Consider the following 221720-nt stretch of genomic DNA (forward strand, 5'->3'; position numbering starts at 1 on the left):
GGCCATGGTCGAGCTCCTATGCAGGCTATGTCGCGGGCGGTTAGCACCGGTATCGCCCCATGCCGCCGCCGGGCGGGCCGCCAATCGGCGAAGCGGGCAGGAAACTCGGCGAGGCGGACAGCGCCGGCACGACCCGGCCGGGGGAGGGAATCGCGGAGCTGGTGATTCCACCCGCCCGGATCATGCTCTAATGCGGAGGTCGTCCCGGGCGCCCGGGCCCGAGACCCTGAGGAGAGGCGCGATGCCGGACCAGTCGTCACGCGACATGCCCCAGGGGAGCTGGGTGCGCCGCCCTGGTCTCTGGCGCGTGGTCGCCGCGGGCTGGGGCGTCTTCGCCTTCCTCGACGTCATGACCCGGCTGCGCGTCTATGATGACCCGTGGATCGCCATCGGCGTCTCGCTGGTGATCGATCCGCTGATCCTCCCGCTCGCGGGCGGGCTCTTCCTCGCCTATGACCGGCTGGGCTTCGAGGGGCGCATCACCTGGCGCGCGCTGCCCTGGATCCTGGGCCTCAGCCTCGCCGCCGCCAGCGTCGTGGCGGCCGTCGGCTCCCAGATCCGGGACCTGCTCGATGTCGGCATGGCCGACTGGGCGCCGCGGGAAGCGGTGCTCATCGTCCTGGTCCATTTCTTCCTGATCTTCACGATCTGGAGCCTGCTCTGCTTCTGGATCAAGGCGGAGATCGCCCGCCAGGCCGAGGCGGAGCGCGCCATCGAGGCCGAGGCCCAGGCGCTGCGGACGGAATTGCAGCGCCTGCGCCTGCAGCTCGACCCGCATTTCCTGTTCAACGCCCTGAACGGCATCGGCGAGGAGATCCCCGAGCACCCCGCGGCCGCCCTCGCCATGCTGCGCGACCTCTCGACCTTCCTGCGGCAATCATTGACCGGGATGGACGTCACCATCGCCACCGTGGCGGATGAGGCCGGGGCGCTCGCTTCCTATCTGCGCGTGCAGGAGGCGCGCTTCGGCGCGCGGCTCACGGCGCAGGTCGCCTTCGACGCGGCGGCCGGCCAGCGCCCCATCCCGAGCTTCCTGCTCCAGCCCCTGGCGGAGAACGCCTTCAAGCACGGCACGCGCGAACCGCGGCTCGAGGTCGCGGTCGAGATCCGCGCCGCGGGGGAGGCGCTGGAGATCCGCGTCGCGAATACGGGCACGCTGGCCGCCGCCACGCCGGCCGGCAGCCGCACCGGCATCGGGCTCGCGAATATCCGCCGCCGCCTCGCGCTGCACTACCCCGGCCGCCACCGCTTCGACCTCGCGCAGGAGGGGGGCGAGGTGGTGGCGCGCCTGACGCTGGAGGGGGCGCCATGCTCCGCGCCGTGATCGTGGATGACGAGCCGCTGGCGATCCGCGCCCTGCGGCGCCTGCTGCTCGCCCATCCCGAGGTGGAGGTGGTGGCGACGGCCGACAGCCTCGCCACCGCCGTGGAGGCCATCGCCCGCACGCGGCCCGACCTCGTGCTGCTCGACATCGAACTGGGCGCGGGGGACGGCTTCGACGTGCTGGCCCGCGTCACCCCGGCGCCGCGCGTGATCTTCGTGACCGCCCATCCGCAGCATGCGGTGCAGGCCTTCGCGGTGGAGGCGGCGGACTACCTTCTGAAGCCGGTGCTGCCCGAGCGCCTGGCCGCGGCGCTGGCCCGTGTTGCACGCCAGATCGCCCCGGCCCCGGCGCCGCTCGGCCCCGCCGTGGAATTGCGGATGCCGAGCCGCACCATCTTCGCCGACCCCGGCGAATTGGTGGCGCTCTCGGCCGAGGGGGATTTCACGCGCGTCCACCTCGCCGATCAGCCGGCGCTGCTGATCCTGCGCACGCTCAGCCATTTCGAGACGCTGCTGCCCGCGCCGCCCTTCCTGCGCGCCGGGCGGTCCCTGCTGCTCAACCTCCAGCGCGTGCGGCGGGTGGAGGCCGAGGGGCGCAACCTCGCGCATGTGACAATGGAGGGGCTGGAGGCGCGGCTGCCGCTGGGCCGCGTCGCCGCCGCACGGCTGCGAGGCGCGCTCGCCGGGCGCGCGGGGTGAGGCGCGCCGGGTGAGGCGGGGCGCTCAGCCCGGGCGGATGTCGTTCTCGCGCACCACCTGGCTCCATTTCTCCCAGTCGGACGCATAGACGCGTGCGAAGGCGGCGCGGCCACCGCTGGCGGGCTCGGCGCCGAAGCCGCGGATGCGGGTGATCACGTCGGGCTGCGCGAGGATCGCGCCCACCTCCTCGGCCAGGCGGTCCAGGATCGGGTCGGGCGTGCCGCGCGGTGCCAGCAGCCCGCCCCAGAAGCCGACATCATAGCCGGGCAGCGTCTCGGCGAAGGCCGGCACGTCGGGATAGAGCGGCGAGCGCTGGGCGGTGGTGACCGCGATGGCGCGCAGCGTGCCCTCCTGCAATTGCGCGCGCGGCGTGAAGAGCCCGTCATGCGCGAGATCCACCTCGCCGCGGATCAGCGCGGTGATGGAGGGCTGGTTGCCCGAATAGGGCACGAGCGTTGGCTCGATGCCGGTGCGCCGCATGAGCAGCGCCATGGCGAGGTGGTTCACCGCCCCCGTGCCGGGGTTGGAGATGGTCAGCCGTGCCCCGCGCTCGCGGGCGAGGGCCAGGAATTCCGGCACGGTGCGCGCCGGGAAATCCGGGCGCGAGACGAGGGCGAGCGGCGCCGACTGCGCCATCACCACCGGGAGCAGCGCCTGCATGGGGTCGAGCGTCGTGGTGCGGTTCACCAGGATCGCGATCTGCGTGGAGGGCGAGGTGTAGAAGAAGGTGGTGCCGTCGGGCGCGGAGCGCGCCACGTGGTCGGCCGCCACCACCGTGCTGGCACCCGGCCGGTTCTCCACGATGAAGCTGCTGCCGGGGATCCGCTCGGCCAGCTTCTGCGCCAGCAGGCGCGCGACGATGTCATTGGCCCCGCCGGCCGCGAAGCCGACGACGAAGCGAACCGGGCGCGCGGGCCAGGCTTGCGCCCGGGCGAGGCCGCCGGTGAGCGCGAGCGTGGGTGCGGCCAGCATGAGGGCGCGGCGTTGCATGATCATCCTCCCGAATATTGCCGGAAGGCTGTCACGCACCGGCCGCGCCTGTCCACCGCGCTATTCGAGGCGGATGTTCAGGTCGCGCACCACGAGGTTCCAGCGCTCCCGGTCGGCGGCGATGAAGCGGCCGGTCTCCTCGGGCGTCATCATCACCGGGATCGCGGCCTGGGTGCGGAAGATCTCCTGCACGGCCGGTTGGCGCACCGCCTCGCCCGCCACGGCGGAGAGGCGCTGGGCGGCGGCGGCGGGCATGCGCGCGGGGCCGAGCAGGCCGAACCAATTGGCCGCCTCCACCGGCGTGCCGAGCTCGGCCATGGTCGGCACATTGGGCAGCAGGGCCAGCCGCTCGGTGGCGCCCAGGCCCAGGATGCGCGCGCGGCCATCGCGCGCGATGGCCTCGGCCGGGCCGGCGTTCAGGAACATCACATCCACCTGGCCGCCCAGGATGGCGGTGGAGGCGGGGGCGGCGCCGGTGAAGGGCACATGCAGCAGCTCGATCCCGGTCGAGCGCATCAGGCGCTCCATCGCGAGATGCGAGGTGGAGCCGATGCCCCAGGAGGCGAAGGTGAGCTGGCCGCGCCGCGCCCGCGCCATGGCGAGGAAGGCGTTGAGGTCCGTTGCACCCAGGCCCGGGCGGGTGATCAGCACGAAGGGGCCGCGCGCGAAGATGGTGACCGGCGTGAAGTCGGCCACCGGGTCATAGGCGAGGCGCGGATAGACCAGCGGGTTGATCGCATGCGTCTCGGCATTGGCCAGGATGAGCGTGTGCCCGTCGCCGCGCGCCTGCGCCACCGCCTGGGTGCCGACCGCGCCATTGGCGCCCGCGCGGTTCTCGATCACCACGGGCTGGCCGAGCGAGGCCGTCATGACGGGGGCGATGGCGCGCATCACGACATCGGCGAGGCCGCCCGCATTCCAGGGGACGATGACGCGCACCGTCTGGTCGGGGAAGGCGAGCGCGGGGCTGGCGAGTGCGGGCAGGAGCGCGCCGGCGCCGAGCAGCGCGCGGCGGCTGGTGGTGAAACGGGTCATGGTTCTATCCTCCCAGGAAGGGCCGCCGGTTGTTCGGTCTGGCCGTGGTAGCGATCCCAGCCGAGGCGGCCGGGCTTCGGGTGTCAGGCGGGTGGCCGGTCGAGCCGGACGGCGATCCCCTCCAGCTCGGGCCGCACCGCGGGGTAGCGCGCCATGACCAGCGGATCATGGCCCGGGACGATATGCGCCTCGCTGTCGGCCACCGCGCGCAGCCGGTCGAAGCCTTCCAGCATCTCGCCCACATGGAAGGCGGTGCTGAAGGGGCGGCCCTGCTCCAGGTTCGCGTAGAAATGCGTGACGTCGGAGGCGAGCACGACCCGCCCGCGCGCGGTCTCGACCGAGACGAATTGCAGCCCGGCCGAATGCCCGCCCGTCGGGTGCAGCTTCAGGCCCGGCCAGGGCTCCACCACGCCGTCATGGAAGGCGACGCGGCCGGCGAAGTTCATCCGCACGATGCCGACCACATCCTCCACCTCGAAGGAGTGGGCGAGGTGCGCGTGCCGCATGTAGCGGCCGGTCGCGTACTGCATCTCCGGCTCGCGCAGGTGGAAGCGCGCGCGGGGGAAGAGGTGGAAGGAACCCACATGGTCGTAGTGGAGGTGGGTCAGCACCACATCCTCCACCGCCTCGGGCGCGATGCCGAGCAGGCGGAGCGATTCGACCGGGCAGCGCAGCCATTCGCGCTTGCGCTTCGCCGCCACCTCGGCGGTGAAGCCCGTATCCACGATGACCGCGCGGCCATCCTTCACGCAGGCCCAGACGAAGTAGTCCATGGGCATCGGCCCGTCATGCGGGTCGCCGCCGATGAAGTGCTGCGCGGCGGTGGCATCGCGCCGCGCATAGCGCAGCGCATAGACCTCCCAGCTCATGCCTTGCCCCCGATGGTGACGCCCGCCCATTCCTCGACGACGCGGGCGACATTGGTGAAGTCGCTCTCCGGGCCGAACTTGGCGCTGGTGACGGCGAGCATCTGCCGCACCGCGCTGCCCACCACCATGGGGATGCCCATCGCCTCCGCCTCGTCCACGCAGAGCCGCACATCCTTGTGCGAAAGGCCGATGGCGAAGCCGAAATCGAAGCTGCGCGGGATGATCGCCTTGGGGAACTTGTCCTGCGTCGCGCTGTTGCGGCCGGAGGAGACGTTGATCACCTCGCACATCAGCTTGGGGTCGAGCCCGGCCTTGACGCCCATCGCGATGGCTTCCGAGGAAACGACGAGGGTGGCGGCGGCGAGCAGGTTGTTGCAGAGCTTCATGACCTGCGCGGCGCCCGGCTGCTCGCCACAGAAGAAGGGCCGGCCCACGATCTTGAACACCGCCTCCAGCGCGTCGTAGCGCTCGCGCGGGCCCGAGACCATGACGGCGAGTGTGCCGGCCGCCGCACCCGAGCGGCCGCCGCTGACCGGCGCGTCCAGCACGCTGCGGCCGAGCTTCCCGAAGGCCTCGTGCAGCTCGCCCGCCACGCGGGGGCCGGTGGTCGAGAAATCCACCAGCGTGCGCGCCCGCTGTCCCTCGATCACGCCGCCGGGGCCGATCGCCACCTCGCGCACGATGGCGGGTGTCGGCAGGCTGACGAAGACGACATCGGCGCGGTCCGCCACCTCGCGGATGCTGGATGCCGCCTGGGCGCCGAGCGCGACCAGCGCCTCCACCGCTTCCGGCACGCGGTCATAGACCACCACGGCATGGCCCGCCTCCAGCAGGCGGCCCGCCATGGGCCGCCCCATCTGGCCCAACCCGACAAAGCCGATCACCTGGTCCTGCATGGCGTTCCTCCCTTTATGTTGCGGCGATGATACCGGTATCAGGCCCGCGGTGAAGGGGGTGTTCAGGTGCTGGCGCGCTGGATGATCTCGAAGCGCAGATCCACCGTCGCCGGCCCCGATTGCCGGCGCGCCAGCCGGTCCAGCAGCATCTGCGCCGAGCGCGTGCCGATCTCGTGCCGCGGCAGGTGCAGCGTGGTGACGGGCGGGTTCATGTGCGCCAGCAAGTCCACATTGTCGAAGGCGGCGATGGCGACCCGGCCGGGCACCGCCCAGCCGCGGCGCTGGCATTCGAGCAGCGCGCCCGCCGCCAGCACATCGCCCGCAAAGAAGATGGCGTCCGGCGCCTCGCCCTCCATCAGCCGCGCCACCGCCTCGGCGCCCGAGGCGAGGCCGGGGGGCATTTCCAGCATCCAGCGCGGATCGAGCGGCAGGCCCAGCTCCGCCAGCGCCTCCTGGAAACCCAGGCGCCGGTCGCGCGAGCGGGCATTCACGCCGGCCGGCAGGGTGACGAGCGCGATGCGCCGGTAGCCGAGCCGCGCCAGATGCCGCGTCATCGCCCGCGCCGCCTCGCGGTTGGAGTAGGAGACGACCATGTCGAGCGGCGTCTCGGTCAGCGTGCCGTTCTCCACCACCGGCACGCCGGCGCGGCGGATCATCTGCACCGTGCCCTCGGTGTGCAGCGTGTCATGCAGGATGAGGCCCGCCACGCGCTGCCCGAGGAAGGCGCGGATCGCCGCTTCCTCCGCCTCGGGCCCATAGCCGGAATCGGCGATCATCAGCTGGAAGCCCGCGCGGCGCAGCACGTCGGAAATGCCCTTCACCGTCGCGGCGAAGAGCGAATTCTCCAGCGAGGGGACGACCAGCCCCACCACCTCCGACCGGCGGGAGGAGAGCGACCCGGCGAGGCGATTGGGCACATAGCCCACCTCGCGCACCGCGGCTTCGACGCGCGCGCGCAATTCGGGCGAGACGAGGGCCGGTTCGCGCAGCACGCGCGAGACGCTCATGGCGGAGACGCCGGCCGCGCGCGCCACGTCGCGCATGCGCGGGCCGGAGCGCGGTTCGGTCATGTCATCCATGCGGCCACTCCACTAGATTGCGCGCATCGCGCTCCGCGACCCGAACGCGCGCGTCCCGCTCCTCAACTCGGATGCGTGCGTCCCGCTACTCAACTCGAATGCGTGCGTCCCGCTCCTCAACTCGGATGCGTGCGTCCCGCTCCTCAACTCGAATGCGTGCGTCCCGCTACTCAACTCGAATGCGTGCGTCCCGCACGACGCGCGCGATCTTCTCCACCTCCTCGCGATAGAAGCGGCCGAATTCCTCGGCGCTGCCACCCACCACCTCGGCCCCCATCTCGAGCAGGCGCGCGCGCTCGCTGGGCTCGGCGATCACGGTGTTGAAGGCGGCGTTGATGCGCTCCACCGCCCGCGGATTCATCCCCGCCGGGCCGAGGCAGGCATACCATTCCTCGATGGCGAAGCCGGGCAGGCCCTGTTCGGCCACCGTCGGCACATTCGGCAGATAGGCCGCGCGGCTCGCCGAGGTGACGGCGATGGCGCGCAGCGAGCCGTCCCGCACGAAGGGCAGGGTGGAGGAGGCATTGCCGAACATCAGCTGGATATGCCCGCTCACCAGATCCGCCAGGGCCGGGCCGCCGCCGCGATAGGGCGCGTGCACCATGTCCACCTGCGCTGCGAGCTTGAACATCTCCCCCGAGATGTGCACGGCCGAGCCGATGCCGGGCGAGCCGAAGGTCAGCGCCCCCGGCCGAGCGCGGGCGAGCGCGATCAGCTCCGGCACGTTGCGCACCGGCAGCGAGGGATGCACGACGAGGATGTTGGCGACGCGCGCGAGGTTGATGATGGGGGCGAGGTCCCGCACCGGATCATAGGGCTGGCGCGTCAGCAGTGCCGCCGAGATCACGGTGGAGGTGACCATGCCGAAGGCATGGCCATCCGGGTTCATCCGCGCCATTTCCGCCGCCCCGATGGCGCCCGAGGCGCCGCCCCGGTTCTCCACCACCACCGGCTGGCCCAGCAGCGCGGCGAGGCGCGGCTGGAACTGGCGCGCCAGGATGTCCGTCGTGCCGCCCGGCGGCCAGGTGACCAGCATGCGAACCGGGCGCGTCGGGAAATCCTGCGCCAGCGCCGGCGTCGCGAGCATGGCGCCGCCCAGCAGGGCCGCGCGGCGGGGTATCGGCATCACCATGGTCAATCCTCCCGTGTTGTTCTTCTGGCTACGCGGCGGACCAGCCGCCATCCATGGGCAGCGCGGCGCCGGTCATGGAATTCCCCTGCGGCCCGCAGAGGAAGGCGACGAAGCCGCCCACCGCCGCCGCCTCGACGAAGCGGCCCGAGGGCTGCTTGCCCGCCAGGAAGCGCCGCGCCGCCGCCGCCTCGTCCAGCCCCTGCTCAGCCGCCAGCGCCCGCACGCGCCCCTCGATATTGGGCGTCAGCGTCGAGCCGGGGCAGAGGGCGTTGCAGGTGATGCCGGTGCCCGCCGTCTCCAGCGCGACCGCGCGCGTCAGGCCGATCAGCGCGGTCTTGGTGACGACATAGCCCACGCGATCCGTGGCGCCGACCAGGCCGTAGATCGAGGACATGTTGATGATGCGCCCCCAGTCCCGCGCGCGCATGCCGGGCAGCAGCAGCCGGATCAGGTGGAAGGGAGCGGAGAGGTTGGTGGCGAGGTCGGCCTCCCAATCCTCGGGCCGCGTCGCCTCGACGGGGCCGAAATGGCGGGTCGCTGCGTTGTTCACCAGCACGTCCACGGCGCCCGCGCCTTCCGCCAGGGCGGCGACGGCGGAGGGCGCGGCGAGGTCGGCGCGGAGATAGCGTGCCGAGACGCCGTGGCGCCGTGCCACGCCCTCGGCGCAGGCGGCCCCCTCGGCCTCCTCGGCCAGGCCATGCAGCACGACGTCACAGCCCTGGGCGGCGAGGGCCTCGGCCACGGCGAGGCCGATGCCGCCGGTGGAGCCGGTGACGAGGGCGCGGCGCCCGGCGAGGATCCGCTTTTCTGAGATCGGTATCACGGTTGCGAGATAAGCGCGTCACTTCGCCGCCCGCAAGCAAGGAGTGAACGGCTTGTCGCACCTGCCGCCGCTGGTTAGCGTTACCAAAAATCCGGAGGCCCCGCCTTGCCACATCCGATCCAGCAGCCCCCCGCACCCCGCCGCGCGGCGAGCGCGCCATGAGCCAGCCCCCCGTCGCCGTCGCATTGGGCCGCTTCGTGGCCGAGGCCGCCTGGGACCGCATCCCGTCCGAGATCCGCCGTGAGGCACCGCGCGCGCTGCTCAACCATGTCAGCTGCGCGCTCGGTGTGGCGCAAAGCCCGGTGGTGCGGGGCGCGTTGGCCGCGCTGCGCCCCTTTTCCGGCCCCGCCACCGCCACCGTCTTTGGCCAGGGCGTGAAACTCGACCCGATGTCGGCCGCCTTCGTCAACTGCATCGCGGGCAACCTGCTCGATTATGACGACACGCATCTGGCGACCGTGATCCACCCCGCGGCCCCCGTGGCGCCGGTGGCGCTCGCCCTGGCCGAGCAGCGCGGGCTCTCCGGCCGGGCGGTGCTGGAGGCGCTGCTGCTGGGCATGGAGGTGGAATGCCGCATCGGCCTCGGCGTGGCGCCCGGGCATTACGACCGCGGCTGGCACATCACCTCCACCACCGGCGTCTTCGGCGCGGCGGCGGCGGCGGCGAAGCTCATCGGGCTGGATGCCGCGCGTACGGCGCATGCGCTGGGCCTGGCCGCCAGCCAATCCTCCGGCATCATCGAGAACCTGCCCAATGCCGGGAAGAACGCCAGCATGGGCAATGCCGCCCGCAATGGCCTGCTGGCCGCGCTGCTGGCCGAGGCCGGCTGGGAGGCCGCGCCCACCGCCATCGAGGGCCGCAACGGCTGGGCGCGCGCCATGGGCGACGTGCCGGATGTCGCTGCCATGGCGGCCGATCTCGGCGCGCGGTGGGAGGCGCTTCGCATCACCTACAAGCCCTATCCCGCCGGCATCGTCTTCCACGCGGTGATCGAGGCGGCCATGCAGCTCGCGGGCCCCGCCGAGGCGGTGGCGCATGTGCTGGTGGAGGGCGATGCCCTGCTGCTGGAGCGCGGCGACCGCCTGGTGCGGACCGGCGGCGATTCCCGCGTCAGCATCCACCACGCCGTGGCGCTGGGGCTGGTGCGCCAGCGGGCCGGCGTCGCGGAGTTCGAGCAGCCGGCGGTGGAGGACCCCGCACTCGCTGCCATGCGCGCCCGCGTCGAGGCGCGGCTCAACGCCGGCCTGCCGCGCGGCGCGGCTCGCCTGACCGCGACGCGGCGCGACGGCACGCGCCAGGTGGTGCTGGTCGAGCACCCCACGGGCAGCGAGGCGAACCCGATGAGCGACGCCGCGCTGGAGGCGAAGCTGCGCGACAACCTCGCGATCGGCGGCTTCGCGCCGCGCGGCGATGCGCTGGTGGCGGCGCTGCGGGGCCTGGAAGGCAGCGCGAACACGGCCGGGCTGATGGCGCTGCTGGGCTGAGCGTCAGTCCGTGTCGAATTGCAGCGCGGCCAGGCGGGCATAGAGGCCACCCTCGGCCACCAGCGCGTCATGCGTGCCCATCGCGGTGATCCGCCCGCCCTCCATCACCACGATGCGGTCGGCCCGGCGCACGGTGGCGAGGCGATGCGCCACCACCAGCGTGGTCCGCCCCTGGGCGAGGCGGGCCAGCGCCTGCTGCACCGCCTGCTCGGATTCCGCGTCCAGCGCGCTCGTCGCTTCGTCCAGCAGCAGGATGGGCGGGTCGCGCAGGATGGCGCGCGCGATGGCGATGCGCTGCCGCTGCCCGCCCGAGAGCATCACGCCGCGCGCGCCGAGCGAGGAGGCGTAGCCCTGCGGCAGCGCCATGATGAAGTCATGCGCCGCCGCCGCGCGGGCGGCTTCCTCCACCTCGGCATCGCTCGCATCGGGGCGGCCGTAGCGGATGTTCTCGGCCGCACTCAGGCTGAAGATCACGGGGTCTTGCGGGACGAGTGCCAGGCGCGCGCGCAGCGTGGCGGGGTCGAGGTCGCGCAGGTCCACGCCATCCAGCGTCACGCGGCCGGCGGCGGGGTCGTAGAAGCGCAGCAGCAATTGCAGCACGCTCGTCTTGCCCGCCCCCGAGGGGCCGACCAGCGCCACCGTCTCGCCCGGCGCCACCGCGAGCGAGAAGCCGTCCAGCGCCGCCGCATCGGGCCGCGTGGGGTAGCGGAAGGTGACCTCCTCGAAGGCGAAGCGGCCCTCCGGGGGGTCGGGCAGGGGCCGGGGTGCGGCCGGGGGGGCGATGTCGGGGCGCGTCTCGATCACCTCCACCAGCCGGTCGGCCGCGGCGGCGGCGCGCTGGATCTCGCCCCAGAGCTCGCTGATCGTGGCGCCGCTGCTGGCCAGCAGCACGGCGTAGAAGACGAAGGCCGAGAGCTGCCCGCCCGTCATCCGCCCCGCGATCACATCCTGCCCGCCCACCCAGAGGCTGAAGGTGATGGCGCCGAAGCAGAGCAGGATGACGATCAGGATCAGCAGCGCGCGGGAGGCGACGCGGCGCAGCGCCGCACCCACGGATTGCTCCACCTCGGCCGCGAAGCGGCGGCGGTCCTCCGCCTCATGGGTGAAGGCCTGGACGATGCGCAGGCCGTTCAGCGTCTCCTCCGCCGTCGCGGCCAGGTCCGCCACGCGCTCCTGCGCCGCCTTGGAGAGCCGACGCTCCCGCCGGCCGAAGAGCACGAGCGGCCCCACCACCAGCGGCACCACGACGACGACGATGCCCGCGAGCTTGGGGCTGGTCATGATCAGCAAGGCGAGCGCGCCGGTCGCCGTCAGCGCCGTGCGCAGGCCCATGGAGATGGCCGAGCCGATCAGCGCCTGCAGCAGCGCGATGTCGGCCGTCATCCGGCTGAGGATGTCGCCGGTGCGCGCGGTCTCGAAATAGGTGGGGGAGAGGGTGATCACGTGGTCGAAGACGGCGCGGCGCAGATCGGCCGCGACGCGCTCGCCGAGCCAGGAGACCAGGTAGAAGCGCGTGGCCGTGGCCACGCCGAGCGCCGCGACCACGGCGAACATGAAGAGGGCCGCGCTGTTCAGGCTGGCCGCGCTGCGGTCGCCGAAGCCCTGGTCGATCAGCCGTTGCAGCCCCTGGCCCAGCATCAGGACCAGCCCCGCCGCGATGACCAGCGCCGCCGCCGCCGCCGCGGTCCGCCCGGCATAGGGCCGCAGATAGGGGAGAAGCACGCCGAGCGAGGCGATGTTGCGGCGGCGGGAGGCGGGTTCGGGCATGCGGGGCGCAGCATCGCACAAAGCGAGGTGGCGCGCATGACGACGCTGTCATAGCCTCTCCGGAAAACCGTGAGGGCAAGCCTTGGACCAATCTCCCCCTGTGGCCCCCCCTGCGCCCCCGCTTTGGGCGCCACCGCTTCGCGATGCCGCGCCGCGCGGCCTCTGCACGGATTGCGGCGTCTCGCGCATGGCGAACCCCAAGGCCTGCGGCACCGCCTGCCAGTTCATCGCGCCCGACTACCCGAAGATGGAAGCCCGCGTGCATGGCCGCGCGCGCGACCCCGCCCGGCCGGATGAGCTACATTTCGGACCCTTCCGTAAGATGCTGAAGGCGGCCCTGAAGGCGCCGCTGCCCGGCGCGCAATGGACCGGCATCACCACCCGCATCGCCGAGAAGCTGCTGGCGGCCGGCGCCGTGGAGGCCGTGCTGACCATGGCGCCCGACCCCGAGGATCACTGGAAGCCGGTGCCGGTGCTGGTCACCAGGCCCGAGGGCATGGCCCAGGTGCGCGGCATGCGGATGGGCTATGCGCCACTGCTGGCCTTGCTCGAACCGGCGCGGGCGGCGGGCTACAAGCGCCTCGCCGTCATCGGCATCCCCTGCCAGGTGCATGCGCTGCGGGTGCTGGAGGCGGAGCTGGGGCTGGAGCGCCTCTACGTCATCGGCACGCCCTGTTCCGACAACACGACGACGGAAAGCTTCCACACCTTCCTGGACCTGCTGGATGACGATCCGGCCAGCATCACCTACCTGGAATTCCGCGCCGACTACCATGTCGAGCTGCGCTTCACCGATGGGCGGACGCGCACCATCCCCTTCCTGCAACTGCCCATCTCGCAATTGCCGCCGGATTTCTTCCCGCTCACCTGCCGCAGCTGCGTGGACTACACCAATGTGCTGGCCGACATCACGGTCGGCTACATGGGCGGGCAGGGCGAGCAATGGCTGCTGGTCCGCAACGAGCGCGGCGAGGAGTTGCTCAACCTCCTCGGCGAGGAGATCCGCGTGGAGGCGCCCGGCAGCAAGGGCAAGCGCGCGGGCGCCGTGCGCGGCTTCCTGGCCAATGTCGAGCGCGCCGCCGGTGGCCTGCCGCTGCGCCGCATGCCCGACTGGATCCGCCCCATCGTCGGTTGGCTCATGCCGCGCATCGGCCCGCGCGGCCTGGAATTCGCCCGCACCCGCGTCGAGATGAAGGCCTGCGAGACGGTGGTGCATCTGCGCCGCGAGGAGCCGGCCAGCGTGAAGAACATGGTGCCCGCCCATGTCTGGACGCTGGTCGAGCCCTATGGCCTGATGCCCAAGGACGGCGAGCGGCGATAGAGCGGCGCGCGCCCCGACCTCACGCCACCGCGTAGCGCGCCGGCGCCAGGTCCGTCGCCTCGATCTCCGGCGCGCGCGCGCTCATCAGGTCGGCCAGGACGCGGCCCGACCCGCAGGCCATGGTCCAGCCCAGCGTGCCGTGGCCGGTGTTGAGGAACAGGTTCTCGTAGCGCGTGGGGCCGACGATGGGCGTGCCATCCGGCGTCATGGGGCGCAGCCCGGTCCAGAACTGCGCGTGCTCGATGTCGCCGCCCTCGGGGAAGAGGTCGCGCACGGAATGGGCCAGCGTCTCGCGCCGGGGGCCGCGCAGCTTGAGCGAGAAGCCCGCCAGCTCCGCCGTGCCGCCCACCCGGATGCGATCGCCCAGCCGCGTGATGGCGACCTTGAAGGTCTCGTCCATCACGGTGGAGACCGGCGCCGCGTCGGGGTTCGTCACCGGCATGGTCAGCGAATAGCCCTTCACCGGATAGACCGGCACATGCACGGCGAGCGGCCTGAGCAGCGCCGTCGAATAGCTGCCCATGGCCACCACATAGCGGTCGGCGGTGAAAAGGCCCTGATCGGTCTCGACGCCGGTGATGCTGCCGCCCAGATTGTGCAGGCGCCTGATGGTCACACCCTGGCGGAAGGTGACGCCGGCGGCGGCCGCCATCTCGGCGAGGCGCTGCGTGAAGATATGCGCATCCCCCGTCTCGTCGCCCGGCAGGCGCAGCCCGCCCACATACTTGCCCGCAACGCGCGCCAGCGCCGGCTCGGCCGCCACGCAGCCAGCCGCGTCCAGCACGTCATAGCGCACGCCGAACTGCTCCAGCACGGTCGTGTCGGCGCCCACGGCGTCGAGCTGCTTCTGCGTGCGGAAGAGCTGCAGCGTGCCCTGCATGCGCTGGTCATAGGCGATGCCGGTCTCAGCCCGCAGGTCGCGCAGCGCGTCGCGGCTGTATTCAGCGAGGCGCACCATGCGCGCCTTGTTGGTGGCGTAGGCGGCCTCGGTGCAATTCGCCAGCATGCGCGCCAGCCAGCCATAGAGCCCGCCATCCGCCTGCGGCCAGACCACCAGCGGCCGGTGGCGCATCATCAGCCATTTCAGCGCCTTCATCGGGATGCCGGGCGCGGCCCAGGGGGCGGAATAGCCGGGCGAGACCTGGCCGGCATTGGCGAAGCTCGTCTCCATGCCGGGCGCGGCCTGCCGGTCCAGTACCGTCACCTCATGGCCCGCGCGCGCCAGATACCAGGCGCTGGTCACGCCGACGACGCCAGAGCCGAGAACGAGGATGCGCATGGAAGCCTCCGCCATTTGGTTGGCTGGAGGATAGGGACGCGAAGGCGGCATTTCCGCCGATTTCGCCGTGGATCCTGCGAAGGCGGGGTAGCTCTTGCACGATCCTGCGAACATATCGCAGATTCCACGCATGCACGCCCTCGACGAGATTGACCTCGCCATGCTCCGCGAACTCCGCCGCGATGCGCGGATGAGCAATACCGCGCTGGCCGCGGCCGTGGGCCTGTCGCCCTCCGCCTGCCTGCGCCGCCTGCGGCTGATGGAAGGCCGCGGCGTCATCCGCGGCTACACCGTGGTGCTGGACGAGCCGGTGGAGAGCGCGGGGGTCACCGTGATCGTCCAGATCACGCTGGACCGGCAGACCGACCAGCACCTCGCCCGCTTCGAGGCCGCGGTGCGCCGCTGCCCCGAGGTGCGCGCCTGCTACCTGATGACCGGCATCGCCGACTATCAGCTCCGCGTCGAGGCGCGGGATGCGGCGGATTACGAGCGCATCCACAAGGAACAGCTCAGCCGCATGCCCGGGGTGGCGCGAATTCAGTCAAGTTTCGCCATCCGCGCCGTGATTCGGGGCTGAACCGCGTGTTTTTTGCTGGCGAAGGGCCTCTTCGCAGGTGCAGCATAAATGCATGCCCGACGCCACCACCCCGCCCTCGCTGCTCGATGACCTGCTGGCCCGGCTGCACGCCGCGCGCGTCGGCGCCGCGCAGGACCCCTTTGGCGACCCCGTGCTGCTGATGGCGCTGGCAATCAGCCGCCGCGTGGATGACGGCGCGCTGAACCTCGCGGCGCTCGAGGCCCTGGTGCAGGACCTGGCGGATGACGCGGCGGCGGGCCGGGCCCGGCGCCTCGCCGCCTATCTCGGCCACACGCCCGGCCAGACCCCCGGGCTGGCGCTGGAGGGCATCGCGGCGCGGCTGGTGCGGCCCGATCCGCTGGACAGCCCCGTCCCCTTCGCCGCCTATCGCGAGGCGGTGGAGCGCACGCGCTTCTCCGCCGTCTTCACCGCGCATCCCACCTTCTCGCTGCCCGCCGACACCGGCCAGGCGCTCGCCATCGCCGCCAGCACGGGCGAGGCGCCGCCGCGCGGCCTGCCGCACCGCCCGGCGCCGATCGATCTCGCCGGCGAATTCGCCCAGGCCAATGCCGCCATCACCCGGGGGCGTGACGCGCTGGACGCCTTCGCCCGCGCCCTGTTCCAGGCCGCGCAATCCGTCTGGCCCGACCGCTGGGCGACGCTGCGCCCGAGCCCCGTCACCCTCGCCACCTGGGTCGGCTACGACACGGATGGCCGCACCGATATCGGCTGGTGGGACACGCTGCGCCTTCGCCTCAACATGAAGCGCCTGCAGCTGGAGCGGCTTTCGGCCCAGCTCGCGCCGCTCGGCGAGGTGGCGGCGCCGCTCACCGCGCGGCTGGCCGAGGCGCTGGAGGCGGTGGCGGCGCAGATCGCCGCCGTGCCGGAAAAGCCCGGCCCTGCCTCGGTCCAGGCGCTCGCCGCCGAGATGGTGACGCGCCGCGAGGCGGCGATGACCGATCTCGGCCCCATCCTCGCGCTGTTCGAGGCGGCGCTGGCATCGGCACCCGATGACGCGACGCGCCTTGAACTCGCCGTCGCGCGCGCGGGCTTCGCGGCGCATGGCCTCTCGCTCGCGCACACCCATGTGCGGCTCAATTCGCTCCAGCTGCACAATGCGCTGCGCCAGCGCCTGGAACTCAGCACCGCGCCCGAGGACATGGCGATGCGGCGCGGGCTGCTCGCGCAGATCAATGCGGCGCTGGCCAGCGTCACGCCGCGCCCCGTGGATTTCGGCGCGCTGCTGGCCGAGCAGGCTTCCGCCGCCAAGCTCATGATGAACATCGCGCAGATCGCGAAGCATGTGGATGGCTCCGCCCCCGTGCGCTTCCTGATCGCCGAGACCGAGACGGGCTACACGCTGCTGGCCGCCTTGTGGCTCGCGCGGCATTTCGGCGTGGAGCGGCATGTCGAGATCTCGCCGCTCTTCGAGACTGCGAGTGCCCTCGAGCATGGCGAGCGCGTGCTGGACGAGGCGCTGCGCAGCCCGCATTTCAAGGACTACCTCCGCCTGCATGGCCGCCTCTGCCTGCAATTCGGCTATTCCGATTCCGGCCGCTATGTCGGCCAGCTCGCCGCCTCCTACCTGGTGGAGCGCCTGAAGCTGCGCCTCGCCGAATTGCTGCGCCGGCACGGGCTTTCCGATGTGGAACTCGTCCTCTTCGACACGCATGGCGAGAGCATCGGCCGCGGCGCGCATCCCAAGAGCCTGCGCGATCGGCTGGAATACCTCTTCCCGCCCCAGGCGCGCGCGGCGCTGGCCGAAGCGGGCTTCGCCGTGCGCGAGGAATCGAGCTTCCAGGGCGGCGACGGCTACCTCCTCTTCGGCACGGAAGCCCTGGCGCAGGCCACCATCGCCCGCATCGCCGAGCACGCCTTCGCCAAGCCCCCTCGCGAGCGCGACCCGATCTATGCCGAGGCCGATTACGGCGCCGACTTCTTCGCGACCCTTCGCCGCGAGGTGCAGGCGCTGGTCGAAGACCCCGGCTACGCCGCGCTGCTCGGTGGTTTCGGCCCGGGCCTGCTGGAGCGTACCGGCTCCCGCCCCGCCGCGCGGCAGACCGATGGCATGGGCGGGCCCGCGCGCATCAGCCACCCCTCGCAGCTGCGCGCCATTCCGAACAACGCGATCCTTCAGCAGGTGGGCTGGCTCGCCAACACCATGCACGGGCTGGGGGCTGCCGTCGCCGCCAACCCCGAGGCCTTCAACGACCTCCGCGCCCGTTCGCCGCGCTTCGCCCGCGCGCTGGCCATGGCGGCGCGCGCCGCCGAATGCTCCGACATCGGCGTGGTGCGCGCGGTGATCGGCACGCTCGACCCCGGGACCTGGCTCGACCGTGCCGCCGCCACCTCGCGCCCTGGCCGCGCGCAGCAATTGCTGGCCGTCTCGGCGCCGCTGGATGAGCTGGACCTCCAGGCGCCGCTACGTCGCCTCTATCGCCGCTTCCAGTCGGACCATCTGGCCCTTCGCGCCGCCTGGCCCGAATTGCCGGTGATGCCGGAGCGCCTCGTGCTGCTGCACGCGCTGCGCCTCGCCCTCATCCATCGCCTCTGGCTGTTGGCCGTCAGCATCCCCGAATTCTCGCCCCGCCATGGTGCCACGCGCGAGACGGTGATCAGCCGCATCCTCGCGCTCGACGTGGAGCCGGCGCTCGCCCTGCTGGAGCAGGTGTTTCCCGCCGCACCCGACCCCGTCGCCGGCCTCGATTTCCACGAACCCTCCGTGCCGGGCGAGGGGGCGAGCTATGCGCGCGAGCATGCCGAGATCTTCCAGCCGATGCGGCAGCTGATCGGGCTGGTGCGCTTCTGCTCGGCGGCCGTTGCGGAGGAAGTCGGGTTCTTTGGGTGAAAGAAGGCGGCCTCCGGCGGCTCCGGCCCCATCCTTTCAATGGGTGCCCCAGACGCCGTTCCTTGGCTAGGCTCAGGCCATGGACATTCCGACCCAGATCTACGCCGAGATTCCCGCCGCGCTCCGCCGGGGCGTCGTCACCGAATGGTCCCGCGCGAACAAGCGCGGCGAGGCCGTGGCGAGCTTCCTGGAAGGGCCCTGCTTCGACCCTCAGGGCCGCCTCTTCGTCACCGACATCCCGCATGGCCGCATCTTCCGCCTCGATGCGCCGGACGACTGGACCCTCATCGCCGAATATGACGGCGAGCCGAACGGGCTGGCCCTCCATCCGGATGGCGAGCGCATGTTCATCGCCGACTACAAGCAGGGGATCCTGGCGCTCGACCTCGCCAGCGGGCGCATCACGCCCGCGCTGCCCCGCCGCAACAGCGAACGCTTCAAGGGCCCGAACGACCTGGTCTTCGCCCGCAACGGCGATCTCTACTTCACCGACCAGGGCCAGTCCGGCCTGCATGACCCGACGGGCCGCGTCTATCGCTGGCGCGCCGATGGCGGGCTCGACCTGCTGATCCAGAACGGCCCGAGCCCCAACGGCCTGGTGCTCTCGGCCGATGAGGAGGTGCTCTTCGTCGCGATGACGCGCGACAACTCCATCTGGCGCGTGCCGTTGATGCCCGATGGCGGCACCGCCAAGGTCGGCCGCTTCGCGAGCTTCCATGGGGTGAGCGGCCCGGATGGGCTGGCGATGGACGGGGAGGGGCGGCTGATGGTCTCCCACGCCTCGCTCGGCTGCGTGATCGTGCTGAGCCCGCAGGGCGAACCGGTGGCACGGCTGCGCTCCTGCCGGGGCAGCACCGTGACGAACCTGGCCCTGCGGGGTGGCCGGGCCTTCATCACGGAATCCTCCACGGGCGCCGTGATGGTGGCCGACTGGCCAGGCTGACCGCCCGCGTCGCCTAACGCCTGAGCCCCGGCGCCTCCACCGGCATCCCGCGCGCGCGATGCGCGAGATAGAGCTCCAGCGTCAGATACTCGCGCGCGCCCAGCGGGAATTGCGTGGCGCGCACGCCCAGCGAACAGGCGCGCAGGCGCCGGTGCAGCGAGCCCATGCCGTTCCACTCCAGCCGATAGGCCGGATAGCCGGTGCCAAGGCCGTTGGAGATCACGTCGCCGCGCAGGTTCCGCCCGGCATTCTGGTCATGGCACTGCCCGCAGGAGAGGTTGAGCTGTCCCTGGCGCGCTTCGTAGAAGGCGCGCCCCTCCTCCAGGAAGGCGGCGGCCGGGCCATCCACGGGAACCGACATCGGCATCCCGCGCGATCGGCGCGCCACCGCGGCGGTCAGCGCCAGCAGCGCCTCGCTCTCCGGGCCGAAGGGTGCCGCGCGCTGGTTCTCCACCCGGCAGCGCTCGATCCGCGCTTCCAGGTTGAGCAGCGCGCCATCCGCCGCCACCGCCGGATAGCGCGTGGCCACGCCCCGCATGCCCGCGATGTCGCCATGGCAGGACCGGCAGGAGGGCTCGCCCCGCCGCCACAGCGCCTCGCCCTCATCCACCCAGAGCCAGCCGGGATGGCGCGAAGGGTCCTCCTGCTGCGCGCGCAGCGCCGGCGAGAGGAAGTCCCGCGAGGGCCGCACCTCCTGCGCCGCCGCCGCCAGCGGCAGCATGGCGAGGAGAAGCAGCCACTTCACGTGACGACGAGCCGTGCCTCGCGCCGGTAGACCGCGCCGCCATCCTCCTGCCATTCGAAGACCATCTCCCCCGTCTCCACCGCGAGCGTGGTGAATTCGACATAAGGGTTGGCGGTGATGCCGGAGGAGAGTGCCATGCGGAACACCTCCTCGCCCGCATAGGTCACGCGCAGCGTGTGCAGGATCTTCCGGGGCAGGGGCGTCAGGCCGGGGCCGTCGAAGCCGCGCTCCATCGGGTGGCGCACGATGACGCGCACATTCACCACCTCGCCACGGCGTGCGCTCTCGGGCAGGGTGATGCGGGCGATGATGTCGCTCATGCGTCAGCCCCCATCCACGCAGGCGCCCAGGATGACGATCACCTCCCGCGCCGCGCGATGCATCTGGCCGCGGCTCGTTTCCGCCAGCACCAGGATGGTCTGCGTCGTCGCCAGGCGGATGCGCGTCGCCACCTCGGCCCGGCCCGACCGGGGGCCGAGCGTGAAGCTCGCCACGCGCGGGATGGGGTTCTTCTCGGCGAGGATATGGATCGCCGTCACATGGTCCGCCCGCGTATTGGGGCTCTCCACGCGGATCGAGATATCCACGGAATTGCCGTTCTCGGAGAGGGTCGGCATCTCGATCGTGATGCCGCTGGGCGAGGCGAGGCGCCCGGCCAGGATGGATTGCTCCGCCGCCTCATAGGTCTCCGCGGTCTGCGCCCATGCGGGGCCGGCGGCCAGCGGCAGGGCGAGCAGGGTTCGGCGTTGCATCACGTCACTCCTTCAGCCCCGCCAGATACGCCACCACATCCTCGATTTCCATCGCGGTGAGGACGGGCCGGCCCTGGTGGCGGGCATCCACGCGGGTCAGCCCCTCGACGCGATGATAGGCGGGCATCACGGCCTCGGGATTGAGTCGCGTCGGGTCCACCACGCGCAGCCGGATCTGGCCGGGCGTGAGCCGCGAACCGACGCCCGCGAGCGAGGGCCCGACATCGCCCATGAAGCGCTCGCGCGCATCGGGGATGGCGTGGCAGATCAGGCAATTCGCCGTCTCCCGGTTCCGGACGATCGCTGCCCCGCGCGCCGCATCGCCGGGGCTCGCCGCGAGCGGCGTCTCGATCGCATCGCCCGTGACGAGGAAGGGCGCCACCCCGGCCAGCGCCGGGGTGGCGAGGAACAGCGCCAGGGCCCAGCGCATTCAGGCGCGGCGCAGGTCCTGGTCCTTCAGCGGGACGGAGCGGATGCGCTTGCCCGTCGCCGCGAAGATCGCGTTCAGCACGGCCGGCGCGGCCACCATGATGGTGGGCTCGCCCACACCGCCCCAGAACCCGCCAGAGGGCATGACGATGGTCTCGACCTGCGGCATCTCCTCCATCCGCAGCACCGGATAGCTGTCGAAATTGGTCTCGGCGATCGCGCCGTCCTTCACCGTGCATTCGCCATGCAGCAGGGCGGAGAGGCCATAGACGAAGCTGCCCTCCACCTGCATCTCGATCTGCTTCGGGTTCACCGCGACGCCGCAATCCGTCGCCGCCACGATGCGGTGGATCTTGAGCTGCCCCTGCGGGTTCACCGAGACCTCGGCGGCGGCGGCCACATAGCTGCCGAAGCCCATCTGCTGCGCGATGCCGCGGAAGCGCCCCGCGGGCGGCGCCGAGCCCCAGCCGATGCGCTCGGCCACCGCGTTCAGCACGGCCAGGTGCTTCGGGTGGTTCGCCATCAGCTTGCGGCGCAGCGCCAGCGGGTCCTGGTTCGTCGCATGCGCCACCTCGTCCAGGAAGCACTCGAGGTAGATGGCGTTCTGGTTGTGGTTCACGCCCCGCCAGAAATGCGGCGGCACATGCGTGTTCCGCATCGCGTGATCAATCAGCAGGTTCGGGAAGCTGTAGCCGATGGCGCCTTCCGCCCCGCCCGCGTTCAGCCCCTGGAACTGCACCGGATCGCGCCCGTTCTGCAGCGCATTGGGGAAGACGAAGGAGAGGATGGACTGGCCCGAGATGCGCATGTGCAGCCCGGTGATCTCGCCATTCGCATCGAGGCCCGCCGTCATCTTGGCCTTGGTGACGGGGTGGTAGCGCCCCTGCACCATGTCCTCCTCGCGCGTCCACATCGTCTTGATCGGCACGCCCGGAACCTGCTTCGCGATGAGCACGGCATCCATCAGCCAGTCATGCGTCGTGCGCCGCCCGAAGCCGCCGCCGAGATCCATGCGGTGCACGTCGCACTGGGTCTGCGGAAGGCCGGCGGCGGTGGCGGTGGCGACCAGCGCGGCCTCGCCATTCTGCGTCGGGCACCAGACGTCGCAGCGGTTGGGCGTCCAGACCACCGTCGCGTTCATCGGCTCCATCGGCGCGTGGTTCTGGAAGGGATAGGAATAGACCGCCTCGATCTTGCGCGGGGCGGCCGCGATGGCGGCGCGCGCATCGCCATTGCTGTTGCCCACGAAGGCCTCGGCGGCGTTCAGCCCTTCATCGAGGCGCGCCTCGATGTCGGATTGCTGGATGCGCGCATTCTCGCCGCCATCCCAGGTCACGGGCAGCGCGTCGAGGGCGGTCTTGGCCTGCCAGAAGGTCTCGGCGACGACGGCCACCGCATTCTCGCCCACGCGCAGCACATGCTTCACGCCGGGCATGCCGGCGACGCGCGCCGCATCCATGCTGGCCAGGCGCCCGCCGAAGACGGGGCAGCGCCGGGGCACCGCCACCAGCATGCCCGGCATCCTGAGGTCCGAGCCATAGATCAGCTTGCCGGTCGTCTTGTCCGCCGTGTCGAGGCGCGGGACGGACTGGCCGATCAGCGTCCATTGCCCCGGCTCCTTCAGCGGCACCTGGGCGGGGGGTGAGAGGCGCGCGGCCTCGGTCGCGACGGCGCCATAGGTGAGCGTGCGGCCGGTCGGGCCATGCGTGATCACGCTGTCCTTCGCGGTGCAGGTGGCCGGGTCAACGCCCCAGCGGTTGGCGGCGGCCTGCACCAGCATGATGCGCGCGGCGGCGCCGCCCCGGCGGACATAGTCCTGGCTCTGCCGGATGCCCTGGCTGCCGGCGGTCAGGAAATTCCCCCAGGCGCGATTGCGCGCGAGGCTCTGGCCCGGCGTCACATATTCGGTCGAGATCTTCGACCAGTCGCAATGCAGCTCCTCCGCGATCATCTGGCAGAGGCCGGTGCGCGTGCCCTGGCCCATCTCGGTGCGGGCCATGCGCAGCACCACGCGGTCATCCGGGTGGACCACCACCCAGGCGTTGATCTCGGGCGTGGCATTGGCGGCGGCGGCCTGCGCCAGCGCGCCGCGCGGCGCCAGGTGGAAGCCGACGACGAGCGCGCCCGCCGCCTGCATCAGGGAACGGCGCGAGGTCCGGATATGGTTCATGATCCGCGCCCCCTCAGCCGGCCAGGCCGCGCGCGGCACGGTGAATGCCCTCGCGCACACGGTTGTAGGTGCCGCAGCGGCAGATGTTCGTCATGGCGGCGTCGATGTCCTCATCCGTGGGCCGCGGCTTCTCGGCCAGCAGGGCGGCGGCCGCCATGATCATGCCGGACTGGCAGAAGCCGCATTGCGGCACGTCCAGCGCGCGCCACGCGACCTGGATCGGGTGGTTGCCATCGGGCGAGAGCCCTTCGATCGTGACGATCTTCTGCGCCTCGGTGACGGAGCCCAGGGTCACGCCGCAGGAGCGGGTGGGCACACCATCCAGATGCACCGTGCAGGCGCCGCATTGCGCGATGCCGCAACCATACTTGGTGCCGGTCAGGCCCACATGGTCGCGGATCGCCCAGAGCAGCGGCGTATCGGGCGAGGCATTCACCTCCACCACGCGTCCATTCACGTTCAGCTTGGCCATGAAGCCTCTCCCAGGAAGGTTCCGTTGCCCGCGGATATCGCCAGCGGGCCGTCTTGTTCAAGCCATTTGCGGCGTCAGAGCGTGCGCGCGATGATCTCGCGCATCACTTCGCTGGAGCCGCCATAGATGCGGCCCACGCGCGCATCCGCCCAGGCGCGGCCGATCTCGTATTCGGCCATGTAGCCATAACCGCCATGCATCTGCAGGAAGTCATCCAGCAGGCGGTTCTGCATCTCGGTGCCCAGCAGCTTGGCCGCCGCCGCCTCCTCGCCCGAAAGCTCGCCCTGCATGTGGCGCGCGATGCAGTCATCCACATAGACGCGGAACATGGCGATCTCGGCCTTGGCCTGGGCGAGCTTGAAGCGGTGCACCTGGAAATCGAACACCGAGTGCCCGAAGACCTGGCGCTCCTTCGTGTAGGCGATGGTCTTCTCCAGCATGGTCTCCATGCTGGTGGCCGCACGCACCGCGATCACGAGGCGCTCCTGCGGCAATTGGTGCATCAGGTGGCGGAAGCCGCCGTTTTCCTCGCCGATCAGGTTCTCCACCGGCACGCGCACATCCTCGAAGAACAGCTCCGACGTGTCCTGCGCGTGCATGCCGATCTTCTCGAGCTTGCGGCCCTTGGTGAAGCCTGGCGTGCCTTCCTCGACGGCGATGAGCGAGACGCCGCGCCGCCCGGCGGCAGGGTCCGTCTTGCAGACGACGATGACGAGGCCCGCATTCTGCCCCGACGAGATGAAGGTCTTGGAGCCGTTGATCACCCAGTGGTCGCCATCGCGCACCGCACTGGTCCGCACCGCCTTGAGGTCGCTGCCCATGCCCGGCTCGGTCATGGCGATGGCGCCGATGATCTCGCCTGCGGCCATCTTCGGCAGCCATTCGCGCTTGCGCGCCTCGCTCGCATAGGCCGCGATGTAGGGCACCACGATGTCCGAATGGAGCTGGAAGGCGACGCCCGAGGCGTTCACCCGCGCCAGTTCCTCGATGATGATGGCGGCATGGCCGAAATCGCCGCCCGCGCCGCCATATTCCGGGTCGAGCATGGTGCAGAGGAAGCCCTGCGCGCCCGCCTTGCGCCAGACTTCGCGCGGCACGATGCCGGCACGTTCCCAGTCGCGGTGGAAGGGCGCGATCTCCCGATCGACGAAGCGGCGCATCTGCTCGCGGAACATCTCATGCTCGGCGGTGAAGACGGTGCGCGGCCGGGGCGGGCGGGCGGCGGCATTGGTGTCCATGATGGTTCCTCCTGGCTTTGGGCGCGAGGCTAGCGGGTCGCGCGCGCAGGTGCGAGCGCATTGATCTCGGCCTCGGAGAAGCCGAATTCCGCCAGGACCTCCCGGCTGTGCTCGCCGCGCAGCGGGGGCGGCGCGGTGAGGCCGCCCGGCGTGCGGGAGAAGCGCGGCGCGGGGGCGGGCTGCATGGCGCCATGATGATCCACGAAGCTGCCGCGCGCGGCATTGTGCGGATGCTGCGGCGCCTCCTCCATGGAGAGGATGGGCGCCACGCAGGCATCGCTCTCGGCGAAGATCGCGGCCCATTCGTCGCGCGTCTTCGTCATGAAGGCGGCGGCCAGCAGCGCCTTGTGGGCGGGCCATCTCGCGGGTTCCATCCGTCCCTCGAAGAGGCTGGGGTCGAGGCCCATCTTCGCCACCATCTCGTCGAAGAAGGCGGGCTCGATGGGCCCCACGGCCACGAAGCCGCCGCAGGCGCAGGCGTAGCTGTCGTAGAAGGAGGCAGCCCCATCCAGCAGGTTCGCCGCGCGCTCGTCGCCCCAGCGGCCACGGGCCTTCATGCCGAAGATCGGCGCCATCAGCAGCGCCGCGCCATCCACCATGGCGGCATCCACCACCTGGCCCTGGCCGCTCCGCTCGCGCTCCAGCAGGGCGGCGAGCAGTCCCATGGCCAGCAGCATGCCGCCGCCGCCGTAGTCGCCCACGAGGTTCAGCGGCGGCGCCGGCGGCTCGCCCGCGCGGCCCATGGCGTGCAGCGCGCCGGTGAGCGCGATGTAGTTGATGTCATGCCCCGCCAGCTTCGCCATCGGGCCTTCCTGGCCCCAGCCCGTCATGCGGCCATAGACGAGGCGCGGGTTGCGTGCGCGCACCGCCTCGGGGCCCAGGCCCAGGCGTTCCATGACGCCCGGCCGGAAGCCCTCGATCAGCGCGTCCGACGTTTCGGCCATGCGCAGCACGGCCTGGATGGCTTCGGGCTTCTTGAGGTCCAGCGCGAGGGAGCGGCGGTTGCGCAGCGAGACATCCTGGCGCGAGCCGGCCGGCCCCTCGGCGCGCTCGATGCGGATCACTTCCGCCCCCAGATCCGCCAGCAGCATGGCGCAGAAGGGGCCCGGCCCGATGCCGGCGATTTCCAGGATTTTCAGCCCGTGCAGCGGACCCATGATGACCTCCCTTTGTTGGCAGGGAGGCTAGGCGGAGAGGGCGGTTCCGTCGAGGCCGGCCGTCAGGCCGCCGGCAGGCCTTCCGCCCCGGCATAGCGCTGGATGCTGGCCTCGGCCGCCACATGCGGATAGGCGCGCGCCCCCTTGGGCCAGGCACGGGCGAAGGCCGCGACCTCGGCATGGTCCATGCGGCGGATGGTGCGGACCAGCGCGCGCGCGGCCTTGGCCGGCTTCAGCTTTTCCTTTCGCAGCAGGTGCACATGCCATTCCTGCGCGCGCAGCGGGCACCAATCCACCAGCGATTCCCGGAGTGCGGCGCGCACCTCGGGCGGGAGCGCGTCATAGGCGCGCCAGGCGTCGCCCTTCAGCTTGCTGCGGGGCTTGGTGGCCGTGTTGTTGTCCATGGTGGGACGGGGCTTACCCCAGGGCGCGCGGGTTTGTCACGGCGCAGCGCATCCGCACCATCTCGCGCAGCAGGGCCGCCGCACCCGCATAGGCGGGCGTCCCGGGCTGGTAGGCGCCGGCGCGGATGCGCGCCGCGAAATGCGCGGTGTCCTCGGTGAAGCTCGCGATCCGCGCCTCCAGCGGCTTCGGGTCCACGCCGCCGGCCCGGGCCGCGATGGCCATGGCATTGGCCACCATCCGCGCCTCGTAATGCAGATGCGCGGGCAGGGCGGGCAGCAGCTTGTCCAGCAGCGCGGCGCGCGCGGTGGCCAGCAGATCCGCGGCGTCAGGCTGTTCCAGCATCGAGCGCCTCCACCTGGGCCAGGATGTCCATCTCGAGTTCCGGGATGATCTGCGCGGTCAGCGCGAGTTCCAGGCTGCGCTCCACGCCCGAGAGGTGGCGCGCCCCCTGGTCGGCTGCGATCACCGCCCAGCGGATGGTCGCCGCCAGCTCCCAGAAGGGCAGGCGTGACGCATCGGCGCCCGCGCCATAGCCCTCCAGGAAGGCCGCGCGGGAGCCGAGGCCACCCGCTTCCAGCCCGCGATTGCCGAAGCGCCAGCAGGGCGCGCAGAACCAGCCGAGATCGGCATGCGGGTCGCCCCAGGCGGCGAATTCCCAGTCGAGCACGGCGGTGACGGCGTGGCCCTCCACCATCAGGTTCCCGGTGCGGAAATCATTGTGGTTCAGCACGGGCGGCACGGGCGGCAGCAAATGCCGCTCCATCGCGGCCAGGCCCCATTCCACCGCCGGGCGCGGCGTGCCGGCATCATCGAGCCGCGCGCGCATGGCGGCGATGAAGGCGGCACCCGCATCGGTGGGCGGCGCGCCCAGGAAGGCGAGGTCGTCGCGCGGCGGCGTGATGCGATGGATGCGCGCCAGCTCCGCCCCCAGCGCCCGCACCAGCACGTCATCGCCGCCCTGCGCGGCGGCGGCCTTGGCGAGGCGGAAGCCGGTGGCCGTGCCGCGCACGCGGCGCATCACGAAGAAGGGCGTGCCGATCACGCCGCGGTCCTCGCAGAGCCGCAGCGGCTCCGGCACCGTGACGCCTTCCGCATGGGCCGCGCATAGCAGCGCATATTCGGCCGAGCGCGGGAGCGAGACGGCGAGTGTCGCGGCATTGTCGGTCCGCAGCACCCATTCCTCGCCGCCCTCCAGCGTCAGCGCCCAGTTCTGCTGGATCGCGCCGCCCGAGAGCAGGCTCGCCGCCGTGATGCGGCGGCCGAGCCAGGCCTCCAGCGCGGCGCGCTTGCCCTCATCCATGCGTGCGCCAGCCGAAGTATTCGCTGCCCTCGCGCCGCAGGAAATTCGCGATCACCATGCGATGCACCTCGGAGGCGCCATCCACCAGTCGCGCCTGGCGGGCATAGCGGTACATCCACTCGACCGGCGTGTCCTTGGAATAGCCGCGGGCGCCGAGCAGCTGGATCGCGGTATCCGTCGCGCGGTGCAGCGCGTCGGCGGCGATGATCTTGGCGGTGCTGACCTCCTTGCGGGCGAAATCGCCCTGGTCGAGCTTCCAGGCCGCGCGCATCGTGACCAGTCGTGCGATGTCGAGCTGCATGGCGGCCTCGCCCACCATCATCTGCACGCTCTCCTTCTCGGCCAGCTTCTGGCCGAAGGCGTGGCGCTGCTCGATGCGCGCCATGGCGATTTCCAGCGCGCGGCGGCCCATGCCGGTCCAGCGCATGCAATGGGTGAGGCGCGCGGGGCCGAGGCGGATCTGCGTCATCTTCAGGCCGTCGCCCACGCCCATCAGGATGTTCTCATCGGCGACTTCGAGGCCGTCGAAGGTGATCTCGCAATGCCCGCCATGCTCCTCCGGGCCCATGATCGGGATGCGGCGCTCGATCTTCCAGCCGGGCTGGTCGGCGTGGAACAGGAAGGCCGTCAGGCCCTTGCGCGGATCGTCGCTGGTGCGGGCCATGACGATGAAGTGCTTGCTCTCGCCCGCGCCGGTGATGAACCACTTGCGGCCATGGATGCGCCAACTGTTGTTGCTGGCGCGCTCCGCGTAGGTCTTGGTCATCCCCGGGTCGCTGCCCGCGCCGTCGGGCTCGGTCATGGCGAAGCTGGACTGCACCTCGCCGCGCACGACGGGCATCATCCACCACTCCTTCTGCGCCGCCGTGCCGACCTTGTTCAGCACCATCATGTTGCCGTCATCCGGCGCGGCGGAATTGAAGCAGACGGGGCCGAAGATGGAGCGGTTCATCTCCTCGTAGCAGGCCGCCATGCCGGTGAAGGGCAGGCCTTGGCCGCCGACCTCCTCGGGCATCTGCAGGCACCAGAGGCCGGCCGCCTTCACCTCGGCGCGCAGCGTCTTCAGCAGCTCGGGGTTGATGTTCTCGTGGTGGTCGTAGCTCTTGGGGTCGGCCTCCAGCGGGATCAGCCGGTCATTCACGAAGGCGCGCACGCCCTGGCGCTTGGCTTCGCTCTTGGCGTCGAGGGTGAAGTCCATGGAACGGTTCTTTCAGAGGGGATTGATGCTGTGGCCGCCATCCACGGTGATGACGCTGCCCGTCATATGCGCGCTGGCGGGCGAGGCCAGCAGCAGCACGGCGCCGTCCAGGTCCTCGGGCTTGCCGAGGCGGCGCTGCGGGATGCGCTTCACCATGGCCTGGCCCGCTTCGGAGGCGAAGAATTCGGCGTTGATGTCGGAGGCGATATAGCCCGGCGCGATGGCGTTCACCCGGATGTTGTGGCGCGCCAGCTCCACCGCCATCTGCCGCGTCATCTGGATCAGCCCGGCCTTGGCCGCGGTGTAGCCAACCACGCCGGGGATCACGCGCTCGCCCAGCACGGAGGCGATGTTGATGATGGAGCCGCCGGACTTGTTGGCCACCATCCGCCGCGCCGCCGCCTGGCCCACCAGGAAGGCACCGCGCAGGTTGATGGACAGCACCTGATCGAAATCGGCGGCGCTGTGCTCGAGGAAGGGCCTGGTGGCCGCGATGCCGGCATTGTTCATCAGGATGTCGCAATCGGGCACGGCCTCGAAGGCGGCGGCGATGCTCGCCTCATCCTGCACGTCGAGGCGGATGGCCTCCGCCTCGCGGCCCAGTTCGCGCGCCAGCTTCTCGCAGGATTCGATGCGCCGCGCGGCCAGCACCACATGCGCGCCGGCCGAATGCAGCAGGCGCGCGAAATGCGCGCCGAGCAGCCCGGATGCCCCGGTGACGAAGGCCTTGCGCCCCCTCAGTGAAAACATGCTGACACCCTCCTGCCGGCGAAGATCGGGGAGGGCCCCCGGATGGTCAACCCGGCGAGATCCGCGCCACGATCGGCGCCCAGCGCGCCACTTCCGCGGCCACATGCCGCGCCGCCGCCGCGGCCGAGGGATCGGGCCAGGTTTCCACATTGGCCGCGAGCAACCGCGCTTTCACGGCCGGGTCCGCCACGGCGGCGAGTGCGGCCGCCTGCACCGCGCGCCGCGCCTCCTCCGGTCCGCCCGGGCGCGTGAACAGCACCTGCCAGGCCGTCAGGTCATAGCCGGGCAGGGCGGAAGCGATGGGCGGCAGGCCGGGGGCGAGCGCCGAGGCCTCGGCACTCGTCACCGCGATGGGCTTGAGGCGCCCCTCGCGGATCAGCGGCATCATCAGCGTCGGGCTGTCGATGGAGAAGTTCATCCGGCCGGCCAGCAGGTCCTGCACGGCGGCGGCGGCGGTGCGGTAGGGCACGATGGTGAATTGCGTGGCCGAGAGCTGCTTGAACAACTCGCCCGCCAGGTGGTTGGTCGCCCCGGGATTGGCCGAGCCGTAATTGGCGCGCTCGCCCTGCGCCCGCAGCCAGGCGATGAGTGAGGGCAGGTCATTCGCCGGCACGTCCGGGTGCACGGCGAGGACGAAGGGCTGCCGGCCGATGCCAGCGACCGGCACGAAGTCAGTGACCGGATCGAGCGGGAAATTGGGATAGACCGCGCGCATCACCGGGTGGTTGTTGGTGCCGATGAAGATCGTCTGCCCGTCATTGGCGGCGCGGTGGAAGGCAGCGGCCCCCACCGTGCTGCCCGCACCCACGACATTCTCGGGGATGATGGGCTGGCCGAGCTGCCCCTGCATGCCCTCGGCCAGGATGCGGCCCACCACATCCGTGACGCCGGCCACGCCGACGGGGATGATGAGGCGGAGGGGCCGCGTGAACTGCGCCCGTGCATCCGACAAAGGGGCCGCGACGGGTGCGAGGGCGGCGGCGGCGAGGAGGTGGCGGCGTTGCACCATGGCGGGCCTCTCTTGGCTGAGCCTTAGCTGTGCCGCAGGATGAAGGAATGCGCCAGATCATCCTGCAAGAGCCCTTCCGGGCCGTCTTCTACGCCCCCTATTACGCCGCCCTCGCGCGCGACGCCTATGCCAGGGCTGGCGTGAGCGTGACCGTGCGCGCGGGCACACAGCCCTCGCTTGCCAAGGATGCGGTGCTGGAGGGGCACGCGCATCTCGCCTGGGGCGGGCCCATGCGGATCCTGCTGGCGCATGACGCCGACCCGGCATCGCCGCTCCGCAATTTTGGCGCGGCGATCCTGGCAGACCCCTTCTTCCTGATCGGGCGCACGCCGCGGCCTGGTTTCAAGCTGTCGGACCTGGCCGGCCTCAAGCTCGGCACGGTGAGCGAAGTGCCCACCCCCTGGTGGACCCTGCAGGACGACATCCGCCGCGCGGGACTCGACCCCGCGAGCATTGCGCGTGTCACCGACCAGCCCATGGCCGCCAATGCCGCCGCCGTGCTGGAAGGGCGCCTCGATGCGGCGCAGCTCTTCGAGCCTTTCGCGAGCCAGATGGAGCGCGACGGCACCGGCCATGTCTGGCATGCGGCGGCCAGCCGTGGCCCGACCAGCTACACCACCTACTACTCGACCGCGGCCAACATCGCGGAATACGCGCCCGAGTTCCGCGCGATGATCCGCGCCCTGGCCGCGACGCAGCGCTGGTTCATGGCGGCCACGCCGGAGGAGATCGCCGCCACCATTGGCGCCTTTTTCCCCGGGATGGAGCCGGGCCTGCTCGCCGCCTGCATCGCGCGCTACCGCGGCCTTGGCATCTGGACGGAAGACCCGCATTTCCCGCCCGAGCCGTGGAACCGGCTGGAATCGGCGATGCTCAGCGCCGGTGCCATCCGGCGCGCGCCCGGCTATGCACATTGCGTGGATGACGCCATCGTGACGGCGGCGCTGCAAGACTGAATTCCCTCGGGAGGGGACCATGTCCAAGACGATGTTCGACAAGATCTGGGACCGGCATGTCATCGCCGATCTCGGCGAAGGCTGGTCGCTGCTCTATCTCGACCGCATCCTTGTCCATGATCTGAGCGGCGGCCGCGCCATGGCGGAACTGGCCGAGGCCGGGCGCCACGTGGCCGAGCCGAAGAAGGTCTTCGCCACGCCGGACCACGCCGTCTCCTCCGCGCCCGGCCGCACGGCCGCCAGCTATCCGAAGGGCGAACGCCTCATCAACTCGCTGCGCGAACGCTGCGCCGCCGAGGGTGTTCGCATGTTCGACCTGAACAAGCCCGGCAATGGCATCGTCCATGTCATCGCGCCCGAACTCGGCATCGTCCTGCCCGGCCTGACGCTCGCCTGCGGCGACAGCCACACCTGCACCAATGGCGGCGTGGGGGCCATGGCCTTCGGCATCGGCGCCAGCGAGTTGGGTCATGCGCTCGCCACGCAGACCCTGCCGCAGCGCCGCCCCGGCACCTTCCGTATCCGCTTCGAGGGCGAGCGCCCGCCCGGCGTGACGGCGAAGGACATGATCCTCGCCGCCATCGGCCGCTTCAGCGCCGCGGCCGGCACCGGCATGGCGATGGAATATGCGGGCAGCGCGGTGCGCGCGCTCTCGATGGAGGAGCGCCTCACGCTCTGCAATCTCTCCATCGAGATGGGCGCCAAGGTCGGCATGGTGGCGCCGGATGAGGTCACCTTCGAATACCTGGCCGGCCGCGAATACGCGCCCAAGGGTGCCGCCTGGGAGGCCGCCTTGCGCGACTGGCGTGCACTCCCCTCCGACCCCGGCGCGACATTCACCCGCGACGAGGTGATCGAGATGCGCGACATCGCGCCGCAGATCACCTGGGGCACCAGCCCCGAGCAGGTTTCCGCCGTCACCGGCCATGTGCCCGACCCGCGCGAGGCGCCGAGCGACGCGAAGCGCGCCGCCTGGGAGGCCGCGCTGGACTATATGGGCCTTCAGCCCGGCCAGAAGCTGGAAGGCACGCGGGTGGACTGGGTCTTCATCGGCTCCTGCACCAATTCCCGCCTCTCCGATCTGCGCGCCGCGGCCGACGTGCTGAAGGGCCGCAAGAAGGCGGATCACGTCACCGCCTGGGTGGTGCCGGGCAGCGAGACGGTGAAGGCCGAGGCCGAAGCCGAGGGGCTGCATCTGCGCTTCCGCGAGGCGGGCTTCGAATGGCGCGAGCCGGGCTGCGCCCTCTGCGTCGCCGCCAATGGGGAGTCCGTGCCGGATGGCGCGCGCTGCGTCTCCACCTCCAACCGCAATTTCGTGGGGCGGCAGGGCACGGGCGCGCGCACGCACCTGGCTTCGCCCGCCATGGCCGCCGCCGCGGCGCTGGCCGGCGCCATCGTGGATGTGAGGAGCTTCTGAGATGGAAAACTTCCAATCCGTCACCGGCTGCGCCATCCCGCTGATGGAGGCCAATGTGGACACGGATGTGATCATCCCGATCCAGCGCCTCGTCGGCACCGGCCGCCAGGGCCTCGGCCAGCATGCCTTCGAGCGCCGCCGCTATTTGCCCGATGGCGCCGACAACCCTGACTTCATCCCGAACAGGGCGCCCTATCGCGAAAGCCCCATCCTGCTGGCGGCGGAAAACTTCGGCTGCGGCTCCTCGCGCGAGGGCGCGGTCTGGGCGCTGATGGGCATGGGCGTGCGCTGCGTGATCGCGCCCAGCTTCGGCGACATCTTCTTCTCCAACTGCTTCCAGAATGGGCTCCTGCCCGTGCGCCTGCCGATCGAGGTGATCCGCCGCATCGCGGAGGAGACCGAGGCCAGCCCCGGCAATGCCCGAACGACCGTCGATCTCGAGCGCCAGGTGGTCATCACCCCCTCGGGCGAGGCGATCCCCTTCACCGTGGACCAGCGCAAGCGCGAGGCCATGCTGAACGGCCTCGACGACATCGCGCTCACGCTGAAGCACGCGGACGCCATCGAGGCCTGGAAGGCGCGCGACAAGGCCGCGCGCGGCTGGGCCTGGGACTCCGTCGCATGAAGGTGGTCGTCCTGCCCGGCGATGGCGTGGGCCCCGAGGTCACGGAACAGGCTGTGCGCGTGCTGCGCTGGTTCGCCCAGCATCGCGGCCTCGACCTCACCCTGGTCGAGCGCGATTTCGGCATCGTGAACTGGCACAAGCACGGCACGCTGATGCCGGACGAGACCTGGGCGCAGATCGAGGGCGCCGACGCCATCCTCTTCGGCGCCACCGGCTCCATTGACCAACAGGGCGTGGTGCCGCCGGAGGAGCGCCGCAAGGGCTCACTGCTCCGCATGCGCAAGGCGCTCGATCTCTTCGCCAACCTCCGCCCCGTGCGGATGCCGCCGGCGCTGACGGAAGCGAGCCCCTACAAGCCGCGCATCACCGCGGGCGTGGATCTCTGCTTCGTGCGCGAACTGACGGCGGGGATGTATTTCGGCACGCCGCGCGGCGTGGAGACGCTGCCCGACGGATCACGGCGTGGCATCAACACGCACAGCTACACCGAGGCCGAGATCGCCCGCGCGGCGCGCTTCGCCTTCCAGCTCGCGCGCACGCGCCGCAACCATGTGACCAGCGTGGACAAGGCCAATGTGATGGAGGCGGGCGCCCTGTGGCGCGAGGTGGTCGGCAGGATCCACCGCGAGGAATTCCCCGATGTGGGCTTCGAGAACATGCTGGCCGACAATTGCGCCATCCAGCTCGCCCGCGCGCCCACGCGCTTCGACGTCCTGGTCACGGACAACCTGTTCGGCGACCTGTTGAGCGATGCAGCCGGCGCCATCATCGGCTCGCTCGGCATGCTGCCCTCGGCCTCGCTCTCCGCGCCCGATGCCGCGGGCCGGCGCCGTGCGCTCTACGAGCCAATCCATGGTTCGGCGCCGGACATCGCGGGGCAGGGGATCGCCAATCCGCTCGGCGCCATCCTCTCCGTCGCGCTTCTGCTGCGCTGGAGTGCGGGGCGGCCGGCCGATGCGGATCACCTGGAGGCGGCGGTGGCGGCGGCCCTGGCCCGCGGCGCCCGCACCGGCGACATCGCCGCCCCTGGCGAGGCGGTGATCGGCACCTCCGCCATGGGCGACGCCGTCCTGGCCGCCCTCGCGGCCTAGCCGGTGGGGTCTGGGGCCCATGGCCCCAGCCGCCGGAGGGCCTTTCCCCTTAGTCGGCGGCCCCGATCACCACCGCCACATTCTGCCCGCCAAACCCGAAGCTGTTGGACAGCGCCGCACGGAAGGCGTGCGGCCGCGCGACGGGGATGGTGTCCACGCCGAGATCAGGGTCCACATCCGCCTGGTTGATCGTGGGCGGCAGCATCTGGTGGCGGAGCGCGAGCAGGCAGATCCCCGCCTCGATCGCGCCCGCGGCCGAGAGCGTGTGGCCGATCATGGATTTGGTGGAACCCACGGGCGGCGGTGGCAATTCGCCGAAGAGGGCGCGCACCGCCATCGCCTCCATCTTATCGTTCTCGGGCGTCGAGGTGCCATGCGCGTTGACGTAGCCGATCTCGCCAGGCGAGAGGCCCGCATCATCCAGCGCGCGCTGCATGCAGCGGATGATGGCCGAGCCATCGGGCGCCGATCGGGTGCGGTGGAAGGTGTCCGCCGCTTCGCCGGCACCCAGCACGTAGCCGAGGATGGTCGCGCCCCGCGCGCGGGCATGCTCCTCATCCTCCAGGATGAGCGCGCCCGCGCCATCGGCCATGACGAAGCCATCGCGCGAGAGCGTGAAGGGACGGGAGGCGCCCTCGGGGTCGTCATTGCGCGTGGACAGCGCCTGGAGCAGGCCGAAGCGGATCAGCGTCTCGGGCTGCAGGCTCGCCTCGCTGCCTGCGGCGATCGCCATCTTCGCCTCGCCACGGCGGATCGCTTCCAGCGCCAGCTGGATGGCCGAGGCGCCGGAGGCGCAGGCGGTGGTGACCACCTGCGGGACGCCCCTGGTGCCGAAGCGCTCGGCGATGCGGGTGGCGGCACCGCCGAAGAGGAACTCCTCATACAGTGCCTGCTGGCCGGTGGCCGACGCGATCAGCGCGGGATAGGTCGTGCCGCTGAAGCTCGCGCGCTGCGGCCATTCGATCTCGACCGGCGGCATGCCGATGCAGAGCGGCCCGTCGAAGGGGGCGGCGAGGCCCGCCTGGGCCAGCGCCTCACCCACCGCGGCCTCGCCCAGGCGCTGGGCGCGGGCGGAGACGGAGAGCGGCAGGCCGGGCTGGTCCTCGGGCAGGTCCACGCAGCCGGCGATGCTGGCGCGCATGCCGGTCGTGTCGAAGCGGGTGATGCGACGGATGCCCGAACGGCCGGCGACCAGGGCCGCCCAATTCGCCTCGGCGCCGAAGCCGAGCGCGGTCACCATGCCAAGCCCGGTGATGGCGGTGCGCTTGTTCATGGGGGCGCCTCCAGCAGGGCCACGGCCTCGCCGCGCCATTGTCCGGCACCGGTCACGAGGACCTGCTTCGCGCGCCCCTCCGCGATGGCGATGGCGCCGAGCGCGACACCGGCGGGGAAGGCGGGCTCCACCAGATGGCCCAGGATGTCGGCCGAGAAGAGGTCGGGCGTCACGCCAAGCGCCGCGAGTTCGTCCCGCGTCGCGGCCTCGGCGCCGCTGGCGGTGGAGATGACGAGGCAGCCGGGCTGGCGCGCGGGCGTGGCGGCCAGCAGGGCCGAGAGGCGCGCCACGCGGCCCTCGGGCCGGCCCTGGTCGGTCGCGACATGGCGCAGGATGGCCTGGGGCTTCGCGGCCCGCTCCAGCGGCTCCAGCGTCAGGAAGGCGCCGGCGCTGCCGAAGACCATGCCGCGCCGCTCGGGCAGGGGCACCCAGGGTCCGGCATGCAGCACGCCGCCCATGGCGAAGAGCAGCAGCACCTCCGGCCGCTCGGAGATGAAGGCGCCGCCCACCAGGCAGAGGTCGGAGGTCGCGGTCGCCACGCGCGCGGCGGCGACGCGCAGCGCCTCGGCGCCCGAGATCTCCTCGCCCAGGAAGGTGCGCGAGGAGCCGGCCACGTTGTGGACGATGGAGATGGAGCCCGCCATCAGGTTGGAAAGCTGCGCCAGGAAGAGCGTGGGGCGCAGCCCGTCCAGCAGCATGCGGTGGCGTTCCACCTCGCCGGGCGCGGCGGTCAGGATCTGCTCGTCCAGCTTCCAGTCGCGCTCGCCGCCGCCGGCCGCCACCAGCAGGTCCATCTCCGCGACGCGCTCGCGCAGCCCGCCATCGTCAATGGCGAGGCCGGCGGCATAGACGCCCAGGCGCTGCCACTGCTCCATCTGGCGCATCTCGCGGCGCGGGATCGCGGCCTCGAAGGGCAGGGCGGGCAGGGGGTGCACCGGATGGGGGGCGAAGCGCAGCTCGTCCAGGACGGGCGGCGCGCCGCCGAGCAGGGCGGCATGCACGGCCCGCCCCTCGCCATGCGAGGAAGCGATGCCGATGCCGGTGATGGCGACCGGGCGCATCATGCCGCAAGCCCGATCACGGCGGCGCGGGCGCGCACGGCGGCTTCAAGCTCGGGCGCCGGGAAGGGCAGGGTCTGCAGCCGGAGCGTCGCCTCGGCGACCTTGCGGCCGGCCTCGCTCAGCACGCCGCGCAGCTCGGCATAGCCCGAGCTCTCCTGCAGCAGTTCGACCGCGATGGTCAGCGCGGCGCCCGGTTTCACCATGCCGCGCATCTTGGCCTCGCGTGTCTGCGCCAGCAGCGCCATGCGGGTGAAGCCGCTGCGCGCCACCATCAGCCAGCCGCTGGCCTGGGCCATGGCCTCGATCATGAGCACGCCGGGCAGGATGGGAAAGCCGGGGAAATGGCCCTCGAAGACCGGGCTCGCCTCGGGCACGCGCGCCTCGGCGGTGAGTGTCGTCGCGTCATGCGCCAGCACCCGGTCCACCATCTCGAAATACTCGAGGCGCAAGGCCCTCAGCCCTGCTTGGCCGCGACCAGCTCGTCGATGCGATCGCACAGCGCGCCGAGGACGAAGAACTGCTCGGCCGGGGCCTTGCCGCTGTTCACCTGCTCGGTCCAGGCCTCGACAGGGACCTTCACGCCGAAGCGCTTGTCGATCTCGAAGACGATGTCGAGGAAGTCGAGGCTGTCGATGCCGAGGTCGTTGATGACATGGGCCTGGGGCGTGATCTTCGCCCGGTCCACGCTCGCGGTCTCCGCGATGATGTCGGCGATGGTCTCGAAGGTCTGGGCAGACGCGGCCGGGGACATGGCGGCGGACTCCGTAGGGATGATGGATTGGCAGGCGGTTTGGCGCGGATGGCCGCCAATGTCCAGCCGGGCGGGGCTGCAGAGGGGGCCGGGTGGCCGCTCAGGCGGCGACGCGGGCGGCCGCCAGGAAGTTCTTCAGGATCGCATGCCCATGCTCCGAGGCGATGCTCTCCGGGTGGAACTGCACGCCATGGATGGGCAGTTCCCGGTGGGAAAGCCCCATGATCAGCCCATCCTCCGTCTCCGCGGTGATCTCGAGCTCGGCCGGCAGGCTCGATCGCTCGACGATCAGCGAGTGGTAGCGGGTCGCGCGGAACGGCGAGGGCAGGCCCGCGAAGACGCCGCGCCCCTCATGCAGCACATCCCAGACCTTGCCATGCACCGGCTCGGGCGCGCGGATGACGTTGCCGCCGAAATTCTGGCCGATCGCCTGGTGGCCGAGGCAGACGCCCATCAGCGGCAGCTTCGCCTCGGCGCAGGCGGCGATGAGGGGAAGGCAGATCCCGGCCTCGTTCGGCGTGCAGGGGCCGGGCGAGAGCATCACCGCATCCGGCCGCATGGCGAACACGTCCTGCACGGTCAGCGCGTCATTGCGGCGCACCACCGGCTCCACCCCCAGATCGCCCAGGAAGTGGTAGAGGTTGAAGGTGAAGCTGTCGTAATTGTCGATGAGCAGGAGCATGCGGGCAAACTGCCCGCCCGGCCCCGCTTGCGTCAACCTCGCGCATGATCCGCGCGGCCGGAGGCCTCAGCCCGCGGGCCGGTCCTGCCGGATGGCGATGCAGTTCGGATCCCCGAGCGGGCAGGCGACGATATAGACGCCCCGCTGGCCGCAGCCCGCGACACCCACCGTATATTCGGCGCGATCCACCGCGCGGCGCAGATCCTCGGGGATGACGACGCGGCTGGAGAGCACGCTGCCGCTCGCGGCCGGGCAGTTCATCTCGAAGCGCGCCCGCGCCTCGGCCGTGCGGATCGCCGCCGCGTCGCCGCCCGCCAGCAGCTGGTCGGTGGATTGGCAGGCGGCAAGGCCGAGAAGCAGGGCGAGGGGGGCGAGGCGACGCATGGGAAGGGCCCTTTCGGAGGTCTGATGCCGGATCATCCGCCCGGCTTACGCGGGGCGCAATCCCGCCTCGGCCTCCATCTGGCGAAGCGCCACGCGCGCGGCGCCACGGGCGTGGCGATCCTCGCCGGCCTCGGCCCCGGTTTGCCGCGCCAGGGCCTTGGCGGCCAGCATCTCCGGCAGGCCGAAGCGGGCCAGCAGCGCCTGGAAGGCCGCATGCCGCGCCACGTCGAAGGCGCGCGGCTCCAGCATCGGCGTGCGCAGCGGATGGGCGGGGAAGATGTCGAGCACGCTCACCCAGCCCTCGGGGATGGGGCTGGTCGCCGCATGGGCGCGGCCGGTCGCAAGCAGCTTGGGCAGGAGATGCGTGTGCGGCCCCTCGGGCGAGCGGCCATCGGGCGGCGGGATGGGCTGGAACACCTCGATCCGCGCGAGCTTGGAGACGAAGACGCGGTGCGGCGAGGCATGGATGATCGCCATGCCGGCCGGGTTGGCCGGGTCCAGCAGGGGCATGCCGCAGGCATCGCGCAGCACGCGGATCAGCGCGGGGTCCGCGGTGCGGACGCAGGCGCGCAGATGCGGGAAGCCCACGCCCATGTCGAACAGCTCTGCCGTGCGGTCCTCCTCGCGCAGCGCCTGGTTGTCGGGGCCGAGCTCGGTGACGACGGCATTCCCGCCGATGGCCGCTTCCTCCTCCGGCAGGATCAGCGCGGCCGCCTGCTTCCAGAGGCGCGGATCGGTGGAGGGCTCCTCCCAGGCGATGAGGCGCGGCTCGGCCCGGTTCAGCCGGATGGCGACGCCGCCGCGCGCCGTGAGGCGGCCGAGCGGCGTGGCCATCACCGGCTCATCCGCATCGCGGATGAATTCGCCGATCGCACCCAGCACGCCGATGGCGAAGCCGGTCTCGGGCTCGTTCAGGAGGTCGGTCAGGGCGTCTTGCATGGGCGCATGCTGGCGCGCCCAAGCGGCCTGGACAAGCCGCGCCTAGCGGCCCCCGGCCGCGAAGCGCACCGCTTCCTCGGCGGCGCGGAACAGCGCCTTGGCCTTCTGGATGCATTCCTCATGCTCGGCCCGCGGGTCGCTGTCGGCCACCACGCCGGCGCCGGCCTGGACGTGCAGCACGCCCTCCTTCACCAGCGCGGTCCGCAGCGCGATGCAGACATCCATGTTGCCATCCACGCCGAAATAGCCAAGGCCGCCGGCATAGAGGCCGCGCCGCGAGGGCTCCAGCTCCTCGATGATCTCCATCGCGCGCACCTTGGGCGCGCCCGAGAGCGTGCCGGCCGGGAAGCCCGCCTGCAGCGCATCCAGCGCGGAAAGCCCCTGGCGCAGCCGCCCGCGCACCTCGGAGGCGATGTGCATCACCTGCGAATAGCGCTCGATGCGGAACTGCGCCGTCACCTTCACCGTGCCGATGGCGGCGACGCGGCCCACATCGTTGCGGCCGAGGTCAAGCAGCATCAGATGCTCGGCGCGCTCCTTCGGATCGGCCAGCAGCTCGGCCTCCAGCGCCAGGTCCTCCTCCGGCGTGGCGCCGCGGCGACGGGTGCCAGCGAGCGGACGGATGGTAACTTCCCCCTCCTTCACGCTCACCAGGATCTCGGGCGAGGCGCCGACCGTGGCAAAGCCACCGAAATCGAAGAAGGTCAGGTAGGGGGCCGGATTGATCCGGCGCAGCGCGCGATAGAGCGCGAAGGGCGGCAGCGCGAAAGGCGCCGAGAAACGCTGGCTCGGCACGATCTGGAAGGCATCGCCCGCGCGGATGTATTCGCGGGCGCGCTCGACCGCCGCCATGTAGCCCTCGGCCGTGAAGTTGGAGGCGGGGGCGGGCGGGCTGGGCAGCCGGGCGGGCGGCGCCGGGCGGGGCAGGGGGCGGTCCAGCGCCACCTCCGCCTCGTCCAGGCGGGATTGCGCCAGCGCCCAGGCGGCCTCGGCCTCCAGGCCGCAATCGGCCCAGACGGGCGTCACCAGCGTCAGCGCGTCGCGCACATGGTCGAAGACGGCGACCAGGGTGGGACGGATCATCACCGCCTCGGGGATGCCGAGCACATCGGGCTTGGTGGCCGGCAGGCGCTCCATCTGGCGCACCATGTCATAGCCGAGATAGCCGAAGAGGCCGGCCGCGATGGGCGGGAGCCCGGGCGGCAGCGTGGTGCGGATGGCGGCGATGCGCTGGGCCAGCGCCTGCAGCGGTGGCAGGGCCTCGGGCTCGAAGGCATGGGGCGCGGCGAGCGCCTGGGTGTTGCACTCGGCCTTGCCGTCCCGGCAGCGCCAGATCAGGTCGGGCGCCATGCCGATGGCCGAGAAGCGGCCGCGCGCGGCCCCGCCCTCGACGCTCTCCAGCAGGAAGGAATGCGGCTGCCCGTGGGCGAGCTTGAGGAAGCTGCCGACGGGTGTCTCGAGGTCGGCCACGCGTTCGCGCCAGAGGAGCTGGGATTGCCCGGCCTCGAAGCCCGCGCGGAATTCGGCGAAGCCCGTCACGTCAATTCCCCGCGATCTGGTCGATGAGGCGCGGGTTGATCCGCACATTGGCGCGGGCGCGCAGCGCCGCCTGGTACTGCGTCTCGAAATCCTCGGCCATGGCCTGCGCCGCCTCGCTGCGCAGGGCGGTCAGCGCCGCGCCCGCGCCCGAGAGATCGGCCGGCGTCACGCTCAGCAGCTGCATGACGGCGAAGGATTGCGCGCGCTCGACCATGGTGGTGGCGTTGGGCGCCAACTCGAAGACCGGGGCCAGCAGGTCGCGCGGCATGGGGTTGCCGCCGCCCGGCTCGCGCGGGAAGGGGCCAAGTTCCTCGGCCTTGATCCCGGCGGCCTCGGCGGCCGCGGCGAGCGTCTGCCCCGCGCGGGTCGCGGCGAGCAGGGCAGCCGCGCGCTCCTCCTGCCAGCGGCGGCGGGCATCGGCCAGGAAGCCGGCGACGACCTGCTCCCGGACCGTGTCCAAGGGGCGCAAGGCGGGCGGCGTGATCTCGCGGACATCCATGGCGATGAAGCCCCATTCGCCTTCCTGCAGCCGGGGCGGCGCGCCGCGCTCGGCGGCGAAGATGGCGCGCAGCACGGCCGGGCGCACGGTGGCGGCCACGGGCAGCGCCACCTCGGTGCCATCCGGCGCGCGGCCCGTCGCGTCCAGTCGCGCCTCGACATAGCCGAGCGAGTAGCGGCGCGCCGCCTCGGCCAGGCTGGCGCCGCCGGCCAGCGCATCCTCGACGCGGTTCACCCGCTCGAAGGCGAGATCGGCGGCGCGCTCGGCCTGGATCTCGGCGCGCAGCTCGTCGCGCACCTCATCCAGGCTGCGCTGGGCGCCGGCCTCGACGGTGCCGACGCGCAGCACATGCCAGCCGAAGGGCGTGCGGACGGGGGCGGAGACATCACCGGGCGTGAGCGCGAAGGCGGCATCCGCCAGCGCGGGCAGCGGCAGGTCGGCCCGGCTGGAGAGGCCGAGTGCCGTCGCCATGCCGCCGGCCGCCTGGGCCGCCTGCTCGATCGCGGCGAAATCGGCGGCCTGGCGCCAGGCGGTGGCGATGGCCTGGGCCGCCGCCTCGTCCTGCATCACGGCCTGGAAGACCTCGCGCTTCTCCGGCGTTTCGTAGCGGGCGCGGTTGGCGGCGTAGCCGTCCTCGATGTCGCGCTCGCTGACCTCGATCTCGCCCATCAGGCGCGCGGCGTTGAGCGTCGCCAGCGCCACGTCCCGGTATTCGGGGGTGGAGAAGAGGCGGGCATTGTTCTCGTGGTAGCGGACGAGCTGCGCCTCGGTCGGCGGCTCGGGCTCGGGCGCCTCGGCGAAGGGGAGTTCCACCAGCATGGCGGTCCGGCGCTCCAGCGCCCAGGCCAGCATGCGTAGGCCCAGCGCCTCGGGCGCGGCCGCGCCGGCGCGCACCGCGCCGGCCAGCTGCTGGCGGCCGAGATCGGTGCGCAGCAGATCGAGGAAGCGCGCCTCCGTCATCTCGTTGCTGCGGAGGAAATTGTTGAAGACCTCGCGCGAGAAGCGGCCATCCAGGCCGGCGAAGCCGGGAATCTGGAAGATGTAGTCCCGCACCACGTCATCCGGCACCGCGATGCGCATGCGGGCCTGCTCCTGGCGCAGCACGCGGTCGAGGACGAGGCCTTCCAGCGCCTGCTCGGCCACCGCGCGGCGGATGCGGGCATCCATCTCCATGCGGCCCTGCAATTGGCGCTGGATGCGTTGCAGCTCGCGCCGCGCCGCCTCCTGTGCTTCCTCGACCTCGATCGCGTCGTCGCCCACGCGGGCCACGGCGGTGTCGCGCCCGATGTTGCGCAGCATGTCCTCGATCCCCCAGACCGCGAAGGAGAGGATCAGCAGGACGAAGAGGAGCTTGGCGAACCAGGTGCCGGCCAGCCGGCGCATTGCGGTGATCATGCAGAGGCGAATAGCGGTTTGCCGGGCGGTTGCCAAACGCGGGCGGTTTCTGTCCAATGGGTGGAAGTCAAGAAGAGCAAAGCCATGACACCCGGGATTCGACCGCTCATTGCGGGCAATTGGAAGATGAACGGCAACCAGCGCGAGGCCGCCCGGCTGGCGGAGGCCCTCAGGGGCGGCGCGGAGAACGCCGATCTCCTCATCTGCCCGCCCTTCGTCCACATCCACCAGGTCGCGGCACTGATGCTGGGCAGCCGCGTCGCCGTGGGCGCGCAGGACTGCCACGCGGCCCATCACGGCGCCCATACCGGCGATGTGAGCGCGGCCATGCTGCGCGACGTGGGGGCCACGCATGTCATCCTCGGCCATTCGGAGCGCCGGACCAACCACGGCGAGAACGACGCCGCGGTGCTCGCCAAGACCGAGGCGGCGCTGACGGCGGGCCTCATCCCCATCATCTGCGTGGGCGAGACCGAGGCGGAGCGCCTTTCGGGCCTCGCCGATTCGGTCGTGGAGAAGCAGCTGGGGGGCTCGATCCCCTATGGCTTCATCACCGCGGGCGGGATCGTGGCCTATGAGCCGGTCTGGGCCATCGGCACCGGCCGCACGCCGACCGACCGTGACATCGCCGCCATGCACGCCACCATGCGAACCGCCCTGGTGGAGCGCTTCGGCCCCGCCGCGCGGACCACGCGGCTGCTCTATGGCGGTTCGGTGAAGCCTTCCAACGCGGCCGCGATCATGGCCCTGCCGGATGTGGATGGCGCGCTGGTGGGCGGTGCGAGCCTCGTCGCCGAGGATTTCCTCGCCATCGCGGGCGCGGTCCCCGAGTAGCGCCGGGCCGGAAGCCGCTTGCTTCCGGGGGCGCCGGCGCGCCACGCTGCCTCCCAAGACAGGGAGGACAAGCCATGACCGATCGCACCCACGGGGTGAAGCGCCGGGCGCTGCTCGCCGGCGGCGCCAGCCTTGGCCTGGCGCGCCAGGCGGCCGCGCAGCCCGCCGCCAATTGGCCGGACAAGCCCTGGCGCGTGCTGGTGGGCGGGGCGCCGGGCGGTGCGAGCGACATCTTCATGCGCATCCTGGAGCCCAGCCTGCGCGAAAGCCTGGCCCATGGCTTCTGGCTGGACAACCGGCCTGGGGCGGGCGGCATGCTGGCCGCCGAGATCGCCGCCCAGGCGCCGGCCGATGGCTACAACTTCTTCATCAACCACATCGCCAGCAACGGGATCGGGCCGCATCTGCACCGCCGCGCCGGCTTCGAGCCGAACCGCGACCTGACCGGCGTGGCCCGCATCGCCTCCATGCCCAATTGCCTGATCACGCTGCCCTCGCGCGGGTTCAACAGCGTCTCCGACCTCGTCGCCTTCCTCCGCGCCAATCCGCGCGCCGGCACCTTCGGCTCGGCCGGGGTGGGCACCTCGTCCCACCTCAGCGGCGTGATGTTCGGCCAGAGGATCGGCGTGGAACTGACGCATATCCCCTATCGCGGCACGGCGCCCAACATGCAGGCGGTGCTCTCGGGCGAGATCCTCTTCGCCATCGACAATGCCCCCGCCTCGGCCCAGCAGGTGCGCGCGGGCATGCTGAAGGCGCTGGCGGTGAGTTCCGCCACGCGCTGGTCCCAGCTGCCCGATCTGCCGACCATGCAGGAGGCCGGGATCGCCGATTTCGACGTCTCCTCCTGGTACGGGCTGGTGGCGCCGAGCGCCACGGCGCGCCCGGTGATCGAGAAGCTGAGCGGCGCCATCCTGCGGGCGCTGGCCGACCCGGCGACGATCCAGCGCCTGCGCGAATTCGGCGCCGACCCCTGGCCGCTCGGCCCGGCCGAATACAACGCCTTCATGCGGGCGGAGGAGGCGAAATGGGGTCCCATCGTGCGTGCCGCGGGCGCCACGGCGAATTGAGGACAATTGTCCGCTTGTTGCACCGGCTGGGACGCGCCTAGCATCGAGCCGCCCTGAAGGAGCGACCGCGTGATGAGCCTGAAGCGCCGCCATCTCCTGCTCACGCCGCTGGCCATGCCGGCCTTGGCGACGGCCCAGACCGACGAGCCCTGGCCCAGCCGGCCCATCCGCTGCATCGTGCCCTTCCCGGCGGGCGGCGGCACCGACCTCGCGGCGCGGATCGCGACGCGGCGGCTCTCCGAGGCGTTGGGCCAACCCATCGTGATCGAGAACCGGCCCGGCGCGGGCGGCACCATCGGCAGCAACGCGGTGGCCCGCGCGGCGCCTGACGGCTACACCATCGGCGTCGCCACCACGAGCACGCATCCCGTGGCCACCGTGCTGCAGCGCGACGTGCCCTATGATCCCGTCACCTCCTTCACCGCCATCACCATGCTGGGCACCACGCCCTATGTGCTGGTGGCCGGGCGCGCCGTGCCGGCGGGCAACCTGGCGGAATTCCTGGCCCATGCGCGGGCGCGGCCGGGGCAGGTGAGCTATGCCTCGGTGGGGGTGACGACGCTCGGCTACCTGCTGACGCGGCAATTCGAGATGCTGACCGGCATCTCGATGCATCACGTGCCCTATCGCGGCTCCTCGCAGGTCTATCCGGACCTGCTGAACGGCACGGTGGGCGTGCTGCTGGACAATCCGCCCGCCTCGGCCGCCATGGTGCGTGACGGCCAGCTCAAGGCCTTTGCCGTGACCCAGCGCTCCAACCTGCTGCCCGGCGTGCCGACCTTCGAGAGCCTGGGCGTGGCGGGCTTCGACGCCGTCTTCTGGTATGGGCTGGTGGCGCCCGCGGGCCTGCCGCCCGCCATGGCGGCGCGCATGCAGCAGGCGCTGGCCGCGCATTTCCTCACCGATGCCGGCCGCGCGGAGATGCGCGCGAGCGACATCGAGCCCGTCATGTCCGCGCCGGCCGCCTTCGCCGCGAGCATTGCCGCCGATTCCGCCCGCTGGCGGGCGCTGGCCCAGCGCCTCGACATCCGCCCCGAATAGGCCCGAACAGGCCCGAACAGGAGAGACCGCCATGGATGGCATCACCCCGCCCTATCGCGTGAACGAACTGACGCCCGACCCGCGCGTGAGCTTCGACCCCAAGGTGAGCGGCGACTACGTGAAATACGCCCACCGCCTCGCCGCGCGCGGCCTCGTCAACAGCAGCGTGGGCGGCATGGTGATCCGCGTGCCGCATCCGGATTACGAGCAGGGGATCTGCTATGCGAAGCCCCAGGGCATCAGCCTGGAGGAGGTGGAGGTCGAGGACCTGGTCATCACCGACATCCCCTATGGCCGCATCCTGGCGGGGGAACGCGCCACCACCGTCGGCCACCAGATGAACCGCGAGATCCTGCGGCTGCGCCCCGACGTGAACTGCGTGATCCATCTGCATCACGACGAGACCATCGCCTTCCTCGCGGCGGGCTACGAGGAGTTCCGCTCCTTCAGCCTGACCTACGGCTTCCTCATGCAGAAGCCGGCGCACTACCTGCCGGCGAGCATCAACGTCGAGGAGGATGTGGCGCCGATCAAGACCTTCATCCAGGACACCAACTGCATCATCATGCGCCGCCACGGCTTCACGGTGCTGGGCCGCACCCTGTCCGAGGCCTATCACCGCACCTGCGTGCTGGTGAGCGAGGTGAAGCGCAACATCATCGTCGAGACGCTCTGCGCCGTGAACGGCAAGACGCCCGAATACATCTCGGACGAGGACCTGGCGAAGATGGGAACCTATGGCGACAAGGTGATGTATCCGGAGCTGATCAAGCGGGCCTAGCGCCCGATCGCCCCCGGTGGCGACCTCGGGGACATGCATCCGCCCCTCAGTCCTTCCCGCGGGCCCGGCGTGGCCTGGTCCGCGCCTCGCATCCGACAGCTTCCTCAGACCTGCGATCGGTTTTCGCCCGTGCGGCCTGGCCGGCGCGGTGACCTGCGGCGGGCGGACAACCCTGCCGCGACGGGAAAGTCCGACCCTCGCGGGAGGGAATTCCTAACGCGGTTGAATCGAATTTTCACTTAGGTTTGCCCAAGGTTGCAGCAAATATAAATATTAGAAAACGCTGATAACATCATGAATGTCTTGTGAATCGGGTCTCAAACCACAGGTATAACAATTCCATAGAATATAAAATAATGAAAAAAAGCGGAGAAAAAGCCTAAATTCGCTTGCGTCATGCGACGGAAAACGCATTCTTCTCTCATAGGTTGTGTTTTTTCCCAGGAGGCGTTGTCATGGTTGCGGGGGCGCGGCGCAGGCAGGATGAGAGACTGGACCATCAGGTCCGGCAAAGCCTTGGCCAATGGCCCCAGCGCCCGCCCGGCCTCGAACCTTCCTTCAAGCAGCCGGGAACCTGGCTGCGCGCCCGGCCCGACCTCGAGCGCAAGGTGACCCAGCCCTACCTGAAATTCCCGGGGGCCGACCGGCTGAAGACCCTGCCCGATGGCCTCTATCTCCATTTCAGCACCAAGGCGGCCGAGCCCTATGTGGACATCCTCTGCATCGAGGCCTGCGGCACCTACCAGAACCTGCTCGACAAGCGCTCGCGCTTCGCGCCCAGCACCGGCTCGCTGCTCGCCGTCTGCCCGGTCGAATGGCTGCTGCAGCCCGGCATGCCCGGCAACAACATCCCGCGCTGGCGGCTGATCCGCATGCTCAGGGCCGAGCCGCGGGCCGACCTCGTGCTGCCCGTGCGCGATGCGCGCGTGCTCTTCGCGCTGAAGCCCAGCCACTTCCGCGGCTTCATGGCGACGCAGACCGCCCATGCGCACGAATTCTTCTGTCCGATGGACGTGCTGACGGCCGAGGATGGCGCGAAGAACCCGGCGCTGCGCGCGCTGCTCGCCCGTGCCTCCTCCGCCGCCAACTACATGGAAGTCCCTGAGGGCCCGAGCGGCGCGGGCCCCGCGCGCGCCTCCCGCGCGGCCCAGGGCTGATCCGCCTCAGCCCGGCTCGGGCGGCAGGGCGAAGGGCCAGGCCTCGTGGCCCGGCCGGTAGTTGCGGTTGTTGATGGACGCGTTGCGGTTCACCAGCGGCCGGGCATAGAGCGGATGGGTCATGCTCCGCACCTCGTGCTCCACGCGGAACAGCGCCACGCCCGTCCCGGGGTCCACGATGTCGAGGAAGCGATACTGCCAGGGGTTGCTTTCCTCGCTGATCAGCCCGGCCTGCTTCAGGCGCGCATGCGGCCCGCCGAAATCCGCCAGCGTGATCTGGATGTGGTGGCCGTCATAGTCGGGCTGCGGCGCATCCGTCTCGCGGAAGACGAGGTATTGCCCATTGGCGACCAGCGCGCGCGCAACACCGCCCTCCGCCGTGGCGGGGGCCTGCAGGATCTCGCGGTAGAAGCGCGCGATGCCGGGCGTGGTGCCGGCCGGCACGTCGAACTCCACATAGGGCATGCCGAGGCTGATCGCCCCGAAGCGCGCCGCATCCGGCGCATGCACGCGGATGCGGTTGCCCCAGGGGCAGATGGTCTCCACCGCATCCTCCGTCTCGCGGAAGGCGAAGCGCGTGCCCTCGAGGTTCCGGCGCTGGCCGGCCAGCCGCCGGAGCAGCGCCGCGCGGTCGGGCAGCACCAGCGCGGTGGTGCCGCGCAGCACCTGCGGCGCGCCGGAGGGCAGGTGGAACTGGCTGATGCCCACATTGGCCCACATGTTGTCCGTGCCGGTCATCAGATAGGGGTCGCGCGTCAGGCCGAGCCCGCTGATGTAGAAATTCGTGGCCGCGATCTGGTCCGGCACGCGGATGTTCACATGCTGCAGCTCGACCACATGGCCCAGGGACTCGGCGTGCCGGTCATAGGCCTCGTTGGTCGCGGCCCTGTTCATCGAGGGCTGGTTCATCGCGCATTCTCCCTTTGCGCCAAGCTTCGCGCGGCCCCGCCCGCATCACAAGCGCCCTCGACACATGCGCCGCGCGGGCGGAAAACTCCATCCGCCGCGCCAGGGGAGATTCGGGATGCGCATGCTGGGTGTGCTGGGGGGAATGGGGCCGCTCGCCTCGGCCGAATTCATGAAGGCGCTGACGCTCGAAACTCCCGCCGAGCGCGACCAGGACCATGTGCCCGCCATCCTCTGGTCCGACCCGCGCGTGCCCGACCGCACCGCCGCCCGCAAGCATGGTGGCGAGGACCCGCTGCCCTGGCTGCTGCGCGGCATCCGCGGGCTGGAGGCGGCGGGCTGCGGCGCCATCGCCATTCCCTGCAACACGGCGCATGGCTGGTTCGCCGAGATGCAGGCCGCGACATCGCTGCCCATCCTGCACATCGTGGACGCGGCGGCGGCCGATCTGCGCCGGCAAGGCGTCACCTCGGGCCGCATCGGGCTGATGGGGACCACGGCGACGCTCGACATGCGCCTCTACCAGGAGCGGCTCGGCATCGAATGCATCACGCCTGGCGATGCGCTGATGCAAAGCCACGTCATGCCCGCCGTCGGCCTCGTGAAGGCCAATCGCGTGGCGGAGGCCTATGCCCCGCTGGCCGAGGTCGCGCGCCGGCTTCGGGCCGAGGGGGCGGATGCCGTCGTGCTCGGCTGCACCGAGATTCCGCTCGGCGTGGCGGCTGGCCCCGCGCTCGAATTCCCCGTGGTGGACACGGTGGCCGCACTGGCCCGCGCCGCGATCGCCTGGGCGCTTGCCGAGCGGGATCGCGCTGGCTAACCCTTCGCCGCCATTCCATCCAGCCATTCAAAAAGGGAACGCCCGATGAGTCAGGCCCAGCATTTCCACAACCTCGCCGATGTCACGCAGGGCATCGCGCGCGAATTGGCGCCGGGTGTGACCACGCGCATCTTCCCGGGCGAGCATGCCATGCTCTCCGTCGTCACCATCGCGCCCAATGGCGAGGGCACGCTGCACGCGCACCCCGAGGAACAATGGGGCGTCTGCCTGGAAGGCAGCGCGATCCGCATCCAGGGCGGCGAGGAGATCCCGGTGAAGAAGGGCGATTTCTGGCGCACGCCGGGCGGCATTCCGCACACCATGCGCGCCGGCCCCGAGGGCTGCCAGGTGCTGGACATCTTCGCGCCGCCGCGCGACGCCTACCGCGTGGCCGGCTCGGGTTTCGGGACGACCTGAGCGAATCCTTGGCTTGACGGCCGCTCCGCCGCGCGGCGCAATCAGGTCATCGCATTCCCAGGACCTGACCATGCTGCCCAACCTGACGCGCCGCGCCGCCCTCCTTCTGGGGGCGGCGAGCCTGCCCGCCTGCTCCGCGCTGGAACGCGGCCCCGCCGTCCCGCGCGGGCAGACCGGGCGGGCCACCGTGCTGGGCATTCCCAATGAGCGGTTCTTCCCGGCCCTCGGCACGCGGCCCCTGGTGGCCGAGTTCATGGCGGCGATGGAACGGCGGCACGCGACGCTGGGCATCCCGCCCGGCGGCATGATGCCCGCGCTCGATCTGCTGGCTGTCTCGGGCGGCGGGGATGATGGGGCCTTCGGCGCGGGGCTGCTCACCGGCTGGACGCAGGCCGGCACGCGGCCGGAATTCGCGCTGGTCACCGGCGTCAGCACCGGCGGGCTGATCGCGCCCTTCGCCTTCGTCGGCTCCGACTATGACCCGGCGCTCAGGCGCGTCTACACGCAGAGCACCCTCTCGGACATCCTGATCCAGCGCAGCCTGATCAGCGGCGTGCTGATGGATGGGATGGCCGACACCACGCCGCTCTTCCGCACCATCTCGCGCGAGCTGGACGCGACGATGATCGCGCGCATCGCCGACGGCTACCGCCGCGGCCGCCTGCTGCTGATCGGTACCACCGATCTCGACGCGCAATTGCCGGTGATCTGGAATGTGGGCGCCATCGCGGCGAGCGGCCATCCCGGGGCGCCGGCGCTGATCCACCGGATCATGCTCGCCTCCGCCTCGATCCCCGGCGCCTTCGCGCCCGTCCTGTTCGACGTCACGGTGGATGGCGTGCGGCACCAGGAGCTGCACGTGGATGGCGGCGCCTTCGCGCAGGCCTTCCTCTATCCGGTGGCGGTCACCCAGGCGCGGCGCGCGCGGCTGGCCCGCCGCCAGCCGGTGCAGCCGATCCGCGCCTGGGTCATCCGCAATGCGCGGCTCGATCCCAACTGGGCCGCGACCGACCGGCGGACCATGAGCATCGCCGGCCGAGCGGTGGAGACGATGATCGCCTCCAGCGGCTTCAACGACGTGATGCGCATCTGGTTGAACGCGCAGCGCGATGATGTGGAATACCACCTGGCCTATATCGGCTCGGATTTCGACGTGCCCTACACCACGCCGTTCAACCCGGCCTATATGGGCCCGCTCTTCGAATATGGCCGGGTGCGCGCGGCGCGCGGCTATGACTGGGCGCGCCAGCCGCCGCTGGTGGAGTGAATCAGTCGTCCCCGCACTCGCAGCCCGGGGCGGGGGCGGTGCTCTGCCGCGTCACATGATGATCCACCCATTCGGCGACGAGCCGCCGCGCCTCGGCGATCGAGGCCTCGGGGTGATGGACGCGATACAGCGTGGTGCAGGCCTGGAAGGCGGCCATGTCCGTAGTCCCGACATCGCGGAGCTCGCGATAGGCGGTGACGACGGCGCGCTCGCAACGGCGGGCGATATGGCTGAAATCGCGACCCATGATGCTCTCCAGTTGCGAATCACTCGCAACGCCACGAACGATAGCGACATCTGAACAGGCGTTCAAGTGATGCCGTGGTGGGTCAGCCGGTTTTTCGCGGGATCAGCGCCAGGGCCAGCAGCGGCAGGAGCCCCGCCACCCAGAAGCCGTCCGAGAACCCGGCCAGGAAGGCCTCCGCCGGCGGGGCGCCTGCCGCCAGCGCGGCCCCTTCGCCCGCGCCGAAGACCAGCGTCAGCAGGGAGGCCGCCAGCACCACGCCGAGCGTGCGGGTCAGCAGCGTCAGGCTGCCCGCGACGCCGCGATCCTCCCGCCGCATGATTGCCGTCACCATGTCCGTATAGGCCAGGGTGAAGAGGCCGATGCCGATTCCCTGCGCCAGCAGGCAGGCCAGCAACAGGGCAGGGGGCGTGCCCGGCCCCCAGAAGGCCACCGAGAGCAGTCCGAGCCCCGCCAGCAGCGCGCCGGCCAGCGCCACGCGCGGCCCGCCGCCGAGCCGCCCGCCCAGGGCCGAGCCGAGCATCGCCCCGCCATGCCCGCCCGCCAGCACGAGGCCAAGCCAGAGCGGCGCCAGCCCCGCGACGCGTGTGAGGTAGAAGGGCACCAGCAGCATCACCGCGAAGCCCGCGAGGTTGATGAAGAGGCTGGCCAGGTTCAGCCGCGCGAAGCCCGGCCGGCGGAACAGCCGCAGCTCCAGGATCGGCCGGGCGACGGAAAGGCTGCGCCAGATGAACCCCCCCAGCGCCAGCGCGGCCAGCCCGAAGAGCGGGGGCGAGGCGCGGTTGATCGCCAGCAGCAAGCTCGCCATGCCGAGGGCGAGCAGTGCCGCGCCCCCCGCATCGAAGCTCTCGCGCGCGCCCTCGCGCGGCGGCGGCGTCTCATGGCGCATCCACCAGAGCGCGGCCAGCGCCACCGGCACGCGGATCCAGAACACGGCGGGCCAGCCCCAGAGCTCCACCAGCACCCCGCCCAGCAGCGGCCCGAGGGCCGCACTCGCCGCGAAGCTCGCCGCATAGGCGCCGAGCGCCCGGGCGCGCATCGCCTCGGGATAGAGGCTCGTGGCCAATGCGGCGCCGCAGCCGATGACCAGCGCCGCGCTGATCCCCTGCAGCACGCGCGCGGCCAGCAGCAGCGGGTAGCTCGGCGCCAGCGCGCAGAGCAGCAGGGCCACCGCGCTGGTGATCAGGCCCAGGCGGAACACGCGCGCATGGCCCCAGATGTCGCCGATGCGCCCCACCGCCAGCATCAGGCTGCCATAGGTCAGCACATAGGCGATGATGAGCCACTGGATCGCCGGCAGGGGCAGGGCGAAGGCCGCCGTCACCGCCGGGAAGGCCACGTTCAGCGCGCTGTCGAAGGGCACGACCAGCGTGCCCAGCGCGAGCGGCGCGAGGCGAAGGAGGCTCTGCTCCCTCACCCGTCCAGGCGGATATTGTTGGCGCGCACCACACGCGCCCAGCGCTCGGTCTCGGCCGCGGCGAAATTGGCGAAGCCCTCGCCGGAGACGGCCAGCACGTCCATCCCTTGCTGCTCGACCCGCGCGCGGGTCTCAGGCTCGGCGAGGATCTGCGCGAGCAGCCCGGCCATGCGGTCGCGGATGGGGGCGGGCACGCCGGCGGGCGCGAAGACGGCCCACCAGGTCGGCGCCTCGAAGCCCGCGATGCCCTGCTCCTGGAAGCTCGGCACGCCGGGCAGGTCGCGCCAGGCCGTCGCGGTCGTCACCCCCAGGCCGCGCAGCGCGCCGCTGCGGACATGCGGCCCGCCCACGGGTGCATTGGTGACGAAGAGCGGCACCTGGCCCGCCAGCGCATCGGCCAGCGCGGGCGCGCCGCCCCGATAGGGCACATGCGTCAGCTCCACGCCCGCGAGGTTGCAGAGCTGCACCATCGCCACATGCATCATCGTGCCGACGCCCGCGGTGGCGTAGGTGATGCGCCCCGGCGGCTGCGCGCGGGCGGCGGCCATCAGCGCCTGGAAGCTCGGCCAGGGCGTCGCCGAATGTGCCGTCACCACCAGCGGCCCACGGCCGATCAGCGTGATCGGCGCGAAATCCCGCCGCACGTCATAGGGCAGGTTCATGATGGCGGGCGTGATGACCTGGCTGTCCTGCGCGATCAGCCAGGTGTGGCCATCGGCGCCGGCCCGCGCCACTTCCGCCGCGCCCACCGTGCCGGTCGCTCCCGCGCGGTTCTCCACCACCACGGGCTGGCCGAGCAGCGCCTGCAGCCGCGGTTGCAGCAGCCGGGCGACGATGTCCACCGAACCGCCGGGCGGCCAGCCGACCACGAGCCGGACCGGCCGGCTCGGCCAGGCCTCCTGCGCGCGGGCGACCGAGGGAGCGGCCAAGGGAGCGGCGAGCAGCCCGAGCGTGAGGGCGCGACGTTGCATGCGGGAATTCCTCCTGGATGGCCGGTATGTGTCCGGCTTGTCAGGTCAGCGTGCCGGAAAGGCCCGCGTGCATACAAGCGCTCAATAGCCGATGCGGCGGTCCACCACCTCGCGCATCGGCTGGCCATCGAGGAAGCGGCGCAGATTGTCGGTGAAGAGACCTGCCACCACGCGATCCCGCTCGGGATGCAGGCCGCCGATATGCGGCAGCACCATGATGCCGGGCGTGGTCCAGAAGGGATCGCTCGCGGGCAGGGGCTCGACGCGGAAGACGTCGAGGATGGCGCCCGCGATGCGCTTCTCCGTCACGGCGGCGATCAGGTCGGCATCCACGATGGCGCTGCCGCGGCCGAAGTTCAGCAGCCAGGCGGAGGGCTTCATCCGCGCGAGGCGGGCCGCGTTCATGAAATTGTCGGTCTCGGGCGTGGACGGCAGCAGCAGCAGGACGAAGTCGGCGCGGGCCAGCACCTCATCCGTGCGCTCGGGCGGCAGCACCTCGGCCACATGCGGCATGGGCACCGGGTTGCGCCGCGTGCCGATCACCTCCATCCGCAGCGCCGAGGCGAGGCGCGCCACCTCCGCGCCGATGGCGCCGAGCCCGAGGATGCCGAGCACCTTGCCGTTCAGCGGCATGGTCACGCGGCGCTTCCAAGCGCTGTCCTTCTGCGCCTCGGCGATGGCGGCATAGCCCTTGGCGATGTGGAACAGCCCGCCCAGGATGTTCTCGGGCATGGAATCCGTGTGCGTGCCGCGCGCGCAGGTGAGCGTCAGCCCCTCCGGCAGGTCGGGCAGGGCGAGCCAGCCCTCGACGCCGGCCGTGAGCGATTGGGCCCAGCGCAGGCGCGGCATGCGGGGTAGCAGGCCGGCCGGTGCGCCCCAGCCCAGGATCACTTCCGTCCCCGCCATCTGCGCCTCGGAAGGCTGCGTGGCGCGGCCGAGCGATTCGACGGCGACGCGCGGCTCGAGCCCGGCTGCGGCGATGGCCTCGATGTAGGGGCCGGGCGTGTCGGTCCAGAGCAGGATGCGGGTGCGGTTGGTCATGCGGGGTCTTCCTGGCTGCGTCGCGCCATGCTGCCACCGCCACGCGCTTTCACGAAATGGCAGCAAATCCGTCACGCGGCGGACCCGTCCGCTGACTAGTCAGCCCCGTCGCTGGGCAAGGGGTCGGCATGATCGTCGTGGATGGGGCGCGGGTGATCTACCCGAACGGGACGGAGGCGCTGCAACCCTGCGCGCTGCGCTTCGCGCCGGGGGCCTTCACCGTGCTGCTGGGCGCGTCCGGCGCCGGGAAATCCACCCTGCTGCGGAGCCTGAACGGGCTGGTGCGGCTGAGCGAGGGCCGGATCACCGCCGAGGGGCGGGACATCACCACGGCGCTGCGCTGGCACCGCGCGCGCACCGGCATGATCTTCCAGCAGCACCAGCTCATCGGCCGCCGGACCGTGCTCGCCAATGTGCTGATGGGGCGGCTTGGCCACCACTCGGCGCTGCGGACCCTGCTGCCCTGGAGCCTCGCCGAGAAGCGCCTGGCGCTCACCGCCATCGAGCGCGTGGGCCTGCTGGACTATGCGCTGCGGCGCGCGGACCAGCTCTCGGGTGGGCAGCAGCAGCGCGTGGGCATCGCCCGCGCCCTGGTGCAGCAGCCGAGCACCATCCTGGCCGATGAGCCCGTCGCCTCGCTCGATCCCGCGACGGCCGAGCGCGTCCTGGCGCAGCTGCACGCCATCTGCCGGCAGGACGGGCTGACCGCCATCGTCTCCCTTCATCAGCTCGACCTCGCGCGCCGCTTCGCCGACCGGATCATCGGCATCGCGGGCGGCGCCGTGGTCTTCGACGGCCCGCCCCATGCGCTGGGCGGCGCCGAGACCGCCCGCATCTACGGTACCACGCCGCAACCCGAACATGCCCTGGAGATCGCCTGATGCTTCGCCGTCCCCTGATCCTCGCCGGCCTCGCCACCCCCTCGCTCGCCTTCGCGCAAGCCCGCGATCCGCGCCGCCTGCGCGTGGCGCTGCTGCCCGACGAGAATGCCGGCACCATCATCCAGAACGCCCAGCCGCTGCGCGCGCATCTGGAGCGCACGCTCTCGCGCGAGATCGAGCTGGTGGTGACGACCGACTATTCCTCGATGATCGAGGCGATGCGCTTCGGCCGCATCGAGATCGCCTATTTCGGTCCCTTCTCCTATGTGCTCGCCAAGTCCCGCGCGCCGGCGATCGAGCCCTTCGCGGTGGGGATCGAGCGCGGCTCGCCCACCTACAACTCCATCATCATCGCGGGGCAGGAGAGCCCGGTGCGCGTGCTGGAGGATATCCGCGGCCGCCCCATGGGCTTCGGCGACCAGGCCTCCACTTCGGCGCATCTCGTGCCGCGCGCGATGCTGCTGACGCGCGCCCAACTGGTGGGCGAGCGCGACTACCGCGTCGTGCATCTCGGCACGCATGACGGCGTGGCGCGGGCGGTGCAGGCGGGGCAGGTGGCGGCGGGCGCGCTCTCGCAGAGCATCCTGCGCACGCTGGTGGCCCGCAACGTGATCGACGCCGCCCGCATCCGCGAGGTGGCGGTGAGCGACCCGATCCCGAACTACCCCATGGTGATGCAGGGCAACCTGGCCGAGCCGCTGAAGGCCGCGATCCGCAGCGCCTTCCTCGACGTGCGCGACCCCGAGGTGCTGCGCGCCTTCCGCGTCGAGGGCTTCGCCGCCACGGATGACGCCGCCTACAACATCCTGCGCGAGACGGCGCGGGTGCTGGAGATGGACCTGACGCGGATGCGCGGATGAACGCGGCCTCCATCCTCGCGGCCGACCGCGCGGCCGGGCTGCGCGGCGGGGCCCTGGCGGCGGCCATCATCGCGGTCTGCCTCGTGGCGCTGGCCATCACCGGCTTCTTCGATGCGGAGCGCTTCGCCGATGGCCTTCCCGCCATGGCGCAACTCTTCTCCGAGATGGTGCCGCCCGATTTCTCGCGCTGGCGCAGCTGGCTGAAGCCGCTGCTGGACACGCTCGCCATGTCCATCGCGGGCACGGCGCTGGCCGTCGTGCTCTCGCTGCCGCTGGCCCTGCTGGCGGCGCCCAATGTCTCGCCCCATCCGGTGGTGCAGCACGCGACGCGTACGCTGCTCGCCTTCCTGCGCTCGGTGCCCGAGATCATCATGGGCATCCTCTTCGTCGCTGCCGTGGGCTTCGGCGCGCTGCCGGGCGTGCTGGCCCTGGCGCTCCATTCGGTCGGCATGGTGGGCAAGTTCTACGCGGAAGCGATCGAGCATGTGGACCCGAAGCCGCTGGAAGCCGCGCGCGCGGCGGGCGCCACGCGCTTCCAGGTCATCACCCATGCCGTGCTGCCGCAGGTGATGCCGCAGCTCTCCGACATCACCATCTATCGCTGGGAGTATCACTTCCGCGCCTCGGCGGTGCTGGGCATCGTCGGCGCCGGCGGCATCGGCTTCGAGCTGATCGCGGCCCTGCGCCTCATGTCCTATGACCAGGTCTCCGCCATCCTCCTCGCCATTCTCGCCTGCGTGCTGGTGGTGGACGGCATCGGCGCGCGGCTCCGGGCGGCGCTGAAGTGACGCGTCCGCGCATCCTCGTCACGCACTGGGTGGAGCAGGAGGTGCTGGACCTGCTGGCCAGCGCCGGCGAGGTCGAGGCCAATCCGACGCGGGAAAGCTGGACCCCGGCCGAGGTGCGCGCGCGCGCCGCGGACAAGCACGCGATCATGGCCTTCATGCCGGATCGCGTGGATGCCGCCTTCCTGGCCGCCTGCCCGGACCTGCGCATCATCGCCTGCGCGCTGAAGGGCTTCGACAATTTCGACCGCGCGGCCTGTGCGGCGGCGGGCGTGCAGCTCTCCATCGTGCCGGATCTGCTGACGGCACCAACCGCCGAATTGGCGATCGGCCTCGCCATCGGCCTCGGGCGCCAGATCCGCGACGGCGATGCCCTGGTGCGGGCGGGCGACTTCGCCGGCTGGCGGCCCATCCTCTACGGCTTCGGCCTGGATGGCGCGACGGTCGGGCTGCTCGGCCTCGGCGCCGTGGGGCGCGCCATCGCCGACCGGCTGGCGGGCTTCGGCTGCCGCGTCATCGCGCATGATCCGGGCGCCGCGCCGCGCGCGGATGTCACGCTGCTGCCCTTCCCGGAGCTGCTGGCGCTGTCCGACCTGCTGATCAGCGCGGCACCGCTGACGCCCACCACGCGCCACATGCTGGACGCGCGTGCGCTGGCGGCGACGCGCCCTGGCGCGCTGCTGGTGAATATCGGCCGCGGTTCGGTGGTGGAGGAGGCGGCGGTGCTGGCCGCGCTGCAATCGGGCCATCTCGGCGGCTATGCGGCCGATGTCTTCGAATTCGAGGATTGGCTGCTGCCCGGCCGGCCCCTGGAGATCGCGCCCGCGCTCCGCACCCATCCGCGCACGCTCTTCACACCGCATCTGGGCTCCGCCGTGGCGCGGGTGCGGCGGGAGATCTCGCTTCGGGCCGCGCACAACATCCTGGATGCGCTGGCAGGCTGCACCCCGCGGGACCTCCTGCCGCCTTGATGGGCCGCGCCGCGCGGCGCAAGCTCGCCGGAACACCAACAGGAGCGTCCCATGGCTGAATCCATCCTCTTTCCGGGCCAGGTCGAGTGGTCCGGCGAGAATCCCGGCATCTCCCTGAAGGAGGACCCGGCCGGGCCCTTCACCACGCTCGCCTCCTTCTTTCGCGTCGTGCTCTCGCCGCATGGGCGAGGCCATGCGCTGGTGCTGCTGCAGAACCCCGGCAGCGAAGGCGAGGGCAACATCTGCCTGACCGACAATGAACCGCTCGCGCGCTGGCTCGTCGCCGACTACGTCTCGCATTTCGGCGCCTGGCGCGGCCTCGCGGGGCTGAAGAACCTGGCCTATCGCCCGCTGGACAGCGTCACCGCCGGTGGCGATGCCATCACCCATTACAGCGAGACGGTGACGGGCGCGGGCATGACCGTGGCGCTGGAATGGACCGGCCTCGGCAAGCCCTTCTGCTTCGCCCTCGCCCCCGCCCAGTCGGCCACGGGCAAGCACCACATGCCGAGCCTCTTCGTCGGCTGCGCGGCGGCGACCGTCACGGTGAACGGCATGCAGCGGCCGGGCGCGCCGATCCCGCGCGAGATCGTGGGCCAGCACATCTCCACCGCGATGCTGGCCTTCTCGGAGACCTGGCTGCGCGTCTGAGCGTTGCCGCGAGACAGATTCACGCCCTTGGCACGTGCCAAGGGCGATCAGGCTCTACCCGCGCACGCGAAGCCCCTGCAGCCGGATCAGGCCATCCGGGACCATGCGCAGCCCCTGCACGGCGGCGCCGGTGCCGGTGAAGTTCGTGGGGTGCCAGAGGTAAATGTAGGGCCGGTCGCGCAGCAGAACCTCCATTGCGCGGCCATAGGCGGCGAGGCGTGCGGCGGGCTCCACCTGCGTCCGCCCCTGGCGCAGCGCGGCATCGGCGGCCTCGCTGCAATAGCGCCCGCCGTTCAGCGCCTCGCCGCAGGCGTTGAAGCCCCAGAGATTGCCGTCCACATCGGTGCGGCCCGACCAGGCGATGATCAGCATCTCGAAATCGCCCGCCGTCCATTGCCGCAGCAGCGTCGCCACCTCGATCACCTGGATCTCGAGCGCGATGCCGGCCTCGGCCGCCATGGCCTGGATCACTTCGGCCGCCTGGACATATTCGGTGGTGTTGGGGACCGAGAAGCGGATGCGGATGCGCTCATGCCCCGCCTCGCGCAGCAGGGCCCGCGCCCGCGCCAGGTCACGCCCCGGCACCGCGATGCCCGGCACATGCTGCGGATGGCCGGGTGGCGTGGACTGGTTGCCGGGGCGATAGAGCCCCTCGAAGGCCACGCGGTTCAGCGCGGCGCGATCAATGCTCGCCTCCAGCGCGGCGCGGATGCGCGGATCGCGCGCCAGCGGCGTATTGGCGCGCTCGCCATTCGCCATGTTGATGGCGAGATACACCACGGCGAGGGAGGGCCCCTCCAGCAGCCGCACGCGGCGGTCGCCCTTCAGCGTGGAGACGTCCGATGGGTTCACCCGCTCGATCACGTCCAGCGTGCCGGCGCGCAGGTTGGCCGCGCGCACCGTCGTGTCGGGGATGGGGCGATAGGTGACCCGCTCGGCCTGGATGGCCGCACGGTTCCAGTAATCCTCGAAGCGCTCCAGCTCGATGCGGTCCTGCGCCACGCGGCGCGTGAGGCGGAAGGGGCCGGCACAGGCCGGCGCGGCCTGGAACTCGGCGCCCAGCACATTCGCCTGGCGCGGCGAGACCAGCATCCCCGCGCGATCGGACAGGGCCGCCAGCAGCGGCGCGAAGGGCTCGCTGAGGCGGATGCGCAGCTGCATGGGCCCTGCCACCTCGATGGCGGTGACCGGCCCCAGCTCGCCCCGCCGGGTGGAGCCGGGCGCGGTGCGGTGCCGTTCGAGCCCGATCCGCGCGGCCTCGGCGTCCAGCGCCACGCCGTCATGGAAGCGCACGCCCTCGCGCAGCGTCAGCAGGAGCGCGCGGCCCTCCTCCTGCCACTCCCAGGCGGTGGCGAGTTGCGGGACGAGCGCGCCTTGTTCATCCACCTCCACCAGCTTGTCGCACATCGCCATGAAGACCTGCCGTGCGGCGACCGAGCGCGAGAGCGTCGGGTCCAGCACATCGGGGTCGGAGGCGATGCCGATGCGGATATGCTGCGCGGCGGCGGGCAGGGCGAGCAGGGAGAGGAGGGCGGCGGTGAGGAGGCGCATGGCAGGCCCTTCGCGGTGATGGCGCGAGCCTAGCACTCCCGCTTCGGCGCGGGGCAAGCGCCGTCAGCGCGGCGGCGCGACGCTCGCCCCTTGGATTCCATGCCGTGCGAGGGCAGCCGCGACGAAGCCGCTCGCCTTCATCTCCTCGACGAAGGCCGTCAGATAGGCGAGCGCTGCCGGGTCGCGCCCCGCGGCCAGGCCCATCGCCTGCTGGATCACCATGAAGCGCCCGGGCAGCAGGCGAAGCCCCGGGATGCGCGCCGCATCCATCTCCAGCTGCTGCCGCACGCCGGCCGCGACCTCCACGCCCTGGCGCAGGAATTCCTCCACCACAGCGGGCGAGGTCTGCGCGCGCAGCAGCGTCGCCTGCCGGATCTCGCGCGTCAGGAACAGGTCATAGGCGCTGTTGAGCCCGACCATGATGCGCGTGCCCGGCCGGTCCACCTCCGCGATGCGGGTGAGGGGGGAAGCGTCGCGCACCAGGTAGGCGCCCTCGATCTCGATATAGGGCGCAGTGAATTCGATGCCCTGGCTGCGCGCCGGGTCCACCGCGAAGAAGCCGATATCCGCACGGCCGGAGCGGATCGTCTCCACCGCGCGCCCGGCGGCGGGCACCACCACCATCTCCAGCTCGACGCCGAGCCTCTGCGCCAGGGTCTGCGCCAGATCCACCGAGACGCCATGCGGCGGTCCGGATTCACTCGCGCGCCCCGCCAGGATGGGGTTGCCCAGGTTGATGACGGCGCGCAGCCGCCCCTCCGGCGCGAAGGCGCGCGCGAGTGGGGAGGGGGCCTGCGCCAGGGCGGGTGTGGCCGCCAGCGCCAGGAGGGCCGCGCGCCGGCGCATCAGGCGCGCGCCACCGCGTCCGCGATGGCCTTGCCCACTTCCACCGTGCCCGACTGGCCACCGAGGTCGCGTGTGCGCGGCCCACCCTCGGCCAGCAGCTTCTCGATGGCGGTCGTGATGGCGGCCGCCGCCTCATGCTCGCCCAGGTGATCGAGCATCATGGCGCCCGACCAGATCTGGCCGATCGGGTTCGCGATGAAGCGGCCCGCGATGTCCGGCGCGGAGCCGTGCACCGGCTCGAACATCGAGGGGAAGGCCTTTTCCGGGTTGATGTTGGCGCTGGCCGCCACGCCGATGGAGCCGGCGACGGCCGGGCCGAGATCGGAGAGGATGTCACCGAACAGGTTGGAGCCCACCACCACGTCGAACCAGTCCGGGTGCTGCACGAAATGCGCGCAGAGGATGTCGATGTGGAACTGGTCGGTCTTCACCTCGGGGTAGTTCTTCGCCATCGCCTCGAAGCGCTCATCCCAATAGGGCATGGTGAAGGTGATGCCGTTGGACTTGGTGGCGCTGGTCACCTTCTTGCGCGGCCGCTTCATCGCGAGCTCGAAGGCGTATTTGATGATGCGGTCCGTGCCGGTGCGCGTCAGGATGCTCTGCTGGCTGACGAATTCACGATCCGTGCCCGGGAACATGCGCCCGCCGACGGAGGAGTATTCGCCCTCCGTGTTCTCGCGCACCACGTAGAAATCGATTTCGGCCGGCGTGCGGTTGGCGAGCGGCGTGGCCACGCCCGGCAGCAGCTTGCAGGGCCGCAGCGAGACATATTGGTCGAAGCCGCGGCGGATCGGGATCAGCAGGCCCCAGAGCGAGACATGGTCCGGCACGCCGGGCCAGCCCACGGCGCCGAGGAACACGCTGTCGCTGTCCTTGAGCTGGTCCAGCCCATCCTCCGGCATCATGCGGCCGGTCTTCACATAGGTCTCGCAGGACCAGTCGTAATGGGTGAGCTTGAGGTCGAAGCCGAAGCGGCGGGCGGCGGCGTCCAGCACGCGCAGCCCCTCGGGCGTGGTTTCCTTGCCGATGCCGTCGCCGGGAATGACGGCGATGCGATGTGTGCGGGCCATGGGGCTTCCTCGGGTGATTCGTGGCGCGAATGCATCACGCGCGGGGCCGCGGGGCAAGATGAGGGCGCTCAGAAGCGCCGCGGCCTGAGCCCGGCATGGAACCAGTTGATCATGGAATAGATGTCGTGCACCGGCAGCCCGGTGGCCTCGGCCACATCGGCCGCATAGGGCGGCATGTTGGTGCATTCCAGCACGATGGCGCCGACCTCCGGGTGGCGGGCGGTGAGGCGCGCGGCCGCATCCAGGATATCCTGCCGGGCGAGGTCCACGTCGAGGTCGGTCTTCTCCGCCCGGATCAGCACACGGAAGAACTCGCGCCCGCCCTCGGTGCCCTCCATCGGCACGTCGAGCGGGACGCCCGCCGCCTCCAGATGGCGCGCGGTCACGCCCGCCTTGTTCACCGTGATGACGCCGACGCGCTGGCCCGGCGGCAGCGTGGCCTGCACCCAGGGCACCTGCATGAGCGAGGAGGTGGCGACCGGCACCCGCACGGCCTCGGCCAATTCGCGCTGGAAGAGCGAGAGGAAGCCGCAATTGGTTGTGATGCCCTCGGCGCCCAGGTCCACCAGATCCCGCGCCGCCTCGATGAAGGCATCGAGCAGGCCGGTCGCCCCCTGTTCCACCACGCGCGTCGGCGATGCGCCGCGCACCACGCGGAACAGCACCGGGAAATTCCAGGTGAGGCCATTGCCCATGTCGCCCAGGATGCGCGGAAAACGGGCTTCCAGCATGAGGATGCCAAGCGGCGCGCCATAGATCGATTTGCCGCCGCGCGCGATCTGTCCCGGCATCATTCCCTCCTGGCGCCTGCGCCCCTACATAAGCGCCCAATCGCCGGAAGGAGAACCCCGATGCGCCGCCGCTCCCTGCTTGCCCTGCCGCTCGCAGCACCCGCCCTCGCGCCCATGGGCGCCGCCGCCCAGGACAATTGGCCGAACCGGCCCATCACCATCATCAGCGGCTTCCCCAATGGCTCGGGCATCGACATCTACATGCGCCGCATGGCCGAGCCGCTGGGCCGCGCGCTGGGGGGCGCCACCATCATCGTGGACCACCGCACCGGGGCCGGGGGCAATATCGGCTCGGACTTCGTGGCGAAGGCGCGGCCGGATGGCTACACCTTCTACTTCGGCACGGCCGGCACGCATGCGATCAATGCGAGCCTCTACCGCACGCTGCCGTTCGATGTGGTGCGCGACTTCACGCCCATCGCGCATCTGGGCGATGTGCCCAACGCGCTGACCGTCAGCATCGAGCGCCGGCCGCAATACACGGATTGCGCCGCGCTGCTGGCGGCCGCCCGCGCCAATCCGGGGCGGCTGAATTATGCCTCCACCGGCAATGGCGCTTCCACGCACCTGGCCGGCGCGCAATTCGCGGTCGCTGCCAATGTGGACCTGACGCACGTGCCCTATCGCGGCCAGCCCGGCGCGCAGACGGCGCTGCTGGCGGGCGATGTGGATTTCTTCTTCAACCAGGTGGGCCCCGCACTCGGCCCCATCCGCCAGGGGCAGACCCGCGCTCTGGCGGTGACGACGGCGCAGCGCCTCTCCATCCTGCCCGACGTGCCGACGGTGGCCGAGGCCTGCAACCTGCCGGGCTTCGTCAGCACCACCTGGTACGGCATGTTCGGCCCGGCCAACCTGCCGGCTCCCATCGTGGAGCGCTTCTCGAACGCCCTCACCACCGTGCTGCGCGACCCCGAGTTCAGCAACTGGCTGGTGACCACGCAGGGCATCGCGCTGCCGCCGGTCTTCACGCCGGCCGAATTCGCCGCGATCCAGCGGCGTGACATCGCGAGCTGGGCCGAGATCGTCCGCCGCTCGGGCGCCTCGGTGGATTGAGGTGCGGCGGCGCGCGCTGGTCGGTGGCCTTCTGATGGCGCCGCTCATCGGCCAGGCCGCCGGGCCGGCTCGCGTCAGCTTCGAGGAGCCGAGCGGTGCCACGCCCGGCCCGATGAACGTGTTCCTGCACCGCCCCGCCGCCTGGCGGCCGGGCGGGCCCGTCGCGGTCGTCATGCACGGCATGGGGCGCAACGCCGATGGCTATCGCGACGCCTGGATCGCCCCGGCCGAAGCGCATGGATTCCTGGTGATCTGCCCGGAATTCTCCAATGCCAAGTTCCCGGGCGTGGAGTTCTACAACTACGGCCATGCCCGCGCGCCCGAGGCGGCCTGGACCTTCTTCGCCCTGGACCGCGCGGTGGCGGCGGCGCTGGCCGCGGTGGGTGCGCCGGCGCAGCCCTTCGCGCTCTATGGCCATTCGGCCGGCGCGCAATTCGTGCACCGCTACCTGCTGCTCACCGGCGCGCCGCACGCGAGGCGCATCGTGATCGCCAATGCCGGCTGGTATTCCTGGCCCCGCTTCGACATCGCCTTCCCGCATGGCCTGGGCCAATCCTCGGCCACCGAGGCGGGGCTGCGCGCGGCGCTCGGCCGGCCGGTGACGATCCTGCTGGGCGAGGCCGACAACGATCCCACCCATTTCCAGCTGCGGCGCGACGCGGCGACCGATATGCAGGGGCTGCACCGCTTCGAGCGCGGGCAGAACTTCTTCGCGGCGGGCCGGGCGGCGGCGGCGGAGCGCGGCGTGCCCTTCGGCTGGACCCTCGCGACCGTGCCCGGCGTCGCCCATTCCAACAGCGGCATGGCGGCGGCCGCCGCGGCGATCCTCGCCGTCTGAATCGCGCGAGTTGACGCTTGCGTGACAGGGGTGCCTTTGCGTATTGTCATTGACATGTCAGTGACCGCCACAGCCCCATGTCGTTGGTGACCTCCCTGGAAGTGCCACCCTCGCTCACCGAGCGGGCCGTCGCGGCGCTGCGCCGTGAGATCCTGACCACGCGCCTCGCCCCCGGCGAGACCGTGTCAGAGGCCGCGGTCGCGGCCCATCTGGAACTCGGCAAGGCGCCGGTGCGCGCCGCCCTTGCGCGCCTGGCCGAAGAAGGCCTCGTCCAGGCCGTCCCGCGCCGCGGCTGGATGGTCAGCCTCGTCACCATCCGCGACATCCATGAGGTCTTCGACCTGCGCCTGATGCTGGAGCCCGAGGCCGCGCGCCGCGCCGCCGGCCGGGTGGATGCCGTCATGCTGCGCCGCCTCGATGCCATCTGCGCCGAGGGCTATGACTGCGCCGATGCCGAGAGCGCCATGTGCTTTCTCGACGCCAACAAGCAGTTCCACGTCGCCATCGCCGAGCTTTCGGGCAATGCGCGCCTCGCCCGCCAGCTCGATCGCCTGCTGGATGAGAGCACGCGCATGCTGGTCCTGGGCCTGCGCCCGCGCGACCGCACGGGCGAGATGGCGCATGAGCACCACGCGCTGGTCGAGGCGCTGGCGCTGGGCCGTGCCGAAGAGGCCGCCCGGATCATGCACGAACAGGTTTCCGCGAGCCGCCAGATGGTGCTGGCAGCCCTCACCGCGCCCGATGCGAGGACCGCCGTATGAACATGATCTCGGCCCGCCCCAGCCTGGAGAAAGCCGGGCTGGACAACCTGCTCTCCGACATCCGCGTGGCCGCGCGCCGCCCGCTGGAGGAGCGCCCGGGTGCCGTCGCCGCCGCCATCGCGCCCTATCTGGGCGATGCCTGCCTGCTGGACGGCAAGGACTGTCCCTCCAACCCCGACCGCTATGTCCGCCACCTGCTGGATGAGGGCGAGGGCTATGCCGTGGTGGCCCTGGTCTGGCGGCCCGGCCAGATGTCGCCCGTGCATTCGCACCACACCTGGTGCGCGCTGGGCGTCCACCGGGGCACGCTGACCGAGCATTTCTTCGCACCAGGCACCGATGCGGGCGCGCTGCCCCGGCCCAAGGCCGCGCATCTGCGCGCCGAGGGCGATACGAGCCACGGCCCGGGCTGCCCGGACCTGATCCACCGCATCGCCAATTGCTGCGCAGAGACGGCGGTCTCCATCCATGTCTATGGCGTGCCCTATGCGGAATTCGCCGACGGGGTGAACCGCATCCTCGCCTGACCGCCATGCAGCGGCGCGGGTTGACGCAACCCGCGCGTGCATCGCACCTGGGGCCGTGAACATCAGCCCCAAGATCCTGGCCGGCCTGCTCATCGGGCTCCTGGCCTCCACCATCTGGGGTGGGCATGCCGCCGTCGCGCGGCTGGCGCTCAGCGGGCAGGGCCTTCATGTCCTCGACCTTCTCTTCTGCCGCTACATCCCGGCCTCGCTGCTGTTGCTGCCGCTGATCTGGCGCGAGCGCGCGGCCATGAGGAACCTCGGCTGGCGCCGCATCTTCGCGCTCTTCCTCTTCGGTGGAATGTGCAACCTCATCCTCTTCGTCGGCGCGCTGAACTACGCGCCGGCGACCCATGGCTCGACCATCGCGCCGATGACCAACCCCGTGGCGGGCGCGCTCTTCGCTTGGTGGCTCCTGAAGGAGCGGCCCACGCCCGGGCGCCTCGCGGCACTCGCCGCCATGCTGGCCGGGGTGCTCATCATCGCCTGGGACGGGCTCGGCATGCATCCCGGCGCCTGGCGGGGCGACCTGATGCTGATCGGCGCGGGTGCCACCTGGGCGATGTTCACCATCCTGCTGCGCCGCTGGCAGGTGCCGGCCATCCCGGCGACGGCGGCCGTGACGCTCGTCTCGGTGCCCTTCGTGCTGCCGCCCTTCCTCTGGTTCCGCGCCGAGGCCTTCTTCGCCCTGCCCACCCCGCTCATCCTCTGGATGCTGGTGGCGCAGGGCGTGCTGCTCGGCGTCGTCTCCATGCTGCTCTTCGCGCGCAGCGTGGAAATGTTGGGCGCCACGCGCGCCAGCACGCTGTCCGTCGTGGTGCCGGTGATGGGCCTCATCACCTCGGCGCTGCTGCTGGGCGAGACGATCGGCCCGGTGAAGGCGCTGGGGGCCACGCTGTCGGTGAGTGCGATGCTGGTGGCGGTGCTCTTCACCGGCCGCCGCGTGGGCTGATCAGAAGGCGCGCAGCCAGTCCCGCAGCGCGGGGGCGGAGGGGCCGTCCAGCGCCAGCGGCCGCATCGCATGGCCGGCCAGGGCGGCCGCGCGCACCTCGCTCGGCGTCGCGCCGAATTCGCGGCGGAAGGCGCGGCTGAAGGCGGAAGGGTCATGGAAGCCGCAGGCCTCGGCCACCTGGGCGATGCTACGGCCATCCCGGTCGTCGCTCAGCGCGGCGTGGCTCGCCTCCAGCCGAAGCTTCTGGATGTAGCGCGCCACACCGCCCTCGCCCTCCAGCAGGCGGTAGAGCTGCGAGCGCGAGGTGCCAGCGAGCCGGCAGAGCAGTTGCGGCGAAAGCCGGGCCGAGCCCAGATGGGCGCGGATGGCGCGGCGCACGCGGGCAAGGCGCGTCGCCTCCATCTGGCCCTCGGCCAGCGCCAGCCGATCCGGGTTGGGTTGGACGCAGGCGGCGACCATGGCGGCGATGGCCTCGGGCAGGCGGGCCGCCTCCTCGGGCTCGAGCTGCGGGATGCGGCGCGCCAGGAGCTGCATGTAGTCGGCCAGCAACTGGCCCAGCATGCCCTGCAGCGGCATGTCGCAGGCGGCATCCAGCGGGCCGGCCAGCGCCTCCAGCCGGTCGCGCGAGAGGTAGAGCTGCAGGCGCTGGTCGGCATCGCGCTCGCTCACCAGCTCCTGGCCCAGGCTGACGATGAAGGGCACGCCGGCCGGGATGCGAACCCGCCCGCGCGGCGTCTGCAATTGCGTCTCGGCGCCGCCGAGCGTGAGCGACCAATGGTCCACCGGATTGCGGCGCACCAATTGCCGCGTGCGCATCACGCGCAGCCCCGGTGCCGTGACCTGGCTGATCCCCATCCCGGCAAGCGGCCAGGCGAGGCTCTCGGCGAGGAAGCCCGCGCCGTCGGGCTCCGGCTGCTCCAGGTCGAAGACGGAATCGAACCAGCCTCGCCAGGCGGCCACCTGCTCGTCGGGCCGCAGGCCGTGCGTGCGCAGGATGACGGGCTGGAAGCCACGGGGCGCGGGAGGGGTGCTCATCGTGCCGGTCCGTCCGGCGGACGGCCGCGCACCCAGCTGGTGGTCACGTGCACAGAGACGTCCTTTGTTTCCAGGGGGCGGACCAGGATCTCCCCGAAGATGCTGCGCCCCTGGCCTTTGATCAGCCGCGCGGTCGCGGATATGGGGCCGGGGCCGCAGGGGCGCAAGAAATTCACATGCATGTTCGCGGTCAGGCTCTCGTCGCGCCCCTCGCTGCCCGCCAGCAGCACCGCCCACATGGCCATGTCGGCCAGGCCCATGATGGCGGGGCCGGAGACGGTGTTGCCCGGGCGCAGCAGCGCGGGGTTGTGCGGCAGCTCCAGCACCGCCTCCTCCGCGCTGGCCGAGAGGACGCGCACGCCCCAGGCCGCGGCCAGCGGCACGCCACGATGGATGATGGCCTCGATCTCGGCCAGGGAGAGGGGGGGCGTCATGCGGGCAGGCCGGCCACGACGCGCCCCGCGCAGGGATTGCCGCCCAGCCAGTAGCAGAGCTCCGCCGGACGCTGGATGCGGTAGAGGGCGAGGTCGCAGCGCATCCCCTCCGCCAGCACGCCACGATCGGCAAGGCCGAGTGCCGCGGCGGCGTGGCGGGTCACGCCCAGCAGCGCCTCTGGCACCGTCATCCGGAACAGCGTGCAGCCGAGGTTGAGCATCAGCAGCAGCGAGAGCGCGGGCGAGGAGCCCGGGTTCATGTCGGTGGAGAGCGCCATGCGGCAGCCATGTTCGCGCATGGCGGCGATCGGCGGGAAATGCGTCTCGCGCAGCATGAGCGTGGCGCCGGGCAGCAGGACGGCGACGGTGCCGGCCTTCGCCATGGCGGCGATGCCCGCGGCGTTGCTGCGCTCCAGATGGTCGGCCGAGAGCGCGCCATGGGCGGCGGCCAGCGCCGCGCCGCCGCCATCGGTCAGCTGGTCGGCATGCAGCTTCACCGGCAGGCCGAGGCGCTTCGCCGCGGTGAAGAGCGTCGCGGTCTCGTCGGGCGTGAAGGCGATGCTCTCGCAGAAGGCATCCACCGCATCGGCCAGGCCCTCGGCCGCCGCGCGGGGCAGGATCTCCTCCACCACATGGCGCAGGTAGTCGCCCTGGCGGCCCTTGTATTCCGGCGGCACGGCATGGGCGGCGAGGAGCGAAGTCACCACGCTCACCTGACGCTGCGCGCCCAGCGCGCGGGCAGCGCGGAGCTGGCGCAGTTCGGCGTCCAATTCCAGCCCGTAGCCCGACTTGATCTCGACGGTGGTGACGCCCTCGCGCAGCAGCGCATCCAGCCGGGGCAGGGCGGCCTGGACGAGCTGCGCGTCATTCGCGGCGCGTGTGGCGCGCATGGTGGAGAGGATGCCACCGCCGGCGCGGGCGATCTCCTCGTAGGTCGCGCCGCCGAGGCGCATCTCGAACTCGGCCGAGCGGTTGCCGCCGAAGACGAGATGGGTGTGGCAATCGATCAGCCCGGGCAGGATCCAGGCGCCGCCGCAATCGGTGACCGGTGCATCATGCGCGGGCAGCGCCGCACGCGGCCCGATCCAGGCGATGCGGCCATCCCTGGCCGCGACGGCGCCATCCTCGATGATGCCCAGCGCGTCATCCCGCATGGTGGCGAGGTGCGCGTTCAGCCAGACATGGTCGAACACCGGAGGCGGGGGGCTCATGCCAGCGGGACTTCCACGTCGCGCAGCAGGGCGCGGGCGGCGGCGATGTCGGGCGCCATCAGCCGATCCTCATCCCAGGGGGCGACCACGCCGCGCAGCCGGGCATGCGCGGCCTCGATCGCGGCGCTGCTGGTGAGTGGGCGGTGGAAGCCGATGCCCTGCGCAGCGGCGAGGTATTCGATGGCGAGGATGCCCTCGACGTTCTCGGCCATGGGGGTCAGGCGCAGCGCGGCATTGGTCGCCATGGAGACATGGTCCTCCTGGTTCGCGGAGGTGGGCAGGCTGTCCACGCTGCGCGGCGTCGCCATGGCGCGGTTCTCGGCGGCGAGCGCGGCCGCCGTCACCTGCGCGATCATGAAGCCCGAATTCAGCCCGCCCGCCTGCACCAGGAAGGCCGGCAGGCCGGAGAGCACGGGGTCGGTCAGGAGTGCGATCCGCCGCTCGGCGATGGCGCCGATCTCGGCGAGCGCGAGCGCCAGCGTATCGGCCGCGAAGGCCACGGGCTCGGCGTGGAAATTGCCGCCGGAGAGGAGTTCGCCGCCCGCGACCAGCAGCGGATTGTCCGTCACAGCATTGGCCTCGCGCTCCAGCGTGCCGCCGGCCTGTTCGATCAGGTCGAGGCAGGCGCCCATCACCTGGGGCTGGCAGCGGAGGCAATAGGGGTCCTGCACGCGGATGTCGCCCTCGCGATGGCTGTCGCGGATGGCGCTGCCGGCGAGCAACTGGCGCAGCGCCTCCGCCACGCGGATCTGGCCGGGCTGGCCGCGCAGCGCATGGATGCGCGGATCGAAGGGCGTGTCGGAGCCGCGCGCGGCATCCACGCTCATCGCCCCCGTCAGCAGCGCGGCGCGCAGCAGGTCCCCCGCGCGGTAGAGGGCATCGAGCGCGATGGCGGTGCTGACCTGCGTGCCGTTCAGCAGCGCCAGACCCTCCTTCGGCCCCAGCACCAGCGGCGCACGGCCGATGGCGGCGAGTGCCGTCGCACCGCCATGAGTCACATGCTGCGCGTCGGTCGCCGAACCCTCGCCCACCAGCACCAGAGAGAGATGCGCGAGCGGCGCGAGGTCACCCGAGGCGCCGACCGAGCCCTGGGCCGGCACGTCGGGCAGCATGTCGGCCTCCAGCAGGGCGAGCAGGGTCTCGACGATCTCGGGCCGCGCACCCGAGGCGCCGCGCGCGAGGGAGGCCGCCTTCAGCGCCAGGATCAGCCGCACGACGGGGCGCGGCAGATTCGCCCCGGTGCCGGCCGCGTGGCTGCGCAGCAGGTTGAGCTGGAGCTTCGCGAGGTCGCCCTCGGCGATGCGGGTGGAGGCGAGCTTGCCGAAGCCCGTGTTGACGCCGTAGAGCGCGGCGCCGCTGGCCAGCGCCTTCTCGAGGGTGGCGAGCCCGGCCGCGACATCATCGCGCCAGCCCGGCGCCAGCGTGAGCGGGGCCCCATCGCGGATGGCGCGCCAATCGGGAAGCCGGGCCTGGCCGGCGGCAAAGGTGATGCATGTCATGCTTGCCAGAATAGAACGCCCCGCGCCGGGGGGCCATCACGGGCTTGCGCCGGACTGGCCGGGCCGCGATGTTTCTCCGCATCGTCACCAAGGGATTCCGATGGCCGAGTTCTTTGCCCACCACGCCCTGTTGCCCGGCGGATGGGCCGCCGATGTGCGGATCGCCTGCGACGCCGCGGGCCAGATCACCGAGGTCACGCCCGGGGCCGCCCCCGGTGCCGCGCGCCGCCTGCGCGGCCATGTCATTCCCGGCATCGCCAACCTGCACAGCCACGCCTTCCAGCGCGCCATGGCCGGCGGCGCCGAGCGCCGCAGCCCCGCGGGGCGCGACAGCTTCTGGACCTGGCGCGAGACCATGTACCGCTTCGCCCTCAGCATCACGCCGGAGGATGCGGAAGCCATCGCCGCCCAGCTCTATGCCGAATGCCTGGAGCGCGGCTTTACCCAGATCGCCGAGTTCCACTACCTGCACCACGCGCCGGATGGCGCGCCCCATGCCGACCGCTCGGAGATGGCGCAGCGCCTCTTCGCGGCTGCGGCGGGCACGGGCATGGGCATCACCATGCTGCCCAGCCTCTACCGCCATGGCGGCATCTTCGGCGCGCCGCCGCATGACGGGCAGCGCCGCTTCCTGAACGACCTGGACGGGTTCCACGAGATCCTCGCCCGCGTGCAGGCCACCGCCGCCACGCAGCGCAACGCCGCCTGGGGTGTGGCGCCGCACAGCCTGCGCGCGGTGACGCCCGCCATGCTGCAGGCGATGGCGGCGCTCGATTGCCCCATCCATATCCACGCCGCCGAGCAGGAGAAGGAGGTGGAGGAATGCCTCGCCGCCACCGGCCTGCGCCCCGTGGAATGGCTGCTGCGGAACACGCCGCTGGATGCGCGCTGGGTGCTGATCCATGCGACGCACATGACGGCGGAGGAAACCCGCGCCTTGGCCGCGACCGGCGCCGTGGCGGGGCTTTGCCCGAGCACCGAGGCCTCGCTGGGCGATGGCGTCTTCCCGCTGCCCGACTACCTCGCCGCCGAGGGGCGTCTCGGCTTCGGCACGGACAGCCATGTGGGCATCTGCCCCGCCGCCGAGCTGCGCCAGCTCGAGACCAGCCAGCGCCTCGCGCTCGAGCTGCGCAGCGTGGCCACGGACGAGGCGCGGCCGCATCCCGGGCGCGGCCTGCTGGAACGCGCCGTGGCCGGCGGCGCCCAGGCCTGCGGCGTGGCGATGGGCGGCATCGCCCCCGGCCTGCGCTGCGACCTGGTGGAGCTGGATGACGAGCACCCGACGCTGGTGGGCCGCCACGGCGACGGGTTGCTGGACGCCTGGTGCTTCGGCCCGGCTGACCGGATGGTCCGCAGCGTGGCCGTGGGCGGCACGGTGGTGGTGGAAGGCGGCCGCCACATCCGCGAAGGCGCGATCCGCGAGAATTTCACCCGCACGATGAAGAGGCTCGGCGCATGACGGCACCGCTTCAGGGCAAGATCGCCTATGTCACCGGCGGCAGCCGCGGCATCGGCCGCGCCTCTGCCATCGCCTTCGCCGAGGCCGGCGCCGATGTCGCCATCTGCCACCTCGATGACGAGGCGGAGGCGCGCACGCTGGTCCAGGCCGTCACCGCGCGCGGCCGGCGCGGCTTCCAGATGGCGGCGGACATGGGCGAGGTCGCGCAGATCAACGCCTTCACCGCGGCGGCGGAAGCCGCACTCGGCCCCTGCGACATCCTGCTGAACAATGCGGGGATGAACATCCGCAACCCCTTCGGCGAGATCACCGAGGCGGAGTTCGACCGCATGGTGGCGGTCCATCTCAAGGGCATGTTCTTCATGGCCCAGGCCGTCTATCCCGGCATGGTGGCGCGCGGCGGCGGACGGATCATCAACATCGCCTCGCAGCTCGCCCTGAAGGGCTCGCCCGGCATCGTCACCTATTGCGCGGTGAAGGCGGGCATCATCGGCTTCACCCGCGCACTGGCGCATGAGGCGGGGCCGAGGGGCGTGCTGGTGAACGCCATCGCCCCCGGGCCGGTGGAAACCGACCTGACGCGCGCGCGCGGGCCGGAATGGAAGGCACGGATCTCGGCCAGCCTGCCGCTCGGCCGGATCGGCCAGCCGGAGGAGATCTCGGCCACGGCCGTGCTGCTGGCGGGGCCGGGCGGCAGCTTCTATACGGGCGCCTGCCTCTCGCCCAATGGCGGGGATGTGATGCATTGAGCGCCGCTCTCGACATCCGGCCGATGCGGCCCGACGAGGTTCCGCTCGCGGTCGAATGGGCGGCGCGCGAGGGCTGGAATCCCGGCCTGAATGACGCCACGGCCTTCGGCGCGGCGGACCCGCAGGGCTTCCTCTGCGCGATGCGCGGCGGCGAGATGCTGGCCTGCATCACGGCGGTGAAGACCGGCGCCGATTTCGGCTTCATCGGCTTCTACATCGCGCGGCCGGATATCCGGGGGCAGGGGATCGGCTTCGCGCTGTGGCAGGCGGCCATGAAGCGCCTGGAGGGGCGCTGCATCGGCCTCGACGGCGTGGTGGCGCAGCAGGCGAACTACCGGAAGGTGGGCTTCACGCTGGCCTGGAACAATGCGCGCTATCAGGGGGCGGCGCCGCTGATCCCGCCAGGCGACGGCGTGCGGATGGTGGACGCGGCGGAGGTGGATTTCGCGGCTCTGCTGGCCTTCGATGCCGGCTGTTTCGGCACGCCACGCCCTGATTTCCTCCGTGCTTGGATCAGCACGCCCGGGCATCGCGCACGCGTTGCGCTGGGGCCATCCGGAATTGCGGGCTATGCCGTGCTGCGACCGTGCCTCGAGGGCTCGAAGCTTGCGCCGCTCTTCGCGCTGGAAGCGGCGGTGGCGCGCGCGCTGATCGCTGATCTCGCGCCGCATCGCGCACCCGGCCCCTTCATCCTCGACCTGCCCGAACCGCATGCCGAGGCGGTGGCGCTGGCGCAGGGGATGGGCTTGGAGAAGACTTTCGAGACGGCGCGGATGTACACACGCGAGCCGCCCGTGATGGCGCGTGAGCGCATCTTCGGGCTGACCAGCTTCGAACTGGGGTAGTCAGTCCACGATGAAGAGGGTGACGCCCGTCTCGGTGCGGGAGCGGTGCGGCGAATCCCCGAAGTCGGAGACCTGGTAACTCATGCCGGCCTTCATCGGGAAGGTGCGGCCGTCCTTCAGTTCTGAGACCATCTCGCCCTTCACGACGTAGATGATGTGGCCGCGGTCGCACCAATGGTCGGCGAGGTAGCCGGGCGAGTATTCGACGAGGCGGACGCGGATGTCGCCGATGTTGAGCGTGCGCCAATGGCCCATGCCCGTCTCGCCTGGGTGTTCCGTGCGCGGGACATCGTCCCAATCGGTCACGGTGAAGGGCAGGGGCGGGATCTTCATGAGGTGCCTGGAATGGAGGTGCAGGAACCTGAGGTTCCTGCCGGGATGCTCGAAGGGCGGAGCCCTTCGAGCATCCCTCAGTGGCTTTAGGCCAAGACGAAGACGGGAACGGGCGCCCCATCGCCTTCGGTCGCGCGGAACTTCACCTTCACCTTCTGTCCAACCTTCAGCGCGTCGAGGTCGCACTCGACGATGTTGGTCAGCATGGTGGGGCCTTCGGCCAGCGTCACATAGGCGACGCAGAAGGGTTCCTTCCCGCGCGCCACGCTGTAGCTGTAGATCACGCCGTCGCCCGAGGCTTCCACGAACTCGACATTGTTCGAGAGCGTGAAGGGCGAGACATGCCGCGGGTAGTGGAAGAGCTTGCCGGTATCCAGGCACTTGCCGAGGATCAGCTTGCCCGCGCGGCAGCCGTCGAAATAGACCTTGTTGTCCGGGCTCTCGGCCGGGGCCGCGGGGGTGCGGTCAAAGGACATGGTGGCCATGGTGATCACTCCCGCTCCAGGATGACGGTGCCGCAGCCATGCCGCGAACCGAGGTTGCCGCCCTTGCCGTTGGCGAGGACGAGATCGGCGTTCTTCACCTGCACGGCGGGGTGGGCTTCGCCGCGCGCCTGGCGCACCGCCTCGATCACCTTGGTCATGCCGCCGCGGTTGCTCGGGTGGTTGTTGCAGAGGCCGCCGCCATCCGTGTTGAAGGGCAGCTTGCCGACGCCCGAGATCAGGTTGCCATCGGCCACGAACTTGCCGCCCTGGCCCTTCTCGCAGAAGCCGAGATCCTCGATCTGCACGACGACGCTGATGGTGAAGCTGTCATAGATCGAGGCGTACTTGATGTCGGAAGGCTTCACGCCGGCCTTGTTGAAGGCCATCGGGCCCGACATCTTCGTGGCGGAGTAGGTGAGGTCGATCCCGCCGGCATTCTGGTGCTTGTAGGCCTCGCCCCAGCCCTTCACGCCGACCTTCGGGCGGTTGAGCGTGCGCGCGATTTCCGGCCGGGCGATGATCAGCGCGCCGCCGCCATCGGAGATGACGCAGCAGTCGAGGCGATGCAGCGGATCGGCCACCATGGGCGAATTCACCACGTCTTCCACGGTGACGACCTTGGGCAGCATCGCATGCGGGTTGTGCTGCGCATGGTGCGAGGCCGCGACCTTCACCCAGGCGAGCTGCTCGCTCGTCGTGCCGAACTCATACATGTGCCGCATGGCGACGTTGGCGTGCATCGTCGCGATGGTGCGGCCATAGGGCAGCTCGAAGCTCTCATCGGGCACGCCGACGCCGGCGGAGCGCACGGCGGTGCCGGTCTGCATGCCCTCGGCGCGCGGGCGGCCGGCCAGTGTGATCAGCGCCACGTTGCACTTGCCTGCGATGATGGCTTCCACCGCATGGCCGACATGGATGACGTAGGAGGAGCCGCCGCTTTCCGTCGTGTCGTAGTGGCGCAGCTTGTTGAGGCCCATGTAGTCGATCATGGACAGGCCACCCATGCCGGGCGCATCGCCCGCGCAGAAATAGCCATCAATGTCGGCGGCGGTCAGGCCGGCATCCTGCAGCGCGCCGTAGGCGACCTCGGCATGCAGCTGCGCGGTGGATTTCGTCTCGGCCTTGCGCGTCGGGTGCTCGAAAGCGCCCACGATGTAGGCGGGATTCTTCATGGGGCTCGGTGCCCTTTCCTGGCGATCATCGCATCCTCCCGGATGAGTGGTCCGCTGCCTTGTGGCGCGGCGGGAAGAGCCTCGCTTCCATGCCGCATTCCGTCAACCTCGCCTCAGCCGAGATTGAGCCGCCGCGCGAGGTCCCGATAGAGCGCGATCTGCGCCTCCACCATCGCGCGCATGGCTGCCCCGTCCAGGTAGCGCGGCACGCTGCCGGTGCGGCGCGTGGCGGCGAGCCATTCGGCATCCTGCGTCGTCGCCCGCGCCACGCGGCCCCAGAATTCCAGCACGGGGGGCGGCAGGTTGGCGGGGCCGGCCAGCGCATTCCAGCCGGCGAGTTGCGAGAGGGCGGGCAGCCCCGCCTCGGCCGCGGTGGGCACGCCGGGCAGGCTCGGCAGGCGCGCATCGCCGCTCACCACCAGCGCGCGCACCTGGCCCTGCTGGATGGCGCCCAGCATGTCGCCCAGGTTGTTGCCGACGAATTGCGCGTGCCCCCCCAAGAGCGCCGTCAGCGCCTCGCCGCCGCCGCGGAAGGGCAGCGCCTGGGCGGCGTCGATCGGCAGGTTGGCGCTGGCCAGCATGTGCCGGATGCCGAGGTCGAGGATGGTGGCGGGCCCGCTGGTCGCGAAGTTCAGCGTCCCGGGCGCGGCGCGGATCGCCGCCAGCAGCGCGGCCAGGTCACGCCAGGGCGCATCGGCGCGCACGCAGATGACGAAAGGGTTCTCGTCCAGCAGCGCGAGCCAGGTGAAATCCTCGACGCTGTAGGGCGTGCGCGGATCGGTCGCCGGCAGGATGGCAGAGGAGCCGACGCGGGCCAGCAGCAGGGTCTGCCCGTCCGGCTTGGCGCGCGCCACGTATTGCGTGCCGATGGCGCCCGAGGCCCCGGTGCGGTTCTCGACCACGATGGGCTGCGCGGGCTGGCCCATGTGCCGCACCGCATGGGCCGCGAAGAGCCGGGCCGCGATGTCGGCCGCGCCGCCGGCCGAGAAGGGGGCCACCAGCGTCACCGGCCGGTCGAGGACGGAAGCCGTCCCTTGGCCCGCCCCCGGGCCCACCCCTTGCGCCATGGCCGGCGCCGCGAGGCAGGTGAGCATGAGGGTCCGACGTGCGATCATTGGGGGTTCTTGCCTCCCGGTTCGTGACTGGCCTGGGGGGCAGCATGCCCGGGATCGGACGGCAAGGGTTGCCCTTTCGCTTCACGCCATGCTACCGCGTGTTGCATGTTAACCAAGACTGGCCTGCCCAGGGGGGCGAGCGCACGCTCCGCGCCCCGGCACCCACCACTGGTTCGCGCGCCGCACCGCTTCGTGCAGCGTGGATCCTTCCCCCGGGGAAGCCTTCGTGGCCTCGCTCTCAGTGCCTTCACGGCCTGGGTGCTGGGCGCGCTGACCTGGGGCCTGCCCGGGACCGCGCGCGCCACCGAAGCCCGTCCCCAGGCGGCAAGCCGGCCGGCCGCCTCGGCCCCGGCGCGCCCCCAAGCGGCCCGGCCTGCCGCCAATACCGCCGCCCGCCCGAGCGCCAACCAGGGCGCCCGGCGGCCCGCCCATACCCGCACGGCCCAGCGCGCGCGCCCGCCGGCCGGCACCACTCGCATGCGCGACGCCCCGCAGGAGCTGATCCCGGTCCTCGCCGCCGACATGCCGACCGGCACCGCCCAGCTCTCGCCCCGCGCCGCCTGCCTCCAGGCCACCCAGCGCGCCGAGCAGGTGCACGGCCTGCCCACCGGCCTGCTGACCGCCGTCGCGCTCGCCGAGAGTGGCCTGCATGCCTATGCCCTCTCCATCGGCGGCCGGGCCCATTTCCCGCCGACGGAGGAAGCCGCCCGCCAGCTGGTGAACAGCGCGCCACCCCGGCGCAGCATCATGGCGGGCTGCGTGCAGGTGAATGCCCGCGTCCATGCCCGGAACTCGCATTGGCCGCTCAACCCCGATGCCTCGGCCGACTGGGCCGGCGGCATGATGGCCCGCTGGGCGCGCGAGACGGGCAGCTGGTCCACCGCGCTGCGCCGCTGGCATGGCGGCAGCCCGGCCTCGACCCAGCGCCTGGTGTGCCGGGTGAAGGCCAAGATGGAAGTCACGAGCCCGGGCAGCGACATCTTCGAGGATTGGAACTGCGCCACGGGCCTCGCCGACCGCACGCGGCGCAATGGCGAGATCCACCTCGCCACCGCCCAGCGCCAGACGCAGTAGCCGGACGCAGTAGCCGGACGCGGCAGCCGCACGCAGGACCCGCGGTGCGGTGGGGGCTATTCCTTCACCGCGCCGGTCAGGCTGCTCACATAGTAATCCACGAAGAACGAGTAGAAGATCGCGACCGGCAGCGAGCCGAGCAGCGAACCCGCCATCAGCGCCCCCCATTGATACACGTCACCCGTCACAAGCTCCGTCAGGATGGCGACCGGAACCGTCTTGTTCTCGCTGCTCTGGATGAAGGCGAGCGCGTAGATGAACTCGTTCCAGCTCAGGGTGAAGGAGAAGATGCCCGCGCTGATCAGGCCGGGCACCGCCAGCGGCAGCGTGATCTGCCGCAGGATCTGCAGGCGCGTCGCGCCATCGATCAGCGCGCATTCCTCCAGCTCATACGGGATGGACTTGAAGTAGCCGATCAGCAGCCAGGTGCAGAAGGGCACGAGGAAGGTCGGATAGACCAGGATCAGCGCCATCGGGCTGTCGAACAGGCCGAGCTGCACCACCATCGTCGCCAGCGGGATGAAGAGGATGGAGGGCGGCACGAGATAGGCCAGGTAGATCGCCAGGCCCACATACTGGCTGCCCCGGAAGCGCAGGCGCTGGATCGCATAGGCGGCCAGCGTGCTGGCGAAGAGCGACAGGAAGGTCGCCCCCACCGACACCATCATCGTTGTCCACAGCCAGGACGGGTAGGAGGTCTCGAACAGCAGCTTGCGGATGTGCTGCAAGGTGGGCGAGGTGATCCAGAACGGGTTGTGCGTCGCGAAGTCATACAGCTCCGCATCCGGTTTGAAGGCCGTCACCGTCATCCAGTAGAACGGGAAGAGCAGGATCAGCAGGAAGCAGGACAGCGGGATCCAGAGCACCACCATGCGGCGTGCGCGGCTGTCCCACTGCATCGTCTCCGGCGCTGCGGTCGAAGCATTGCTCATGGCGTAGGCCCTGTGACGAGATGAGGCGCGGGTTGCGAGGGGCGCTGCCCCTCGCGCTCCCCGCCGAGGGCCCAGGCCCTCGGAACCCATGTGATGGGATTTCGGGAGAGGGGCAGAATGGGGCTTTGGGCCCGGAGCGCGCATCGGCCCCTCTCCCAAGATCCCATGATCGGTTTCCAAAGGCCCCGGCCTTTGGTGGGGTGCAGGGGCAAAGCCCCTGCGAAGCAGCGCCCCATCTCAGTCATTGCCTTCGCCCTGCTGCCACTTGCGGCGGGCGAGGGCGAAGTAGCTGAACAGCGTCGCGAAGACGAGGAAGGGGATCATCGAGACGGCGATGGCCGCCCCCTCGCCGAGCTGCCCGCCCGGGATGCCGCGCTGGAAGGCGAGGGTGGCCAGCAGGTGGGTGGAGTTCACCGGCCCGCCACGCGTGATGGCGTAGACCAGCTGGAAGTCGGTGAAGGTGAAGATGATCGAGAAGGTCATCACGATCGCGAGGATGGGCATCAGCATCGGGAAGGTGATGTAGCGGAAGCGCTGCCAGCCCGAGGCGCCATCGAGCAGGGCCGCCTCGTAGAGCGAGGGCGAGATGGTCTGAAGCCCCGCGAGCAGCGAGATGGCCACGAAGGGAATGCCGCGCCAGATATTGGCGACGATGAGCGAGTAGCGCGCCGGCCATTCGCTGCCGATGAAGTCGATATTGGTGGTGCGCCAGCCCAGCACATCCACGAAGACGTAGCTGATGATGGAGAATTGCGGGTCGTAGATCCACCAGAAGGCGATGGCGGAGAGCACGGTGGGCACGATCCAGGGCAGCAGGATGATGGCCCGGATCAGCGACTTGAAGGGCATGTGCTGGTTCAGCAGCAGCGCAAGCCACAGGCCCAGCGCGAATTTCCCGATGGTCGCGATGCCCGTGTAGAACACGCTGAAGAAGACGGCGTTCCAGAAGATCGGGTCGGTGAAGAGGTATTCGAAGTTCTCGAGGCCGACATAGATGCCGCGCCGGCCGATGGTGGCATCGGTGAAGGCGAGGTAGATGCCCAGCCCCAGCGGATAGGTCAGGAAGACGCCGAGCAGCCCCATGGCGGGCAGGAGGCAGGCGATGATGAGCACCGCCTTGTTGTCGAAGAAGCGCGAGAGCGCCGTCTGCGGCGGGCGCATCCTGGACCAGTGCTGGTGTGTGGTGGCGTCCATCAGGGCAACTCCCGGGGGTCAGGCTCCACGCGGCGGCTGCCGCGTGGAGTTCGCTGGGTTTGGGCTTACCGCCGGCGGAAGAAGCGCGCGGCGCGGCGCTCGGCCTCGCGCGCGGCGGCTTCCGGCGTGGCCTGGCCCGAGGCGACCGAGGCGCACATCTGCACCATCACGTAGTCGGCATTGGCCGCGGCCGAGCCTTCCGTGATCGGCCCCTTGAAGCCATTCCAGAAGTCCGTATCCATCGTGTCCTTGAAGATCGCGACCTTGGGGTCGCCCTGCCAGGTGCGCGAGGCGTTGAAGGCGTTCAGCGGCTGCGCCCAGTAGCCGATATTGGCCTGCAGCCACGGATCGTATTGCGGCGCTTCCATCATGAAGGCGAGGAAGGCCTTGGCCGCGTTCGGGAAGCGCGTATGGCGGAACACCATGGCGTTCAGCGTCAGCCCCGCATTGGGCGGCGAGGCGGCGATGCCCTTGGGCGTCAGGCTGTGCTCGGTGTCGGCGGCGATCGGCGCCGTCGCCGGGTCGTTCTTCATGGAGAAGTAGAGCGAGACGCCGTTCTGCGTTAGGAAGCACTCGTTGGAGGCGAAGGCGCGGTTGTTGCTGATGTCGCCCCAGGCCAGCGTGCCGGGGATGAAGGTCGGATAGAGCTCGCGCAGGTAGTTCAGGGCGGCGATGGTCTCGCGGCTGTTGATACCGGGCGTGCCGTCCTCGTTCACCAGGTGCCCGCCGAAGGACCAGACGAGCCAGCTGGCGAAGGCATTGCCGTCACCCACCGCATTGCCGAGCGCGAAGCCGGCCGGCTTGTTCGCCCGGCGCAGCGCCTGGCAGAGGCGCAGGATGCCGGCATGGTCTTCGGGCGGGGCCTGGAAGCCCACCTCGTTCAGCGCGGATTTCCGCCAGACCCAGGGGCCGCCCGAGGCGCCGAAGGGCAGGCCGATCCAGTTGTTGGTGTTGTGGCGGCGGCCGTAGCGGAGTGCCAGCTTCTTCCAGCCGCCATACTTGGCGCCGAGATACTCGGCGATGTCGGTGAGTTCGATCAGCTTGTCCTGGAAGACGTGCGGCGCCTCGTTGAAGCCGATGATCACATCGGGGCCGGCACCCGTGTTGGCGGTGACGCCGGTCTGCTGGGTGATGTCCTCCCAGGCCACGAAATCCACGCGGACCTGCACGCCGGTGGCGGCGGTGAAGCGCGCGGCATTGGCGCGGAACACGTCCTCATCGGGCTGGACGAAGCGCACCGGGCGCAGCACGCGCAGCGTGGCGCCGTTCTCGATCGGCAGGCGGGGCGGCGCGACATTGGCGGCGGCGATGTTGCTCGCGGTCTGGGCCAGGGCGTCGCCGGCGATGAGGCCGGCGCCGAGGCCGCCCACGAGGCGGCGGGTGATGCTGAAGGTCATTTTCGTTTCTCTCCCTTGGTGGTGTTGAGCGAGCCGTTACATCCGGTCGCCGGTTTGCTTGTTGAAGAGATGCGCCTGCTGGGCGGCGGGCAGGATGGGCAGCCTGTCCCCCGGCTTGGCGGTGATGCGCTCGCGGAAGACGCCGTTGAGCTTGGTCTCGCCCATGCGGAGCATGACCAGCGTCTCGCTGCCCATGGGCTCGACCACGACGACCTCGGCCGGCATGCCATCGCCGGCCAGGCGGAAATGCTCGGGGCGGATGCCATAGACGGCCGGGCCGTCCGGGTATTCGCCCGGCGGCAGCGGCCAGCTCACGCCATCCGGCGTCAGGAAGGCGCCGTGCTCGATGCGGCCTTCCAGCAGGTTCATCGCCGGGCTGCCGATGAAACCCGCCACGAAGAGATTGGCGGGCTTGTCATAGAGTTCGAGCGGCGGGCCGGCCTGGCGGATATGGCCGAGTTCCATGACGACGATCTTGTCGGCCATGGTCATGGCCTCGATCTGGTCATGCGTCACATAGACGGTGGTGACGCGCAGCCGCTGGTGCAGCTCGCGGATCTCGGAGCGCATCTGCACGCGCAGCTTGGCGTCGAGGTTGGAGAGCGGCTCGTCGAAGAGGAAGACCTGCGGGTCGCGCACGATGGCGCGGCCCATCGCCACACGCTGCCGCTGCCCGCCCGAGAGCTGGCGCGGATAGCGGTCCAGCAGCGCCTCGAGACCGAGGATCTTGGCGGCGCGCGCCACCTCCGCCTTCATCACTTCCTTCGAAGCCTTGGCCAGCTTCATGGAGAAGGCCATGTTCTCGAAGACGGTCATGTGCGGATAGAGCGCGTAGTTCTGGAACACCATCGCGATGTCCCGGTCCTTCGGCGGCACATTGTTCACGACGCGCCCGCCGATCGCGATCTCGCCGCCCGAGATGTTCTCGAGGCCGGCCAGCATGCGCAGCAGGGTGGATTTGCCGCAGCCCGAGGGGCCGACCAGGACGACGAACTCGCCATCCTCGATGTCCACGGAGACGCCGTGCAGCACGGAGGTGCTGCCGAAGGATTTCCTGACGTTGCGGATCTCTACGGACGCCATCAGAACCTCGAGACCTGGGTTTCCTTGGAGGTGATGAACTCCAGGAGGGCGGGGGTGCCGTTCTTCGTCTGTGCGATGCCGCGCTGGATGGCGGGGACGATCTGGTCGGGCGTCGTCACCCGCTCGCCGTAGCCGCCAAAGGCCTTGGCCATGTCAGCGTAGTTGCCGCTGATATCGGTGGTGCGGAACTTCTCGGTGCTGAGCGCCATGATCTTCAGCTCGATCGCCATGGAGAAGTTGTTGAGCAGGATGGAGAGGATCGGGATGCGCTCGCGCACCGCGGTCTCGAAATCCATGCCCGTAAAGCCGATGGCCGCATCGCCCCACACATTGATGCAGAGCTTGTCGGGCGCGGCGAGCTTCGCCCCCATGGCAAGGCCGAGCCCGTAGCCCAGCTGCGTCGTCTTGCCCCAGCCGAGATAGGAGAGCGGCGTGCGGCTGATCCAGAAGGGCGAGAGCTGGTCACGCGGCGAGCCGGCGTCATGGGTGATGATGGTCTGGTCCGGGTCCACCGTGCGCCAGAGGTCGCGCAGCACGCGATAGGGGTTGAGCGGCGCGTCGTTGGAATCCCGCTTCTCCGCCCATTTCGCGAGCCAGGGCGCGCGCAGCGCCTCGATCGCGGCCTGCACGGGCGCATGCGGGCGGGGCGTCTTGATGTGCCCGCTGACCTCGTCGATGAGCGCCTGCAGCACGAGTTGCGCGTCGCCCAGCAGGCCGATGTCGCAGCGGATGTCCTTGTCCAGATGGTCCGGGTCCAGCGTCGCGTGGATGTATCTGGGCCCGCCATCCTTGGTCTGGGCAGGCATCTTGATGCCGAAATTGGTCTCGGTGAAGGAACAGCCGACGCCGAAGATCACATCCGCATCATCCAGGAACTTCCGCACCGGATGCGGCATGGCGAGCCCGCCCGAGCCGAGCGCGAGCGGATGGTCCTCGGGGAAGGAGGACTTGCCGCCGAGGCTGGTGGTGACGGGTGCGGCCAGAAGCTCGGCCAGCTCGCGCAGCTGCGGCCAGGCCTGGGCCCAATGGATGCCGGTGCCGGCATAGATCACCGGACGCTTCGCGTTCACCAGCATCTCGGCGGCACGCTTCACGTCCGCCGGATCAGGGGCCGAGCGGACGGCGAGGACGGGCGTGTAGCTCCAGTTCTCCGGCATCTCCTCCTGGAACATGTCGGTCGGGATCTCGACGATGACGGGCCCGCCGCGGCCATTGCGCAGGCGCGCGAAGGCGCGACGCATGATGTTGGGCACCTCGGCCGCGCTCATGATCGCCTCGGTGGACTTGGCGATGCCCTTCATCTGCACGGTGCTGTTGTAGTTGGGCGGCACATGGGCGATGCGGCGCGGATAGCCCATCGGCAGCACCAGCACGGGCACGCTCTCGCCGAAGCACTGCGCGACGCCGCCATAGGCGTTCTCCGCCCCCGGCCCATGCTGCATGCAGAAGGCGCCGAGCTTGCGGGCCGAGGTGACGCGGCTGATGGCGTCCGCCATGTGCAGGCCGATCCGCTCCTGCCGGACCATGACGGGCCGGATGTCGATCGCCGCGCAATGCTCGATCATGTGGTTCACCGGATAGCCGGTGAGCACCTCGATCCCCTCGCGCCTCATGATTTCCGCGATGGCGTCGCCAACTTTCATGCCGCCCTGCACTCCCCAGAATTATTTCTTGAGAGGAAGGCTAGCCCCCGCTTCGCACGCCCTGCAAGCATGGCAATCTATGCTGCCCTGCAACAGAGAGAGATTGGCCCATGCCTGAGCCGCTGCCCCCCGCAGAATTCGCCACCCTGATGGCCCAGGCAGGCATCTCCCTGCCGGCGGCGGAGGTCGAGGACCTGCGCCACGCCCACGCCAAGCTCGCCGGCATGCTGGAGGCGCTGCGCAAGCCCGCGCCGAAGCTGGTGGCGGAGCCGGCCTTCACCTTCTCGACGGAGAAGTGAGCATGATCCCCACCATCGCCGAAGCCGCGGGCCTGATCGCCGCGAAGAAGCTCTCGCCCGTGGAACTCATGAAGGAGTGCGAGTCGCGCATCGCCGCCCAGAACGGTGCGCTGCACGCCTTCATCCTGGAGACACCCGAGCGCGCGCTCGCCGATGCCAAGGCGGCCGAGGCGCGCCAGATGGCCGGCACGCTCAAGGGCAGGCTCGACGGCATCCCCATCGGCCACAAGGACATCTACTCGACGGCCGGCATCCGCACGACCTGCCATTCCGCACAGCTGCTCGACAATGTGCCGAGCGAGGACGCCGTCACCGTCGCCAAGTGGCGCGATGCGGGCGTGGTGCTGATGGGCAAGCTCGCCACCCATGAATTCGCCTTTGGCGGGCCGAGCTTCGACCTGCCCTGGCCGCCGGCGCGCAACCCCTGGAACACGGAGTGCTTCACCTCCGGCTCCAGCAGCGGCACGGGGGCGGCGGTGGCCGCGGGGCTCGTGCTGGGCGGCACGGGTTCCGACACGGGCGGCTCCATCCGCGGGCCGGCCGCGCTCTGCGGCATCGCCGGCATCAAGCCGACCTATGGGCTCTGCTCGCGCACCGGCATCTATCCGCTGGCGCAGACGCTGGACCATGCCGGCCCCATGGCCTGGACCAGCGAGGATTGCGCCATCCTTCTCGAAGCCATGGCGGGCCACGACCCGAGCGACCCCGGCAGCGCCGACCGCCCGGCTCCGCGCTTCGACCTGGCGCAGGATTGGCGCGGCCGCCGCGTCGGGCTGATCCGCCACATGCATGAGGTGGACAATCCGGTCAGCGCAGCGACGCTGAAGGGCATCAACGAGACGGCCGAAATCCTGCGCAAGCTGGGCGCCACCGTGGTGGATGTCACGCTGCCTTCGCTGCAGGAATTCAACGCGGCGGGCTGGGTCACGCTCTCGGGCGAGGCCTGGGCGGTGCATGAGGAGTGGATGCGCAGCCAGCCGCTGAAATACGGCGAATTCCTGCGCGGACGCCTGGCGCTGGGTGGCCTGCTCTCGGCGGGCGACTACATCCAGGCGCAGCGCCAGCGGCGCGACCTCATCGCGCGCAGCATCGCGGCCGCGGCCGATGTGGACCTGCTGCTCACCGCCGCCGCGCCCGGCGAGGCGCCCAAGATCCGCGAGGTGCCGAAATGGGCGAGCCTCGAGAAGCCCAACTTCACCATCGCCTTCAACCTTCTGGGCTGGCCGGCGCTGACCATCTGCACGGGCTTCGGCGAGGGCGGGCTGCCGGTGGCCGCGCAGATCATCGGCAAGCCCTGGCAGGATGGGCTGGTGCTGGCGGCGGGCCATGCGGTGGAGCGGGAGAACGGCGCCCGCGCGAAGCGGCCCTGATCAGCGAGGGGGCCTTGCCCCCTGGCGCTCCCCCAGCAGGGAACAAGTCCCCTGCACCCCGCGTGTCGGAGGTGCGGGCAACGGGTGAAGACCACGCAGGTTTTCACCCTGCTGGGGAGGTTGAGGGGCGATGTCCCTCAAGAGGAGACCGGAGTTGGAACGCAGCTACGACCTGATCGTCATCGGCCATGGCATCGTCGGCCTTGCCCACGCCCTGGCCGCCGCCCGCGCCGGGCACCGCGTGGCGGTGCTGGACCGGGATGCGCAGCCCAATGGCGCCTCCATCCGCAATTTCGGCTTCGTCACCGTCACCGGCCAGGGCTGGCCGCACACCTGGCGCCGCGCCCGCCGCGCGCGCGCGGTCTGGGCGGGCGTGGCGGAGGAGGCCGGCATCCCCGTGCTGCAACGCGGCCTGCTGATGGCCGCGCGCCGGCCCGAGGCGCTGGCGGTCATCGAGGAATTCGCGGCGGGACCGATGGGCGAGGGCTGCCGCATCCTCCGCCCCGATGAGATGCCGGCGCCCCTCGCGCCCGGCCTGATGGGCGCGCTGCATTCGCCGCACGAACTCCGCGTGGAAAGCCGCGAGGCGTTGCCCCGGCTGCGCGCCTGGCTGGCCGAACGCCATGGCGTCGCGATCTTCCCGCAATGCGCGGCGCTCTCGGTCGAGACAGGCGCGGTGCATACGCCACAGGGCCGCTTCACCGCGCCCCACATCGTGGTGTGTCCAGGGACGGACCTCACTTCCCTCTTCCCCGAGGCCTTCGCCGCCCGCCGGACCACGCTGTGCAAGCTGCACATGTTGCGCCTGGCGGATCCCGGCTGGCGGCTGCCCGCGCCGGTGATGAGCGACCTCGGCCTGCATCGCTACCGCGGCTATCACGGCGCCCCCTCGCTGCCCGCGCTGCGCGCGCGGCTGGAGGCGGAGCAGAAGCCGCAGCTCGACAACGGCGTGCACCTGATCGTCGTGCAATCGGCCGATGGCAGCCTCGTCGTGGGCGACAGCCATCACTACGCGGCCACGCCCGACCCCTTCCAGCCGGAAGCCGTGGATGCGCTGATCCTGGAGGAATTCGCCGCCGTGCTGGGCGCGCCGCCGCCGGTGACGGAACGCTGGATCGGCATCTACCCCTCCGGCCCCGAGGATGCCTTCTTCGAGGCGCCCATGCCCGGCGTGCGGCTCGTCTCCGTCACCTCCGGCACCGGCGCCTCCACGGCCTTCGGCCTCGCCGAGGAGGTTCTCGCGGATCTGATGCAGATGGAGTTTTCCGAATGATCCAGGCCGTCATCCTCGACTGGGCGGGCACCGTGCTCGACCATGGCAGCCGGGCCCCCATGGCGGCCTTCGTGAAGGCCTTCGCGCATTTCGGCGTGGCGATCAGCATCGAGGATGCGCGCGGGCCCATGGGCATGGCCAAGCACGACCACATCCGCCTCGTTGGCCGCGCGGTGAACGGGGTCTGGCGCGCGAAGCGCGGGCATGACTTCGACGAGGCGGACATGGAGGCGATCTTCGCCGTCTTCGAGCCGCTGAACGTCGCCGCCGTGAAGACGCCCGAGCATTCGACGCTGATCGCTGGCGCGCGCGCGGCACTGGATTGGTGCCGGGCGCGCGGCATCCGCATCGGTTCCACCACCGGCTATACCCGCCCGATCATGGAGGAGCTGGCGCCGCTCGCCGCCGCCCAGGGCTTCACGCCCGAGGTGATGGTCTGCGCGGGCGACCTGCCGGCCGGCCGGCCCGCGCCGCTGCAGATGTGGTACGCGATGGCACGGATGGGCATCTGGCCCGCCGACACCGTCGTCAAATGCGACGACACGCCGCCTGGCATCGGCGAGGCGCGGAACGCGGGCTGCTGGGCCGTGGGCTTCGCGCTGTCCGGCAATATCGCGGGGCTCTCCGAGGCGGAGATGGCGCTGGCGAGCGAAGCCGATAAGGCCGTGATGCGGGCGCGCGCGACGGCGGAACTGACCGCGTCGGGCGCGCATCTCGTCGTGGATTCCATCGCCGACCTGCCGCGCGCGGTGGCCGCGATCGAGGCGCGGATGGCGGCGGGCGAGAAGCCCTGAGGCCTTCTTAAGCCAAGCCGCCTCGCCTGATGACGCGGATCATGCGGCAAAACCAATGCCTGGAGCCGTTTCACCGCCCCTGCTTGCGTTGAACCGGCGCTGGACCACGCTGCGTTCACGCCGCATGGCCCAGGCTTGGCTGAGAGGATGCTTCAGCGTTTCGGCGATTCCGCCTCGACGCATCATGCGCTAGCCCGCGATCCGCGCCTGGTCGCGCCCGCCTTCCTTCGCGGCATAGAGCGCCTGGTCCGCCGCCTGGAAGCCGCGCTCCAGCGCCAGCACATCCGAGCTTTCGATGGCCGCGATGCCGGCCGACAGCGTCAGCCGGCGCGCCGGCGCGCCCGGATGCGGCACGATCTCGGTGATCGCCTCGCGCAGGCGGTTCACCAGGGGCAGCGCCTCGCTGGGCGTGAGGCCGGGCAGGACAAGCGCGAATTCCTCCCCGCCCACGCGGCCCAGCGCATCCTCGCGCCGGATTGCGCCTTGGGCGGCCCTGGCCACGCCCTTCAGCAGCGTATCGCCCGCGGCATGGCCCCATCCGTCATTCACCGACTTGAAGTGGTCAATGTCGAGCATGACGGCGACGCTCGGCTGACCCTGGCGCGCCGCGCGGGCGAGGGCGGCCTCGGCCAGCCGCGCGAAGCCCATGCGGTTGGGCAGGCCGGTCAGTGGGTCATGCGCGGCGGCCTCGGCCAACTCCGCCTCCAGCCGGTCCCGCGCGGCGAAGGCATGGGCCATGCGGAGGAAGAAGAGCGGCACGAGGAAATCCACCGCGAGCCAGACCCAGTTGATCAGCTCGACCCGGATGCCGGCCTTGCGGATGCCCTCGTCCAGCCCGCTGCCCAGGTGCAGCAGGCCCACCAGCACCATGAGGGCCGCGCCCGCGAGCCCACGAAACCGGTGGTCGGGCCGGCTGGTGTAGCCCATGCCCATCCGCCAGCCGACCAGCGCCGCATAGAAGCACAGCCCCGCCAGCGCGACGCGGGAGGCGAGAAACAGCTCGTCATCCAGGTTCATTCGGCGCGGATGTTCCCGGCGCGGATGACCTGGCCCCAGGCGGCGATCTCGGTCTGGAGGAATTCACGGAACTGCTGCGGCGACATGTCCACCACGACACCGCCCTGGCTCACGATGCGCTCGCGCTCGCGCGGGCTGGTCGCGAAGCGGCGGCCCTCGGCGTTCAGGCGGTTGACGATGGCGGCCGGCGTGCCGGCCGGCGCCACCAGCCCCGACCACGTCTGCGAGGCGTAGCCCACGGCACCCTGCTCGGCCATGGTCGGCAGGTCGGGCCAGGAGGGATGCCGCTCGCGCGTCGTGATGCCGAGCGCCTTCAGCCGCCCTCCGCGGATATGCGGGCCGGAGGAGGAGGAACTGTCGAACAGCACGTCGCAATGGCCCGCGATCGTGTCCACCAGGGCGGGGCCGGAGCCCCGATGCGGGATGTGCGTCATTTCCACATTCATCGCGCGCGCGAACATCTCGCCCGAGAGGTGCGAGGGCGAGGCGACGCCGATCGAGCAGTAGTTGATCTGCCCGCGCCGCGTCGCCGCCCAGGCCACGAATTCCTGCATGGTGTTGGGCGGCCGGTTGGTCGGCACCACCATCATCAGCGGCGTCACCGAGGGCAGCAGCACATGCTCGAAGCTGCGGATCGGGTCATACCCGGCCTGGAGCATCTGCGGCAGGATGGAGAGCGGGCCGCTCGCCGTCATGGAGAGCGTATAGCCATCCGGGGCGGCGCGCGCCGCCATCTCCGTGCCCAGCATGCCCGAGGCGCCGGAGCGGCTTTCCACCACGAAGGGCTGGCCGAACACCTCCTGGTAATGCGTGGCGACCAGGCGGGCCACCGCCTCGGTCCCGCCGCCGGGCGGGAAGGGAACGATGATGCGGACCGGCCGCTCCGGCCAGGTCTGCGCGAGGGCGATGCCGGGGAGCAGCAGGGCAGCGAGGACGTAGCGCAGCATGAACGGGCCTCCATCTTGGGGAAAGCCAGCGTGGCATCCGCCGCACCCGGCTTGCAAGGCCGCCGGGAGGGGTTATGCCGGACAGGCGATGAACATCCTCTCGATCCAGTCCTGGGTGGCCTATGGCCATGTGGGCAACGCCTCCGCGATGTTTCCCCTGCAACGCCTCGGCGCCGAGGTCTGGGCCATCCATACGGTGCAGTTCAGCAACCACACCGGCTATGGCGCGTGGCGCGGCCAGGTCCTCGGCGCGCAACTGATCCGTGACTGCGTGCAGGGCATCGGCGAGCGCGGCGCGCTGCCGGCCTGCCACGCGGTGCTCTCGGGCTATATGGGGGATGCCGAGATCGGCGCTGCCATCCTCGACGCAGTGGCCGAGGTGAAGGCGGCCAACCCCGCGGCGCTGTGGTGCTGCGATCCCGTGCTGGGCGATGACGGGCGCGGCATCTATGTGCGCCCCGGCATCCCCGAATTCCTGCGCGACCGGGCCATGCCGATGGCTGACATCGCCACTCCCAACCGCTTCGAGCTGGAATGGCTGACCGGCATGGTGGTGACCGACCTTGCCTCGGCGGAAGCGGCGGTGACGCGGCTGCAGGCCATGGGCCCGCGCTGCGTGCTGCTGACGAGCCTCGACCTGCCCGACATGCCGGAGGGCTCCATCGGCATGCTCGCGGCGGAAGGCGGCCGCTTCTGGCGGGTGACGACGCCGCTGCTGCCGGTCAGCGTGAATGGCGCGGGCGATGCGATCGCGGCGCTGTTCCTGTTCCACCGGCTGCGGACGGGCGATGCGGGGGAGGCGCTCTCCGCCGCCGCCTCCTCGGTCTTCGGCGTGCTGCGACGCACGGCGGAGGCGGGCTCGCGCGAATTGCTGACGGTGGCGGCGCAGGAGGAATTCGTGGCCCCCTCGCGCCGGTTCGACGCGATCCGCTGCTGAGGGGCCCGCTGATGCAACGCTGGCGCCAGCGCCAGCGTTGCATGGCATGAGCTTGCACGCGGCCATTCATCGCAGGATCGTCGCCGGGATCGTCCTGGCGGCGGCCCTGCTCCTGATCCTGGTCTTCGCGGTGGATGTGGCGCTGGTCGTCTTCGCCGCGATCCTCCTGGCCATCCTGCTGCATGGTGGCAGCGAAGCGCTGGCCCGCTGGACGGGCATCGGCCGCGGCTTCGCCCTGGCTGGCTTCGTCCTCGTCCTGGTGGCCTGCCTGGGGCTGCTGGTGCTGGTGGCCGCGCCGGTCCTGGCCGAGCAGGCGGTGCAGCTCTGGCAGCAATTGCCCCTGGCGCTGGATGCGCTGCGGGCGCGCATCGCCGCGCAAAGCTGGGGGCCCGGGCTGCTCGAGCAGTTCTCCCCCGAGACCGTGGTCAGCACCGGCTCGGGCGGGGCGCTCGCGGGGCGGGCCACCTCCGTCCTCGCCTCGGGCTTCGGCGCGGTGGTGGACCTCGCCATCATCGCCGTGATCGCGATCTTCCTCGCGGCCGATCCCGCGACCTACCGGGCGGGCTTCGTCCTGCTCCTCGCCCCCGAGGACCGCGAGCGCGCGCTCCGCGTGCTGGATGAAGTGACCGGGACGCTGCGCGGCTGGCTGGTCGCGCAGCTCCTGGCGATGGCGGTGATCGGCGCCCTGACCACGATCGGGCTCTGGCTGCTGGGCGTGAAGCTCGCGGTGGTGCTCGGGGTGATCGTGGCGCTGCTCAGCTTCATCCCCAATCTCGGCCCCATCCTGGCGGCCGCGCCCGCCGTGCTCCTGGCCCTGGCGGAGAGCCCCATGCTCGCGCTCTATGTGGTGGCGCTCTACATCCTGGTGCAGGTCATCGAGGGTAATGTGACGACGCCCCTGATCCAGAGCCGGAGCATCGCGCTGCCGCCGGCGCTGATCCTGGCGGCGCAGTTGCTGATGGCCGGCGTCTCGGGGCTGCTCGGCCTGGCGCTGGCCACGCCCCTGGTGGCGGTCCTGCTCACGCTGACGCACCTGCTCTACGTGCGGGGCTATCTGGAGCCGGGGACGCCCGGCCCGGTGAGGTGAGTCAGATCACCGCCACGCCCAGCAGCGCCAGCAGCGTGATGAAGAGCGTGCTGGCCACGCCCAGCAGCAGCGGCGCCGCCCCCCGCGCATGCAGCGCCCGCAGGTCGGTCTGCAGGCCCAGCGCCGCGACCGAGGCCGCCAGCATGATGGGCACCACGAAGCGCGAGGCCTCCACCACCGCCTTGGGGACAAGGCCCGTGCTGCCGATGACGACCAGCGCCAGGAAGCCGAAGGCGAACCAGGGCACGGGCGCCTTGGCGTGCCCGGCCTCGCCCATGTGGCTCTTCGCCACCCACCAGCCGAGCGCCACGACGGCCGGCGCCAGCAGGAAGACGCGGGCGAGCTTCATGACGGTGCCGGTCTGCGCCGCCTCCGGCCCGCCGGCGGCCGCGGCGCCCACCGCCTGCACCACCTCATGGATCGCGGCCCCGGCCCAGAGGCCGTAGGTGTTGGCCGACATGCCCATGAGGTCGCCCAGATAGGGGAAGGTGATCAGCGCGACGGTGCCGCAGAGCGTGATGACGGCGAGCGCATAGGTCACGTCCTCATCCTTGCCGCGCGCCACCTGGTTGGCCGCGACGATGGCGGATGCGCCGCAGATCGCCGTGCCGGTGCCGATCAGCAGCGAAAGCTTCGGGTCCACGCCCATGACGCGGCCGAGCCAGATGGTGAAGGGCAGCGTCAGCCCCACCACCAGGAAGGCGAGCACCAGCGCGCCCAGGCCGAGCGAGGCCAGCATGCCGAGCGTGACCTGGAAGCCCAGCAACACGATGGCGGCACGCAGCACAGGCCGCACCGCATAGCTGATGCCGGGCTTGAGGCTGGCTGGCCGGCCGATCACCGCGCCGAGTCCCACGCCCAGCACCAGCGCCACCACCACCGGGTTCAAGGCCGCGATGCCGGTCATGTTGCGGATGATGATGGCGATGGCCGCGATCACCAGGCAGAGGCCGAGGCCAGGGGCCAGGCTGCGCAGCCGGTCCGGAAAGGATTGGGCGGCGCTGGGTGCGCTGGTCGGGGCTGCCATGGATGCTCGCAATCAAGTCTGACTAGGATCGCCAGACGGTCCACCCGCAGGCGCGCAGCGTCAACCCATGGGCTATTCGGCAGCGAGCGGCATGGGTTGCGTGAGCCCGAAGGCCTCGGCCAGCAATGTCACGCTGCGGGCGCGGGCGGCCGCGTCATGGCAGGGCGTGAGCACCGCCACTTCCTGCACGCCAAGCTCGGCAGCGAGCGCCGCCAGCCGGTCCCGCACCTGCTCGCCCGTGCCGATGATGGCCGTGGCCCGCATGCGTTCGATTCGCGCGCGCTCGGCTTCGGAATAGGGGTGGGCCAGCGCCTCCTCGGCGGTCGGGAAGGGGGGGAAGCTGCCGCGGTCGCGGTGCAGGCGCCAAAGGGCGCGGGGCGCAAAGAGGCGCTCGGCCTCCGCCACCGTATCGGCCGCCAGCGCATAGACGGCGACGGCGGCGTTGGGCGGCTGGCCGCGCATGTCGCGATACCCCTCGCGATACATGTGCAGCGCCTCGGCGGCACCGCGCCCGTCGGTGATGAAGTGGGCGAAGCAGTAGGGAAGGCCGAAGAAGGCCGCGACCTGCGCGCCATAGTCGCTGGAGCCCAGCACCCAGACCTCGGGCGCCGTCGCCACCTCGGGGCTGGCGCGCACCTCCCGGAAGGGGTGGTTCTCGGGCAGGCCATCGCCGAGCCAGCCCAGCAGGTCGCGCAATTGCGCGGGGAAGTGGTCGGCGGCGCTGGCGGCGTTGGGGTTGAGCGCATAGGCGGTACGCCCGTCACTGCCCGGCGCGCGGCCGAGACCGAGGTCGATGCGGCCGGGCGCGATGGCTTCCAGCGCGCGGAACTGCTCGGCCACCTTCAACGCGGAATAATGCGGCAGCATGACGCCCGCGCTGCCGACGCGGATGCGCCGCGTGGTGGCGGCGATGGCGCTGATCAGGATCTCGGGCGCGCTGCCCGCATGGCTCTGGCTGTTGTGGTGCTCGGCCAGCCAGTAGCGGGCATAGCCCAGCCGGTCGGCCAGCTGCGCGATGGCCAGGCTCTCCTGGATCGCCTCGGCCGGGCCCTTGCCGGAGACGATGGTGGATTGATCGAGGATGGACAGCGCTGGCAAGGTCATGCCCGGAGCTTACCGGCAGCAGGGGATTGCATGGAAGAGACGTTCCTTCGCCGCGCCTTCGCGCTGGCCTGCCAGGGTGTCGCCGAGGGCGGCGGACCCTTTGGCGCGGTCGTGGTCAAGGATGGCGCCATCATCGGCGAGGGGCGCAACAATGTCGTTCCCGGGCGCGATCCGACGCAGCATGCCGAGGTGGTGGCGATCCGTGCCGCCTGCGCGGCGCTGGGCACGCATGACCTGAGCGGGGCCGTCCTCTACACGAGCTGTGAGCCCTGCCCGATGTGCCTCTCCGCCACCTGGTGGGCGCGCATCGGCGAGATCGTCTATGGCAATGACCGTGCGGATGCGGCGGCGATCGGCTTCGACGACGCCGCGATCTACGAGGAGGTGGCCCGCCCCCTGGAAGCCCGCGCCCTGCCCATCCGCCGCCTGCTGGCGAGCGAGGCGCTGGAGGCCTTCCGCCTCTGGGAGGCTAAACCGGACAAGGTGCCCTACTGACGCCGACCCGGACCCGAGGAGCCAGCTGCCGGAGGCCCTTTCCCCTCACTCCGTCCCGAAGCACCGATCCCCGGCATCCCCCAGGCCCGGGACGATGTAGCCATGCTCGTTGAGCCGCTCATCCAGCGCGCCGGCCAGGATGGCGACATCCGGATGCGCCGCCTGGAGTGCGGCAACCCCCTCCGGGGCGGCCACCACGCAGGCGAAGCGCACGACCTTGGCGCCGGCCTGCTTCACGCGATGGATGGCCTGGATGGCCGAGCCGCCGGTGGCCAGCATCGGGTCCAGCACCAGGGCGCCCCGACGGGCCAGGTCCTTGGGCAGGCGCACCACATATTCGCTGGGGGTCAAGGTCTGCTCGTCCCGGACCAGGCCAAGATGGCCGACGGGCGCGTCGGGCAGCACCATGCGCGCACCCTCCAGCAGGCCGAGCCCGGCGCGCAGGATGGCGACGAGGCAGGGCTCCATCTGCGTCAGCACCGGCGCCTCCATCCGGCTCACCGGCGTCTCGATGGCGGCGGTGGTCTCGGGCAGGTCACGCAGGGCTTCGCTCGCCAGGATGGCGCCGATCTCGGCGAGGACACGGCGGAAGGTGGCGCTGTCCGTCTCCTGCCGGCGGATGCGGGTGATCTTGGCGCGCAGCAGCGCGTGGCGGGGCGTGTGGAAATTGGCGCGGGTCTGGCTCATGGCGCGGGCTTACCCGCCCGCCGCGCCGCGTTCAATCCAGGGTTCAGCCCTGGCTTCAGCGGGGGGCGGTCGGGCTCAGCACATCCACGGCGTCTCGCCCGCTCGGCGTGCGGCCGAGGGCGCGGATATCCACCCGGTTCTCCGCGAGGCCGCCCGCCACGAGCGCCGCCTTCACCGCCCGCGCGCGCGCGAGGGTGAGCCGGCGATGGCTGGAGAGGTCCTCGCCGCCGCTCGCCTCGCTGTTGAGCAGGATGCGGCCGATGCTGCTGGCCTGGAGCGCGGCCCCCAGCCGTTCCAGCGCGGCGCGCTGCTCGGCCTCCAGCGTGTCGCGCTCGGCGGGGAAGGCGACGCGCCAGATGCCCTGCGGCAGCGCCGTGATGCCGCGGGGCAGGTTCAGCGGCGGCATGGGCGGCAGCGCCACGGGGGGCGTGGCGGGCGTGCCCAGCGGTTGCGCCAGGGCCGGCAGGGGCAGAAGAAGCGCGAGGAAGAGCCGCCGGCGGGGCATCAGCCGGCCTCGGCGCGGCCCTTGGCTGCGCCCTGGGCGGCGGCGGCGATGCTCTCGGCCACCACCTCGCGCAGCTTGCCATGCAGGTGCTGGTTGCCGGCCACCACATGCCCCTCGGCATAGGGATCGCCGCCATCGGGCGCGGTGACGATGCCGCCCGCCTCGCGCAGCAGCACGAGGCCCGCCGCGATGTCCCACTTGTTGAGGCCAAGCTCCCAGAAGCCGTCATACCGGCCGGCCGCGGTCCAGGCGAGGTCGAGCGCCGCCGAGCCGAAGCGGCGGATGCCCGAGACCTGCGGCATGAGCCGCACCAGCGTATGGGTGAATTCCGCCTTGCGCGGGATGGCCGCGAAGGGAATGCCGGTGGCGAAGAGCGCCTCGCGCATGTCGCGCCGGCCGGAAACGCGCAGGCGCTTGTCGTTCAGGAAGGCGCCCATGCCCTTCTCGGCCCAGAAAAGCTCATCGGCGGCCGGGTTGTAGACCACGCCGGCCATGACCTCCGTCTTGTCCTCGGAGATGCGCTTCTCGATGCCGACGCTGATGGCCCAGTGGGGGATGCCATGCAGGAAGTTGGTGGTGCCATCCAGCGGGTCCACCACCCAGCGCCATTCCCAGTCGGCATCGCCATGCGCGCCGCTTTCCTCCATCAGGAAGGCGAAGCCGGGGCGGGCCTTGGAGAGATCCTCGCGCAGGGATTGCTCGGCCCGCAGATCGGCCTGGCTGACGAAGTCGCCCGGGCCCTTCATCGAGACCTGGAGCTGCTCCACCTCGCCGAAATCGCGCAGCAGGCGCCGGCCGGCCTTGCGCACGGCGGAGACGACGACGTTGAGGGCGGGGGAGAGGCGAGGGGACGAGCCCGACATTGGATTTCCTTTGAAGGCCAGGGGCTCTGCCCCTGGACCCCGGCAGGAACCTCAGGTTCCTGCACCTCCGATAAACATGGGTGCAGGGAACTGGTTCCCTGCTGGGGGTTTAAGGGGGCAAAGCCCCCTTAGTTCTTCGCCCGCTCGACGTAGGAGGCGTCTTCCGTCCGCACCACGATCCGCTCACCGGCCGTGATGAAGGGCGGCACCATGGTCTTCACGCCGTTCACCAGCAGCGCCGGCTTGTAGGAGGAGGAGGCGGTCTGCCCCTTCACCACCGGATCGGCCTCGGCGATTTCGAGCGTCACCGTCTCGGGCAGATCCATGGAGACGGGATCGCCTTCGATCAGGCGGACATTCACCGTCATGTTCTCCTGCAGGAAGGCCAGGCGGTCCCCCAGGATGGCGGAGGGCACCTGCGTCTGCTCATAGGTCTCGGGATCCATGAGGACGAGGTTGTCGCCATCGGCGTAGGAATAGGTGAATTCCTTGTCCTCGGTGGTCAGCCGCTCGACGACATCGGCGGTGCGCCAGCGCTGGTCCTTCTTGGCCCCAGTCTTGATGTTGCGCATGTCCACCTGGATGATCGCGTTGCCCTTGCCCGGGATCATGATGTTCTGCTTGAGGATGGTGTAGCGCTGGCCCTCGAATTCGATGACCATGCCGGCACGCATCTGGTTGGCCTGCATCTTCGCCATGGGCGGTGACCTGCTAATTTCTCTGGGGTTGATCTCAGGGCGCAGGGCTTACACGCCGAGGCCCGGATCGGCAAGGTTGCGCCCCGGTCCGGCCGAATGCGGCCAGGCGGAACTCAGCCCGGCTCGACCTCGCCGCCCGCCGCCACCCAGTCCTTGAAGCCGCCGAGGTTGCGGACGTCCTGGTAGCCCATGGCCTTCAGCGTCTGCCCGGCCAGGGCCGCACGCCCGCCCGAGGCGCAATGGATGATGATGGTCTTGGCGCGGTCGAACTGGGCGTCATGCGTCGGCGCCTCGGGGTCGGCGCGGAACTCGAGCAACCCGCGCGAGACGGCGAGCGCGCCCTTGGCTTTGCCCGTGGTCTTCACCTCGGCCGCGTCGCGTACGTCGAGGATCAGCACATCCGGCCGGTCGGCGAGGGCCACGGCCTCTGCCCCCGAGATGCGCGGCACGGCGGCATTGGCGGCGGCCAGCATGGCCTGCACGGTGACGGTCATGGTCGTTCCCCCTTGCGGTGTTCGGGCGCAAGGCTAGGGCCATTCGGCCCATGACGCCACAGGCAGGCGGTCCGCCCGCCCGTCATGTCCGCCCGGCGCGGAAGACGCTCGCGGCATGTTCCAGCGGCAGGCTGCTGATGCTGGCCGGGCCGGAGAAGGGCTGGTCCAACAGCACCGCCACATAGAGGAGGGAGGTCACGGTGAAGGCGACCATCGCCGTCATGAAGGCCTGGCCGAGCAGGTTCTCCGAGGCCAGGAAGAAGGAGAAGGCGACCATGATGACGGTCCCCGCGACCAGGGAGAACCAGAGCACCTTGGGCACGCTGCCCGCCATCGCGCCCAGGCGGGCGCGGCGCGCCTGGCTGATCCCCGCCAGGAGGTCGATGGATTTCGAGACGACGGTCTGGGTGCGGCTGCTGTCATCCACGATGGCGAGGTAGCGGCGCGTCACCTCGGTGAGCGCGAGCCCGGCCTCCGGCAGGGCCTCGCCGCGCGCCATGGCCGGCCATTCCCGCTGCACGGTCAGGTCGAGATAACCGAGCACCGCCTCGCGGACGCCGGCCGCCGCCGCCTCCGGCAGGCCGATGCTGAGGCGGTTGAGCGTCGTCCAGGCCGTCGCCTCCGTCGTCACCTGCCCCTCGGCCTCGTGAAAGCGCTCCCAGACGGCGACGACGACGAAGCCGAGCAGGACGGCGTAGATCGCGCTGACCGCCTGGTATTTGTAGCCGCCCACCTCGTTGTTCCGCCGCAGCCATGCGAGGGGCGCGACGCGCCGCACCAGGCAGGAGAGGCCGAAGACGCTCGCGGTCGGCAGCAGGACCACCAGCAGGAAGCCGAGGAGCGCGTTCTGGTTGAGGAAGTTCATCGGGTCTCTCCGGTGCGGGGCTCCGGCCCCGTCTTGCGCCGCGCCGCAGCCCCGGGCCAGCTCTCGCCCCGGGCCGTGCGGGCCGGTCAGGCGGCCGCCCGCCGCGTCCAGGGCATTGTGATGGTCGCCGTATATCCCTCATCGCCATAGCGCTGCTTCAGCGTCCCGCGCAGCGCGTGCTCGACCTGGCCCGAGACCAGCTCGCTGCCGAAGCCGCGGCGCGTGGGCGGCACGGCCTTGGGCCCGCCGCGCTCCTCCCAGCGCAGCACCAGGCGCGGGCCGGCCGGCGAGGACTGGAGCTTCCAGGTCACGGTGACGGTGCCGGCGGTGCCTGACAGGGCGCCGTATTTCACTGCATTCGTCGCCATCTCATGCAGGACGAGCCCCATCGCGAGGGCGGGGGCGGGTTCGAGCGTGACCGGCGGGCCCGTGACCAGGCCGCGCCCTGCGCTCGCGAGGTGCGGCGCGAGCTGCCCCTGCACGAGGTCCGCCAGCGGGCCGGCGCTCGCCGCATATTCGGCGAGCTTCGCCGCGATCTCGCCCACCGGCAGGATCAGGTCCACCAGGCCGCCCGCGATCGCGCTGTCGGGCATGCCGTTATGTCCCGGCCCCAGTGCGTTGCTGCCCTGCGCGACCGTCAGCCCGCCCTGCTCCTTGATGGCCTTGATGCCGAGCGTCCCGTCATGGCCATAGCCCGACAGCACGACGCCGATCGCGCGCTCCTGGAAATCCAGCGCCAGCGAGGAGAACAGCACATCGATCGAGCGCGGGTCGCGGCTGGAGGTGTCGCCCGGCTGGAGCATGATCCGGCCCTTGGAGACCGTCGCCAGCACGCCCGGGGGAATGACCAGGACCTGATCGGCCAGGATCGGCATGTCGTGTTCCGCGGCCAGCACCTCGAGCGCGCATTCGCGGCCGATGATCTCGGGCAGGGCGCTGCCGCGGTCGGGCGCGAGATGCAGCAGCACGATATAGGCGACTGCCGTGCCCTTCTGCGCGGCGTGGAAGAGGGCCCGCAGGGCTTCGACGCCGCCAGCGGAAGCTCCGATGGCGGCGACAGTGGCGACTGGCGGCACGGAGAACATCCTTCGAGATCGGTCCAGGGTGACACGGATGGGCGCCCCCCACCAAGGCGACCGGCAAGCGCCCTCCGTCGCCAGCCCCGGCTTTCGCAGGGATTACGGGCCGGATGCGGGCCCCGGTTCATCCGGCGTGGGGGGGCCGCCGCCGCATGGCTGCGCCTGCGCGACGCATCCCGGATTTGCCTGAAGCGCGCCAAGCCGGGTGGGGTTGCCAACCCCAGGGCGGATATGTAGGAAGCGCCTCGGTTTGCTGTTGTAGCTCAGTGGTAGAGCACTCCCTTGGTAAGGGAGAGGTCGGGAGTTCAATCCTCCCCAACAGCACCATTCCCCCGCTCAGCGCCCTTCCAGCACACGCAGCGCCGCCAGCCGCCCGGACAGCGCCGCCATCGGCACGCCTGCGCCCGGATGCGCGCTGCCGCTCGCGACATGCAGTCCGGGCAGCTTGGTCTGCGTTCCCGGCCTTGCGAAGGTCGCGGACCAGCCATGCACCGCCTGGCCGTAAAGCGCGCCGCCCGTCGCGGGGAAGAGCGCGTCGAAGCCGGTGGGCGTCGTCAGGATCTCGCGCGCGGGGTCGCGCTCGACCGTCAGGCCGCAGCGGGCGAGCAGGGCGAAGGTGGCCCGTTCCGCCTCGGCGAGGGCGCCGGGCGGGATGGGGCGATAATCGCCGCGCGCCGGGGCGTTGATCAGGCAGAGCAGGCGCTCGGGCCCATCGAGCGCGCTGTCGTCATCGCCGCGATCCTGCGCGCAGACATAGACGGTGGGCGTGGAGGGCAGGCGGCCCTGTTGCGTGAGCTCATCGAATTCGCGCGTGTAGTCGCCCGAGAAGAACACATTGTGCCGCACCAGCGGGAAGCCCTCGGTCCGCACATGCATGCCCCAGGTGACGGCGGAGAGCGAGCGGCGCGCGCGCGGCACCGGGGCCACGGCGCCCATCGCCGCCTGGCCGAAGCGCCCGGCCGAGATCGCCGCCACATCGCCGTTGGAAATGATGGTGCCGGCCTCCAGCACCTCGCCATCCGCGAGGCGGACGCCGGCGGCCCGTCCGCCTTTCACCAGGATCTCGGCGACATCGGACTCGTAGCGGAACCGGGCGCCCTTGGCGGCGGCCAGCGCCTCGAAGGCGCGGGCCACGCGATGCATCCCGCCCTCGACCAGCCAGACGCCCTCCTGTTCCACATGCGCGATCAGCATGAGCGTGGCCGGCGCCAGGAAGGGCGAGGACCCGACATAGGTGGCATAGCGGCCGAAGAGCTGGCGCAGCCGCGCATCCTGGAAATGCTCGCCCAGCGCGTTCCAGAGCGTGGAGAAGGGAGAGGTGGCGAGCAGCCGCCCCATGCCGCCGATTCCCGCCCGGCTCACGAGCCCCATGGGCGAGGGGCGGGAGGCGCGGATGAAGGGTGCCTCCAGCGCCGAGAAGGTCTTCTTCGCCCGGGCGACGAAGTCGAGATAGCCGCGCGCCTCGGCCGCGCCCGCGAAGGCGCCGATGGCCTCGGCCGAGCGCTGGATATCGGCGAAGAGGTCGAGTCGCCCGGGCCGGCCATCCCAGGCGTGGCGCGCCAGGACCTCCACCGGCTGCAGCGTGAGATGCTCGGCGAGGCTGGTGCCGCAGGCGGCGAAGATTTCGTCGAAGACCCAGCGCATGGTGAAGACGGTGGGCCCGCCATCAATCCGCGCATCGCCGATGGCGAGGTGGCGCATCTTGCCGCCAGGGGCCGCCTGGCGCTCGAGGACGGTCACGTCATGCCCGCGGCTGGCAAGCATGGCGGCGGCGGTCAGGCCGGCGATGCCGGCCCCGATGATCAGGACGCGCTGGGTCACGCGCTCAGTCTGGCACGCCTCAGGCGAAGACGTCAGCCGGGCTGTCCACCAGCATCTCCTCGCCCAGCGCCCGGCCGAGGCGCTCGGCATCGCAGGCATCGCCGGTCAGGGTGCGGCGGAGGACGAAGCTGCCATCGGCACGGGCGATCAGGCCCGTGAGGCGGATCCGCCCGTCATCCGTCAGCGTCGCGTGGCCGCCGATCGGCGTCCGGCAGGAACCGTCCAGCGCGCCGAGGAAGGCGCGCTCGCACAGGCTGACGGGGCGCGAGCAGGGGTCGCAGATGGCGGAGAGCAGCTCGTGCAGCTCCACGTCATCGGCGCGGACGGTGACGCCGATGATGCCCTGGCAGGCGGCCGGCACCATGTCATCCGGGCTGATGATCACGCCCGCGTGATGCTCCAGCTCCAGACGCTTGAGGCCGGCGAGGGCCAGCAGCGAGGCATCGAACTCCCCGGTCGCGACGCGCGAGAGGCGAGTCTGCACATTGCCGCGGATCACCTCGCAGCGGAGGTCGGGCCGGGCGTGCAGCAGCTGCGCCTGGCGCCGGACCGAGGCGGTGCCGACCAGGGCCCCCTTGGGCAGGGCGGCGAAGGGGTCCGCATTGGCGTGGTGCGCCGCGCTGGTGAAGCCGCGCGAGTCGCGGAAGGCGCTGCGATGGCAGGCATCGCCAAGGACGATCGCATCGCGCGGGTCCTCACGCCGCAGGGTGCAGGCGAGCACGATGCCGGGCGGGAGTTCGGTCTCCAGGTCCTTCAGCGAATGGACCGCGAAATCCACGCGGCCATCCAGCAGCGCCTCATGGATTTCCTTGGCGAAGAGGCCCTTGCCGCCGATCTCGGCGAGCCTGCGATCCTGCACGCGGTCCCCCGCCGTGCTGATCTCATGCTCCTCGAAGGCCTCGACCTCGCGCAGCAGCGGGCAGACGGCGCGGATCAGGTCCAGGAAATGGCGCGTCTGATAGAGGGCGAGCGGCGAACCGCGCGTGCCCACCTTCATCGGCAGGGTGGGGCCGTGGTGGCGCTTGGCGCGGGCCCGGGCGTGGTGGGGGGCGGCGAGGTCCATCAGGCGCGCGCCAGACCGAGGAGGTGGGCCATGTCCTTGAAGAAGATCTTCACATGCGCCAGCGGGTCCTTCCGGACCAATTCCTTGTTCATGTAGGATTCCCACGTCAGGCGCTGGACGTCCTTGTCCATGCACATCTTCACGAAACGCTCCCGCACCCAGTCATTGCGGTACCAGAAAAACTGCATGATCCCGAGGACCATGAAGACCTTGCCGTGATCCTTCATGAAGCGCTTGCGCGCGCTCCTCAGGGCCTTGGCATCGTTGGTGACGAGCGCCATCTGCACGGCCTCGGCCGCGAGTCGCCCGCCCAGCATGGCGTAGTAGATGCCCTCGCCCGAGGCGGGGGCGACGACGCCGGCGCTGTCACCGGCCAGGATCACATCTCGCCCGTTGTCCCACTTCTTCAAGGGTTTCATCGGGATGGGCGCGCCCTCGCGCCGGATGGTCTCGACGCCCGCCAGGCCATTCTCCTCGCGCACCATGGCCGTGGCGCCGCGCAGCGAGAATCCCTTCTGCGCGCTGCCCGTGCCGATGCTGGCCGTGTCGCCATGCGGGAAGATCCAGGCGTAGAAGTCGGGGGAGGTGCGGCCATCATAGATGACGTCGCAGCGCTGCCCGTCGAAGCCGCTCTCCGGCACCTTCACGATCTCGTGATAGGCGAAGACGCATTTCGGGTGGCCCTGGCCCGGGATGGCCTGGAGCGCCAGCTCGCTGCGCGCGCCATTGGCAATGATCACCATCCGGGCCCGGATGCGCGCGAGGCCGCTGCCGCCCTTCGGCTCATAGGTGATGACGGCGGTGCCGTCCGGGTCGCGCTCCAGGTCGTGCGAAGTGCCGCGGATCCATTCGGCGCCCGCCTCGGCCGCCCGCTCCCGCAGCCACTCGTCGAACTCGCAGCGGTCCACCATGCCGACATAGCCGCCGTTCTCGACCGGCATGTCCACGCGGCGCCGCTTGGGCGAGATGATCTGCGCGTTGTTGATCTTCGCCTTGATCAGATGATCCGGGATGGCGAAGTCGCGGATCGCCCGCGGTGGGATGGCGCCGCCGCAGGGCTTGATGCGCCCCGCGCGATCCAGCATCGCGACCCGCTTGCCGGCGCGCGCCAGGTCATGCGCCGCCGTGGCACCCGAGGGGCCGCCGCCAACGACCAGCACATCATATGTGTCTTGGCTCACGAAATGGCCTCCTTCATCGGGGTCATGCGGAGTTGGGCCAGCCGGGGCACGGCAAGCCGCGTCGCGATCAGGGCCGAGAGCAGGAAGAGCGCGGCCTCGCCCAGGAAGACGGCCGCGTAGGCTTGCGATGCGCTGCCCAGCATCCAGCGCGCGAGGTCGCAGATGACGGTGCCGCCGAAGCCGCCGAGCGCGAAGGCGATGGCCTGCGCCGCGCCCCAGAGGCCCATGCGCGTGCCGGTCCGCGCCGCACCCGCAAGCTGCATCATCGAGGCGATGGCGGCAGCCGCGAAGGCGCCATTGGCCAGGCCGAGCCCGATGTAGAGCACCTCCAGCGGCACATGCGCCACCAGCCGCGGCGCAAAAGCCAGCGCCACGAGCGCCGCCGCCGAGGCGATGCAGCCCCAGACCGTCCAGCCACGCAGCGAGGCGAGGCGCTGGCCGAAGAGGCCCGAGCCGAAGATCGCCATGATCACCATGCCGCCCAGCGTGCCGCCGTTCTGCATGCCGGCGAGCGCCGTGGATTGCCCGATCGAGCGGCCGAAGACCTCGCCCGCGAAGGGCTCGAGCACCAGGTCGGCCGCGCTGTAGGCCAGCATCGAGATGAAGACGAAGATGGTGAAGCGCCGCGCCGCCGGATCGGCCCAGACCTCGCGCAGCACGGCGGAGAAGGCGGGGCGCTCGCCCTCATGGGCGACGGGCGCGCGGGCGCCGCGTTCGATGCCGATCAGCGCGACGCAGGCGAGCAGGAAGGCCACCAGCGAAACGCCGCCCGTGACGGCGACGAGGCGCAGCGGCGAGAAGGGATCGAGCAGCTTGCCCGCGACGCCCGCCGTCACCGCGAAGCCCACGATCATCATGACCCAGAGGATGGTGGCGGCCGGCGCGCGGCGTTCCGGCTCGACCATCGAGGCCAGCATGGCGAGCAGCGAGGTGCCGGCCGCCCCCACGCCGAGCCCCACCAGGAAGAAGCCGAGGGCCGCCAGGGCCACGCCCCAGCCGAGCGAGAGGCTCATCAACGCCACCGCGCCCGCGGCCGTCACGCCGCCCAGCGCCAGAACCGCCATGCCGCCGATGATCCAGGGCGTGCGCCGCACCCCCATGTCGCTGCCATAGCCCAGGCGCGGGCGCAGCATCTGCACCGCATGATGAATCGCGACGAGGATGCCCGGCAGCATGGCCGGCAGCGCGTATTCCACCACCATCACGCGGTTCAGCGTGGAGGTGGTCAGCACGATGATGGCGCCGAGCGCCGTCTGCACCAGTCCCAGCCGGACGATGCTGATCCAGGAGAGCCCCGCCTCCGACCGCCGGTGGGCCTTGGCTTGGAGGCGTGCATCGGTGGCGCCAAGGCGCATCATGCCATCCCCCGCAGCGCGAAGGCGGTGGCCAGCATGCCGAGCACATACATCCCGATGCCCGTCGCGTTGTACCAGGGGGCCAGCTTCTTCGGGTCGCGCAGCATCTTCACCATGGCCGCGACCTGGCCGGCGAGAAGCAGGACCACCACAAGCGCGTGGATCGGCGCATCCCAGGCGAAGAGCAGGCCGATCACGACCACCTGCGGGATCGCCATCATCCAGCAGGCGACCAGCGCCGCGCGCTCGGCACCCAGCTGCACCGGCAGGCTGCGCACGCCGGTGCGCGTGTCGCCCTCGATGGATTTGAAGTCGTTCAGCGTCATGATGCCATGCGCGCCGAGGCCGTAGAGCAGGGCCATGACGATGACGGGCAGGGCAGGCGCGCCACCGGAGATGACGGCGGCGGCCGTGATCCAGGGCAGCGACTCGTAGCTGAGACCGCAGGCGAGGTTGCCCCACCAGCCATTGAGCTTCAGCCGCAGCGGCGGCGCCGAATAGGCCCAGGCCAGCGCCAGCGCGACCACGGTGGCCGCGAATCCCCAGGCGCCCAGCGTGGCACCCACCAGCAGCGAGGCGAAGCTCCAGAAGATCGCGATGTAGAGGCCGAGCCGGCCCGGAATGCGGCCCGAGGGAATCGGGCGATGCGGCTCGTTGATCGCGTCCACATGCCGGTCGAACCAGTCATTCACCGCCTGGCTCGTGGCGCAGACCATGGGCCCTGCCAGCAGGAGGCCGAGAGCGGCGAAGCCCCATTTGCCCTGCATCGGCGCACCCGAAGCCACCACCCCGCAGAGGAAGGCCCAGACCGGCGGAAACCAGGTGACGGGCTTGAACAGCTCGAGCACGGCCGAGGGGTCGGGGCGGGTGATGGCGGAGTCGGACATGCGCCTAGCTCTCCTCATCCGCATCGGCTTCGCCGATGCCGTAGCGGCGCAGCTTCACGTAGAGCGACTGCCGCGACAGGCCGAGCATCTCGGCCGCCGAGGCGCGGTTGTTGCCGGTGAGTTCGAGCGCCGCCTCGATGGCCAGCTTCTCGATCACGTCCGTCGCCTCGCGCACCAGTTCCTTCAGCGGCACGCGGCCGACGAGGTCGGTCAGCTGGCCGGCGGCCGGCAGGGCGGAGGCGGCCTCGGGCTGCAGCGCCGGGCGCGTGCCGATGTCGCGGATGGTGAAGCCGAAGCAGGGCTGGCCGCCATCGATCACGGAAACGGCCGAGACCTCGACCTCCGCCTGGGAGCCGTGGTCGCCGCGCATGATGGTGCGGAACAGGCGCACGGGGCCGCGCCCGCGCACCTGGGCCAGCAGCACATCGAGCTCGATGGATTGCCGGCCGAGGAAGCGGGAGAGTTCCTCGCCACGCGCCTGCGCCTCGTTGGGCAGTTCGGCCAGGTCCAGGAAGGCGGGGTTGGCGGTGATGATGCGCCCATCCGCGCCGATCAGCACGAAGGCGTCGGGCGTGCTCTCCACGAAGCCGGCCAGCCGCGTGCTGGAGGTGGGGGCGGCGACCGGCTCGCGCTCGACGCCGAGATAGGCGAGGCGGACGAGGAACAGCGCGCTGCGCTCATGGCGCAGCAGCGATGCGGAGAGAAGAACCTCGCGGCCCGTGCCGGCGAGCATCACCCGCCGCTCCTCGGCCGTGCCGGCGCTCCGCACCGCGGCAAGGAGCGCCTCGATCTTCGGTCGCTCCTCGGCGGCGAAGGCGTCGAGGAAGCTCGGCTCCGCGCCGAAGAGGCGGTCTGCGGCGAGGTTCGCCTCCAGCACGCGCAGGCTCGCCGCATCCAGCACGAGCACCGGCTCGCCGGACATCTGGAAGAGCAGGCGGTAGCGCGTCTCGGCCTGGCGCAGCCGGCCATATTCCCGCTCCATCGCCTGCTGCGCCTCGACCAGTCGCTGCTGCAGCGAGGCGAGCAGCCTGAGGTCGCGCGCGAAGACGACGCTGCGGTCCGAGCCGGTGACCTGGTTCGCGGCGCAGAGCAGGGGCAGCGTCACGCCATCCATGCCGCGCAGGTTCAGGTGGCGCCAGCGCGGCGCCTCGTGCCCGGCGGCGCCGGCCAGCATTTCCTGCACCTTGCCGCGGCTGTCCTCCGCGACGGAATCCACCAGCGAACGCCCGACCCACGCCTTCCGCCCACCCAGGGCGGCGGCGAGGTCGGCATTGCCGAAAGCCATGTCGCGGATCACGCCATCACCATCCACCACCAGCGTCGCGTCAGCGGCGGCGGCAATCAGGCGGGATGCGGCTTCCGCATCCATGTCTCCCAGCGACTGGCCCGGGGTGCCAAATCCCAACACGCGATGTCCGTTCCTTCCAACAGGGGGGTGGGTTGTACGTCGCTGTTATCATGGAGCCTCGGTCATGAGAGCCACCAGGGCCTCCGCCCGGCGCAGCGCCTCGGCCGCGTCGGGTGCGGTCGCGTCGGCGCCCACCACGCTGGCGAGGCCTGGCTCGGCCAGCAGGGCCGGGCCGCCGAGCATGACGGCCACATCGGGGTTGCGGGAATGGCGGCGGATGGCCGCGATCTGAGGGCCAAGCCCGGGCACGGCCTCGGCCGAGGCGACCGAGATGGCGACGATGCCGAACCATTGCTCGGCAACGCGGGCCATGAGCGTCTCCTCGCTGTCCACCGCGTCGTCCACGATGGCCCAGCCGCCGGCCCGGAAGAACTCCGCGACCATGGCGATGCCCATGCTGTGCTGGTTGCCGATCGTCGGCATCATCAGGGCCGAGCGGCCGGCCCCGATCCGGGCGGAGGATGGAAGGCCGCGCCCGAGGCCGCGCAGCTGCTCGTGCAGGACGATCATGCCGAGGGTGACCTCGACGAAGGAGCAGCGGTCCTGCTCCCACCATTCCCCCAGCCGGCGCGCCAGGAGTGTCAACAAAGTCAGACACAGATGCTCGGATGATTGGCCTTCCGTCCGGCGCTGTTCGATGGTCCGACGCAGCGTCTCGCTCTCGCCGCGGGTGAGGGAGGCCGTGAGGCGCTCGACCTCGGCCACGTCCATGGGCTGGCGCAGCTCGGAGAGGAGGGGGATGACGTTCTGGCCCACGGCCAGCTCGATCTGTCGGGAGATGATGCCCAGGCGACGGCCGAAAATCGAGCGGGCGAGGGGGTTCTCCATGGCTCCGGTCCCGGGTCTTTGGGCCGCCTTCCTCGCCGCGCTGTGCAACATGTTTTCGGCTTCCCTAATGACCCATGGCGCTGGATCATCGTCCGAGCAGTCCCTGGTTGTCAATTCATCTTTACGTCAATCTTGCTTGACACCGGCGCGGGGGAACACCTAGCTTTCAGTCATCCTAAGGGAGCCGAGACAGCCGGGAGATGCGAATGGATCGGACCAGTTCCCCGACCCCCTCCGCCAACCGGTCCCGTCTCCCCGCAGCGGAGGGCTAGTCCACCATGCTTTCGAACCAGGTGCTTGATCGGCTGATCAACGCAGTGGATTCCTGCCCCTACGGCATGGCCTCCGGCCGCAAGCACAAGCATGCGCCCGGCGCGGCCTCCACGCGCCCGCCGCTCTACACCGCCGAGGAAAAGGCCCGCCGCGACGCCACGCCCTGGACGCTGGTGCAGGGCATCCTCGCGCCCGTCCAGTTCCTGGTCTTCATGGTCAGCGTCGGTCTCGTCATCCGCTATCTCGGCAGCGGGGAGGGGCTCGCCTGGGCCGAGGGCTCGATCGTCCTCAAGACCTTGCTGCTCTACACGATCATGATCACCGGCTGCATCTGGGAGCATGAGGTCTACGGCAAGTACCTCTTCGCCCCGGCCTTCTTCTGGGAGGACGTGTTCAGCATGCTGGTGCTGGCGCTGCACACGGCCTATCTCGGCGCGCTCTTCGCCGGCTGGGGTGACACGCATTTCCAGATGTGGCTCGCCCTCGCGGCCTATGCCGCCTACGTCATCAACGCCACGCAATTCGTCCTGAAGCTGCGCGCCGCGCGCCTGCAGGCCGAGGGCGCATGAGCGCCATCCTCGAGCGCCCAGCCCCCGCGGCCCCGGCCGAGGCTGGCTGCGACACCCGCCCCGTCCTGCGCGAGCGGGGCCAGCGCGAGGTCTTCTGCGGGCTGACCGGCATCGTCTGGATGCATCGCAAGATCCAGGACGCCTTCTTCCTCGTGGTCGGCAGCCGCACCTGCGCCCACCTGCTGCAATCGGCCGCCGGCGTCATGATCTTCGCCGAGCCGCGCTTCGCCACCGCCATCCTGGATGAGCGCGACCTGGCCGGCCTGGCCGACGCCCAGGAGGAACTGGACCGTAACGTGACGCGCCTGCTGGAGCGCCGGCCGGACATCAAGCTCTTGTTCCTCGTCGGCTCCTGCCCTTCGGAGGTCATCAAGCTCGACCTCGCCCGCGCCGCGCAGCGGCTCGATCGCCGCTTCAACGGCGTGCGCGTGCTGAACTATTCGGGCTCGGGAATCGAAACCACATTCACCCAGGGCGAGGATGCCTGCCTCGCCGCGCTCGTGCCGGAGCTGCCGCAATCCGAGGTGGCGCAGCTCATGGTCGTGGGTGCCTTGGCCGATGTGGTCGAGGACCAGTTCATCCGCCTCTTCGCCGCCATGGGAATCGAGCGCGTGGCCTTCCTGCCGGCGCGGCGCGCGGGCGGCATGCCGGCGGTCGGCCCCGGCACGCAGTTCCTGCTGGCCCAGCCCTTCCTGGCTGAGACTGGCCGCCTGCTCGAAGCCCGCGGCGCGCGGCACCTGGCTGCACCCTTCCCGTTGGGCGCCGAGGGCACGACGCTCTGGCTCCGTGCCGCCGCCCGCGCCTTCGGGGTGAGCGAGGCGCGTTTCAACGAGGTGACGGCAGCCGGCGAAGCCCGAGCCCGCCAGGCGCTGGCCGGCCCGCGCGCGCGACTCGCCGGCAAGTCCGTCTTCTTCTTCCCCGACTCGCAGCTGGAAGTGCCGATGGCGCGCTTCCTCTCGCGCGAATGCGGGATGGAGGCGATTGAGATCGGCACGCCCTATCTGCACCGCCAGCACCTGGCGGAAGAGATGCCGCTGCTGCCCGAATCGGCGCTGCTCTCCGAGGGGCAGGATGTGGAGAAGCAGCTCGACCGCTGCCACGCGGCGCGACCGGACCTCGTGGTCTGCGGCCTCGGCCTCGCGAATCCGCTGGAGGCGCAGGGCATCACGACCAAGTGGTCCATCGAGCTCGTCTTCACGCCGGTGCAGGGCTACGACCAGGCGGGCGATCTCGCTGGCCTTTTCGCGCGCCCCTTCGCGCGGCGCGACGTGCTGAAGGTCTGAGGCGATGCAGCTCACCCTCTGGACCTATGAAGGCCCGCCCCATGTGGGGGCGATGCGTGTCGCGGCCGCCATGGAAGGCCTGCACTACGTGCTGCACGCCCCGCAGGGCGACACCTACGCCGACCTGCTCTTCACCATGATCGAGCGGCGCAATTCGCGCCCGCCCGTCACCTACACCACGTTCCAGGCCCGCGACCTCGGCGGCGACACGGCGGAGCTGTTCAAGACCGCGCTGCGCGACGCCAATGAGCGCTTCCGGCCCGAGGCCATGCTGGTCGGCGCCTCCTGCACGGCGGAGCTGATCCAGGATGATCCGGGCGGGCTTGCCGCCAGCTCGGGGCTTTCCATCCCGGTGATCCCGGTGGAACTGCCGGCCTACCAGAAGAAGGAGAACTGGGGCGCGGCCGAGACGCTCTACCAGCTCATCCGCCGTTTCGCCGTGAAGATGGAGCGCGCGTCCGGCGCCGCGCCCCGCTGCAACATCCTGGGCCCGACGGCGCTCGGCTTCCGCCATCGCGATGACATCAAGGAGGTGCGCGGGATCCTCGCGCGGCTCGGCATCGCGGTGAATGTGGTGGCGCCGCTGGGCGCCCGCCCGTCCGATCTCGCGCGGCTCGGCGATGCCGATTTCAACGTGGTCCTCTACCCCGAGATCGCGGGGCAGGCCGCCTCCTGGATGCAGCGCAACCTGGGGCAGCCCTTCACCCGGTGCATTCCCATCGGCGTCGGTGGCACGCGGGACTTCATCGCCGAGGTCGCCGCTCTGGCCCAGGTGGATGCCAGCGATTTTCTCGCCGAGGAGAGTTCGCGTCTGCCCTGGTACTCGCGCAGCGTGGACAGCACCTACCTCACCGGCAAGCGCGTCTTCATCTTCGCCGATGCCACCCATGCCGTGGCCGCCGCACGGGTCGCGGCCGAAGAACTCGGGTTCCAGGTCGTGGGCCTCGGCACCTATTCCCGCGAGCAGGCGCGCGACGTGCGCGAGGCTGCGAAGCGCCACGGCCTCGAAGCGCTGATCACCGACGATTATCTGGAGGTCGAGGCCGCGATCGCCGCCGCCCAGCCGGAGCTCGTGCTGGGCACGCAGATGGAGCGCCACGTGGCCAAGCGCCTGGGCGTCCCCTGCGCGGTGATCTCGGCACCCGTCCATGTGCAGGATTTCCCCGCGCGCAACTCGCCGCAGATGGGCTTCGAGGGTGCCAATGTCCTCTTCGATACCTGGGTCCATCCGCTGATGATGGGCCTGGAGGAACACCTGATCGGGATGTTCCGCGAGGATTTCGAGTTCCACGCCGAGGCCGCGCCCTCGCATCTCGGCCATGCCGCCGCACCCCGTGCGGCCGCGCCGGCCGAGGAAGCGCCCGCGGTGGCCGAGGCCGCCGTGATCGAGGCGCCAGGTGCCGTCAGCTGGACGCCGGATGGCGAGCGCGAGCTGAAGAAGATCCCGTTCTTCGTGCGCGGCAAGGCCCGCCGCAACACGGAGCGCTTCGCCGAGATGAACGGCATCCGGACCATCACGGTAGAGACCCTGTATGACGCAAAAGCCTACTTCTCCCGCTAGGGGGGGCCAGCCCCTCCACGTCGTCATCGTGACCATGGATGGTCACTTTGGCGCTGCGGTTGAGCGTGCACAGGCCGAACTTGCGGCCGAGATGCCGGGGCTGCGCCTCATCGTCCACTCGGCCGATGAATGGGCCAGCGACGCGCATGCGCTGGCGGCCTGCCATGCCGACATCGCACGGGCGGACATCATCCTGGCCGCCATGCTTTTCCTTGATGACCATGTGCGGATGGTGATGCCCGCGCTCGAAGCCCGCCGGGCGGATTGCGCCGCGATGGTCGGCATGATGTCGGCCGGCGAGGTGGTGAAGCTTACCCGCCTCAAGAAGTTCGACATGTCGGTCGAGGCGCGCGGCGTGCTGGGCATGCTGAAGAAGCTGCGCGGGTCGAAGGGGCCGAAATCCTCGGGCGCCGGGCAGATGAAGATGCTGCGCGAGCTGCCGAAGCTGCTGCGCTTCATCCCGGGCGTGGCGCAGGATGTGCGCGCCTACATGCTCTGCCTGCAATACTGGCTGGCCGGCTCCTCCGAGAACCTGGCGAATCTGGTTCGGCTGCTGGCCCATCGCTACGCCAATGCGCCGGTCGCGAAGCCCGGCGCTCCGGTCGAATACCCCGAGATCGGCCTTTATCACCCGGCGCTGCCCAACCGTTTCGCCGATGACGTGGCGGCGCTGCCGCGGCGCCAGGGCAGTCAGGGCCGGGTCGGGCTGCTGGTGCTGCGCTCCTATGTGCTGGCCGGCAATGCAGGCCATTATGACGGCGTCATCGCCGAGTTCGAGAAGCGCGGCATCGAGGTGGTGCCGGCCTTCGCCTCGGGCCTCGACCAGCGCCCGGCGGTGGAGCGCTTCTTCATGCGCGACGGCCGCGCCACGGTGGATGCGGTGGTCTCGCTCACCGGATTCTCGCTGGTGGGCGGCCCGGCTTATAATGACGCGCGCGCAGCGGAGACGATGCTGGCGGCGCTCGACGTGCCCTATGTCGGCGCCCATCCGCTCGAATTCCAGCCGATCTTCCAGTGGCGCAAGGATGCGCGCGGTCTGACGCCGGTGGAGGCCACCATGATGGTTGCGCTGCCCGAGCTTGACGGCGCCATCATGCCGATGACCTTCGGCGGGCGCTGCGGCGCGACCACGCCGGGCGACCGCTGCCCGGGCTGCGACGGCGTCTCCTGCGGGCGCGACATGGTCGCGCATTACGAACGCGCCGGCACGCTCGCGCAGCGCGTGCTCAAGATGATCGCGCTTCGCCGCAAGGCACGGGCCGAACGGCGCGTCGGCATTGTGCTCTTCAACTTCCCGCCCAATGCCGGGAATACCGGCACCGCCGCCTATCTCTCCGTGTTCGAGAGCCTGCACGCCACGCTGCGCGGCATGCGGGACCAGGGCTACACGGTCGAGGTGCCGGAGAGCGTGGATGCGCTGCGCGAGCAGATCATCAACGGCAATCGCGAGCGCTTCGGCGCGCTCGCCAATGTCGGCGCCCGGGTGACGACGGATGATCACGTCCGCAAGCAGCGCTGGCTGGCCGAGATCGAGAAGTCCTGGGGCCCGGCCCCCGGTCGGCAGCAGAGCGACGGCGCCAGCATCCACGTGCTCGGCGAGCGCTTCGGCAACGTCTTCGTCGGCGTGCAGCCCGGCTTCGGCTATGAGGGCGACCCCATGCGGCTGCTCTTCGAGCATGGCTTCGCCCCCACCCACGCCTTCGCCGCCTTCTATCGCTGGCTGAGCGAGGAGTTCCAGGCGGATGCAGTACTGCATTTCGGCACCCATGGCGCGCTGGAGTTCATGCCGGGCAAGCAGGCCGGCATGTCGGCCGAATGCTGGCCCGACCGGCTGATCGGCGACCTGCCGAATTTCTACCTCTACGCCTCCAACAACCCTTCCGAGGGCATGCTCGCCAAGCGGCGGGCCGGGGCCACGCTGATCAGCTACCTGACGCCGCCGGTGGCGAGTGCGGGACTGTATCGCGGCCTGATGGACCTGAAGGCGAGCCTGGATCGCTGGCGCGCGCTGGAGCCCGACACCGACCCTGCGATGCGCGCCAACATGGCGCAGCTCGTCCAGGCGCAGGCCGCCGCGGTGGAGCTGGCCGCGGCCGAGCCCGCCTGGGAGGCCGAGGCCTGCGAAGTGCGGATGATGAAGCTCACCGCAGAGCTGCTGGAGCTGGAATACACCCTCATCCCCTATGGCCTGCACGCCTTGGGTCAGCCCATGAGCGAGCAGCAGCGCCACGAGATGCTGGACGCGGCCGGCGTGACCGAGCCCGCGGAGCGCGCGCGCCTCGATCACCTGCTGGCGACCGAGCATGAGATCCCGGCCATCCTGCATGCGCTGGATGGCGGCTACACCAAGCCGGCGCCTGGCGGTGACCTGCTGCGCACCACGGATGTGCTGCCCACGGGCCGCAACCTGCACGGCTTCGATCCCTTCGCCATCCCGTCCAACTTCGCCGTGCGGGACGGCGCGCAGCAGGCCGACCGCCTGCTGGAGCGTCACGCCTCGCAAGGCGCGGCCCTGCCCGAGACCATCGCCATGGTCCTCTGGGGCACCGACAACCTGAAGACCGAGGGTGGTCCCATCGCCCAGGCGCTCTGGCTGATGGGCGCCGAGCCGCGGCATGACGCCTATGGCCGCCTCTGTGGCGCGCAGCTCGTGCCGCTGGAGCGCCTCGGTCGCCCGCGCATTGACGTGATGATCAGCCTCTCCGGCATCTTCCGGGATCTGCTGCCGCTGCAGACCAAGCTGCTGGCCGAGGCCGCGCTGCTCGCCGCGCAGGCGGATGAGCCGGAGGCGATGAACTTCATCCGCAAGCACGCCATGGCCTTCCTGGCGAAGCATGGTGGCAGCATCGAGGATGCGGCGTTGCGCATCTTCGGTAATGCGGACGGCACCTACGGCGCCAACGTCAACCAGATCGTGGACAATGGCGGTTGGCAGGACGAGGACGAGCTGGCCGAGGCCTATCTCAAGCGCAAGGGCTTCGCCTATGGCGCCGATGGCCGCCCGCGCCGTCAGGATGCGGTGATGAACGAGGTGCTCGGCACCGTCGAATGCACCTACCAGAACCTCGACTCCGTCGAGAGCGGCATCACCACCATCAGCCACTACTTCGACAGCCTGGGTGGCATGAGCCGCGCCGTGCTGCGCGTCCGCGGGCAGGAGCCCTCGGTCTATATTGGAGACCAGACCAAGGGGGCCGGCACCGTCCGCTCGCTCGCCGAGCAGGTGAGCCTCGAGACGCGCACCCGCGCGCTGAACCCGAAGTGGTTCGAGGCCATGCTGAGCCATGGCTATGAGGGCGTGCGCCAGATCGAAGAGCACGTGACCAACACCATGGGCTGGTCTGCCACCACCGGCCAGGTGCAGCCCTGGGTCTATCAGCACCTGGCGCAGACCTACATGCTGGATGACGAGATGCGCGCGCGCCTCGCCAACCTCAACCCGACCGCATCCGCGAAGATCGCGAACCGCCTGATCGAAGCCACCGAACGCTCCTACTGGACGCCCGATGCAGCAACGCTTGAAGCGCTGCGCCGTGCCGGCGAGGAGCTCGAAGACCGGCTTGAAGGCATCACCCCGGAGATGGCTGCATGAATCACGTGACGCGAACCGAGCTGATCCGCGGGGCCAATACCCAGAAGGTGGGGGATGGCGCGGGCAGCGTCCAGGTCCACATGGACCAGATCGCCAAGATCGAGACAGCCAAGGTCTTCGCCGTCTATGGCAAGGGCGGCATCGGCAAGAGCACGACCAGCTCCAACCTCTCGGCCGCCTTCGCCAAGCTCGGCAAGCGTGTGCTGCAGATCGGCTGCGATCCGAAGCATGACAGCACATTCACGCTCACCAAGCGGATGATCCCGACGGTCATCGACGTGCTGGAGAGTGTGGACTTCCACGCGGAGGAACTCCGTGCGGAAGATTTCGTGGTCGAGGGCTATGGCGGCGTCATGTGCGTGGAGGCGGGCGGCCCGCCGGCCGGCACCGGCTGCGGCGGCTATGTGGTGGGCCAGACGGTGAAGCTCCTGAAGGAGCATCACCTGCTGGAGGACACCGATGTGGTGGTCTTTGACGTGCTGGGCGATGTGGTCTGCGGTGGCTTCGCGGCGCCGCTGCTCCATGCCGATCGCGGCCTGATCGTCGCCGCCAATGACTTCGACAGCATCTTCGCGATGAACCGGATCGTGGCCGCCATCCACGCCAAGGCGAAGAACTACGGCGTCAGGATCGGCGGCGTGATCGCCAACCGCTCGAAGGACACGGACCAGATCGAGCGCTACAACGACCGGACCGGCATGAAGCTGCTGGGCCATTTCCCCGACCTCGACGTGATCCGCCGCTCGCGCCTCAAGAAGGCGACGCTGTTCGAGATGGATGACAGCCCGGAAGTGGAAGCGGTGCGCGCGGAATATCTGCGCCTCGCAGCCAGCCTCTGGGCGGGGGTGGACCCGCTGGAGGCGGGGCCCCTCAAGGATCGCGAGATCTTCGACCTGCTGGGCTACGACTGATGCACAGCGCGACCTACACCGAGCGGCGCAGCAAGCTCGAAGCCTATTTCGACCGGACGGCCGCCGCCGCCTGGCAGCGCCTGACGTCGGATGCGCCGGTCAGCGGTATCCGCGCCACCGTGCGCGCGGGCCGTGACGAGATGCGCAAGACGCTGCTCTCCTGGCTGCCGGAGGACCTGACCGGTCTGCGCCTGCTCGATGCCGGCTGCGGCACGGGCGCCCTGGCGAGCGAAGCCGCGCTGCGCGGCGCCGATGTCGTGGCGGTGGACCTCTCGCCCACTCTGGTCGAGTGCGCGCGGGAGCGCGCGCAGGAGATCGGTGGCCCGCAGCCGCATTTCGTGGCGGGCGACATGCTGGGCGAGGAGCATGGCGAATTCGACCATATCGTCGCCATGGACAGCCTGATCCACTACGACGCGCCTGACATCGTCGCGGCGCTGGCGCGCGCGGCGAAGCGTTGCCGTCGGTCCATGCTGTTTACCGTCGCTCCCAACTCGCCGTTGCTGAGCGCCATGATCACGGTGGGGCGCCTGTTCCCGCGCGGCGACCGGGCGCCCTTCATTGCGCCGCTGGCCGAATCCAAGCTGCGCCGCCTGATCGCAGCCGAGCCCGCGCTGCGCGACTTCACGGCGGGCCGCCACCGGAAGGTGCAGCGCGGCTTCTACACCAGCCAGGCCTATGAATGGGTGAGGCGATGAGAGGCTTCAGCCTCGCCAAGCAATGGATGCGGCTCTCGCCCGCGATGCTGCCCTTCGCCGATGCGGCGACGGAGGAACTTCCGCTTTCGCGCCTGCTGCGCCTGTCCCTGTTCCAGATCTCCGTCGGCATGGCCGCGGTGCTGCTGATTGGCACGCTGAACCGCGTGATGATCGTGGAATTGCAGGTGCCCGCGGGTCTGGTCGCCGTCATGGTGGCGCTGCCGCTCGTCTTCGCGCCGCTGCGTGCGCTGATCGGCTTCCGTTCGGACAACTACGCTTCCGCGCTTGGGTGGCGGCGGGTGCCCTACATCTGGTTCGGCACCATCTTCCAGTTCAGCGGCTTCGCGATGATGCCCTTCGCGCTGATCCTGCTTTCGGGCGACACCACGGGCCCGATGTGGGCGGGACAGGTGGCTGCCGCCATCTCCTTCCTGCTGGTGGGCGCCGGCATGCATATGGTGCAGACGGCGGGCCTGGCCCTCGCCACCGACATCGCGCCGCCCAAGGTCCAGGCCAAGGTGGTGGCGCTGCTTTCGGTCATGTTCCTGCTGGGCATGCTGCTCGCCTCGATCGTGTTCGGCGCGCTGCTGACGCCCTTCAGCCAGATCAAGCTCATCCAGGTGATCCAGGGGGCGGCCGCGCTCACCATGGTCATCAACTTCATCGCCGTGTGGAAGCAGGAGCCGCGCGTCCCGAACCGCAACATGGACCGCACAGAAGAGCCGAGCTTCATCGCTGCCTGGCGCGAGCTGCGGCAGACCGGCCCCTGGGGGCGGCGCCTGCTGGCGACCGGCCTCGGCACCTTCGCCTTCTCTGCCCAGGATATCCTGCTCGAGCCCTATGGCGGGCAGATCCTGGGGCTGAGTGTCGGGGCGACGACGCTGCTGACGGCGCTCTTCGCCTCGGGCGGCATCGTCGGATTCTGGCTTGCGGCCAAGCGCATCGGCGATGGTTCGGACGCCAACCGCATCGCGGGCTTCGGCGCGATGTTCGGCACGCTGGGTTTCGCGGGCGTGCTGCTCGCGGCGCCGCTTGCCAGCACGGGCCTCTTCGCCTGCGGCGTCGCGGTGATCGGCTTTGGCGCTGGGCTTTTCGGCCATGGCACACTGACGAGCTGCATGCAGGCCGCGCCGGCGGACAAGATCGGCCTCGCACTCGGCAGCTGGGGGGCGGTGCAGGCCACCGCTGCGGGTCTCGCCATCGCGACCGGCGGCCTGCTGCGTGACACGCTCGCCGGCCTCGCCACCGGAGGGATGCTGGGGGACGTGCTCACCGGCCCCGCCGTCGGCTACGGCGCCGTCTACCTCATCGAAATCGCGCTTCTCTTCGCGACCCTCGCGGTGATCGGACCCCTGGTCCGCACGCCGCGACGCCTCGACTCACCGCTCGGACTTTCCGGGCCGCAGACTGCAACCTGAAGCCAAGAGGAGGTCCGCCATGCAGGCAGGCACCTATCTGACCAGTATCGATTACGCCACCGTCTCGATCTACGCCTTCTGGATCTTCTTCGGGGCGCTGGTGCTCTACCTGAACCGGGAGAGCAAGCGCGAGGGCTATCCGCTCGTGACACCCGGCCGGCCCAAGCAGAACAATGTCGGCGGCTTCCCGGGCATGCCGGAGCCCAAGACCTTCCTTCTGGCCAACGGCACCACGGTGCAGGCGCCCAAGCCCGAGACCGAGCGCGAGATCGCGATGGTCCCGATGGATCGCTCGCCCGGATCGCCCCTCATCCCGACGGGCGATCCGCTGGTGGATGGCGTGGGCCCCGCGGCCTATGTGATGCGCGGCATGCACCCGGCCGTCCTGCATGATGACGGCACGCCCTCCATCGTGCCGCTGCGCATCGCGCCCGAGTTCAGCGTGGATGCGGGCGACCCGGATCCGCGCGGCTATGACGTGCTGGATGCGGATGGCGTCGTCGCCGGCCGCTGCGTGGATGTCTGGCTCGACAAGTCCGAGATGATCTTCCGCTACATCGAGGTCGCCGTGCAGACCGATACGGGCGAGCGGACGATGATGTACCCCGTGCCGCTCATCCGCGTGGATGGCGAGCGGCGCGTGGTCACGGTGCGCACCCTGCTGGCCAAGCACTTCGCCAACGCGCCCCGCCTCAGCTACCGCGACAGCATCACGCTCCGTGAGGAGGACATGGTCTCGGCCTATTGCGCCGGCGGCCAGCTCTACGCGAAGCCCGAGCGTTCGGAGCCCTGCCTGTGAGAGAGCACGAGATCGAGCCGGTTCCGGGCCTGCCCGAGAAGCTGCCGGAGGGGGAGGGCATCCTCTGGCAGGGCAGCCCGCGCTGGTGGTCACTCGCCAGCCGTGCGCTGCATTTGCGCGGTCTCGCCCTCTACTTCGCGCTCATGGTGGGCTGGAGCATCTGGAACGCGGCCAGCTCGGCCGCGAGCTTCGGCGAGGCGGCCTTCGCCTCGGCGACGTCGCTGGGCCTCGCGCTCCTCTGCCTCGCCGTGCTGGTCGTGATCGGCCGTGCGATGGCGCAGGCGGCCTTCTACACCATCACCAACAAGCGCGTGGTGCTGCGGGTCGGCGTCGCGCTGCCGATGACGATCAACATCCCCTTCACCGCGATCGAGACCGCCGCGGTGAAGCGCCATGCGGACGGGACGGAGGACATCGTCCTCACCCTCTCGTCGAAGCAGAAGATCGCCTGGCTCGCCCTCTGGCCGCATGCGCGGCCCTGGCGCGTGGCCCGGGCGGAGCCGATGCTGCGCGCGGTGCCCGTGACGTCCGGTGCGGCGCAGGTGCTGGCGCGCGCGCTGGCCGCCAGCGCCTCCATGCCGGTGACGCCAGTTGTCGAGCAGGGACGCGGGGTGCGTGACGGCGCGCTGCCCGGCGCGGCGGTGGCCTGATGTTCACGCTCACCGATCGCGGCAATTTCCTGCCCCTGCTGACGGGCCTGGCCGTCATCTGCGGCGTGCTGTTCCTCGTCGGTGGGCGGCAGCCGCGCTCTGTCGAGGTTCGTGGCCTCGAGCAGCCGGCCGCTGAGCGGCTGGTTCGTTTCGAGGATGGCGCGGATGGCTCCATTGTCATCCGTGATGCGCAGAATTCGGCGGTTCTGGCGCGGTTTCCGGTAGCCGAAGGCGGCTTCGTGCGTGGTAGCATCCGTGCGTTGGCGCGTGAGCGTCGCCAGGAAGGTCAGGGTCGCGAGGCGCCGTTTCGCCTTGCCGTCTGGGCGGATGGCCAACTCACGCTCGACGATGCGGCGACCGGACGCCGGATCGACCTGACGGCCTTCGGCGCAACCAATGCCGGGGTCTTTTCGCGGTTGCTGACCGCGCAAGGAGAAGATTGATGAGGAAGGCCCTTGTTGGTTTGTGGGACGACATCACCGGCCCGCGCACCATCACGGTTCCCTGCACCGTGGAGATCGAGCAGAGCTTCGACAGCTTCCACGCCCACGCGGTTCCCGAAGGTATCATGCTGCGCCCGGGGGACCGGGTGGTGGTGAACGGCGCACCCGACCACATCGCCTATGGCGAATGCACCAGCTACGAGACGACGGCGACGGTCTATCGCGCCGGGCCGATCACCAGGCTCTGGACCGAGATTTCGGCCATCGTCGAGCTGACCGAGCTGTATCATTGCGGCTTCGAGCCGAAGGAGTATGTGGCTGGGGAGTACGCGGCATGAACCACATCAACCCCAACCCGCCGCGCCAGCTCAACGAGACGACGCGGATGGCGACCACCGAGACGGTGCTCTCGCCGCGCTTCTACACGACCGACTTCGCGGCCATGGACGCGCTCGATGTCAGCTCCATCCGCGAGGACTGGGACGAGCTGATGGCCGAGTTCCGGCGCGACCCGAACAAGGGTCATTTCGTCCGCACCGCGGTCTTCGACGAGTTCCGCATGGATGACCTGCCGGAGCCCCTGCAGAAGGAGCTGCTGGAATTCCTCGTGAGCTCCGTCACCGCCGAATTCTCCGGCTGCGTGCTCTATGCCGAGATCAAGAAGCGCATCAAGAATCCCGACATCAAGGAGCTGTTCGCGGTGATGAGCCGCGACGAGGCGCGCCATGCGGGCTTCATCAATGACAGCCTGAAGGACCTCGGCGTCGGCGTGGATCTGGGCTTCCTGACCAAGGCGAAGAAGTATCACTACTTCCAGCCGAAGTTCATCTTCTACGCGACCTATCTCAGCGAGAAGATCGGCTACGCGCGCTACATCACCATCTACCGCCAGTTCGAGCGGCACCCGGAGCTGCGCTTCCACCCGATCTTCAACTGGTTCAAGGAGTGGTGCAACGACGAGTTCCGCCACGGCGAGGCCTTCGCGCTGCTGATGCGGGCCAACCCGCAGCTCACCAGCGGGATCAACGTGCTCTGGTGCAAGTTCTTCCAGCTCGCGGTCTTCGCGACGATGTATGTGCGTGACCATGCGCGGCCGGAGTTCCACAAGGCCCTCGGCATGACGCCCACGGAATACGACATGGAGGTGTTCCGCATCACCGCCGAGATCTGCAAGCAGGTCTTTCCGGTGACGCTGGACATCGAGGCGCCCGCCTTCCAGCGCAACATGGACCGCATGCTCGCGATCGCCGAGGCGATGGGCGAGACGCGGCGCAAGCCGGGCTTCCTGTCCAGCGTGAAGCGCTTCGGCCTCAGCATCGGCGCGGCCGCGGTCTTCGCGCGGCTCTACCTGATCCGCGGCCGCAAGGCCGAGCTTCCGGCGCAGGTGCGCCTGAGCCCGGCCTGGTAACGGGAGCCCCGCGTGCTGCAGCACATCCTCCCTGTCATCTTCGCGGTCTTCGTCTGGTGGTTCGGCACGGCGCTCGTCTTCCTGCTGGACCAACTTCCCAGGCGCAGCTTCCGCTGGACGATGGCTGGGGCGAGTGCGGCGCTCGTGGGGGCGCTCTACGGCACGGCGGCGCTGGCCGAGGATGTCACCGTCACGGGGGCTTATCTCGGCTTTGCCTGCGGCGTCGTGATCTGGGCCTGGGGCGAGATCGGGTTCCTGACCGGTCTGGTCACCGGCCCCAGCCGCCAGCCCTGCCCGCCGGGGGCGGAAGGCTGGGGGCGCTTCATCGCGGCCCTGCGGACCATCCTCTACCACGAACTGGCCATCCTGGGCCTTGGCCTCGTGCTGCTGGCGCTGTTGTGGGATGCCCCTAACCAGATGGCCCTGCACACCTATCTGGTGCTCTGGATCATGCGTCAGAGTGCTAAAATCAATATTTACCTGGGTGCGCGCAATCTGGGCGAGAGCATGCTCCCGCCCCACCTGGTCCATCTGGCGAGCTATTTCCGCCGGGGGACCATGAATGCGCTGTTCCCGGTCTCGGTCACCGGCGGGACCATCGCGGTCGTCGTCCTGGTCCAGCATGGCCTGGGCGCAGGGCCCTATGAAGCCGCCGCCACTACCTTGCTCGCGGCCCTGATGGCATTGGCCGTGATCGAGCACTGGTTCCTCATGCTGCCCCTCCCGCTCGATGGTCTCTGGACCTGGAGCCGGCCGGGGCAGGCCCCCAACCACACGGTCCCATGCCCGCAGCATGTGGAAACGGCCCGGCTGCCGTTGCGGCCCTGAAACAAGAAAGGCCAGACGATGAACTACGACACCCTCTTCCGCACCCAGCTCGACGGTCTCCGCAAGGAGGGGCGCTATCGCGTCTTCGCCGACCTCGAGCGCCAGGCCGGGGCCTTCCCGAAGGCGAAGTTCCATGGCTCCGGCGGCGTGGGCGAGGTCACCGTCTGGTGCTCCAACGACTATCTCTGCATGGGGCAGAACCCCAAGGTCCTGGCCGCGATGCATGAGGCGCTGGACCGCAGCGGCGCCGGCGCCGGCGGCACGCGCAACATCGGCGGCACCAACCACGAGCACATCCTGCTGGAGCGCGAGCTGGCCGACCTGCACGGCAAGGACGCCGCGCTGCTGTTCAACTCCGGCTACATGTCGAACTGGGCGACGCTCTCCACGCTCGCCTCCCGCCTGCCAGGCTGCATCGTGCTGTCCGATGAGCTGAACCATGCCTCAATGATCGAGGGCATCCGCCACAGCCGCGCCCAGTGCATCGTCTGGAAGCACAATGACCTGGCGGACCTGCGCGAGAAGCTCGCCGCCATTCCGGCCGAGACGCCCAAGCTCATCGCCTTCGAGAGCGTCTATTCGATGGATGGCGACGTGGCCCCCATCCATGCCATCTGCGACCTGGCCGATGAGTTCGGCGCCATGACCTACCTCGATGAGGTGCATGCGGTCGGCCTCTACGGCGCGCGGGGCGGCGGCATCTCCGAGCGGGACGGCGCGCAGCATCGCCTGACGGTGATCGAGGGCACGCTGGCCAAGGCCTTCGGCGTGATCGGTGGCTATATCGCCGGCTCCACCGACATGGTGGATTTCGTCCGCAGCTTCGCCTCGGGCTTCATCTTCTCGACCTCGCTGCCGCCGGCCGTCGCCGCCGGCGCGGCCGCCAGCATCCGCCACCTGAAGGAAAGTGCCGTCGAGCGCGAGCGGATGCATGAGCGCGTGGCCAAGGTCCGCGCCCGGCTGGACGAGCTGCAGATCCCGCATCTCGACAATCCGAGCCACATCGTTCCTGTGATGGTCTATGACGCGGTGCTCTGCAAGCAGATCAGCGACCTACTGCTGGAGGAGCACGGCATCTACGTGCAGCCCATCAACTTCCCGACCGTGCCGCGCGGCACGGAGCGGCTGCGCTTCACGCCCTCGCCGGCTCACACCGATGCCGACATCGACCACCTGATGTCCGCGCTGCAGCAGGTCTGGGCCCGCTTCCAGCCGAGGCGAGTCACCTGAGCATGGACGGCTCGATCGTCGGGACCAGGCCGCGGGCGCGGAAGGCGGGCAAGAAGGCGGGGGCGCCGGCACAGCCGCGCCTCGTCTTCCCCTTCACGGCGATTGTCGGCCAGGAGGAGCTGCGCCTGTCGCTGAGCCTCTGCGCGGTGGATCCGAGCATCGGCGGCGTGCTGGCCCTGGGTGACCGCGGCACGGGCAAGTCCACGGCGATCCGCGCTCTCGCCGCCTTGCTGCCGCCCATGCGGGCGATCCAGGGCTGCGCCTACAACTGCGAGCCGGGCAAGCCGACCCCGGGCTGCGAGGCCTGCGCCCGCCGTGCGCCCAAGGCCGTGAGCGTGCCGGTGCCGGTGGTGGACCTGCCGCTCGGCGCCTCCGAGGATCGCGTGGTCGGTGCGCTCGATCTCGAAAAGGCGCTGGCCCAGGGCCAGAAGGCCTTCGAGCCAGGCCTGCTGGCGCGCGCCCATCGCGGCTTCCTCTACATCGACGAGGTGAACCTGCTGGAGGACCATCTGGTGGACCTCCTGCTCGATGTCGCGGCCTCAGGCGAGAATGTGGTGGAGCGCGACGGCCTCTCCATCCGCCACCCCGCGCGTTTCGTGCTGGTGGGCAGCGGCAATCCGGAGGAGGGCGAGCTTCGCCCGCAGCTGCTGGACCGCTTCGGCCTCTCCATCGAGGTGACGACGCCCTCCGACCTGCCGACCCGCATCGAGGTCATCAAGCGGCGCGACGCCTTCGAGCGTGACCCGCCCGGCTTCTGCGCCCAGTGGCAGCCGGAGGAGGAGGCGCTGCGCGCCCGCATCCTCGCGGCGCGGGACCTGCTGCCACGCGTCGAACTGGCCGATGACGTGCTGGAGATGGCGGCGAAGCTCTGCATGACCGCCGGCACGGATGGCTTGCGCGGCGAGCTGACGCTGATGCGCACCGCGCGTGCGCTGGCCGCCTTCGAGGGCGCCACGCAGGTCAGCCTCGACCATCTGCGCCGGCTCGCGCCCATGGCGCTGCGCCACCGTCTGCGTCGCAACCCGCTGGATGACGCGGTGGCCTCCACCCGCGTGGCCCGCGCGGTGCAGGAGGTCTTCGGGCCGTGAACACGCCGGCCCGGGGGCCATCGCCGGGCGAGGATGCGGCCATGGCGGCCTGCCTCCTGGCGGTGGACCCTGTCGGCCTTGGCGGCGCCGTCCTGCGCTGCCGGCCCGGCCTGGAGCGCGACCGCTGGCTGTCCCAACTCCGCGCGCTGCTCCCGGGCGACATGCCGCAGCGACGCCTGCCGCCGAATATCGGCGACGACGCGCTGCTGGGCGGGCTCGACCTCACCGCCACCCTTGCGCGCGGCCGCCCGGTGCAGGCCATGGGCCTGCTGGAGGCGACGCGCGCCGGCCTGCTCGTCATGCCGATGGCCGAGCGCCTTTCCCGCGCCATTGTCGCCCGGCTGACGGCGGGGCAGGAGGCGCATGGCTACGCCATGGTGGCGCTGGACGAAGGCCAGGAGGACGAGGCTCCGCCGCCTGCCCTGGCCGACCGCCTGGCCTTCCAGCCCGATCTCAGCGAGGCGCCTGCGGCGTGCCCCTTCACCGGCGGCCAGGTCGCGGCCGCGCGGGACCGTCTGCCGCGCGTGGTGAGCGATGACGCGCTGATCGAGGCCATCCTGGCCACCGCCATGGCCTGCGGCATCACCTCGCTCCGCGCGCCAGCGCTGGCGTTGCGGGCCGCCCGCGCCTCGGCCGCGCTGCATGGCCGCACCGCGCCGGATGCGGAGGACGCTGCGCGCGCCGTGCGCCTGGTGCTCGGCCCGCGCGCCCTCATGCTGCCCGCGCCCCCCGAGGAGGCGCCGCCGCCCGAGCAACCGCCCGAGCCGCCGCCTGAGAGCGAGTCCAAGGCTGAGCCGCGCAACTCCGACGCGATGGAGGACGTGGTCCTCGACGCGAAGCATGCCGTGCTGCCGGCGCAGCTCCTGGCCACGCTCGCCGCCGCCGGGCTGCGCGCGCGCGTAGCGACGGCGGGCAAGCAGGGGTCGGAGCGCATTTCGCTCAAGCGCGGCCGACCCATCGGCACCCGTCCGGGCGAGCCGCGCAACGGCGCGCGCATCGCGCTGCTGGAGACGCTGCGCGCCGCCGTGCCCTGGCAAAAGCTGCGCCCGCGCCCCGCCCATGCCGCCATTGCCGTGCGGCGTGAGGATTTCCGTATCAGGCGCTTCCGCGAGCACAGCGAAAGCACCGCGATCTTCGTGGTGGATGCCTCTGGCTCCGCCGCCCTGCACCGGCTCGCCGAGGCCAAGGGCGCGGTCGAGCTGCTGCTGGCCGAATGCTATTCGCGGCGGGACCGCGTGGCCGTCATCGCCTTTCGCGGCAAGGCGGCCGAGCTGCTCCTGCCCCCCACGCAATCGCTGGTCCGCGCGAAGCGGGCGCTGGCTGGACTTCCTGGCGGCGGGGCCAGCCCGCTCGCCTCGGGCATGGATGCGGCACTCGCCCTGGCGCGGCTCGAACGTCGTGCCGGGCGCACGCCGCTCATCGTCGTGCTGACGGATGGCCGCGCCAATATGGCGCGTGATGGCCGCACCGGTCGCCCTATCGCGGAGGAGGATGCGTTGGCCGTGGCCAAGCTGCTGCAGGCCGAGGCGCACAGCATCCTGGTGGTGGACACCGCGCCGCGGCCGCAGCCCTTCTCGGTCACGCTGGCCGCGGCCTGTGGCGGGCGTTGCCTGCCCCTGCCGCAGGCCGGCGCGCAGGCATTGGCGGGCACAGTACGCCTCGGGATGCAGGCGGCATGAGCCTCGCTCTCACCCTCGCGCCCGAGGCGGCGAGCGCCGAGCCGCGGGAGGACTGGCCGCATCACGCCGCGAGCCGCTTCCTGCATGCGGGCGGCCTGCGCTGGCATGTGCAGATCATGGGCGAGGGACCGCCCGTGTTGCTGCTGCACGGCACCGGCGCTTCCACCCACTCCTGGCGCGGGATCATGCCCCTGCTCGCGCGGCATTATACGGTCATCGCGCCCGACCTGCCGGGCCAGGGCTTCTCGGGCGAGGCGCCGGCCGAGGCGCTTTCCATGGAGGGCATGGCCCGGGCCGTGGGCGCGCTGATGCAGGCGCTGCAGGCCGAGCCACGCCTCATCATCGGCCATTCCGCGGGGGCTGCCATCGCTGCGCGCATGTGCCTCGATGGGCTGGTGGCGCCCGCGCGCCTGGTCGCGATCAATGGCGCGCTGTTGCCGCTCGGTGGCTGGGCTGGGCAGGTCTTCTCGCCGCTCGCGCGTCTCATGGTGCGGCTGCCGGGCATGCCGCGCCTCTTCGCCTGGCGCGCGGCGGATCCGGTGGTGGTGCGCCGCCTGCTCGATGCCACAGGCTCGCATCTGGATGAGGAGGGGATCGCGCTCTACGCCCGCCTCTTCCGCCGGCCCGAGCATGTCGCCGGCACGCTCGGCATGATGGCCGCCTGGGACCTGCATGCGCTGCGGCGGGACCTGCCGCGACTCAAGACGCCGCTCCTGCTCGTCATCGGCCAGCAGGACAAGACCATCCGGCCGACCGAGGCGCGGCGCCTTGCGCGCATCCTGCCGCAAGCGGAGATCCGCGCGCTGTCGGGCCTTGGCCATCTCGCTCATGAAGAGGCGCCCGAAGGCGTCCTGCACGCCATCCTGGAGGAACACCCATGAGCGACCGTTTCCAACAGGATCTCGCCGCCTGTCGAGACCTGCTGCGCGTCGGCTCCAAGAGCTTCCACGCGGCCTCGCTGCTGCTGCCGCGGCGCGTGCGCGACCCGGCCACGGCGCTCTACGCCTTCTGCCGCCTGGGCGATGACGCGGTGGATGATGCCGCCGACCCCTCCGAGGGGCTCGCGATCATGCGCGCGCGGCTCGATGCCGCCTATCGCGGCGCGCCCCAGGACCACCCAGCCGACCGCGCCTTTGCCCATGTGGTGGAGGCGCACGAGATGCCGCGCGAACTGCCCGAGGCGCTGCTCGACGGCTTCGCCTGGGACGCCGCCGGCCGCCGCTACGAGACGCTGGACGACGTGCACGCCTATGCCGCGCGCGTGGCCGGAACGGTGGGTGCCATGATGACGCTGCTGATGGGCGTGCGCCGGCACGCCGCCCTGGCCCGCGCGACCGATCTTGGCACCGCCATGCAGCTCACCAACATCGCGCGCGACGTGGGCGAGGATGCGCGCAATGGCCGCCTCTATCTGCCGCGCCAGTGGCTGCGCGAGGCCGATGTGGACCCGGATGCCTTCCTGGCGAATCCGGTGTTCTCCGCCGGTGTCGCCAGCGTCACCGCGCGGCTGCTGGCCGAGGCGGGGCGGCTCTACACGCGTGCCGAATCCGGCATCGCGATGCTGCCGCGCGACTGCCGCCCGGCGATCCGCGCTGCGCATCGCATCTATGCCGAGATCGGCGCCGAGGTGGTGCGCGCGGGGCATGACAGCGTCTCGCGCCGGGCCGTCGTTTCCTCACGCCGCAAGATGGCGCTCCTCGCGCGTTCCTGGCTGCCGGCGATGCCGCGGCGTGCCGTCGCGCCCGAGCCGCCGCTCGCCGCCAATGCCTATCTCGTGCAGGCCGTGCCGGCCGAGGAACTTGCCATCGCGGAGCAGAGCCTGGGCGAGCGGATCGGCTGGGCGATCGAGCTCTTCGCACAGCTCGAGGAACGGCAAAAAATCGCGCAGCGCACCGCGCAATCCTGATCGCTTTGCGCCACATCAAGGAGGCACGCCGCACCCGCACCTAGCTTCCCGGTGGAAGCCACGAAAGGTGCAGCATGCGGATCGTCCTCGTTCATCCGAACTACCATTCGGGCGGTGCGGAAATCGCAGGCAACTGGCCACCCGCATGGGTTGCCTATCTCGCGGGATACCTGAAGGCCGCGGGCTACACCGACATCACCTTCATCGACGCGATGACCAACAACCTGGAAGACGACCAGGTGCGGGACATGCTCGCGAAGGCGCAGCCCGATGTGATTGGCGCGACCGCGATCACGCCCGCGATCTACAAGGCGGAAGCCCTGCTGAAGCTCGCGAAGGAGGTGTGCCCAGATGCCGTCACGGTGCTGGGCGGCATCCATGGCACCTTCATGTACCAGCAGGTGCTGGCCGAGGCCCCCTGGATCGACGCCATCGTGCGCGGGGAGGGCGAGCAGGTCTTCCTCGACCTCGTCCGCTGCGTGGATGGCGGCAACTGGATGGAGGAGCGGCGCAAGGTGAAGGGCCTTGCCTTCCTCGAGGGGCAGCAGGTCATCGCCACGCCCGCGGCCCCCACCATCAAGGATCTGGACCGCATCCAGCCCGACTGGGGCGTGCTGGAATGGAGCAAGTACATCTACATCCCGAAGGGGCGGCGCGTCGCGATCCCGAACCTGGCGCGGGGCTGCCCCTTCACCTGCTCCTTCTGTAGCCAGTGGAAGTTCTGGCGCGACTATCGTGTGCGCGACCCGAAGAAGGTGGTGGACGAGATCGAGACGCTGGTGCGCGAGCATGACGTGGGCTTCTTCATCCTGGCGGATGAGGAGCCCACCATCCACCGCAAGAAGTTCATCGAGTTCTGCCAGCTCATGATCGAGCGCAACCTGCCGGTGGAGTGGGGCATCAACACCCGCGTCACCGACATCCTGCGCGACGAGGAACTGCTGCCGATGTACCGCAAGGCGGGCCTCGTTCATATCTCGCTCGGCACGGAGGCGGCGGCGCAGCTGAAGCTCGACCGCTTCAACAAGGAGACGACGGTCGCGCAGAACAAGAAGGCGATCGACCTGTTGCGCAAGAACGGCATCGTCTCCGAGGCGCAGTTCATCGTGGGGCTGGAGAACGAGACGGTCGAGACGCTGGAGGAGACCTACCAGATGGCGCGGGACTGGAATCCCGACATGGCGAACTGGGCCATGTACACGCCCTGGCCCTTCAGCGACCTGTTCCGCGAGCTGGGCGACAAGGTCGAGGTCTTCGACTTCGACAAGTACAATTTCGTGACGCCGATCATGAAGCCCGACGCGATGGATCGCGCCACGCTGCTCGACCGCGTGATGCACAATTACCGCCGCTTCTACATGAACAAGGCGCTGTTCCAGTATCCCTGGACGCGTGACAAGCGGCGCCGGAGCTACCTGCTGGGCTGCCTCAAGGCCTTCCTGAAATCGGGCTTCCAGCGGACCTTCTACGACCTGGGCAAGGTCGGCTATTGGGGGCCGCAATCGAAGAAGAAGGTGGACTTCCACTTCGACAACACGCGCAAGCTCGATGCCGAGGCGCGCGATTGGAAGAACGCCCCGCCCCGCAAGCGCGAGGTGGTGAAGGCCTGCGGCGGCGGCGACCAGCAGATGACCGAGGCCGAGATGGAGGCCCAAGGGGGGGCGGTGAAGCCGGCGCCGCGTGTCTGAAGCCCGGATCGGCCCCAACGCCATCATCCGGGTGGCGGAGGCGCTGACCGGGATGCAGGGTAGGGGTGTCGCGGCCGATGTCTTCGCGGCGGCAGGCCTGTCCGAGGCGCTGCGGGATCCGCCACAGGGCATGGTGCCCGAGGCGCAGGTGGTGCGGCTGCACACCGCGCTGCGCGGCCTGCTGGGCGTGAGCACCGCGCGCGCGATCGGCGCCGAGGCGGGGCGGCGCACGGCGCATTACCTGCTGGGCCACCGGGTGCCGCGCCCGCTCGTGATGATGCTGCCCTGGCTGCCAGCCTGGCTCTCGGCGCGCATACTGCTCGGTGCGATCTCCAGGCATTCCTGGACCTTCGCGGGGAGTGCGGCCTTCTCGGCCCGCGCCGCGCGGCCGGTCGAGGTGGGGCTGGCCGGCTGTGCCATCTGCCGTGGCGCGCATGAGCCGGGCCCGCTCTGCGACTATTATGGCGAGACGCTGGCAGGCCTGTTCCGCGCCCTCGTCTCGCGCGATTGCATGGCCGCCCAGACGAGCTGCGCCGCCGCGGGTGCGGCGGCCTGCCGCTTCGAGCTGGCCTGGTAAAACTCACTTCAGCCCTCACAAGCACCAAAGGCCAGGGCCGCCGCACCTGGCCTTTCCGTATGGGCACCTGGCCAAGAAAAAGCGCGGGAAGCTCTCGCCGCCCGCGCTGTTGGGGAGAAGGTGGCCCGGCGCTAGTTGCGCGCGGGCTGCTCCAGGCCGGCCCGCCGCGGCAGCGGGTTCAGCTCAGGGTAGTCCTGCAGCATCCGCGCGCCGCGCAGGGGCTCGTTGATGCCCTGGTGGCAGGTGGTGCAGTTCACCTTCAGCGTGTCACCGAGCGGGCCCAGGCGGTGCGGCGGGAACTCAGGCCGCAGCGGCTCGATGTAGTCGTTGTTGATGGCCCGCACCATGCGGATGCCGTGCCAGGCCGTCACGCGCTGCGGCGTGCTGTCCTGCCAGCCGGAGAAGTTGCGGCTGTTGTGGCAGAAGGTGCAGTTCACGCCGAGCGAGGAGGACATGTGCATCATCAGCGAGTAGGTCCACTCGGTGCCGAGGATGCTGGCATTGTTGTCCGCCTGGCGCGAAGTGGAGGACTGCACGCCGATCGGATTGTCACGCAGCAGGTAGGGCGTGAAGGGATCGGTCGGCAGGCTGCTCAGGGCATTGGCCGCCACCGGGCGGTTCTGCTCCGGCGCGGTCGAGAGCAGGCGATGGAGGCGGGCATTGGGCGGGGAGGTGGCCCACACCGCCGCCGGAACCGCCTGGCCACGGTGGCAGGTGTAGCAGGTGACGCCCACCTGCTGGACGTGGCTGTTGTAGGTGGTGTTGATCGTCTGCACCATCTGCAGCATGCGCCGCGCCACCGTCTTCTGGTACATGCCCTCGGCCGCGAAGTTGCCCTCGACATGGCAGCCATTGCAGCCCTGGTTCGGACCTTCGCCGGGATACACCCACTCGGTCATCGCCTGCATGATGCGGCCGAACTGCTCGACACTGAGATGACCGAGCACGCGGACGTTCTCGTAGATCTCCGAGGCGCGCGGGCTGGTCGGATCATCCTCCGCCGGCTCGAGCGCCGGCGGGGCCTGGTTGCGGGCGGTGAGCGCCGCCACGGTGCGGGGGTTGTCCACTCGCCCCATGGAGGTGCCGCGGAAGCCACCCTGCTCGGTCGCGACCGGCGGCCGTTCGAAGGTGACGACGAAGAAGGCCAGGGCCGCCACCGCCGCGACCACGCCGCCGAAGATGAGATTGAATTTCATGTCTCGCTCTCCTCTCAGCGGCCGGGCACGGGGATGACACCCCACACCGCCGGATAGGCCGGTGCGAAGCGCTTCTCGACCGCCCACAAGTACCAGTTGTCCACCACGGTGCCCGTCAGCAGGATGCCGATGCCGCCGGTAATGGGCGTCAGGATGGCGAACCACCAGGCCCAGCGGTGGATGCTCTCGTAGGTCGCGTTGAAGCCCATGGTCCAGCGCCAGAAGATGCCGGCACGCTCGGCCGCGGTGCCGCGATCCACCGCCTGCTCCACCTCACGCTCGCCGCCGAAGCGGCCCACGGCCAGGATCGTGGCGCCATGCATCGCGAAGAGCAGCGTGGAGCCGTAGAGGAAGACGATCGAGAGCGCGTGGAACGGGTTGTAGAAGAGGTTCCCGTAGCGGATGGAGAAGGCCGCGGTCCAATCCAGGTGCGGGAAGATGCCGAAGGGCACCGCCTCGCTCCAGGAGCCCATCAGGATCGGGCGGATGAAGCCCAGCACCAGGTAGAGCCAGACCGCGCCCATGAAGGCGTAGAAGGTGTGCTGGCCGAGGCCCAGAGCCGCCGCACGGCGCCAGATCCGCGCCGCCCAGAGGAACATGGAGGCGGTCAGGAAGAAGCCCGCCGCCAGCCACCAGCCACCCTCGGCGAGGGGCGGGATCCGCAGCCCATGCTTGGGCAGCGGCGCCTCGAGCGCCAGCCAGGGCAGCAGCTTGATGAACTGGACGACGTTCCAGTTCACCGAGGCCAGCATGTTGAGCCCGATGATCTCAAAGGCGATGAAGCCGCAGAGGATCGAGAGCACGCCGAGGTTGCCCAGGTAGAAGGGCCCGATCTGCGCATCCGCGAAGTAGCCCAGCAGCCGGCTGGTCATCGGGTGTCCGATCCGGGCGTCGTTGCCCGGAGGGAGCTTCACGCCGGGATAGTGCGGCCCGGATGGCTGCAGCCGCGTGAAGAGGTATTGGTATTCCATTGTGGCGTCCCTTCCTCTCAATTCCAGATCGGCAGCTGAAGCCACCAGTTCCACCATTCCGGCCAGCCGCGGGTCCAGAACGGACCGCTGATGACGATGCACACCGCGCTCCAGAAGCCGGCCGAGAGTGCGACGAACAGGCCGAGGCGGTGAATGCCCAGCGTGCCGATCGAGTAGCCGATGAAGTCGCGGTAGAAGGTGTTCTCATGCTCGGGAGTCTTCACCGGCTCCCCCTTGGCGGGGTTGATCGCGGCCAGCACGAGCGAGGCATGGAGCGAGAGCGCGAGGGTCGTGGTGAAGAAGAAGGTCACCGCGATCATGTGCGCCGGATTGTAGTGGAAGTGCAGGTACTGGTACCCGACGTTCGACACCCAATCGAGGTGGCTGAAAATGCCGTAGGGGAAGGCATGTCCCCAGGCGCCCATCAGCACGGGGCGGATCACGACGAGCGTGATGTAGGCGAAGACCGCCATGCCGTAGGCCCAGGGGATGTGCATCCCCATGCCGAGCTTGCGGGCGATTTCGGCCTGGCGGAGAGCCCAGGAGACGAAGGCGCCGATCGCGCAGATGGTGATGGCCTGCCACAGGCCGCCCTCGTACATCGGCGCGAGGCCGAGGCCGTATTTCAGGTCGGGCGGGGCGATGTTGATCAGCCAGGGATTCCAGGTGCCGCCATGCGCGGCGCCCACCAGAATCAGGCCGACACCGACCAGGGTGAAAAAGATCGTCGTGACGCCGAAGAAGCCGACATAGAAGGGTCCGACCCAGAAGTCGAAGAGATCCCCTCCCACCAGCGTTCCGCCGCGGACGCGATATTTTTGTTCGAAACTCAGCATCGCCATGGATTGATGCTCCTGTCAGGGCAGCGCCGAAGCCCGCCCGGGTGTGTCGTCATCCTCGGCAGCGGGCGACGCCCGCTGCGCATGCCTCGCCCACTGCCGTGGAGCGACACTCTTCGCCCGGGCTGGGAGGGGATCGGATCACGCCCCGAAGGACGTGATCCGCATGCCCTCGTCAGTACGAGCAGCGAGACCCGCGAGCGCTTCCCGGAGGAAGCCCTCGTGGATCAGCGGCCGACCGGCTGCCCGGGGGTGAAGGTCGGCGTGGTCGCGCACCAGCCCAGGTGGTCGCAGTAACGCGGCGAGCTGAGCACGGCGAAGTGAATCACCGCGGCGATGCCGACGACACCAAGGGTGCCGAGGACGCCGACGCGGAGGGGATTCACCACCATCCAAATCTTATGCATTGCGAATTCTCCTCACGATTGAGAATGCCGGGCTCCCGATCAGGACCGGGCGGCCCGGCGGCTGATCACAGGAACATCCGCCAATCGGGCGGAACCACCTGGGTCCCGTAGACGAGCGGACGCCAGAGCCAGACGAGGATGTGCGCGCCCATCGAGGCGAACACGGAGAAGATCCAGCCTTGCATCACCAGGCGGTGAATTTCACGCGCCTCGGCTTCCGTCACACCGGACCTCGTAGTCACATCGGCCATGAATTTGACCTCCAACCGGCCTTGCGGCCATTACCGTGCAAGTCCCGCGCGGCAAGGATGTGCGTGGCGAAAACGCCACCCACGGCTGACGGCCCGGTGTTGCCAGGCAGACAGAGGGTGAGGGGGAGAGGCGCGCTCATGCGGGCACCGTCTCCACCGATCTTGATTCAGGAATGCGCAGCGTCTCAGCCACGCGCGCGCGCGTGATCCGCGCCTCGCCCCGGTCGCGCGCCGCCTGCTCGACCTCTTCGCGCATGCGCTTGGCGGCAGAGATGCGGATCAGGAAGGGCTCGCGCTCCACCAGCGCATCCAGCAGCGCCTGGGCATCCTCCTCCCACACATCGGAGGGACGCGCCGGCGTCGCCGGGATCTTGTCCATCTCGGTGCCGAGCGGGAGGATGTGGAACAGCGCGTCGAACAGCGCGTTGCAGTATTCCTGGATGATGTAGGTGGCGCCCGCATACCCCATGTAGGGCGTGCCGGTGGCGCGGCGGATGATGGCGCCCGGGAAGCTGGCCGGGATGTAGGCCGCGCGGGTGCCGGCTTCCGCCATGTACATGCGCTCGTTGAAGCTGCCGAAGACGACGAGGCCCGGCTTCTTCATCGCCTCGCGAGTCGCGGCATTGTCGGGCTTCTGGCCTGCACGGCGCTCGGCCGCATAGGCGCAGGGGATGCCCATCTCCTCGGTGAGGAACTGCTGCAGGCCATGCGTGTAGGTGTGCGTGGCCACCACGGAGTAGGGGGCGGAGGCGAAGAAATCCTGCGTGACCGAACGCCAGAGATCCCACATGGGCTTCAGCGTGGTGTGCTTTTCGCGCTCGATGAAGGGCTCGGGGTCGAGGCCGGTCAGCTCGCCCAGCTTCCGCAGGAAGTTCGTCGTCGCGAACATGCCGATCGGCGCCTGGAGGTACGGTCGCTCCAGCTCCTCGCAGAGCTTGCGGCCGAACTCGCGGTACATGCAGATGTTCACATCCGCATTCGGCAGCTTCGCGATATCCTCGACGTGGCTGCCCAGCGGGAAGACCAGGTTGATCTCGCAGCCGATGCCCTCGACCAGGCGGCGGATCTCGGCGAGGTCCGACGGCATGTTGAAGGTGCCGTAGATCGGGCCGATGATATTGACGCGCGGCGTCTCGCCTTCCTTGCGGACGCGCGGCTTCATCTTGCGGCCCTTGGCGCCGAACTCCGTCCAGAGCCAGTTGATGGCGCGGTCCGCGGCCTGCCACTGATCCTCGTCGATCGTGCGGCAGATGAAGCGCTGCAGGTTGCTGCCCTGGGGGGTCACGCCACCACCGATCATCTCGGCGATGGAGCCGGTGACGACCACGGCCGGCAGTTCCGGGTCCTGCGTCGCGGCGGCGCGGCGCATATTGGGCTCGGTGCCGTTCTGGCTGAGGCTTTCCTCATCGAGGCCGGTGACCACGATGGGCAGCTCATGCGGCGGCAAGCCGTCCGTGTAGTGGAGCACGGCGGTGACGGGCAGGTTCTCGCAGCCCACCGGACCGTCAATGACGACGCGCATGCCGCGCACCGCCGAGAAGGCATAGATGGCACCCCAGTAGCCGCCGGCGCGATCGTGATCGAGGACGAGCATGGCGTTACGTCCCCACCGCTTCTTCGGCCTTGGCCTTGGCCGCGCGCAGCTTGCGCTGGCGGTCGCGAAAGCCCGGCGGGTCCACCGGCTTCTCGCGGAAGCCGTAGCCCGCGCCATCGGGCGTGCCGACGCCCTCGAAGAAGCTGACCATGCGGCTGAACCGCTCCCGCCCCTTGGTCTGGGCCGCGACGATGCCAGCCATGGAGCCCGCACCCGCGATGGAGAACAGCGGCCGCGCGCTGACCATGTTGGTGAAGTAGAGGGCCGGAATGCCCATCTCCTTCGCCTTCTGCACGAGCGGCGTGGTGCCGAGCGCAAGGTCGGGCTTGGCTTCCTTCATGGCGGCCAGATCCTGCTCGAGCGAGGCGCGGTACTGCACGTGGCAGCCCTGGGCCTTCAGCCACTCGGCGTCGGCGGCACTCCATTCGGTGCGGGGGCAGGCGGTGCCGACATAGGGCACCTCGGCGCCGGCCTCGATCAGCAGGCGGGCCACCAGCAGTTCCGAGCCCTCATAGCCGGAGACGGTGATGCGCGCGTTGATGGGATTGGCGGCGAGCACGGCGCGGATGGCGGGAAGCACGGCCTGGCGGGCGGCCTCGCGTTGGGTTTCCGGCACGCCGGCGGCGATGCCGATCGCCTCGATCCAGGCGGCGGTGCCTTCCACGCCGACAGGACCAGAGCCCACCACGTTGCGGCCGGCCGCGCGGAATTCCCGCACGCTGGCGGTGTAGAAGGGATGCAGCGCGGCGACGGCCACGGAGTCCAGCGCGGAGTAGAGATCACGCCACTCACGGCAGGGCGCCTGCGCGCCGGCGGCGAGGCCCATCGGCGCGAGGATCTGGCCGATGCCCACGGGGTCGGCCGGGAAGAGCTCACCAACCAGGCAGATGTTGCGCGCTTCGTCGCTGTGGTTGCGCGGGCGCGCAACGGGGCCTTGCTCGGCCTCGTTGCGGGCGTAGCGCAGCATGGCGCCGGTCAGCACGTCCTTCGCCTCGGCATGCGTCGGCACGCCAAAGCCCGGCACGTCGATGCCGATGATGCGGACGCCGTTGATCTCCTTGGGCAGCAACTCGAGCGGCACGCCGGAGGCGGTGGGGACGCAGAGGTTGGTGACGACGACGGCGTCATAATCCTCGGGCTTCGCCGTCTCATGCACGGCGTCGCGGATGTCCTCGAAGAGCTTGCCGGTGACCAGCGTCTCGGAGTTGAAGGGCACGTAGCCCACCGTCCGCTTCGCCCCGTAGAAATGCGAGGTGAAGGTCAGCCCATAGACGCAGCAGGCGCTGCCCGAGAGGATCGTCGCCACCCGGCGCATCCGAAGGCCCACGCGCAGGCTGCCGAAGGCCGGGCACATGCTCTGCGGCTGGTCATGCGGACCCCGCGGGTAGTCCTTCATCAGCTGGTCCATCACCTCCGTCTTGCCGGCGGCGCGGGCCGCGGCGTCGAAGGTCTCGCGGCCGCCGTGGCAAGGCTGGCCGCTGGGGTCCGGAGGGCTGGCTGGGGGGAGGGCATCCATGCGTCAGACGCCCTCGTAGACCACTTCGAGGGAGGGCTTGTTCAGCACGTCGGTGCCGCACATGTCCTCCATCGTGGCCGGCTGCAGCGTTACGCCGCGGCCCACTGCATCTCCCTTGAACAGGTTCAGCAGGTTCTCGTGGCTCAGCGGCGTGGGGCGCAGCGGGGGGGCTTCCGCCACCTGCACGCCCAGTGCCTCGAAGAGCGGCGCCCATTGGCCACCGGGCGAGCCCACGATCTCGTAATTGGCGCTCTTGCGACGGATGTCGTCATCGGCCGGAATGGCGGCCAGAACCGGGATGCCGACGGCGGCGGCGAAGGCCTGCGCCTCGCCCGTGCCGTCATCCTTGTTGATGACCAGGCCGGCCACGCCGACATTGCCGCCGAGCTTGCGGAAGTAATCCACCGCCGAGCAGACGTTGTTCGCCACATAGAGCGACTGCAGGTCGTTGGAACCCACGACGATGACCTTCTGGCACATGTCGCGTGCGATCGGCAGGCCGAAGCCGCCGCAGACCACGTCGCCCAGGAAGTCGAGCAGGACGTAGTCGAAATCCCATTGGTGGAAGCCCAGCTTCTCCAGCAGCTCGAAGCCGTGGATGATGCCGCGCCCACCGCAGCCGCGACCGACTTCCGGCCCGCCCAGCTCCATGGCGAAGACGCCATCGCGCTTGAAGCAGACATCGCCGATCTCGACCTGCTCGCCGGCCGCCTTCTTGCGGGACGAGGTCTCGATGATGGTGGGGCAGGAGCGGCCGCCGAAGAGCAGCGACGTCGTGTCGCTCTTCGGATCGCAGCCGATCAGCAGGACGCGCTTGCCCTGTGCCGCCATCATGTAGCTGAGGTTGGCCAGCGTGAAGGACTTGCCGATGCCCCCCTTGCCGTAGATCGCGATGATCTGCGTTTCCTTCTTCGCCGGAATCACCTCCATCGAGGCGTCGTCGGAAGGCTGCATGTTCCCGGGGACAGCATTCATGCGTGTTTTCTCCAATCGAGGACCATCTTGAGACAGCGCGCATCGCCGAAGGCGGTGCGGTAGGCGTCGGGCGCGTCACCAGCGTGCTGGCGATGCGTGATCAGGTGGTCGAGCGAGAGCTTGCCCTCGGTGATGAGCTGGTTCAGCGCTGCCATGTCCTGCGCCTGCCATTCGGCGGCGATGCGCAGCCGCATCTCCCGCATGAAGGCGGGGGCGAAGGCGAAGGAGAGGCGGTCGTAGAAGCCCGCCAACGTAATCTCGCCACCCGGGGCGAGGCGCGCCACGAGCTGGTCGAGGATGTTCTGGTCGCCGCTCGCATCGCAGATGCGGCGATAGTCGCGCCGCGCATCCGCATCGGGCGCCTGGACCGTGTAGCCCTCGGCACCTTCCGCGCGGTCGGGGCTGAGTTCCCAGACATTCGGCGCCGGATGGCCCATGGCGATGGTGATGCGTGCCAGCAGCCGCCCCAGCACGCCATGGCCGATGATCAGCTCCGGCGGATGGTCCACGATCGCGTGGTAGGCAGTGGCGGCGAGGGCGAGGAGGATGGCGGTGTCGCCCAGCGACTCGTCCACCGGGATGACGCGGGCTCCCGGCGTGACCAGGCGCCCGGCCGCGCCGCCGAAGAGGCCGCGGACGTCACGGAAGCCGCGCGAGCCGGGGATGAACACGCGCCGGCCGACGGATTGGCCCGAGGCCGGGCCGGCCTGGACGATGCGACCGACGCTCTCATAGCCGGGCACCAGCGGGTAACCCATTCCGGGGAAATTCGGCATGCGGCCGAGCCAGAGGAGCTTTTCCGTGCCCGTGCTGATGCCGGACCATTCGACATGGACCACCACATCCTCGTCACCCGGGGGGATGAGGTCGACGCGCTGGAGCTGCAGTTGCTCCGGCTGGGTCATGAGGACCGCGATGGTGTCCACGGATGGTTGGCTCCCTTTCAGGGACGGAGCGTCAATCTAGAGCGACGGTAAGAAGTGTCAAGCAAAATGGACATTCGATCTCTGCCACATGTCACGCCGACGCAACAAGGACACGTGTGAGCAGGGGGGTCGCGGTCGGCAGCAGCCGGGGTTGTCGGAAGCCTGCTGCCTCCAGCATCGCGCTCAGCCTCGCCGGTGTGCGCGGACGGCCGGTGCCCATCGCCCTGAGGTAGAAACCGAAATAGGCGGCCCCCATGGCCTCGGCGCCCGGCGTCTCGGCCATGGGCTCGGCCACCAGCAGCGTGCCGCCCTGGGGCAGGGCGGCATGGGCCGCGCGCAGCATGCGGGCCACATCCTCCTCGTCATGGTCGTGCAGCACGCGGACGAAGCTGATGATGTCGGCGCCCTCGGGCAGGATTCCCGCGTGGAAGTCGCCGCCCACGGCGCGCGCCCGATTCGCCATGCCGGCCGCGGCGAAGCGCGCCTCGGCCCGGGCGGCAACGGCGGGCAGGTCGAAGAGGATGACGTTCAGCGCGGGATGCGCGGAGGCGACGGCGCGCAGGAAGGAGCCATCGCCCCCGCCCACGTCCAGCAGGCACCGGTGCTTGGAAAAGTCATAGGCATCCAGCACTTCGGAGGAGATCATCGGCTGCGAGGCCGCCATCAGCGCCGTGTAGGGCGCGACATCCGCATCGCCGAGCGCCTCGGGCCGCTCGACGCCGGCATAGGGCCAATAGGCGGCGAGCTTGCCGCCGCCGCGCTCGCCCCGCAGCAGCGCCACGGGGTCGGTCAGGTCGGCGTAGAGCATCGCATGGTGGGTCACCATGGATTCGATGGCGGCGTTGCCCACCATCACCGCGCCCAGCTGCCCGAGCGCCCAGCGGCCGTTCCGGCGCTTGGTCAGGCCGAGCGACTCGGCGGCTTCCAGGAGCTGCGCGGCGGCGTCGGCGGGCAGGCCCAGGCGGTGCGCCAGCGTGCGCTCCTCCTGCGGGCCTTCGGCCAGGATGGTGAAGAGATCCAGCCGCACGCAGGCATAGAGCACCTGCGAATAGACGAAGCCCGCCGCCAGATCGAAAAGCGCGCGCGCCCGGCGCCGCGCCATGCCGCGGGTGAGGGGGAAGCGGCCGGCCCAGCGACGGAAATCGGCGCTCGCCACCAGCCGGTCATGCCAGGCGGCCAGACGGTCGCGCCAATTCAGGGGGGAGGTCAGGGCCAGGCTTTTCAAGGAGATCGCACTCAGTAGGCGTGGGCGGGCAGGGTCTTGGGCACCAGGCGGCGCGCCTCTTGCCGCATCAGCGCGCCCAGCTCGGCGCGGCCGGGGCAGGGCGGGATCGCCTCCACCGCCAGATCCGCCAGCTCCTCCAGGCGCTTGACCGCGCCCTTCAGGCCCAGCTCGCGCACCGCGCTCGGCCGGTCATGCGCCGCATCCTGGCCGACCGGCTTGCCAAGCTGCTCGGCATCGGAGATCGCATCGCCGATGTCGTCGGCCACCTGGTAGGCCTCGCCCAGGCGCAGGCCCACGGCGTTCCAGGCCTCGACCGGCCCGCCGGCGGCGGCGGCACCCGCCATGGTAGCGCCGGCGAAGAGGGCGGCGGTCTTGGCGCGATGATAGGCCGCGACATCCACGCGCTTCTCGCATTCCCAGGCCTGGCCCGCGACGATGCCAAGCGGCGTGCCGACGGAATCGCCCACGATCCGCATCACCGCACCCAGCCGCTCGGGGTGGGCGCAATGCGCCGCGGCCCGCGCGATGGTCTGGAAGGCGAGGACGATCAGCGCATCGCCCGCCAGCAGGGCGAGCGGCTCGCTGAAGGCGCGATGGACGGTGAGGCGCCCGCGCCGCGTCGCCGCGTCGTCGAAGCAGGGCATGTCGTCATGCACGAGCGAGGCGCAGTGGAGCATCTCGATGGCGGCGGCCGTCGCATCCACCAGGACGGGGTCATCCATGCCGCAGGCGGCGGCGGCGGCGAGGCAGAGGCGCGGGCGCACCCGGGCGCCGCCCGGGAACACGGCGTGATGCATGGCGAGCGAGAGCAGGGGCGGCGTGGCCCCGGGCACCAAGGCCTCGGTCAATTGCCGTTCGATGCGACGGTTCGCGTCCATGGAGGTGCTCCCTTCGGAAAGGGGAAGATGGCACTCTCCTGATTGACTGTCACGTTCAATTGACAGCAATCTCGTGTCTGCACGAAAAAACTGTCAACCGATCCTGACCATCCCGGTCGGGCAACGAGCGACCCGCAGGGTCCAGGAGATGCGCCCTTGCCCTTGGACGATCCCGATGCCTCCCTGGGGGCCGCCTTCGGCTCCGGCCTCGGCCCCGGCTTCCACCACACCCCGCCGCGCGACGGCTATGCCTGGTGGTACCTGGACGCGTTGAGCGAGGATCACCGGCACGGGCTGACCATCATCGTCTTCCTGGGCTCGGTCTTCTCGCCCTACTACGCGATCGCCCGCCGGCAGGGCCCGGCCGACCCCATGAACCATTGCTGCATCAACGTGGCGCTCTATGGCAGCCCCGCGCGCTTCGCCATGACCGACCGGCCCGCCAGCGCGCTCAAGCGCGATGATGTCAGCATCACCATCGGGCCGTCGGCCATGCGCTGGGACGGCAAGGTGCTCACGCTCGACCTGGACGAGGTGGCGGTGCCGCTGCCGCGCCGCATCCGCGGCAAGGTCCGCCTGACGCCGGGGCCCATGAATCGCCGCGTCTTCACGCTGGACGCGGCCGGCCACCACCATTGGCGCCCGATGAGCGCCGCCGCGAAGGTCGAGGTGGAGCTGGAGCATCCGGGCCTCTCCTGGAAGGGGCATGGCTATTTCGACAGCAACTGGGGCTCGGCGCCGCTGGAGCGCGACTTTCAGGAATGGGACTGGTGCCGCGTGCCGCTGAAGGAGGGTGCCGCCATCCTCTATGATGCGCGCCGCCGCGACGGCACCCGCCAGCAGCTGGCACTCCGCTTCCACGAGGATGGCCGCATCGAGGAGATGCCCGTGCCGCCCGACGTCATCATGCGCCGCTCGATGTGGGGCATCCGCCGCGCGACGCAGAGCGAGGCGGATGCGCGCATCGTGAAGACGCTGCTGGACACGCCCTTCTATGCCCGCTCCGTCCTGGAAACGACGCTTTGCGGCGAGCGCGCCATGGGCGTGCATGAGAGCCTGGATTGCGACCGCTTCGCGGCCCTGCCCATCCAGCTCATCCTGCCGTTTCGGGTTCCGCGCCGATGGATCTAGGATAGGGCCGCGCGCTTCAGCCCGGAGGAACCACCATGCTCGAACAATCCCCCATGCCCGTCCTGGACATTCCGTCGCTGCGCGACAAGGTCTCGCCCGCCGAGTGGCAGGCCCGTGTGAACCTCGCCGCCTGCTATCGCCTCATCGCGCTCTACGGCATGAGTGACATGATCGCGAACCACATCTCCTGCCGCGTGCCGGGCGAGGAGGGCGCCTTCCTCATCAACGCCTATGGCCTTCTTTATGAGGAGATCACCGCCTCCTCCCTCATCAAGATCGACGTAAAGGGCAATATCCTGCTCAAGCCGGACTTCGGCGATCTCAACTACGGCGTGAACCGCGCGGGCTTCGTCATCCATGGCGCCATCCATGAGGCGAGCCACGAGATCGACTGCGTGATCCACACGCACACCTGGCCGGGCATGGCCGTCTCCTCGCTGGAATGCGGCCTGCTGCCGATGAACCAGACGGCGATGCGCTTCCTCAAGATCGGCTATCACGACTATGCCGGCGTCGTCCTCGACACCGCGATGCAGGCCAAGCTGGTCGAGGATCTCGGCAGCAACAACGCGCTGATCCTGCGCAACCACGGGCTGCTGACCGTGGGCCGGACCATCGCCGAGGCCTTCAACGCGATGCATCGCCTCGAGCTGTCCTGCCGGGCGCAACTCGCGGCACTCGCCTGCAACGCCAAGATCATCCAGGTCCCACAGCATGTGCTGGAGGAGACCTACATGAACTACCAGCCGCAGACGCGCCGGCCCTATGGCGTGATGGAATGGCCGGCCCTGCTGCGCCGGCTGGACCGGCTGGACCCCAGCTTCCGGAACTGAAGGCGGCCTCAGGGAAAGGGCAGGCGGATCCGCTCGCGGAACCAGAAGCTGCCCTCGGGCCACCGGGCTCGCGTGGTCGGGCGGCCGGCGGTCGCCCAGGGGAACGCCCCGGCGATCCGCAGGCTCTCGCCGGGGGCCACGTCCTGCCGCAGGGTGCTACGCGCCATCCCGCTGGCTGCGCGCACGGCCGGCGACGCAGGTGTTCCAGCCGCGATCATGCCCGTCTCGCGCGGCAGATGCGTCAGCTCGTCGCGCGTGAATGGCTTCCCCAGCGTGCCGTGGCGGGCCATCCCGGCGTCCAGCCCACCCTCCGGCGCGCTGTCGCCCGGGTTTCAGCAGATCTCGCCCACCACGGCCCTCTGCACTCTCGGTGCCAGGAGGCCGAAGACGTGGCACGCGGCCTTCCGCTCATCGATCACGTGCGGCAGGCCTTCCATCATGCCGCGCAGGAATTCCGCGCGGGCCGGCATGTTGGAGTCCCGCTTGGCCCGGGCGCGCTCGATGCGCCGCTTCGCGGTGTCAGCATGTCCGGGCCCGGCTCCAGCAGCATGACGCGGCGGCCGATCATCAGGAACGCCTCGGCCAGCCATCCTCGCCCCGGGCCGGCATCCACGCTGGTGCCGCCCGCCAGGTCGAGCTTCTGGATGATGTTCAGCGCGTTGCAGAGGGCGCGGAAGCAATGGACCTGGCCGCGCGCCGCAGCGCCTATTCCCGCAGCACGACGACGTCCCCGGGCGAAAGACCCTCGCGGATCTCGATGCCCTCGGGTGTGCTGATGCCGAGTGTCACGGGGCGCGAAACCACGCGCCCGCCCTCGCGCACGCGCACGATGCGGCTGCCGCCCTCGTCGCGCACCGCATTGGGCGGCAGCACCACCGCATCCTCGCGCTCATGCGTGATGATGGCGAGGCTGGCCGACATGCCGACGGCGAGCCGGGCGCGCTGCTCGGGCGTCAGGTCGGTGATGGCGATGCTGACCGCGAAATTGGGCATGCCGCGCCCCATGCCACCCTGTTCGGAGCTGGCCTGCGCGGCGACGGAGGCGACGCGGCCGCTCAGCACCTCGCCGGCGAAGGCATCGCCCGTCACGGTCACGTTCTGGCCCGGCCGCACCTGGTTCACGTCGATCTCGTCCACCTGGCCGCGCACCAGGAAGCCGGCGAGGTCGCCGATGCCGAACATGGTCTGCCCGCGGGAGACACGGGAGCCGGCCTCGATGGTCTCGGCCCGGCCCTGGCCGCCCTGGCGCTCGGGCGGCAGCAGCACCACGCCCGAGACGGGGGCGCGGACCTCGGCGTTCCGCAGGTCGGTCTCCAGCTCGCGCACGCGCGTCTCGGCATTGGCGAGCTCAAGCTCGGCGGTGCGCAGATGCAGCTCGCTGCCGCGCTCCATCGTCGCGGCCAGATCCTGCTGCGCCGCCTGCAACTGCAGTTCCTGGTTGCGCTGCTGCTGGACGAGGTTGCGATGCTCCTCTGCCGGGATGATGCCGCGGCTCAGCAGCATCTGGCTTTGTTGCAGCCGGGCGCGGAGGTTGCTGGTCTCGAGCTCGGCCGCCGCCAATTGCCGCCGGGCGCGCGCCACCTCGAAGCCATTGGCCCAGCCGCGCAGTTCCTCGACGCGCTGGCGGGCGCGGATCTCGGCGGCGCGGGCCTCGCGCAGGCGCGTCTCCACATCGCCGCGGTCCATCCGCAGCAGCACGTCGCCCTGCGTCACTGCGCCGCCATAGCGGAACAGCCGCTCGCGCACCGTGCCGTCATAGGGGGCGACGACGCTGACATTGGCGCCCGGCTCCAGCACGCCGACGACGGCGATGCGCGCGCTGACGGGCTGCGCCGTCGCCGTCATGGTCACGGTGCCGCTGGCCGCCCCGGCCGCGAATTCATCGGGGCCGGCGGGCGAGAACCAGGTCCAGGCGGCGACGCCGAAGACGCCGAGGAAGGCCGCAACCACCGCCGCGATCCGCAGGGCCGCGATGCGCCGCGCGATGCGGGCCGAGCGCGTGGCGGAATCCTCGAGCTTGAGGAAGGCGTCCTGCAACTGCGTGTATTGCGAGGCGAGTTCCGCCTGCAGGCGCTCGGTCTCGGTCACATCGGTGAAGACGGCGGTGATGGCCGGCCGCCCCGCATGGGGCCCGGTCTGCACGCGCCAGCTCGTCGCCTCGACCGAGAGGCGGCGCTCGCCCGGGAAGTCGAGCACGCGGCGGCCCTGCGGCGCCTCCTCCTCCTGGAGGGGGGCAAGGACGGCGTCGATGAAGTCATCTGTGCCGTCGCGCTCGCTCAGCAGCAGGGCGAGGCTCTGGCCGATCGCCTCCTCGGCATCAATGCCCAGGATGCGGGCGGCGGCGGGGTTCACCGTCATCACCCGCGCATCTGGGCCGATGGCGAGAACGCCATCCGTCATCACATCCAGCGCGCGGCGATAATCGAGCGAGAGGCTCTCGTCGCGCCCGCGCCGTGCCGCCTCGCGCTCCGCGGCGTCCAGTTCGGCGCCGGCACGGGCGGCGAGGCGGGAGAGGCCCTCTCGCTCGGCCTCGGTCAGGCGGCGGGGCTTGCGGTCCAGCGCCAGCAACGCGCCGCGGCGGCCGGGCAGGGGGGCAATGGCGGCGAAGCGCAGCGCGGTCTCGCCCGCCACCAGCGGGTGGGCGACGAAGCGCGGATCGGCGGTGAGGTCGGAAATCTCGGCCAGAGCGTCGTCGGCTGCCGCGCTGAAGGGCTCGCCCGCGAGGTTCGCGCCGGTCACGGCGAGCAGGCCGCCTTCGCGCAGGGCCACCGCGCCGATCGGGGCCGCGCAGATCAGGGCGGCGAGCCGCGCGATATCGTCGAGGCCCGGCGCGAAGGAACCGGCTGACGCGTCAGTCATTCAGCGAAATCCGCCATGTCTCCAGCGTGGTGCCCAGCACCTGGTCGAGCTGTGTCAGCGCATTGGCATAGGCGATCACGGCCGACAGCTCGGCGCTTTCGGCCGATTGCAGCGAGCCCTGGAAGGAGACGACCTGGAAGTTGGAGGAGCGGCCGGCCTGGAGCTTCACCAGCTCGGCCTCCAGCTGCTGTCCGGCCAGCTCGCGCGCGCGCCGCGCCAGCTCGGCCTGGCGGCGCAGCGTGTCGATGTTGCGGACCACGTCCTCCACCGCCTGGCGCAACCGGTCGCGCGCCTGCTCGATCGCGAGCTCGGACTGGCGCAGCGCGATGGTGGCGTTCACTTCCGGCTGCTCGCGCGCGATCTGGCCGAGCGGGATGTTGAACTGCAGGCCGATGTTGAAGTCGTTGCGGACCTCGGCCAGCGCGCCCAGCGTGCGCGCGAGATCGGCGCGCTGCGCCGCCCAGCCCGTGCCGGCGACGAGGGAGACGTCCCACAGGCGCTGGTTGCGCGCGACATCGAGGTTGATGCGGTTGACCTCGACCGCGAGCAGCGTGCGGAGGTAGTCGGGCTGGTTGGCGGCGGCGACGGCGAGCGCGCGCTGCGGGTTCACCCGGGCGGATTCCGCCGCCGGCCGCTCCACCGCCCAGATCCTCTGGTTCTGGTTCACCGCGAGCAGGGTGAGCAGCGCAAGCCGCGCCGCCTCATGCTGGTTGCGCGCGCCGACGAGCTGCAGCTCCTGCTGCGCGATGCTGGTCTCGGCCTGGATGAGCTCCACCTGGGCGAGGCGGCCCGCGGCGAAGAGCGCCTGGTTGACGCTGGCGAGCTCGCGCGCGCGGCGCAGCGCCTCGGTCGCGATGCGAAGCTGCTCCTGCGCCTGGAGCAGGGTCCGGTAGCCGGTGATGGTCTGGGTGATCTGGTCCGCGACCAGCGACTTGAGCTGGAGCTTGCTGTTCTCCTCCTGGATGCGCGCGATGCGCACCGGCGCCATGGCGAAATCCACCCCGCCGCCGGCCAGCAGCGGCTGGATCACCTGGAAGGTCGCGCGCCCCTGGCCGCTCGGGCTCTGGCCGCGCGTGTTGCTCTGCACGCCGAGCCAGCCGAACTGGAATTGCGCGCCGGTGGGGGCCGCGATGTTCACGACGGGGCCGAGCGTCGCCTGGGTCAGGTTGGTGCCGTTGGAGCGCGAGCGGGTGACGCCGCCGGTCACGCCGAAGCGCGGGTCGAAGGTCGCCTCCGCCACGCGGAGCGAGAAGCGGTCGGCCACGCGTTGCAGATACTGGCTGCGGATCGCCCGGTTGCTGCGCAGCGCGAGGAAGACCGCCTCCGGCAGGGTGAGCGGGATGCTGCCCTCGGGCATGTTCGCCGTGGGCATGGAGGTGTTGGCGCGCGGGGCGGGCCGTTCCCGCGCCTGCTGCGCAGAGGCCGGCGCCGCCGCGAGGGAGGTGGCGCAAAGGGCGAGCGTCACGCCGAGTATGGCCTTGCCTCCCCGCATTAGCACCGTCTCCTTAATTGCGCTTCGTGCAAACTATCCCATCCTCCGGGGTTGGCCCGCAAGCCTCGGCCCGGATGGTTTTGCCGATCGGGGTGATCGTCCCCCTCGACCGCGCGCGCGGGCTGGTGTTCCCTTCCGGCATGATCCGCGCCGCCGCCCTGCTGCTCCTGCTGGTTCCCGCCTGCGCGCCGCCCGCGACCCTGCGCGAGCCGGTCATCGGCGCAAGCTTCGAGCCGGTCCGTGCGCCCCTGCCGCCCTTGCCGGCGGTGATGGAATTGACGGGCGATCCGCCCATCGCCCTGCCGGACCCGGCCAGCTTCACTCCGATCGCAGCGCCTCGATCGGGTCCAGGCGCGCGGCCATGACGGCCGGGTAGAAGCCGAAGAAGACGCCGACGGCGAGCGAGACGCCCGCGCCGAGCGGTGCTGCGATGGGCGAGAAATGCACGGGCCAGCCGGACATCCAGGCGAAGCCCACGCCGCCGGCATAGCCCAGCGCGACACCCAGCGCCGCGCCGAGCAGCGAAAGGATCAGCGCCTCGCTCAGGAAGAGGCGCCGCACATCCCGCCGCCTGGCCCCGATGGCCAGCCGGATGCCGATCTCGCGCTTCCGCTCGGCCACCGACATCAGCATGATGTTCATGACGCCGACACCGCCCAGCACCAGCGCGATGCTGCCGACCGCGCCGAGCAGCAGCGCCACGAGGCGCACCTGGCTGTTCATGCCGGCGATGAGCTGCCGGGCCGAGAGCACGTTCAGCGTGGAATCCCGCATCCCCGGGCCCAGGTGCTGCTGCAATTGCTGGGCCGCCAGCTCCGGATCGGCATCGCCGCGCAGGCGGGCGACGGCCATGGAGAGCGAGGGCGCCGCCATCACGCGCCGCGCATTGGGCACCGAGAGGAAGAGGGTGCTGTTCACATCCATCGGCAGCATGGGGTTCATCAGCACCGGCTCGATGACGCCGATCACGGTGAAGACATAGCGACTGACCCGGATCTGCGAACCAACGCGAATGGGCGAGAAGGGGGTGGAAAGCTGCTGCGCCAGGTCCGAGCCGAGCACGGCGTGCAGCTCGAACCGGTCATGCGGGGAGAGGAAGCGGCCCTGCGCCATGGGCAGGCGGCCCACATCGGCGAAGCTGCCGGTGGCGCCGATGAAGCCGGCATTGCGCGTCTGTCCTTCATAGGTGACGGGCCCGCCACCGATCATGAAGGGCGCGATCTCGCTCACCGTCGGCACCATGAGGGGCACGCTCTCGATATCGCCCAGGCGGAAATTGCCGAGGCCCTGCGGGCTGTCGGCGCGCAGCACCAGCGTGTCGGTGCCCATCTGGCGGAACTGCCGGATCGTCTCCTGCCGGGCCATGGTGCCCGCATGCAGCATGGAAATCACCGCGCCCGCGCCGACGACGATGCCGATCAGGGCGAGCAGGCTGCGCTGCCAGGAGGCCAACAGGTTGCCGGCCGCTTCCATGAGCGTCTGGCGGATCATGTCTGCGCCACCGGTACACGCCTCCGGCTATCCGCCGTCCGTTGATCGGGGGCGCTCATGCGTGCTCCAGCGCCATCTGGTCGGCGAGGCGCCCCTGGGTGAGCATCAGGCGGCGGCGGCAGCGGGCGGCGACGCCGGGGTCATGGGTGATGATCAGCACCAGCACGCCGAGGTCCCGGTTGATCTGCTCGAACAGGCCCATGATCTCGCGGCTGACGGTGGGGTCGAGCGCGCCGGTCGGCTCGTCGGCCAGCAGGATGGCGGGCTCGCCCACCAGGGCGCGGGCGATGGCCACGCGCTGCTTCTGCCCGCCCGAGAGCATGTTGGGCACATGGTTCAGGTGCTGGCCGAGGCCCACGCGCTCCAGCATCACCTCGGCGCGGCGGCGCGCCTCGGGCTCGGGCGTGCCGCGATACATCAGGGGCAGGGCCACGTTCCGCCAGGCGTTCAGCCGCGGCATCAGGAAGAATTGCTGGAAGACGAAGCCGATCATCTTGTTGCGCATGGCCGATTGCGCGTCGGCCTCCGCGGCCAGCACATTCTCGCCGCGGATGCGATAGGTGCCGGAACTCGGCCGGTCCAGCAGCCCCACGATGTTCATGAAGGTCGTCTTGCCGGAGCCCGAGCCGCCCATGAGGGAGACGAGTTCCCCCGCCTCGAGGTCGAGGTCGATGCCGTGCAGCACCGTGCGCTCGGTGGGACCGATCTTGAATTTACGGGTGATGCCGCGGAGCTCAAGCATGCGGGAAGGCTAGCCGAGGCCGGGCGCGCGTCAAAGCTGTCTCAGCACGGCATCAGCCGCCGCCTCGCTCGGCAGGCCGTGCTCGGGGCGGAGGCGGGCGAGCGCCCGGGCGAAGCCCTCGCGCTGGCGGGCGACGGCCTCATCCTCCTCGAACAGCCGGGTCAACCCGGCCGAGATCCGCACCGGCTCGCAATGCGGCAGGAGGAATTCCGGCACCACCGGCTCATCCAGCAGCAGGTTCACGAGGCTCGCGTATTTCAGGCGGAACAGCCGCCGGATGATGAAGTTGGAGACCGGGTTGAAGGTATAGGCGATGACATGCGGCAGGCCGGCCACCGCCGCCTCCAGCGAGGAGGTGCCGGATTTGATCAGCCCCGCGCGGGCGGCGGCGAAGGCATCGGCCTTGTCCTGCGGGCTGCGGACCATGCTGACCGGCCGGCCCCATTCGGCGGCGCGGGCGCGCACTGTCTCCTCCACCGTGCCGGCCAGGCCGATGATGGGGTGGATGTCGGCGGGCAGGCGCTTCAGTGATTCGGCGAAGATGGGCAGCAGGCGCTTCACCTCGCCCCGCCTGCTGCCCGGCATGATGATCAGGCGGCGGCCCTCGCCGGGCGCGCGTTCGGCCACGCCATGGGCGGCCTCGCTTTCCAGGATCGGGTGGCCCACGAAATCCACGGGGATGCCGGCGGCCTCGAAGATCGGCGCCTCGAAGGGCAGCAGCGCCAGGATGCGGTCCACCCGCTGCGCGATCTTCTTCACCCGGCCCGGCCGCCAGGCCCACACCTGGGGGGCGACGTAGTGGATGACGGGGATGCCGAGATGCCGCACGCGGGCGGCCAGGCGCAGCGTGAAGCCCGGGCTGTCGATGGTGATGATGAGGCGCGGGCGGCGGGCCGTGATGTCGGCCACCGTTTCCTCCATGCGCCTCTTCAGGCGCAGGATGCTGGGCAGCACCTCGGCAACGCCCATCAGCGCGAGCTGACGGATGTCGAAGAGCGAGACGAAGCCCTGCTCGGCCATGCGCTCGCCGCCGATGCCGGCGAAGTCCAGGCTGGCGTCGCGCGCGCGGAGCGCGGCGATGAGGCGCGCGCCCAGGATGTCGCCCGAGGCCTCGCCGGCGGCGATATAGAGCAGCGTCATGCGAATTCGGCCGGCACGGGGCGCGGGATGGGCGCACGCGGCCAGTCGCGGTGGTTGCGCACGGCGCCATCCGTCCGCACCGCTTCCAGCCGCGCGGGGTCAAGTTCTGTGATCAGCAGGCCGGGCGCATCCAGGGCGCGTGCGGCGACCACGCCATCCTCGGCGAAGCCGCGATCCACCGGGCCGAAGACGCTGGCGGCGCCGTGGTTCTCATCCAGCGCCACCGAGGCAGCAAAGCCGCCGACCGTGGGGGCGAGGGCGACGAAGCACTGGTTCTCCATGGCGCGGGCAGCGGCGCCGATCCGCACGCGGTGGAAGCCGTGCAGCGTGTCCGTGCAGGTGGGCACCAGGATGAGCCAGGCGCCGGCCTCGACCTGGGCGCGGACCAGCTTGGGGAATTCCGCATCATAGCAGATGGCGATGCCGATGAGCCCCCAGGGTGTCGCGAAGACCTGGGGCGGCGCGCCGGCCGAGACACCCCAGCGCTCATCCTCGAAGCGCGTCATCTGCCGCTTGTCCTGGAAGGCCGTGCGGCCATCGGGCGCGATCAGCGGCGCGCGGTTGATGATGCGCGCGCCATCGCGCATGGGCAGGCTGCCCGGCTGGAGCCAGAGGGCGCGGCGCAGTGCCACCTGCCGCATGGCGGCGAGGATGGCATCCGCCTGCCCGACCATCGCGCGCAATTCGGTGGCCGCATCGGGCGCCCCGCCGGCGAGCGCGGCGCCCAGCTCCACGCAGGCATATTCGGGCATGTGCAGCAGGTCTGCCCCCGCGCGCTTCGCCTCGGCGGCCCAATGGTCGAGCTTCGCGGCATAGGCCGCGACATCGGGCGTGGGCTCCACCGGCCAGGCGAGGGTGGCGAGCCTCATGCGAGCGCCTTCAGCCAGAAGGAGAGCGAATGGGGCGTGGGTTTGCTGTCGCCGATCTCCGTCCAGTCGAAGATGCAGGAGAGCTCCGGGTGGTGCGTGTAGCCGCGCTTGCGCCAGAAGGCGTCGAGCGGCGTGTAGCTGGCCGGGCGGCGCGGGTCGTTCATGTTGCGCACCACGGCGCAGAAGGTGGCGTGGGGCAGGCCGAGGCTTCGCGCATGCGCCTCGCGCGCCGCAAAGAAGGCGACGCCCAGGCCCTGTCCGCGCCAGGCGGGCAGCAGCACCGATTCCCCGAAATAGGCGTATTCCAGCGGATTGCGGCCCGCCGCCTCGAAGCAGGCACGCACCGGGCCGTGCGTGGCCGCCATGGGCTGGCAGGTGGCGGCGCCGACGATCTCCGCGCCGTCGCGCGCCAGGATCACGGCGGCCCCCTGGTCCTCGGCATAGTGGCGCAGGTAGCGCGCCTCCTCGCCCTCGGGCGCCTCGTAGAGATAGGGCCATTCGGCGAACACGGCGGCGCGCAGCCGGGCCAGCGCCGGCACATGCGGCAGCAGCGCGGCCCCCGTGACGGTCTCGATCAGGACTTTCATTCCGCGGCCTCCGGCAAGACGCTCATGCGGCGGCCGCCAGGAAGGCGCGCAAGCCATCCTCCACCACGCGCGGCTCCAGGTCGCGCAGGATGAAGACGAGGCGGCTCGACCGATCATCGCCCTCGGGCCAGGATTCCAGCATGCGGGGCGGGTGGAAGCTGTGCTGCACGCCATGCATCACCACCGGGCCGCGCTGGCCCTGGAGGTTCAGCACGGCCTTCATGCGCAGCACGTGGCTGCCCTGCGTCATCGCCATCATCTCCAGGTAGCTGGCGACACCCTCCCAGGGGAGGGGCGCGTCGAAGCGCAGGCAGAGCGCGCGGATGCGCGCGTCATGCCGGTTCACGTCATGGTGGTGATGGTGGTGGTGATGTCCGGCGGCCGCGATCCAGTCGCTGATCTGCGGCAGCTTGCCATCGCTGGAGAAGGGGCCGGCGTTGATGAGCTGCGCGGCCTCGACCTCGCCCGTCAGGATCGGCGCCATCGGGTTCAGCGCCGAAAGCCGCGCGAGGAGCGGCGCGGGGTCGGCCAGATCGGTCTTGGTGATGACGATGCGGTCCGCAACGGCGGCCTGGCGCAGCGCCTCGGGCTGCTCATCCAGCGTCGCCATGCCATGCACCGCATCCACCAGCGTCACCACGCCATCGAGGCGGTAGTCGCGCAGCAGCAGCGGATCGCTCATCAGCGTCTGCAGGATGGGCGCTGGGTCGGCCAGGCCCGTCGTCTCGATCACGACGCGGGCCACCGGCTCCGGCCGCGCCGCGAGGTCGCGCAGGGCGCGGGAGAGGTCGCCCCGGATGGTGCAGCAGAGGCAGCCCGCGGCCAGCAGGACCGTGTCCTCGTCCAGCCGCTCCACCAGCAGGTGGTCGAGGCCGATCTCGCCGAATTCATTGATCAGCACGGCGGTACCGGCCATCTCGGGCTGGCGCAGCAGCCGGTTCAGCAGCGTGGTCTTGCCGGCGCCGAGGAAGCCGGTGAGGAGGGTGACGGGGGTCTGTTTCATGCGCCGTAGAGGCTTTCGGGGCTGACGAGCGGGGCCGCGATCTCGGTGAGCTCGCCATCGCGTGGGGCGAGGAAGAAGCAGTTGCGCCGCCCGGTGTGGCAGGCCACGCCCTTCTGGTCCACCAGCAGCAGCAGCGTGTCCCCGTCGCAATCGAGGCGGAGGTCCACCACCTTCTGCACCTGGCCCGAGCTCTCGCCCTTGCGCCAGAGGCCGCCCCGGCTGCGGCTGTAGTAGCAGGCGCGGCCGGTGGCCAGCGTCTCGTCCAGGGATGCGGCGTTCATCCAGGCCATCATCAGCACCTCGCCCGTGTCATGCTGCTGGGCGATGGCGGGCACCAGGCCGCGCGTGTCGAAGCGGACCGCGGCGAGGAGGCGCGCGCGGGCGGTTTCATCGGGAATGGGCAAGGGGGGAGGGGTGCCGGTCATCATCCTGCACTATATGGCATTGCGGAACCGCGAGTGAGGCCCCGATGGACATCGAAGCGACCCTGGACCGAGCGGCCGAGCAATGCGCGGCGCGCGGGTCGCAGCTGACGCCGCTCCGGCGGCAGGTGCTGCGCCTCGTCCTCTCGGCCGGGCAGCCCATGGGGGCCTATGCGCTGCTGGACAAGCTGCGCGAGGAACGCGGCGTCGCCGCCCCGCCCACCGTCTATCGCGCGCTGGATTTCCTGCTGGAACAGGGGCTGATCCACAAGCTGGAGCGGCTGAACGCCTTCCTCCCCTGCATCGAGGCCGGCCACGCCCATGCCGGCCATGACCACCAGCACCAGTTCCTGATCTGCGGCCGCTGCGGTGCGACCACCGAGCTCACCGACCATGCGGTGGCCCATGCGCTGGAGGCGGCCGCGGCCCGGGCCGGCTTCAAGCCGGGTCGGATGACGGTGGAGGTGGAGGGCATCTGCGCGAAGTGCCAGGACTGAGCCCGGCGCCGCCCACCCGCTAGCCGCCCGCGGCCTCGGGCACCATGAGCACCGCCGGGAGGCCCGGCGCCAGCGCCGCGCGGCCCAGCCGGTCGAAGCGCAGCAGGCGCGTCGCGGCGAGGCCCGCCATCGTCTCGATGGCCAGCGGCAGCACCTCGATCGCCTGGCCCCCAGGGGCGGCGGGCCGCACCAGCCCATGCTCGGCGAGGCGCAGCACCACGCGCCGCATCTGCGTCCGCGAGAGGCCGAAGCGCGCGGCGTGCTCGGCATAGGGCAGGGCCACCATGCCCGGTTCCGGCTTGCGGTCGCTCCAGGGCAGGGCATGCAGCAGGGCGCAGAGCACGACATACCCGCCCTCCGTATCGGCGACGGCGGCCAGGGGCGGGAAGCGAAGCACCATGCTCGGCTCCTCGATGATGGCACGCGCGCGCAGCAGCGAGAGGCGCCAGAAGAAACCGGGGTCCGACTCGAGCCGGGCCCGCAGACCCTCGCCGCGCCCGAGCATGGCCAGCGCCTCCAGGTGGAAGCCGACCCGCGTCTGCACCTGCGTGACCAGTGGCTCGGCCGGCTCAAGCCGCCGCTGCCGCCGGTCATTTCCGGGCGGCGCGGGGCGCACGAGGTTGGAGCGCCGCAGCAGGCCGAGATTGGTCTCGGCGCGGCCATGGCTCATCAGGCCGAGGGGCACGCAGATCTGCTTCAGCCGGGTCAGGGTCAGGCCGGGCCGTGCGGGGTCGAGCAGATGCTCCGCGTGCAGGGCCAGGGCGAAGATGGTGAAGAAGTGCCGGCCCTCATCGGCGTTCAGCTTGTTGATCAGCCAGCCATCCTGGAGCCGGAGAAAGCCATCCAGGATGTGCCGCAGGGCCGCGGGAAGCGCCGGATGGGCCAGCAACGCATCCAGCCCCGGCTCGTGATCCGGGCTGGGGGATGAGGCGCTGCGGGGCGCGAGATCATGCAAGGTGGAAACCTCTGGCAATCTGTGGGCGCCGCCGGCCCGGGACTTCCGGTGCGGCCGGGACGCGGCGCGCCAGAATTAGGCGGTTTCGTGCCGCCGCCAACAGCCCAGCCCGGCCGGCAGACCCTGCGCCGGCGTGGCGACCGGCTGAGGCCGCGGCCATCCGCGACTCCCTTCGCCCATTGCTCCCAGTTTTGGCCGCGGCGGCGCGGTGGCCGCCCGGCGGCCGTCATGTCAATTTTGACATTCCCTGCTCAGGTCGCGGCAAGCCGACGCGCCCGGGGCAGGGCGGCACGGCAGGCCCGGGCAATTCGCACCGGCATGCGTCCATCGGGGAAGAGAGAATGAACCAGCCAGTCCAGACGCGCATGCGCCGCCTTTCCCTTCGCCATGCCCTGATGGTCTCGACCGCGCTGCTGGTCCTCCCCGAGGCCACTCTCGCGCAGGAGGTGTCCTGCCCGGTCGATTCCGTGAACTGCACGGTTCCCGCCGGGAACTTCAACACGCCCTATGCCGGGCAATCCTTCAACGGCACGCCCGTCACCTTCGTGAACAACGGCACCTTCAACGTGACGACGCCGCAGACGGCGACCTTCCTGGGAGCCCTGCAGTCCATCGCCAACGGGCAGAGCGGGGCCAGTTCCAGCAGCGGCAACGCCGGCTCGGGCACCGACGGCCCTACCATCTCCTTCACCAATGCCGGCATGGTCACGCATTCCATCTCCAGCCTGATCAATGCCACCAATGTCGCCAACACGGTGTATGCCGCTTCCATCGGCGGCAATGGCGGCACCGACTCCAATGCTCAGGCCAATGCCGGCAACGCGGGGGCGGGCAGCGCCGCCACCCTGGCGAACTCCGCCACCATCACCGTGAACCAGGCCGGCGCCTCCGTCGGCACGCCGAGCACGCTGCTGAGCGGCGCCGCGCTCCTGGTGGACAGCGTGGGCGGCAATGGCGGCAACGTGACCTCCCAGGGCCCTGACAGCAACCAGAACCCGACCTACCACACGGCGAATGGCGCGCCCGGCGCCGCGGCCGGCAGCGCGACGCTGACCAATTCAGGGACGGTGAGCGTCTCGCTCGGGCAGCCTCTCGTCTCGATCGGCTACTGGGGCGCGGGCGCCCGCTCGCTCGGCGGCGCGGCGGGCACTGGCAATGACGGCCAGCCCGGCGGCAATGGCGGGACCGCCACCGTCATCAACACGGGCAATGTCGGGGTGGCCTTCACCTGGAATTCCACGCAACTCTCGGCCTCCAATTCGCTGACGCCCACCCAGGGCGGCTTCGCGGTCGTCGCGTCGAGCCAGGGTGGCGCCGGCGTCATGTCGGTGAACAGCGGGAACAATGGCGGCAGCGGCGGCAATGCCTCCAATGCCAGCGTCCTGGTGGATGGCACCGCCCGGCCAGCGAACCTGCCCGTCACCATCACGCTCAACACGGGCTATACCCCCGGCAGCGGCGTCCCGCCGATCGCGGCCGCCGTCGCCGCGCTCAGCCGGGGTGGCAGTGGCGGCTCGGGCTATGATTCCTCGACGGGCGGCTTCGGCGGCGCCACGGGCTCGGCGCAGGTGGCGCTGCTCGGCGCCGTGCAGGTCCAGGCCTCCGGGAACTCGACCTATGGCGTGCTCGCTGCGGCCCAGGGCGGGGTGGGCGGCAGTACCGGCGTCGCGCAGGACAACAGCAAGGCCGGGGATGGCGGCAGCACGGGGACGGCGAATAGCGGCGTGAATGCTGCCACCGTCACCATCGTCGGGGCCACGGTCGCCACCACCGGCTTCACCTCGCACGCCGTCGCCGCCATCAGCCAGGGCGGACCGGGTGGCGTCGGGCTGGACTACAAGCAGACCGGCGGCCTGGTGCAGAATGGCGGCGTCGGCGGCAATGGCGGGAATAACGGCGCGATCCGCATGGACATCGCGGCCACCACCATCACGACCACCGGGGAAGACTCCATCGGCGTCCTGGCCATCACCCAGGGTGGCTGGGGCGGCAATGGCGGCAACCTGACATCGGGCGAGGGCAACTCGGGCCCGGGCGGCGCGGGCGGTCAATCGGCGCCCATCGTCGTGAACATCAATGCCGGCACGACCATCACGACCGGCGCCGATGGCTCGCACGGCGTCTCCGCCTCATCCCTCGGTGGTGGGGGCGGGACGGGCGGCGCGGTGAATGTCCTGCTCGGCGCGGGCCTCGGCAATGGCGGCGCGGGTGGCGGGGGCTATGACGTCACGGTGACGCTGGCACCCGGCACCGGCGTGATGGTCAACGGCCTCCAGGCCATCGGTGTGCTGGCCCGCAGCGTGGGCGGCCCGGGCGGTGCCGGAGCCCTCTACAACTCCCAGGGCGGCATCTCCAGCAACGCGGCCAATGGCGGGCCGGGCGGCAATAGCGGCACCGTCCTCATCACCAGCGGTGCCACGATCTTCACCCGGGGCAATGCGGGGCATGGCCTGGTCGCGCAATCGGTGACCGGGACCGGCGGCACGGGCGGCACGGGCGCGGGCGTCGTCTATGCGCCGGCCGGCTCTGGTGGGTCGAGCGGTTTCACCGGCTCGGCGACCATCAACAACAGCGGCTTCATCCAGACCGTGGGCGCCGGGGCGAATGCCATCCAGGCGCAGTCCATCGGCGGCGATTCCGGCTCGGGCGGCAGTTCGAGCGGCGGCCTGGTTACCTTGGGCGGCTCGGGCTCGGCCGCGGCGAATGGCAATTTCGCCAATGTCACGCACACCGGCAGCATCACCACCTTCGGCCAGAACAGCCTCGGCATCCTGGCGCAGTCCATCGGCGGCGGCGGCGGCAATGGCGGCGATTCGAGCGCCGGGCTGAGCGCGGTCGGCGGCACCGGCAGCGGCGGCGGCGCGGGCGACACCGTCACCGTGAACGTCAACGGCAGCATCACCACCCTTGGGCAACTGGCGCATGGCGTGGTCGCGCAATCCATCGGCGGCGGCGGCGGCAATGGCGGGAATGCCTCGGACACGGGCGCCTTCGTGGCCCTCGCGATCGGCGGCTCCGGCGCGGCCGGTGGGACGGGCGGCGCGGTGGTGCTGAACGCCACGGGCGGGACCATCAACACCTACGGCTCGAACGCCATCGGCATGGTCGCGCAATCCATCGGCGGTGGCGGCGGCACGGGCGGCGGCGCCTATGCGCTGGCGGGGGGGCTCGGCTTCTCGGCGGGCGTCTCGATCGGCGGCAATGGCGGCGCGGGCGGCAGTTCGACCAATGCCAACGGCCCCGCCGTACAGGCGACGCTCAACGCCATCACCATCTCGACCGGGCTGTCCACCCGGGCCGGCACCAACACCAACCCGGTGGATGCGCATGGCCTCGTCCTGCAATCCATCGGCGGCGGCGGCGGCGCGGGCGGTTCGGCCTCCGCCGCGGCCCTCACGGCCGCTATCCCCATCCCGGATACGGACACCAGCTACTCCGCGGCGCTCACCTACGCGATGGGCGGCAAGGGCGGCACGGGCGGCGCTGGCGGCTATGTCTTTCTCACGCTCGGCGGCGCCAGCAGCATCACCACCCAGGGCCAGGGCTCGCATGGCGTGCTGCTGCAATCCATCGGCGGCGGCGGCGGCGCGGGCGGCGATTCCTCCGCCATGGCAACCACCCTCTCCCTGGCCTCGGCGACCGACCGGGAGAACTTCTCGCTGTCCACGAGCGTCGCGGTGGGCGGCGGCGGCGGCACGGGCGCGACGGGCGGCCCCATCACCGCCAACATCAATGGCGGCGTGATCACGACCTATGGCGACTTCGCCAATGCGCTGGTGGCGCAGAGCATCGGCGGTGGCGGCGGCAATGGCGGCGTCGGCTCCACCACCACGCAGAGTTTCGGCAGCACCGCCTCGCTGGGACTGGGGATCGGCGTCGGCGGCACCGGCGGCACGGGCGGCAACAGTTCCGTGGTCCAGGTCAACCTGGCGGCCGGTGCCACGCTGCAGACCTATGGCGCGGGCTCGGTCGGCCTGATGGCGCAGAGCATCGGCGGCGGCGGCGGTACATCCCAGGGCTCGACGGTCAATCTCGGTGGCGCCGTGGATGGCGACGGGAACGTCACCCGCGCGGCGCAGATCAGCGTCAGCGTGGGCGGCACCGGCGGCGCCGGCGGCGATGGCGGCCTTGTTGTGGCCAACATGGCCGGCACGATCGCCACCAGCGGCGGCGATTCGGCGGGCGTCGTCCTGCAGAGCATCGGCGGTGGTGGCGGCGTGGGCGGCACGGCGGGCGCGGATGCCTCGGCCGACAACCCGGTCTCGCCTGTCGCCAAGGCACGCCAGGCGGTGACCAACGCGATCACCGGCAGCAGCACCCAGGGCTATTCGGCGAGCGTCGCGGTGGGCGGCAATGGGGGCGCGGCGGGACAGGGCGGCGCCATCAACTACAGCCAGTTTGGCCGCATCACGACGCAGGGCGACTGGTCGCGCGGCGTCGTCCTGCAGAGCATCGGCGGCGGTGGCGGCATGGGTGGCATCGCCACCTCGAACAGCAGCGGATCCAGTTTCGCGGCCTCCTTGGCGGTCGGCGGCGGCGGCGGTGCGGCGGGCGCGGGCGGGGCCATCACCATCCAGATGGCTCCGGGCAGCGTGATCAGCACGGGCGTGGCCGGCATCTCGGGCTATGGCGCCTTCGGCCTGCTGGCGCAGAGCATTGGCGGCGGCGGCGGCACGGGCGTGGATGGTTCGGCGCAGTCGCAAAGTGACCTCGCGCTTGGCGCGGGCGTGGGGGGCAACGGCGGCGCGGCGGGCAATGCCGGCTATGTGAGCTTCTCGGGCACGACCACCATCGTGACCGCGGGTGCCGTCGCCGCGGGGCTCGTGCTGCAATCCATCGGCGGCGGCGGTGGGCTGGCCGCGCGCGGCTCCACGCTTTCGGCCAGCTATGGTGACACGAACCTGAAGACCACCCTCCAGGTGGGCGGGCAGAGTGGCAGTTCGGGCGACAGCGGCGGCATCGGCATAAATGCCAGCCTCACGATCCAGACGGCCGGCGCGCACGCCTATGGCATCCTGGCCCAGGGCATCGGCGGCGGCGGCGGCTTCGCCTTCACCGAGAATGGCACCACCGTCCAGTTCGCCAATGTCGGCGGCACGGAGGGCGGAGGCAGCGGCTCCGGCTCGGGCGGTGGCATCTCGATGACTTTGGCGGGTGGCGGCATCCAGACCTCGGGCTTCGCCGCGCATGGCATCGTCGCCCAGTCCATCGGCGGCGGCGGCGGCATCGCGGGGCTGCCGGCCAGCAACGCGGTCACCATGTCCACCACCAACTACGCGGAGCTCGAGCCGCAGACGGTCGTGCCCTCCGGGGCTGGGGGCTCGGTCAACATCACCTCCAGCACGCCCATCACCACGCGGGGCGACCTCGCCTACGGCATCCTGGCGCAGAGCATCGGCGGCAGCGGCGGGCTGGTGGTCAACAGCAACCAGCTGTACGCGGGTGTCACCTTCATGCCGCTGTACGGCCAGACGGGAAGCAGCCGCGCGGAGGCGGTGAACATCATCCAGAGCGCGCCGATCGTAACCTCCGGCCTCAATTCCGTGGGCATCTTCGCGCAGTCGCGCGGCAGCGGCGGGGATGGCTCGGTCAGCGTCGGGATCCAATCCACCGTGCAGGGCGGCTCGGGGCCGCAGGGTGTCGGCGTCTGGGTGGACAGTTCTAACACCGCCAACATCGTGAGCATCACCACCACGGGCAGCCTCTCCGCGCTCTCGGGCAATGCGCTGCTGATGACGGCCGGCCAGGCGGTGAACAACGGCACCGTCACGGGCAATGTCACCATCGGGAACAACGGCACCTTCACCAACAACGGGCAGTACAACCCGGGCACCACGGCCAATGTCGGGCTGCTGGTGAACACCGGGCGCATCGCCATCGCCTCGCACACCGCCTTCGGCGTGACGGCGGTAAGCGGCGCCTTCACCCAGACCAGCACAGGCCGCCTGATTCCCGATGCCGATTTCGCGGGCGGCCGCTCGGACGTGATGACGGTGGCCGGCGCCGCGAGCCTGGATGGCCGGGTGCGGCCGCGCATCAGCTCCGTCCTGCCCAATGTGGAGCTGCCCTTCCTCGTGGTGGGCGGGCCCGTCACGGGCCAGATCACGGGCGACCAGACCGAGATCTTCGGCTATGACGTGAGCCGCAAGGGCGGCACCTTCTCGGTCTCGGCCAATGCGGATTTCACGCCCGCCGGCTACAATCTGAGCCGCGATGGCAGCTTCGTCGCGAACTACATGCAGGCGGCCTGGGATGTGGGCGGACAGGGGCTGGGCAGGCTCTTCGCCACGCTCGGCAACCTCGCGGATACGGGCGGGCAGGCGGCCTATAGCGCGGCGCTGCGGCAGATCTCGCCCAACAGCGCCTTCGCCCCGGGCGCGCGGCTCGCCGCCGGGGCGCGGGCCTTCGCCAATGCGGCGATGAGCTGCCCGCAATTCGACGGCACGACCAGCATGCTGGTCGAGGGCGAGTGCATCTGGGGTGGGCTGACCGGGCGGACCGCCGCGCAGGCGGGCACGGACGGCATCTCCAGCTTCCGCCTGAACTCCACCACCTGGCAGGTGGGCGGGCAGCGCAACATGGGCGGCGGCTGGTTCCTCGGCGGCTCCATCGCCTATGAGAACAGCCGCCTCAGCACGACGGACGGGCTGAACAGCGGCCGCGGCCAGGCGGGCTTCGGCGCCATCACCGGCAAGTACCAGACCGGCCCCTGGCTCTTCTCCGGCGCCGTCTTCGGCGGCGGGGGCGAGTTCAACAGCACGCGCACCATCACGCTGCCGGGCTTCGGCTCGATCGCGCGGGGCAGCCCGACGCTGGCGCAGGTGGGCGGCGCGCTGCGCGCCACCTACACGATCGGCCGCGAGGAATTCTACCTGCGGCCCTCGATGACGCTCAGCCTCGTGCATGCGCGCAGCGGCGCCTATCGCGAGAGCGGGGCGGGGCTGCTCAACCTCGACGTGGCGGCCGCCTCCAACACGGTGGCGGGGCTGACGCCGGCGCTGGAGCTGGGTGGGCGCGTGAACCTGCAGGATGGCACGGTGCTGCGGCTCTTCACCTCGGCGGGCGTCAGCCTGCTCAGCTCGGGCGACTGGACCCAGCAGAGCCGGCTGGTCGGCGCGCCGGCCGCCGCAGGCCGCTTCTCGAGCCAGGTGCAGACCGACCAGGTGGTGGGGCGCGTCGTGGCCGGCGTGCAGGTCTATGCCACCAACCGGCTGGAGCTGCGCCTCCAGTATGAGGGCGAGTACAGCGCGAACCTGACCGGCCATGGCGGGTCCTTCGCGCTGGCCTACCGCTTCTGAGGCGGGAGCGGCCTCAGCCCTTGCGGCTCGGGCCCGCCTTCCCGAAGCCGGGTGCGGCCTTCAGTGAATCCACCGTGTCGAAGTCGCGCAGCACGCCGTCATCGGCGACCTCCACCTCGATCAGGCGGTCGGCATGCTTGCCGACCAGCTGGCGGGCGCCGACATCGCCGGTGATGGCCATCATCTCCGGCAGGAACTCGCGGCCCCACAGAACCGGGTTGCCCTGCTTGCCGCGGAAGGTGGGCTGGACGATGGCGCGGCCCTCCTCCGGGTCGAAGGCGGCGAGCAGCCGGGCCATCACGGCGCTGTCCACCAGCGGCATGTCGCCCAGCGCCACCAGCACGCCCTCGGGCTCGGGCGGCAGCGCGGCAAGGCCGGCCTTGAGGCTGGCGGAAAGCCCCTCGGCGTAGTCCTCGGCATGGACGAAGAGGATGGGGCGGCCAGCGAGCGCCTCCTCCACCCGTTCGCGCTCATGGCCGGTGACGACGAGGACGGGGCGCACGCCGCTTGCGATCACATTGTCCACCACGCGCGTCACCATGGCGACGCCCTGGGCATCGGCCACCAGCAGCTTGTTCAGCGGCGCCATGCGGCGCGAGCGACCGGCGGCAAGGACGAGGCCCGCCACCTGGCGCGGGCGGCGCGGGGCCTGGGCGGGCGGCGGGGCCTGCGGCGCCTTGGCGCGGGGCAGGGGCCGCGTCTCGATCTCCTTCAGCAGCCCGCCGACACCCATGCCCATGATGTCCCGCGCGCGGACCGGCAGGCCCGCGAAGAGGCGCTGCAACACCCAGTCGAAGCCATTGAGCTTGGGGCTGCGGGCGCAGCCGGGCAGCACCATGGCCGGAACCTCGCTCCCCGCGGGGCCCACGGAGCCGAGGCAGATCAGGTTGCCCGGGTCCACCGGCATGCCGAAATGCTCGATCCGCCCGCCCGCCTTCACAATGGCCGCAGGGCCGACATCGCGCCGGTCCACGGTCGCGGAGGCGCCGGCGATCAGCAGCATCTCCGCCCCCTGGCGCAGCAGCCGGCGCAGCGCATCGGCCGTGGCGGCCGTCTCGTGCCGCACACGCTCCACCGGGAGGAGGCGGCCCATCAGCGCCTCGATGCGGGCCCCCGTCACCTCGACGGCGCCCTCCATGACGCTCTCCTTCACGCCGGGCAGTTCGGTCAGTACCAGTCCCACCTTGAGCGGCCGGAAGGGGTGCAGCGTCAGCACCGGGTGCTGGCGGAGCAGCACCTCGGCGACGCCGAGTGCCGCGCCCGGCACGGCGAAGGGGATGATCTTCAGCGTGGCCAGCATCTCCTTGGGCTGGACCATGCTGAAATTGGGCAGGGTCGCCAGCGTGATGCTCTCATCCAGCGCGTTCAGCCGGTCCACCAGGGCCGCATCGACCGTGAGCAGGCCGGTCGTCTCGGCCACCAGGTTCACCCGCCCCGTCGCGGCGCGGCTGCGGGCGATGAGGGGGGAGAGCAGGGCATCGGCCAGGCGGCCCGCGGCCTCATCTTCCGGCACGTCGCCCTGGCCGAGGCGGGCGGCGATGACCTCGCCCAGGCCGGCGGCGCGGAGTGCGGCGATGGCCTCGGCATCCAGCACCGTGCCCTTCTTCAGCACGCGCTCCTTCAGGCGGACGCTGTGCGCGAGGATGGCGCCCTCGGCTTCGTCCAGCGGCGTCGGGCCAAAGATCATTTGCCGCGCCTGCGCGCCACGATCTGCGCGATGACGGAGAGCGCGATCTCGGGCGCCGTCACCGCGCCGATGTCGAGGCCGACCGGTGCGGCAATGCGCGCGATGGCAGCCTCGTCATGGCCCATCTCCTTCAGCCGCTCCACGCGCTTGGCATGGGTGCGCTTGCTGCCGAGGGCGCCGATGTAGAAGGCGGGGCTCTTCAGCGCGACATCCAGCGCCGGGTCATCGAGCTTGGGGTCATGCGTCAGCGTGACCACGGCGGTGCGGGCATCGGGTGCCAGTGCCGCCATCGCCTCATCCGGCCACTCATGGTTCAGCGCCACGCCGGGGAAGCGCTCCTCGGTCGCGAAGCTGCCGCGCGGGTCGATCACGGTGACGGCGAAGCCCATGGCGGCGCCGAGCGGCGCCAGCGCCTGGCCCGCATGCACCGCGCCCACGATGATGAGGCGCAGCGGCGGGTTGAAGGGCTGGAGGAACCAGCTCTCGCCATCCAGCGCGAGCGTCGCGGTGCGGTCCGAGTTCAGCGCCTGCTGCGCGGCATCGGCCAGGGCGCCCGGCAGCGCATCCTCGGGCCAGAGATGCTGCTCGCCATCCGAAAGCCGCGTCAGCAGCACGACGGGGCGCTGCGCCGCGCGCGCGGCCTGCAGGCGGGAGAGGAGTTCCGGCGTCATCCGAGTTTTTCCACGAAGACCTTGAGCTTGCCGCCGCAGGCGAGGCCCACTTCCCAGGCGCGCTCATCGGAGATGCCGAAATCGAGCAGCTGCGGCTTGCCGTCGCGCATGGCCTGCATCGCCACATCGGCGACCGCGCCTTCGATGCAGCCGCCCGAGACGGAGCCCGCCATCCGGCCCGAGGCGGTGACGGCCAGCATCGAGCCCGCCGGGCGCGGGCTGCTGCCCCAGGTCTCGACCACCGTGGCGAGCGCGACTTGCTCGCCCTCGGCGGCCCAGGTGGCGGCGGTGGCCAGGATGTCCTCGCTCATCGGCGCTTCTTCTCCCCCAATGCCTCGATCAGCTCGCGCAGGCTCGCGAGGTTATGGACCGGGCGGAATTCGTGGACATGCGGCAGCATGGCCTTGATGCCCTGGGATTTGGGTTGGAACCCCGCATATCTCAACAGGGGATTGAGCCAGATCAGTCGCCGGCAGGAACGTTTCAGCCGGTCGGTGGCCTCGGCGAGGCCGCGGCCGCCCTCGCGGTCCAGCCCATCGGTGATGAGCAGGACCACGGCGCCCTGGCCCAGCACCCGGCGGCCCCAATGCCGGTTGAAATCCTCCAGAGCCTCGCCGATGCGCGTGCCGCCGGACCAGTCGGGCACCATGTGGGAGACCATCTCGAAGGCGATCTCGGGGTCGCGGTGCTTGAGCTGGCGGGTGATGTTGGAGAGCCGCGTGCCGAAGAGGAAGCTGTGCACCCGCTCGCGGTCATTCGTCACCGCATGCAGGAAATGCAGCAGGATCTGCGCGTAGCGCGCCATGCTGCCGGAGATGTCGCAGATGGCGACGAGCGGCGGCGGGCGGGTGATGCGGCGGCGGCGCAGGATGGCGCGGAACTCGCCGCCCTGGCGGGTGGTGGCGCGCAGGGTCGCGCGCATGTCCACGCGGGGGCCGAGCGGGTCGGTGCGGAAGCGGCGCGTCGGCCGCTCATCCAGCGGCAGGACGAGGCGGCGGATCTCTTGCTTCGCGGCATTGATCTCGGCGGCGCTCATCGCCTCGAAATCCATGGTCTGGAGCCGCTCGCGCTCCGAGACGGTCATGGCGGCGTCGAGCTGGCGGGGCTGTTCCTCGGGGGGCGGCGGCGGCGGCTTGGGGCGGTCCCCCGCCATGGCCTCGGCGATGCGCCGGCCACCGGGCTTGGATTTCTCCTCGGGCTTCTGCGCCTCCATCAAGGCGAAGGCGGCGGCGGCGGCGGCACGCTCGGGGTCGCGCCAGAACAGCTCGAAGGCGGCGTCGAAGATCTCCGCCTGCTCATGCCGGCGCAGCAGCGTGGCCTTGAGCGCGGCGCGCACGCTCGCGCGGTCGCCCAGCTCGATCAGGGTCAGCGCCTCGGCCGCCCCCAGCGCGTCGCCGGGCCCGACCTGCATGCCCGCGCGGCGGAGGAGACGGACGAATGCCAGGAGATTGGGCGCCAGGGCCGCTGATGCCGTCGCCGCCCGTTCCACACCCCTTGCGCCCGGAATCAGCACCGCCCTAGGCTCCGCTCAAGGTTGAGGAGCCAACATGAAGCCTGTCCTGTCCGTGCTCGTCGGAGCAATCCTGTCCTGTGCCCTGATCGTTCCCACGGCGCAGGCGCAACGCCGCGACGAGAAGGTCGGCCGCGTCGGCAACGTGGACATCCTGCGCGTCTGGGAGGGTGGCCGGTTCGACCGCTGCTACGGCTTGGTTCCCGGGCTCGGCGGCGGCTTCCGCGTGTTCTGGAATGTCGGCCGGAACTACATCATCACCATGCCGGCCGTCGGCACCGGGCGAACGGTCCAGGTCGCGGTCACCACGCCGCGCGGCATGGTCCAGACGGGGGGCGGGCTGATCGGCCCGCGCACCGTGGTCGAGCTGAACAACCAGCAGACACAGCAGATCATGTCCTTGCGCGGGCGCTTCGAGGTGGATGTGCAAGGGACGATCTTTCCCTACCAGCTTCAAGGCGTGACGATGGAGCAGGTCTTCGTCGCGGTCGAGAACTGCGCCCACCGGAACAGCTGACAGCCGGCCGGCGGGCGCGGCGTTCACGCGCTTTCGCGCGCTTCCGCCACCAGGCGAGCGGCTTCCTCGCCCTTCAGCTTGGCGATGTCGTCCTGGTATTTCAGCAGGACGCCCAGCGTCGCATCCACCGAGGCCGGCTCCAGTTCGCGCGCATCGAGGGCAGAGAGGGCATTGGCCCAGTCAATCGTCTCGGCCACGCCGGGCAGCTTGAAGTAGTCCCCCTCGCGCAGCTTCTGCACGAAGGCGACCACCTGGGCGGACAGCGTCGCGGAGACCGCGGGCGCGCGCAGCGCCAGGATCGCCTTCTCCCGCGCCGCATCGGGGTAGTCCACCCAATGGTAGAGGCAGCGGCGGCGGATCGCGTCATGCACCTCGCGCGTGCGGTTGGAGGTGATGATGACCACCGGCGGCGTCTCGGCGCGCAGCGTGCCCAGTTCGGGCACAGTGATCTGGAAATCGGCCAGGACTTCGAGAAGGAAGGCCTCGAACGGTTCGTCCGCGCGGTCGAGCTCGTCGATCAGCAGGACGGCTGGTTCGCCCTCCAGCGCCTGGAGCAGGGGGCGGGATTCGAGATAGCGGCGGTCGTAGATCGAGCTCTCGATGTCGGCCACATTGCCCGCGACCTCGGCCAGGCGGATCGCCATGAGCTGGCGCGCATGGTTCCACTCATAGGCCGCGGCGGAGAGATCCAGCCCGTCATAGCATTGCAGCCGCACCAGCTTGCGCGGGAGCTGCGCGGCCAGGACCTTGGCGATCTCGGTCTTGCCGGTGCCGGGCTCGCCCTCGAGGAAGAGCGGCCGGCCCATGCGGAGCGCCAGATGGACCGTGGTGGCGAGCGCCGTGTCCGCGACATAGCCGCCGGCGGCGAGAAGCCCCGCCGTCGCCGCCACATCGACGGGCAGGTTCCGGCTCACGAGGACAGGAAGATCAGGTAGAGCACCCAAAGCATCGCGCCGCTGCCGAGCCAGAAGAAGAGAGGCATGCCCATGAACTCCGTGGGGATGAGAGAGAAGATCGAGATCGCAGCCGGCGCGGGGGCCGGGGCGGGTGCGGCGCCGGGGGCCTCCACCTTCGGCGCCAGGGCCGCGGCGAAGCGGTCGAAGAACTGGTCGGCCATCTGCTTGGCGGTGCTGTCGATCAGGCGTGCGCCGAGCTGCGCCATCTTGCCGCCGACCTGCGCCTTCACGCTGTAGCGCAGCAGGGTCTCGGTCGGGCTCACGGCATCCAGCGCCACGTCGGCGCCGCCCTTGGCGAAGCCCATGGCGCCGCCATTGCCCTCGCCGCTGATCGTGTAGCTGGCCGGCGGGTTCAGGTTCTCGAGCTTCACCTTGGCGGTGAACTTCGCCGCCATCGGGCCGATCTTGATGGCGAGCTTCGCCGCCAGCTCGGTGTCCGAGACCTTCTCGATGGATTCGCAGCCGGGAATGGCGGCCTTGAGCGCATCGGGGTCATTCAGCGCTTGCCAGACCAGCTCGCGCGGGGCGGCAATCTGCCGCTCGCCATTCATTTCCATGTGGATACTCCGCCAATCGCCCCGTTATTAGGGGTGGCGCTGCCCGGGCGCAAACCCCCCCGCCGCGCGGCCCTGGCGCATTGACGCGGCCGGTCCATTCGGGAAAAGACCTTCACGGTCCTGTCCGGAGCTTCATCTTGCACGCCTTGCCCCTAGCCCTGCTGCTCGCCTGCCTTGCCGGCCCGGCCGAGGCCGCGGCGATCGACGGGCGGCAGCTCGGCCTCGTCTGGACGCTGCCCTTCGCAGGCATCCTGCTATCTATCGCCCTCATGCCGATCCTGACGCCGGGCTTCTGGCATCATCATTACGGCAAGGTGGCGGCCTTCTGGGGCGGCTTCTTCCTGCTGCCCTTCCTCATCGCCTTCGGCCCCGCCATGGCGGCGCAGGAGGTGGTCTTCGTCGCGGTGCAGGAATACATTCCCTTCATCGTCTTGCTGCTGGCGCTCTACACCACGGGCGGCGGGGTGCTGCTGCGCGGCACGCTGGTCGGCACGCCGCTCACCAACACGGCGCTGCTCGCCATCGGGACCATTCTGGCGAGCTTCATGGGCACGACCGGCGCCTCCATGCTGCTGATCCGCCCGGTGCTGCGGGCGAACCAGCACCGCACGCGCAAGGTGCACATCTTCGTCTTCTTCATCTTTCTCGTCTCGAACATCGGCGGCAGCCTGACACCGATCGGCGATCCGCCGCTCTATCTCGGCTTCCTCAAGGGCGTGTCCTTCTTCTGGCCGACGACGCACCTCTTCCTGCCCTTCCTGTTCTGCGCCGTGATCCTGCTCGCCATCTTCTACGCGCTGGACAGTCTCCTCTACGCCCGCGAGCCCGCCCGCCCGGCCGACACCGCCCCGCGCGAGAAGCTCAGCATCGAGGGCTGGCCCAATGTCTGGCTGATCGGCGTCGTGGTGCTGGGCGTGCTGCTGCAGGGCATCTGGAAGCCAGGCGACGTGCAGATCCTGAGCGAGACCGTGGGCCTCGAGCGTGTCGTCGCGATCGGCATCTTCCTCGCCGTCACGGTCGTCTCGATGCTGATCACCTCCAACGCGCTGCGCGAGGCCAATGGCTTCGCCTGGGGCGCGATGGCGGAGGTCGCGAAGCTGTTCGCCGCGATCTTCCTCTGCATGGGGCCGGTTCTGGCCATCCTGAAGGCGGGGCCCGAGGGCTCGGCCGCGGCGCTGGTCGCCCTCACCTCCGACGCGTCGGGCGCGCCCATCCCCTGGGTCTATTTCTGGATGTCCGGCGTGCTGTCCAGCTTCCTCGACAATGCGCCGACCTACCTGGTCTTCTTCAACCTCGCGGGCGGCGATCCGAACTACCTGATGACGCAGGGGGCGGCGACGCTGACCGCGGTCTCGGCCGGCTCGGTCTTCATGGGGGCCAACTCCTATATCGGCAATGCGCCCAACTTCATGGTCAAGGCGATCGTCGAGGAGAATGGCGTGCGCATGCCCTCCTTCTTCGGCTATTGCGCCTGGGCGCTGATCTTCCTGGTGCCGCTCTTCGTGCTGGTGACCCTCATCTTCTTCTGAGGGCTCCCTTCTTCTGTCCGGGGGGGCGGGTTAAACTCGGGCCAACCGTTAGAGGAAGGCCAAACCCATGCCCTATGTGATCGGCGCCGATCTGCCCCAGGAACCCGCCGGCGAGCGCTTCCGCGCCCTGCTGGACCGCCCCGAGATCCTCGGCATGCCGGGGGCCCATCTCGGCATCGCGGGGCTGCTGGCCAAGAAGCATGGCTTCGAGGCGCTCTATCTCTCGGGTGCCGCCATGTCCGCCTCCATGGGCCTGCCCGACCTCGGCATGATCACCATCGAGGATGTGTGCTTCTTCATCCGCCAGGTGGCGCGCTCCACCGGCCTGCCGCTGCTGGTGGACGGCGACACGGGCTATGGCGAGGCGCTGAACGTCATGCACATGGTCCGCGCCTTCGAGGATGCGGGGGCAGGGGCCGTCCATCTGGAAGACCAGCTGCTGCCCAAGAAGTGCGGTCACCTGAACGACAAGAAGCTGGCCAGCGCCGATGAGATGTGCGCCAAGGTCGCCGCCGCCCACCGCGCCCGCCGCCACCTCTACATCATCGCCCGCACCGATGCGGTGGCGAGCGAGGGGATGGATGCCGCAGTCGCCCGCGCGCAGCGCTACCTCGAGGCCGGCGCGGATGCGATCTTCCCCGAGGCGCTGACCACGGTGGAGATGTTCCGCGAGTTCCGGGCCCGCATGCCCGGCGTGAAGCTGCTCGCCAACATGACCGAGTTCGGCCGCACGCCCTTCCTGACCAAGGAGGAGTTCCAGGCGCTCGGTTATGACATGGTGATCTGGCCGGTGACGCATCTTCGCATCGCCGCCAAGGCCTGGGACCAGCTCTATGCCCAGATCGCGGCCGAGGGCGGCGCGCAGAATGCCGTGGACCGCATGCAGACCCGCGCCGAACTCTACGAGACCATCGGCTACCACAAGTATGAGGAGCTGGATGCGAGCCTGGTGCGGACCATCATTCCGACCGCGATGCCGCAGTAGCGTCTGGCCGGGCCTCCCCGCAGGCCTCGGATAGCTCTGACTTCACCTGGTCGAGCGTGTCTTCGCTTTCGCGTTCCAGGGCGATCATGTCGTTCCTGGCGCCGGCGGTCACGCGGATCAGCTCGTCCAGCTTCAGCTGGATCGCCTGCGTGTCTCGGTTCTGGGCATTCTGGATCAGGAAGACCATCACGAAGGTGATGAGCGCGGTGGTCGAGCTGATGAAGTCGTGCCATCCATCGCTGAAGGCGAGGAACAGTCCGGCGGCCATGCAGGCGGTCACCGCGGCAAAGGAGGCCAGCACGGCCCAGGGGTGGCTGACATACTGCGCCGATCGGTGGGCGAGCCTTGTGATCCGGGACTGCGATTCCATCTCATCGCAACGTGACGCGCGCCCCGCTGTTGCACCGGGGCGGCCGAAAGGGCGCATCCTTGGCTGACCCCCTCCTCATCGGCTCGGAAATCTACCGCCGCTCCACCTATGGCCCGAAGCATCCGCTCGCCATTCCGCGCGTCTCCACCACGCTCGACCTGATCCGTGCGCTGGGGTGGCTGCCCGCCGCCCAATACCGCGACAGTCCCATGGCACAGGTGCAGGAACTCACCCGCTTCCATGACCCGGGCTACATCGCCGCCCTCCAGCGCGCCGAGGCGGCACAGGGCGTGGACCCCGAGGATCGCGAGCGCTACCGCATCGGCGCCGATGGCAATCCCGTCTATCGCGAGGTGTTCCGCCGCCCTGCTACCAGCGCGGGCGGCGTGTTGCTGGCGGCCCGGCTGACGGCGGAGGGGGGGGTGGTGCATGTGCCGGGCGGGGGCACGCATCATGGCCTGCGCGATCGCGCCAGCGGCTTCTGCTACGTGAATGACGCCGTGCTCGGGCTGATGGAATGGCTGGGGCAGGGGCTGACCCGCATCCTCTACCTCGATATCGACGCGCATCACGGCGATGGCGTGGAGATCGCCTTCGCGGAGGAGCCCCGCGTCACCACCCTCTCCATCCATGAGGCCGGGCGCTGGCCCTTTTCCGGCGCGCGGCACGCGGCGCCGCATGCGCTGAACCTGCCGGTGCCGCCTGGCTTCAACGACAGCGAGATGCGCGCCCTGCTGCATCACCTGGTGCTGCCGCTGGTCGCGCGCCTCAGGCCCCAGGCCATCATGCTGCAATGCGGGGCGGATGCGCTGGAGGAAGATCCCCTGGCGCGTCTCGGCCTTTCCAACAACGCCCATGCCGAGTTCATCGCGGCGGTGAAGGGAGCCGCCCCGCGCTTCATCCTGCTGGGCGGTGGCGGCTACAATCCCTGGACCGTCGCGCGCTGCTGGGCGCGGGGCTGGGCCACGCTGAACGACCTGCCGGTGCCCGCCCGCCTGCCCGGGCCGGCCGAGGCGGTGCTGCGGGCGCTGACCTTCCACCGCGCCGCCGGCCGCAACCCGCCGGAGCATTGGTTCACCACCCTGGCCGATGAGCCGCGCGAAGGCCCGATCCGAGACGAGATCCGGGCCCTTCTCGCGCAGGGGCTGGAAGCTGTGGCATGATGCACGCCATGAAGCGCCTCCTCCTCGCCCTCGCCCTGATCCTTCCCGGCCTCGCCAGTGCCCAGCCCGGCGTGGACCGTCCGCAACCACGCCTCGCGGAAGAGCCCATGGTGATCGTGACGCGCGACGGCACGCGCCACGCCTTCCGCGCCGAGATGGCGCTGCAATCGGCCGAGCAGATGATCGGCATGATGTTCCGCACGACCATGGCGCCGGACGAGGCGATGATCTTCGACTGGGGCGCCCCCCGCGAGAGCAGCATGTGGATGCGGAACACGCTCATCCCGCTCGACATGCTCTTCGTCGCCGCCGATGGCCGCATCCATCGCATCCACGAGCGCGCGGTGCCGCAGAGCCTCGCCACGATCGACAGCCGCGGCCCGGTGCGCGCCACCATCGAGGTGCCGGGCGGCACGGCGGAGCGGCTGAACCTGCGCGTGGGTGACCGCGTCCTGCAGCGGATCTTCGGCAACGCGCCGTAAGGACGGCGATCAGCGCGGCAGCCGCGAGGAGTGATGGTCGGCGATGCGCCAGAGGCCATCGGTGCCTTGCACCATCACCATGCTGAAGCGGGATGGCTCCTCGCTCATCGTCCCGTCCGCCGCGCGGCGCAGGAAGGTGTAGTGGCCCGAGGCGACGGCCACGCCCGGCGCCAGCTCACGCAGCGCGAAATCGCCGAAGCGCACGTCAATGCCCGCCGCCCCCGGCCGCACCCGCGCGAAATAGGCGGTGATGGCGGCGGTTCCCACTGTCTGCGCACGGCTCACCGAGCCCCAGAGCCGCGCATCCTCCGTGTATTGGCTGGCGGCGCGCGCGCCGTCATTCGTCGCATAGGCGGCCGCCCAGGCGCCCAGCAGCGCGGCGGGATCGGGCGCGGCGGCCTCCGCCGTGCCGGCCGCCAGCAGCAGCGGCAGGGCGAAGGCCGCGCGCATCACGCCGCCCCCCGCAGCACCTGCCGCCAGACGCGCAGGAAATTGCCCGACCAGAGCAGCCCGACCTCGCGCGCGCCATAGCCGCGCCTGGCCAGTTCCGCCGTGATGTTCTGCGTCTCCGCCGCATTCGACCAGCCGGCCACGCTGCCCCCGCCGTCGAAGTCGGACGAGATGCCCACGTGATCGAGGCCGATGCGGCGAATCGCATGCTCCACATGGTCCACGAGGTCGGAGACGCTCGCCTGCGTCACGCCATTGGCGCCCGGCGCCTTGAGGAAGGAGGCGACGGCCGTGACCTGCGCGACGCCGCCCACCTGGCGGATCATGTCCAGCTGCTCGTCATCCAGGTTGCGCGGATGGGCGCAGAGCGCGGCGCAGGCGGTGTGCGTGACGGCGATGGGCACGCGGGAAAGCTCCGCCGCCTGCATCATCCCCGCCTTCGAGACATGCGCGCAGTCCAGCATCAGCCCCACGCGGTTCATCTCGGCGATGGCGGTGCGGCCGAGCGCCGAGAGGCCGCCATGCTCGCTCTCGGAATCATTGAGGTTGCGGCGGGGCCGGGCGCTGTCGGACAGGTCGTTGTGCCCGTCATGCGTGAGCGTGAGGTAGATGGCGCCGAGCTTGCGCCACTGCGCGATGCGCCCGAGGTCATGGCCCATGGCATAGCCATTCTCGACGGCCGAGAGCACGGCCGGCAGGCCGGCGGCGAAGCTTGCCTCCAGCTCCTCCGGGGTCGCGCAGAAGCGGGTGGTGACGCCATCGGCGCGGCCGCGGATGTGGCGCAGCATGGCCTCGGCCCGCGCGGCGGCGGCGGCATGGCCCGCGTGGTCGCGCGCGCCCTGGCCGACATAGGCGATGAAGACGGCGCCGCTCATCCCACCGCGCCGCATCTTCGGCAGGTCCACGCATTGGCCCGTCTCGCTCAGCCAGTCGGGTGTCTCGGGCCAGCGGATATCGATATGCGTATCGAGCACGAGGGGGTTCATCGCGCGTCTCCGAAGCCGGTCAGGAAGCGTTCCAGCAGGCTTCCCAGGATCTCCACATTGTAGCCGCCCTCCTGGCAGATGGCGGTGGGCAGACCGAGCGCGCCGATGGCGGCCCCGGCCCGGGCGAAGCCATCCGCGGTCACCTTCAGCGCGGCCAGCGGCTCGAACTCGCTCGCGTCGAAGCCGAGGGGGACCACCAGCGCCTCCGCGCCGAAATCGCGGATGGCGGCGATGCCGTGGTCGAGCGCGGCGAGCCAGCCCTCGTCGCCCGTGCCGAAGGGCTGCGGCAGGTTGAGGTTGGCGGCGCCCTTTTCCTCGGCGAAGCCGACATACCAGGGGTAGTAGCGGCCGGGATCGGCGTGGAGCGAGACGGTCAGCACATCCTCCCGCTCCCAGAAGATGCCCTGGGTGCCGTTGCCATGGTGGCTGTCGATGTCGAGCACCGCCACGCGCTTCGCCCCCGCATCGCGCAGCCGCTGCGCGGCGAGCGCGCTGTTGTTGATGTAGCAGTGGCCCCCGGCGCGGCCGGCATAGGCGTGGTGGCCGGGCGGGCGGCAGAGCGCATAGGCCACGCCACCTTGGGCGGCCACATCGGCCGCGGCGAGGGCGCAGCCGGCGGCGCCGATCGCGGCCGTCCAGGTGCCGGAGCCGATGGGGCAGGCGGTGTCGGCCGTGTGCGCGCCGGCCCGGGCGATGACGTGTTCCGGCTTGCGGTGGGATTGCGCCAGCATCTCCGGCGTCGGGTGGATATTGGCGACGATCTCGCGCCCCGCCTCGGGCAGGGCGGCCCAATCCGCGGCGGCATGTTCCAGGAAATCGAGGTACTCCGCCGTGTGCAGCGTCCGCAGGGCCGCCTGGGAGGCGGGCGGCGCCACTGCGGGCGTGATGCCGAGGGCGGCCAGCCCCGCGCGCAGCGAGGCGGCGCGGGCGGGCACCTCGTAATTGGCGCGGACCTGGCCGCGCATGAGGAAGAATTCCGGCGCGTGCAGCGCCTCATCCGGATGATGGAAGGCCTTCATGCGCATGAGTGAAGCCTGCCCGCGGGGCCTCGACAACCTCGCGCGCGCCCGCCCATGCTGCGGGTCATGACCCCACTCGATGCCGGCGCGCGACGCGCCATCCTGGACGCCTGCGATTCGCTGCGTGAAGAGAGCCTGGACTGGCTGTTCCGCCTGGTCCGCTGCCCCTCCACCCTCGGCAACGAGGCCTCGGCCCTGAACGAGATGGAGCGGCTCTATCGCCATCTCGGCCTCACGCCCCAGCGGATCCCGACGGATCCGGCGAAGCTGGCCGACCACCCCGGCTTCTCGCCGCCGCTGATCGACTATGCCGGGCGGGACAATGTGGCCGCGATCCATCGCCCCACATCGGCGAAGGGCCGCAGCCTGGTGCTGCAGGGCCATGTGGATGTGGTGCCGGAGGGTGCCGCCGACATGTGGGAGACGCCGCCCTACGCGCCCAGCATCCGCAATGGCCGCGTCTATGGGCGCGGCGCGGGCGACATGAAGGCGGGCATCGTCAGCTATGCCATGGCCTTCGCCGCCCTGAGGCGCGCCGGGCTGCAACCGGCCGCCGAGGTGCAGATGCAGGCGGTGATCGAGGAGGAATGCACCGGCAATGGCGCGCTCGCCACCATGCTGGCGCTGCCCAAGGCCGATGGCGTGATCATCCCCGAGCCCGGGCCAGGGCTGGATGCGCTCTACACGGCCGAGGTCGGCGTGGTCTGGGCCTGGGTAACGGTGAGCGGCCGGCCCGCCCATGTGCGGGACATGCAGGCCGGCATCAACGCGATCGAGGCCGCCAACATCATCGCCGGCGCCTTCAAGGATTACGAGGCCGAGCGCAATCGCGGGGAGCATATCCACGCCGCCTTCCATGGCGTGAACCACCCGGTGAATGTGAATCTCGGGACCATCTCCGGTGGCGAGTGGAATTCCTCGGTGGCAACGCGCTGCCGCATCGGTCTGCGCGTCGGCGTGATGCTCGGCTACTCCGCGCGGCAGACCAAGGCCGACATCGAGGCGCTGGTGGCCAAGGCCGCCACGCATGAGCGGCTGCGCGGCGCGCAGGTGAAGCTGGAATTCAAGGGCTTCATGGCCGATGCCTGCGTGTTTCCAAAGGACACGGCGATCAGCGCGTTGGCCCAGCGCAGCTATGCCGAGGCGACGGGTGGCACGCTGCGCGACTATCCCGCGACGGGCCTGACCGATGGGCGGCACTTCGTGCTCTACCAGGGCACGCCCTGCGCCGTCTTCGGCCCGGATGCGCAGGACATCCATGGCATTGACGAGAGTGTCGGCATCGAGAGCATGCATGGCATCACGCGCAGCATCGCGCTGACCATGGCCGAGTGGTGTGGAGTCGAACATGCATAACCTTCCCCTGTCCGGCGCCCGCCTCTGGGACAGCCTGATGGAGATGGCCAGGATCGGCGGCACGGCGAAGGGTGGCTGCAACCGCCAGACGCTGACCGATGTGGATGCCGAGGGCCGCGCGCTCTTCCAGCGCTGGGCGGAGGCGGCAGGCCTGACCATGAGCCTGGATCGCCTGGGCAACATGGTCTTCCGGCGCGAGGGACGGAATCCGAGCCTGCCGCCGGTCGCCATCGGCAGCCATCTCGATACCCAGCCCACCGGCGGCAAGTATGACGGCGTGCTGGGCGTGCTGGCGGGCCTCGAGATCATGCGCGCGCTGCACGAGGCGGGGGCCGAGACCGAGGCGCCGCTGCTGCTGATCAACTGGACCAATGAGGAAGGCTCGCGCTTTTCGCCGCCCATGATGGGCAGCGGCGGCGCCATGGGCGTCTTCACCGAGGCCGAGATCCTGGCCAAGCGCAGCCAGGATGGCGCCGTCTTCGGCGAGGAGCTGCGCCGCATCGGCTGGCAGGGCAGCGCCGACCCGGCGGAGCTGCAGAAGGTCGGCCACTACCTCGAACTCCATATCGAGCAGGGCAAGCTGCTGGAGGATGGGGGCTTCGACGTCGGCATCGTGACGCACGCCCTGGGCCAGACCTGGTTCGAGGTGGTGGTGGAGGGCGAGGAAGCGCATGGCGGCTCGCCCATGGCCGGCCGGCGCGATGCGCTCATGGCCGCCGCCCCCCTGATGGCGGCGGTGGAGGAGATCGCGCTCACCACGCTCGCCCCCTCGGGCGAGAAGGGGCGCGGCACGGTGGGCGTGGTGGAGATCTACCCCTCCAGCCGCAACATCGCGCCCAGCCGCGTCTTCTTCACCATTGACACGCGCCATGGCGATCCGGCGGCGCTGGAGGAAATGGAAGCGCGCTTTCGCGCCCGTGCCGCGGAACTCGCGCTGGAGCGGGGTGTGACGATCACCGTCACGCGCTTCTGGCACTCGCCGCTGACGCCCTTCGACGCCGCGCTGATCCAGCGCGCGCGGGACAGTGCCACGGCGCGCGGCTTCAAGTGGCGCGACATCCCGACCGGCATCGGCCATGACGCGGTCTATATGGCCCGGCGCGTGCCCACGGTGATGGTCTTCTGCCCCTGCCATGGCGGCCTCAGCCACAATGAGGCCGAGAGCATCACGCCCGAATGGGCCACGGCGGGCCTGCAGGTGCTGGCCGATGCCGCGCTGGCCACGGCGGGGCTGGTCCGGCCGTGAACCTGCCGCTCTCCGCTGACCGTCTCTGGCAGCGGCTGATGGAGATGGCGGCCATCGGCCCCATTCCCGGCGGCGGCAACAACCGCCCCGCGCTCTCGGCGCTGGATGGGCAGGCGCGGCATTTGCTGGCGCGCTGGGGCGCGGAGATCGGGCTGACGCTCACGGTGGATCGCCTCGGCAACATGGCGCTGCGGCGGGAGGGGCGGGACCCCAGGCGCAAGCCCGTGCTGGTGGGCAGCCATCTCGACACCCAGCCCACCGGCGGCAAGTTCGACGGACCCTATGGCGTGCTGGCGGGCCTCGAGATTCTGCATGCGCTGCATGAAAGCGGCACGGTCACCGAGGCGCCGATCATCCTGGTGAACTGGACCAGCGAGGAAGGCTGCCGCTTCAGCCCCTCCATGATTGGCGCGGCCGGCGCCATGGGCGTGCTCGGCGAGGCCGAGGTGCTGGCCCGTCCCGCGCTGGATGACGGCCAGCCCTATGGCGCCGCACTCGTCGCCACCGGCTGGAACGGCACGGCCGACCCCGCGGGCTTGCAGGACGCCGCTGCCTATTTCGAGGCGCATATCGAGCAGGGCTCGGTGCTGGAGAGCGGGGGTTACGACCTCGGCATCGTCACCGGCGGTTTCGCCACCGAGCGCGCGCTGGTCACGGTCACGGGCGAGACGAGCCATGCCGGCACCACGCCCATGGAGATGCGGCGCGACGCCGTGCTGGCGGCGGCCGAGATGATCTCCGCCGGCGAGGCCATCCTGCATCGTATCGCACCCGAGGCGCGGATGACGGTGTGCCGGTTCCTGGTGGATCCCGGCGCGGATGGCGTGGTGCCGGGCGAGGTGCGCTTCGCCTTCGAATACCGCCACCCCTCCGACGCCGTGCTGGCGCAACTGCTGGCCGAGGCTGACGCCGCCATGGCCGGCATCGCCGCGCGCCGTGGCCTGAGCGTGCGGCGCGAGCCTTATTGGAGCTTCGCTGCCGTGCATTTCGACGCGGGGCTCGCCGCCCGCCTGCGTGCCAGCGCCGACCGCCACGGCTATCGCCATCGCGACATCCTCTCGGGCGCCGGGCATGACGCCTATCACGCGGCGGCGCGCATGCCGGCGGTGATGCTCTTCATCCCCTGCCATGGCGGCATCAGCCACCACCCGAGCGAGTCCATCTCACGCGACTGGGCGGAGAAGGGGCTGCGCGTACTGGCGGACGCCGTGCTGGAGACGGCGCGTTGACGCCCATACTGACCAGCGAGCGGCTCACCCTGCGCGAATTCCGCGCCGAGGATTTCGAGCCCTTCGCCGATTTCTGGGGCAGCGAGGCCTCGCGGTTCGTGGGCGGGCCCTGCACCCGTGCCGATGCCTGGCGCCGCATGGCCATGTATGCCGGCCATCGCGTGCTGCGCGGCTATGGCATCTGGGCGGTGGAACTCACCGGCGAGGGCAGCGTGGTTGGCCAGGCGGGGCTCTGGTTCCCCGAAGCCTGGCCCGAGCCCGAAATCCACTGGACACTCTTCCCCGCCCATCAGGGCCGGGGCTATGCCACCGAGGCCGCGCGCGCCATCCGCCGCCACGCCCGGGATGATCTGGGCTTCACGCGCCTGGTGAGCTGTATCGAACCCGCCAATGAAGCCTCCGTCCGGGTCGCCCTGCGGCTGGGCGCGACGCGCGAGGGCTCCGTCACGGTGCCACCGCGGGTCATGGATCTCTATCGCCACAACATGGATTTCTGAACATGCGCATCGCCGTCGCCGGCTTCCTGCACGAGAGCCATTCCTTCGCACCCCGGGCGACCGAGTGGGTGAATTTCCTGACGCCCGGCGGACTGCCCGCGCTGCAACGCCCGGCCGCGATGATGGAGGGGCTGAAGGGCACTTCCACCTGCGCCTGGGGCGGCATCACCGAAGCGATGAAGCATGGCGCCACCATCGCGCCGCTCGGCTGGTGCTTCGCGAACCCCGCCGGCCCGGTGACGCGCGAGGCCTTCGAGCGCATCAGCGCGATGATCGTGGATGCGCTCTCGGTCGCGCTGGAGGAGGGGCAGCTCGACGGCGTCTTCCTCGACCTGCACGGCGCCATGGTGAGCGATGACTACCCCGATGCCGAGGGCGAGCTCATGCGCCGTGTGCGCGCCGTGGTGGGGCCCGCCATGCCGCTCGCCATCACGCTCGACCCGCATGCCAATATGACGCGGCAGATGGCGGAGCTGGCCGATGTCATCGTGCCCTACCGCACCTATCCGCACGTGGACATGCTGGCGGTGGGCATGCGCGCCATGGCGCTGCTGATCCAGCGCATCCAGCGCGGTGCGCCCTGGGCCATGGCCTTCCGGGAACTCGACTTCCTCATCCCCATCACCAGCCAATGCACCATGGTGGAGCCGATGGCGGGGGTCATGGCGACGCGGCTGGAGATCGAGGCCGGGATCGTCGAGCTCGCCTATTGCTTCGGTTTTCCCTACGCGGATTTCCCCGGCTGCGGCCAGGCCATCGCCGCCTATGCCGAGACGCCGGAAGCGGCGAGCGCCGCCGCCGCCGCGCTCGCCAAGGAGATCTCGGCGCGCGAGGGCAGCTTCGCCGGCGCCGTGCAGCCGGCGGCCAAGGCGGTGGCCGAGGCGATCCGCCTCGCCGGCTCCAAGCCCGTCATCATCGCCGACACGCAGGACAATCCCGGCGGCGGCGGCCATGGCGATACGACCGGGCTGCTCGCCGAACTCATCGCCCAGGACGCGCAGGGTGCCGTGCTGGCACCGATGAACGACGCCGAGAGCGCGGCGGCCTGCCATGCGGCGGGGGAGGGGGCGACCATCACCCTCGAACTCGGCGGCAAGAGCGATGGCGCGCCGCTGACCGTGACGGGCGTGGTCGAGAAGCTCGGCGATGGCCGCTTCACGCTGACCGGCCCGATGGGCAAGGGCAATCCTGCGGATCTCGGCCCCTCCGCGCTGCTGCGGATCGGCGGTGTGCGCGTCGTCATCGTCAGTCGCAAGATGCAGGCGCATGACCAGTCCATCTTCCTGCAACTCGGCGTGGACCCGGCGCTGCAGAAGATCGTGGCGGTGAAGTCCAGCGTGCATTTCCGCGCGCATTTCCAGCCGATCGCGGCGAGTGTTCTGGTGGCCGCCGCCCCCGGCCCGGTGGTGGCGGACCCGGCAACGTTGCCCTTCACCGCGCTGCGCGAGGACATGCGCCTGCGCCCGGGCGACAACCGCCGCTTCGGCTGGCAGAAATACCGCCAGCCCAAGAAGGGGCCGCAATCCGTGCTGGAGATCCCGGAAAAGCCGGCGGAGGAATGAGCGCTTGGGCGGCGCGGCTCAGGCCGCGCTCGCCATCTCCCGCCCGCGGATGAAGTCGCTGGCTTTCTCCGCGATCATCAGCGTCGTGGCATAGGTGTTGGCGCTGACCATGGCCGGCATGATGGAGGCGTCCACCACGCGCAGCCCGGTCATGCCGTGCACCCGCAGCCGGTCATCCACGACCGCCGTCGGGTCCTCGGCCGGCCCCATGCGGGCGGTGCCGATCAGGTGGTAGGTGGTGCTGCCATTCTTGAAGGCGAAGTCCAGCAGCTCGTCATCCGTCTGCACATCGGGGCCGGGCAGCGTCTCCTGGTCCACGAAGGGGGCGAGCTCGGGCGTGGAGAGCATGCGGCGCAACAGGCGCATGCCGCCGATGTGCACGCGGCGGTCCATCTCGTCGGAGAGGTAGTTGGGCTGGATCTCCGGATCCTCGAAGACGTCCGTGCTGCGCGCGCGCACCCAGCCCTTGCTCTCGGGGCGGTGCTGCCAGGCGCCGGCGGTCATGCCGGGATAGTCGTCCAGCACATAGACCATGCCCTCCTTGTAGGAGCCGGGCGTGAAGACGCATTGCAGGTCCGGCTGGTCCAGCCCCTCGAAGCTCTTCCAGAAGACGTGGGCGTGGCTGGGCGCGGTGGCGAGGATGTTGGGCTGGCCCGTGCCCCAGCGCAGCAGCTGCTTGCCGAGGTTGAGGCCCTTCGAGAGTTCGTTCAGCGTCATCGTGCCCGGCTTGGCGCGCATGACGAAGCGGCTCGCATAGTGGTCGCGGAAATTCTCGCCGACGCCGGCGAGCTCGTGCTGCACCGCCACACCCAGCTTCTGCAGCAGCCAGCCCGGGCCGATGCCCGAGACCTGCAGCAGCCGCGCGGTGTTGGCCGTGCCGCCGGAGAGGATCACCTCGCGCCGCGCGCGCACCTCGACGGGCTTGCCGCCGCGCTCGGAGAGGTAGCGCACGCCGACGGCGCGCTTGCCCTCCAGGATGATCTCGCAGGCCCGGGCATTGGTCCGCAGCGAGAGGTTGGGCCGGTTCAGCGCATTGTGCAGGAAGGCACGGTAGGCGCTGACGCGGCGGCCGTTCAGGATGGCACGCTGGAAATAGCCGACACCCGCCTGGTCCCCGCTGTTGTAGTCGGGGTTGCGCGGAATCCCGAGGCCGACGCAGCCGGCAATGAAGGCCTCGGTCACCGGATGGATCCAGTCCATGTCGGTGACGGGAATGCCCTCGGTGCGGCCGCGCCGCTCGGGGTCGCCATAGCCGATGCGGCGTTCGGTGCGCATGAAGTAGGGCAGGCAATCGGCGTAGCCCCAGCCGCGATTGCCACGCTGCGCCCAATGGTCGAGGTCGTTCGGCTGTCCGCGGTTGTAGATCATTCCGTTGACGGAGGAGGAGCCGCCCAGCGTGCGGCCCTGGACGGTGGCGATGCGCCGCCCGCCCGTGCGTTCGGTGGGTTCGGTGCTGAACTGCCAGGTCACACCCGGGTCCTTCAGCGTCTTGATGAAGCCGGCGGGGATGTGGATGAAGGGGTTGCGGTCCTTGGGGCCGGCTTCCAGCACGCAGACGCTGGATTGCGCGTCCTCGCTGAGGCGTGCTGCGAGCAGCGAACCCGCCGCCCCGCAGCCCACGATCACATAGTCGAATTCATCCGCCATGGCGCTTCCCCCGGTGTCGGCGGAGCCTAGCAAGAGGAATGCAGCCGAGCCAACACGGGGGAGGGCTGCGCCCCACCGCCTCTTGCCGTGCGTTTCATCTCGTCTCAAGATTTATATGAGGCAAGGCAAAGGCGGGATGGCGCGGGGCGGTCGTGACCGTTTCCCTCGGCGCTCCGCGTCGGAAAGGACCAGAGGGTGATGCGGCTTGGGATCGGAAGGGCGGCCCTGGCCGTCCTGGCTTTGGCACAGGTCACGCTCCTTGCTCTCCCGGCCTTCGCGCAGCAGAGCAGCTGGGTCTGCTTCATCGAGGGCGGCAAGCGCGAGCCCGCGCATTTCGAGCCCAATGGCAATGTCTATGTCGGCCGCCACGCGACGACGGAGGGTCTCGCCTTCACCGAGGCCATCGAGGCCTGCGAGCGGGGCGAGGGCAACCGCGCCGCCTGCCAGGGCCAGATGACGCCGGGCGCGATCTGCCGCGAGATGGATGCGCAGCGCGCCGCCGCCTACCAGCCCGTCTTTCGCCGCCCGATGAACGTGACGCCGGGCGACTACCAGTGCGAGGCGCGCGGCACGGCGCCGATCGGCTATGGGGTGGGCTGGAACGGCCAGTTCCATTCCACCACCAACCCCGACTACCAGGCCGCGCGCCGCGCCATGGAGGCGCTCTGCACCAGCGCCACCTGCGAGCCGATGCGCTGCTTCCGGCGCTCGGGCACGCCACCGCAGCAGACGCAGCCCCAGCCAGCGGCGGGCGGTGGTGGAGGCGGCGGCACGCCGGCCGCACAGAATTTCCAGCCCGGCCAGGTGCAGTATTTCTGGCGCCAGGTCGGCGGCAATTGGCGCGGCCAGACCATTCAGAGCAACGTCCAGGCCTGCAACTACGCGAGTGCGGAGGCCTGCGATGCCGGCAATGTCCGCGCCTATGCCCCCGGCGCCACGCAGTCGCTGCATCTCAATGGCTGCAACGCGCCGCCCATCCAGGTGCAATGCGTGGTGGAGGCACGCAGTGCGCCGCCACCGCCCCCCCGGCCGGTGACGCCCCCTTCAGCGGGCGCGCCCCCACCGCCTTCGCCCGACTCCTTGGCCCAGCCGGGCCGCCCGGGCTGGACGGTGGATGCCCGCAACGGCTGCTGGGTGTGGAACGATGTTCCCCGTCCTGGCGAGACGGTCACCTGGGATGGCGCCTGCCCGCGCGGCCCGGCTGAAGGGCCGGGCAGCGGCGAGTGGCGCTGGACAGCGGATGGCCAGGCGCGCGTGGCCCGCTTCGAGGGCCCGCGGCGCGAGGGACGTGCGCATGGCCCGGGTATCTACATCTTCGCCAACGGCAACCGCTATGACGGCATGTACCAGGATGGCCGCCAGCAGGGGCGCGGCGTCTACACCTGGGCCAATGGCGACCAATATGAGGGCGCTTTCGTGGATGGCCGCCGCACCGGCCGCGGGACCCTCACTCGGGCCAATGGCGACCGTTATGTGGGCGAGTACCTCGATGGGCAGCGCCACGGTCAGGGCCGGCAGACCTTCGCGGGGGGCGACACCTACGAGGGCAGTTTCCTGGGCAACAAGTTTCATGGCCAGGGGGTCTATGTCTGGCGAAGCGGCAATCGCTACTCGGGCGAGTGGAAGGCGGATCGGCCCGATGGCCAGGGCGAATTCTATGTCGCCACGACACGCAGCACCTATCGCGGCACCTGGGTCGATGGCTGCTATCGCGGCGCGGATGGCCGCCGGGCCTCGGCGGCGCGTCCCTTGAGCGAGTGCCGGTAGCGGCGCGCGGCCGACCTCAGAAGGGCGAGATGATATCGAGCAGTTGCTGCCCGAGCCGCGGCTGCTGGATGTCGGAGAGCGATCCCCGCCCGCCATAGGAGATGCGCGCCTCGGCCAGCCGGTCATGCCGCACCGTGTTGTCGCTCGCGATGTCCTGCGGGCGGAGGATGCCTTGCAGCGAGAGCTCGCGCATCTCGTTGTTCACCCGCACCTCCTGCCGCGCCATCACCACCATGTTGCCGTTGGGCAGCGTCTGCGTGACGGTGCCGGCGAGGCGGAGATTCACCGTCTCGTTCCGCCGCACATTGCCGTTGCCGTCGCTGTTGCCGGCGCTGTCGGTGTTGAGCAGGGCCGCGGGGTCGGCGCCGGGCGGATAAAGGCGGCGGGGCACGCGTTCCTGGCCGTAGAGATTGACCGCGGCGGCCGTCTCGCTGCCGGTGCGGCTGCGCTGCGTGCGATTGGCGAGCTGCGCGTCGTCGTCAATCGTGACGAGGATGGTGATGAGGTCCCCCACCTGGGCCGCGCGCTGGTCGCGCAGGAAGGTGCGGCTGCCCGGGCGCCAGAGCGAATTGGCCAGCGGCGGCGCCTCCTGCGGGGCCGGCATGGGCATGGAGACGGGGCGCCAGCGCGGGTCCTGCGTCGGGTCCGTCACCGGCGTGAAATCCGGCGCGCGGCCGATGCGCGAAAGGCGCTCGGCCTGGCCGCAGGCGGCCAGCGCCAGCGGCAGAAGAATCAGGGCGGCCTTCATCGCGCGGCCACCGGAATGGCGCCCATGGCGACGCGCACGCGCCCCGGCGCGATCGCCACCCCCTCGACGATGTTGCGGCTGGCGAGGTTCATCACCGGAACCGTGGCGCCGCGCGCGGCGGACTCCAGCGCGCGCCCCTGCGCGGTAAGGGAGAGGCCGTTCGCCTCGAGCTGGAGCGTCACCAGCGCATTCTTCTGCACGATGGAGGGCGGGCCGAGATCCACCAGCGCGAAGCCCTGGTCGGCCGCCATGGGCCGGCGCAGCTCCTGGCCCACCACCTGGGCAAGCTGTTGCGCCTGGCCCGGGCGCACGCGTTCGGCGCGCAGCCGGGTGAGGCGCGCATCATGGGGGCCGATCACCTCGCCCAGCGCCAGGCGGCGCGTGGCAACCACGACCGGCACGGTGACGACGGCGCGGCCGGCGAGGCGCATGCGCTGCGTGCCCGCGCCATCGGCCAGCACCACCAGCGTCGCCTGGAAGCGCGCGCCGGGCTGCTCGACGGTGACCCCTTCCAGCGCCAGCTGGAACCAGGACTGCGCCGGGATCATCGGAGGAATCAGCCCGGGCAGCTCGATCTCCATCTCGGGCTCGATGCCGTGGCGCGTGAGTTCGTCGCGCAGCAGCGCCTCGATCTCGTTGCGCGGCACGGTGCGGCCGGGGCGCTCGATCACGATGCGCTCGGTGCCCGTGAGCGGCCGCCAGTTCACGCCGTTCTGGCGCGCGATGTTGATCAGGTTCTGGGTTTCCAGGACCATCCGGCGGCCCGGCTGCGGGCTCGCTGCGATGACGCGCCCCGCCTGCGGGCCGGCATGGTCGAACAGGTCGGACAGGCGCAGCACCTCGCCGTCCAGCAGGGCATGCGGGCGCAGGATGGCGGGCGGCGGCGGCGCGTTCTGCGCGCGCGCGGCCATGGGCCAGGCGAGGGCGCCGAGCGCCAGGAAGTGGCGCCGCTTCATCAACGCAGCCTCGTCAGGGTGCTGAGCATCTCGTCGCTCGCGGTGATGACGCGGCTGTTCATCTCATAGGCGCGCTGCGCGGTGATCAGCGAGGTGATCTCCTGCACCGTGTTGACGTTACTCGTCTCGATGAAGCCTTGCATGACCGAGCCGTGGCCCGGCTGGCCGGGTGCGGCCGCCTGTGGCTGTCCGGAGGCTGGCGTGGCGAGGAAGAGGTTGTCGCCCACCGCCTCAAGGCCGCCCTCATTGGCGAAGATCGCGGTCTGGATCTGGCCCACATTCTGCGGCGCCACCTGCCCGTCGAGGCGCGCCAGCACTTCGCCGCTCGCATTGATGGTTACGTCGCGCGCGGCGGCCGGGATGGTGATGCCGGGCTGCACCACGAAGCCCTCGGCGGTGACCAGCACGCCCTCGGGGCTGAGGGCGAAGGTGCCGTCGCGCGTATAGGCGATCTCGCCGGAGGGCATCTGGATCTGGAAATAGCCATTGCCGCGGATGGCGAGGTCGAAGCGGTTCTCCGTCTGCTGCAGGTTGCCCTGCTCGGAGATGCGATAGACGGCGGCGGTGCGGACACCGAGGCCCACCTGCGCGCCCGAGGGCAGCACGCTGCCCGTGTCGTTGCTCTGCGAGCCCACGCGGCGGAGGTTCTGGTAGATCAGGTCCTGGAACTCGGCGCGGCGGCGCTTGTAGCCGGTGGTGCCCATATTCGCGAGGTTGTTGGAGATGACCTCGACGTTGGTCTGCTGGGCCAGCATTCCCGTGGCGGCGATGGCGAGTGAGCGCATGGGTCAGGCGTCCTTTCAGCTACGGCGGCGGAGCAGGCGGTCCACGGCGCTCTGCTGCCGCTCCCCTTCGCGCTCCAGGAATTGGGTGGCGAACTGGAACTCGCGCAGCTCGGCCATCATGCGCGTCATCTCAAGGACGGATTGCACGTTGCTGCCCTCCAGCGCGCCCTGCACCACCTGTGGGCGGGCGACCTCCTCCGGCGCCTGGCCGGCCGCATCCAGGTGGCGGTCGCCCTCGGCGCGCAACTGCTGCTCATCGGCGAAGCGCACGATGCGGAGCCGGCCGACCACGCCATTCTCGGTGCGGATGGTGCCATCGCCCTGCACCTCGATGCGCGTGTCGCCGGGCGCGACGGCGATCGGGCGTGAATCCGTGTTCAGGACGGGCGCGCCCGTCGCGTCCACGATCTGGCCATCGGCGCCGATGGCGAAGCGCCCGGCGCGGGTGTAGCGCTCGCCGCGCGGCGTCTCGACGACGAAGAAGCCCGCGCCCGAGATCGCGATGTCGAGCGGATTGCCGGTGGCGCTGATGGCGCCGGGCTGCGTCTCGCGCCAGCTCGCACGGTCCCAGGCGTAGCCGACATTCCCGGCGCCGTTCGGGCCGTGCACGCGACCCTGCCGCTCGACATGCTCGGCAAAGACCGGGCGCGCCGCGCGATAGCCGGGCGTGTCGGCATTGGCGAGGTTGTTCGCCGTCAACTGGCTCGCGCGCATCTGGGCCGAGAGGCGCGAGAGCACGATGTAGCCTGGGCTGTCCATGATCCCTCCGGGGCGGTGCTTCGGGGGTGGTGGCGCAAGCGCCGTGCCACGCCGCGCGGCGCCGGAAGGGCACGCCTTGCCGCGCGGGGCGGGCAAAGCCTGCCCGGTCCCGGCAAGGCGCGCCGCCGCAAGGCTTCGTTAACCCGGCTGCGCCACACATCGCCTCTCCGATCACCAGAAGGGTGTTGAAGGCGATGGCCGCGGCAAAGGGCGAAGAGGAAGCGGGGGAGGCCGAGGCCAAGCCCCGCGGGTCGAAGAAGAAGCTGATCCTGCTGGCGGTGCCGCTGCTGCTGGGCGGTGCCGGTGCGGGCGTGTGGTTCAGCGGCATCCTCTCGCCAGCACCGCCGCCCCCCGCGGCCGAGGCCGAGCCGCAGCCGGTGAACCGGCAGCCGGTCTTCGTGAACATGCCCGACATCACCGCCAACCTGAACGCGCCCGGCCGCCGCGCCTTCATCCGCGTGAAGAGCCAGGTCGAGGTGGCGGGCCCGGCCGATGCGGCGGCGCTGCAAGCCGCCATGCCGCGCCTCGTGGACCTCTTCACCACCTATCTGCGCGAGGTGCGGCCCGAGGAGCTGCGCGGCAGCGCCGGGACGCATCGCCTGCGCGAGGAACTGATCGCGCGCGCCAACATCGCCGCCGCCCCCGCGCGGGTGACGGATGTGCTCTTCACCGAGATCCTCGTGCAATGAGCGGCGCTTCCGAAGAGGAGGACATGGCGGCCGCCTGGGGCGCCGCCCTGGCCGAGGAGGCGGGCGCGCCCGCCGAAGCCGCCGCCGAGGTGCCGGCCGAAGCGCCAGCGGACGCCGCGCGGGTGCTCAGCCAGGCCGAGATCGACAGCCTGATGGGCTTCGAGGGCGGGGCAGGGGGCGATGCGGCCAAGAGCGGTATCGAGCAGGTGATCCATTCGGGCCTCGTCTCCTACGAGCGCCTGCCCATGCTGGAGATCATCTTCGACCGGCTGGTGCGCATCCTCTCCACCTCGCTGCGCAACTTCACCTCCGACAATGTCGAGGTCTCGATCGAGCGGCTGGCGAGCCAGCGCTTCGGCGACTACCTGAACTCCGTCCCGCTGCCCGCGATGCTCGCCGTCTTCAAGGTTTCCGAATGGGACAATTTCGGCCTGATCGTGGTGGATTCCGCGATGATCTACTCGGTGGTGGACGTGCTGCTGGGCGGGCGGCGCGGCACGGCGGCCATGCGCATCGAGGGCAGGCCCTACACGACGATCGAGCGCACGCTGGTCGAGAGGCTGATCGGTGTGGTGCTGAACGACCTGGGCGATGCCTTCGCGCCGCTGACCGATGTCCGCTTCGAGTTCGAGCGGCTCGAGGTGAACCCGCGCTTCGCCGCCATCTCCCGCCTGTCCAATGCCTGCGTGCTGACGCGGTTGCGGATCGAGATGGAGGATCGCGGCGGGCGGCTCGAACTGCTGCTGCCCTATGCGACGCTGGAACCCGTGCGTGAATTGCTGCTGCAGCAGTTCATGGGCGAGAAATTCGGCCGCGATAGCATCTGGGAACGCCACCTGGCCGAGCAGCTGCGCCACACCGACATCAGCCTCGACGTGGTGCTGGACGAGCAGGTGATGCCGCTTTCCTCCGTCATCGCGCTCAAGCCCGGGGACCGCATCATGCTGAACGCGCCGCCCGGTGCGCCCGTCCGGCTGCAATGCGGGACCGTGCCGCTCTTCGCCGCCGAGTGGGGCCGGCGCGAGAACCGGCCCGCCGTGCGGATTTCCGACAGCCTGCGTCCCCTCTGGGAGGTTCTGCCATGAATGCTCTGGAATGGGCGGTGCAGGTCACCGTCATCGGCCTGCTCGCGGCGACGCTGCCCATGGCGTGGCGGCTGGACCGCATGCTGCGCGCGCTTCGCGCCGACCGCGCCGCGCTCCAGCAGGGGGCGGAGGGGCTGGGCGAGGCCTCGCGGACGGCGGAGGCCGCGCTGATGCGGCTGCGCGCCACGACCGAGCTGGCCGGCCGGCAGGTGGCCGAGCGCGTGGCCGGCGCCGAGACCATCCGCGAGGACTTGCGCTACCTGGTCGAGCGCGCCGAGCGCCTCGCTGACCGCCTGGAGGCGGCGGTGCAGCAGGCGCGCCCGCTGGCGGGCGCGGCGCCCACCGCCGCACCCCCGGTCCGCAGCGAGGCCGAGCGCGAGTTGATCCGCGCGCTCGGGATGAAGTGATGCGCTGGCCCACCCCCCGCCTGCTTCCGCTCGCATTGCTCGGCATGGTGGCACTGGCCGGCGTGAAGCTTGAGGCGGTGATCCGCGGCGGCGTCGCGCCCGGCCTCGTAGCGCCCGCCGTGGCCCAGGCGCCGGCCGCCCCGCCCGCGAGCCCGCCCGCCGCCCCACCCGCAAGTCCCATGGCAAGTCCAACCGCCGGGGCCGCGCCCGCCGCCGCTGCGGCGCCCCCGGCGCCCGACCAGGCGGCCGAGCGGGCGGTGCTCGAGGCGCTGCGCGCGCGCCGCGCCGAGATCGAGGCGCGCGAGGCGGCACTCGCCCAGCGCGAGATGCTGATCGCCGCCGCCGAACGCCGCCTCGCCGACCGGCTCGAGGAACTGACCCAGCTGCGCCAGCGGCTGGAGGCCGAGGGCCGCCAGCGCGACGAGCGGACCGAGCAGGGCTGGCGCCAGATGGTGCGCCTCTATGAGGGCATGCGCCCGCGCGATGCGGCCGGCATCTTCGACGAGCTGGAGATGCCCGTCCTCATCCAGGTGGTGGACCGCATGCGCGAGGCGAAGGCGGCCCCGGTGCTGGCCGCCATGCGGCCCGAGCGCGCGCGGGCGCTGACCACCGAACTCGCGCGGCATCGCTCCCGCCCGCTCGAATAACCGCATCTTAACCGTGGCCGGCGCAACAAGGGGCGCCGCAGCAAGGAGCAACCGCCGATGGCCCTGGACAAGAACATGAACGTCCTCATCGTGGACGACTACAAGACGATGTTGCGCATCATCCGCAACCTGCTCAAGCAGCTCGAATTCGACAATGTCGAGGAGGCGACCGACGGCGCCGAGGCGCTGGCCAAGCTGCGCGCCGGCAATTTCGGCCTGGTCATCAGCGACTGGAACATGGAGCCGATGACGGGCCTCGACCTGCTGAAGGAGGTGCGCGCCGATGCGCGGCTGAAGAACCTCCCCTTCATCATGATCACGGCCGAGAGCAAGACCGAGAATGTGGTCGCCGCCAAGGCGGCCGGCGTCTCCAACTACATCGTGAAGCCCTTCAATGCGGAGACGCTGCGCGAGAAGATCGAGAAGGTGCTGGTCCATGCCTGACGGAACCGGACAGGACCCGATCGAGGCCGCCGTCCGCGAGGTGCTGGGCAGCCTCTCCGGCGACATGACATCCACCGAAGCCGCCCTGCTGGGCGAGCTGGAGGCGCTCGGCCGCGAGGTGCAGCGCGCCAAGTCCGAGATCGCGGCGCTGCGCGTGGATGACATCAACGCCCGTCACATCCCCAGCGCGACCGATGAGCTGGACGCGGTGGTGGAGCACACGGCGAATGCGACGAACGAGATCCTCGACGTCTGCGAGGGGCTGGAGGCGATGCAGACGCGCCTGCCGGCCGCCGAGGCCGAGGCGCTGGGCACCGCCGTCACGCGCATCTACGAGGCCTGCGGCTTCCAGGACATCACCGGCCAGCGCATCAGCAAGGTCGTGACCGCGCTGAAGGCGATCGAGGCGCGCGTCGCGACCGTCACCGCCCGCTTCGGCTCGACCGAGGCGCTGCCGCCACTGGAGGAGGAGGCGCCCGCAACACCGGTCACGGAGGGCCGCGCGCTCGCCAATGGCCCGCAGATGCCCGGTGCGGGCACCAGCCAGGAAGAGATCGACAAGCTGCTGGCGAGCTTCGATTGATGCGGCCTGCGGCACTCGCCCTCGGTCTTGCTCTCCTCGCGCTGCCGGTGGCGGCGCAGGAGAGGGTGGGCGTGCGCACCGGGGATCATCCCGGCCATGGCCGCATCGTCTTCGACTGGGCGGCGGCGCCGGCCTATCAGGTGGAGCAGCAGGGCGACCGCGTGATCCTGCGCTTCCCCAATGCCGATGCGATCGACCTTGCCGGCGCGCGGCGGCTGCCGCGCAACATCCTGGCCGTGGCCAAGGTGCCCGGCGGCGTGGAGCTGACCTTGCGGCCGGGCTCGCGCATCCGCCATTTCCGCAACGGCCCGAAGGTGGCGCTGGACGCGCTGGACCCCAGCGAGACCCGTGAGGCGACGGCGCCACGCCCGCCCGCCGAGCCGCCGCGCGCCGCGGCCCCGCGCCCGGTGCGGGAGGTCGCCACGCGGCCGGCCACGGCACCGCCCGCCGCCACATCGTCCGTGTCCGCACCGCCCGCTTCCGCAGCGCCTGCTTCAGCACCGGCATCGGTGCAGCCGGAGCCAACCCGTTCGGAGCCCCCCCGCGCGGAGGCGGCGCGGGCCGAGGTCGCTCGCCTCGAACCGCCGCGCGCCGAACCGGCGCGCGTCGAACCCGCCCGAGCCGAAGCCGCCCGAGCCGAAGCCGCGCGTGCCGAAGCCTTGCGCCCCGAGCCTACGCGAACCGAGCCTCCGCGCGCCGAACCCGCGCGCGCCGAGGCCCCGCGCGTCGAGGCCGCCGCCGAGCCGCCCCGCGCACCGCCGCGTCCGGCCGCCGCGCCCCCGCCGCTCGGCAGCCTCGCCGGCCCGCCGCCCGTCCGCGCCCGCCTGCTGGACGAGCCGGGCATCGGCCCCGGCATGCGCCTGCCGCTGGGCGCCGGCAGCGGTCTCGCCGCCTTTCGCCGCGGCGAGCAGGCGCTGATCCTCGCCGAGACGGAGCGCCCGATCGAATTCGGCGGCCTGCTGCGCGAGCCCGCCTTCCAGGGCATCCAGGCGCGGCCCGTGCCCGGCGCCACGCTCATCACCTTCCCGCTGGCGCTCGGCCAGCAGCTGGCCCTGCGGCATGAGGGGAATGACTGGTTCCTCTCCGTCGTGCCGCGCCAGCATCCGGCCGCCAGCGCCACCCCCACGCTGCGCGCCGAGTTCGACCAGGGGCGCGCCATCCTGCATGCGCCGCGCCCCGGCCGCGTGCTCAGCCTGCCCGATCCCCTGACCGGCGGGCCGCTGCTGGTGGGCCTCGTCACCCAGGCGGGGCCACGCCAGCTTGGCACGCGCGGGCTGGCGGAGCTGGACCTGCTCGAGACCTTCCTGGGCGTCGCCGTGCTGGCTCGCGCCGATCGCGTGGCGCTGCGGCCGGGGGCGGGGCGCTTCCTGCTCTCGATCGAGGGCGGCAGCGTTTCGCTCGCGGCCGCGCCCGATGCGATGCAGGGCCTCGCACCCGGCATGACGCGCAGCTTCGACATGCCGGCCCAGCCCATGGCGGCGCTGCTCGAGCGGCTGCGCGCGCAGCAGGCCGGCATCGCCTCCGCCCCGCCGCTCACCCGTGCCGAGCCGCGCCTGGCCGCCGCGCAGACGCTGCTGGCCCTCGGCCTCCCGCAGGAGGCACAGGCCATGCTGCGCCTGGCCGCGCAGGAAAGCCCGGAGGCGGCGATGGACCGGCGCCTCGCCTTCCTCGGCGGCATGGCGGCGCTGCTGGCCGGCCGCCCGGGCGAGGCAGCGGGGCTGGATGCCGAGATCCCCGGCTCGGACGAGGTGCTGCTCTGGCGCAGCCTGCGCGCCGCGATGCAGGGCGATGCCCAGGCCGCCGGCCCCGGCCTCGCCGCCGCCTGGCCCCTGCTGCAGGCCTATCCCGAGGGGCTGCGCCGGCGCGTGGTGGGGCCCGCGGCCGAGGCGCTGGTGGAGGGCGGCCAGCATGCCGCCGCGCGCCGCCTGATCGAGGCGATGGCCGACGATCCCGCCATCCTCCTCGCCCAGGCGATGCTGGAGGAAGCGCAGGGCGAGCCCGCCCGCGCGCTGGAGGCCTATGCCGCCGCCGCCCAGGGACGGGACCGGCTGATGCGGGCCCGTGCGCTGCGCCGGGGCATCGAATTGCGCCTTGCCACCGGGCGGCTCGATGCCGCCGGCGCCGCGCGCGCACTGGAATCCGCGCTCTTCGCCTGGCGCGGCGATGGTATCGAGCTCACCACGCGGGAGCGCGTGGCGGCGCTGCGGCGCGAGGCGGGCGATCCGCGCGGTGCGCTCGCCCTGCTGCGCGAGACGGCGGAGGCCTTCCCCGAGCAGGCGGCGCAGCTGCGTGCGCCCATCCAATCCGCCTTCCTGCACGCGCTGGAGACCGAATCGCCGCTCGGCGCCGTGGCGCTGGCCGATGCGCATCCCGAGCTGCTGCCATCGGGCGAGGCGGGGGAGGGCGTCCTGGCGATGCTGACGGAGCGGCTGGTGGCGCTTGACCTCGCCGACCGCGCCTCCGCCCTGCTGCGCCGCGCGATGGAGCATGCCCCGGCCGGCGAGCATCGCGCGGCGCTCGGCGCGCGCCTTGCCGCGCTGCGCCTGTCGGAACGCGATGCCGAAGGGACGCTGGCGGCCCTCGCGGCCAGCTCCGCGCCGCGCCTGCCGCATGGACTGGTCGAGACGCGCAGCCTGCTGGCGGCACGGGCCGAGGCGCGGCGGGGCAACCGGGCGCTGGCGGCCGAGGCACTTCAGGCGCTGGGCCCGGCGGGGGACGAGGCACTCTCGGAAATCCTCGCCGAGGCGCGGGACTTCAACGGCGCGGCCGCGGCGCTGGGCCGCCACCTCGCCACCTTGCCGGCCAGCGGGCCGCTGCCCGAATCCGCGCAGCGCCTGTTGCTGCGCCAGGCCGCCTGGCTCGCCATGGCCGGGGATCAGACGGCTCTGGCGCAATTGCGGGCCCGGCATGGCGCGCAAATCGCCTCCAGCCCGCTCGCCAGCGCCTTCGAGATGCTGGCGACCGACCCGGTGCGCGGCCTCGCCGACCTCCCGCGCTTGGCGCGGGAACTGAACCTCTTCCGGAGTTTGCCGCAACGGCTGGAGCCTTTGCGGACCGCGCAAGGCCCGGCCGGTTGAGTCTTGCGCGGGGTGGGGGGGAGCTCCGCGATTTTTTCGGGCCGCCCAGGCGGAATTTCATTTGACCCCCGGGGTGCCTTGCCCCATATGCCCCCTCCGCTGACCTGTTCGAACCGACGGCCGCTGGGGCCGCACAGCCGACAATTGGTCATCTGCTGGTGGGAAAGGGAACCCGACATGGACTCTCTCGTCCGACTGGGGATGGACTCGGAAATGCTCCCGAGCGACGCCCAGAACACGACTCATGCCTCGGCCGGTTCGGTCAGTGAGACGAAGGATTATTTCGTCGAGCGCAACGGCGTCCGCTACGCCGGCACGCATCTGATCATCGACCTCTGGGGTGCCACGAACCTCGATGATCCCGGCCATATCGACGCCGTGCTGCGCGAGGCCGCGATCGCCTCGGGTGCCACGATCCTGCACGGGCATTTCCATCACTTCTCGCCCAATGGCGGCGTGAGCGGCGTGCTGGTGTTGGCCGAGAGCCACGTCTCGATCCACACCTGGCCCGAGCGGGACTATGCGGCGCTGGACATCTTCGTCTGCGGCGATTGCGACCCCTACAAGGCCATCCCGCTGCTGAAGACCGGCTTCCTGCCGGAGCGCGTGCAGCTCGCCGAGCACAAGCGCGGCATGGTGGGCTGACCGCCCCCGAGCGATGCAATGAACGGGGCCGGGCGGCAACGTCCGGCCCTTCTTCTTGGATGGGCTTCCTGGCCTGAAGGATTCCGACGATGACCGATGTGTGGGTGAATGAAACGCTCTATCCCGACTGGGGCCAGCGCTTCCTGGTGAAGCGCGAGCTGGCCCGCGTGAAGAGCGAGTTCCAGGACATCATGCTCTTCGAGAGCACCTCGCATGGCCGCGTGATGGTGCTGGACGGCGTGATCCAGATCACCGAGCGCGACGAGTTCGTCTATCAGGAAATGCTCACCCATGTGCCCCTTCTGGCGCATGGCGCGGCCAAGCGCGTCCTCATCATCGGCGCCGGCGATGGCGGCGTGCTGCGCCGCGTGCTGCAGCACCGCAACGTCGAGAAATGCGTGATGGTGGAGATCGACGGCGAGGTGATCCGCCTCTGCCAGGAGCACATGCCCGACGTGGCCGGCGATGCCTGGACCAACCCGCGCGGCCAGGTGATCGTGGGCGACGGCATCGACTATGTGCGCCAGGCCGAGGCCGGCAGCTTCGACGTGGTGATCGTGGACAGCACGGACCCGATCGGCGTGGGCGAGGTACTCTTCACCGACGAGTTCTACCACAATGCGGCGCGCCTGCTCTCGGACAACGGGCTCATCGTGAACCAGTGCGGCGTGCCCTTCATGCAGGCGGACGAGCTGCGCGAGACCTCGCTGCGCCGCGGCAAGTTCTTCCCGGACATCTCCGCCTATGTGGCGGCGGTGCCGACCTATGTGGGCGGCTTCATGACGCTCGGCTGGTCGGCCAAGACCAAGGGCCTGCGCGACGTGCCGGTGGCGGAGATCCGCCGCCGGGCCGAGGCGGCCGGCATCCTGGGCACGACGCGCTACTGGACGCCCGAGATCCACGTGGGGTCGTTCAACCTGCCGCCCTACATCGCCGAGAACCTGCCGGGCTGAGGCAGGTTTCCCGGAACCTGGTTCCGGCCGCCGCCGCGTCGCATGCGCGTGTTCGCGGCGATGCCTCCTCTCGCCACCGGTTGGCGCGGCCCGCGGGCTGCCTCGGCCGGGTGTCCCCCCTCATGACGGGGGGCGTCGCGACGGGGCCTCGCCTGGGGTTGCGCCCCGCTCACGTCATGCCCGGCGGCGGCCGGTTTCTCCGGCGCTATAGCGCGCCCTGTTCCTTCAGCACCTGCTCGGCCATCCGCAGCGCGTCGATCGAGGCGGGAAAACCGCAATAGGCGACGGCGTGGGTGAAGACCTCGCTGATCTCCTCGGCTGTGCAGCCATTGTTCAGCGCCGCCACCAGGTGGATTCGCAGTTCATGCGGGTGGTTCAGCGCGCAGAGCATGGCGAGCGTGATCAGGCTGCGCTGCTTGCGGTCCAGCACTGGGCGCGTCCAGAGCGTGGCATAGGCCATCTCCTCCGAGAGCGCGCGGATGGCGGCGTTGAAGGGTGTGGTGGTGGCGTCCCGCGCCTCGGTATAGGGCGCGCCCAGGATCTCGCGCATTTCCTGGCGGCCGCGCTGGCGCAGCGCCGCGTGGGCTTCGGTCTCGTTCATTCGGCTGGTCCTCCCTGATGGCGGGAGGGTAGGCCGGTTCAGCCGGCCGTCAAAACGGCTCGGCCGTGTCCCGGCGGAGCAGGCGGCGGAAGGCGCCCGCGGAGCGGTCCTGCCCGGTCACCTTGTCGGCCAGCGCATCGAGCCAGCCGGAGAACCAGGCCTTCCCCCAATCGCCCGTCTGCGCCATCGGGTTCTCCAGCACAGAGGCGCCGGCCGCGAAGGCTTGGCGGCCGGCGGCATAGGCGTCATCGCTCACGAAATCGTCGTTCGGGTCCACGTCCTCGGGCATCGGGGCATCCTGTGATGGCCCGCGGCATATGGCATCGCAGGGGCGGGGGCGCCATCCTATATTGCGGGGATGAACGTGATCGCCCCCGTCCTCTTCCAGCCGATCCGCCAGCCCATGCCGCCGGCCGGCAAGCCGCTGCGCGTCGTCAGCCCCTTCGAACCCAATGGCGACCAGCCCAATGCGATCCGGGACCTGATCGCCGGGGTCGAGGGTGGCGAGCGGGACCAGGTGCTGCTGGGCGTGACCGGCTCGGGCAAGACCTTCACCATGGCCAAGGTGATCGAGGCGGTGCAGCGGCCCACGCTGATCCTCGCCCCCAACAAGACGCTGGCGGCGCAATTATACGGCGAGATGAAAAGCTTTTTCCCCGACAACGCGGTGGAATACTTCGTCAGCTACTACGACTACTACCAGCCCGAGGCCTATGTGCCGCGAACCGACACCTATATTGAAAAAGACAGCCAGATCAACGAACAGATCGATCGCATGCGCCACTCCGCCACCCAGGCGCTGCTGGAGCGGCGGGATGTGGTGATCGTGGCCTCCGTCTCCTGCATCTACGGCATCGGCTCGGTCGAGACCTATTCGAACATGGTGGTGAAGCTGGAGGTGGGCGGCTCCATCGCGCGCGATGCGCTGCTGAAGGGCCTGGTCGAGCAGCAATACCGCCGTAACGACATGGCTTTCCAGCGCGGCTCCTTCCGCGTGCGCGGCGAGAGCGTGGACATCTGGCCCGCCCAGCTCGAGGACCGCGCCTGGCGCATCAGCCTCTTCGGCGACGAGATCGAGACGCTGCGCGAATTCGACCCGCTGACGGGCGAGATCACCGGCGAGTTCGAGCGCGTCAGCATCTACGCCAACAGCCACTATGTGACGCCGCGCCCGACGCTGACCCAGGCCATCGGCCGCATCAAGGCCGAGTTGAAGGAGCGCCTGGCCGAGCTGGAGAAGGAAGGGAAGCTGCTGGAGGCGCAGCGCCTCGACCAACGCACCACCTTCGACATCGAGATGATGGAGACCACCGGCTCCTGCAAAGGGATCGAGAACTACTCGCGCTACCTCTCGGGCCGGAATCCGGGCGAACCGCCGCCGACGCTCTTCGAATACCTGCCCGAGGGCGCGCTCCTGGTGGTGGATGAAAGCCACGTCACCGTGCCGCAGATCGGCGGCATGTATCGCGGCGACTATGCCCGCAAGATCATCCTCAGCGACTACGGCTTCCGGCTGCCCTCCTGCACCGACAACCGGCCGCTGAAATTCGAGGAGTGGGAGAGCTTCCGCCCGCAGACCGTCTTCGTCAGCGCGACGCCCGGCCCCTGGGAGATGGAGCGCACCGCCGGCGTCTTCGCCGAGCAGGTGATCCGCCCGACCGGCCTCGTGGACCCCGTCTGTGACATCCGCCCCGTCGAGAACCAGGTGGATGACCTGCTGGCCGAGGTGAAGGATTGCGCGGCGCGCGGCGCGCGCGTGCTGGTCACGGTGCTGACCAAGCGCATGGCCGAGCAGCTGACCGAATACCTCACCGAGATGGGCGTGCGCGTGCGCTACCTGCACTCGGACGTGGATACGCTGGAGCGCATCGAGATCATCCGCGACCTGCGCCGCGGCGTCTTCGACGCGCTGATCGGCATCAACCTGCTGCGCGAGGGGCTGGACATCCCCGAATGCGGCCTCGTCGCCATCCTGGATGCGGATAAGGAGGGCTTCCTGCGCAGCACCACCTCGCTCATCCAGACCATCGGCCGCGCCGCGCGCAATGCCGAAGGCCGCGTCATCCTCTATGCCGACCGCATGACCGACAGCATGAAGCGCGCGCTGGAGGAGACGGAGCGGCGCCGTGCCAAGCAGATCGCCTGGAACACGCAGCACGGCATCACGCCCACCTCCATCAAGCGCGAGATCAGCGACGTGCTGAAGGATGTGAGCCAGGGCGACTACGTCACCGTCGAGGCGGTGGAGGGCGATGCGACCGCGCAATTCGTGGGCCGCGACCTGCGCGCCTCCATCGCCGAGCTTGAGAAGAAGATGCGCGCGGCGGCGGCGGACCTGGAATTCGAGACGGCGGCCCGGCTGCGCGACGAGATCAAGCGCCTGGAGGCGCTGGAGCTTGGCATCGCGACACCGGGCGATGCGCTCTCGCCCAACCAGGCCGGGCGCTCGCTGCGCGAAGTGACCCCCAAGAAGGATTGGAAGCCCAAGCCCATGGGCCCGGGCGGCGGCGGCTATGATCCGAAGAAGGGGAAGGGGCGCGGGCGCAAGGGCCCCTAGCCCCGGCGAGCCCTATCGGGCCGTGCCCCTGGGCTTCGCCGCGGCCTCGCCCTCGGCGCGCGTCGCGTGCTGGTCGAGGAAGCGCTCGAAGTCGCGTGGGATGATGCGGAACTCGCGCCCGACATCGATGGCGCGCAGGTCGCCCTGCCGGATCCATTGGCGCACCGTCGCCTCGCCCACCTGCGCGAGCTCGGCCACCTCGCGGACCGTCATGAATTTCCGTGTGAGCATGTCATCCCTGCCTCACCGCGCCTGACCGTGGTTGACGATATTCGAGCATCGTTGAAGCCGGTTTGACAAAGATCAATGCCGCCCGCCCGCGCTGGCGCCAGTTTGATGGCGTTGGGTCCATCCCGCCGCAATGTGGCGGGGCCCACGCCAACCGGGCGGCGGCCGGAAGCCGGCGGCCCGCCCACAACAGGCCGGGAGATTGCCTCATGTCGCTCACCACCATCCTCTGCCAGGTCGAGCCCGGCGATGCCGCGATGCTGGACGCAGCCGTGGCCACGCCCTTCGCCCTGGCCGAGGCGCATGGCGCGCAGCTGACCGCGCTGGTCTTCGGGGTCGAGGCCGAACACACCATCGCCGCCGAGGAGCAGGCGGCCGCGATGGTGCGCACCGCCGCCGAACGCCGCGGCATCCCCTGCGAGACCCGGTCGCGCAGCAGCTTCGCCTATGGCGTGGGCGATGTCTTCGCCGACCATCTGCGCGTGTCGGATCTCGGCGTGGTCGTCACCCGTGCCGGAGGCGGGGCGGTGCAGCGCCTGATGCTGGGCGCCGCGATCTTCGACAGCGGCCGCCCGGTGCTGGTGGTGCAGCAGCAGCACCCGCTCGAGGTCATGCCCGCGCGCGTCGTGATCGCCTGGGACGCGACGCCGGCTTGCGTGCGGGCCGTGCATGGGGCCATGCCCTTCATCCGCCGCGCCGCGGAGACGCTGGTCGTCACCGTGACGGATGACAAGGAGCTGCGCGCCGGCCAATCGGGCATCGAGCTGACGCATCTGCTGGCGCGCCACGGCGCGACGGCGCGCTTCACCGCGGTGCCGCGCGCCGGGGGTGGCGTGCCCGAGGCCGTGCTCGGCGCGGCGCCGGGCGGGCCGGGCCAGATGCTCGTCATGGGCGCCGTCCGGCATGCGCCGCTGCACAACATCGTCTTCGGCAGCGCGACGCAGGAGCTGTTCGATCGTGGCCCGCGCCTGCCCACCCTGGTCGCTGCCTGAGGAAGGCCGCGCAGCCGGGCCGGGGAGCGCTTCGCTACAATTGCTCCTCGACCGGCAGGCGGCGCACCAGCCCGGCCAGCAGCCGCCGCCAGATTCCGGCGCCGGGCTCGCGCGGGGCGAGGGCCGGGCCGTCTCGCCAGACCAACTCGCCCCCCTCCAGCATCACCTGCCAACTCATCGCGGGGTCGGCCAGGCGGGCATGCTCGGCGGCGATGCCCGCGGCGATGCCGGCGTCGCGCACGAAGCAGCCCATCTCGGTGTTGAGCGCGGCCGAGCGGGGATCGAGATTGAAGGAACCGACGAAGCCGAGCCGCCCATCCACCGCGAAGGCCTTGGTGTGCAGCGCGGCGCCGCGTGAGCCGAGCAGGCTCGGCGGCGTGTCGCGCCATTCGGGCTTGAGCTCGAAGAGCGTGGCGCCCATGGCCAGCAATGCGCGGCGATACTTGGCATAGCCGCCATGCACCGCCACCACGTCCGTCGCCGCCAGGGAATTGGTGATGACGGAGACACGCACGCCCCGCGCGCGCAATTCGCCCAGCAGCGCCATGCCGGCCCGGCCGGGCACGAAATAGGGCGAGATGAGCAGCGCCTCCTGCCGCGCTGCGCGCAGCGCATCGGCGATCTCGGCGGCGATGCCGCCCGCCGCGCGCGCCGCCTTGCGCGCCCGGAGGCCACGCTTCGCCTTTTCCGGCGGATCGGCCACGACCTGGATGGCATCGGGCGGCAGCAGCGTCAGCGCGCGGTCGAGCTGCGCGCGCAGCGGCGCCTCGGCCCCGGCCAGGAGGGCATCGGCCGCCGGGCGGTCATCCGCCCCGGCGAGGACGGCGCGCAGCGCGGGCAGGCCGCCCGCGCGCTCGGCCGTGGCGGCGACGAGGCGTGCGGGGCGGGCCAGCGGGCTCGTCCAGTAGCGCTGGAAGACCCGCGTGGCCTGGTGCGCGGCCGGGCCGGCCAGCGCCAGGTCCAGGTCGCGGAAGCGGATGCTGCCGCGGCCCGCCAGGCCGAAATAGGCATCGCCCAGGTTGCGCCCACCCACCACGGCCAGCCGGTCATCGGCGATCCAGGACTTGTTGTGCATGCGCCGGTTCAGGTGCCGCCCGCCGAAGGCCAGCTCCAGCAGGAAGCCGAGGCGCCCGAAGCGCCGCCAGCGCGTGCCGTTGAACAGTCGCACCTCGATCAGCGGGTGCGCGTCGAGCGCGGCGAGCGTGCGCTCCCGGCCCAGCGCATAGACGTCATCCAGCAGCAGGCGGACCTTCACGCCGCGATCGGCCGCCGCCAGCACCTCGCAGGCCAGAAGCTGGCCCGTCACATCGCCGCGCCACATGTAGTATTGCAGGTCCAGGCTGCGCCCGGCTGCGCGCGCGCTCGCAACGCGCAGCGCGAAGGCGGCGGCGGCCTCGGGCAGCAGGGCCACGCCGCTGGTGGCCGGCGGGGCCATGCCCAGCGCCGCGGCCACGTCCTGCTCGAGGCCGGTCGGGGCGCGGCGGACGGGCGCGAAGGGCGGTCTGGTCATCATCTCCTGGCCCCAACAAGGCCGGGCCGCGTGGGTTGCGGCCGGCGGGTTGCCCGAGGGGGCCGCCGGGGGGCAGCATGCCACGAACCACGGGAGAGACGCCATGAAACGCCGCCACCTGCTCCAGGCCCTGCCACTGCTGCTGCCCGCGGGTGGCGCCCTCGCGCAGGGGGCGGAGGCCTGGCCCTCGCGCGCCGTGACCATCCTGGTGCCCTTCGCCCCGGGTTCCTCCTCCGACATCATCGCCCGTGCCATGGCGCAGTCCATGCAGGCGGCGACAGGCCGCGCCGTCACCGTGGAGAACCGGCCGGGTGCGACGGGCGAGGTCGGCGCGCGGCAGGTGATCCGCTCGGCACCCGACGGCTACACGCTGATGCATGCGCCGATCAGCACCTGGGCGATCAACGTCGCGCTGCGCCCCAACCTCGGCTACGACCCGCTGACGCAGCTCACCCGCATCATGCAGACGGTGCGCACGCCCAATGTGCTGGTGATCAACAGCGCCGCGCTGCCGGCGACGGACTTGGCCGGCGTGCTGGCCTGGCTGCGCGCGCCCGGGCGCAATGCCAGCTATTCGACCAGCGGCGCCGGCTCCTCCGACCATCTCACGATGGAGATGTTCCGCCAGGCCACGGGCACCGACATCACGCACATCCCCTTCCAGGGCGGCGCGCCGGCGACGACGGCGCTGCTGCAGGGGACGGTGCAGCTCTCCTTCCAGAATCTCGGCTCGATCATGCCGCAGATCGCGGAGGGGCGGGTGCGGCCCATCCTGATCACCTCTGAGGCGCGCAGCCCGCTGTTGCCGCAGGTGCCGACGGCGGTGGAACTCGGCCTGCCTGATTTCGTCGTCTATTCCTGGCAGGGCTTCGGCGGCCCGCCCGGCATGGCCGAGCCGCTGGTCCAGCGCGTGCATGCGGCGGCGGAGGCGGCGCTGCGCGCGCCCGCCGTGGCCGCGCGGCTTGGCGAACTCGGCTTCGAGATCGTCGCCAGCGCGCCGTCGCAATTCGCGGCCTTCCAGGCGGGCGAGATTGCGCGCTGGCAGCGCGTGGTGCGGGCCGGGCGCATCACGGTGGATTGAGGCACACGGATTGACGGGGACGGGCAGGGGCCTAGCCTTCCCTCACCAATGCTGAGGAATGCCATGACCCCGCCCGATCGCCTGCGCGCCCTTCTCGCCGAACCCGGCTTCGTCACCATGCCCGCCGTCTGGGATGGGCTGAGCGCCAAGCTCGCCGCGGTTGCCGGCTACAAGACGGCCTTCCTCTCCGGCTCCTGCGTGGCGGCGAGCCGGCTCGGTGGGCCGGATCTCGACCTCATCTCCTTCGCCGAGATGTTCGACAGCTTCCACATGGTGCATGGCGCCGCGCCCGGGACGCTGATCCTGGCCGATGGCGACCATGGCTATGGCAATCCGCTGAACGTGCAGCGCACCGTGCGCGCCTATGGCCGCGCGGGGGCCGCCGCGATCCTGATCGAGGACAAGATCACGCCGCGGCAGCTCACCTCCTCCGGCAAGCCCTGCCTGCCGCGCGAGGAGGCGCGGATGAAGATCCGCGCGGCGGTCCAGGCGGCGAAGGACAGCGGCATCCTGGTGCTGGCCCGCACCGATTGCCGGCCGACCCAGGGCATCGACGAGGCGGTGGCGCGCATCGAGATGTTCGTGGAGGAGGGGGCGGATATCCTCTTCCTTGACAGCCCGGCCGATGACGCGGAGTTCCGCCGCGCGGTGGCGGCGGCGCAGGGCCGGCCCTCCTTCGCCGTGCTCTCGCCGGGGCCCGGGCGCCGCATCCCGACGCGGCCCGAGGCGGAGGCGCTGGGGATCAAGATCGGCACCTATCCCACGGCCATGCTCTCGCCCGCCATCGCGGGCATGCAGGCGGGGCTCGCCGCGCTGGTCGCCGGCGGCGCGGAGAGCGACATGGCGCTGGCGCCGGCCGCGCTGCGCGAGACGCTCGGCTATCCGGACTACGACGTTCAGGGCAAGCCGTTCCTCGTCTAGCCCATGATCCTCGCCTTCCACCTCATCCTCCAGGCGCTGGTGATCGCCCGGATCCTGCTGCGCCCGCACCGGGATCCGGCGTCGCGCATCTCCTGGATGGTGGTGGTGCTGGTGCTGCCGGTGCTGGGCCTGCTCGGCTACCTGCTGCTGGGCGAGACCAATATCGGCCGCCGCCGGGTGGCCCGCATGCAGCGCGTGCTGGCGACGCTGCCCGAGCCCGCCAGCATGGGCACGCCGGCCGCCGTGCCGGACCGGCTGGAGGGCCTGTTCCGCGTCGGCCAGTCCATCAGCGGCTATCCCGCGGTCGGCGGCAACACCGCGCGCCTCTCAGGCGATTCGGATGCGACCATCGCCATGCTGGTGGCCGACATCGAGGCGGCGCGCGAGCACGTCCACCTGCTGTTCTACATCTGGCTGCCCGACAACAACGGGACCAAGGTGGCCGAGGCGCTGGCCCGCGCCGCGCGGCGCGGCGTCACCTGCCGCGTGCTGGTGGATGACGTCGGCTCGCGCGCGCTGATCAAGAGCCCGCTCTGGCAGATGCTGCGCGAGGCCGGCGTGCGCCAGGCGCGCGCCCTGCCGGTGGGGCTGCCGGTGCTCGGCGCGCTGCATGGCCGGCTGGACCTGCGGAACCACCGCAAGATCGTGGTGATCGACCACGCCATCACCTATTGCGGCAGCCAGAACTGCGCCGACGCCGCGTTCCTGGTGAAGGCGAAATTCGCCCCCTGGGTGGATGTGGTGATGCGCTTCGAGGGCCCGGTCGCCCGGCAGAACCAGCACCTCTTCGTGACCGACTGGATGGCCTGGGCGGAGGAGGATCTGAGCGAACTCCTCTGGGCGCCGATGCCTGAGGCGCGGCCGGGCGGCTTCACCGCGCAGGTCGTCGCCTCCGGCCCCACCCTCCGGCACTCGGCCATGCCCGAGATGTTCCAGAGCCTGATCTACGCGGCGCGGCGCGAGCTGGTGATCACCACGCCCTACTACGTGCCCGACCCCTCGCTGCAGGATGCGCTGCGCGCCGCCGGCAACCGGGGCGTGCGGACCACGATCGTCTTTCCCGCGCGCAACGACAATTGGGCCGTGGCCGCGACCTGCCGCAGCTACTACGCCGAATTGCTGGCCGCGGGCGTGCATATCCGCGAATACGAGGGCGGCCTCCTGCACAGCAAGACGCTGACCATGGATGGCGAGGTCACGCTGATCGGCTCGGCCAACATGGACCGCCGCAGCTTCGACCTGAACTACGAGAACAACATCCTGCTGCAGGATGAGGGCGCCACGGCGGCGCTGCGCGCGCAGCAGGCGGAATACCTGGCCCGCTCCCGCCCGGTGACGCTGGCCGAGGTGGAGGCCTGGCCGCTGCACCGCCAGCTCTGGAACAATTTCGCGGCGGTGCTGAGCCCCATCCTCTAGGGGCGCTCGCCGGTTGCGAGGCAGGCTGCGAGCGGGGCCCTGGCATGGGCCTTGCGGGGCAGCGGGCACCCTGAGTGGAGCCGCCCATGCCCTTCGATTCCGTCCCCGCCGCCACCGCCTCCGCCGAAACGCGGCCGCTCAGCGTGCTCTACGTCCTCTCCTCCTTCCCGGTGCTGTCCGAGACCTTCGTCAGCAACGAGATCCGCGCCATGCGCGCGCTCGGCCACAAGATCGTGCCGCTCACCATCCGCGACCATCACGGCCCCTGCCAGCCGGAGGACGAGGCGCTGAAGCCCGGCATCCAGCGGCTGGAGGAGCTGCCGCGCGTCACCGCCATGCTGCGCGCCGTGATGGGCCCCGCCCGGCTGCGCGCGGCGATGCGCTTCATCCGGACGCAGCAGGGCCTGCCGCGCCGCTCGCTGCTGCTCGCCGCAGCCCGGGTGGCGCTGGCCGCGCGGCGGCATGGCTGCACCCATGTCCACGCGCATTTCGCCCATGCGGCGACGGCCACCGCCATTGCCGGCGCGCGCCTGGCGGGCTGCACCGTCTCCTTCATCGGGCATGGCTTCGAGGTCTATGGCACGCCCGCCGACCTGCCGCTGAAGCTCGCCAGTGCCGACCTCGCCGTCGCCACCTGCTTCGACATGCGGGACGACATGCTCGCCATGGCGCCGGGGGCGCGCGTGGTGGTGGTGCCCTGCGGCATCGATCCCGCCCGCTTCCGCCCGCGCTCCGGCGCCTCCAATGGCCGGCTGCTCGCCATCGGCCGCCTCGCGCCGCAGAAGGGGTATGAGCTGCTGCTCGATGCCCTGGCCGCGCTGCCGCCCATGGCGCGCCCCTGCATCGACGCGGTGGGGGAGGGCGCGCTGCGCCCGGTGCTGGAAGCGAAGATCGAGGCGCTGGGCCTTTGGCCCTGGATGCGCCTGCTGGGCGCGCGCCCGAGCGGCTGGATCGCCGAGGAGGGGCCGCGCTACCAGGGTTTCGTCGCCCCCTACGTGATCTGCGCCGATGGCGACCGCGACACCGGCCCCATCGTGCTGAAGGAGGCGATGGCCATGGGCCTGCCTGTCCTCGCCTCGGCCCTGATGGGCATGAAGGAGACAGTGGCCGATGTCGGCGGAAGGCTGATCCTGCCGGGCGACCGCCGTGCCCTGACCGATGGCCTGGGCTGGATCGCCGGCCTCTCGGCGGCGGAGCGCGCTGCCATCGGCCGCGCCGGGCGCGCGCATATCGAGGCGGGGTTCAGCCTGGCATCCCAGGCGCGGCAGCTGGGCGCGCTCTTCGCCGGCCTGCAGGCCCGCCCCCATGCTTGAGCGCCGCACCGACATCCTGATCTGGGTCGCGGGCAAGCTCGACAAGCGCGGCTCCTTCGAGGACTACCTGCTGCGCCTGGGGCGCGGCCTGAAGACGGCCGGTCTCAGCACGCATCTCGTCGCCGGTCCGCCCTGGGATGCGGGGCTGCGGCGGGACCTCGCGGCGCTGGGCCTTGGCCTGACGGAACTGGGCGAAGGTGAGTTGCGCTCTGCCTGGCGCGCGGCCGGCATCCTGGCCCGCACGCGGCCGCGCCTCGTGCATTACCATTTCGGCTCGCCCAGCTCGAAGCTCGCCGCGCTGGCCGCGGTCTCGGGCGTGCCGCGCTTCGTCTTCACGGATCACGGCTCGCGCACGCAGGTCGAGGCGGGGGGCGCTGGTCTCGCCGCCGCCAAGCGCTGGATGCGGCGGGCGCGCGCCTCTCTCGTGGACCTCTATCTGCCCGTCTCGAACGAGGTGGCGGGGCATCTCCGGCAGGAGATCGGCCTGCCGCCCGCCCGGCTGCACCGGCTCATGAACGGCGTGGACCTCGCGCGCTACCGTCCCGCGGGTGCTGAGGAGCGCATGGCCCTGCGCCAGCGCCTGCTGGGGCTGGGCGGGGCGGAGCCCGTGCTGCTCTATGCCGGGCAGCTCACCGCCGAGAAGGGCGTGGAGGATCTGCTCGCCATCCAGCCCGCGCTGCTCCGCGCCTTTCCGGGCCTCACCATCGCCTGGGCCGGGGACGGCCCGCTGCGCGGCGCGGTGGAGGCCGCATCCGGCCAGGGCGTGCGCGTGCTGGGCCGTCGCGGCGACATGCCGGAACTGCTGCGCGCGGTGGATCTCGTCGTCGCGCCCTCGCGCTGGCGGGAGGCCTTCTCGCTCATCCTGGCCGAGGCCGCGGCCTCGGGCCTGCCCGCCATAGCCTCGCGCATCGGCGGCATCCCGGAGGTGGTGGCGAACCAGGTGACGGGCGAGCTGGTGCCGCCTGGCGAGCCGGCGGCGCTGCTCGCCTCGCTCTCGGGGCTGATCGAGCAGCCCGCGCGCCGCATCGCCATGGGGCAGGCGGCACGCCGCCGCGCCGAGGCGCTGTTCGACCTCGACGGCATGATCGCCGCCACCCTCCGCCACTATGCGGCACTGCTGCCGCTGCCCACCGCCTCGCTCACGCCCGCCCTGGAGTTCCGCTCATGACCGTCACCGAGATCACCGCCGCGCTGGAGCGCGACGGCATCGCGCCGCTGCCCCGGCTGATCGCACCCGAGGCGCTGGCCGGCCTGCAGGCGGCCTTCAGCGGCGCCCTGCGGCGGCCGAGCTTCAACACCTGGATCGGCTTCGAGCAGAACGAGAAATGGCGCCTGCTGGTCGAGAACCTGCTGGCGCTGCACCCGGCCTGCCTCGAGCTCGCGCTGCATCCGCTGGTGGCCGGCGCGGTGCGCGAATATGTCGGCCCCGAGGTGGCGCTGACCGAGGCGCGCGGCTGGCGCACCATCCGCACCACGCGCAACTTCCATGGCTGGCACGCCGATGCCTGGCACGCGCCCGAGGTGACGACGGCGCCGCGCGAGGTGAAGCTCGCGGTCTATCTGAGCGATGTGGAGAGCGGGCATTTCGCCTATCTCGCCGGCACGCACCGCCAACGCGGCGCCGCCCGCCACTGGGGCCCGGCGGATGTGGCGCCGCTGATGCACCGGGAGCGCGCGATGCGCGGCCCGGCCGGCACCGCCTTCCTCTTCGACACGGCGGGCGTGCATCGGCAGACCACGCCCTGCCTCTCGCCGCGCGACGTGATGTTCTTCAACTTCCATGACCCTGCCGTGCCGATCCAGGCCGAGGATGTGGCGCATGGCCGCTACCAGCCGCTGCTGCTGAACGCCGGCTACCTGCCGCCGCTGACCGCCGAGCAGGCGGCGATCCTGGGCTTTGGCCGTGCCCGCGCCCAGCCCGAAGCGGGCATGGTGGGCCGCCCCGCGCTGCGGCGCTATCCCTGGCTGCATGACGCCATGGCGGCGGGCCTGTGGGCGCGGCTCGAATGGCAGGAGGTGGCGCGCATGGCGCGGCAGGGCCGGCGCTTCGCCGCGCGCCGCCTGGCGCGGCTGATCCCCGGCGTGGCGCGCCCGAGCTCTGGCGCCGCGCGGCCCGCGAAGGAGGCTCACTCGTGAGCGCGCCCCGTCTTTCCGTCATCATCCCCACGCGCAACTGCCTGGCATGGCTGCCCCGCGCCATGGCGAGCGCGCTGGCCGTGCCGGTCGAGGGCATCGAGGTCATCATCGTGGATGATGGCTCGACCGACGGCACCGCGAATTTCCTGGCCCATGCCGCAGCCTCGGGCCTGCCCATCCGCGTGCTGCGCCGCACGGGCGGCGAGGGGGCTGCGGCGGCGCGCAATGCCGGCCTCGCCATCGCGCGGGCGCCCGTGGTGGGCTTCCTCGACGCCGATGACATCTGGCAGCCCGATCGCATCGCCGAACGGCTCGCCTGGCATGAGGCGCATCCCGAGACCGCGCTGAGCTTCGGCGAATACGAGACGCTCTATGCCGACAACCGCCGCGAGCCGCGGCTGATCGGCTACATGCCGCGCTTCGCCGCCGCCGTCACGCCGCTGGACGAGCCCTGGCGGGACGAGATCGGCTGGCTGGGCCCGGCCGGCGCCGGGCTGATCTATGGGGAGAATCCGGTCTGCACCTCGGTCGTCCTCGCCTCGCGCGCGGCGGTGGAGGCGGTGGGCGGCTTCGATGTCTCGCTCGGCCAGGCGGAGGACTGGGACCTCTGGATCCGCCTCGCGCTGCACGGCCCGGTCGCCTATGCGCCGCGCTCGCAGGGGCTGCACATGCATCGCGCCGACTCGCTGAGCAGCGAGGTGCGCGCGCGCTGCCTTGCCGTCGCGACGGTGCTGGACCGCTACGGCCCGGCGATCCGCGCGCGTGATGCGGGCGCCTTCCGCTGCAGCCGCGCCTTCGTGGCCGAGGCGCGCGCCGAGATGGCGGAGGCCGAGGGGCGGCGCCTCGCGCATCTGGCCTGGCAGGCCAAGGCGCTGCTCTGGCAGCCGAGCCGCCGCCGGGCGCGCTCGGCCGCACGCGCGTTGCTGCGGGGGCTGCGGCCGCGCATGCCGGCGCCGCTCATGGCACGGGCGGCGTGAAGATCCGATGCCGGATGATGGGTGACTTGGCGTCTGCCCTGTGTGACCCTGGCCCATCACCGGAGAACCTCGGATGCGGCTCGATCGCCGTGGCGTGCTCGCCACATCCCTTGCCCTGGGCGGAGCGGCCACCGCCGCGCCCGTCCCGGGCAAGATCGCCCTGGAGGAGCATGTCATCATCCCCTCCTTCCTCGACTACCTGAACAAGGCCATGCCGCCGGTCTCGGCGGAGGCGCGGGCCGTGCTGGTCCGCCGCATGCTGGATTTCGGCGAGGAGCGCCTGGCCGCCATGGATGGCGCGGGCGTGTCGCGGGCCATCCTCTCCATCTCGGGCCCCGGCGTGCAGGTGGAGCCCGACACGGCGCGGGCGACGCGCCTGGCGGCGGAGGCGAATGACGCGCTGGCGCGCGAGATCCAGCGCCGGCCGGACCGCTATGGCGGCTTCGCGCACCTCGCCATGCAGGACCCCGCTCAGGCCGCGCGTGAACTCGAACGCTGCGTGCGGGAGCTCAACTTCCAGGGCGCCATGATCAACCACCACACGCTGGGCGTCTACCTGGATGACCCGCGGAATGACGTGTTCTGGGAGCGGCTCCAGGCGCTGGAGGTGCCGCTCTACCTCCATCCGGATGACAGCTTCCGCATGCCGCATGTGCTCGAGGGCGTGCCCGAACTGCACAAGCCGACCTGGGAATGGACGACCGAGACCGCGACCCACGCGCTGCGCCTGATCGTCACCGGCGTCTTCGACCGATTCCCGCGCGCGCAGGTCATCCTCGGGCATATGGGCGAGACCTTGCCCTACATGCTCTGGCGGCTGGACAGCCGCTACGCCTTCACGCCGACGCGCCGTCCGATCCGGCGCAAGCCCTCGGACTATGTGCGCTCCAACATCTCGGTCACCACCTCGGGGCAATGCGATGACGTGCCGCTGACGGCGGCACTGGCGGCGCTCGGCGAGAGCCGCGTGATGTTTTCGATCGACTACCCTTATGAGGACTCCGCGACGGCCGCGCGCTTCATCGAGAAGGCCGCGATCGCGGAGGATGTGCGGGCCCGGGTGATGCACGGCAATGCGCGCGCGCTGCTGAAGCTGCGCAGCTGAGACCGCGCGGCTGACGGGCAGGGCGCGCCGCGCCGGGTGGCCCGCCAGCCGCCCCAGCTCGCCGGCGGCGGCGCGGCCGCGTCCGAGCGGGCCGCGAGGCGCCGCACCGGGCCGCCCCTGCGCTGCATGAACGAACCGCGCAGATCCTCCCCGGAGGGTCAGCCTCCGGAGGCCTGCCGTTCCGGTGCGGCGTGCGTTGGATCGTGGATGGCAGCACCCACGGCCTGCGGGATCGGCATCACATTGATGCCGCCCAGCCTGACGCCGCGCTCCCGCACCAGGGCCTTGGCGAAATGGCGGATCTCGCCCGCGGGCCCGCGCAGCAGCGCAACCTCGATGCAGTGATGGTGGTCGAGATGCAGATGCACGGTCGTCACGCCGAGATCGTGGTGCGCGTGTTGCGCTTCGGTGAGCCGGCGGCCCAGGTCGCGCTCATAATGGTCGTAGATGTAGGACACCGCGGCCACGCATGGCAGCATCGGGTCCTGCTCTCCCGCCGCATCGCGCAGCCCGGAACGGAGCAGGTCCCGCACCGCCTCCGAGCGGTTGCCGTAGCCGCGGCCCGCCATGAAGGCATCCAGCGCGGCGGCCGTTTCGTGATCGAGGCTGATGGTCAGGCGCTGCACCTTGCACTCCCGTCGCGATGGCGGCCTCTGCCCGGGGTCCGGGTGCCGATGATGTGTTATGACGAATATTGGCAATCTTCTTAACGACAGCTAGCCTCCAAGTCGTCCTAGCGGAGGATATCCCCCTGTTGTCGCGCCGTCTCTGCCTCGTCCTCGCAGCGGCCCTCGGATTGTCGGTGCCCCAGCCCGGCCCGGCGCGGGCGCAACCGATGGGAGGTGTCGCGGTGATCGCCGTGGCCGGCGACCCGGGGCATCTCAATCCGGCGATCTCGACCGCGGGGCCGCTGCATGCCGTGGCCGGCTCCTTGTTCAACGGCCTGGTGGCGCTGGACGAGGCGGGCAATCCGGAACCTGACCTCGCGGAATCCTGGGTGGTCGCGCCCGATGGGCTGAGCGTGACGTTCCGGCTGCGCGCCGGCGTCCGCTGGCATGATGGCAGGCCCTTCACTGCTGCCGATGTGAAGACCAGCTTCGAGCAGGTGCTGCTTCGCTTCCACGCCCGTGCCCGCGCCGGCCTGGCGCCCGCCATCGCGGGAATTGACGCGCCGGACCCGCTGACCGCGGTGTTTCGCTTGAACCGGCCGCACCCCGCCCTGCTGCGGCAGCTCGACGTCACCGAAGCGCCGGTGCTGCCCGCGCATCTGTTCGACGGCACGGACCCCAACACCAACCCGGCCAATCTGCGCCCCGTCGGCACCGGGCCCTTCCGCTTCGAGAGCTACCAGCGTGACAACCAGGTCGTGCTCCTGCGCAACCCGGACTACTTCAAGCCCGGGCTGCCGCGGCTGGATCGCGTCGTGTTCCGGATCATCCCGGACTCGAACACCCAGGTGAACGCGCTCCTGGCGGGCGAGGTGGACATGCTGGCCCGCGTGTCCGCGCCCGATGCCGCTCGGCTGCGCGGCCGCGGCGTGACGCTCGCGGAAACCCGCGCCGCCGCCGGCGGGTCCAATTGCGTCATGACGCTCGCCTTCAACCTCGACCGTTCGGCCACCGGCCAGGTCGCGCTGCGCGAGGCTTTCGCGCTGGGCCTCGATCGCCAGCGGATGCTGGAACTGGTGGCCTTCGGCCAAGGGCGCGTCGCGGAGGCGCCGATCGCCTCGGGCATCGCCTGGGCGCATGCGCCGCGCGCGCTGGCGGCGTGGCGGCCCGATCCGGCCGAGGCCAATCGGCGGCTGGATGCGGCGGGCCTCGCGCGCGGACCGGATGGCGTGCGCGCCACGCTCGATATCCTGCACTTTCCGGCTTTCGCCCGCTGGTCGGACATCCTGCGCCAACAGCTCGCACCGCTCGGCATCACCTTGCGGGTGCGGATGATGGACCCCGCCGCCTTCGCCCAGGCGGTGTTCACCCGGCGTGACTTCGACCTGGCGCTGGTCTCCTATTGCAACGGCACGGATCCGGAGATCGGCGTCCGGCGCATGGTCCATTCCTCGGCCGTCGGCAATGTCCCCTTCTCCAATGCGGCGGGCTACCGGAACGCGGAGGTGGACCGGCTGTTCGATGCGGCGGCCTCCGTGCAGGACGAGGCCGCCCGGGGCGCGGCGTATCGCGCGGCACAGGCGATCCTGGCGCGCGATCTGCCCTATTGGTGGCTGGTCGAGACCGACTTCACCGCCGCCTGGCGCGACCGCTTCGCCGATTTCGCGCCCTGGAGCGGCCAGGTGGCGGAACGCGCCTGGCGACGGCCGTAGCCGGCTTGGCCGGCTTCCTGCTCCGTCGGCTCGGCTTCGGGCTGCTCGCGCTCCTCGCCTCGGCGAGCCTTGCCTTTCTGCTCGCCTGGCACGCGCCGGGCGGGCCGGCGGTGGGGCTCGGCGGCGAATACGGCGCGCCGGGTTACCTGGAGGAAGTGGCCGCCCGCTACGGCCTCGACCGCCCGGGCGCCGAAGTCTGGTTCGGCTGGATGGTCCGGCTGGCGCAGGGTGATCTCGGCCAATCCTGGCGCGAGCAGGCGCCGGTCTCGATGCTGATCCTGGAGCGGCTTCCCCTGACGCTGAGCCTGACCTTCGCGGCGGCGGCGCTGGCCGCGCTGGCTGGCACGCTGATCGGCGTCGCGGCGTCGCAAAGCGATGGGCGCTGGCCCGTCGCAGCGCTCTCGGCGCTGCACGCCGTGCCGGGCTACATCGTGGCGCAGGCGCTGGTCCTGGTCTTCGCGCTGGGGCTTGGCCTGCTGCCGGTGCAGGGCATCGCCGATCCACGCGAGCCCGCCGGGGGCGGCCTGGCGCTGGTGGCCGAAAGGCTGCGGCACCTCGCCCTTCCGGTTCTGGCGCTGGCGCTGCATCAGCTCTGTTTCGTGAGCCTGCTGGTGCGTGCCGGTCTGATCGCGCAGATGCGCCAGCCCTATGTCGTCGCGGCCGAGGCGCGGGGCCGCTCGCGCGCCGGGGCGCGATGGCGGCATGCCCTGCCCAATGCGCTGCTGCCCGTCGCCACCCTGACCGCCATGCGGCTCGGCAGCCTCGTGGGCGGGGCTTTGGTGATCGAGGTGGCCTTCGCGCTGCCGGGCCTGGGGCGACTTGCGGTCTCGGCCGCCCTGGCGCGCGACCATCCGGTGGTGATCGGCACGGTGGTGACGGCCTGCCTCATCGCCTGGGTCGCGAACCTCGTGGCGGATGCCACGGCGCCGCTGCTCGACCCGAGGCTGCGGGCGCGATGAGCCGGCTTGTCGCGGGGGGAAGCCTCGCCTGTCTCTACCTGGCCTGCCTGATCCTGGCGCCCGGTGGGTCACTGACGACGCTCGAGGCACATGCGGCCTTGCTGTCGCCGCGCCTCGCGCATCCATTCGGCACCGATGATCTCGGGCGCGACATGCTGGCGGCGCTGCTCCAGGGCGGGCGCACCTCGCTGACCGTCGCGACGGTCGCGACCCTGCTGGCGCTGGCCATCGGGCTGGTGGTCGGGCTGGTCGCGGGGATCGGGCCGGCCCTGCTGGATGAGGCCCTGATGCGCGTGGCGGAGATCACCGCGAGCCTGCCGGCCCTGCTGCTGGCGGTGCTGCTGGCGGCGTTGTTCGGCGGGTCTGCCTGGAACCTCGCGCTGCTGCTGGGACTGACGCGCTGGCCCTTGGTCGCGCGGATCGTGCGCATGGAGGTGCGCAGCCTGCTGGGCCGGGAATTCCTCCGTGCCGCCTGGGCCCTTGGCGCCTCGCCCACACATGTCGCGCACAGGCATCTGGTGCCGCATCTGGCCGGGCCGCTCCTGGCGGCCGCGGGCATCGTGTTCGGCGGTGCGGTGGTGGCGGAAGCAGCGCTCGCCTTTGTCGGGCTGGGCGATCCGGCGGTGACGAGCTGGGGGCAGATGGTGGCTGCCGGCTTCGCCGTGATCGGCCTCGCCTGGTGGGTCTGGCTTTGGCCGGCCGCCATGCTGGTCCTGGTCAGTGGGCTGGTCGCCGCCATGGCCGACCTTGGGGACGAAGGCCGCTGAGCCATGCGAGCGCCCAGGGCAGGTTGGGATCCGCGCGCCGAACGAGGCCCCTCCAGGGCCGCTTGGGCAGTGCTGGTTCGCCCAGCTGGTGTGCGGCATGTCGCGTATCGCGTGGCGCCCATCCCAGCGCCGCAGGAGGCGCCAGCACCCTGGCCGTCACGGGGAGAGCGGTCGCGCTTGCGCCGCGATTCCCGCCGGGCGCCGCGTCACGCTCCGCCGGAGGCCGGCTCGGTGCCCGCCGAATGCCCCGCCACGGGCTTGTGCGGATGTGGCACCATGAGCTTCTTCGGGGCGATGAAAAGGTACATCGTCAGCACATAGGGCGCGGTGAAGGACGGCACGCCGGACGGTGCCACGATGATGTCGAGCGCGCCCTGGACGAACACCGTCACCACGGTCGCGAGCGCGGCGTAGAGCGCGACGCGCGGCGAGGGCCGCAGGAAGATCACGCCGACCGCCAATGCGGTGAGCACCGGGCTGAAGCCGTACAGCCCCTGCCGGACCAGGGCGGGGTCGGCGGCCATCGCGACGGAGACGATGATGGCGATGACCGACCCGGCCACCACAGCGATGCCGGCGGCGACCGAGGCAATGAAGATGCCGGCCAGGATGATCGCCCCACTGACCGCACTGCCAAGCAGATAGACCTGCCCGATATTGCGGAAGAAGATTTCGACCAGCTCGATCCCCTGCGGGATGACCATCGCGTGCTGCGTCGTGGCCGTCGGCAGGCGCGGCGAATCGCCGATCACGTCGAGCCCGCCGAAGGAATACGCGCCGGCGACCATCAGCCATCCGGTCAGGACGAAGGGGCCGGTCGAACCTGGCACGCCGAACACCCTGGTGACCGTGGCGCTGAAGGCCGCGGTGAAGACCGTGCTGGCCGCGGCGCCCACCACGACATAGACCCAGAGCTGCGGCGACGCGGCGATGAAGGTCGGCAGGGCCGCGCCGACGAGGATGCCGTTGAAGCCGTACAGCCCCTGTTCGATCGAACCCTCGTCGAGGTCCAGCACCTGCGCCGTCAGCGTCGCGACGACGATGCCGACCGCGGCCCCGATGGTCGTCGCCCAGACCCCGGAGACATAGGACGCGTAGGCCATGGCGACGAAGAAGATCGCCCCGGTCAGGGCGTTCTCCATGAAGAAGACCTGGCTGGTTCCGCGCAGGCAGACCGTCAGGAAATTGCTCTTCGTCTGCGTCATCGTGTCCTTGCCTCGCTGATCACCGCGAGGAGGATACTTCGGGCAGGCGCCTGACGCGCAATTCTTCGTGGGCGATGCGCCGGAAGCAACGGACCTCCTGGCGCATTTCGCAGAATTCGCTCCGGACGGCGCGCAGCATCAGGCCCGCCGCATTGGGCGGGCGGGACACGCCGGAGACCGCGCGAGGAACCCGTGGCGGAATTCGGCTCACTGCGCTGTCTTCTGTGGAAGGCTGGCTCCGGCGGCGGTGGCGCGTGGGGTCGTGATGCACTTGGCCCTATGCGGGCTTGGGGTGCTGAAGAAGCCGCCGATCGAAGCACGCTCAATCGGGCAGGGCGGCCCGGACGTGGGGGGTGTCCCGCAACCCCTTGTGGACGCGTTTGTGAATCATCCAGCTTGGTTGCGGAAAAATCGCAATATAAATAATACTTTGACATGTGATCATGGCGAATGAGCTGTCCGCCAAGGTGGGATCCCGGCCTGTCTCTCGCTGTCGCAAGGGTGGCCTATTTCCTGTGATGGATCGGTGATTTCACCGTCCTGTTGCAGGGTGTTGCGCCGGCGCCTGCCTCGCGTTCGGGCCTCCACTCGCGTTCACGCCCCGGGGGCACGCGGCACGGTGCAGGCGAGGGCGGTGTCACCGCGGGCGCGCAGCGGATCTCGGTGCCAGTAACCCGTCCCTCGACTCGTCGCTGGCACAACCGCCATGGACATGCGAAAGTGAGTGCCGGTGGAATACGAACCGGCCGGTGCTTACCGTCTTTCCGGTGTACACCGGCTTTCAGCCGACCTTCCCCGCTGGATCAATACCACGATGTCTTCCATGCTCTATGTCAGCAACGCTGCGGTGGTCGCTTCGGAGCAGTTTGATGGCGAACTCGTTGTCATCCAGTTCGATACAGGCAGGTATTTCAGCCTCAGCGGGATGGCCATGCCGGCGTGGCAGCTCCTGCAGTCGCCGGTCACGCGCGATGCGATGCTCTTCGCTCTGTCCCAGGCGGCCGGCGATACCGCGCCCGAACCTGCCGAACTGGCGTCGCAGCTCGATGCGCTGATTGAACAGCTCGTCGCCGAAGCCCTGCTCATCGAAGCCGAGGCACCCGGCATCGCCGCGGTCATCGAGCCCTTCAACTACGCCGCTCCCCGCGTGGATATCTACTCTGACCTCGCTGACCTCGTATCGCTCGACCCGATCCATGATGTGGACGCGATGATGGGCTGGCCACGCACGGGCGCGGCGTGAACAGCACGGTCTTGCCGACCAGCGTCGCGGATCTGGTGCCCGCCCATCGCCTCGACGAATTCATTGCGGCGACCCCACCCCGCCTGTTCGGGATCGGCCCGGTCTCCATCGCCCTGCATGCCTCCGATGCCCGCCTGGCCGCGTTGCTCGGCGCAGCACTCGCGCATGCGGCCTGCGACACGCCGCGGCCCTGCCATCTGCGCGTCGCTGCGATTGACACCGGGGCGATCGGCTGGCCACGACCGCCCGGGGTCCCGGGCACGGAACATCTTCGCCCGCCGATGGACGAGGTAAATCTGCGTGCCGGCAGGCTCATCCAGGCGATCCACCAGGCAGGATCCTGTACCTGGGAGAGCTATGACGCGGGCACCCGGACGGGCCTGCTGCTGACCGCCGATGCCGCATTGGTCGCCCCCTGGGAATGGGCATCGCCGCTCAAGCGGCACATCGCCTGGGCCACGCGCGAGGAGCCCTTCGGGCTGCTGCACGGTGCGGTGATCGGAGATGCGGCCGGTGGGGTCATGCTGGCCGGCGGATCGGGGGTGGGAAAATCCACCACGGCGGCGGCCGCGCTGCAGGCGGGGCTGTCGAGCGCCGGCGATGACCTCACGCTGCTTTCCCTCGACGCGGATAGCGGGGTTGTGGCCCATGCCGCCTTTGACGCGGTGAAGTTGAGCGACGCCACCTTGCGCCTCATCGGCGCCGCGCCACCGCCCGGCGGCGTGGCGAGTGGCGCGGGCATCGCGAAGCACATCCTGCCGCTCAGCACGCTCGGCGCGGGTCGGCTCGCGCCGCGCGTGCCCCTTCGCGCGATCCTGCTGCCGCGCCTGGCCGGCGGCCCGCGGAGTGCGATCCGCCCGGCCGTGATGGCGGCGGCGCTGCGTGCCCTCGGCCCGGTGTCGGGCTTCGTCATGCGGGTGACGCCGGAATCCAGTTTTGCCCTGGCCGCCCGCATGGTGCGGGATCTGCCCTGTTTCGCGCTCGACATCGGCGAGGATCCGGCGGAAGCCGCGCGCTGCATCGCCGCCTTCCTGGAAGCCCGGCGACCATGAGCCGCCCGCGCATCTCCGCCATCGTCACGGCGCTGAACTTTGAACGCTTCATCGCCGACGGGATCCGCTCGATCCAGGCGCAGAATGTGCCGATCGAGGAGATTCTGGTGGTGGACAGCCGCTCCGAGGACGGCACCGCGCGGATCATCGCGGCGATGGCCGCCGCTGATCCCCGCATTCGCCTGCTCGAAGCCGAACGGCACAGCCCAGCGCGGTCACGCAATGTCGGCCTCGCCGCCGCAACTGGTGATGTGATCGCCATGCTGGATGGCGATGACACCTGGCCGCGCGGCAAGCTCGCCGCCCAGCTCGCGCTGCTCTCGGAGCCAGGGGTCGCCGTGGTGTCGGGGCTGACCGGCTTTTGCGACGCGATTGACCCCACAACGCAGGCGCCGCCGCCGGGAGCACGGGTGGAGACGGTCGCCGCGGTGAATGTCGGCGCCTGCCTCTATCGCGCCACGGTCTTCGCATCGCTCGGCCCCTTCGACGAAGGCTATCGCTATGCGGATGACTGGGATCTCATGCTGCGCCTGCGCGATGCCGGCCTGCGCGACATCAAGCTGCCCGAGGTCATGCTGTGGCACCGCCGCTACCCCGGATCGCTGCTGACGACGCCCGACCCCCACCGCAAGCAGGAGCTGGCGGTCGCGGTCGGGCGCTCGCTCGCGCGGCGCCGTGCGAGCCGGCTGGCATGACGCGGATCTCGGTTGTCATCCCGGCCTGGCAGGCCGCCGGCACCATTGCCGAGACGCTGGCCAGCGTCGCCGCCCAGACGCGTCCCGCCGACGAGGTCATCATCGTGGATGATGGATCCACCGACGGCACGGCCGAGGTGGCGCGGGCGGCGCTACCCTCCGCGCGCATCATCCGGCATGCCCATGGCGGTGCTGCGGCGGCGCTCAATGCCGGGTTTGCCGCGGCGGAGGGCGATCTTCTGGCCCCGCTGGATGCTGACGATCTCTGGCTTCCGGGCAAGCTCGCGGCGCAGGAGGCAGCGCTCATGCGCGCGCCGCCTCTGGCCGGCGTGGGCGGGCTCATGGAGACTTTTTTCTGCGCCAGCATGCCCCCGCAGGCCCGCGCCGCAGTGCGCCTGCCGGTGGGACCTTCGCCCTGGCTGCTCTCCGGCGCC

219 protein-coding genes and 1 tRNA gene (2 of these 220 running past the window's edge) are annotated in these 221720 nt (G+C 70.8%); 103 read left to right on the plus strand and 117 right to left on the minus strand.

The features are described 5' to 3' along the window. Nucleotides 1-6: the beginning of a Calx-beta domain-containing protein gene (locus R9Z33_RS11570; protein ID WP_318651444.1), read on the minus strand. It extends 5886 nt beyond the left edge of the window; only the first 6 of its 5892 coding nucleotides appear in the window; it begins with the start codon at nt 4-6; its stop codon lies off the left edge, out of view. Between the two features lie 235 nt (nt 7-241). Between R9Z33_RS11570 and R9Z33_RS11575 the strand changes: the two genes are divergently transcribed. Beyond that, nucleotides 242-1324 (plus strand): sensor histidine kinase, encoded by a 1083-nt coding sequence (locus R9Z33_RS11575; protein ID WP_318651445.1) that lies wholly within the window; start codon nt 242-244, stop codon nt 1322-1324. Beyond that, on the plus strand, nt 1309-2022 hold the full coding sequence (locus tag R9Z33_RS11580) for a LytR/AlgR family response regulator transcription factor (RefSeq protein WP_318651446.1): 714 nt from the start codon (nt 1309-1311) through the stop codon (nt 2020-2022). The genes R9Z33_RS11575 and R9Z33_RS11580 overlap by 16 nt, the downstream gene beginning before the upstream one ends. A gap of 24 nt (nt 2023-2046) precedes the next feature. Here the strand turns inward: R9Z33_RS11580 and R9Z33_RS11585 are convergent, their stop codons facing one another. The 7 genes from R9Z33_RS11585 to R9Z33_RS11615 all read right to left on the minus strand — a co-directional run bounded on the left by R9Z33_RS11585 (nt 2047) and on the right by R9Z33_RS11615 (nt 8846). Beyond that, complete coding sequence (locus tag R9Z33_RS11585; RefSeq protein WP_318651447.1) at nt 2047-3012, minus strand: Bug family tripartite tricarboxylate transporter substrate binding protein; 966 nt, start codon at nt 3010-3012, stop codon at nt 2047-2049. Nucleotides 3013-3072: 60 nt separating this feature from the next. Continuing rightward, a complete protein-coding gene (locus R9Z33_RS11590) occupies nt 3073-4047 on the minus strand; it encodes a Bug family tripartite tricarboxylate transporter substrate binding protein (RefSeq protein ID WP_318651448.1) in 975 nt (324 codons plus the stop codon). Nucleotides 4048-4130: 83 nt separating this feature from the next. Continuing rightward, nucleotides 4131-4916 carry an N-acyl homoserine lactonase family protein gene (locus tag R9Z33_RS11595; protein ID WP_318651449.1) on the minus strand — a complete coding sequence of 262 codons (786 nt, stop codon included), beginning with the start codon at nt 4914-4916 and terminating at the stop codon, nt 4131-4133. After that, the gene (locus tag R9Z33_RS11600; protein ID WP_318651644.1) at nt 4913-5932 is read right to left on the minus strand and encodes an NAD(P)-dependent oxidoreductase; all 1020 of its coding nucleotides are present in this window, start codon (nt 5930-5932) and stop codon (nt 4913-4915) included. Before R9Z33_RS11600 ends, R9Z33_RS11595 begins: the two co-directional genes overlap by 4 nt. After that, the gene (locus R9Z33_RS11605) at nt 5875-6891 is read right to left on the minus strand and encodes a LacI family DNA-binding transcriptional regulator (protein WP_318651450.1); all 1017 of its coding nucleotides are present in this window, start codon (nt 6889-6891) and stop codon (nt 5875-5877) included. The genes R9Z33_RS11600 and R9Z33_RS11605 overlap by 58 nt, the downstream gene beginning before the upstream one ends. A 166-nt stretch (nt 6892-7057) precedes the next feature. Then, nucleotides 7058-8017, minus strand: coding sequence for a Bug family tripartite tricarboxylate transporter substrate binding protein (locus R9Z33_RS11610; RefSeq protein WP_318651645.1), 960 nt, complete (start codon nt 8015-8017; stop codon nt 7058-7060). A 34-nt stretch (nt 8018-8051) separates the two neighbouring features. Further along, entirely contained in the window at nt 8052-8846 is a 795-nt protein-coding gene (locus tag R9Z33_RS11615; RefSeq protein WP_318651451.1) for an SDR family NAD(P)-dependent oxidoreductase, read from the minus strand. Between the two features lie 158 nt (nt 8847-9004). On the opposite strand from R9Z33_RS11615, the gene R9Z33_RS11620 reads away from it, so the two are divergent. Then, nucleotides 9005-10330 carry an MmgE/PrpD family protein gene (locus R9Z33_RS11620; RefSeq protein ID WP_318651452.1) on the plus strand — a complete coding sequence of 442 codons (1326 nt, stop codon included), beginning with the start codon at nt 9005-9007 and terminating at the stop codon, nt 10328-10330. A 3-nt stretch (nt 10331-10333) separates the two neighbouring features. Here R9Z33_RS11620 and R9Z33_RS11625 read toward each other — a convergent pair whose 3' ends face one another. Then, nucleotides 10334-12097, minus strand: coding sequence for an ABC transporter transmembrane domain-containing protein (locus tag R9Z33_RS11625; RefSeq protein WP_318651453.1), 1764 nt, complete (start codon nt 12095-12097; stop codon nt 10334-10336). Between the two features lie 187 nt (nt 12098-12284). On the opposite strand from R9Z33_RS11625, the gene R9Z33_RS11630 reads away from it, so the two are divergent. Continuing rightward, on the plus strand, nt 12285-13418 hold the full coding sequence (locus R9Z33_RS11630; protein ID WP_318651454.1) for a Coenzyme F420 hydrogenase/dehydrogenase, beta subunit C-terminal domain: 1134 nt from the start codon (nt 12285-12287) through the stop codon (nt 13416-13418). Between the two features lie 19 nt (nt 13419-13437). Here the strand turns inward: R9Z33_RS11630 and R9Z33_RS11635 are convergent, their stop codons facing one another. Further along, the gene (locus tag R9Z33_RS11635; RefSeq protein ID WP_318651455.1) at nt 13438-14697 is read right to left on the minus strand and encodes a D-amino acid dehydrogenase; all 1260 of its coding nucleotides are present in this window, start codon (nt 14695-14697) and stop codon (nt 13438-13440) included. A 130-nt stretch (nt 14698-14827) separates the two neighbouring features. Between R9Z33_RS11635 and R9Z33_RS11640 the strand changes: the two genes are divergently transcribed. The 3 genes from R9Z33_RS11640 (at nt 14828) to R9Z33_RS11650 (ending at nt 19065) form a co-directional block, all read left to right on the plus strand. Then, complete coding sequence (locus tag R9Z33_RS11640; RefSeq protein ID WP_318651456.1) at nt 14828-15274, plus strand: Lrp/AsnC family transcriptional regulator; 447 nt, start codon at nt 14828-14830, stop codon at nt 15272-15274. Between the two features lie 52 nt (nt 15275-15326). Next, complete coding sequence (locus R9Z33_RS11645) at nt 15327-18122, plus strand: phosphoenolpyruvate carboxylase (RefSeq protein WP_318651457.1); 2796 nt, start codon at nt 15327-15329, stop codon at nt 18120-18122. A gap of 79 nt (nt 18123-18201) precedes the next feature. Beyond that, nucleotides 18202-19065, plus strand: a complete 864-nt coding sequence (locus tag R9Z33_RS11650; RefSeq protein ID WP_318651458.1) for an SMP-30/gluconolactonase/LRE family protein — start codon at nt 18202-18204, stop codon at nt 19063-19065. A gap of 13 nt (nt 19066-19078) precedes the next feature. Here R9Z33_RS11650 and soxA read toward each other — a convergent pair whose 3' ends face one another. The 14 genes from soxA to R9Z33_RS11720 form a co-directional block, all read right to left on the minus strand. After that, nucleotides 19079-19810, minus strand: coding sequence for a sulfur oxidation c-type cytochrome SoxA (soxA, locus tag R9Z33_RS11655; protein WP_318651459.1), 732 nt, complete (start codon nt 19808-19810; stop codon nt 19079-19081). Then, nucleotides 19807-20130 (minus strand): thiosulfate oxidation carrier complex protein SoxZ, encoded by a 324-nt coding sequence (locus tag R9Z33_RS11660; protein ID WP_318651460.1) that lies wholly within the window; start codon nt 20128-20130, stop codon nt 19807-19809. The genes soxA and R9Z33_RS11660 overlap by 4 nt, the downstream gene beginning before the upstream one ends. 3 nt (nt 20131-20133) lie before the next feature. Beyond that, nucleotides 20134-20562 carry a thiosulfate oxidation carrier protein SoxY gene (locus R9Z33_RS11665; protein WP_318651461.1) on the minus strand — a complete coding sequence of 143 codons (429 nt, stop codon included), beginning with the start codon at nt 20560-20562 and terminating at the stop codon, nt 20134-20136. Between the two features lie 4 nt (nt 20563-20566). Further along, a complete protein-coding gene (gene soxX / locus R9Z33_RS11670; RefSeq protein WP_318651462.1) occupies nt 20567-20992 on the minus strand; it encodes a sulfur oxidation c-type cytochrome SoxX in 426 nt (141 codons plus the stop codon). Then, nucleotides 20993-23161: a xanthine dehydrogenase family protein molybdopterin-binding subunit gene (locus R9Z33_RS11675; RefSeq protein WP_318651463.1), complete on the minus strand. Its 2169-nt coding sequence runs from the start codon at nt 23159-23161 to the stop codon at nt 20993-20995. A 13-nt stretch (nt 23162-23174) separates the two neighbouring features. Next, nucleotides 23175-23633, minus strand: coding sequence for a (2Fe-2S)-binding protein (locus R9Z33_RS11680; RefSeq protein ID WP_318651464.1), 459 nt, complete (start codon nt 23631-23633; stop codon nt 23175-23177). A 74-nt stretch (nt 23634-23707) separates the two neighbouring features. Continuing rightward, nucleotides 23708-24871, minus strand: a complete 1164-nt coding sequence (locus R9Z33_RS11685; RefSeq protein ID WP_318651465.1) for an acyl-CoA dehydrogenase family protein — start codon at nt 24869-24871, stop codon at nt 23708-23710. 29 nt (nt 24872-24900) lie between these two features. Beyond that, a complete protein-coding gene (locus R9Z33_RS11690; RefSeq protein WP_318651466.1) occupies nt 24901-26028 on the minus strand; it encodes a CaiB/BaiF CoA transferase family protein in 1128 nt (375 codons plus the stop codon). 62 nt (nt 26029-26090) lie between these two features. Next, nucleotides 26091-26432 (minus strand): DUF6525 family protein, encoded by a 342-nt coding sequence (locus R9Z33_RS11695; protein WP_318651467.1) that lies wholly within the window; start codon nt 26430-26432, stop codon nt 26091-26093. 13 nt (nt 26433-26445) lie between these two features. Further along, nucleotides 26446-26775, minus strand: a complete 330-nt coding sequence (locus tag R9Z33_RS11700; RefSeq protein ID WP_318651468.1) for a DUF6285 domain-containing protein — start codon at nt 26773-26775, stop codon at nt 26446-26448. Continuing rightward, entirely contained in the window at nt 26759-27733 is a 975-nt protein-coding gene (locus R9Z33_RS11705) for a phosphotransferase family protein (RefSeq protein ID WP_318651469.1), read from the minus strand. The genes R9Z33_RS11700 and R9Z33_RS11705 overlap by 17 nt, the downstream gene beginning before the upstream one ends. Beyond that, a complete protein-coding gene (locus R9Z33_RS11710) occupies nt 27726-28931 on the minus strand; it encodes an acyl-CoA dehydrogenase family protein (protein WP_318651470.1) in 1206 nt (401 codons plus the stop codon). The genes R9Z33_RS11705 and R9Z33_RS11710 overlap by 8 nt, the downstream gene beginning before the upstream one ends. A gap of 12 nt (nt 28932-28943) precedes the next feature. After that, complete coding sequence (locus R9Z33_RS11715) at nt 28944-29681, minus strand: SDR family NAD(P)-dependent oxidoreductase (RefSeq protein ID WP_318651471.1); 738 nt, start codon at nt 29679-29681, stop codon at nt 28944-28946. Nucleotides 29682-29727: 46 nt separating this feature from the next. Next, entirely contained in the window at nt 29728-30690 is a 963-nt protein-coding gene (locus R9Z33_RS11720; protein WP_318651472.1) for a Bug family tripartite tricarboxylate transporter substrate binding protein, read from the minus strand. Nucleotides 30691-30737: 47 nt separating this feature from the next. Between R9Z33_RS11720 and R9Z33_RS11725 the strand changes: the two genes are divergently transcribed. Genes R9Z33_RS11725 through leuB form a run of 4 tightly spaced genes read left to right on the plus strand, consistent with a single transcriptional unit; the run spans nt 30738 to nt 34779 of the window. Then, nucleotides 30738-31646, plus strand: a complete 909-nt coding sequence (locus R9Z33_RS11725) for an ABC transporter substrate-binding protein (RefSeq protein WP_318651473.1) — start codon at nt 30738-30740, stop codon at nt 31644-31646. Nucleotides 31647-31665: 19 nt separating this feature from the next. Next, a complete protein-coding gene (leuC, locus tag R9Z33_RS11730) occupies nt 31666-33063 on the plus strand; it encodes a 3-isopropylmalate dehydratase large subunit (RefSeq protein ID WP_318651474.1) in 1398 nt (465 codons plus the stop codon). A 1-nt stretch (nt 33064) separates the two neighbouring features. Further along, nucleotides 33065-33688, plus strand: coding sequence for a 3-isopropylmalate dehydratase small subunit (gene leuD, locus R9Z33_RS11735; protein ID WP_318651475.1), 624 nt, complete (start codon nt 33065-33067; stop codon nt 33686-33688). Then, nucleotides 33685-34779: a 3-isopropylmalate dehydrogenase gene (gene leuB, locus R9Z33_RS11740; RefSeq protein ID WP_318651476.1), complete on the plus strand. Its 1095-nt coding sequence runs from the start codon at nt 33685-33687 to the stop codon at nt 34777-34779. The genes leuD and leuB overlap by 4 nt, the downstream gene beginning before the upstream one ends. Nucleotides 34780-34828: 49 nt before the next feature. Here the strand turns inward: leuB and R9Z33_RS11745 are convergent, their stop codons facing one another. The 9 genes from R9Z33_RS11745 to R9Z33_RS11785 form a co-directional block, all read right to left on the minus strand. After that, a complete protein-coding gene (locus R9Z33_RS11745; protein ID WP_318651477.1) occupies nt 34829-36052 on the minus strand; it encodes a beta-ketoacyl synthase N-terminal-like domain-containing protein in 1224 nt (407 codons plus the stop codon). Next, a complete protein-coding gene (locus R9Z33_RS11750) occupies nt 36049-37116 on the minus strand; it encodes a beta-ketoacyl-ACP synthase (RefSeq protein WP_318651478.1) in 1068 nt (355 codons plus the stop codon). The genes R9Z33_RS11745 and R9Z33_RS11750 overlap by 4 nt, the downstream gene beginning before the upstream one ends. After that, nucleotides 37113-37562, minus strand: a complete 450-nt coding sequence (locus tag R9Z33_RS11755; RefSeq protein WP_318651479.1) for a 3-hydroxyacyl-ACP dehydratase FabZ family protein — start codon at nt 37560-37562, stop codon at nt 37113-37115. The genes R9Z33_RS11750 and R9Z33_RS11755 overlap by 4 nt, the downstream gene beginning before the upstream one ends. A gap of 5 nt (nt 37563-37567) precedes the next feature. Further along, nucleotides 37568-37864: an acyl carrier protein gene (locus tag R9Z33_RS11760; protein ID WP_318651480.1), complete on the minus strand. Its 297-nt coding sequence runs from the start codon at nt 37862-37864 to the stop codon at nt 37568-37570. Between the two features lie 100 nt (nt 37865-37964). Next, nucleotides 37965-38546 carry an anthranilate synthase component II gene (locus tag R9Z33_RS11765; RefSeq protein WP_318651481.1) on the minus strand — a complete coding sequence of 194 codons (582 nt, stop codon included), beginning with the start codon at nt 38544-38546 and terminating at the stop codon, nt 37965-37967. 66 nt (nt 38547-38612) lie between these two features. Further along, a complete protein-coding gene (locus R9Z33_RS11770) occupies nt 38613-38930 on the minus strand; it encodes a hypothetical protein (protein WP_318651482.1) in 318 nt (105 codons plus the stop codon). 45 nt (nt 38931-38975) lie between these two features. Continuing rightward, nucleotides 38976-39869 carry a DUF6925 family protein gene (locus R9Z33_RS11775; RefSeq protein ID WP_318651483.1) on the minus strand — a complete coding sequence of 298 codons (894 nt, stop codon included), beginning with the start codon at nt 39867-39869 and terminating at the stop codon, nt 38976-38978. Between the two features lie 42 nt (nt 39870-39911). Beyond that, on the minus strand, nt 39912-41456 hold the full coding sequence (gene trpE / locus R9Z33_RS11780; protein WP_404830672.1) for an anthranilate synthase component I: 1545 nt from the start codon (nt 41454-41456) through the stop codon (nt 39912-39914). Continuing rightward, complete coding sequence (locus tag R9Z33_RS11785; RefSeq protein WP_318651485.1) at nt 41410-43302, minus strand: peptidylprolyl isomerase; 1893 nt, start codon at nt 43300-43302, stop codon at nt 41410-41412. The genes trpE and R9Z33_RS11785 overlap by 47 nt, the downstream gene beginning before the upstream one ends. Nucleotides 43303-43398: 96 nt before the next feature. Here R9Z33_RS11785 and tpiA point away from each other — a divergent pair, with 96 nt between their 5' ends. The 5 genes from tpiA (at nt 43399) to R9Z33_RS11810 (ending at nt 48185) form a co-directional block, all read left to right on the plus strand. Further along, a complete protein-coding gene (tpiA, locus tag R9Z33_RS11790) occupies nt 43399-44136 on the plus strand; it encodes a triose-phosphate isomerase (RefSeq protein ID WP_318651646.1) in 738 nt (245 codons plus the stop codon). A 74-nt stretch (nt 44137-44210) separates the two neighbouring features. After that, nucleotides 44211-45206 (plus strand): Bug family tripartite tricarboxylate transporter substrate binding protein, encoded by a 996-nt coding sequence (locus tag R9Z33_RS11795; RefSeq protein ID WP_318651486.1) that lies wholly within the window; start codon nt 44211-44213, stop codon nt 45204-45206. 72 nt (nt 45207-45278) lie between these two features. Beyond that, on the plus strand, nt 45279-46247 hold the full coding sequence (locus R9Z33_RS11800; RefSeq protein ID WP_318651487.1) for a Bug family tripartite tricarboxylate transporter substrate binding protein: 969 nt from the start codon (nt 45279-45281) through the stop codon (nt 46245-46247). A gap of 31 nt (nt 46248-46278) precedes the next feature. Then, a complete protein-coding gene (locus R9Z33_RS11805; protein WP_318651488.1) occupies nt 46279-47028 on the plus strand; it encodes a class II aldolase/adducin family protein in 750 nt (249 codons plus the stop codon). 608 nt (nt 47029-47636) lie between these two features. Then, nucleotides 47637-48185 (plus strand): hypothetical protein, encoded by a 549-nt coding sequence (locus tag R9Z33_RS11810; RefSeq protein WP_318651489.1) that lies wholly within the window; start codon nt 47637-47639, stop codon nt 48183-48185. A 6-nt stretch (nt 48186-48191) separates the two neighbouring features. Here R9Z33_RS11810 and R9Z33_RS11815 read toward each other — a convergent pair whose 3' ends face one another. Continuing rightward, the gene (locus R9Z33_RS11815; RefSeq protein ID WP_318651490.1) at nt 48192-49094 is read right to left on the minus strand and encodes a VOC family protein; all 903 of its coding nucleotides are present in this window, start codon (nt 49092-49094) and stop codon (nt 48192-48194) included. Nucleotides 49095-49209: 115 nt separating this feature from the next. Between R9Z33_RS11815 and R9Z33_RS11820 the strand changes: the two genes are divergently transcribed. From R9Z33_RS11820 to R9Z33_RS11830, 3 genes are all read left to right on the plus strand, one after another. Next, on the plus strand, nt 49210-49911 hold the full coding sequence (locus tag R9Z33_RS11820; RefSeq protein ID WP_318651491.1) for a cysteate racemase: 702 nt from the start codon (nt 49210-49212) through the stop codon (nt 49909-49911). Between the two features lie 45 nt (nt 49912-49956). Next, nucleotides 49957-50328, plus strand: a complete 372-nt coding sequence (locus tag R9Z33_RS11825) for a cupin domain-containing protein (RefSeq protein ID WP_318651492.1) — start codon at nt 49957-49959, stop codon at nt 50326-50328. Between the two features lie 70 nt (nt 50329-50398). Beyond that, nucleotides 50399-51595 (plus strand): patatin-like phospholipase family protein, encoded by a 1197-nt coding sequence (locus R9Z33_RS11830; RefSeq protein WP_318651493.1) that lies wholly within the window; start codon nt 50399-50401, stop codon nt 51593-51595. 1 nt (nt 51596) lies between these two features. On the opposite strand, the gene R9Z33_RS11835 is transcribed toward R9Z33_RS11830, so the two are convergent. The 4 genes from R9Z33_RS11835 to R9Z33_RS11850 all read right to left on the minus strand — a co-directional run bounded on the left by R9Z33_RS11835 (nt 51597) and on the right by R9Z33_RS11850 (nt 55268). Further along, nucleotides 51597-51842: a hypothetical protein gene (locus R9Z33_RS11835; RefSeq protein WP_318651494.1), complete on the minus strand. Its 246-nt coding sequence runs from the start codon at nt 51840-51842 to the stop codon at nt 51597-51599. A gap of 82 nt (nt 51843-51924) precedes the next feature. Continuing rightward, nucleotides 51925-53256: an MFS transporter gene (locus tag R9Z33_RS11840; protein ID WP_318651495.1), complete on the minus strand. Its 1332-nt coding sequence runs from the start codon at nt 53254-53256 to the stop codon at nt 51925-51927. Continuing rightward, entirely contained in the window at nt 53253-54227 is a 975-nt protein-coding gene (locus tag R9Z33_RS11845; protein WP_318651496.1) for a tripartite tricarboxylate transporter substrate binding protein, read from the minus strand. Before R9Z33_RS11845 ends, R9Z33_RS11840 begins: the two co-directional genes overlap by 4 nt. A gap of 81 nt (nt 54228-54308) precedes the next feature. Next, nucleotides 54309-55268, minus strand: coding sequence for a D-2-hydroxyacid dehydrogenase (locus R9Z33_RS11850; protein ID WP_318651497.1), 960 nt, complete (start codon nt 55266-55268; stop codon nt 54309-54311). Nucleotides 55269-55396: 128 nt separating this feature from the next. Between R9Z33_RS11850 and phnC the strand changes: the two genes are divergently transcribed. The 5 genes from phnC to R9Z33_RS11875 are packed head-to-tail and all read left to right on the plus strand — an operon-like array spanning nt 55397 to nt 59416. Next, entirely contained in the window at nt 55397-56149 is a 753-nt protein-coding gene (gene phnC, locus R9Z33_RS11855; protein WP_318651498.1) for a phosphonate ABC transporter ATP-binding protein, read from the plus strand. Continuing rightward, nucleotides 56149-57009, plus strand: a complete 861-nt coding sequence (gene phnD / locus R9Z33_RS11860; RefSeq protein ID WP_318651499.1) for a phosphate/phosphite/phosphonate ABC transporter substrate-binding protein — start codon at nt 56149-56151, stop codon at nt 57007-57009. Before phnC ends, phnD begins: the two co-directional genes overlap by 1 nt. Then, nucleotides 57006-57797, plus strand: a complete 792-nt coding sequence (phnE, locus tag R9Z33_RS11865; RefSeq protein WP_318651500.1) for a phosphonate ABC transporter, permease protein PhnE — start codon at nt 57006-57008, stop codon at nt 57795-57797. The genes phnD and phnE overlap by 4 nt, the downstream gene beginning before the upstream one ends. Beyond that, on the plus strand, nt 57794-58765 hold the full coding sequence (locus R9Z33_RS11870) for a phosphonate dehydrogenase (protein WP_318651501.1): 972 nt from the start codon (nt 57794-57796) through the stop codon (nt 58763-58765). The genes phnE and R9Z33_RS11870 overlap by 4 nt, the downstream gene beginning before the upstream one ends. A gap of 51 nt (nt 58766-58816) precedes the next feature. Further along, complete coding sequence (locus R9Z33_RS11875; protein ID WP_318651502.1) at nt 58817-59416, plus strand: hypothetical protein; 600 nt, start codon at nt 58817-58819, stop codon at nt 59414-59416. A gap of 54 nt (nt 59417-59470) precedes the next feature. On the opposite strand, the gene R9Z33_RS11880 is transcribed toward R9Z33_RS11875, so the two are convergent. From R9Z33_RS11880 to R9Z33_RS11895, 4 genes are all read right to left on the minus strand, one after another. Then, on the minus strand, nt 59471-60967 hold the full coding sequence (locus R9Z33_RS11880) for an ABC transporter substrate-binding protein (RefSeq protein WP_318651503.1): 1497 nt from the start codon (nt 60965-60967) through the stop codon (nt 59471-59473). A 63-nt stretch (nt 60968-61030) separates the two neighbouring features. After that, entirely contained in the window at nt 61031-61813 is a 783-nt protein-coding gene (locus tag R9Z33_RS11885; RefSeq protein WP_318651504.1) for an ABC transporter substrate-binding protein, read from the minus strand. Then, nucleotides 61813-62883: a tartrate dehydrogenase gene (locus tag R9Z33_RS11890; protein ID WP_318651505.1), complete on the minus strand. Its 1071-nt coding sequence runs from the start codon at nt 62881-62883 to the stop codon at nt 61813-61815. Before R9Z33_RS11890 ends, R9Z33_RS11885 begins: the two co-directional genes overlap by 1 nt. Before the next feature lie 68 nt (nt 62884-62951). After that, nucleotides 62952-63674, minus strand: coding sequence for an aspartate/glutamate racemase family protein (locus R9Z33_RS11895; protein ID WP_318651506.1), 723 nt, complete (start codon nt 63672-63674; stop codon nt 62952-62954). A 60-nt stretch (nt 63675-63734) separates the two neighbouring features. Here R9Z33_RS11895 and R9Z33_RS11900 point away from each other — a divergent pair, with 60 nt between their 5' ends. The 5 genes from R9Z33_RS11900 (at nt 63735) to R9Z33_RS11920 (ending at nt 67802) form a co-directional block, all read left to right on the plus strand. Further along, complete coding sequence (locus R9Z33_RS11900) at nt 63735-64727, plus strand: Bug family tripartite tricarboxylate transporter substrate binding protein (protein WP_318651507.1); 993 nt, start codon at nt 63735-63737, stop codon at nt 64725-64727. A gap of 34 nt (nt 64728-64761) precedes the next feature. After that, nucleotides 64762-65565, plus strand: a complete 804-nt coding sequence (locus R9Z33_RS11905) for an alpha/beta fold hydrolase (RefSeq protein WP_318651508.1) — start codon at nt 64762-64764, stop codon at nt 65563-65565. Between the two features lie 86 nt (nt 65566-65651). Next, entirely contained in the window at nt 65652-66326 is a 675-nt protein-coding gene (locus R9Z33_RS11910; protein ID WP_404830673.1) for a GntR family transcriptional regulator, read from the plus strand. Continuing rightward, on the plus strand, nt 66323-66853 hold the full coding sequence (locus R9Z33_RS11915) for a cysteine dioxygenase family protein (RefSeq protein ID WP_318651510.1): 531 nt from the start codon (nt 66323-66325) through the stop codon (nt 66851-66853). Before R9Z33_RS11910 ends, R9Z33_RS11915 begins: the two co-directional genes overlap by 4 nt. Nucleotides 66854-66908: 55 nt before the next feature. Continuing rightward, nucleotides 66909-67802 carry a DMT family transporter gene (locus R9Z33_RS11920; RefSeq protein WP_318651511.1) on the plus strand — a complete coding sequence of 298 codons (894 nt, stop codon included), beginning with the start codon at nt 66909-66911 and terminating at the stop codon, nt 67800-67802. Here R9Z33_RS11920 and R9Z33_RS11925 read toward each other — a convergent pair whose 3' ends face one another. The 4 genes from R9Z33_RS11925 to hutH are packed head-to-tail and all read right to left on the minus strand — an operon-like array spanning nt 67803 to nt 71981. Then, nucleotides 67803-68837, minus strand: a complete 1035-nt coding sequence (locus tag R9Z33_RS11925; RefSeq protein ID WP_318651512.1) for a helix-turn-helix domain-containing protein — start codon at nt 68835-68837, stop codon at nt 67803-67805. Further along, complete coding sequence (locus R9Z33_RS11930; protein WP_318651513.1) at nt 68834-69271, minus strand: PaaI family thioesterase; 438 nt, start codon at nt 69269-69271, stop codon at nt 68834-68836. The genes R9Z33_RS11925 and R9Z33_RS11930 overlap by 4 nt, the downstream gene beginning before the upstream one ends. Then, nucleotides 69268-70482, minus strand: coding sequence for an imidazolonepropionase (hutI, locus tag R9Z33_RS11935; RefSeq protein ID WP_318651514.1), 1215 nt, complete (start codon nt 70480-70482; stop codon nt 69268-69270). Before hutI ends, R9Z33_RS11930 begins: the two co-directional genes overlap by 4 nt. Beyond that, nucleotides 70479-71981, minus strand: coding sequence for a histidine ammonia-lyase (hutH, locus tag R9Z33_RS11940; RefSeq protein ID WP_318651515.1), 1503 nt, complete (start codon nt 71979-71981; stop codon nt 70479-70481). The genes hutI and hutH overlap by 4 nt, the downstream gene beginning before the upstream one ends. 100 nt (nt 71982-72081) lie before the next feature. Between hutH and R9Z33_RS11945 the strand changes: the two genes are divergently transcribed. Genes R9Z33_RS11945 through R9Z33_RS11955 form a run of 3 tightly spaced genes read left to right on the plus strand, consistent with a single transcriptional unit; the run spans nt 72082 to nt 75034 of the window. After that, nucleotides 72082-73440 carry a formimidoylglutamate deiminase gene (locus tag R9Z33_RS11945; RefSeq protein WP_318651516.1) on the plus strand — a complete coding sequence of 453 codons (1359 nt, stop codon included), beginning with the start codon at nt 72082-72084 and terminating at the stop codon, nt 73438-73440. Then, nucleotides 73437-74189 (plus strand): SDR family NAD(P)-dependent oxidoreductase, encoded by a 753-nt coding sequence (locus R9Z33_RS11950; RefSeq protein ID WP_318651517.1) that lies wholly within the window; start codon nt 73437-73439, stop codon nt 74187-74189. The genes R9Z33_RS11945 and R9Z33_RS11950 overlap by 4 nt, the downstream gene beginning before the upstream one ends. Next, complete coding sequence (locus tag R9Z33_RS11955) at nt 74186-75034, plus strand: GNAT family N-acetyltransferase (RefSeq protein ID WP_318651518.1); 849 nt, start codon at nt 74186-74188, stop codon at nt 75032-75034. Before R9Z33_RS11950 ends, R9Z33_RS11955 begins: the two co-directional genes overlap by 4 nt. On the opposite strand, the gene R9Z33_RS11960 is transcribed toward R9Z33_RS11955, so the two are convergent. The 4 genes from R9Z33_RS11960 to R9Z33_RS11975 all read right to left on the minus strand — a co-directional run bounded on the left by R9Z33_RS11960 (nt 75035) and on the right by R9Z33_RS11975 (nt 78139). After that, on the minus strand, nt 75035-75367 hold the full coding sequence (locus R9Z33_RS11960; RefSeq protein WP_318651519.1) for a DHCW motif cupin fold protein: 333 nt from the start codon (nt 75365-75367) through the stop codon (nt 75035-75037). Nucleotides 75368-75453: 86 nt separating this feature from the next. Beyond that, a complete protein-coding gene (locus R9Z33_RS11965; protein ID WP_318651520.1) occupies nt 75454-75852 on the minus strand; it encodes a Zn-ribbon domain-containing OB-fold protein in 399 nt (132 codons plus the stop codon). 5 nt (nt 75853-75857) lie between these two features. Beyond that, nucleotides 75858-77024: a thiolase domain-containing protein gene (locus R9Z33_RS11970; RefSeq protein ID WP_318651521.1), complete on the minus strand. Its 1167-nt coding sequence runs from the start codon at nt 77022-77024 to the stop codon at nt 75858-75860. Nucleotides 77025-77137: 113 nt separating this feature from the next. Then, on the minus strand, nt 77138-78139 hold the full coding sequence (locus R9Z33_RS11975; protein WP_318651522.1) for a Bug family tripartite tricarboxylate transporter substrate binding protein: 1002 nt from the start codon (nt 78137-78139) through the stop codon (nt 77138-77140). Nucleotides 78140-78331: 192 nt separating this feature from the next. Between R9Z33_RS11975 and R9Z33_RS11980 the strand changes: the two genes are divergently transcribed. Beyond that, entirely contained in the window at nt 78332-79213 is an 882-nt protein-coding gene (locus R9Z33_RS11980) for a hypothetical protein (RefSeq protein WP_318651523.1), read from the plus strand. A 56-nt stretch (nt 79214-79269) separates the two neighbouring features. Here the strand turns inward: R9Z33_RS11980 and R9Z33_RS11985 are convergent, their stop codons facing one another. The 5 genes from R9Z33_RS11985 to R9Z33_RS12005 form a co-directional block, all read right to left on the minus strand. Continuing rightward, nucleotides 79270-80145: a carbohydrate ABC transporter permease gene (locus R9Z33_RS11985; protein ID WP_318651524.1), complete on the minus strand. Its 876-nt coding sequence runs from the start codon at nt 80143-80145 to the stop codon at nt 79270-79272. Between the two features lie 237 nt (nt 80146-80382). Beyond that, nucleotides 80383-81339 (minus strand): carbohydrate ABC transporter permease, encoded by a 957-nt coding sequence (locus R9Z33_RS11990; protein ID WP_318651525.1) that lies wholly within the window; start codon nt 81337-81339, stop codon nt 80383-80385. A 65-nt stretch (nt 81340-81404) separates the two neighbouring features. Further along, nucleotides 81405-82736 (minus strand): ABC transporter substrate-binding protein, encoded by a 1332-nt coding sequence (locus tag R9Z33_RS11995; protein WP_318651526.1) that lies wholly within the window; start codon nt 82734-82736, stop codon nt 81405-81407. Nucleotides 82737-82772: 36 nt separating this feature from the next. Beyond that, entirely contained in the window at nt 82773-83819 is a 1047-nt protein-coding gene (locus R9Z33_RS12000) for an ABC transporter ATP-binding protein (RefSeq protein WP_318651527.1), read from the minus strand. Continuing rightward, entirely contained in the window at nt 83819-85462 is a 1644-nt protein-coding gene (locus tag R9Z33_RS12005) for a thiamine pyrophosphate-requiring protein (RefSeq protein WP_318651528.1), read from the minus strand. The genes R9Z33_RS12000 and R9Z33_RS12005 overlap by 1 nt, the downstream gene beginning before the upstream one ends. 110 nt (nt 85463-85572) lie before the next feature. On the opposite strand from R9Z33_RS12005, the gene R9Z33_RS12010 reads away from it, so the two are divergent. From R9Z33_RS12010 to phnX, 4 genes are all read left to right on the plus strand, one after another. Next, nucleotides 85573-85761 carry a hypothetical protein gene (locus R9Z33_RS12010; protein ID WP_318651529.1) on the plus strand — a complete coding sequence of 63 codons (189 nt, stop codon included), beginning with the start codon at nt 85573-85575 and terminating at the stop codon, nt 85759-85761. 2 nt (nt 85762-85763) lie between these two features. Next, a complete protein-coding gene (locus R9Z33_RS12015) occupies nt 85764-87131 on the plus strand; it encodes an amidase (RefSeq protein WP_318651530.1) in 1368 nt (455 codons plus the stop codon). Between the two features lie 154 nt (nt 87132-87285). Then, entirely contained in the window at nt 87286-88404 is a 1119-nt protein-coding gene (locus R9Z33_RS12020; RefSeq protein WP_318651531.1) for a TIGR03364 family FAD-dependent oxidoreductase, read from the plus strand. Then, nucleotides 88401-89198, plus strand: a complete 798-nt coding sequence (phnX, locus tag R9Z33_RS12025) for a phosphonoacetaldehyde hydrolase (protein WP_318651532.1) — start codon at nt 88401-88403, stop codon at nt 89196-89198. The genes R9Z33_RS12020 and phnX overlap by 4 nt, the downstream gene beginning before the upstream one ends. 189 nt (nt 89199-89387) lie before the next feature. Here phnX and R9Z33_RS12030 read toward each other — a convergent pair whose 3' ends face one another. Together R9Z33_RS12030 and R9Z33_RS12035 are read right to left on the minus strand one after the other, a co-directional pair. Beyond that, on the minus strand, nt 89388-90215 hold the full coding sequence (locus R9Z33_RS12030; protein ID WP_318651533.1) for a GGDEF domain-containing protein: 828 nt from the start codon (nt 90213-90215) through the stop codon (nt 89388-89390). Further along, nucleotides 90212-91162, minus strand: a complete 951-nt coding sequence (locus R9Z33_RS12035) for a Bug family tripartite tricarboxylate transporter substrate binding protein (RefSeq protein WP_318651534.1) — start codon at nt 91160-91162, stop codon at nt 90212-90214. The genes R9Z33_RS12030 and R9Z33_RS12035 overlap by 4 nt, the downstream gene beginning before the upstream one ends. A gap of 88 nt (nt 91163-91250) precedes the next feature. Here R9Z33_RS12035 and pdxY point away from each other — a divergent pair, with 88 nt between their 5' ends. Together pdxY and R9Z33_RS12045 are read left to right on the plus strand one after the other, a co-directional pair. After that, entirely contained in the window at nt 91251-92099 is an 849-nt protein-coding gene (pdxY, locus tag R9Z33_RS12040; protein WP_318651535.1) for a pyridoxal kinase PdxY, read from the plus strand. Nucleotides 92100-92145: 46 nt separating this feature from the next. Further along, the gene (locus tag R9Z33_RS12045; RefSeq protein WP_318651536.1) at nt 92146-93186 is read left to right on the plus strand and encodes an AI-2E family transporter; all 1041 of its coding nucleotides are present in this window, start codon (nt 92146-92148) and stop codon (nt 93184-93186) included. A gap of 1 nt (nt 93187) precedes the next feature. Here the strand turns inward: R9Z33_RS12045 and R9Z33_RS12050 are convergent, their stop codons facing one another. Together R9Z33_RS12050 and R9Z33_RS12055 are read right to left on the minus strand one after the other, a co-directional pair. Continuing rightward, nucleotides 93188-94213 carry a YeiH family protein gene (locus R9Z33_RS12050; RefSeq protein ID WP_318651537.1) on the minus strand — a complete coding sequence of 342 codons (1026 nt, stop codon included), beginning with the start codon at nt 94211-94213 and terminating at the stop codon, nt 93188-93190. A gap of 72 nt (nt 94214-94285) precedes the next feature. Then, nucleotides 94286-95317 carry an LLM class flavin-dependent oxidoreductase gene (locus tag R9Z33_RS12055; RefSeq protein ID WP_318651538.1) on the minus strand — a complete coding sequence of 344 codons (1032 nt, stop codon included), beginning with the start codon at nt 95315-95317 and terminating at the stop codon, nt 94286-94288. A gap of 30 nt (nt 95318-95347) precedes the next feature. On the opposite strand from R9Z33_RS12055, the gene R9Z33_RS12060 reads away from it, so the two are divergent. Continuing rightward, the gene (locus R9Z33_RS12060; protein ID WP_318651539.1) at nt 95348-95812 is read left to right on the plus strand and encodes a nucleoside deaminase; all 465 of its coding nucleotides are present in this window, start codon (nt 95348-95350) and stop codon (nt 95810-95812) included. Nucleotides 95813-95857: 45 nt separating this feature from the next. On the opposite strand, the gene upp is transcribed toward R9Z33_RS12060, so the two are convergent. The 7 genes from upp to R9Z33_RS12095 form a co-directional block, all read right to left on the minus strand. After that, nucleotides 95858-96499, minus strand: coding sequence for a uracil phosphoribosyltransferase (upp, locus tag R9Z33_RS12065; protein ID WP_318651540.1), 642 nt, complete (start codon nt 96497-96499; stop codon nt 95858-95860). A gap of 55 nt (nt 96500-96554) precedes the next feature. Then, complete coding sequence (locus tag R9Z33_RS12070; protein ID WP_318651541.1) at nt 96555-97004, minus strand: OmpA family protein; 450 nt, start codon at nt 97002-97004, stop codon at nt 96555-96557. Then, complete coding sequence (locus R9Z33_RS12075; RefSeq protein WP_318651542.1) at nt 97004-97867, minus strand: inositol monophosphatase family protein; 864 nt, start codon at nt 97865-97867, stop codon at nt 97004-97006. Before R9Z33_RS12075 ends, R9Z33_RS12070 begins: the two co-directional genes overlap by 1 nt. A 128-nt stretch (nt 97868-97995) precedes the next feature. After that, the gene (gene efp / locus R9Z33_RS12080) at nt 97996-98565 is read right to left on the minus strand and encodes an elongation factor P (RefSeq protein WP_318651543.1); all 570 of its coding nucleotides are present in this window, start codon (nt 98563-98565) and stop codon (nt 97996-97998) included. 113 nt (nt 98566-98678) lie between these two features. Further along, complete coding sequence (locus R9Z33_RS12085; protein WP_318651544.1) at nt 98679-99059, minus strand: rhodanese-like domain-containing protein; 381 nt, start codon at nt 99057-99059, stop codon at nt 98679-98681. An 82-nt stretch (nt 99060-99141) separates the two neighbouring features. Beyond that, on the minus strand, nt 99142-99924 hold the full coding sequence (locus R9Z33_RS12090; protein ID WP_318651545.1) for a bestrophin-like domain: 783 nt from the start codon (nt 99922-99924) through the stop codon (nt 99142-99144). An 86-nt stretch (nt 99925-100010) separates the two neighbouring features. Continuing rightward, nucleotides 100011-101000, minus strand: a complete 990-nt coding sequence (locus R9Z33_RS12095) for a chemotaxis protein CheB (RefSeq protein ID WP_318651546.1) — start codon at nt 100998-101000, stop codon at nt 100011-100013. 255 nt (nt 101001-101255) lie between these two features. Between R9Z33_RS12095 and R9Z33_RS12100 the strand changes: the two genes are divergently transcribed. Next, nucleotides 101256-101330 (plus strand) — tRNA-Thr (locus R9Z33_RS12100). A 9-nt stretch (nt 101331-101339) separates the two neighbouring features. On the opposite strand, the gene crtD is transcribed toward R9Z33_RS12100, so the two are convergent. The 7 genes from crtD to R9Z33_RS12135 all read right to left on the minus strand — a co-directional run bounded on the left by crtD (nt 101340) and on the right by R9Z33_RS12135 (nt 109546). Next, nucleotides 101340-102824 (minus strand): 1-hydroxycarotenoid 3,4-desaturase CrtD, encoded by a 1485-nt coding sequence (crtD, locus tag R9Z33_RS12105; RefSeq protein ID WP_318651547.1) that lies wholly within the window; start codon nt 102822-102824, stop codon nt 101340-101342. 19 nt (nt 102825-102843) lie between these two features. Beyond that, nucleotides 102844-103887, minus strand: a complete 1044-nt coding sequence (gene hemC / locus R9Z33_RS12110) for a hydroxymethylbilane synthase (RefSeq protein ID WP_318651548.1) — start codon at nt 103885-103887, stop codon at nt 102844-102846. Next, complete coding sequence (locus R9Z33_RS12115; protein ID WP_318651549.1) at nt 103887-105068, minus strand: geranylgeranyl diphosphate reductase; 1182 nt, start codon at nt 105066-105068, stop codon at nt 103887-103889. Before R9Z33_RS12115 ends, hemC begins: the two co-directional genes overlap by 1 nt. Next, on the minus strand, nt 105065-106426 hold the full coding sequence (locus R9Z33_RS12120) for a BCD family MFS transporter (protein ID WP_318651550.1): 1362 nt from the start codon (nt 106424-106426) through the stop codon (nt 105065-105067). The genes R9Z33_RS12115 and R9Z33_RS12120 overlap by 4 nt, the downstream gene beginning before the upstream one ends. Beyond that, nucleotides 106423-107310, minus strand: coding sequence for a chlorophyll synthase ChlG (gene chlG, locus R9Z33_RS12125; protein ID WP_318651551.1), 888 nt, complete (start codon nt 107308-107310; stop codon nt 106423-106425). The genes R9Z33_RS12120 and chlG overlap by 4 nt, the downstream gene beginning before the upstream one ends. Nucleotides 107311-107314: 4 nt before the next feature. Next, nucleotides 107315-108679 (minus strand): transcriptional regulator PpsR, encoded by a 1365-nt coding sequence (gene ppsR / locus R9Z33_RS12130; protein WP_318651552.1) that lies wholly within the window; start codon nt 108677-108679, stop codon nt 107315-107317. A gap of 87 nt (nt 108680-108766) precedes the next feature. Then, complete coding sequence (locus tag R9Z33_RS12135; protein ID WP_318651553.1) at nt 108767-109546, minus strand: cobalamin B12-binding domain-containing protein; 780 nt, start codon at nt 109544-109546, stop codon at nt 108767-108769. Between the two features lie 278 nt (nt 109547-109824). Here R9Z33_RS12135 and bchF point away from each other — a divergent pair, with 278 nt between their 5' ends. The 20 genes from bchF (at nt 109825) to bchJ (ending at nt 132147) form a co-directional block, all read left to right on the plus strand. Next, entirely contained in the window at nt 109825-110388 is a 564-nt protein-coding gene (gene bchF / locus R9Z33_RS12140) for a 2-vinyl bacteriochlorophyllide hydratase (RefSeq protein ID WP_318651554.1), read from the plus strand. Then, entirely contained in the window at nt 110385-111671 is a 1287-nt protein-coding gene (locus tag R9Z33_RS12145) for a ferredoxin:protochlorophyllide reductase (ATP-dependent) subunit N (protein ID WP_318651555.1), read from the plus strand. Before bchF ends, R9Z33_RS12145 begins: the two co-directional genes overlap by 4 nt. A 4-nt stretch (nt 111672-111675) precedes the next feature. After that, nucleotides 111676-113232: a ferredoxin:protochlorophyllide reductase (ATP-dependent) subunit B gene (bchB, locus tag R9Z33_RS12150; RefSeq protein ID WP_318651556.1), complete on the plus strand. Its 1557-nt coding sequence runs from the start codon at nt 111676-111678 to the stop codon at nt 113230-113232. Further along, entirely contained in the window at nt 113204-116824 is a 3621-nt protein-coding gene (locus R9Z33_RS12155) for a magnesium chelatase subunit H (RefSeq protein ID WP_318651557.1), read from the plus strand. Before bchB ends, R9Z33_RS12155 begins: the two co-directional genes overlap by 29 nt. After that, entirely contained in the window at nt 116821-117735 is a 915-nt protein-coding gene (gene bchL, locus R9Z33_RS12160) for a ferredoxin:protochlorophyllide reductase (ATP-dependent) iron-sulfur ATP-binding protein (protein WP_318651558.1), read from the plus strand. The genes R9Z33_RS12155 and bchL overlap by 4 nt, the downstream gene beginning before the upstream one ends. Next, nucleotides 117735-118433 (plus strand): magnesium protoporphyrin IX methyltransferase, encoded by a 699-nt coding sequence (gene bchM / locus R9Z33_RS12165; RefSeq protein ID WP_318651559.1) that lies wholly within the window; start codon nt 117735-117737, stop codon nt 118431-118433. The genes bchL and bchM overlap by 1 nt, the downstream gene beginning before the upstream one ends. Beyond that, a complete protein-coding gene (locus tag R9Z33_RS12170) occupies nt 118430-119851 on the plus strand; it encodes a BCD family MFS transporter (protein WP_318651560.1) in 1422 nt (473 codons plus the stop codon). The genes bchM and R9Z33_RS12170 overlap by 4 nt, the downstream gene beginning before the upstream one ends. A gap of 19 nt (nt 119852-119870) precedes the next feature. Next, nucleotides 119871-120650, plus strand: coding sequence for a photosynthetic reaction center subunit H (gene puhA / locus R9Z33_RS12175; RefSeq protein WP_318651561.1), 780 nt, complete (start codon nt 119871-119873; stop codon nt 120648-120650). Further along, nucleotides 120647-121300 (plus strand): photosynthetic complex putative assembly protein PuhB, encoded by a 654-nt coding sequence (gene puhB / locus R9Z33_RS12180; protein WP_318651562.1) that lies wholly within the window; start codon nt 120647-120649, stop codon nt 121298-121300. Before puhA ends, puhB begins: the two co-directional genes overlap by 4 nt. Continuing rightward, on the plus strand, nt 121300-121743 hold the full coding sequence (gene puhC, locus R9Z33_RS12185; protein WP_318651563.1) for a photosynthetic complex assembly protein PuhC: 444 nt from the start codon (nt 121300-121302) through the stop codon (nt 121741-121743). Before puhB ends, puhC begins: the two co-directional genes overlap by 1 nt. Then, the gene (locus R9Z33_RS12190; protein WP_318651564.1) at nt 121743-122081 is read left to right on the plus strand and encodes a hypothetical protein; all 339 of its coding nucleotides are present in this window, start codon (nt 121743-121745) and stop codon (nt 122079-122081) included. Before puhC ends, R9Z33_RS12190 begins: the two co-directional genes overlap by 1 nt. Then, on the plus strand, nt 122078-123151 hold the full coding sequence (acsF, locus tag R9Z33_RS12195; protein WP_318651565.1) for a magnesium-protoporphyrin IX monomethyl ester (oxidative) cyclase: 1074 nt from the start codon (nt 122078-122080) through the stop codon (nt 123149-123151). The genes R9Z33_RS12190 and acsF overlap by 4 nt, the downstream gene beginning before the upstream one ends. 12 nt (nt 123152-123163) lie before the next feature. After that, complete coding sequence (puhE, locus tag R9Z33_RS12200) at nt 123164-123979, plus strand: putative photosynthetic complex assembly protein PuhE (RefSeq protein ID WP_318651566.1); 816 nt, start codon at nt 123164-123166, stop codon at nt 123977-123979. 18 nt (nt 123980-123997) lie between these two features. After that, nucleotides 123998-125209 carry a 5-aminolevulinate synthase gene (gene hemA, locus R9Z33_RS12205; RefSeq protein WP_318651567.1) on the plus strand — a complete coding sequence of 404 codons (1212 nt, stop codon included), beginning with the start codon at nt 123998-124000 and terminating at the stop codon, nt 125207-125209. Between the two features lie 2 nt (nt 125210-125211). Beyond that, on the plus strand, nt 125212-126297 hold the full coding sequence (gene bchI, locus R9Z33_RS12210; RefSeq protein WP_318651568.1) for a magnesium chelatase ATPase subunit I: 1086 nt from the start codon (nt 125212-125214) through the stop codon (nt 126295-126297). Nucleotides 126298-126338: 41 nt separating this feature from the next. Next, nucleotides 126339-127976: a magnesium chelatase subunit D gene (locus R9Z33_RS12215; protein ID WP_318651569.1), complete on the plus strand. Its 1638-nt coding sequence runs from the start codon at nt 126339-126341 to the stop codon at nt 127974-127976. Next, a complete protein-coding gene (gene bchO, locus R9Z33_RS12220; RefSeq protein ID WP_318651570.1) occupies nt 127973-128857 on the plus strand; it encodes an alpha/beta fold hydrolase BchO in 885 nt (294 codons plus the stop codon). The genes R9Z33_RS12215 and bchO overlap by 4 nt, the downstream gene beginning before the upstream one ends. Further along, the gene (locus tag R9Z33_RS12225) at nt 128854-129882 is read left to right on the plus strand and encodes a phytoene/squalene synthase family protein (RefSeq protein ID WP_318651571.1); all 1029 of its coding nucleotides are present in this window, start codon (nt 128854-128856) and stop codon (nt 129880-129882) included. The genes bchO and R9Z33_RS12225 overlap by 4 nt, the downstream gene beginning before the upstream one ends. Nucleotides 129883-129956: 74 nt before the next feature. Continuing rightward, a complete protein-coding gene (bchE, locus tag R9Z33_RS12230) occupies nt 129957-131570 on the plus strand; it encodes a magnesium-protoporphyrin IX monomethyl ester anaerobic oxidative cyclase (protein ID WP_318651572.1) in 1614 nt (537 codons plus the stop codon). Then, nucleotides 131563-132147: a bacteriochlorophyll 4-vinyl reductase gene (gene bchJ, locus R9Z33_RS12235; RefSeq protein ID WP_318651573.1), complete on the plus strand. Its 585-nt coding sequence runs from the start codon at nt 131563-131565 to the stop codon at nt 132145-132147. The genes bchE and bchJ overlap by 8 nt, the downstream gene beginning before the upstream one ends. 131 nt (nt 132148-132278) lie before the next feature. Here the strand turns inward: bchJ and pufC are convergent, their stop codons facing one another. From pufC to R9Z33_RS12290, 11 genes are all read right to left on the minus strand, one after another. Next, nucleotides 132279-133343 carry a photosynthetic reaction center cytochrome PufC gene (gene pufC / locus R9Z33_RS12240; protein WP_318651574.1) on the minus strand — a complete coding sequence of 355 codons (1065 nt, stop codon included), beginning with the start codon at nt 133341-133343 and terminating at the stop codon, nt 132279-132281. Between the two features lie 14 nt (nt 133344-133357). After that, nucleotides 133358-134314: a photosynthetic reaction center subunit M gene (gene pufM / locus R9Z33_RS12245; RefSeq protein WP_318651575.1), complete on the minus strand. Its 957-nt coding sequence runs from the start codon at nt 134312-134314 to the stop codon at nt 133358-133360. 17 nt (nt 134315-134331) lie between these two features. Then, a complete protein-coding gene (pufL, locus tag R9Z33_RS12250) occupies nt 134332-135156 on the minus strand; it encodes a photosynthetic reaction center subunit L (RefSeq protein WP_318651576.1) in 825 nt (274 codons plus the stop codon). 224 nt (nt 135157-135380) lie between these two features. After that, nucleotides 135381-135560, minus strand: coding sequence for a light-harvesting antenna LH1, alpha subunit (gene pufA, locus R9Z33_RS12255; protein WP_296739960.1), 180 nt, complete (start codon nt 135558-135560; stop codon nt 135381-135383). Between the two features lie 65 nt (nt 135561-135625). Beyond that, on the minus strand, nt 135626-135811 hold the full coding sequence (locus tag R9Z33_RS12260) for a light-harvesting protein (RefSeq protein WP_213612039.1): 186 nt from the start codon (nt 135809-135811) through the stop codon (nt 135626-135628). Nucleotides 135812-135947: 136 nt separating this feature from the next. Further along, nucleotides 135948-137405, minus strand: coding sequence for a chlorophyllide a reductase subunit Z (bchZ, locus tag R9Z33_RS12265; protein WP_318651577.1), 1458 nt, complete (start codon nt 137403-137405; stop codon nt 135948-135950). A gap of 4 nt (nt 137406-137409) precedes the next feature. After that, nucleotides 137410-138921: a chlorophyllide a reductase subunit Y gene (bchY, locus tag R9Z33_RS12270; protein WP_318651578.1), complete on the minus strand. Its 1512-nt coding sequence runs from the start codon at nt 138919-138921 to the stop codon at nt 137410-137412. A gap of 3 nt (nt 138922-138924) precedes the next feature. Further along, on the minus strand, nt 138925-139875 hold the full coding sequence (locus R9Z33_RS12275) for a chlorophyllide a reductase iron protein subunit X (protein ID WP_318651579.1): 951 nt from the start codon (nt 139873-139875) through the stop codon (nt 138925-138927). 17 nt (nt 139876-139892) lie between these two features. Further along, nucleotides 139893-140822, minus strand: a complete 930-nt coding sequence (gene bchC / locus R9Z33_RS12280; protein WP_318651580.1) for a chlorophyll synthesis pathway protein BchC — start codon at nt 140820-140822, stop codon at nt 139893-139895. A gap of 91 nt (nt 140823-140913) precedes the next feature. Then, complete coding sequence (locus R9Z33_RS12285) at nt 140914-142047, minus strand: methyltransferase (RefSeq protein WP_318651581.1); 1134 nt, start codon at nt 142045-142047, stop codon at nt 140914-140916. A gap of 11 nt (nt 142048-142058) precedes the next feature. Further along, on the minus strand, nt 142059-142925 hold the full coding sequence (locus R9Z33_RS12290) for a polyprenyl synthetase family protein (RefSeq protein WP_318651582.1): 867 nt from the start codon (nt 142923-142925) through the stop codon (nt 142059-142061). A gap of 156 nt (nt 142926-143081) precedes the next feature. Here R9Z33_RS12290 and R9Z33_RS12295 point away from each other — a divergent pair, with 156 nt between their 5' ends. Beyond that, nucleotides 143082-144056, plus strand: coding sequence for a carotenoid 1,2-hydratase (locus R9Z33_RS12295; RefSeq protein WP_318651583.1), 975 nt, complete (start codon nt 143082-143084; stop codon nt 144054-144056). A 35-nt stretch (nt 144057-144091) separates the two neighbouring features. Next, nucleotides 144092-144889, plus strand: coding sequence for a class II aldolase/adducin family protein (locus R9Z33_RS12300; protein ID WP_318651584.1), 798 nt, complete (start codon nt 144092-144094; stop codon nt 144887-144889). An 8-nt stretch (nt 144890-144897) separates the two neighbouring features. On the opposite strand, the gene R9Z33_RS12305 is transcribed toward R9Z33_RS12300, so the two are convergent. From R9Z33_RS12305 to R9Z33_RS12320, 4 genes are all read right to left on the minus strand, one after another. Then, a complete protein-coding gene (locus R9Z33_RS12305) occupies nt 144898-145179 on the minus strand; it encodes a hypothetical protein (protein ID WP_318651585.1) in 282 nt (93 codons plus the stop codon). 42 nt (nt 145180-145221) lie between these two features. Then, nucleotides 145222-145359, minus strand: coding sequence for a hypothetical protein (locus tag R9Z33_RS12310; RefSeq protein WP_318651586.1), 138 nt, complete (start codon nt 145357-145359; stop codon nt 145222-145224). A gap of 235 nt (nt 145360-145594) precedes the next feature. Beyond that, nucleotides 145595-147748 carry an HlyD family efflux transporter periplasmic adaptor subunit gene (locus tag R9Z33_RS12315; RefSeq protein WP_318651587.1) on the minus strand — a complete coding sequence of 718 codons (2154 nt, stop codon included), beginning with the start codon at nt 147746-147748 and terminating at the stop codon, nt 145595-145597. Further along, entirely contained in the window at nt 147741-149240 is a 1500-nt protein-coding gene (locus R9Z33_RS12320) for a TolC family protein (RefSeq protein ID WP_318651588.1), read from the minus strand. Before R9Z33_RS12320 ends, R9Z33_RS12315 begins: the two co-directional genes overlap by 8 nt. A gap of 92 nt (nt 149241-149332) precedes the next feature. Between R9Z33_RS12320 and R9Z33_RS12325 the strand changes: the two genes are divergently transcribed. Further along, a complete protein-coding gene (locus R9Z33_RS12325; protein WP_318651589.1) occupies nt 149333-149605 on the plus strand; it encodes a hypothetical protein in 273 nt (90 codons plus the stop codon). On the opposite strand, the gene R9Z33_RS12330 is transcribed toward R9Z33_RS12325, so the two are convergent. The 7 genes from R9Z33_RS12330 to hisI are packed head-to-tail and all read right to left on the minus strand — an operon-like array spanning nt 149559 to nt 155497. Continuing rightward, nucleotides 149559-150731: an ABC transporter permease gene (locus R9Z33_RS12330; protein ID WP_318651590.1), complete on the minus strand. Its 1173-nt coding sequence runs from the start codon at nt 150729-150731 to the stop codon at nt 149559-149561. The genes R9Z33_RS12325 and R9Z33_RS12330 overlap by 47 nt on opposite strands. A gap of 55 nt (nt 150732-150786) precedes the next feature. Beyond that, entirely contained in the window at nt 150787-151473 is a 687-nt protein-coding gene (locus R9Z33_RS12335) for an ABC transporter ATP-binding protein (RefSeq protein ID WP_318651591.1), read from the minus strand. A gap of 30 nt (nt 151474-151503) precedes the next feature. After that, on the minus strand, nt 151504-152613 hold the full coding sequence (gene lpxB / locus R9Z33_RS12340) for a lipid-A-disaccharide synthase (protein ID WP_318646876.1): 1110 nt from the start codon (nt 152611-152613) through the stop codon (nt 151504-151506). Beyond that, the gene (locus tag R9Z33_RS12345) at nt 152610-153482 is read right to left on the minus strand and encodes a carbon-nitrogen hydrolase family protein (protein ID WP_318646877.1); all 873 of its coding nucleotides are present in this window, start codon (nt 153480-153482) and stop codon (nt 152610-152612) included. The genes lpxB and R9Z33_RS12345 overlap by 4 nt, the downstream gene beginning before the upstream one ends. After that, the gene (locus R9Z33_RS12350) at nt 153479-154069 is read right to left on the minus strand and encodes a GNAT family N-acetyltransferase (RefSeq protein ID WP_318646878.1); all 591 of its coding nucleotides are present in this window, start codon (nt 154067-154069) and stop codon (nt 153479-153481) included. Before R9Z33_RS12350 ends, R9Z33_RS12345 begins: the two co-directional genes overlap by 4 nt. A gap of 22 nt (nt 154070-154091) precedes the next feature. Further along, on the minus strand, nt 154092-155072 hold the full coding sequence (locus tag R9Z33_RS12355) for a CobW family GTP-binding protein (RefSeq protein WP_318646879.1): 981 nt from the start codon (nt 155070-155072) through the stop codon (nt 154092-154094). Beyond that, a complete protein-coding gene (gene hisI, locus R9Z33_RS12360) occupies nt 155069-155497 on the minus strand; it encodes a phosphoribosyl-AMP cyclohydrolase (RefSeq protein WP_318646880.1) in 429 nt (142 codons plus the stop codon). The genes R9Z33_RS12355 and hisI overlap by 4 nt, the downstream gene beginning before the upstream one ends. Before the next feature lie 44 nt (nt 155498-155541). Between hisI and R9Z33_RS12365 the strand changes: the two genes are divergently transcribed. Further along, entirely contained in the window at nt 155542-155991 is a 450-nt protein-coding gene (locus R9Z33_RS12365) for a Fur family transcriptional regulator (protein ID WP_318646881.1), read from the plus strand. Between the two features lie 19 nt (nt 155992-156010). Here the strand turns inward: R9Z33_RS12365 and R9Z33_RS12370 are convergent, their stop codons facing one another. Further along, nucleotides 156011-156946, minus strand: coding sequence for a hypothetical protein (locus tag R9Z33_RS12370; protein ID WP_318646882.1), 936 nt, complete (start codon nt 156944-156946; stop codon nt 156011-156013). 341 nt (nt 156947-157287) lie between these two features. Here R9Z33_RS12370 and R9Z33_RS12375 point away from each other — a divergent pair, with 341 nt between their 5' ends. Beyond that, nucleotides 157288-164244, plus strand: coding sequence for an autotransporter outer membrane beta-barrel domain-containing protein (locus tag R9Z33_RS12375; protein ID WP_318646883.1), 6957 nt, complete (start codon nt 157288-157290; stop codon nt 164242-164244). A gap of 13 nt (nt 164245-164257) precedes the next feature. Here the strand turns inward: R9Z33_RS12375 and R9Z33_RS12380 are convergent, their stop codons facing one another. Genes R9Z33_RS12380 through R9Z33_RS12395 form a run of 4 tightly spaced genes read right to left on the minus strand, consistent with a single transcriptional unit; the run spans nt 164258 to nt 168013 of the window. Beyond that, nucleotides 164258-165931 (minus strand): molybdopterin-binding/glycosyltransferase family 2 protein, encoded by a 1674-nt coding sequence (locus R9Z33_RS12380; protein WP_318646884.1) that lies wholly within the window; start codon nt 165929-165931, stop codon nt 164258-164260. Beyond that, nucleotides 165928-166602 carry an XdhC family protein gene (locus R9Z33_RS12385; RefSeq protein WP_318646885.1) on the minus strand — a complete coding sequence of 225 codons (675 nt, stop codon included), beginning with the start codon at nt 166600-166602 and terminating at the stop codon, nt 165928-165930. Before R9Z33_RS12385 ends, R9Z33_RS12380 begins: the two co-directional genes overlap by 4 nt. After that, nucleotides 166599-166913 carry an XdhC family protein gene (locus tag R9Z33_RS12390; RefSeq protein WP_318646886.1) on the minus strand — a complete coding sequence of 105 codons (315 nt, stop codon included), beginning with the start codon at nt 166911-166913 and terminating at the stop codon, nt 166599-166601. Before R9Z33_RS12390 ends, R9Z33_RS12385 begins: the two co-directional genes overlap by 4 nt. Continuing rightward, on the minus strand, nt 166910-168013 hold the full coding sequence (locus R9Z33_RS12395) for a vWA domain-containing protein (protein ID WP_318646887.1): 1104 nt from the start codon (nt 168011-168013) through the stop codon (nt 166910-166912). The genes R9Z33_RS12390 and R9Z33_RS12395 overlap by 4 nt, the downstream gene beginning before the upstream one ends. 136 nt (nt 168014-168149) lie before the next feature. Between R9Z33_RS12395 and R9Z33_RS12400 the strand changes: the two genes are divergently transcribed. Then, entirely contained in the window at nt 168150-168629 is a 480-nt protein-coding gene (locus R9Z33_RS12400) for a hypothetical protein (RefSeq protein WP_318646888.1), read from the plus strand. A 23-nt stretch (nt 168630-168652) separates the two neighbouring features. Here the strand turns inward: R9Z33_RS12400 and R9Z33_RS12405 are convergent, their stop codons facing one another. Together R9Z33_RS12405 and R9Z33_RS12410 are read right to left on the minus strand one after the other, a co-directional pair. Continuing rightward, nucleotides 168653-169543 carry an AAA family ATPase gene (locus R9Z33_RS12405; protein ID WP_318646889.1) on the minus strand — a complete coding sequence of 297 codons (891 nt, stop codon included), beginning with the start codon at nt 169541-169543 and terminating at the stop codon, nt 168653-168655. Next, nucleotides 169540-170142 carry an SRPBCC family protein gene (locus R9Z33_RS12410; RefSeq protein WP_318646890.1) on the minus strand — a complete coding sequence of 201 codons (603 nt, stop codon included), beginning with the start codon at nt 170140-170142 and terminating at the stop codon, nt 169540-169542. Before R9Z33_RS12410 ends, R9Z33_RS12405 begins: the two co-directional genes overlap by 4 nt. Nucleotides 170143-170288: 146 nt before the next feature. Here R9Z33_RS12410 and R9Z33_RS12415 point away from each other — a divergent pair, with 146 nt between their 5' ends. Both R9Z33_RS12415 and prpB read left to right on the plus strand, forming a co-directional pair. After that, entirely contained in the window at nt 170289-171671 is a 1383-nt protein-coding gene (locus R9Z33_RS12415) for a sodium:proton antiporter (RefSeq protein ID WP_318646891.1), read from the plus strand. A 67-nt stretch (nt 171672-171738) separates the two neighbouring features. After that, the gene (gene prpB / locus R9Z33_RS12420) at nt 171739-172656 is read left to right on the plus strand and encodes a methylisocitrate lyase (RefSeq protein ID WP_318646892.1); all 918 of its coding nucleotides are present in this window, start codon (nt 171739-171741) and stop codon (nt 172654-172656) included. Here prpB and R9Z33_RS12425 read toward each other — a convergent pair. Then, a complete protein-coding gene (locus tag R9Z33_RS12425; RefSeq protein ID WP_318646893.1) occupies nt 172631-173026 on the minus strand; it encodes a low affinity iron permease family protein in 396 nt (131 codons plus the stop codon). The two genes, prpB and R9Z33_RS12425, sit on opposite strands and share 26 nt — an antisense overlap. Before the next feature lie 59 nt (nt 173027-173085). Here R9Z33_RS12425 and R9Z33_RS12430 point away from each other — a divergent pair, with 59 nt between their 5' ends. Both R9Z33_RS12430 and R9Z33_RS12435 read left to right on the plus strand, forming a co-directional pair. Further along, nucleotides 173086-174189 (plus strand): arginase family protein, encoded by a 1104-nt coding sequence (locus R9Z33_RS12430; RefSeq protein ID WP_318646894.1) that lies wholly within the window; start codon nt 173086-173088, stop codon nt 174187-174189. Between the two features lie 8 nt (nt 174190-174197). Further along, nucleotides 174198-174671 (plus strand): DUF192 domain-containing protein, encoded by a 474-nt coding sequence (locus tag R9Z33_RS12435; protein WP_318646895.1) that lies wholly within the window; start codon nt 174198-174200, stop codon nt 174669-174671. 9 nt (nt 174672-174680) lie between these two features. Here the strand turns inward: R9Z33_RS12435 and R9Z33_RS12440 are convergent, their stop codons facing one another. Genes R9Z33_RS12440 through R9Z33_RS12450 form a run of 3 tightly spaced genes read right to left on the minus strand, consistent with a single transcriptional unit; the run spans nt 174681 to nt 177126 of the window. After that, nucleotides 174681-175121: a nuclear transport factor 2 family protein gene (locus tag R9Z33_RS12440; RefSeq protein WP_318646896.1), complete on the minus strand. Its 441-nt coding sequence runs from the start codon at nt 175119-175121 to the stop codon at nt 174681-174683. Beyond that, nucleotides 175121-176107 (minus strand): dipeptidase, encoded by a 987-nt coding sequence (locus R9Z33_RS12445; RefSeq protein ID WP_318646897.1) that lies wholly within the window; start codon nt 176105-176107, stop codon nt 175121-175123. The genes R9Z33_RS12440 and R9Z33_RS12445 overlap by 1 nt, the downstream gene beginning before the upstream one ends. Beyond that, the gene (locus R9Z33_RS12450; protein ID WP_318646898.1) at nt 176104-177126 is read right to left on the minus strand and encodes a histone deacetylase family protein; all 1023 of its coding nucleotides are present in this window, start codon (nt 177124-177126) and stop codon (nt 176104-176106) included. Before R9Z33_RS12450 ends, R9Z33_RS12445 begins: the two co-directional genes overlap by 4 nt. A 66-nt stretch (nt 177127-177192) precedes the next feature. On the opposite strand from R9Z33_RS12450, the gene R9Z33_RS12455 reads away from it, so the two are divergent. The 5 genes from R9Z33_RS12455 to R9Z33_RS12475 are packed head-to-tail and all read left to right on the plus strand — an operon-like array spanning nt 177193 to nt 183016. Next, complete coding sequence (locus R9Z33_RS12455; protein WP_318646899.1) at nt 177193-178482, plus strand: ArgE/DapE family deacylase; 1290 nt, start codon at nt 177193-177195, stop codon at nt 178480-178482. After that, complete coding sequence (locus R9Z33_RS12460; RefSeq protein WP_318646900.1) at nt 178475-179728, plus strand: Zn-dependent hydrolase; 1254 nt, start codon at nt 178475-178477, stop codon at nt 179726-179728. Before R9Z33_RS12455 ends, R9Z33_RS12460 begins: the two co-directional genes overlap by 8 nt. Beyond that, complete coding sequence (locus R9Z33_RS12465) at nt 179725-180957, plus strand: Zn-dependent hydrolase (RefSeq protein ID WP_318646901.1); 1233 nt, start codon at nt 179725-179727, stop codon at nt 180955-180957. The genes R9Z33_RS12460 and R9Z33_RS12465 overlap by 4 nt, the downstream gene beginning before the upstream one ends. Continuing rightward, the gene (locus R9Z33_RS12470) at nt 180954-181454 is read left to right on the plus strand and encodes a GNAT family N-acetyltransferase (protein WP_318646902.1); all 501 of its coding nucleotides are present in this window, start codon (nt 180954-180956) and stop codon (nt 181452-181454) included. Before R9Z33_RS12465 ends, R9Z33_RS12470 begins: the two co-directional genes overlap by 4 nt. A 2-nt stretch (nt 181455-181456) precedes the next feature. Further along, the gene (locus R9Z33_RS12475; RefSeq protein ID WP_318646903.1) at nt 181457-183016 is read left to right on the plus strand and encodes a M81 family metallopeptidase; all 1560 of its coding nucleotides are present in this window, start codon (nt 181457-181459) and stop codon (nt 183014-183016) included. An 18-nt stretch (nt 183017-183034) separates the two neighbouring features. Here R9Z33_RS12475 and R9Z33_RS12480 read toward each other — a convergent pair whose 3' ends face one another. Beyond that, entirely contained in the window at nt 183035-184663 is a 1629-nt protein-coding gene (locus R9Z33_RS12480; RefSeq protein WP_318646904.1) for a GMC family oxidoreductase, read from the minus strand. A gap of 198 nt (nt 184664-184861) precedes the next feature. Between R9Z33_RS12480 and R9Z33_RS12485 the strand changes: the two genes are divergently transcribed. Then, complete coding sequence (locus tag R9Z33_RS12485; protein WP_318646905.1) at nt 184862-186430, plus strand: MORN repeat-containing protein; 1569 nt, start codon at nt 184862-184864, stop codon at nt 186428-186430. 16 nt (nt 186431-186446) lie between these two features. Here R9Z33_RS12485 and flgH read toward each other — a convergent pair whose 3' ends face one another. From flgH to flgF, 4 genes are read right to left on the minus strand one after another with little or no spacing between them, the layout of a single operon-like run. Further along, nucleotides 186447-187178: a flagellar basal body L-ring protein FlgH gene (flgH, locus tag R9Z33_RS12490; RefSeq protein ID WP_318646906.1), complete on the minus strand. Its 732-nt coding sequence runs from the start codon at nt 187176-187178 to the stop codon at nt 186447-186449. Beyond that, the gene (gene flgA / locus R9Z33_RS12495; RefSeq protein ID WP_318646907.1) at nt 187175-188134 is read right to left on the minus strand and encodes a flagellar basal body P-ring formation chaperone FlgA; all 960 of its coding nucleotides are present in this window, start codon (nt 188132-188134) and stop codon (nt 187175-187177) included. Before flgA ends, flgH begins: the two co-directional genes overlap by 4 nt. After that, nucleotides 188134-188919 (minus strand): flagellar basal-body rod protein FlgG, encoded by a 786-nt coding sequence (gene flgG / locus R9Z33_RS12500; RefSeq protein WP_213612079.1) that lies wholly within the window; start codon nt 188917-188919, stop codon nt 188134-188136. The genes flgA and flgG overlap by 1 nt, the downstream gene beginning before the upstream one ends. Nucleotides 188920-188934: 15 nt before the next feature. After that, nucleotides 188935-189678 carry a flagellar basal-body rod protein FlgF gene (gene flgF, locus R9Z33_RS12505; RefSeq protein WP_318646908.1) on the minus strand — a complete coding sequence of 248 codons (744 nt, stop codon included), beginning with the start codon at nt 189676-189678 and terminating at the stop codon, nt 188935-188937. Between the two features lie 194 nt (nt 189679-189872). On the opposite strand from flgF, the gene R9Z33_RS12510 reads away from it, so the two are divergent. The 9 genes from R9Z33_RS12510 to speE all read left to right on the plus strand — a co-directional run bounded on the left by R9Z33_RS12510 (nt 189873) and on the right by speE (nt 198208). After that, complete coding sequence (locus R9Z33_RS12510) at nt 189873-190367, plus strand: flagellar basal body-associated FliL family protein (RefSeq protein WP_318646909.1); 495 nt, start codon at nt 189873-189875, stop codon at nt 190365-190367. Further along, nucleotides 190364-191452, plus strand: a complete 1089-nt coding sequence (fliM, locus tag R9Z33_RS12515) for a flagellar motor switch protein FliM (protein ID WP_318646910.1) — start codon at nt 190364-190366, stop codon at nt 191450-191452. The genes R9Z33_RS12510 and fliM overlap by 4 nt, the downstream gene beginning before the upstream one ends. Beyond that, entirely contained in the window at nt 191449-191859 is a 411-nt protein-coding gene (locus R9Z33_RS12520; RefSeq protein ID WP_318646911.1) for a DUF6468 domain-containing protein, read from the plus strand. Before fliM ends, R9Z33_RS12520 begins: the two co-directional genes overlap by 4 nt. After that, a complete protein-coding gene (locus R9Z33_RS12525; RefSeq protein ID WP_318646912.1) occupies nt 191859-192506 on the plus strand; it encodes a MotE family protein in 648 nt (215 codons plus the stop codon). Before R9Z33_RS12520 ends, R9Z33_RS12525 begins: the two co-directional genes overlap by 1 nt. A gap of 57 nt (nt 192507-192563) precedes the next feature. Next, the gene (locus R9Z33_RS12530) at nt 192564-192950 is read left to right on the plus strand and encodes a chemotaxis response regulator CheY (RefSeq protein ID WP_318646913.1); all 387 of its coding nucleotides are present in this window, start codon (nt 192564-192566) and stop codon (nt 192948-192950) included. Further along, the gene (locus tag R9Z33_RS12535; RefSeq protein WP_318646914.1) at nt 192943-193533 is read left to right on the plus strand and encodes a protein phosphatase CheZ; all 591 of its coding nucleotides are present in this window, start codon (nt 192943-192945) and stop codon (nt 193531-193533) included. Before R9Z33_RS12530 ends, R9Z33_RS12535 begins: the two co-directional genes overlap by 8 nt. Beyond that, nucleotides 193533-196610, plus strand: coding sequence for a hypothetical protein (locus R9Z33_RS12540; RefSeq protein WP_318646915.1), 3078 nt, complete (start codon nt 193533-193535; stop codon nt 196608-196610). The genes R9Z33_RS12535 and R9Z33_RS12540 overlap by 1 nt, the downstream gene beginning before the upstream one ends. Nucleotides 196611-196787: 177 nt before the next feature. Further along, nucleotides 196788-197255 carry an adenosylmethionine decarboxylase gene (gene speD, locus R9Z33_RS12545; protein WP_318646916.1) on the plus strand — a complete coding sequence of 156 codons (468 nt, stop codon included), beginning with the start codon at nt 196788-196790 and terminating at the stop codon, nt 197253-197255. Between the two features lie 89 nt (nt 197256-197344). Then, the gene (gene speE / locus R9Z33_RS12550; RefSeq protein WP_318646917.1) at nt 197345-198208 is read left to right on the plus strand and encodes a polyamine aminopropyltransferase; all 864 of its coding nucleotides are present in this window, start codon (nt 197345-197347) and stop codon (nt 198206-198208) included. A 205-nt stretch (nt 198209-198413) separates the two neighbouring features. Here speE and R9Z33_RS12555 read toward each other — a convergent pair whose 3' ends face one another. Both R9Z33_RS12555 and R9Z33_RS12560 read right to left on the minus strand, forming a co-directional pair. Continuing rightward, on the minus strand, nt 198414-198809 hold the full coding sequence (locus R9Z33_RS12555) for a carboxymuconolactone decarboxylase family protein (RefSeq protein ID WP_318646918.1): 396 nt from the start codon (nt 198807-198809) through the stop codon (nt 198414-198416). 49 nt (nt 198810-198858) lie between these two features. Then, a complete protein-coding gene (locus R9Z33_RS12560; protein ID WP_318646919.1) occupies nt 198859-199098 on the minus strand; it encodes a hypothetical protein in 240 nt (79 codons plus the stop codon). A 69-nt stretch (nt 199099-199167) separates the two neighbouring features. On the opposite strand from R9Z33_RS12560, the gene uvrB reads away from it, so the two are divergent. Next, nucleotides 199168-201366, plus strand: coding sequence for an excinuclease ABC subunit UvrB (gene uvrB / locus R9Z33_RS12565; RefSeq protein WP_318646920.1), 2199 nt, complete (start codon nt 199168-199170; stop codon nt 201364-201366). A gap of 12 nt (nt 201367-201378) precedes the next feature. On the opposite strand, the gene R9Z33_RS12570 is transcribed toward uvrB, so the two are convergent. Continuing rightward, entirely contained in the window at nt 201379-201597 is a 219-nt protein-coding gene (locus tag R9Z33_RS12570; protein WP_318646921.1) for a helix-turn-helix domain-containing protein, read from the minus strand. A gap of 206 nt (nt 201598-201803) precedes the next feature. On the opposite strand from R9Z33_RS12570, the gene R9Z33_RS12575 reads away from it, so the two are divergent. Next, nucleotides 201804-202586, plus strand: a complete 783-nt coding sequence (locus R9Z33_RS12575; protein WP_318646922.1) for a universal stress protein — start codon at nt 201804-201806, stop codon at nt 202584-202586. Nucleotides 202587-202620: 34 nt separating this feature from the next. Here R9Z33_RS12575 and R9Z33_RS12580 read toward each other — a convergent pair whose 3' ends face one another. Then, the gene (locus R9Z33_RS12580) at nt 202621-204096 is read right to left on the minus strand and encodes a phospholipase D family protein (protein ID WP_318646923.1); all 1476 of its coding nucleotides are present in this window, start codon (nt 204094-204096) and stop codon (nt 202621-202623) included. 103 nt (nt 204097-204199) lie between these two features. On the opposite strand from R9Z33_RS12580, the gene R9Z33_RS12585 reads away from it, so the two are divergent. The 8 genes from R9Z33_RS12585 (at nt 204200) to R9Z33_RS12620 (ending at nt 213045) form a co-directional block, all read left to right on the plus strand. Then, nucleotides 204200-205177, plus strand: a complete 978-nt coding sequence (locus tag R9Z33_RS12585) for a Bug family tripartite tricarboxylate transporter substrate binding protein (protein ID WP_318646924.1) — start codon at nt 204200-204202, stop codon at nt 205175-205177. A gap of 63 nt (nt 205178-205240) precedes the next feature. Continuing rightward, nucleotides 205241-206098 (plus strand): isocitrate lyase/PEP mutase family protein, encoded by an 858-nt coding sequence (locus tag R9Z33_RS12590; protein WP_318646925.1) that lies wholly within the window; start codon nt 205241-205243, stop codon nt 206096-206098. 3 nt (nt 206099-206101) lie between these two features. Beyond that, complete coding sequence (cls, locus tag R9Z33_RS12595; RefSeq protein ID WP_318646926.1) at nt 206102-207514, plus strand: cardiolipin synthase; 1413 nt, start codon at nt 206102-206104, stop codon at nt 207512-207514. A gap of 86 nt (nt 207515-207600) precedes the next feature. Beyond that, the gene (locus R9Z33_RS12600; RefSeq protein WP_318646927.1) at nt 207601-208827 is read left to right on the plus strand and encodes a glycosyltransferase; all 1227 of its coding nucleotides are present in this window, start codon (nt 207601-207603) and stop codon (nt 208825-208827) included. Next, the gene (locus R9Z33_RS12605; protein WP_318646928.1) at nt 208820-209995 is read left to right on the plus strand and encodes a glycosyltransferase family 4 protein; all 1176 of its coding nucleotides are present in this window, start codon (nt 208820-208822) and stop codon (nt 209993-209995) included. The genes R9Z33_RS12600 and R9Z33_RS12605 overlap by 8 nt, the downstream gene beginning before the upstream one ends. After that, the gene (locus R9Z33_RS12610; RefSeq protein WP_318646929.1) at nt 209992-210963 is read left to right on the plus strand and encodes a phytanoyl-CoA dioxygenase family protein; all 972 of its coding nucleotides are present in this window, start codon (nt 209992-209994) and stop codon (nt 210961-210963) included. The genes R9Z33_RS12605 and R9Z33_RS12610 overlap by 4 nt, the downstream gene beginning before the upstream one ends. Further along, the gene (locus R9Z33_RS12615) at nt 210960-211940 is read left to right on the plus strand and encodes a glycosyltransferase family 2 protein (protein WP_318646930.1); all 981 of its coding nucleotides are present in this window, start codon (nt 210960-210962) and stop codon (nt 211938-211940) included. Before R9Z33_RS12610 ends, R9Z33_RS12615 begins: the two co-directional genes overlap by 4 nt. A gap of 73 nt (nt 211941-212013) precedes the next feature. Continuing rightward, nucleotides 212014-213045: an amidohydrolase family protein gene (locus R9Z33_RS12620; protein ID WP_318646931.1), complete on the plus strand. Its 1032-nt coding sequence runs from the start codon at nt 212014-212016 to the stop codon at nt 213043-213045. 158 nt (nt 213046-213203) lie between these two features. On the opposite strand, the gene nikR is transcribed toward R9Z33_RS12620, so the two are convergent. After that, nucleotides 213204-213671, minus strand: coding sequence for a nickel-responsive transcriptional regulator NikR (nikR, locus tag R9Z33_RS12625; protein WP_318646932.1), 468 nt, complete (start codon nt 213669-213671; stop codon nt 213204-213206). Nucleotides 213672-213799: 128 nt separating this feature from the next. Between nikR and R9Z33_RS12630 the strand changes: the two genes are divergently transcribed. From R9Z33_RS12630 to R9Z33_RS12640, 3 genes are read left to right on the plus strand one after another with little or no spacing between them, the layout of a single operon-like run. Beyond that, complete coding sequence (locus R9Z33_RS12630; RefSeq protein WP_318646933.1) at nt 213800-215365, plus strand: ABC transporter substrate-binding protein; 1566 nt, start codon at nt 213800-213802, stop codon at nt 215363-215365. Nucleotides 215366-215370: 5 nt separating this feature from the next. Further along, nucleotides 215371-216324: an ABC transporter permease gene (locus tag R9Z33_RS12635; protein ID WP_318646934.1), complete on the plus strand. Its 954-nt coding sequence runs from the start codon at nt 215371-215373 to the stop codon at nt 216322-216324. After that, the gene (locus R9Z33_RS12640; RefSeq protein WP_318646935.1) at nt 216321-217091 is read left to right on the plus strand and encodes an ABC transporter permease; all 771 of its coding nucleotides are present in this window, start codon (nt 216321-216323) and stop codon (nt 217089-217091) included. Before R9Z33_RS12635 ends, R9Z33_RS12640 begins: the two co-directional genes overlap by 4 nt. A gap of 206 nt (nt 217092-217297) precedes the next feature. On the opposite strand, the gene yut is transcribed toward R9Z33_RS12640, so the two are convergent. Next, nucleotides 217298-218296 carry an urea transporter gene (gene yut / locus R9Z33_RS12645; RefSeq protein WP_318646936.1) on the minus strand — a complete coding sequence of 333 codons (999 nt, stop codon included), beginning with the start codon at nt 218294-218296 and terminating at the stop codon, nt 217298-217300. A gap of 724 nt (nt 218297-219020) precedes the next feature. On the opposite strand from yut, the gene R9Z33_RS12650 reads away from it, so the two are divergent. The 4 genes in view from R9Z33_RS12650 to R9Z33_RS12665 are tightly spaced (each overlapping or abutting the next) and all read left to right on the plus strand, a layout consistent with a single transcriptional unit that may run on beyond the window. Next, on the plus strand, nt 219021-219539 hold the full coding sequence (locus R9Z33_RS12650) for a PqqD family protein (protein WP_318646937.1): 519 nt from the start codon (nt 219021-219023) through the stop codon (nt 219537-219539). Continuing rightward, the gene (locus R9Z33_RS12655) at nt 219536-220591 is read left to right on the plus strand and encodes a hypothetical protein (protein WP_318646938.1); all 1056 of its coding nucleotides are present in this window, start codon (nt 219536-219538) and stop codon (nt 220589-220591) included. Before R9Z33_RS12650 ends, R9Z33_RS12655 begins: the two co-directional genes overlap by 4 nt. Next, complete coding sequence (locus R9Z33_RS12660; protein ID WP_318646939.1) at nt 220588-221286, plus strand: glycosyltransferase family 2 protein; 699 nt, start codon at nt 220588-220590, stop codon at nt 221284-221286. Before R9Z33_RS12655 ends, R9Z33_RS12660 begins: the two co-directional genes overlap by 4 nt. Further along, a protein-coding gene (locus R9Z33_RS12665) for a glycosyltransferase family 2 protein (protein ID WP_318646940.1) crosses the window boundary here: on the plus strand, nt 221283-221720 show its 5' portion. Its footprint extends 264 nt past the window's final position; 438 of the gene's 702 nt are visible here — the first part of the coding sequence; it begins with the start codon at nt 221283-221285; its stop codon lies beyond the right edge, outside the window. Before R9Z33_RS12660 ends, R9Z33_RS12665 begins: the two co-directional genes overlap by 4 nt.

This window comes from Sediminicoccus rosea (assembly GCF_033547095.1).
Taxonomy (GTDB): domain Bacteria; phylum Pseudomonadota; class Alphaproteobacteria; order Acetobacterales; family Acetobacteraceae; genus Roseococcus; species Roseococcus rosea.

Excerpts from the sequence above, each read along its gene's own strand:
- R9Z33_RS12520 (WP_318646911.1), top strand. The coding sequence starts at position 191,449 with ATGAATGCTCTGGAATGGGCGGTGCAGGTCACCGTCATCGGCCTGCTC.
- hemA (WP_318651567.1), top strand. The coding sequence starts at position 123,998 with ATGAACTACGACACCCTCTTCCGCACCCAGCTCGACGGTCTCCGCAAG.
- R9Z33_RS11820 (WP_318651491.1), top strand. The coding sequence starts at position 49,210 with ATGCGCATGCTGGGTGTGCTGGGGGGAATGGGGCCGCTCGCCTCGGCC.
- R9Z33_RS12060 (WP_318651539.1), top strand. The coding sequence starts at position 95,348 with ATGGAAGAGACGTTCCTTCGCCGCGCCTTCGCGCTGGCCTGCCAGGGT.
- R9Z33_RS11850 (WP_318651497.1), bottom strand. The coding sequence starts at position 55,268 with ATGACCAACCGCACCCGCATCCTGCTCTGGACCGACACGCCCGGCCCC.
- R9Z33_RS11785 (WP_318651485.1), bottom strand. The coding sequence starts at position 43,302 with ATGATCACCGCAATGCGCCGGCTGGCCGGCACCTGGTTCGCCAAGCTC.
- R9Z33_RS12585 (WP_318646924.1), top strand. The coding sequence starts at position 204,200 with ATGAAACGCCGCCACCTGCTCCAGGCCCTGCCACTGCTGCTGCCCGCG.
- R9Z33_RS12330 (WP_318651590.1), bottom strand. The coding sequence starts at position 150,731 with ATGATCCGCCAGACGCTCATGGAAGCGGCCGGCAACCTGTTGGCCTCC.
- R9Z33_RS12525 (WP_318646912.1), top strand. The coding sequence starts at position 191,859 with ATGCGCTGGCCCACCCCCCGCCTGCTTCCGCTCGCATTGCTCGGCATG.
- R9Z33_RS12450 (WP_318646898.1), bottom strand. The coding sequence starts at position 177,126 with ATGAAGGCCTTCCATCATCCGGATGAGGCGCTGCACGCGCCGGAATTC.
- R9Z33_RS11675 (WP_318651463.1), bottom strand. The coding sequence starts at position 23,161 with ATGAACCATATCCGGACCTCGCGCCGTTCCCTGATGCAGGCGGCGGGC.
- R9Z33_RS11680 (WP_318651464.1), bottom strand. The coding sequence starts at position 23,633 with ATGGCCAAGCTGAACGTGAATGGACGCGTGGTGGAGGTGAATGCCTCG.
- R9Z33_RS11905 (WP_318651508.1), top strand. The coding sequence starts at position 64,762 with ATGGCGCCGCTCATCGGCCAGGCCGCCGGGCCGGCTCGCGTCAGCTTC.
- uvrB (WP_318646920.1), top strand. The coding sequence starts at position 199,168 with ATGAACGTGATCGCCCCCGTCCTCTTCCAGCCGATCCGCCAGCCCATG.
- R9Z33_RS12300 (WP_318651584.1), top strand. The coding sequence starts at position 144,092 with ATGCTCGAACAATCCCCCATGCCCGTCCTGGACATTCCGTCGCTGCGC.
- R9Z33_RS11985 (WP_318651524.1), bottom strand. The coding sequence starts at position 80,145 with ATGAGCAATGCTTCGACCGCAGCGCCGGAGACGATGCAGTGGGACAGC.
- R9Z33_RS11945 (WP_318651516.1), top strand. The coding sequence starts at position 72,082 with ATGGCCGAGTTCTTTGCCCACCACGCCCTGTTGCCCGGCGGATGGGCC.
- R9Z33_RS11660 (WP_318651460.1), bottom strand. The coding sequence starts at position 20,130 with ATGAGCGACATCATCGCCCGCATCACCCTGCCCGAGAGCGCACGCCGT.
- R9Z33_RS12015 (WP_318651530.1), top strand. The coding sequence starts at position 85,764 with ATGATCCCCACCATCGCCGAAGCCGCGGGCCTGATCGCCGCGAAGAAG.
- pufC (WP_318651574.1), bottom strand. The coding sequence starts at position 133,343 with ATGAAATTCAATCTCATCTTCGGCGGCGTGGTCGCGGCGGTGGCGGCC.
- pufA (WP_296739960.1), bottom strand. The coding sequence starts at position 135,560 with ATGCATAAGATTTGGATGGTGGTGAATCCCCTCCGCGTCGGCGTCCTC.
- R9Z33_RS11925 (WP_318651512.1), bottom strand. The coding sequence starts at position 68,837 with ATGAGCACCCCTCCCGCGCCCCGTGGCTTCCAGCCCGTCATCCTGCGC.
- R9Z33_RS11880 (WP_318651503.1), bottom strand. The coding sequence starts at position 60,967 with ATGCGCCTCCTCACCGCCGCCCTCCTCTCCCTGCTCGCCCTGCCCGCC.
- leuC (WP_318651474.1), top strand. The coding sequence starts at position 31,666 with ATGTCCAAGACGATGTTCGACAAGATCTGGGACCGGCATGTCATCGCC.
- R9Z33_RS12010 (WP_318651529.1), top strand. The coding sequence starts at position 85,573 with ATGCCTGAGCCGCTGCCCCCCGCAGAATTCGCCACCCTGATGGCCCAG.
- R9Z33_RS11630 (WP_318651454.1), top strand. The coding sequence starts at position 12,285 with ATGGCGAACCCCAAGGCCTGCGGCACCGCCTGCCAGTTCATCGCGCCC.
- R9Z33_RS11710 (WP_318651470.1), bottom strand. The coding sequence starts at position 28,931 with ATGGACTTCACCCTCGACGCCAAGAGCGAAGCCAAGCGCCAGGGCGTG.
- phnE (WP_318651500.1), top strand. The coding sequence starts at position 57,006 with ATGAACGCGGCCTCCATCCTCGCGGCCGACCGCGCGGCCGGGCTGCGC.
- R9Z33_RS12640 (WP_318646935.1), top strand. The coding sequence starts at position 216,321 with ATGAGCCGGCTTGTCGCGGGGGGAAGCCTCGCCTGTCTCTACCTGGCC.
- R9Z33_RS12045 (WP_318651536.1), top strand. The coding sequence starts at position 92,146 with ATGAGCTTGCACGCGGCCATTCATCGCAGGATCGTCGCCGGGATCGTC.
- R9Z33_RS11580 (WP_318651446.1), top strand. The coding sequence starts at position 1,309 with ATGCTCCGCGCCGTGATCGTGGATGACGAGCCGCTGGCGATCCGCGCC.
- pufM (WP_318651575.1), bottom strand. The coding sequence starts at position 134,314 with ATGGAATACCAATACCTCTTCACGCGGCTGCAGCCATCCGGGCCGCAC.
- hutH (WP_318651515.1), bottom strand. The coding sequence starts at position 71,981 with ATGACATGCATCACCTTTGCCGCCGGCCAGGCCCGGCTTCCCGATTGG.
- hutI (WP_318651514.1), bottom strand. The coding sequence starts at position 70,482 with ATGAGCCCCCCGCCTCCGGTGTTCGACCATGTCTGGCTGAACGCGCAC.
- R9Z33_RS12005 (WP_318651528.1), bottom strand. The coding sequence starts at position 85,462 with ATGAAAGTTGGCGACGCCATCGCGGAAATCATGAGGCGCGAGGGGATC.
- R9Z33_RS12575 (WP_318646922.1), top strand. The coding sequence starts at position 201,804 with ATGTCGCTCACCACCATCCTCTGCCAGGTCGAGCCCGGCGATGCCGCG.
- R9Z33_RS11950 (WP_318651517.1), top strand. The coding sequence starts at position 73,437 with ATGACGGCACCGCTTCAGGGCAAGATCGCCTATGTCACCGGCGGCAGC.
- R9Z33_RS12310 (WP_318651586.1), bottom strand. The coding sequence starts at position 145,359 with ATGCCGGCCCGCGCGGAATTCCTGCGCGGCATGATGGAAGGCCTGCCG.
- R9Z33_RS12355 (WP_318646879.1), bottom strand. The coding sequence starts at position 155,072 with ATGAAACAGACCCCCGTCACCCTCCTCACCGGCTTCCTCGGCGCCGGC.
- hemC (WP_318651548.1), bottom strand. The coding sequence starts at position 103,887 with ATGGACCTCGCCGCCCCCCACCACGCCCGGGCCCGCGCCAAGCGCCAC.
- R9Z33_RS12455 (WP_318646899.1), top strand. The coding sequence starts at position 177,193 with ATGACCCCACTCGATGCCGGCGCGCGACGCGCCATCCTGGACGCCTGC.
- bchM (WP_318651559.1), top strand. The coding sequence starts at position 117,735 with ATGCACAGCGCGACCTACACCGAGCGGCGCAGCAAGCTCGAAGCCTAT.
- R9Z33_RS12000 (WP_318651527.1), bottom strand. The coding sequence starts at position 83,819 with ATGGCGTCCGTAGAGATCCGCAACGTCAGGAAATCCTTCGGCAGCACC.
- R9Z33_RS12390 (WP_318646886.1), bottom strand. The coding sequence starts at position 166,913 with ATGAGCGAGGACATCCTGGCCACCGCCGCCACCTGGGCCGCCGAGGGC.
- bchY (WP_318651578.1), bottom strand. The coding sequence starts at position 138,921 with ATGGATGCCCTCCCCCCAGCCAGCCCTCCGGACCCCAGCGGCCAGCCT.
- upp (WP_318651540.1), bottom strand. The coding sequence starts at position 96,499 with ATGAGCCAGACCCGCGCCAATTTCCACACGCCCCGCCACGCGCTGCTG.
- R9Z33_RS12335 (WP_318651591.1), bottom strand. The coding sequence starts at position 151,473 with ATGCTTGAGCTCCGCGGCATCACCCGTAAATTCAAGATCGGTCCCACC.
- R9Z33_RS11725 (WP_318651473.1), top strand. The coding sequence starts at position 30,738 with ATGCGCCAGATCATCCTGCAAGAGCCCTTCCGGGCCGTCTTCTACGCC.
- R9Z33_RS12610 (WP_318646929.1), top strand. The coding sequence starts at position 209,992 with ATGACCGTCACCGAGATCACCGCCGCGCTGGAGCGCGACGGCATCGCG.
- R9Z33_RS11770 (WP_318651482.1), bottom strand. The coding sequence starts at position 38,930 with ATGCGTCGCCTCGCCCCCCTCGCCCTGCTTCTCGGCCTTGCCGCCTGC.
- R9Z33_RS12085 (WP_318651544.1), bottom strand. The coding sequence starts at position 99,059 with ATGACCGTCACCGTGCAGGCCATGCTGGCCGCCGCCAATGCCGCCGTG.
- R9Z33_RS11665 (WP_318651461.1), bottom strand. The coding sequence starts at position 20,562 with ATGCAACGCCGAACCCTGCTCGCCCTGCCGCTGGCCGCCGGCCCCGCA.
- efp (WP_318651543.1), bottom strand. The coding sequence starts at position 98,565 with ATGGCGAAGATGCAGGCCAACCAGATGCGTGCCGGCATGGTCATCGAA.
- R9Z33_RS11650 (WP_318651458.1), top strand. The coding sequence starts at position 18,202 with ATGGACATTCCGACCCAGATCTACGCCGAGATTCCCGCCGCGCTCCGC.
- R9Z33_RS11645 (WP_318651457.1), top strand. The coding sequence starts at position 15,327 with ATGCCCGACGCCACCACCCCGCCCTCGCTGCTCGATGACCTGCTGGCC.
- R9Z33_RS12580 (WP_318646923.1), bottom strand. The coding sequence starts at position 204,096 with ATGACCAGACCGCCCTTCGCGCCCGTCCGCCGCGCCCCGACCGGCCTC.
- bchE (WP_318651572.1), top strand. The coding sequence starts at position 129,957 with ATGCGGATCGTCCTCGTTCATCCGAACTACCATTCGGGCGGTGCGGAA.
- R9Z33_RS11960 (WP_318651519.1), bottom strand. The coding sequence starts at position 75,367 with ATGAAGATCCCGCCCCTGCCCTTCACCGTGACCGATTGGGACGATGTC.
- R9Z33_RS12345 (WP_318646877.1), bottom strand. The coding sequence starts at position 153,482 with ATGAGGCTCGCCACCCTCGCCTGGCCGGTGGAGCCCACGCCCGATGTC.
- R9Z33_RS12155 (WP_318651557.1), top strand. The coding sequence starts at position 113,204 with ATGACGCAAAAGCCTACTTCTCCCGCTAGGGGGGGCCAGCCCCTCCAC.
- cls (WP_318646926.1), top strand. The coding sequence starts at position 206,102 with ATGATCCTCGCCTTCCACCTCATCCTCCAGGCGCTGGTGATCGCCCGG.
- R9Z33_RS11800 (WP_318651487.1), top strand. The coding sequence starts at position 45,279 with ATGAGCCTGAAGCGCCGCCATCTCCTGCTCACGCCGCTGGCCATGCCG.
- R9Z33_RS12400 (WP_318646888.1), top strand. The coding sequence starts at position 168,150 with ATGAAGCCTGTCCTGTCCGTGCTCGTCGGAGCAATCCTGTCCTGTGCC.
- R9Z33_RS12475 (WP_318646903.1), top strand. The coding sequence starts at position 181,457 with ATGCGCATCGCCGTCGCCGGCTTCCTGCACGAGAGCCATTCCTTCGCA.
- R9Z33_RS11715 (WP_318651471.1), bottom strand. The coding sequence starts at position 29,681 with ATGTTTTCACTGAGGGGGCGCAAGGCCTTCGTCACCGGGGCATCCGGG.
- acsF (WP_318651565.1), top strand. The coding sequence starts at position 122,078 with ATGAACCACATCAACCCCAACCCGCCGCGCCAGCTCAACGAGACGACG.
- chlG (WP_318651551.1), bottom strand. The coding sequence starts at position 107,310 with ATGTCCGACTCCGCCATCACCCGCCCCGACCCCTCGGCCGTGCTCGAG.
- R9Z33_RS11690 (WP_318651466.1), bottom strand. The coding sequence starts at position 26,028 with ATGGGTCCGCTGCACGGGCTGAAAATCCTGGAAATCGCCGGCATCGGG.
- R9Z33_RS11700 (WP_318651468.1), bottom strand. The coding sequence starts at position 26,775 with ATGCTGGAACAGCCTGACGCCGCGGATCTGCTGGCCACCGCGCGCGCC.
- R9Z33_RS12480 (WP_318646904.1), bottom strand. The coding sequence starts at position 184,663 with ATGGCGGATGAATTCGACTATGTGATCGTGGGCTGCGGGGCGGCGGGT.
- R9Z33_RS12440 (WP_318646896.1), bottom strand. The coding sequence starts at position 175,121 with ATGCGCGCGGCCTTCGCCCTGCCGCTGCTGCTGGCGGCCGGCACGGCG.
- R9Z33_RS12055 (WP_318651538.1), bottom strand. The coding sequence starts at position 95,317 with ATGACCTTGCCAGCGCTGTCCATCCTCGATCAATCCACCATCGTCTCC.
- R9Z33_RS11815 (WP_318651490.1), bottom strand. The coding sequence starts at position 49,094 with ATGAACCAGCCCTCGATGAACAGGGCCGCGACCAACGAGGCCTATGAC.
- pufL (WP_318651576.1), bottom strand. The coding sequence starts at position 135,156 with ATGGCGATGCTGAGTTTCGAACAAAAATATCGCGTCCGCGGCGGAACG.
- R9Z33_RS12425 (WP_318646893.1), bottom strand. The coding sequence starts at position 173,026 with ATGGAATCGCAGTCCCGGATCACAAGGCTCGCCCACCGATCGGCGCAG.
- R9Z33_RS12435 (WP_318646895.1), top strand. The coding sequence starts at position 174,198 with ATGAAGCGCCTCCTCCTCGCCCTCGCCCTGATCCTTCCCGGCCTCGCC.
- R9Z33_RS11835 (WP_318651494.1), bottom strand. The coding sequence starts at position 51,842 with ATGGGTCGCGATTTCAGCCATATCGCCCGCCGTTGCGAGCGCGCCGTC.
- R9Z33_RS12510 (WP_318646909.1), top strand. The coding sequence starts at position 189,873 with ATGGCCGCGGCAAAGGGCGAAGAGGAAGCGGGGGAGGCCGAGGCCAAG.
- R9Z33_RS11875 (WP_318651502.1), top strand. The coding sequence starts at position 58,817 with ATGGCTGAATCCATCCTCTTTCCGGGCCAGGTCGAGTGGTCCGGCGAG.
- R9Z33_RS11575 (WP_318651445.1), top strand. The coding sequence starts at position 242 with ATGCCGGACCAGTCGTCACGCGACATGCCCCAGGGGAGCTGGGTGCGC.
- speD (WP_318646916.1), top strand. The coding sequence starts at position 196,788 with ATGGACTCTCTCGTCCGACTGGGGATGGACTCGGAAATGCTCCCGAGC.
- soxX (WP_318651462.1), bottom strand. The coding sequence starts at position 20,992 with ATGCGCTGGGCCCTGGCGCTGTTCCTCGCCACCCCGGCGCTGGCCGGG.
- R9Z33_RS11775 (WP_318651483.1), bottom strand. The coding sequence starts at position 39,869 with ATGCAAGACGCCCTGACCGACCTCCTGAACGAGCCCGAGACCGGCTTC.
- R9Z33_RS12035 (WP_318651534.1), bottom strand. The coding sequence starts at position 91,162 with ATGCTGCGCTACGTCCTCGCTGCCCTGCTGCTCCCCGGCATCGCCCTC.
- R9Z33_RS11995 (WP_318651526.1), bottom strand. The coding sequence starts at position 82,736 with ATGACCTTCAGCATCACCCGCCGCCTCGTGGGCGGCCTCGGCGCCGGC.
- R9Z33_RS12555 (WP_318646918.1), bottom strand. The coding sequence starts at position 198,809 with ATGAACGAGACCGAAGCCCACGCGGCGCTGCGCCAGCGCGGCCGCCAG.
- R9Z33_RS11750 (WP_318651478.1), bottom strand. The coding sequence starts at position 37,116 with ATGATGCGCCCGGTCGCCATCACCGGCATCGGCATCGCTTCCTCGCAT.
- R9Z33_RS12590 (WP_318646925.1), top strand. The coding sequence starts at position 205,241 with ATGACCCCGCCCGATCGCCTGCGCGCCCTTCTCGCCGAACCCGGCTTC.
- R9Z33_RS11610 (WP_318651645.1), bottom strand. The coding sequence starts at position 8,017 with ATGCCGATACCCCGCCGCGCGGCCCTGCTGGGCGGCGCCATGCTCGCG.
- R9Z33_RS11620 (WP_318651452.1), top strand. The coding sequence starts at position 9,005 with ATGAGCCAGCCCCCCGTCGCCGTCGCATTGGGCCGCTTCGTGGCCGAG.
- R9Z33_RS12260 (WP_213612039.1), bottom strand. The coding sequence starts at position 135,811 with ATGGCCGATGTGACTACGAGGTCCGGTGTGACGGAAGCCGAGGCGCGT.
- R9Z33_RS12530 (WP_318646913.1), top strand. The coding sequence starts at position 192,564 with ATGGCCCTGGACAAGAACATGAACGTCCTCATCGTGGACGACTACAAG.
- R9Z33_RS12600 (WP_318646927.1), top strand. The coding sequence starts at position 207,601 with ATGCCCTTCGATTCCGTCCCCGCCGCCACCGCCTCCGCCGAAACGCGG.
- flgA (WP_318646907.1), bottom strand. The coding sequence starts at position 188,134 with ATGAAGCGGCGCCACTTCCTGGCGCTCGGCGCCCTCGCCTGGCCCATG.
- R9Z33_RS12170 (WP_318651560.1), top strand. The coding sequence starts at position 118,430 with ATGAGAGGCTTCAGCCTCGCCAAGCAATGGATGCGGCTCTCGCCCGCG.
- bchI (WP_318651568.1), top strand. The coding sequence starts at position 125,212 with ATGGACGGCTCGATCGTCGGGACCAGGCCGCGGGCGCGGAAGGCGGGC.
- R9Z33_RS11605 (WP_318651450.1), bottom strand. The coding sequence starts at position 6,891 with ATGGATGACATGACCGAACCGCGCTCCGGCCCGCGCATGCGCGACGTG.
- R9Z33_RS11795 (WP_318651486.1), top strand. The coding sequence starts at position 44,211 with ATGACCGATCGCACCCACGGGGTGAAGCGCCGGGCGCTGCTCGCCGGC.
- bchF (WP_318651554.1), top strand. The coding sequence starts at position 109,825 with ATGCTTTCGAACCAGGTGCTTGATCGGCTGATCAACGCAGTGGATTCC.
- R9Z33_RS11885 (WP_318651504.1), bottom strand. The coding sequence starts at position 61,813 with ATGCGCCGGCGCGCGGCCCTCCTGGCGCTGGCGGCCACACCCGCCCTG.
- R9Z33_RS12030 (WP_318651533.1), bottom strand. The coding sequence starts at position 90,215 with ATGAACCTGGATGACGAGCTGTTTCTCGCCTCCCGCGTCGCGCTGGCG.
- R9Z33_RS12395 (WP_318646887.1), bottom strand. The coding sequence starts at position 168,013 with ATGCAGGTCGGGCCCGGCGACGCGCTGGGGGCGGCCGAGGCGCTGACC.
- speE (WP_318646917.1), top strand. The coding sequence starts at position 197,345 with ATGACCGATGTGTGGGTGAATGAAACGCTCTATCCCGACTGGGGCCAG.
- lpxB (WP_318646876.1), bottom strand. The coding sequence starts at position 152,613 with ATGACGCTGCTCTATATCGCCGCCGGCGAGGCCTCGGGCGACATCCTG.
- R9Z33_RS11695 (WP_318651467.1), bottom strand. The coding sequence starts at position 26,432 with ATGGACAACAACACGGCCACCAAGCCCCGCAGCAAGCTGAAGGGCGAC.
- pdxY (WP_318651535.1), top strand. The coding sequence starts at position 91,251 with ATGAACATCCTCTCGATCCAGTCCTGGGTGGCCTATGGCCATGTGGGC.
- R9Z33_RS12050 (WP_318651537.1), bottom strand. The coding sequence starts at position 94,213 with ATGGCAGCCCCGACCAGCGCACCCAGCGCCGCCCAATCCTTTCCGGAC.
- R9Z33_RS11845 (WP_318651496.1), bottom strand. The coding sequence starts at position 54,227 with ATGCAACGTCGCGCCCTCACGCTCGGGCTGCTCGCCGCTCCCTTGGCC.
- R9Z33_RS12660 (WP_318646939.1), top strand. The coding sequence starts at position 220,588 with ATGAGCCGCCCGCGCATCTCCGCCATCGTCACGGCGCTGAACTTTGAA.
- R9Z33_RS12445 (WP_318646897.1), bottom strand. The coding sequence starts at position 176,107 with ATGAACCCCCTCGTGCTCGATACGCATATCGATATCCGCTGGCCCGAG.
- R9Z33_RS12605 (WP_318646928.1), top strand. The coding sequence starts at position 208,820 with ATGCTTGAGCGCCGCACCGACATCCTGATCTGGGTCGCGGGCAAGCTC.
- R9Z33_RS12365 (WP_318646881.1), top strand. The coding sequence starts at position 155,542 with ATGGACATCGAAGCGACCCTGGACCGAGCGGCCGAGCAATGCGCGGCG.
- R9Z33_RS12275 (WP_318651579.1), bottom strand. The coding sequence starts at position 139,875 with ATGCAGCCTTCCGACGACGCCTCGATGGAGGTGATTCCGGCGAAGAAG.
- R9Z33_RS11635 (WP_318651455.1), bottom strand. The coding sequence starts at position 14,697 with ATGCGCATCCTCGTTCTCGGCTCTGGCGTCGTCGGCGTGACCAGCGCC.
- R9Z33_RS11895 (WP_318651506.1), bottom strand. The coding sequence starts at position 63,674 with ATGCCGGGACAGATCGCGCGCGGCGGCAAATCGATCTATGGCGCGCCG.
- R9Z33_RS12315 (WP_318651587.1), bottom strand. The coding sequence starts at position 147,748 with ATGACTGACGCGTCAGCCGGTTCCTTCGCGCCGGGCCTCGACGATATC.
- phnC (WP_318651498.1), top strand. The coding sequence starts at position 55,397 with ATGATCGTCGTGGATGGGGCGCGGGTGATCTACCCGAACGGGACGGAG.
- R9Z33_RS11915 (WP_318651510.1), top strand. The coding sequence starts at position 66,323 with ATGAACATGATCTCGGCCCGCCCCAGCCTGGAGAAAGCCGGGCTGGAC.
- R9Z33_RS11990 (WP_318651525.1), bottom strand. The coding sequence starts at position 81,339 with ATGGACGCCACCACACACCAGCACTGGTCCAGGATGCGCCCGCCGCAG.
- R9Z33_RS12485 (WP_318646905.1), top strand. The coding sequence starts at position 184,862 with ATGCGGCTTGGGATCGGAAGGGCGGCCCTGGCCGTCCTGGCTTTGGCA.
- R9Z33_RS11685 (WP_318651465.1), bottom strand. The coding sequence starts at position 24,871 with ATGGACACCAATGCCGCCGCCCGCCCGCCCCGGCCGCGCACCGTCTTC.
- R9Z33_RS11930 (WP_318651513.1), bottom strand. The coding sequence starts at position 69,271 with ATGACGCCCCCCCTCTCCCTGGCCGAGATCGAGGCCATCATCCATCGT.
- R9Z33_RS11765 (WP_318651481.1), bottom strand. The coding sequence starts at position 38,546 with ATGCTCCTGCTCATCGACAATTACGACAGCTTCACCTTCAACCTCTAC.
- R9Z33_RS11640 (WP_318651456.1), top strand. The coding sequence starts at position 14,828 with ATGCACGCCCTCGACGAGATTGACCTCGCCATGCTCCGCGAACTCCGC.
- R9Z33_RS12120 (WP_318651550.1), bottom strand. The coding sequence starts at position 106,426 with ATGATGCGCCTTGGCGCCACCGATGCACGCCTCCAAGCCAAGGCCCAC.
- flgH (WP_318646906.1), bottom strand. The coding sequence starts at position 187,178 with ATGAAGGCCGCCCTGATTCTTCTGCCGCTGGCGCTGGCCGCCTGCGGC.
- ppsR (WP_318651552.1), bottom strand. The coding sequence starts at position 108,679 with ATGGATGCGGAAGCCGCATCCCGCCTGATTGCCGCCGCCGCTGACGCG.
- R9Z33_RS11830 (WP_318651493.1), top strand. The coding sequence starts at position 50,399 with ATGCTGCCCAACCTGACGCGCCGCGCCGCCCTCCTTCTGGGGGCGGCG.
- phnX (WP_318651532.1), top strand. The coding sequence starts at position 88,401 with ATGATCCAGGCCGTCATCCTCGACTGGGCGGGCACCGTGCTCGACCAT.
- R9Z33_RS12290 (WP_318651582.1), bottom strand. The coding sequence starts at position 142,925 with ATGGACGCGAACCGTCGCATCGAACGGCAATTGACCGAGGCCTTGGTG.
- R9Z33_RS12380 (WP_318646884.1), bottom strand. The coding sequence starts at position 165,931 with ATGATCTTTGGCCCGACGCCGCTGGACGAAGCCGAGGGCGCCATCCTC.
- R9Z33_RS11720 (WP_318651472.1), bottom strand. The coding sequence starts at position 30,690 with ATGGTGCAACGCCGCCACCTCCTCGCCGCCGCCGCCCTCGCACCCGTC.
- R9Z33_RS12305 (WP_318651585.1), bottom strand. The coding sequence starts at position 145,179 with ATGGCCCGCCACGGCACGCTGGGGAAGCCATTCACGCGCGACGAGCTG.
- R9Z33_RS11805 (WP_318651488.1), top strand. The coding sequence starts at position 46,279 with ATGGATGGCATCACCCCGCCCTATCGCGTGAACGAACTGACGCCCGAC.
- R9Z33_RS12540 (WP_318646915.1), top strand. The coding sequence starts at position 193,533 with ATGCGGCCTGCGGCACTCGCCCTCGGTCTTGCTCTCCTCGCGCTGCCG.
- R9Z33_RS12075 (WP_318651542.1), bottom strand. The coding sequence starts at position 97,867 with ATGTCGGGCTCGTCCCCTCGCCTCTCCCCCGCCCTCAACGTCGTCGTC.
- R9Z33_RS11595 (WP_318651449.1), bottom strand. The coding sequence starts at position 4,916 with ATGAGCTGGGAGGTCTATGCGCTGCGCTATGCGCGGCGCGATGCCACC.
- R9Z33_RS12350 (WP_318646878.1), bottom strand. The coding sequence starts at position 154,069 with ATGAAAGTCCTGATCGAGACCGTCACGGGGGCCGCGCTGCTGCCGCAT.
- R9Z33_RS12145 (WP_318651555.1), top strand. The coding sequence starts at position 110,385 with ATGAGCGCCATCCTCGAGCGCCCAGCCCCCGCGGCCCCGGCCGAGGCT.
- R9Z33_RS11760 (WP_318651480.1), bottom strand. The coding sequence starts at position 37,864 with ATGTCCCCGGCCGCGTCTGCCCAGACCTTCGAGACCATCGCCGACATC.
- R9Z33_RS12190 (WP_318651564.1), top strand. The coding sequence starts at position 121,743 with ATGAGGAAGGCCCTTGTTGGTTTGTGGGACGACATCACCGGCCCGCGC.
- R9Z33_RS11625 (WP_318651453.1), bottom strand. The coding sequence starts at position 12,097 with ATGCCCGAACCCGCCTCCCGCCGCCGCAACATCGCCTCGCTCGGCGTG.
- phnD (WP_318651499.1), top strand. The coding sequence starts at position 56,149 with ATGCTTCGCCGTCCCCTGATCCTCGCCGGCCTCGCCACCCCCTCGCTC.
- bchB (WP_318651556.1), top strand. The coding sequence starts at position 111,676 with ATGCAGCTCACCCTCTGGACCTATGAAGGCCCGCCCCATGTGGGGGCG.
- R9Z33_RS11970 (WP_318651521.1), bottom strand. The coding sequence starts at position 77,024 with ATGAAGAATCCCGCCTACATCGTGGGCGCTTTCGAGCACCCGACGCGC.
- hisI (WP_318646880.1), bottom strand. The coding sequence starts at position 155,497 with ATGACCGGCACCCCTCCCCCCTTGCCCATTCCCGATGAAACCGCCCGC.
- R9Z33_RS11585 (WP_318651447.1), bottom strand. The coding sequence starts at position 3,012 with ATGCAACGCCGCGCCCTCATGCTGGCCGCACCCACGCTCGCGCTCACC.
- R9Z33_RS11745 (WP_318651477.1), bottom strand. The coding sequence starts at position 36,052 with ATGAACAAGCGCACCGCCATCACCGGGCTTGGCATGGTGACCGCGCTC.
- R9Z33_RS12215 (WP_318651569.1), top strand. The coding sequence starts at position 126,339 with ATGGCGGCCTGCCTCCTGGCGGTGGACCCTGTCGGCCTTGGCGGCGCC.
- puhC (WP_318651563.1), top strand. The coding sequence starts at position 121,300 with ATGTTCACGCTCACCGATCGCGGCAATTTCCTGCCCCTGCTGACGGGC.
- R9Z33_RS12620 (WP_318646931.1), top strand. The coding sequence starts at position 212,014 with ATGCGGCTCGATCGCCGTGGCGTGCTCGCCACATCCCTTGCCCTGGGC.
- prpB (WP_318646892.1), top strand. The coding sequence starts at position 171,739 with ATGCCCTATGTGATCGGCGCCGATCTGCCCCAGGAACCCGCCGGCGAG.
- trpE (WP_404830672.1), bottom strand. The coding sequence starts at position 41,456 with ATGTGCGGATCAACCCGCGCCTCATCGACCAGATCGCGGGGAATTGAC.
- bchL (WP_318651558.1), top strand. The coding sequence starts at position 116,821 with ATGAATCACGTGACGCGAACCGAGCTGATCCGCGGGGCCAATACCCAG.
- R9Z33_RS12070 (WP_318651541.1), bottom strand. The coding sequence starts at position 97,004 with ATGCCCCGCCGGCGGCTCTTCCTCGCGCTTCTTCTGCCCCTGCCGGCC.
- leuD (WP_318651475.1), top strand. The coding sequence starts at position 33,065 with ATGGAAAACTTCCAATCCGTCACCGGCTGCGCCATCCCGCTGATGGAG.
- R9Z33_RS11965 (WP_318651520.1), bottom strand. The coding sequence starts at position 75,852 with ATGGCCACCATGTCCTTTGACCGCACCCCCGCGGCCCCGGCCGAGAGC.
- R9Z33_RS11975 (WP_318651522.1), bottom strand. The coding sequence starts at position 78,139 with ATGATCGCACGTCGGACCCTCATGCTCACCTGCCTCGCGGCGCCGGCC.
- R9Z33_RS12570 (WP_318646921.1), bottom strand. The coding sequence starts at position 201,597 with ATGCTCACACGGAAATTCATGACGGTCCGCGAGGTGGCCGAGCTCGCG.
- R9Z33_RS12410 (WP_318646890.1), bottom strand. The coding sequence starts at position 170,142 with ATGGAAATGAATGGCGAGCGGCAGATTGCCGCCCCGCGCGAGCTGGTC.
- fliM (WP_318646910.1), top strand. The coding sequence starts at position 190,364 with ATGAGCGGCGCTTCCGAAGAGGAGGACATGGCGGCCGCCTGGGGCGCC.
- R9Z33_RS12375 (WP_318646883.1), top strand. The coding sequence starts at position 157,288 with ATGAACCAGCCAGTCCAGACGCGCATGCGCCGCCTTTCCCTTCGCCAT.
- R9Z33_RS11900 (WP_318651507.1), top strand. The coding sequence starts at position 63,735 with ATGCGCCGCCGCTCCCTGCTTGCCCTGCCGCTCGCAGCACCCGCCCTC.
- R9Z33_RS12560 (WP_318646919.1), bottom strand. The coding sequence starts at position 199,098 with ATGCCCGAGGACGTGGACCCGAACGACGATTTCGTGAGCGATGACGCC.
- R9Z33_RS11590 (WP_318651448.1), bottom strand. The coding sequence starts at position 4,047 with ATGACCCGTTTCACCACCAGCCGCCGCGCGCTGCTCGGCGCCGGCGCG.
- R9Z33_RS12535 (WP_318646914.1), top strand. The coding sequence starts at position 192,943 with ATGCCTGACGGAACCGGACAGGACCCGATCGAGGCCGCCGTCCGCGAG.
- R9Z33_RS12320 (WP_318651588.1), bottom strand. The coding sequence starts at position 149,240 with ATGCGGGGAGGCAAGGCCATACTCGGCGTGACGCTCGCCCTTTGCGCC.
- R9Z33_RS12460 (WP_318646900.1), top strand. The coding sequence starts at position 178,475 with ATGCATAACCTTCCCCTGTCCGGCGCCCGCCTCTGGGACAGCCTGATG.
- R9Z33_RS11890 (WP_318651505.1), bottom strand. The coding sequence starts at position 62,883 with ATGGCCCGCACACATCGCATCGCCGTCATTCCCGGCGACGGCATCGGC.
- flgG (WP_213612079.1), bottom strand. The coding sequence starts at position 188,919 with ATGCGCTCACTCGCCATCGCCGCCACGGGAATGCTGGCCCAGCAGACC.
- puhA (WP_318651561.1), top strand. The coding sequence starts at position 119,871 with ATGCAGGCAGGCACCTATCTGACCAGTATCGATTACGCCACCGTCTCG.
- leuB (WP_318651476.1), top strand. The coding sequence starts at position 33,685 with ATGAAGGTGGTCGTCCTGCCCGGCGATGGCGTGGGCCCCGAGGTCACG.
- R9Z33_RS11825 (WP_318651492.1), top strand. The coding sequence starts at position 49,957 with ATGAGTCAGGCCCAGCATTTCCACAACCTCGCCGATGTCACGCAGGGC.
- yut (WP_318646936.1), bottom strand. The coding sequence starts at position 218,296 with ATGACGCAGACGAAGAGCAATTTCCTGACGGTCTGCCTGCGCGGAACC.
- bchZ (WP_318651577.1), bottom strand. The coding sequence starts at position 137,405 with ATGCTCGTCCTCGATCACGATCGCGCCGGCGGCTACTGGGGTGCCATC.
- bchO (WP_318651570.1), top strand. The coding sequence starts at position 127,973 with ATGAGCCTCGCTCTCACCCTCGCGCCCGAGGCGGCGAGCGCCGAGCCG.
- R9Z33_RS12090 (WP_318651545.1), bottom strand. The coding sequence starts at position 99,924 with ATGAACTTCCTCAACCAGAACGCGCTCCTCGGCTTCCTGCTGGTGGTC.
- flgF (WP_318646908.1), bottom strand. The coding sequence starts at position 189,678 with ATGGACAGCCCAGGCTACATCGTGCTCTCGCGCCTCTCGGCCCAGATG.
- R9Z33_RS12135 (WP_318651553.1), bottom strand. The coding sequence starts at position 109,546 with ATGGAGAACCCCCTCGCCCGCTCGATTTTCGGCCGTCGCCTGGGCATC.
- R9Z33_RS12385 (WP_318646885.1), bottom strand. The coding sequence starts at position 166,602 with ATGACGCCGGAACTCCTCTCCCGCCTGCAGGCCGCGCGCGCGGCGCAG.
- R9Z33_RS12225 (WP_318651571.1), top strand. The coding sequence starts at position 128,854 with ATGAGCGACCGTTTCCAACAGGATCTCGCCGCCTGTCGAGACCTGCTG.
- R9Z33_RS11705 (WP_318651469.1), bottom strand. The coding sequence starts at position 27,733 with ATGGATGAGGGCAAGCGCGCCGCGCTGGAGGCCTGGCTCGGCCGCCGC.